Here is a 229467-nt window from a genome sequence, read left to right as displayed (position 1 = left end):
GGTTCCAGCGCAGCGCGGCGGCCGGGTGCGCGGCGACCTCCTCGTACTCGCGCCGGCCGGCGCCGCCCGCCAGCACGTCCAGCAGCAGCGCCAGCCCGTATCTGCCGTACTGGTAGTAGATGGTGTCGCGTCGTTCGTCGAAGGCCCGCGCCGCGTCCAGTTCGGAGCGTGCCGCCGGCCGGTCCTCCTCAAGCAGGGCGCAGAAGGCGCGGGAGAGCCCGTGCACGATCGGCATGTGGTAGGAGTCCAGGCCGCCGCGGCGGGCGAACTCGGCCAGCGCCGCCTCCATGCCGGCCCGGTCGGCGCGGTGCGCGTGGGCGGCCGCCTGGACCGCGAGCGCGTACCGCAGGTCGCCGGCCTTGCCGAAGCGGACCATCGCCGCCGCGCATTCGCCCGCGCCCCGCAGCGCCTCGTCGTACCGGCCGTAGAAGACGTCGTGCATGGCCAGGCTGGCGTCGGCCTCGTAGCCGGTGTGTACCGCGCCCATCGCCCAGGCGGCCCCGCGGGCCTGCCGGAGCTGCTCGCTGTGGCCGGTCTGGATCATGCGGTTGGAGGCGAGCCGGATCGACGCCCTGATCCGCCACAGCGGCAGCCGGTGTTCCTCGGCCACCCGCAGGACCTCCAGCAGGTGCCGGTCCGCCTCGGCGAACCCCCGGCGCCGGGCCATCAGCGCCAGTAGCTGCCGGGCCCGGCAGACGACCTCGGGCAGGGGGACCCGCTCGGCCTCGGTCGCCGCCCGCAACGCGACCCGTTCGGCCTCGTCGGCACGCCCCTCCTGGAGGCTGAGCACGTGGGCGTGCACCACGTCGACGGCGGCGAGCTGTGCGGCACCGGCGTCCGGCCCGAGCAGCATGCGGGCCGCCGCGATACGGCTCTCCGCGTCGGCGGTGCGGCCACCGTGGAAAGCCATCCACCCCAGCCGGGAGTGCAGCGCGATCGCCTCGGCGGTGGTCAGGTCGGGCAGGGCCAGGACCGCGTTGACCAGCCCCTGTGCGCGGTCGAATTCACCGATCTCCTCCAGGGCGGTGAGCAGGCGTTCCAGCACCGCGACCGAGCCCGGCCGGTCGCCGCAGCTGCGCAACAGGTGGTGCGCGCGTTCGAGCAGCGTCGCCGCCGAGTTCGCCGCGCCCTGGGCGAGCGCCCGGTCGCCGGCCTGGGCCAGCAGGTGCGCCGCACCGGCGCTGTCCCCGGCGGCGAGCCGCAATTCGGCGGCCAGCGGGCACAGCTCACCCGGCAGGTCCGGATAGCGGGCCGCCAGCGCGCGGGCGGCGGTGGCGGCGAGCCGGGACCGTTCGCGGTGCGGCAGTTCGCCGAGCAGCGCGGTGGCGATCAGGGCGTGCCGGAAGGCGTACCAGTCGGGGTCGGTCGGGTCGGGGCGCAGCAGGTGCGCGGCGGTCGCGGTGCGCAGCAGTTCGTCGGTCGCCTCGGCGGTCTGTTCCAGCATCGAGTGCAGTACGGGGAGCGGGAACCGGGCACCGATTACCGCGGCGGCCTCGAGCAGGCGGCGCCCCGGTGGCCCGAGCCGGTCGGCGCGGTCGGCGACGGCGCGTACGACCGTCACCGGCACCGGGCCGGCCAGGTCGTCATCGCTGTGCCAGCGGGCGTCGTGCTGGCGCAGGGCGCCGCTGGCCATCATGCCGGCGAGCAGCTCCTCGACGACGAACGGCACCCCGTCGGAGTTGCGGGCCAGCCGGTCCGCCAGCCGTTCGGGCAGGTCGGCGGGATCGGTGCGCAGGCACTGTGCCGCCAGCTGGGTCACCTGCGCGGGCGTCAGCGCGGACAGTGCCAGCAGCGGCACGTCGTGGTCGCGCCGGAGCCGGTACGCCAGGTCGAGCGCCGGTGACGGCCCGGTGCGCAGTGAGGCGAGCACGAGTACGGGCAGCCCGGCCAGGTTGGCGGTGAGGTAGCCGAGCACCTCGAGGGTTTCCGGGTCGGCGTCGTGCAGGTCTTCGAGCACCAGCAGCAGCGGCTGCTCACGGCCCAGCACCGCCAGCAGCCGCAGCACCCCCTCGGCCAGCACCAGCGTGGACTCGCCCGCGCCGGATCCGGCCGCGCCGTCGGCCCGCCACTCGGGAAAGAGCCGCGACAGCGCCGGCCGGAACGGTTCGAGTTCCGGGCCGGTGGGCGTCGGGCCGACCCGCAGGCGGGTGTTGAGTGCCTCGACCAGTGGCCGGAACGGCATCGACGTGCCGGCCACGGTGGCCCGGCCCGACAGGACCGTCATCCCGGTCACGGCCCGGCCGGCGTCCCGGATGAGCCGGGACTTGCCGATCCCGGCCTCTCCGGTGACGAACAGCGCCCGGCCGTGACCGAGGCGGACCTGTCCGGCCGCCTCGGCGATCGTGGTGAGCTCGGCATCCCGTCCGATCAGGACGGGCGAGGTCAGTGGAGTCGGGTTCACGTCACTTCCGCGTGGTGCCGGATCGAACCCCGTCAGCTTCCCCCGTTGCCGCAACCCCCGCAGCCGTGCGGGTGGTATCCGACGGCCGTGACGACCGCCGTGTCCGGGTTGGACGATGCGCTGCCGCGGGTGGCCGCGCTGCCGACCAAACCTACTGTGACCAGGGCCGTGGCAAGGAGTGCGGCCAGGAACCGGCGCTTGGGTGCCATGGGTCCCCCTCGTTGGTGAGACTGTGGTCCTCGCGATCGTAGACGCCCTTGCAAGCCGTTCCGGTTGCCAGCCGATCGGCCGGATCCGGCCGCAGAAATGTGGGTGGTGTGCACCCATGTAAGGGCGGCAGCCAGCGATGAGCATCAGTCGTATGTCAATTCTTCACACCTCACAGCGGCGCGTGGGTTGGCTCGGCAGAGCCGCCGCGGTCACCTGCGCCGCCGTCATGACCGTCGGTCTGGGGGCCACCCACGCGGTCGCCAAGCCCGCGACGCCGCCGGCGTCCGCGGCCGACGTCACCGAGATGGTGAACGCGCTCTTCGTCGACGCCAGCGACGCGATGCGTTACTCGATCGCCGTGGCCGCCGCCGACCCCGATCGCTCGTGGCCGGCGGGCAGCATCGAGGCGCAGCTCGCGGACGCGTTCCAGGACATGCCGGCGCAGCGGCGCCAGGCGTACACCGACGGCGCGAAGGCGATGCTGACCAAGGCCGACACCCAGTTCGGGCGGTACGGCAAGGTCGCTCCCGCCGAGTACGCGGGGCGCGGGTTCGCCGACGTCTACGCCCGGAGCCCGCTGCCGGTGGACCCGGCCCGGTTCGGCTCGGCGCTCAAGGCCCGCCACGACGCCGAGGCGGCCCTCAGGGCGCCCGGCGGCGCGCAGGACGCCCGCTGCCAGGACTGTCCGGACCCGGAGCCCGACCCCTGCCGTGACCTGGGCATCTGTGAGCCGCCGCCGGCGCCCAAGCCCAAGACCGGCCTCAAGTTCATGATCAACAAGGTCGTCTGTGTCGACGAGACCGGTAGCGGCGTCGGCGAGTGGGGCTCGGACGAGATCGCCCTCGGCGGCCTGGTCGTCACCCCGGGCGGTGACACGCTCCAGGTCGGTGCCTACGAGATCCCGCAGGGCTTCGACGACGGCACCATCTGGACCTTCTACAACAACGGGTTCACGTTCGGCTCGTTCGACCTGCCGACCACCTACCCCGGCGTCTACACCGCGTCGGTCCTGCTCACCGAGGTCGACGCGGGCGGGTTCGCCAGCGTCCTCAACACCGTGTGGCAGCAGGTGAAGGGCACCGTCCAGACCGAGGTCGCACGGCGGGTCGGCCAGGTGCTCGAACCGGTCCTGCGCAGCAAGCTGATCGCGCAGGCGCTCGGCGCGCTCGCCGGTTACTTCGCCGTCGAGTTGGTCAACTGGATCATCAACTCGTTCAACGACGACGTCTTCATGCAGGCCGGCAGTTCGCAGTTCACGCTGAACACCATCAACGACGCGCTGCCCTCGGGTGTGTTCCGCTTCTCCGACCACGACGGCGTCTACGACGTCCACTACTCCTGGACCTGGCGCAGATAGCTCCTCCTCCCCCCGCCGGGTGGCGGCCCGCGAGGGTCGCCACCCGGCACCGTTTCGCCCGGCGGCGCTACGCCGGAACGCCGCGGTCGGCCACCGGCTGGTCGCAGGTTCCATCGCAGGCCGGGGCGGGGGCATCCGGGGCGGGCGACCGGTCCGGCATCCGCCGTTCCAGGTCGCTGATGATCGCGTGCAGTTGGGCCAACTGCTCCTGTACGGACGGCTCGCGCCGGTCGTCGCCGGCCGGCGGTCGGCGGCTCTGCAGCGCCGCGGCGCGTTCGTCCTGGTGCGCCTCCTGCAGGGCGGTCAGCACCAGGCCGACGAGCAGGTTCGTGAGCAGGTAGCAGGCGGCGACCATGTAGGAGACGTAGTAGAGGACCGCCCAGTCGGTCACCTGGCGGCCGGCCTGCAAAGTGTCGGTGATGCCGTCCAGCGACAGCAGGAGGAAGAGCGTCAGCATCGCCTGCCCGACCGTGCCGTACCGCTCGGGATAGGCGGTGCCGAAGAGCATCCAGCCGAGCACCGCGTAGCCGTACAGCAGCAGGGCGGTGACCAGCAGGAAGCTGCCCAGGCCGGGCAGGCTGCGCCGGATCCCGACGAAGATCACGCGCAGGCTGGGGAAGAGCCGGAACGCCCGCGCGATCCGCGCCAGGCGCAGCAGCCGCAGCACCGTCACGTTCTCCCGTACGCCCGGAAGCAGGGGTGCGGTCACGATCACCAGGTCGAAGACGTTCCACCCGTCCCGGAAGAAGCCGGCGGGTGCCGGCAGGTGTGCCCCGAACCGGATGAGCAGTTCGAGGACGAAGTAGGCCAGGCAGGCGTACTCGATCCAGCGCAGCGCGGAGCCGGCCACGGCGACCACCGCGTCGTACGTCTCCAGGCCGAGCGCCACCGCGTTGACACCCACCACCACGAAGCTGGCGATGTTGAACCAGGAGGCGCCGACCAGGGCCCCGCACGCCGCGGAGATCGGATGCGACGGGGGACGGGGACTGCTCGACATGGATCTCCTCGGCGGCTCTGAACCGCAGTGGAGCTTAGGGCATGACCGGTCGCCGGCCGGCGACCGGAGCGACCACAAAGGACCGCCGTCGGGGCCGCCGGGGGCGGGTGTGCCCGGTGCCCGGACCGGCGGTCCGGGCACCGGCGTCCGGCCGTGCGCGGGCCGGGGTGGCGGAGACCGGTGGTTTCGCCGATGCGGGCGACCGGCCTCCGGCAAGAAACTGGCCGATGTCGATATATCCCCGCACGGCAGGGAGTGCAGTGACATGTCAGCCACCACCCGTCCCACCCCGACCCGCCGACCGGCCCGCGTCCTCCTCGGCCTGACCATGGTCGCCGGCCTGGTCGCCGGTACGATCGCCGCCGCCCCGGCGGCGCAGGCCGCCGACAACCCGTACGAGCGCGGCCCCGCCCCGACCAACGCCAGCGTCGAGGCCGCCCGGGGCCCGTACGCGACCTCGTCCGTCAACGTCTCCTCACTGGTCGCGACCGGCTTCGGCGGCGGCGTGATCTACTACCCGACCACGACCGCCGACGGCACGTTCGGCGCGGTCGCGATCTCGCCCGGCTTCACCGCCTACTGGTCCAGCCTGGACTGGCTCGGTCCCCGGCTGGCCTCGCAGGGCTTCGTGGTCTTCGGTATCGAGACCAACACCACGCTCGACCAGCCGGACAGCCGGGGCCGGCAACTGCTCGCCGCCCTCGACTACCTGGTCAACCGGAGTTCGGTGCGCAGCCGGGTCGACGCCTCCCGGCTGGCGGTCGCCGGTCACTCGATGGGTGGCGGCGGCTCGCTGGCGGCGGCGCGCAGCCGTCCGGATCTGAAGGCGGCCATTCCGCTGGCTCCGTGGCACACCACGAAGAGCTGGTCGACGCTGCGGGTGCCGACGCTGATCATCGGCGGCGAGTCGGACAGCGTGGCCCCGGTCGCGACCCACTCCGAGCCGTTCTACGCCAGCATCTCGGCGGCGCCGGAGAAGGCCTACCTGGAGCTCAACAATGCCAGCCACTTCTTCCCGCAGGTCTCCAACACCCCGATGGCCAAGCAGATGATCTCGTGGCTGAAGCGGTTCGTGGACAACGACACGCGGTACACGCAGTTCCTCTGCCCGGGCCCGGGCGGGCTGGCGATCGAGGAGTACCGGAACACCTGTCCGGTCTAGCGGACGCCGGCCCACGATCCGGCCGCCGGCCACGATCCGGCCGCCGGCGACCGCCCGGTGACGACCGGCCGGCGGGGGAGCGACCTCCGCCGGCCGGTCGTCACCGGGCGCTGGACGTCAATCGGTCGTCGGTCATATATTGCACTCTCGGTGCAACTAGTCATGCGGGAGGTAGGCGTGTGGAAGGAACGGTTGCCCGGCCTGGTGGCCGAGTTCCTGGCCGGGCACGACCCCGGTACGCTGGGCCGTACGAGGTTTCTCCGGGCCCGGTTCGACGCCGGGCTGGCCCTGATCCACCACCCGGCCGGCCTCGGCGGCCTCGACGCGCCCCGCGAACTGCAACCGCTGGTCGACGCGGCGTTCGCCGCGGCCGGCGCCCCCGACAACGCACCCCACCGCAACGGGATCGGCCTCGGCATGGCCGCGCCGACCATCCTCCGGCACGGCGGCCCCGCCCTCCGTGAGCGGCTGCTGCGGCCGCTGTGGACCGGCGAGGAGATCTGGTGCCAGCTCTTCAGCGAGCCCGGCGCCGGCTCCGACCTCGCCTCGGTGGCCACCCGCGCGGCCCGCGTGACCGGCACCGACGGCTGGATCGTCAACGGGCAGAAGGTCTGGACCTCCATGGCCCACCGCGCCCGCTGGGGGCTGCTGCTCGCCCGGACCGACCCGGACCTGCCCAAACACCAGGGCCTGACCTACTTCGTCTGCGACATGACCGCCCCCGGGGTGGAGGTCCGCCCGCTCCGGCAGCTCACCGGCGAGGCCGAGTTCAACGAGGTCTTCCTGACCGACGTACGGCTCCCCGACGAACTGCGCCTCGGCGAGGTCGGTCAGGGCTGGCGGGTGGCGCGTACCACCCTGATGAACGAACGGGTCGCCATCGGCGGCCGGCCCGCCCCGCGCGAGGACGGCATGATCGGCGTACTCGCGCGGGCCTGGCGGGAGCGCCCCGACCGGCGTACTCCCGGGCTGCACGACGAGCTGGTCCGGCTCTGGGTCCGGGCCGAGGCGGTCCGGCTGACCGGGATGCTCGTGCGGCGACAGGCCGCCGCCGGGGACCCGGGCCCGGAGGGGTCGGCGGTCAAGCTCTCCTACGCCGCCCTCACCCAGGCGGTCTCCGGCCTGGAACTCGACCTGCTCGGCGCGGACGGGCTGCGCTACGACGGATGGGAGATGCGGCGGCCGGACCGGGTCGACATGCTCGGCCGCACCCCCGGTTACCGCTACCTGCGTGCCCGGGGCAACTCCATCGAGGGCGGCACCTCCGAGATCCTGCGCGACATCATCGCCGAGCGCGTCCTGGGGCTGCCCGCCGGACCCCGTGCCGACCGGGACACCGCCTGGCGGGACGTTCCCCGATGAGCGTCGACCCGCGGTACGACGAGGTGGAGACGCACCTGCGGGACAGCGTACGGGCGATGCTCGCCGAGCGCGGCCCGTGGCAGGTCGTGCTGGCCAACCAGGGCCGACCCGACGACCCGGCGCTGTGGTCGCTGCTCGCCGTCGAGATGGGGCTGGCCGGGCTGGCGATCCCCGAACGGCTCGGCGGCGGTGGCGGCGGGCTGCGGGAGAACGCGGTCGTCTGCGAGGAACTGGGGCGGGCGGTGGCGCCGGTGCCCTACCTGGCGAGCGCGGTGGTCGCCACCCAGACGCTGCTGGCCTGTGCCGCGGACGACTGGCTCGCCCGGCTCGCGGACGGCACCCGCCGGGCGGTGCTGGTGCTGCCCGTCGACACCCCGCCCGGTCCCGCCCTCGGGCCCGCCGTCGCGGCCGACGGGCGCCGGCTCACCGGCGCGGTACCCGGCGTCGCCGATGCCGGCGGTGCCGACCTGCTGCTGGTCCCGACCGTGGACGCGCTGTGGATCGTCGAGGCGGCCGGCGCCGGGGTCGACCGGTCACCGGTGGTGTCGCTGGACCAGACCCGGGCGTTGACCGACATCACCCTCGACGCGGTGCCGGCGTACCGGGTCGCGACCGGAGGCCGGGCGGCCCGTGCGGTGCACTGGGGGCTGACCGCCGGAGCGGTCCTGCTCGCCGCCGAGCAGCACGGGATCGCCCGGTGGTGCCTCTCGGCGGCGGTCGACCATCTCCGGACCCGGTACCAGTTCGGCCGCCCGATCGGGCAGTTCCAGGCGCTCAGGCACCGGCTCGCCGACGCCTGGGTCGAGGTCACCCAGGCCGGGGCGGTCTCCCGGTACGCCGTCGGCGTGCTCGCCGAGGCCGATCCGGGTGCGGGGCCGGACCCCGAGGCGCGGGTGGCGGCGGCGCTGGCCCAGGCGCACTGCGGACCGGTCGCGGTCCGCCTGGCCGAGGAGTGCGTGCAGCTCCACGGCGGGCTCGGGTTCAGCTGGGAGCACCCGGCCCACCTGTACCTGAAGCGGGCCCGGACGGCCGCCGTCGCGTTCGGCGCGGCCGACCGGCACCGGGCCGCGCTGGCCGGCCTGGTCGACCTGCCGCCGGCGTGATCCCGGGTCACCCCTTCGTAACGAGGTATTGACGAGCCCCGTATGAAAAGTACACTGCCAGTGTAAAAAGCAGTGGCAGTGCAAAAAGTTTCCGGACCGGTACGAGCGTGAGCGGGGGAGGAGGGCCGATGGCCGACACCACGATCGCGCGGCCGGTGCCCGGCGAGGGCCTGGCCCTGCACGGCATCGGCGTACGGTTCGGCGGCCTCGTCGCCCTCGACGACGTCTCCCTGCGGGTGCCACCCGGCCAGGTCGTCGGCGTCATCGGCCCGAACGGCGCCGGCAAGACCACCCTGTTCAACGTGATCTGCGGCTTCGTCCGTCCGGCCGCCGGGTCACTGACCCTGCGCGGGCGGCCGCTGCACCCGCGCCCCGACCGGCTCACCCGGCTCGGCATCGCCCGTACCCTGCAGGGGGTCGGGCTCTTCGCCGGCCTCACCGTCGCCGAGAACGTGATGGCCGGCGCCACCGGCTCCGCCCGGGCCGGATTCCTGTCCGCGCTGCTCGGACTGCGGCGCAGCGACCGGGAGGAGCGCCGGCTGCGGGCCGACGCCCTCGAACTGCTCGACGAACTCGGCGTCGCCGACCACGCCGACGCGCTACCGGCGACCCTGCCCTACGGGCTACGCAAACGGGTCGCGCTGGCCCGCGCCCTGGCCGCCCGGCCCCGGCTGCTGCTGCTCGACGAGCCGGCGGGCGGCCTCGGTGTCGAGGAGATCGCCGAACTCGGGGAACTCGTCAGCGGCCTGCCCCGGCGCGCCGGCCGCCACCGTGACGCCGACGAACCCTGCTCCGTGCTGCTGGTCGAGCACCACATGGACCTGGTGATGTCGGTCTGCGACCAGATCATGGTGCTCGACTTCGGCCGGGTGGTCGCCACCGGCACCCCGGACCAGATCCGCGCCGACCCGGCCGTGACCGAGGCGTACCTGGGCGTCGACGACCCGTCCGGACCGTCCGGACCGTCCGGTTCGGACGGCGCGGACCGGTCCGACAAGGACGGCGCGCGGAGCGAGGCGGCGGCATGAGCGAGCGTAGCGAGCGATTGGTCGGCTCCGTGTTGAGTCATGCCGCTGGTGAGCGAAGCGAGGCGGCGGCATGAGCGAGCGTGGTGCTGTTCCGCTGCTCGAGGTGCGGGGGCTCACCGCCGGGTACGGCGCCGCCCCGGTCCTGCGTGGCATCGACCTGACCATCCGCACCGGCACCATTACCGCGGTGCTCGGTGCCAACGGGGCCGGAAAGACCACGCTGCTGCGTACGCTGTCCGGGCTGGTCCGTCCCACCGGCGGCCGGATCGTCCTGTCCGGTGAGGAGATCGGCGCGACCCCGGTCGAGCGGCTGGTCCGCCGGGGGATGGCCCACGTCCCCGAAGGCCGGGGCGTGGTCACCGAGCTGACCGTCGAGGAGAACCTGCGCCTCGGCGGGCTCTGGCGCCGGGACCGGGCCGACGCGAAACGCGCCCTCGACGAGGTGTACGAACTCTTCGAGCCGTTGGCCCGGCGGCGGCGGGCCAGCGGGCACCAGCTCTCCGGCGGCGAGCGGCAGATGCTCGCCCTCGGCCGGGCCCTGGTCGCCCGCCCCAGGCTGTTGCTGCTCGACGAACCGTCACTCGGCCTCGCCCCGAAGGTCACCGCCCAGATCATGGCGCTGCTCCGCGACCTGCGTGACCGGACCGGTCTGACCGTGCTCCTGGTCGAGCAGAACGTACGCGGCGCGCTGTCCGTCGCCGACGACGGCGTCGTTCTCGCGCTCGGGCAGGTGGTGGTGACCGCCGACGCCGCCCGGCTGCGTGCGGACGACGACCTCCGGCACGCCTACCTGGGCTTCTAGGAGGGCCAGCCGATGGAACGCTTCGTCTTCCTCACCGTCGACGGCCTCAGCCGGGGCGCGGTCTACGCCGCGTTCGCCCTCGCCCTGGTGCTGATCTGGCGGGCCGCCCGGGTGGTCAACTTCGCCCAGGGGGCGATGGCCGTCGCCACCGGCTACGTCGCCTACAGCGTCACCGCGGCGACCGGCTCGTACTGGCTCGGGTTCGTCGCCGCGCTCGGCGGCGGGCTGTTGCTGGGCGCCGCCGTCGAACGCGGCGTGATGCGGTTCGTCGACCACCGGGCGCCGCTGAACGCGGTCATCGTCGCGCTCGGCCTGATCCTGCTCGTGCACGCGGTCCTCGGGATGCTCTACGGCAACGAGTTCCGGCCGGTCGGCACCCCGTTCTCCCGCGACCCGCTCACGCTGGGCGACCTGGCCCTGCTCTCGCGGTACGACCTCTTCGTCTTCGGCGCGGTCGCCGTGGTGGTGACCGGTCTCGCCCTGCTGTTCACCTACACCCCGGTCGGCCTGCGGATGCGCGCCTCGGCCTTCGCCCCCGAGGTCTCCCGGCTGCTCGGGGTCAACGTGGCCGGGATGCTGACCCTCGGCTGGGCGCTCGCCGCCGCGGTCGGCGCCCTGGCCGGGCTGCTGGTCATCCCGACCGAGCTGGGCCTGCATCCGCACGCGATGGACCTGGTCTTCGTCTCGGCCTTCACCGCGGCCGTGGTCGGCGGCCTGGACTCCCCACCGGGTGCGGTCGTCGGCGGGCTGGTGGTCGGGCTGATCCTGTCCTACGTCAGCGGGTACGTCGGCAGCGACACCACCCCGCTGGCGGTCCTGGTCCTGCTGCTCACCGTGCTGCTGCTGCGCCCGGCGGGCCTGTTCACCACCGGCAGAGCGAGGCAGGTGTGACCATTCTCCGACCACTCACCACGCCCACCACCCGGCGGACGGCTACGCTGCCGCGCTCCACCCTGCTGCGGCACCTGCTGCTGGCCGTCGTCGCCGGAGTCGGGCTCTTCGTCGTCACCGGGGCGCTGGAGCCGTTCCGCAACTACCAGCTGGCGACGGTCGCCGCCTACCTGTGCGCGACCGCCGGGCTCACCGTCCTCACCGGACTCAACGGTCAGCTCTCCCTCGGCCACGGGGCACTGATGGCCACCGGCGCCTACACCGTGGCCCTGACCCAGAACGCGCTCGCCGACGCCGGCCGCCCCGGCGGCGGATACCTGCTCCTCTCACTCGCCCTCGGGGTGGTGGTGACGGTCGCCGCCGGTGCGGTGATCGGCGCGGCCGCCGCCCGGCTGCGCGGACCGTACCTGGCCGGGGTCACGCTCGCCGTCGCGGTCGTCGTGCCGGCGCTGACCACCACCTTCCGGGGCGTCCTCAACAGCGAGCAGGGGCTGCCGGTCCACCTGGCGCCCGCGCCGGAGGCGCTCGGACCCTACTTCCCGTACGAGCGCTGGCAGGCCTGGATCGCCGTCGCCGGGGCGCTGCTGACGCTGGTCCTGCTGGCGAATCTGACCCGCAGCCGGTTCGGCCGCAACCTGCGGGCGGTCCGCGACGACGAGGTGGCGGCCCGGCTCGCCGGCATCCACGTCGGCCGTACCCAGGTGCTGGCCTTCGTGGTCAGCGCGGGCTGCGCCGGTCTCGGCGGCGGCCTGCTGGCGGTGCTGGCGCAGAGCGTCTCGCCCGGCGCCTTCTCGCTGACCCTGTCGCTGTACCTGCTGATGGCCATCGTGATCGGTGGGCTCGGCAGCCTGGCCGGCGCGCTGTGGGGTGCCCTGCTCCTGGTGGCCCTTCCGGCGGCGACCCACATGATCACGGATCTGGTGGACCCACCACCGGCCGTCGCGCAGCGGCTGGACGGAAACCTCTCCCTGGCGATCTTCGGAGTCACGTTGGTCGTCGTGATGATCGCCGCGCCGGGTGGTGTGCAGGGTCTGCTGCGCCGCGCCGGCCGGTCCGTCGGTGCCCGGTGGCGGGTGCCGACCGGGCGGTGAGCCGACAGCGCACGCGCCCGCTCCACCACCACCATCACCACCCACCCCTCGTCAACGGTCCAGCGGACCACCGTCGGATCGAGAAAGGTCGGACGATGCACCGCATCGCGCACCGCGCATTCGCGATCGCCGCCTGCGCCGTACTGGTCACCGCACTGGCCGCCTGTGGCGGTGACGGGGCCGGCCCGGACCGGGCGGCGGTCCCCGGTGTCACCGACACCGAGATCCTGGTCGGCACGCACATGCCGCTGACCGGGCCGGCCTCGGCCGGCTACTCGAAGATCGCGCCGGCCACCAAGGCGTACTTCGACCACGTCAACGCCAACGGCGGGGTGTACGGCCGGAAGATCAACTACAAGATCATGGACGACGGCTACAACCCGGCGACCACCCAGCAGGTGGTCCGCGAGCTGGTGCTGCAGGACAAGGTCTTCGCCATCCTCAACGGGCTCGGCACCCCGCCGCACAGCGGCGTGCTGGACTTTCTCAACACCAGCCGGGTGCCGGACCTCTTCGTCGCCTCCGGCAGCCGGGCCTGGAACGCGCCGGACCGCTACCCGTACACCTTCGGTTTCAACACCGACTACACCGTCGAGGGCAAGATTCTCGCCACGTACGTCAGGAACAACCTCGCCGGGCAGAAGGTCTGCTTCTTCGGTCAGGACGACGACTTCGGCCAGGACAGCCTGGCCGGGGTGGAACAGGTGCTCGGCGCGACCGCGGTCGCGGTCAAGCAGACGTACGTCACCAGCAACACCAACGTCGCGCCGCAGATCGGTGAGCTGAAGGCCGGCGGCTGCCAGGTCGTCGTCCTGGCCACCGTGCCGGGGTTCACCGCGCTGTCGATCGGCACCGCGGCCCGGATCGGGTTCGCGCCGACGTGGCTGGTCTCCGGCGTGGGCGGTGACTACACCACGCTCGCCGCCCAGCTCGGTGACGCCAAGGGGCTGCTGGAGGGAATGCTCGGGGTGAACTACCTGCCCTCGGCCGCCGCCACCGACGACCCGTGGACCACGCTCTTCCGCAAGATCAACGATGAGCGCAACGGCGGCGCGGCGTTCGACGGCAACGTCGTCTACGGCATGTCGGTCGGCTACCTCTTCGTACAGGCGCTGCTCGCCGCCGGCGAGGACCTGACCCGGCAGGGCCTGATCGACGCGATCGAGCGGGGCGGTTTCAAGGGGCCCGGCCTGGCGCCGCTGCGGTTCGCCAAGGACAACCACTCCGGGTACGGCGGCATGCGGATGATCAAGGTGGAGCAGGGGAAGCAGGACTACTTCGGCCCCACCTACGAGACCGACTCGGGCGGCGGCCCGGTCAACGAGTACCCGGAGGCGCCGCCGGCCCCGCCCGCGAACGGGATCCCGTCCGTCTGACCCGTCGGTGCCGCCCCCGGGTGCCGCGCACCCGGGGGCGGCCGGCGGGCGTCGTGGCCTCAGCGCAGCCGCTCGACGATCATCGCCATGCCCTGGCCGCCGCCGACGTACATGGTCTCCAGGCCGATGGTCCTGTCGTGCCAGCTCGGTCAGGGAGCCCTTGTTGGCACGGCCGATCGGGGAGCGGGCGGCGGCGACGATGACGGCTTCGGGCATGGCTTCAGGTGTCCTCTCCGGAGCATCAATGTGCACCAAGAGTGCGCTTACTTTGAGTGTGCTGTCCATCGAATCCCGGGTGGGAATCGTCACGGTGATTGACGGGTCGGGCGGGCGTTCCTAAAATCGGCACTGTGACTGCAAAATCTGAGCATCCGGTCGACGGTCGCCTCGCCGGTCGGGTGGCCCTGGTGACCGGCGCCAGTCGCGGCATCGGGCTGGCCGTCGCCCGACGCCTCGTCGCCGAGGGCGCCCGGGTCGTGATCACCGGCCGCAAGGCGGCGCCGCTCGCCGAGGCGGTGACCGCCCTCGGCGGCCCGGCGGTGGCCCACGGCGTCCCCGGCGCGGCCGACGACCCCGAACACCGGGCGCGGGCCGTCGCCGAGACGACCGACACCTTCGGCCCGCTCGACATCCTGGTCAACAACGCCGGCACCAACCCGGTGTACGGGCCGCTCACCGAACTCGACCTCGGCGCGGCCCGGAAGATCATGGAGGTCAACGTGCTCGCCGCGCTCGGTTGGGTTCAGCAGGCCCGCGCGACCGGCTTCGGCGAACACGGCGGTGCCGTGGTCAACCTCTCCTCGGTCTCCGCGTTCAAACCCGCCGCCGGCATCGCCTTCTACGGCATCAGCAAGGCCGCGCTCAACCAGCTCACCGCCGCGCTCGCCGTCGAACTGGCGCCCCGGATCAGGGTCAACGCGGTCGCCCCGGCGGTGGTGAAGACCCGCTTCGCCGCCGCCCTCTACGAGGGGCGCGAGGCCGAGGTCGCCGCCGGATACCCGCTCGGCCGGCTCGGCGAACCGGCCGACGTCGCCGCCGCCGTCGCCTTCCTCGCCGGCCCCGACGCCGCCTGGATCACCGGCCAGACCCTGATCGTCGACGGTGGACTCACCGTCGCCGACCGGGCCGCCGGATGACCCCGGTCGGCCTCGACCTCACCGACGCGGTGGTGGTGGTCACCGGCGGCGGGTCGGGCATCGGGGCCGCCCTCGCCGAACGCTTCGTCGCCGCCGGTGCCCGGGTCGTCGTCAACGACCTGGACCCGGCCGCCGCCGAAGTCGTCGCCGCCCGGATCGGCGCCCTCGCCGTCGCGGGCGACGCCGCCGACCCCGACTTCGTCGACCGGCTCGTCGACCGGGTCTGGACCGAACTCGGCGGCCTGGACCTCTTCTGCGCCAACGTCGGCATCGCTCCCGAAGGGGGAGCCGACGCCCCGGTCGAGGTCTGGACGACGGCCTGGCGGGTCAACGTCATGTCCCAGGTCCACGCCGCCCGCGCGCTGCTGCCCCGCTGGCTCGCCGACGGGCAGGGCCGGCTCCTGGTCACCGCCTCCGCCGCCGGGCTGCTGACCATGCTCGGCAACGCGCCGTACTCGGTCACCAAACACGCCGCGCTCGGCTTCGCCGAATGGCTGCGGGCCAGCTACGAGCACCGGGGGATCGTCGTCCAGGCGCTCTGCCCGCAGGGCGTACGCACCCCGATGCTGGCCCGCTCCGGGCCGATGGGCGGCGCGCTGCTCGACGACGGCGCGCTCACCCCCGACCAGGTCGCCGACTCGGTGCTGGCGGCGATGGCCGACGACCGCTTCCTGGTGCTGCCGCACCCCGAAGTGGCAGACTTCTATCTCCACCGGGCCAGCGACCCGGACCGGTGGCTGAGCGCGATGAACCGCCTGCAACAGCGCCACGAGTCGGCGCCCACCCCCGTCCGGCCCGGTGCGGAGGGAGCCGTCATGGGCGAGCGCGGCGAGCCGGCGTCATGAGCGGGCGGGCGTCATGAGCGGGCCGGCAGCATGAGCGGGCCGCCCGGTCTGGACCTCGCCCGGCTCCGCGAACACCTCGCCCAGCATGCCCCGGGCCTGGTCGCCGGGCAGCTGCGGGCCGAACTGCTGGTCGGTGGCCGGTCCAACCTGACGTACGCGGTGACCGACGGGACGTCGCGGTGGGTGCTGCGCCGCCCACCACTCGGGCACGTCCTGGCCACCGCACACGACATGACCCGGGAGTACCGGGTGCTCAGCGCGCTCGGGCCGCCCGGCTTCCCCGTACCGCCGACGGTGCTCCTCTGCCCGGACCCGGCGGTCCTCGGCGCCCCCTTCTACCTGATGGCGTACGTAGACGGCGTCATCCACCGGGACCCCGCCGAGCTGGAACGGCTCGGTCCGGACCGGGTACGCGCCCTCGTGCTCGCCCTGGTGGAGGTGCTCGCCGACCTGCACGCCTTACCGCCGGCCGAGGTGGGGCTGGCCGACTTCGGCCGCCCGGAGGGCTACAACGACCGGCAGGTCCGGCGCTGGAAACGGCAGCTCGACGCCTCGCGCGGCCGCGACGTGCCGGGCATCGACCACCTGCACGAGCGGCTGGCCGCGGCCGTACCCGCCGGCGGCGCCGGCACGATCGTGCACGGCGACTTCCGGCTGGACAACGTGCTGATCGGCCCGGAGGGCGGGATCCGCGCGGTGCTCGACTGGGAGATGTCGACCCTCGGTGACCCGCTGAGCGACCTGGCGCTGATGCTGATCTACGCCGGCCGGCCGATGCCCGCCGCCGACGGCCCGACCCGCCCCGCGCTCGCCGTACCCGGTCACCCGGACCCGGTCGAGATCGCCGCGCACTACGCGCGCCGATCCGGCCGCGACACCAGCGGCCTGCGCTGGTATCTCGCCTTCGCCGCCTTCAAGCTCGCGGTGATCCTCGAGGGCGTGCACTACCGGTACGTACGGGGGAAGACGGTCGGCCCCGGCTTCGAGGGGATCGGCGCGCAGGTCGCGCCGCTGGTCCGGCAGGCACACGAGACTTTGGATGGTCTTTCGTGAACTTCGATTTCGATGACCGTACGGAGGAACTGCGGGCCCGGCTGCTCGGGTTCATGGCCGAGCGGATCTATCCGGCCGAGCAGGTCTTCGCCGAGCAGGCCCGGCACTCCGGCTGGTCGCACCCGCCGGTCCTCGACGAACTGCGCGCCGAAGCCCGCCGGCGGGGGCTCTGGAACCTCTTCCTTCCCGGCGCGTACGGCGCCGGCCTGACCAACCAGCAGTACGCCCCGCTCGCCGAGATCACCGGACGCAGTCCCGGCCTGGCCCCGGCCGCGCTGAACTGTGCCGCCCCGGACACCGGGAACATGGAGGTGCTGGCGGAGTTCGGCACCGGGGCGCAGCGCGAGCGGTGGCTGGAGCCGCTGCTCGACGCGCGGATCCGGTCGGCGTTCGCGATGACCGAGCCGGATGTCGCCTCGTCCGACGCGACCAACATCGCCACCCGGATCGAACGCGACGGCGACGAGTACGTCGTCAACGGCCGCAAGTGGTTCATCACCGGGGCGATGAACCCGCTCTGCCAGGTCTTCATCGTGATGGGCAAGACCGACCCGGACGCGCCCCGGCACCGGCAGCAGAGTCAGATCCTGGTGCCCCGGGACACCCCGGGAGTCACCATCCGCCGGGGCATGCACACCTTCGGCTGGGACGACGCCGACCACGGCGGGCATGCCGAGATCGACTTCGTCGACGTACGGGTGCCGGTGGAGAACCTGATCTCCACGGAGGGCTCCGGGTTCGCGATCGCCCAGGCGCGGCTCGGCCCCGGCCGGGTGCACCACTGCATGCGGCTGATCGGCATGGCCGAACGGGCCCTCGAGCTGATGTGCCGCCGGGTCAGCGGCCGGTACGCGTTCGGCGGGCCGCTGGCCGACCAGGGGGTGGTCCAGGACTGGATCGCCGAGGCCCGGGTCCGGATCGAGCAGGCCCGGCTGCTGGTGCTCAAGACCGCCTGGTTGATGGACACCGCGGGCAACAGGGCCGCCCGTACCGAGATCCAGGCGATCAAGATCGTGGTGCCGGAGATGGCCCAGTGGGTGGTGGACCGGGCCATCCAGGCACACGGCGCGGCCGGGGTGAGCCAGGACACCCCGCTGGCGCGGCTGTGGGCGTCGGCCCGGACCATCCGGCTCGCCGACGGCCCCGACGAGGTGCACCGGCGGTCGCTGGCCCGGCGTGAGCTGCGTCGCCACCAGCCGGCGGGCGGCTGACCGCCACTACACTGCGGGTGCAGGTTTCGACGTCGGCGGGAGCACGAGGCGATGACTGACACCGAGGCACCGGTGCGGGTGGATGGACGTACCGCCCGCGCGGAACGCACCCGGGCGGCGATCGTCGACGCGCATCTGGCGCTGATCGGTGAGGGCGACCTGCGGCCGACCGGTGAGCGGATCGCCGAGCGGGCCGGGGTCTCCCTGCGGGCGCTCTGGACCAATTTCAAGGACATGGAGACCCTGTTCGAGGCCAGCGGTGAGCGGGTGCTCGCCGAGCAGCAGGCCGCCCACCGGCCGATCCCGGCGGAGCTGCCGCTGGCCAAGCGGGTGGACGCCTTCTGCCGGCAACGTGCCCGGCTGCTCCAGCTGATCACCCCCTCGGCGCGGGCCGCGCAGTTGCGCGAACCGACCTCGGAGCAGTTGCGCCGTAACCGGGCCAAGCACATCGAACGGCTCCGGGACGAGGTGAGCGAGGTGTTCGCCGTCGAACTCGCCGCGGCCGGGCGGGGCCGCGGGCAACTGCTCAACGCGGTGGTCGCGGCGACGATGTGGCCCGCCTGGTCGATGCTCCGCGACGGGTTGGGGCTCGGCGTCGACGAGGCCCGCCGGACGATGGCCCGTACCGTCACCGCCCTGCTGACCGCCCGCGACTGACCGTCCGCGACCGTCACCGCACCGCGGCGGCGAGTTCGGGTTCGAGCGGTCGGTTGGCGGGGATGTCCCGCCACTGCCTGATGTCCGTGATCAGTCGCGGCGCGGATACCGAGAGGTCGTCGAGGTCGACGGTGACGGCGGCGACGCCGACCATCGGCCCGACGCACCGCCAGGACGTCTCCCGTTCGGTGCAGACCGCCTCGTAGTAGCGCATCTCGCGGGACGTACCGGGAATCAACCACCGTTGCTCGTAGACCTCCAGGCCGCTGACGTGGGCGACCCCGCTCTCGTCGAGCCATTCGTCGATCCACGCGCGCAGGGTCTGTGCGATCGTCTGCCACTCCTTCGCCGGCCAGACGGGTCGGACGCGGCCGGCGTGGGCGGGCGGGGTGGCGGCCGCCGCCGGCCAGACCTCGACGGTGTGGTGGAACGTCTCCTTCAGGGCCGCGTCCAGGTGCCGCTCGGTGACCCGCAGGACGGGCGGCAGCTCCGGGTCGGGAGCCGCCAGGCCGGCGAGCACGGATGCGTCGACGAGGTTGACGCCGGGGGCGGCGTCCTGGCCGGGGAACCGCCAGTCCTCCCGGCACGGTTGGAGCCGGAGCGGCGTACGGTCCAGCGGGCCGGCGTCGTCGGCGGCGATCCAGACCTCCTCGTGCGACGGCTGCCCGATCTCGTGGACGGCGACCAGTGAGTAGCCGCAGGGCCGGAAGGCCGCCACCAGGGTGCGGTAGCGGTCTGCCCGTTCCCGGGCCGCCCGTACGGCGGACCGCAGATCCTCCTCGTCCACGGTGCTGTCGGGCGCGCCGCCGACGTTCACCACGACCGCGGCGTCGGGGTCGTCGTCGAGTGCGAAGACGACCTCGGCGGCCCCGTCGGCCGGTGCCCGCCGTACGGTGACGAGCCGCAACTGACCGGGGTGGGTCTCCTCGGCGAGCGCGGTCACGGCATCGACGGGGTCGCGATCGGCCGAACACCCGGACAGGGCCAGCACCGCCGTCACGGCCGCCGCGATCAGACCGCTGACCGGCCGTCCCGCTCTCCGCCCCATCCGTTCCACCTGTCCCTTCGGGCCCGGGCTCCCTGGTCCCGTACGCGGAGCCCGTCGACCCGCACACGGTATCGAGCTGGATCCAGGGCGCCCCAGGGTCCCGGCCGGCCCCGGGCGGCGGGTTGGGAGCGCCGAGGTGTGGGGTCGTCGTGCCTCAGGTGAGCGAAATGTCGCCCTCTTCCGATCTCGTTACCGATAGGTAACACTCACTATATGATTGATGCATCGCTAGTGCAAAAATCTGTGCTACGGGGCCGGAGCACGGCACGCCGGGCGATCACCGACCTGATCGACGCGGCGGCCACCGGCACCGGCGGCGCCCTGCTGCTGCACGGCGAACTCGGCCTGGGCAAGACCGCACTGCTCGACGACGGCAGCGTGACCGCGGCCGCCCACCCCGCCGGGTTCACCGTCCTCGCCGCCAAAGGGCTGCCCGACGAGGCCGACCTGCCGTACGCCGTACTGCACCGGCTCCTCGAACCCCTCGCCGGACGGATCCCGCCGCTGCCCGGCCGGCAGGGCGAGGTGCTCACCCGCGCCCTGGGCGGGGAGGGCTGCCCCGAGCCGGACCGGCTGGTCCTCTGCCGGGCCGTCCTCGGCCTGCTCGGCACGGCCGGCACCGGACGTCCCGTGTTCTGCCGCCTCGACGACACGCATGCCGCCGACCCCCCGTCGCTCGACGTGCTCGCCTTCGCCGCCCGGCGGCTGCGCCCGTACCGGGTCGCCATGGTGCTCGCCGGCGACGCGGCGGAAGCGGTCTGCGACGTACCGGCGCTCGGGCTGACCCCGCTCGACGAGACGGACAGTCTGGGCCTGCTCGGCGACCTGGTCCCCGACGGCCTGCCGGCCGACACGGCCGCGGCACTGGCCCGGCTCGCGCGGGGCAACCCGCAGGCGCTCACCGACCTCGCCACCACCCTCACCCCCGCCCAGCGGTACGGCGACGAGCCCCCGCCCACGGCACTGCCCCCCGACGGCGTGCTCGGCCGGTCCTACCGGGACCGGTTGCGCCGGCTTCCCGCCGAAACCCGCTGGCTGCTCCTGCTCGCCGCCGCCGACGAGGCACTCGACCAGTTCGGCCTGGTCCGGGCCGCCGAAGCGTCCGGTACCCGGCTGACCGCCCTCGCCCCGGCGGAACTCGCCGGCCTGATCCGCGTCGACGCCCACCGGGTCGGCTTTCCGCAGCGACTGCTCCGGACCCTGGCCTACCAACAGGCACCGCTGGCCCGGCGCCGCGCCGCGCACCTGCTCCTGGCCCGGACCATCAGCACCGGACCCGACCAGCGACTGCGTCGGGCCGTACACCTGGCCACCGCCGCCGACGGCCCGGACGAACCGCTCGCCGCCGAACTGGAACGGGCGGCCACGCACGTCCGCGCCAGTGCCCCCGACCCCGGCGCCGGCCCGTTCCGTACGGCCGCCGGCCGACCCGATCCGGCCGGGGGCTACGCGACCGCCTCGGCGGCCCTGGAACGCGCCGCCCAGCTCACCGACGCCCGGACCGGCGACGGCCGCGGCGCCGCGGCCGATCTCCGGCTCGTCGCCGCGGCCCGGTACGCCTGGCTGGCCGGCGACCCGCAGCGTGCCCGCCGGCTGCTCTTCCGGATCGGCGACACCGGCGCGGACCCGGTGGTGCGGGCCCGGGTCCGGCTGCTGAGCGGCGAGATGGCCCTGCGCGCGGGCGTCGCCGGTGACGCACCGGAACCGCTGCTGGCCGCGGCCGAGGTGCTGGCCCCGACCGATCCCCGGGCGGCCCTCGGCGCGCTGCTACAGGCCGGCGAGGCGGTCTGCCTCTCCGGCGACTACCGCCGGTACGCCGAGATCGCCCGCCGGGCGGCCGTGCTGTGCCGGCCGGACGCCACCGCCGCCGCCCTGGTCGCCCACGAACACATCGCCGGCTCCGCCGCGACCTTCGAGGGCCGCCACCGCGACGCGGTCGCCGCCCTCCGCCGGGCGGTCGACCTCGCCGCGTCGCTGGACGACCCCGTCGGGCTCACCGCCGCCAGCGCCGCCGGCCTGCTCGCCGCCGACGACGCCGCCGCCGGCCGGCTCGCCTCCCGGGCCGTGGCCCGGGCCCGGGCCACCGGCGACGTCTCGGCCCTGCCCCGGGCGTTGGAGCTGCTGAGCTACGCCCACTACTGGCTCGACCCGACCGGTCCGGCGGCGGTGGCGGCGGCCCGGGAAGGGCTGGCGGTGGCCGGGGAGAGCGGGCAGGACAACTGCGCCGCCATCCACCGGGGCATGCTCGCGGTGCTGGCCGCGATCCGCGGCGACCGGGCCGTGGCACTGCGGCACGGCCAGCCCGGCGCGGGCGCTCATGCCGGCGGGCAGCGGCCCTGGGCGCTGAGCCAGTGGGCGCTGGCGGTGCTCGACCTGACCGAGGGCCGGGCGACGGCCGCCGCCGCCCGGCTGCACGCCCTGGCCCGACCCGGCACCGGCCGGGGCCAACCCGTCGTGCAGGTGATGGCCACGCCGTACCTGGTCGAAGCGGTCGCCCACGCCGACCCGGCGGGACCCGCGACGGCGGCACGGCGGGCGCGGGCGCTCCACGCGTCGGCCGTCTTCGACCGCTGGGCAGACGGCACCGGGAATCCGGCCCGCCGGGCCGTCTCCGCCCGCTGCCGCGCACTGCTGGCCCCCCGGGGCAGCGGGGCGGCCGAGGACTGGTTCCGGCAGGCGCTGCGGCTGCACGCGGCGGGCGGGGCGGAGTTCGAGCGGGCGCGTACGGAACTGCTCTTCGGCCGGGAGTTGCGTCGCTCGCGCCGACCCCGGGACGCCCGGGAGCACCTGCGCCGGGCGATGGAGACGTTCCAGCGGCTCGGTGTCGCCGGCTGGGCACAGCAGGCGACGGCGGAACTGCGGGCGGCGGGCGCGGCGGTCCCGGCCCACACCGCCACCGCGCGCCGGCCGGCCGTGGAACCGCCCGGCGACCCTCGGCCGCCGGGCGGTGCCGTCCGCCCGGCGGTCGACGTGCGGACGCTGACCCCCCAACAGCTGCGGATCGCCCGGCTGGTGGGGGAGGGGGCGACGAACCGGGAGGTGGCCGCCTGCCTGCACCTGAGCCCCCGGACCGTCGACCACCACCTGCGCAACATCTTCCACCGGCTCGGCCTGCGGTCCCGGATCGAGCTGGCCCGCGCCCTGCGCTGAGCCGGTGGTCAGTCGAACAGCACCACCGTGCGGGCGCCCTCGCCCCGGGCCATCCGGGCGAAGGCGGCCGGCGCCTCGTCCAGTCCACACCGGTCGGTGATCAACGGACCGAGGTCGAGCGACCCGTCGAGCACCGCGGCGGCCAACTCCGGCACGTGCCGGTCCGGGTCCGACGAACCGTAGACCGAGGAGCGCAGGGTACGCGCCGAGTGGAAGATCTCCAGCGCGCTCAGCTCGACCAGGTCGTCCTTGCCGCCCATCCCGACCACGGTCACCTGGCCGCCGCGCCGGGCGGCCCGCCAGGCGGTGCGGATCGTGGTGGCCCGGCCGACGCATTCGAAGGCGTGGTCGACCCCGCGCCCTCCGGTCAGCGTCCGGACCCGTCTGGTGAGGGTGTCGTCGGCGACCAGGAAGTCCGTGGCCCCCGCGGCCGTCGCCAGCTCACGCTTGGCCCCGGCGAGGTCGGCGGCGACGACGCGTCCGGCACCGGCCGACGCGGCGGCGATCACCGTGGCCAGGCCCACCCCGCCGAGCCCGAGAACCAGTACGGACTCACCCGGCGCGACGGCGGCGGTCCGGGTGACGGCACCGACCCCGGTCAGGACGGCGCAGCCGAGCAGGGCGGCCGACTCGAACGGCAGCCCGGCCGGCACGGCGATCACCGCCCGTTCGCCGACCACCACCTCCTCGGCGAGCGCGCCGAGGCCGAGGGTGACGTGCAACGGATCGCCCCCGGCGGTCCGGCCCCGGGCCACCGACGGGGTGCCCGCCTCGGCACAGAGCCACGGTTCGTCGTGCCGGCAGGGCCAGCACCCGCGGCACGGCGGTGCCCAGTTCAGCACCACGTGGTCGCCGACACCGACCCGGCGTACGCCGGCGCCGACCTCGGTCACCAGCCCGGCGGCCTCGTGCCCGAGCACGAGCGGGTACGCCGGGGTGACCGTCCCGTTCGTCATCGACAGGTCGGAGTGGCAGACCCCGGCGGCGCGGACGCGGACCCGGACCTCGCCAGGGCCGGGGGCGGGCAGTTCGACGTCGGTGACCGTGGGCGGCGCGCCGACCCCGGCGACGACCAGCGCCCTCATCGCTGGATCGACTTGAGCTGGGTGAACTCGGCGAGCCCGTGCACGCCCAGTTCGCGGCCGATCCCGGACTGCTTGTAGCCGCCGAACGGGGCGAGCGGGTTGAAGGAGCCGCCGTTGACGTCCACCGAGCCGGTGCGGATCCGGCGCGCGACGGCGAGCGCCCGTTGCTCGTCGCCGGCGAAGACCGCGCCGGCGAGCCCGTACCGGGAGTTGTTCGCGATGGCGACGGCCTGGTCGGTGTCGTCGAAGGGGATGACCGCCAGGACCGGTCCGAAGACCTCCTCCTGGGCCAGGGCGCTGTCGGGGTCGACGTCGGCGATGACGGTCGGCGCGACGAAGTGGCCCCGGTCGGGGACCGGCGCGTCCGGACCGCCGGTGACGAGCCGGCCGCCGTCGGCGAGGCCGCGCGCGATGTATTCCCGTACGCGGTCGCGTTGGGTGGCGGAGACCAGCGGTCCGAGCCGGGTGGCCGGGTCGAAGGGATCGCCGAGCCGGTATCCGGCGGCGATGTCGGCGGCGAGTTCGAGGGCTTGCGCGTAGCGGGTGCGGTGCACGAGCATCCGGGTCCAGGCGGTGCAGGTCTGGCCGGAGTTGACGAAGCAGTTGCCGATGCCGGCCTTCACGGCGGTGGTGAGGTCGGCGTCGTCGAGGACGATGTTCGCCGACTTGCCGCCGAGCTCGAGCGCGACCCGGGCGATCCGGTCGGCCGCCAGGTGGGCGATCTGCCGGCCGACGGCGGTGGAGCCGGTGAAGGAGACCATGTCCACGTCCGGGTGCCCGGCGAGGGCCGCGCCGACCACCGGACCGGTCCCGGTGACCAGGTTGACCACCCCCGGCGGCAGCCCGGCCTCGTCGATCGCGTCGAAGAGTTGGTAGGCGACCAGCGGGGTCAGCTCGCTCGGCTTGAGCACGACGGTGCAGCCGGCGGCGAGGGCGGCGGCGAGCTTGGCGACCACCTGGTGCAGCGGGTAGTTCCACGGGGTGATGGCGCCGACGACGCCGACCGGCTCGCGCAGCACCAGGGAGTTGCCGATGGTCTCGGCGGGGGCGGGCTGCCGGGCCAGGTCGGCGTAGCCGCGCAGCACCCGCAGCGGGAGTCCGACCTGGACCCGGGCGGCGAACTTGCGCGGGCTGCCGAGTTCGCGGCCGATGGTCTCCGCGAGGGCGTCGGCGCGGGAGGCGAGTGCGTCGTGCAGCCGGTCGAGCGCCGCGGCCCGGTCGGCCGGGCCGGTGTCGGCCCAGCCGTCGAAGGCGGCGCGGGCCGCGGCGACGGCCCGGTCGACGTCGGTGGCGGTGCACGCCGGGATCTCGGCGATGGTCTCCTCGGTGGCCGGGTTCTCCACCGGGATCGTCCCGGTGCCGTCCGGCCGCACCCAACGACCGCCGAGGTGGATTTCGGTACGGGTGAGCTGCATCGGTGGACCTCTCACTCGGGTGAGTGGGCAGCGGTGCCGTCTGGCGGCAATAACTAGCGCCGCAAGTTTTCCGACTGTAGCGCCCGCCGCCTCACCGATCCATAGGCCGGGCGAGTTTCTCGTAGTCGCTGGAGAGACCGTCGATGAGCGCGTCCAGGCCCAGGGCGAACGCCCCGTCGTCGACGCTGCGCTGGTGTTCGGCGAGCCGGTGCGCCTGGCCGAGGTGGGGGTGTCCGTCGTAGAGCGCCGGATCCTCGATGAAGCCCTTCGCGAACGAGCCGAGGGTGGAGCCGGTGACCAGGTAGCGCATCAGCGCACCGATGTGGGTGGCCTTCGCCGGCGGCCAGCCCGCGTCGACCAGTCCTCCGTAGACGGCGTCGGCCATCCGTAGCGCCGCCGGCCGCCGGCCCGGCCCCTGGGCGAGGTACGGGACGATGTTCGGGTGCGCGAGCAGCGCCTCGCGGTACGACATCGCCCAGAGTCGCAGCGCCGTCCGCCATTCGTGCGTACGGAAGAACGAGACGTCCACCTCGGCGATGATCGCGTCGGCGACCGCGTCCAGGATCTCGTCCTTGGTCGCGAAGTGGTTGTAGAGCGAGGGGCCGCGGACCCCGAGTTCGGTGGCGAGCCGGCGGGTGGAGAACCCGGTCAGCCCCTCGGTGTCGATGAGCCGGGCGGCGGTGGCCACGATTCGTTCCCGGCTGAGCAGGGCCTTGCTGGGACGCGGCATCGGTCGGTCTCCTCCGGAACGGGTGCGCAAGGAACTCTTCCACATCCGGGTCTGGACGAGATAAAACTTGCAGCGCTAGTTTAATGTCCATGGATCTGAGCCTCTCGCCCGAACAGGCCGCCGCGCGTCAGCTCGCGGCCGAGTTCGTCGATCGTGAGGTGGCGCCGTACGCCGCCGCGGCCGACCGCGCCGAACAGGTCGACCCGGCCGTCGTCGGGAAGCTCGGCGACCTCGGCTTCCTCGGGCTGACCATCGACGAGGCGGACGGCGGCTCCGGCGGCGACCACCTGACCTACTGCCTGGTGCTGGAGGAACTCGGCCGGGGCGACCCGTCCGTACGCGGCATCGTCTCGGTCTCCCTCGGCCTGGTCGCCAAGTCGATCGCCGCCCACGGCACACCCGGGCAGAAGGCCCGCTGGCTGCCCGGGCTCTGCGCCGGCGACCTGCTCGGCGCCTTCGCGCTCACCGAACCCGATGTCGGATCCGACGCCGCCGCACTGCGTACCCGGGCCGAACGCGCCGGTGACGACTGGCTGATCAGCGGGGCCAAGGTGTTCATCACCAACGGCACCCGCGCCGACGTCATCCTCCTCTTCGCCCGTACCGGCGGCCCCGGCCCGCGCGGCATCACCGCCTTCCTGATCCCCGCCGACAGCGCCGGCCTGACCCGCCGCCCGATCCACGGCAAACTCGGGCTGCGCGGCCAGGACACCGCCGAACTCGCCCTAGACCGGGTCCGGGTGCCCGACAGCGCCCGGCTCGGCGCCGCCGGCGCCGGCTTCGACCTGGCGCTGCGCGCCCTGGCCAAGGGCCGGATGTCGGTCGCCGCCGGCTGCGTGGGCATCGCCCAGGGCAGCCTGGACGCCGCACTCGGCTACGCGGCCCAACGGGAACAGTTCGGCAAACCGATCGCCGGCCACCAACTGGTGCAGCGACTGATCGCCGAGATCGCCGTCGACACCGCCGCCGCCCGGCTGCTCGTCTGGCAGGTCGCCGACCTGATCGACCGTGGACAGCCCTTCGCCACCGAGTCGTCGGTGGCCAAACTCTTCGCCACCGAGGCCGCCGTCCGCGCCGCCAACAACGCACTCCAGGTCTTCGGCGGGTACGGCTACGTCGACGAGTACCCGGTCGGCAAGTACCTGCGCGACGCCCGCGTCGCCACCCTCTACGAGGGCACCAGCCAGATCCAGCAACTCCTCATCGGGCGGGCGCTCACGGGCGTCAGCGCCTTCAAGTGACAACCACCAGGGAGAGCCCCGTGAACAGATTCGCCGACCGGGTCGCCGTCGTCACCGGCGCCGCCCAGGGGATCGGTGCCGCCACCGCCCGCCGGCTCGCCGCCGAGGGAGCCGCCGTCGCGGTCGTCGACCTCGACCCCGAGCGGAGCGAACTCGTCGCCGACGAACTCACCGCCGCCGGCGGCCGGGCGATCGGCATCGGCTGCGACGTCACCGACGCCGACGCGGTCGAGGCGATGACCCAACGGGTGGTCACCGAACTCGGCGGACCGCACATCCTGGTCAACAACGCCGGCATCACCCGCGACAACCTGCTCTTCAGGATGTCGGCCACCGAATGGAACGCGGTGCTGAACACCAACCTGACCAGCATGTTCCACTGCTGCCAGGCGGCTCAGAAACACATGGTCGCCGCGCGCTACGGCCGGATCGTCAACCTGAGCAGCCGCTCCGCGCTCGGCAACCGCGGGCAGGTCAACTACGCCGCGGCCAAGGCCGGGGTGCAGGGGCTCACCGCCACCCTCGCCATCGAACTCGGGCCGTACAACGTCACCGTCAACGCCGTCGCCCCCGGCTACGTCGCGACCGCGATGACCGCCGCCACCGCCGTCCGGGTCGGCGCCACCCCCGAGGACCACCAGCGGACGGTGGCCGACCTGACCCCGCTGCGCCGGGTCGGCCAACCGGAGGAGATCGCCGCCGTGGTCGCCTTCCTGGCCAGCGACGACGCGTCGTACGTCAGCGGCCAGACCCTCTACGTCAACGGCGGCGCCCGCTGACCGCCGGCACCGACGAACACGCCAGGAGGAGACCGTGGACTTCGCACCGAGCGACGAGGAGCGGGCGATCCGGGACACCGCCCGGGAGTTCATCAACCGGGAGATCATGCCGCTGGAGCCGGAGGTGCTCCGCCGCGAACGTGCCCACCTGCCCGGCCTGGAACCCGGCCAGCTACGCGAGTTGCAGCTGCGGGCCCGCAAGTTCGGCTTCTGGGGCCTGGACACCCCCGACGAGTACGGCGGGATGGGCCTGCCGGCCGTCACCCAGTCAATGGTCTGGACCGAGGTGGGGCGCACCTTCGTCCCGTTCCGGTTCGGCGGCGAGGCCGACAACATCCTCTTCCACGCCAACGAGGAGCAGAAGCGTGAATACCTGCTGCCGACCATCGAGGGCGAACGCCGCTCCTGCTTCGCCATCACCGAACCCGGCGCCGGCTCCGACGCGGCCAACATCCGCCTCACCGCCCGCCGCGACGGCGACGACTGGGTCCTCGACGGCGAGAAGACCTTCATCACCGGCGGCAACGAGGCCGACTTCGCCATCGTCATCGCGGTCACCGACCGCGACCGCGACGTCCGCCGGGGCGGCAGCACCGCCTTCCTCGTCGACCGCGACATGGGCTGGCGCTCGGAGTTCATCCAGACGATGGGGGAGGGCGGCCCGGCCGCGCTGGTCTTCGAGGACGTCCGGGTACCGGCCCGCAACGTCCTCGGCGAGGTCGGCCAGGGCTTCGCGCTGGCCATGCAGTGGATCGGCAAGGGCCGGTACGTCATCCCGTCGCACGCGCTCGGCATCGCCGAACGCGCGCTGGCCATGGCGATCGACCACGCGAACACCCGGCACACCTTCGGCCGGCCCATCGGCGACAACCAGGCCATCGCCTGGATGCTCGCCGACTCCGAGACCGAACTGGAGGCGGCCCGCTGGCTGGTGCTGCGCGCCGCCTGGACCGTCGACGCCGGACTCGACCCGAGGCACGCCTCGTCGATGGCGAAACTCTACGGCGCCGGCATGGTCAACCGGGTGGTCGACCGGGTGATGCAGATCCACGGCGGTATGGGCTACACCCGGGAACTGCCGATCGAACGCTGGTACCGGCAGGCCCGGCTGCTGCGCATCTTCGAGGGCACCGACGAGATGCAACGACTGATCATCTCCCGCGACCTGCTGCGCGGCTACACCAAGCTCGGAGGGCACCTCGCGTGAGAACCTTCGGATCGCCCGCCGAACTCGCCGCCGCGGTCGGCGACACCCTCGGCCCCGGGCGGTGGCACCCGGTCGGTCAGGACCGGGTCGACCTCTTCGCCGACGCCACCGACGACCACCAGTGGATCCACGTCGACCCGCGACGGGCCGCCGCCGGACCGTTCCGTGGCACCGTCGCCCACGGCTACCTCACCCTCTCGCTGCTGCCGGCCCTGGTCCGCGACGTCTACCGGGTCGACGGGGTGCGGATGGGGGTTAACTACGGGCTGAACCGGGTACGGTTCCCGGCCCCGCTGCGCACCGGTGGCCGGATCCGGGCCAGCGTCCGGATCGACGCGGTGACCGAGGCGGCCGGTGGGCTCCAGGTGGTCAAGACCGTCACCGTGGACAGCGACGGCGGCGGCAGACCGGTCTGCGTGGCCGAGACGGTCAGCCGCCTCTACCTCGCCGGGGAGGAGTCGTGACCAGCCTCTCGCTCGCCACCGTGCTCGCCGAATCCGCCCGGCGGCACCCCGCGAAGGTCGCCGTCGTCGACGGCGACACCCGGGTCACGTACGCGCGACTGTGGCACGAGGCCCGCACCTACGCGGCCGGCCTGCGCGAACTGGGCGTACGGCCCGGCGACACCGTCGCCCTGCTCGCCCCGAACGTGGTCGACTTCCCGCGCGCCTACTACGGGGCGCTCGCGGCCGGCGCGGTCGTGGTCCCGGTGCACCTGCTGCTCACCGCCGACGAGGCCGCGTACGTGCTCCGCGACAGCCGGGCCGACCTGCTGGTCTGCCACGGCAGCCAGCTCGCGATGGGCGCGGCGGCCGCCGAACGGGCCGGCATCCCGCTGGTCACCGTCGGCGCGGTGGCGCCGGTGCCCGCCCAGCGTCCCGGGACGCCGGTCCGGCGCCTGGAGGACCTGTACGCCGGACTCGAACCGGTGCCGTCGTACGTCTCCCGTGGCGCCGAGGACCCGGCGGTGATCCTCTACACCAGCGGCACCACCGGCGAGCCGAAGGGCGCCGTGCTGACCCATCTCAACCTGGTGATGAACGCCATGGTGAACGTCTTCGACGCCAACGACGCCCGACCGACCGACGTGGTGCTCGGCTGCCTGCCGCTGTTCCACACCTTCGGGCAGACGGTGGCGATGAACGGCACCTTCCGCATCGGCGGCACCCTGGTGCTGCTCGCCCGGTTCACCGGCCCCGCCGCGCTGGACCTGATGGTCCGCGAACGGGTGGACGTCTTCCACGGCGTGCCGACGATGTACATCGCACTGCTGGAAGCCGCCGCCGGCCGCGACGAGCTGCCCCGGCCGCGGCTGTGCGTCTCCGGCGGCGCGTCACTGCCGGTCGCCGTACTCGAACGCTTCAACACCGCCTTCGGCACCACGATCTTCGAGGGGTACGCCCTGTCGGAGACCGCACCGACCGCGACCACCAACCAGCCGCACTTCGGCACCCGCGCCGGCACCGTCGGGCATCCGATCTGGGGCGTCGAGGTCGAGATCGCCCGCCCGGAGGTTCCGGATCGCGTCGAGCTGCTGGGCGTCGGTGAGCTGGGCGAGATCGTCATCCGCGGGCACAACGTCTTCGCCGGATACCTCGGCCGTCCGGAGGCGACCGCGGAAGCGGTCGTCGACGGCTGGTTCCGCACCGGTGACCTCGGCACCCGCGACGCCGACGGGTTCGTCACCATCGTCGACCGGACCAAGGACGTGGTGATCCGGGGCGGGTTCAACGTCTACCCCCGCGAGGTCGAGGAGGTGCTCGCCCGGCACCCGGCGGTCGCCCAGGTCGCCGTGATCGGCGTACCGGACCCGGTGCACGGTGAGGAGATCTGCGCCGTGGTCGTGCCCGACCCGGCGGCCGATCCGCCACCGGACGCGGAGGAACTGATCGCCTGGGCCCGCGAGCGGCTCGGCCGGCACAAGTATCCGCGCCGGATCCGGTTCCTCGAACGGCTGCCGCTCGGGCCGAGCCACAAGGTGCTGAAACGGGAGCTGCGCCGCACCTTCGCGGCGGAACACCGGTGACGTCACGAACCGCGCTCGCCGCCCCGGGTGCGCAGGCTCCGCGCCAGGGTGGGGATCATCACCGCCGCGGGGACGAGATGCAGCCCGAGGAGGGCGGCGGTGGTGGCGGTGTTCGCCCCGGCGAGGAGGGGTGGGACCATCGAGATCGCGGTCAGCGACACCGCCGTCCACACGAATCGCTGGGCGGGGTGGGCGCTCCAACGAAGAAGAGCGACGGCGATGGCGATGCCCACGACCGAGAAGAAGCCGGTCACGACGGCGAACCCGGCCAACGGGATCGTCTCGCCGCTGCCGGAGACTGCGAAGTCGACGCCGACGGCCCGGGCAAGCGCGGCGGCGAGGGTGGTGGCCACCGTCGCCACGAGCGCGGCGATGAAGCCGGTGACGGCGAGCCCGCCGAGCCGGCCGGGGTGGCTGGTCCGGCCCGATGCCGGGCTCGCGACGACCCCGGTGTCATTCATGCTGTTCATGTTGTTCCTCCACCATTTCGGTAACCGGCGTACGGGGTGGGTCGACCGGCAGGTGCCGGTCCTGGTCCCGAGATGACGACGCGCACCCTCGCCCGGCGACGGCCGGGTCGCGCGGGGCGCGGACGCCGGACCGGGACTACTCCGTGCCGTCCGCCGGCAGGCGCTCCGGCAGCCCGAGCCGCGCGAACTGGTCGTCGTGGAACGTGACGATCTCGGTGATCGCCCCGCCCGTGACGCGCAGGACGTCGATCGTCAGCGGCAGGTACGCCCCCTCCGGCTTCCGCCAGTGGTAGAAGGCGACGGCCGGCTGCCGGTTCACGGAGGTAGGGACGGCGCGCAGGTGCTTCATGCCCTCGAAGCCGCTCTCGACCCAGTCCTTCACCACCGCTTCGCGGCCGACGTACAGGCCGGGCGTGGGCGGCATCGAGCAGCGGACGTCGTCCCGAAGCAGTGCGGCGAGCCCGCCGATGTCCGTGGCCACGCTGGCGTCGGTGTAGCGGCGCACCAGTTCGCGCGTCCCGGCGTCCTCCTCGCCGCCGGTCCAGTCCTGCCGCTCGGCGGGCAGGTGCTCCCGCATGCCGGCGCGGGCCCGCTGCAGCGCGCTGTTCACGGAGTTGACGGAGTCCCCGAGGAGTTCCGCGACGTCCTTCGCCGGCCAGCCGAGCACGTCCCGCAGGATCAGTACGGCCCGCGGACGCGGCGCGAGGTGCTGGACCGCGACCAGGTAGGCCAGCTCGATCGTCTCCCGCGCGACGGCGACGGTCTCCGGCTCGTCCGCGTCGCCCGCGGGCAGTTCGTCGAGCAGCCGGTCCGGGTAGGGCTGCAGCCACCGCACCTCGCCGCCGGTCGCGGGCTCCGGGCGGCACCTGGCGAGCAGGTCCAGGCAGGCGTTGGTGGCGATCCGGTACAGCCAGGCCCGGAACGTCGACCGCCCCTCGAAGGTCTCCCGCCGCCGCCAGGCACGCAGGAACGTCTCCTGCACGGTGTCCTCGGCGTCCTCGAACGACCCGAGCATCCGGTAGCAGTGCACGTGCAGCTCCCGCCGGTGCCGCTCCGCCAGCCCCGAGAACGCCGGCTCGTCGACCTCGCCCAGACCACTCACGCCCAGCTCCTCCAGCCGCGTGTCCGCACTCATCACGTCATCCCTCCGCCTTGTCGTGTCCCGTCGTACGTATGACGGGTGCGGGCGCGACAACTCATCACCAGGGTCGGTCGGCATGGCTGGGCAGGGGCTGCCGGCCGGGGCCGGGTCGGCGCCGGCGGGATCGGCGCTGGTGGCGGTGGGTGGGTGGACGGCCGGCCCGGCGGCGTGGTGGAGGAAGGCCGACGCGAGGGGGCCGAGGTCGTCGGTGCGCCAGACCAGCGCGTAGTCGAAGGTGGGGCGTCCGGCGATGGGTACGCAGGTGAGACCGGGGCGTGGATAGAGCTGCCCGGTCTGGGCACCGACGACGGCGACGCCGTGGCCGGAGGTGACGTAGGCGAGCATTTCCTGGAAGCCGGGCAGGAACGTGATTCTGGCCGTCGGCCAGGCGATGGGGAGATGGTGCGCGATCCAGTAGTCGGGAAGGCCCTGCGCGAAGAGGAAGTTCTGTCCGGTCAGATCGGCGGGTGTGACGTGGGCGAGCCGGGCCAGGTGGTGGTCGGTGGGGACGGCGAGCAGTGCCGCTTCGGACAGCAGCACCGGCCCGACGGTGAGGTCCGGTTCGGTGACCGGCAGCGGCAGGACCGACAGGTCGACTTCGGCGTGGCGCAGCGGACCGCACAGGTCGGCCAGGGCGGTCTCGCGGATGGTGACCCGGCAGTCGGGCGTACGGGTGTGGAAGGTGTCGACCAGGGGCAGGACGTGGCGCGCGACGGCGGCGGACATGTAGCCGAGGTGGAGTTCGCCGGTGGTGCCGTGGCCGGCGGCGATCGCCCGCGCGATCGCCGCCTGGACCTGGGCGTAGGCCGGGCCGAGTTCGTCGAGGAGCTGTCGGCCGAGGGGGGTGAGGTCCACCCGGCGGGTGGTTCGGGTGAACAGCGGCGCCCCCAACCGGCGCTCGATCTTCTTGATCGTTTGGCTGATCGAGGCCGGGGCCACGCGCAGACGCTGGGCGGTGCGAGCGAAATGCAGTTCCTGGGCCAGTGCGAGGAACACCTCGATGTCCTGCCGTTCCATCTCCTGATTGTTCAGCCCGGCTGAACAATCATGCAAATTCTCGCTGTTGATCGCGCCGCCTCCGGCCGACCAGGATGACCCTGACAGCACGAACGGGAGGCGTGATGGCAGGCGAACCGGTCGACCTGAACAGCCGACGGGTGGGGTGAGCGTCGATGTGGGCCACCGTGCCGCGCCTGCTCGCGCAGCACCACTACCTCGTCCTCGGTACCGCGGACAGCGAGGGCCGCCCGTGGGCCACCCCGGTGTTCTACGCGGCCGACGGCGAGCACCGGATCCTGTGGGTGTCCGCACCCGACAGCCGGCACTCCCGCAACATCGCCGCGCGTCCCGAAGTGGCGATCACCGTCTTCGACACGCACGCGCCCATCGGCGGAGCGGAGGCGCTCTACCTGGAGGCGACCGCCGAACCGGTCCCCGACGATGCCCGTGCCGCGGCCCTCGCCGTACTCAACACCCGGCTGCCAACCGGTCACCGGTTGGGCCCGGACGACCTTGAACCAGCGGGACCGTTGCGGGTCTACCAGGCCGCCATCGCCAGGCATTTCATACTCATCCGGGGCGGTGACACCCGGTTCGACAACGTCACCGACGCCCGGCTCGCGGTCACCCCACCTGATCCCGGCACACCGATGTCCCCCGACCGGCCGGTCTGCTTGCATGGCAGGTGAGCCCCGACGGAAGGAGAACCGGTATGGGCAAGCTGATCTACTCGATGATCACGTCCCTCGACGGCTACGTGAGTGACCCGGACGGCAAGTTCGACTGGGGCTTCCCCGAGCAGGAGTTGCACGAGTTCGTCAACGAGTTGTCGCGCTCGTTCGGGACGTACCTCTACGGCCGCCGGATGTACGAGACGATGGTCTACTGGGAGACCGCGCACACCCTGGCCGATCCGCCCCCGTTCATCCTGGAGTACGCCCGGGCCTGGCAGGCCGCCGACAAGGTCGTCTACTCCACGACGCTGAACGAGGTCGCCAGCACGCGGACGCGGATCGAGCGGACGTTCGACCCGGACGCGGTGCGCGCCCTGAAGGCGGAGTCCGATCTCGACATCACCGTCGACGGGCCCAACCTCGCGGCGCAGGCGGTTCGCGCCGGACTGGTCGACGAGTTCCAGCTCTACGTCGCGCCGGTCATCGTCGGTGGCGGCAATCCGTTCTTTCCCCCGGTGCGCGTCGACCTCGAACTGCTGGACGAGCGCCGCTTCGGCAACGGTGTCGTCCACCTGCGGTACGGCGTCCGGCACGACGCCTAGAGCCGGGCGGCAGCCCGGCGGTCACTGGCGGGGGAGCAGCGGCCCGAGCGGGCCGAGGTCCAGGTTGAGGTCCTCGGGGGACAGCCCGAAGTGCTCCCGCAGTTCGGTCATCTGTTCCTCCAGCGCCATCAGCGTCGCGCCGACCCGCTCGATCTGCTCCTCGGTGAGGTCGCCCTGGTCGATCCGGCGCAGGGCCTGGCGCTCCATGAGCTGCCGCAGCAGCTCGATGATGGTCAGCACCAGGCCGCCGAGGCCGCGTTCGATCCCGTCCCGGTCGACGTCCACCCGTGGCCCGAGCGGCCGAACCGTCGGAACGTCCGGCTCTTCCACCCTGTCGGCCCCCAGGTGGGGCGTGTCTACCCTGTCGGCCCCGAGACGGGGCGTGTCTACCCTGTCGGCCCCGAGACGGGGCGTGTCTACCCTGTCGGCCCCCAGGTGCGGCTCTACCATGCCGGCCCCCCGTCGGGCGGGGTGGCGTGGTCCACGGGGTCCGCCACCTCGCCGTCGACGACCGCCCCGGCGCCGTCCCCGCCGGACGCCGCCCCGGACGTTGCCTCGGCGGCACCGGCGCTGGCCCGTACCGACGCGAGCAACGCCCGCAGCGACACGTGCACCAGGTCGACATCGGCGATGGACAACGCCAGCTCACCGCTGACCACGACGCCCTTGCCGAGCACCCGGTCGAGCAGGTCCACCAGCGCGATGGGTCGGTAGTCGGCGGCCCCACCGGGGCCACCGGGCACCATCTCGGTCATCGGGTCGCCGCCTCCCGCTCGTCGGTCGCGGTGAACGAGTACGGCGGCCAGGGACCGGTCAGCTCGACCGTGACCCCGGGATGCCGCGGGGCCAGCTCCCGGACCAGGTCGGCGAAGTCGTCCGCCCGGTCCGCGTCGACCAGGTAGGCGCCGTTCAGCACCATCCACTCCGGACGGCCGCTGAGCCGGCCGTCCTGCGGCGGGTGGTGACGGGCCTCGAGGGACCGCCCGGCGAGCGCGGCGTGCAGCCGGTCGGCGTCGGCCGCGGCCGTCCGCTCGGCGGTCTCGGTCGCCGTCATCCGCGCCCGCTTGCGCATCAGGTACGCCCGTCCGGCGCCGCCGCCGGCGCCCGCCGGCTCGGCCGGAGCCGTCGGAGCCGGCACGGCGTACGCCTTGACGCCCCACTCGATGCGGCCCTCGACCCGGTCGAGGGCGGCGGTCAGGTCGTCGTGGTGCTCGGTCAGCATGGCCGCCACCCGCGCGTCGTCGAGCTGGACGGTGGCCAGCCGGGCCGGTACGACCGGACCGAGGCGGGCCACCGCGTCGGCGACCTCGTGGTGCGTGCGGGCGACGCTGGTGAGCCAGTCCAGGTTCTCGAGGTTGCGCCGCAACGCCTCCTCGCCGTACTCGGCCAGGTCCACGGTGGCGACCACGGCGACCAGACCGGCCGCCGCGACGGCGCGTACCGGCGCCCCACCGACCCCGGTGATGCCGGCCAGCCGGTCGGCGGACAGGCCCCGGCTGACCGCGTGCACCCAGGTTCCGTGTTCGCTCATCGGGTCTCCTCCCGCCGGGCGTCCAGGCGCCCCTCGTCGCGTACCGGTTCCGCCTCCACCGCCCGCCGGTCACCGTCGGATTCGATCTCGTTCCCGGTCGGCGCGGCCCCGACCTCCGGCCCGCGCGGGCGGCTGGACAGGAACGGATCGCGTTCCCACCAGTCGATGCCCATCTCCCGGGCGGTGTCCACCGAGGCCACCACGAGGCGCAGCTTGATGGTGAGCAGTTCGATGTCGAGCAGGTTGATCCGGATGTCGCCGGCGATCACCACACCACGGTCGAGCACCCGTTCGAGGATGTCGGCGAGGTTGGTCGGATCCTGCCCACGGGGTTGCAGGGTGCTCATCGTCCCCTCACCGGTCCCCGCCGGTATCGCCGCGCCCCCGGGCGTAACGGCGGACGCGCCGGTAGCCGAGCAGTTCGCCGTCGTCGTCCAGATCCGCCACGTACACCGCGAGGATGTCGCCGGACGACGGGACCCGGCGGTCCTCGACCACCTCGACGCCGACCGTCCAGCCGGACTCGCCGCGTTCCAGCGACGTGATCCCGATCGGCGCCTTGCCGGTCAGTTCGGCGACGTACTCCAGGCCGGCGCGGGCGGCCCGGCTGGCCGGCAGCCCCGACCGGGACTCCCGCCGGCCGGTGTCGTCGCGGTCGGTGTCGTCGAGATCGGTGTCGTCCGGGTCGGCGTCGTCATCGTCGTACGCCGGCCCGTCCCCGTCCTGCTCGTGCCGCAGCCGGTCGTCGTCGGCCTCGTCCCGATAGCGTTCGCCGCGCGACCGCCGGGTCGCCGACCGGTCCGCTTTCGAGGTGGGCATGGTTACCTCCGTTGTTGCCGGTTGGTCAGCCGACCAGCCGGTCGATGATCTGCTGTTCGGCCGTGGCCAGTTCCTCGTCGGAAAGTTCGCCGGCGGCGGCCGCCGCCGACAGTTCCTCGAGTTGCCGCTGGACGGTGGCCGGGTCGTACAGCTCCTGCTCGGCCTGGTCCCGCAGCACCCTGGCCAGTCCGACGAGACCGTGCACGGGGGCCAGGGGCAGGCTCAGGATGGGGCCCAACACCGACTCACCCCCGGTCCAGCAACCGGTCGACGAAGTCGTACGGCGCCTGCGGGCCGATCAGCCGGACCGTGGCCCGCTGTTCCTGCTCGGCGGCGATCCGCTCCACCCCGTCCTCGAACTCGGCCCGCCGTTCGGTCTCCACCAGGAAGACCAGGTGCGCGGCGTCGAACTCCGACGTCGGCGGCCGGGTGCCGGCGGTGACCGCCACCGGCGACAGCTCCGCCAGCAACTGCTCGGTGTCGGCGGCCCGCCGGGCCTCGACCTCGGCGTTGATGACCTCGCCGAGCCGGATCCGGACGTCGCGCAGCGCCTCGGCGGGCTGCCCCTGGAGCCGGTCGCGCAGGTCCGCCGCCTCCGCGTTGCCGGCGAGGACCTCGGACAGTACGGCCCGCTCCACGTACCGCAGCCGGACGACGTACTGGGCCACGCCCTCCAGCCGGTCGAGCGCCCGCCGGTAGTCGTCGTGCCGGTCGGCGAGAAGGTCGGTTACGGCTTCCTCGTCGCGGGCCACCGTCCCGAACCGTACGGGCAGCACCGGCGCGGCCAGCGTCACCCCGTCCAGCAGGGTCTGGTACGCCCGCAGGTCGTCGGGACGACCCAGCGGCCGGTCCAGCGGAACGTCGCTGACCAGGGCGGCGACGTCGCCGTGCACGACGACGGAGACCGGTGCCGCCGGATCGCCCACGCCCCGGGCGTCACCGGTCGGCTCCACGTCGGCGGGCACCAGGCCGTAGATGAAGAAGCCGTTCGTGTCGGGACCCGCCTCGCGGGTGTCGACGGACATGGTCACCGGTCCTCCCGTCGCTGGCGGCGCGGAGCGCGCTCGCGGTCGTTGTCGTCGCGGCCGCCGCCGACCAGTTCGCCGAGGGCGTCGCCGGCCTTGTCCAGGAGGTTGCCCTTCGGGCCCTGGACGACCTCCGGCAGGCCCCGACCGGCCTGCGAGCCGTCGAGGGTGAGCCGGTTGGTCGCCTCCGCGAAGCGGAGGTACGTGTCGACGCTGGCGACCACGATCCGCGCGTCGATGGTCAGCAGCTTGATCCCGACGATGCCGACCGACACGTGTGCGTCGATCACCACGCCCTTGTCCAGGATCGTGCCGACCACCTCGGCGAGGTCCGAGGCGGATCCGCGCTGGACTCCGCCGCCGCCGGGTTCCTGTACTGCCATGGTCATCGCCGGTCACCTCCAGGGGCGCGGTCACGGTTGCCGCGCTGTCGGGGCGGTCGGGACCGCCCGGTGTCGTCGTCCCGGTCCTTGCGTGTCGCGGCACCCGCGCGCGACCGGCCGCGTGCCGGCTCGGCGTCGGGTTCCCGGTCGTCGTCCCGGTCGTCGCCGTCCGGGTCGTCCGGCTCGTCCCCGGGGTCGTCGTGCTCGTCGGCGGCCTGCTCGGCGCGTTTGTCGGCCCGCCCGTCGTGCTCGTCGTCGGCCCGTTCGTCGGCGAGCGCCGTCTGGTGGTCGCGGACCACCTGACCGTCGCGGATCTCGCCCCGCCATCCGTCGACCCCGTCGGGGTCGAGCACGGTGCGCGTCATCACGTGCCGGACGAAGTGCTTCAGTTCGAGCCGGGCGCGGCGGCCCTGGGCGCGCCACAGGTTGCCGGTGCGCTCGAACAGGCCCTGCGGGTGGTATTCGAGTACGACCAGGATGCGGGTCAGGTCAGGGGCCAGCTCGTGGAAGCTGACGGCGCCGTCGACGTGCCCCTTCTTGCCCGTGGACCGCCACACGATGCGCTCGTCGGGCACCTGTTCGACCACGGTGGCCTCCCAGGTGCGGTGCGACCAGAAGACCTGCGCCTTCCACGTGGTCTTCTCGTCGCTGGCCCGGTCGACGTTCTCGACCTTCTTCATGAAGCTGGAGAAGTCCTCGTAGCGGGTCCACTGGTCGTACGCGACTCGGACCGGCACGCCGACGTCGATCGACTCGACGATGTTGGTCACCTTGATCTTGCCCTTGCCGGCGCCGGCCTTGCCCACGGCTTCCTTGAGCTTCTCCTTGGCGCCGGCCAGGCCGGCGCTGAGCCCGGCCTTCAACGGGGACGATCCGTCGGCCAGCTTCCGCGCGCCGGTGGCCGCCGCCACCACGCCCGGGCCGCCGCCGTTGGCCGCGTAGTCGACGAGCCGTTCGGTGGCCGCGCCCATGCGGTCGGCGGCCGCCGACACCAGCCGCTCGACGGCGGCGCTGACCAGGTTCTGCACCTCGTCGGCGAGGCGTCCGGAGATCTTTTCGCCGATGCCCTGGCCGACGCCCGGGTTCCGGGTGGTCATCGTGCTCACCTTCCTCGCCGGCGTACCGGCGCGTCGGTGGTCTTCGACCGGGAGGACCGTGGGGCCTGCCGGGTCCGGGGAGCGTCGTCCTCCCCGCCGTCGTCCTCCCCGTCGTCCTCACCGTCACCGTCGGCGTCGGGTCCGGCCGGCCGACGGGCCCGCCCGCCGCCCTGCCGGCCCGCCCGCGACCCGCTGCCGGACCGGGGCGCCGGCTCGTCGTCGCGGTCGTCCTCGTCAGGCTCGTCGTCCGGGTACGACTCGTCGTCGGGCTCGTCCGCGCGCAGGTCCTCGTCGCGCTGGTCGTCCCGCTCGTCGTCGGGCTCGTCGCGGTCGTCCCGCAGGACGCGGTCCGCGCCGCGCAGGACCTCGGCCCGGCCGTGCAGCCGGTCGCTCACCGAGTCGATCCGGCTGCTCACCGCACTGACCGCCGCCGCCTTGCCGGCGGCCACCAGCGGCCCGCGCAGGTCGAGGAGTTTGGCGACGTCGACGGAACCGCCGAGCGACCGGAGCAGGCCGCCGGAGTTCGCGCTGAGCCGGCCGGCCGCCGCCGCGGCGCCGAGCACGAGTGCCGCGCCGAGTCGCTTGCGCCGGCCGAGTAGATATCCCGTCCCGAGAATGAGCGCAAAACGCGCTCCCTGCTGAATCACTATCGGACCTCTTCCCGATCGCGTGTCCTGCCACGAATTGCGATGTCGTGCTGTCGGCTTGGTGCTGTTGCCGGATGGCAAGCGTGCCGACGGGGCCTCTGCTACCCACGTGGGCGAGCCCCGGAAACATGGGTTTTTGCTGGTCACGCCATGTATGTGCCAGCTGACACGCAGGCTGTTCGGGCATATCGGTCAGGCGGGTCGAGGCGGAACGTGGGGTGCGAGAAATGCATCAAGCAGTCATTGTGAACACCTGTCGAAGAATTGCGTGACGGGGCTTACGGAAATGCGATCCGAGTTTCCGTTCGGGCCGGTCCTCTGCCGAGTCCCCGCATCGAGCGCCGCCGTACGGCGAAAACCGGTTGCCCGGCCGGACCGGCTCGGCGAGGGTGGTGCCCATGACGTTCTGACGGACCGCACCCACGTTCACTCCGAGGCCCCACGACACCACCGTGTGCCGGGCCGCCGTCCGTCCGTGCCTCCCCGAAAAGAGAGCGTCCTTGTCCCAGCACCACCCCCGGCCGGAGTCCGTCCCGGCCACCGTCACCGTCTTCGCCTCGCCCACGAGCTGGATCGAGTCCGACGCCGTCGCGCAGTGTCACCAGGTCGCCGCGCTCGACGGCATGGTCCACGTCGCCGGCATGCCGGACCTGCATCCCGGCAAGGGCGCCCCGATCGGGGCCGCCATGACGTCGACCGTGCTGTACCCGTTCCTGGTGGGGTCCGACATCGGGTGCGGCATCGCCGTGTTCCCGCTCCGGCTCAAGCGGGTCGTACCCGAGAAGCTCGCCGCCCGCTTCCCCGACCTCGACCGTGCGCTGGACCCCGAGCGGGACGCCGACGACCCGGCCTGGGCCGTCGTGGCGGGTGACATTCCCGCAGGTCACGTCGAAGGGCTCGGCACGGTCGGCCGGGGCAACCACTTCGTCGAGCTGGCCCGGGTCGGCACCGTCTTCGAGCCGGAGCACGCGCGCCGGCTCGGGCTCGCCGAGGGCGACGTCGTCCTCGTCGTCCACAGTGGTTCCCGTGGCCTGGGGGAGCGGATCCTGCGGGCACACACCGAGGTCCACGGCGCCGGCCCGACCCCCGATCCGGCCGGCTACCTGGCGATGCACGACGCCGCCGTACGGTGGGGGTCGCTCAACCGGCGGCTGCTGGCCGCCCGGGTCGCCCACGCCCTGGGCGCCGAACCGACCGAGCCGGTCGTCGACCAGTGCCACAACCTGGTCGAGGTCCGCGACGGCGGCTACCTGCACCGCAAGGGGGCGGCCCCGGGCGACGGCCGCGACGTGCTCGTCGCCGGCACGCGGGGGACACCCTCCTACCTGGTGGCCGCCCACGCCGGCCCGGACGCCAACCATTCGGTGGCGCACGGTGCGGGCCGCAAGATGTCGCGCGCCGACGCCCTGCGCCGGGGCCGGGCCAAGCACACCGTCGAGGAACTGCGCCGTACGCCGGTGGGGTCGCTGGTGGTCTGCGGCGACCGGCAGTTGCTCTTCGAGGAGGCGCCGACGGCGTACAAGCGCATCGAGCAGGTGATCGGCGACCTCGTCGACCACGGTATGGCCACGCCGGTGGCCACCACGGTGCCGCTGGTCACCTACAAGACGCCCGAGCCCGGCACCGCCGGTCGGCGGGACCGTCGCGACCACCGGCGCGGACGGGGCCGGTCGTGAGCGTCCATCTGCTCATGTCGGCCGGACGCGGCCCGCGCGAGTGCGCCTGGGCCCTGGCGGAGCTGCTGCGGCGGCTGGAGGGCGACGCCGTCCGGCACGGGCTGGTCACGCGACGGGCCGAGGTCGTTCCCGGTGAGCGGCCCGGCACCTACCGGTCGGTCCTGGTCGAGATCTCCGGGGCCGGCGCCGAGGCGTTCGCCGCGTCGTGGACCGGCACCCTGTGCTGGCAGGCCCCCAGTCCCTACCGGGCCGTCGGCCGCAAGAACTGGTACGTCACCGCCCGGCCCTGTGACGTCGACGTGCCGCGTACGACGTTCGCCGAGGCGGACGTCGACGTCGTCGCCTGCCGCACCGGCGGTCCCGGCGGTCAGCACCGCAACAAGGCCAGCACGGCGGTACGGGCCACCCACCGGCCGTCGGGGATCGTCGTCGTGGTCGACACCGAGCGGGAGTTCGGCCTCAACCGCGGTATCGCCATGCGGTTGCTGCGGCAGCGTCTGGAGCAGCGCGACGAGGCGGCGGGGCGGGCCGTCGACACGGCCCGCTGGCGCATCCACGACGAACTGGTACGCGGGGATCCCGTCCGGACCGAACGGCCGGAGCCGTCCGGGCGGGACCAGCCGCGCCGGAAGGCGGTGCGGCGAACGGGCGGCGACTAGCCACAATCGGCACCATGCTGACCGGGGGCGGGATTCGGGGCGTCCCGGCGCCGCGAGGTGCGAGCATGGCACTCCAATCGATGTCGCTCGATAGGAGGGACAATGCGTCTGCGTCCACTCGCCCTCGCCGTCGCCCTGGTCGCCGCGCTGGCGGCGGTCGTACCCGGCACCGCCGAGCCGGCCCGGGCCGCCACCGCCGACCGGTGGGGCTTCGCCCTGGTCGACAACCCGAACGTCCCGGCCTGGACCACGCTGGACACCAACCGCCAGTGGGGCTCCTGGAAGGCGGGCTTCCCCGGGTGGGCCCAGGGCGGCAAGCTCGGCGCCGGCCGGTTCCAGGTCAGGTTCCCGCAGGTCGGCTCCAACTCGGACGGGGTCGTGCACGTCACCCCGATCAACTCCAACGGGAACTACTGCACGGTGCTGCGATGGTTCCAGGTCGGCCTCGACGAGATCGTCGAGGTGCAGTGCTTCGCCCCGGGCGGCGGCCACGCCGACACCCCCTTCGCCGTGCTGTGGACGGCCAGCTCCGGGATCGCACCACCCAACACCGGCACGTACGCCTACCTGCGGAGCACGGCCGCGGCCGCCGTCGTACAGGGATACAACTCCACCGGTCTGCCGGTGGACATCGGACCGATGGGGAACGGGGGATACCGGGTCAAGCTCGCCGGCGTCGGTTCGGCGCTCGGGCTCGCCGGCAACGTACAGGTGACCGCCGTCGATGAGGGCGGCGCCCCGCGACGCTGCAAGATCAGTGACTGGTACGCGTTCAACGTGCTGGACATCGCCGCCGACGTCGCCTGCCACGACTCGGCCGGGAAGCCGGTGGACACCGCCTTCAGCCTGTCCTACCACCGGCAGCGCGCCGTCTTCGGTTCGTTCACCCCGCCGAGGTTCTTCGGCTACTACTTCCCGTTCGTCAGCCAGGCCAACTACAACAACCCGGGCGGCGGAATGGGCGTCAACACCATCAACACCATCGCGACCGGCTACTACCGGGTCCGCTACCCGCTCCTCGCCCTCAACCAGACCCACGCCCAGGTCGTGGCCATGGGCGCCGGGTCCGAGTACTGCCATCTCGCCGAGCCGTGGAGCCACTTCGGCCCCACCGCCGAGGTCGGGGTGGCCTGCTACGACAACGCGGGCCTGCCGACCGACCAGCGCTTCCTGTCCACCTTCACCTCGAAGGACTGACCCGCGACCGGCCGGTGGCCGCCGTCCCCGTACGGCGGCCACCGGCGCCGGTCACGGCCGGCGGGGACGGCGGGTCAGGGCGAAGCCGACCACGCCCGCGACGGCGGCCAGCACGCCGCCGATCGCGCTCCAGACCCAGCGCGAGCCGAGGTCCGGCAGCCAGTCGAAGTATCCGGTGCCGTCCTCCTCGTCCTGCTGCGCCACCGGTTCGGCGTTCAGCACCGCGCCGGCCTTCGTGTTCGGCACCAGCGGGGCCTTCAGCTCGCCGTCGTCCCGCGAGCCGCTGGCGTCGGAGCTGACCAGCAGTTCCACGTCGACCGGCAGGCCCAGGTCGGCCTCCGGCAGCTCGGTCACCGACAGCCGGACGTAGTACGTGCCGGGCAGCGGGTCGGCCGACCACGGCTCGGCCCAGGACCGTACCTGACGCAGCGCGCAGCCGAGCGACACGCTGGCGGCGGAGGCGCCGGCGGTCGGCGTCTGGGCGCCGGCCGTGCAGGACTGCCGCCGCCGCAGCCCGTCGAAGACCTCGACGGTCCAGGTCGACGGGCCGCTGCGCGATTCCGGGAACGACACGGTCGCGGTGATCTCGTGCCGTTCGCCGGCGGTGGCCGGGAACGACCAGTACAGGTAGTCGCCGGTGGCGGCGTCCACCCGGACCGGCTGCCCGGCGGCGATGCCGGTCGCGGTCAGGAACGACGTACCGGCGCGGGTGACCGGGGTGGCGCCGGGCGACGGCGTCGGCGCGGCCTGCGCCGGCACGGGTACGGCCAGCAGGACGAGGCCGGCGGCGGTCAGTGCCGCCGCGGCGCGGAGCGTCGGGGTGCTCATCGGTTCTCCCTCCAGGTGGCGACCCACCAGCGGGTGAGCAGGCCGGTGACCAGTCCGGTGAGCAGGCCGGCCAGCGTCAGCAGCACCAGCAGCACCCAGCCGCGTCCCAGGTCGGGTGCGGTCGGTGCGGGGGAGGAGGCGACCACGTCGACGGTCAGCTCCACCGGCATGCCGGGCGTCGCCTGGGTGCCCTGGCGCGGCGCGAACGCGTTGCTCACCACCAGGCAGACCGTGGTGGCCGCGACGGTGGTGCCGGTGTCGGGCGTCGGCGACGCCTCGTCCGTCGGCTCCTCACCCCCCGACCAGCGCAGGCCCGCGGAGACCACGTCGGTACGGCCACTGCCCGCGTCCACCCCACGGACCAGTTCCCGCCCGTCGGTGGCGGTGGCCCGCAGCAGCACCGCGTAGTCGGGGTTGACCGGCCGGTCCAGCGCCATGCTGACCGACACCCGCAGTTCCTGGTCGGGCAGGACCGGCACCCGGTACCAGCGGTGCTCCGAGAACGCCGCCCGGTCGCTGTAGACGCCGGGGGCGAGCAGCGGCGCGTCGTCGCACGCCGACTTGCCGGCGACGACGGCCGGCGCCGCCGTGTGGGTGTCCTTGGCACGGTCGACGAGTTGTTTGATCCGGCTGGTCAGCTCGTCGGCGCGCTGCACCGCGGTGTACGTGCCGCCGGTCGCCTCGGCGATGCAGAGCAGTTGCCGGCGTACCTTCTCGTCCGGGGCCAGGCCGAGCGTGTCGACGACCAGCTTCGTCCCCTGCGCGGCCAGTTCCCGGGCGACCTCGCACGGGTCCGGCGGGGCGCAGGTGTCCTCGCCGTCGGTGATCAGCACGATCCGGCGGGCGGTCGTGCCGGTGCCGAGGTCCTTGGCGGCCTCGCGCAGGGCCAGCCCGACCGGGGTGAACCCGGTCGGTCGCAGCGTCGCCACCGCGGCCTTGGCCTGGGCCCGGTCGACCGGGCCGACCGGCACGATCTGCTGGGTGTCCTGGCAGCCCTTCGCCTTGTCGTTGCCCGGGTACGTGGCGCCGAGTACCCGGATGCCGAGCTGCGTCTCGTCGGGCAGCGCGTCGACGACCTCGTTGAACGCCTGCTGGGCCACGGAGATCCGGCTGCGACCGTCGATGTCCGCGGCGCGCATCGATCCGCTGACGTCGAGCACCAGCTCGACCTTTGGCGGTTCGGCCGGTGGTTCCTCCTCCGCGAACGCCGGCGCGGGACCGCTCAACAGGGTCACCGTCAACAGTCCGATAAGGACGATTGTTGATCGTTTCTTGTTGATCACCGGCGAAGTGTAGGTTGTGTCCACTTCAGAACGACGGAGGGGTGGGTGCGCCCACCGGCGGCACCGGACCGTACGCTGAACCGCCCCGACAGCCTTCCCGGGTGGCCCGGTCAGGCCGGGGGCGGGAACGTGAACCGGCGGGTGGCCGGGGCGACGCGGAGTTGCAGGCCGGTCGTTCCGGCCGGCCGGTAGGTGCCCGCGCCGGACCGCAGCGCCGTGGCGACCTCGGTCGCCGCTTCGGCCGGCAGCCGAATCTCCAGAAGGCCGAAGCGTCCGGGGGCGGCCGTGAACTCCTCGCCCGGCCCGAACTTCACCCCCTTGTCGAAGGGGTTCACGGTCAGGTCGCGGCCGTACGGCAACCGGAGCGGCAGCAGGCGGCCGACATGTTCCGCGGCGGCCACGTCGAGGGTCACCGTCGTGACGCCGTCCTCGACACGCCAGTTCGCCTTCTTCGCCGGGATGAGCGCCCTGGAGGAGCCGTCGCGCCGTACGCCCTCCTCGATGGCGGCGGCCACGGCCGGGTCGGCGGTGAGGTCGCCCCGGTCGAGATCGGTGACCAGCAGCGGCAGCGCCGGGCGCAGCGCGTCGAGCAGTCGCCGCGCGTCCCACCGGTCGATGACCGCGTACTCCTCGGGCGTCAGGCCGACGACCTGGAGGAACCGAACCTTTCCGTGCGGCGTGTCGATGGTGCCGAGTTCGGGGTCCTCGGCGAACGCCACCGCGCGGATCGCGGTGTCCGGCCGCGCCGTCGAGATCGGCCCGTTCACCTGCAGGTGGCTGCCGGGGACGAACGCCGCCTCTCGGGCGTACACGTTGCGGGCCAGGTTCTGCAGGAAGCTCAGCGCCCAGGTCGGCGGCTCGTCGTCACCGGCGGTACGGGCCACCCGGATGGTGAACTCGAAGCCCCACCCGGACTCCTCCTCGTCCGGCGACCTCTTTTCGTGCAGGTCGGACATGCCGTAGCTGACCAGGTGCCAGTGGTCGTCGCGCGGGTAGAGGCTGATGCCGTCGAGCGGGTCCCGTCCACCGGCCGCGTACGGCAGCGCCGAGGCGTGGTGCAACGGCCGTACGCCGGGGTAGCGGCGGGCGAGAGCGGCGTCGATGGCGTCCCAGCCGGGGGAGGTCGCTTCGGTCATGATCAGCGACTGTAGCGCCCGTGCCCCACCCGGGGATCACGACTGTCGACGGCCGCCGGTGACGGTGCTAGCGTCAGATCGATTGGCTTCGATTGGAGGGGTCATGCGGTTGCGTCCGTTCGTTCTCGTCGTGGCGCTGGTCGCGGCGCTCGTGCCGGCCACCGCCGGCCCGGCCCGGGCCGCTGTCGCCAACAGTTGGGGCTTCGCCCTCGTCACCGATCCCACCGTTCCGGCCTGGACCACGCTGGACACGACCCGCCAGTGGGGAAGCTGGAAGACGTCGGCGCCCGATCTGTGGGCCGAGGGAGGCCGGACAAGCGCGGGGGTCTTCCAGGTCAGGTTCCCGCGCATCGGCTCGGGCAGCCTGGGAATCGCGCACGTGACCCCGGTCGACGGCACCGGCAACTACTGCTCCGTCGTCCAGTGGTGGGAGGTGGCGCCGGACCAGATCGTCCTCGTGCAGTGCCGCGCCCCCGGAGGTGTCCTGACCGACACCGCCTTCTCCGTCATGTGGACCTACCGGGTCAGCTACGCCCCCACCGCCACGACCTACGCCTACCTGCACTACCGGGACCAGGAGAACCGCGTCGTGCACTCACACAGCTCGCTCCAGGGCATGGTTCTGGCCGCGCGCTCGTCGACCGGCTCCTACCACGTCCGGTTGTACCGGGTCGGGGTCGCCGGAATCCCCGCCGGGAACCTGCAGGTGACCGCGGTGCAACGTCAGGCGGTCCCGCGTCGGTGCAAGGTGACGAACTGGATGTTCGAGGGAACCGACATCCTGGCGGAAGTCAGCTGTTTCGACCACCAGGGCAGGTTGACCTGGAGCGACTTCACCCTTTCCTACCACCGTGGCCGGTCCCTGACCGCCTCGCTCGGCACGCCGCAGAAGTTCGGCTACTTCCACCACTGGCGGTACGACGCGAACCACAACAGCGTCACCGGCGTCGGCGGCAACACGATCAGCACCGTCGCGCCCGGCCGCTTCACGGTCCGCTACCCCCAGCTCGGTGTCGACCAGACCCACGCCCAGGTGGTCGCCGAAGGACCCGGCCCGAACTACTGCAACCTGGCCCGGCCCTGGTCGCATGTCGGCACCGACGCCGAACTCGACGTCGTGTGCTTCGACAACGCCGGCAACCCGGTCGGCAGCCGGATGATGGCGGCCTTCACCTCGAAGACCTGATTCGAGGGGCGTCGCCGTTGCTCGGGGCTGCCATGCCCCCCCGGGGCCGCCATTTCCTGGAGCGTCGCCCGGGTGTCCGTCACCGCGACCGCGCATCTTGTCCACGGCGCGGTGTTCGGGCAGATCACCGCCTGACCGGAGTGGGAACCCGTGTCCGGACCCAGCACGAGGGTCGAAGCGGCGTTGGCGTGGGGCACGAAGGCCTCCTGGTCGGCGGGGCGGTTCCGCTCCACAACCGGAGGCCTTCGTCATCCAGCGGATTCAGGCCAGGTCGTCACACGACCTCGACCAGCGTTCCCGGGCAGTACGCCTACTTGCCACCGGCGCTGTTCTGGGACTGGTTGAGCATGCCGCCGAGGGCACTGATGCTGTCAGCGACCTGGCCGGCAGGGACGGCCTTCGAGATGGCTTCGACGGCGATCTGGGCCATCTTCTGCATGTGTTCGGTGGCCGTTTTCATGGCCTCGTTGGCACGTTGGGCGGCGGCCTGGTCGTTGCCGGCCGCCAACTGCAGGCCCTTGCTGAGGAGTTGGCCGATCTCGGCCATGCCGCTCATGTCCCGGAACAGGTTGGCGGTGGACAGGGTGCGTAGTGTCGCGTCCATGCCGGTCGGGTTGGGCAGGGCCGGTACCGCCTGGAGCCTGGCCTTGCTGGGGGAGAGGGCGTTGACCTTGACGTCGACGTCGCGGGCGCGTCCGCCGGTGGCTATGGGGGCGATGTCGGTGGGCAGGATCGGGATCGGCGAGTCCTTCCAGTTCCAGAACCGGGTGAGGTCGATCTTCTCGGCGGAGTTGGACCGGCCGAGGACGGCCTCGGCGAAGACGCCGTTGGTGGCGATTCCGACGACGCTCGTCACCTCCGGGCCGAGGCTGAGCGGATCCGGCCGGTTGGCCGGCCGGCGGGCGCTGACCCAGTCGTCGCGTTCCTGCTCGGTGGCGAAGTTCCAGCGGAAGCCGAGGTAGTTGCCGGTTACGGCGACCGGCTTCGGGTCGAGCTGCACCCCGAGCGGCACCGAGGAGTCCTTCCCGCCCGGCGACGTGTACGTGTAGTTGGCCAGGATGCGGCTCAGCGTCAGTTCGTCGGCGTTGGCCCAGACCGCCAGGCTGTAGTGGCGGCGGTTGTCGTTGAGGTGGTCCAGGACGGCCTGCGACGCCATGCCGCCGCGCACGTAGAACCCGAGCGACGCGACGTGGGTGCGGGCGGTGCCGGGCGTTTCCGGCGGCTGCGTGACCACCGTTGATCCGTGCAGGCCGCACAGCACGGCGCCGCCGGCTTCCTCGGCGAGATCCGGGGGGACGGTCGACCCCACGGCGGATCCGAAACTGACCACGCCGGACTGCATGGTCAGCCGCAGCCCGGACAGGCCGCCGTCTGCCGCGGCGCCGGTCCAGTAGCCGACCGAGAGCAGCTTGTCGCCGGCCGGAAAGGTGTGCGCCTTGTGCTGGATCCCCGAGGCGCTGGTGTCGCCGCAGCGGAAGGTGTGGCCGGGCGTGGTGAGCGAGATACCGCGGATTCCGGCACCGTCCCACCAGACGTCGATCTTGGAGGCGGAGCCGGCGTCGGGGTTCGGTTGGTCGTTGACCTTGAACAGCACACCGCGGTTCGCGTTCAGTAGGCCCACGGGCAACTTGGCAGCCGGAACACCGCCGGTATTCGGCGGTGTAGTCCAGGTCGTAGCGCCGGCCTCGACCACAAGCAGCCGGTTGTCTTCCGTGACGCCCCAGATCGCACCGTCCAGCGCCGCTACCAGCCGGACCACGTTGGGGGCGGGTGCGCGTTCCAGCCAGGTGTTCCCGGTGCGCTCGTACGTCCTGCCCTGCCGGCAGCGCCAGAGCGTGTCGCCGACGACGGCGATATCGTCTGCTTCGCCTGGCACCATAAGCCGGCTGCCGGCGCCCGAGTAGAAGTGCCCCTGGCTGATCGTGCTGTCCCTGTGGAGGATGTATGCAGTGCCATCGGCCCCGCAGGCGATGCGGGTGGCGGAAGTGCTCGTGCCGCCCCTCCAGGTCGTTCCGTCGTACATCATGACCTGGTTGTCGGTTTGTATCGCCCAGACCTGGTCCTTGCCTGGCACGATGGACATCAGTCCGGTGCTCAGTCCGGTGGTCGGCATCGGGTTCCACTGCCGGGCGGTCGGGTCGTAACGAACCGGGGCGCCGTCGGGCTTACGTACGCCGTAGACGCCCATGCTCTTCGACTCGGCCATGTCGAGCAGTTCCACGCCCTTGGCGGCCTGCGCGACCGGCGCCTTTGCGGTCTGGCAGCCGTCGAGCTTGCGGACCGTGTTATCGAACGGGCTTGCCCCGCGGATCTTCTTGGCCCAGTCCGTCGGCGCCACCGCGGCCAGCACCTCCTTGTACCGCTGCAGGATGCTCTGGGTGAAGGTGAGCTCCTGCAGCGGAATGAACAGGCACCGTTCCAGCTTCGTCGGCTTGGTCGTCACCTTGTACACTTGGACGACCTCGTAGTACTGCACCGACAGCGCGTGCATGTGGTTGTAGTTGGTGACCACGCGGGTGAGGACGTGCTCCTTCTCCGACTGCGAGGTCTCCCGCACCACGGTCATGTGCCGGCTGCGTGCCGAGGTCGCCAGCTGTTGGGTCCGCGCGTCGATCCGTTGGACGGCCTCCGCGGCGACCTCCCGCTGTCCGGTGGAGCGGGCCACGGACGTCGCGACCCCCGCGTTCGTCGACTTGCTCAGGGAAGCGCCGAGGCCGCCGGAGGAGAACGCGACGCCCACGTTGGCACCCATGCTCTTCGAGTCGCTGAACTGGGACATCTGGGCTGAGCCGTGCTGCTCCTCCCGCGCGACGGCGTTGGCCAGTTCGTTGATCGACCGGTCCTGGTCGGTCCGGCTGGTGAGGACGTCGCTCTCGGCCGTCTTCTCCGTGCCGGTGCCGACCGTACGCCGCTCCCAGTCGATGACCGCGACCTTCGTGCTCTCGCCCGGCGCCAGCGCGAGGCTGTGCAGCAGCCGGCCCAGCGTCACCCCCTCCACCGCCCACGTCTGCTCGGTGGTGACGATCATGCCCTCGGCCGGGCGGTCGTAGAACGGCAGACCCTCCTCGCCGAGGTCGATCGCGCCGGTCAACTTCCGAGATGGTTTCGCGCCGGGAATGTCGGTCAGCACCACGGTCTGGTACCGGACGATCTCCACCGGGTGCCCGCCGCTGACCGGCAACAGGTCTTTCGGCGTCGGACCATCGAGGGCGGCGTTCGTAGCGGGTGTGGTGGCGGCGGTGGTCGACGATCCACTCGGACCTGAACTCATCGTGTTCCCCTCCGTGCAAACTGACAGTGATCGTGGAATCGCTGATCGGAACTTTCCGATGGTCTGTGCATTCCGAAAAGGCTGTCAAGGATGCAAAATGCAGCATTCCCCAAAAGGGACCACTGGCAAATCCACGACAGATCGAAATCGGGGCTCCACGAAATTGCGCCATATCGGTTTTGGGAACTGGCGGGTTCGCGGCGATCCGCAGCCGTCCGACGTGGGCTTTCCGTCAGGAAGTCCGAGGTGGGAACGAAGGTTGCTGGGCCGGTGTCAGGGCCGCGTGGTCGCCGGGTTGGTTTGAGTTGGCTCCGGCACCGTCCGATCCGGACACCGCTGCCCGGCCCGGGGGGTGCGCGGGGCGAGCGGTTCCCCTGCGAGGATGCCGCATGGCGTCATACCGGCGGATTCGTGGCGCCTGGACGCTTTCCGGCCCAGGATGCGAGGTGGCCGGGGGTGGGATTGTGATCCGCTCCGCTGTCAAGCTCCGGATTCACGCTGGCGGGTAGGGCTTGCTGGACGACGTCGGATAGGCGTCGTTTGCGTATCCGGAGGTTCCGGACACATCCTGGGCGGGGCGGCCGGGTGCTGTGGACGTGCTGGCCGCCCACCTCGACGCCCGCGTCGTACGCCGCCGAAGTGCGCCCGAATGGATGTGGTGAACATCCGTGTCGCTTTGTATTGTGGCCGCGACGCAACGTACCGGCGTCTCCGGTGGGCGGCGACTTTCTCGTGGGGCGATTGCTGTATGAGCTCCTTGCGGCAGCTTTTCGGGTTCAGCGGAACGCTGGCGGTTCTGGCGGCCGTAGCCTGCGCTTCGCCTGAGGGGCAGACCTCGTCGCCGAGTGCCGCGCCGGCCGCGTCTCCTGCGGCGGCCTTCGTCGCGATCGTTGGTGAGCGCGTCTACTTTCAAGCCCTTATGAGAGGCGCCACCCTGGTGGTGACGGACGGCTGTGTCTGCGCGACCCTGCCGCCTGACTCGCCCGAGCTGTCCCTGAAGTACCGACTCGCGTTCTCCGAGGGGGCGACGATGGATGGGGAGAGCGTCAGTATTCCGGAAGGCGGGCAGGTCAGGATCGGGGACACCGTCGACATCGGGGGCGGTGGAATCTTCGATCTGGAGTCGCCTCCGATGAACCTCCGGGTTCCCGTGGCCTGTGACCTCGATCTTCCTATCTGGGCGGTAACGAGCCTGGAGATCGCGTGACCGTCCCGGCGTAACCGGGCGTCGGGTGTGCCGTCGTAGGACCGGCTGACGTCGACCCACAGGCTGTGCCCAGTCCGCACCGTGGCCGGCGCGGTGACTCCATGATCTCGATGCGGTGGAAGCCGTACGTGTCCCGGTTCAGTCGTGCTGATGCGCTGACGCCGAGGGGGCGCCGTCGCGCGGGACATCGATGGGCTGCGACGAATCCGCAGGTCACCAGCGATTTTGTGGCGCGTGCACCCTTGCCCTGCACTCCGACTAGGTGTAGAACTATCGCAGCTAGGTACACACCTAGCGTTCACCTGGTTTGCAACAGTTGGAGGTCTGGCGTGGACCGCCTCAGGATCGGCGTCGTCGGTATCGGTGTCCAGGGACAGCTGCACGCCCGCGCGCTGCGCGACGTACGGCAGGCGGAACTGGTCGCCGTCGCCGACGTGTCGCCCCGTAACCGCGACTGGGCACAGAGCAACCTCGGGGTCCGGGCCGTCGAGGACATCGGCGACCTGCTCGCCGACGTCGACGCGGTCAGCATCTGCACCCCCGACCACCTGCACGAGGACGCGACCCTCGCTGCCCTCGCCGCCGGCAAGCGGGTGCTGCTGGAGAAGCCGATGGCGCTGTCCACGGCGAGCTGCGACCGGATCATCGCCGGCTGCCCCGACCCCGACGCGCTGATGATCGGCCACGTGCTGCGCTTCGACCCGCGCGTGATCCGGCTGCGCGAGGTTGTACGCTCTGGCGAACTCGGCGACATCTGGCACGTCAAGGTCTGGCGCTGCACCTCGCAGGCCGTCGGCCAGGGAATCTGGGACCGCACCTCGGTCGCCTGGTTCCTCGGCATCCACGACGCCGACCTGGTCCGCTTCGTGACCGGCCGGGACGTCGAGGTCACCGGTGCCGTCGGCCGCAAGGTGCTGTCGCCCAGCCACGACGTCGTGCACGCGACGATCCGCTTCGACGACGGCGCGATCGGCACGATGGAGAACAACTGGACGCTGCCGCACTCCCGGCCGTCGCGGGCCGACGCCGGCCTGCGGATCGTCGGCGAGCACGGCATCCTCGAGATGAACCTCTCGCACAACGACCTGATGTACGCCCGCCGCGACGGCGTGGCGAGTTTCCAGGACACCTACTTCTGGCCCAGCCGGGACGGCGGCGGCGCCTACAACCTGCGTACCGAACTGGAAGCCTTCGTCGACGCGGCCCTGGCCGGCGGACCCACCCCGGTCAGCGGCGCGGAGGGCCGGGCCGCGGTCGCCGTCGTCGAGGACATCGAGGCGGCCCTGCTCGGCGACCCGGCGTCGCCGCCCGGACGCTGAGGTTCCGGCGATGCTGCGGTTTGCGATCCGCCGACTCGCGATCTCGGCGCTCGTCCTCTTCGGGGCGGCGACGGTGGTGTTCTTCGCGATGCGGGAGGTCGACGGCGACCCGGCGATCAACCAGCTCGGGCCCGACGCGGACCCGGCGGCGGTCGAGGCGCTGCGCCGGGAGTACGGCCTGGACGCGTCCCCGGTGGTGCAGTACGTCCGCTTCCTGCAACGGGCCGTCACCTTCGACTTCGGCGAGTCGTTCCGCCTCAACGACAGCGCGACGAACCTGGTCTTCACCCACCTGACGGCGACGGCCGCACTCGCGGCGGCCGCCTTCGCCATCGCCATCGTCGTCGGGTTCGCGCTGGGCACGCTGGCCGCGACCCGCCCGAACGGGTTCTTCGACCGGGTGGTGTCGGTGCTGTCGATGCTCACCCAGTCGCTGCCGTCGTTCTGGGTCGGCATCATGCTGATCCTGATCTTCTCCCGGTTCCTGCACCTGCTGCCCAGCTCCGGCGCGGGATCACCGGCGGCGATGATCATGCCGGCGGTCACGCTGGCGCTGCCGCTGCTCAGCGTCGTACTGCGGCTGGTCCGGTCGGGCCTGCTCGACGTGCTGCACGAGGACTACGTCGTCACCGCCCGCGCCAAGGGGCTGTCCGAGACGCGCGTCGTCGGCTGGCACGCGATGCGCAACATGCTGATCCCGGTCGTCACCGTGGCCGGACTGGAGTTCGGCAGCCTGCTGGGCGGTGCCGTGATCGTCGAGACGGTCTTCGCCTGGCCCGGCGTGGGCCGGCTGATGACCGACGCCATCGCCGCCCGCGACTACTCGGTCGTGCAGGCGTGCGTGATCACCGTCGCCGCCATCTTCATCGTCATCAACCTGGTCGTCGACCTGCTGTACGTGCGGCTGGACCCGCGCGTGCGCGAGAGCGTCTGAGGAGGTGGCCGACGTGACCGACGTACCCGCGTCCGTGGCGCTCGGGACACCGGGCCAACCCGTCGACGTCGACAAGTCCGGCGACGACGGGCCGCCGGCCGGCACCCCGCGCCGGCGCCGCCGCCGGCTGCGCCTGTGGATCCCGATCGGGGTGATCGTGGCCTACGTGGTGGCCGGGGTGATCGGTCCGGTCATCGCCCGGTACGACCCGATCGCCACCTCCGTCACCGACCGGCTGCTGCCACCGGGCAGCCGGCTCGCCGACGGCAGCCTGGCGCTGCTCGGCACCGACCAGGTCGGCCGTGACCTGCTGCCCCAGATCATGCAGGGCGCCCGGGTCTCGATCATGGTCGGCGCGGCGACGCTGCTGCTGGCCGGCATCGTCGGCGCGGCGATCGGCATCCTCTGCGGCTATCTCGGCGGGATCGTCGACGCGATCCTCATGCGGCTGGCCGACATCCAGCTCGCCTTCCCGTCGATCCTGCTCGCCGTCTTCGTCGCGGCCGTCCTCGGCTCCAGCGTCACCAACGTCGTACTGACCCTGTCCATCACCACCTGGCCGATCTTCGCCCGGGTCGCCCGGGCACAGACCATGGCCACCAAGTCGCGCGACTTCGCCAACGCGGCCCGCACCCTCGGCGCCGGCGCCTGGCACGTCGTACGCCACTGCGTGCTTCCGGCGGTCGCCAGCCCGCTGCTGGTCATCGCCACCGTCCAACTCGGATTCGTCATCGTCGCCGAGGCGTCGCTGAGCTTCCTGTCGCTGGGCATCCCGCCCGGCACGCCGAGCTGGGGCACCACCATCGCCAACGGCCGCGACTACCTGGCGAGCGCCTGGTGGATCGCCACCATTCCCGGACTGGTCCTGGCCGTCTTCGTCGTCTGCGTCGGCGTGCTCGGCGACGAACTGCGGGACCGCTCCGACCCGAACCTATCCACCCGGTAACCGTCAGTGAAAAGGGATGACATGAGATCTCTGACCACCCGCCTCGGCGCGCTGGCCCTCGCCGGCGTGCTCGGACTGACCGCCTGCTCCTTCGACTCCGGCAGCTCCACCGGTGACGGCACCGGCGCCACCACGCTGCGGGTGGCGAACCCGACCCCGGTGGTGTCGCTGAACCCGTTCGCGGCGAACTCGGCCGACCAGCCCACCCTCACCGTCGTCCAGGAGGTCTTCGAGACCCTGGTCGTACGCGAGAACGGCGAGATCGCCCCGAAGCTCGCCGAGAGCTGGACCAACCCCGACCCGCTGACCTGGCAGTTCGTGTTGCGCAAGGACGTCACGTTCGCCGACGGCACCCCGATGACCAGCGCCGACGCCAAGGCGTCACTGCAGGCGCTGATCGACGGCAAGGGGCCGCTGGCCGGCCTGTGGGCCACCGTCGACGAGATCGGCACCCCCGACGAGCACACCCTGACCATCCACACCAGCAGCGAGCTGGGCACCGTGCTGAGCAACCTCACCCTGCTCTGGATCGCCCCGGCCGCCAAGCTCGCCGACAGCGCGTTCTTCAACGCCCCGTACGGCACCGGACCGTTCAAGGTCTCGTCGTTCACCGCCGGGCAGAGCGTCGAACTGACCCGCAACGACAACTACCGGGGCGACCAGCCGAAGCTCGAAACCATCTCGTACCGCTACATCCCCGAGGTCTCCGGCCGCGTCACCGCGCTTTCGAACAACGAGATCGACGTGACCTGGGGGCTGCCGCCGGACCAGCTGACCGGCCTGCGCGACAACGACGCGCTGACCGTCGAGTCGTTCCCCACGTACGCCAACTACTACATCTGGTTCAACAGCTCCCGTGAGCCGTTCACCGACGCCCGGGTCCGGCAGGCGATGTGGCACGCCGTCGACTTCGGCCGGATCAACGACTCGCTGTTCGACCAGGCCGGCACCGCCGCCACCGGACCGCTGCCGGAGGCCATCTTCGGCGCCGCCGGACAGAACCCGTACGCCTACGACCCCGCCAAGGCGAAGCAGTTGCTCACCGAGGCCGGCTACCCGAACGGGTTCACCACCTCGATGATGTGGAGCACCGGCTGCTGCACCAACGGCAACTCCTTCGCCGACGCGATGATCAGCGACTGGGCCAAGGTCGGCATCGTCGTCAAGCCCGAGGAACTCGAGCGGGCCACCTGGCTGGACAAGCTGCTCAAGCTCGACTGGGACAGCACGATGACCACCGGCAGCACCATCACCGGCGACGCCGACTTCACCCTGGCCCGGCTCTACCTGTCGACCGCCAACCGCAACGGCTACGCCAACCCGGAACTCGACCGCATCCTGCTGGCCGCCCGCGCCGAACTCGACCAGGACAAGCGGGCCGACCTGTACGCCCAGGCCGGCAAGATCGTCTGGGACGACGCGGTCGGCATCTTCCCGCTCGACCTCAGCGGCAACGTGGTGCTGCGCAAGGGCGTCGAAGGGTTCACACCGACCCCGAACGACCTGCCCGACTTCGCCGGCGTCTCGCTGCGCTGAGCCGGCACCCGCGCCACATCCCGCCGACCCGGACCCGGAGGACCCGATGGTCGCACCACCACCCGCCCGCCAGCCACTGCTGGCCGTCGACGACCTCGTCGTCTCGTTCGACGGCCCGCTGGGCACCTACCGGGCGCTCAACGGCGTCTCGTTCCACGTCGACGCGGGCGAGACACTGGCGATCCTCGGAGAATCCGGGTCCGGCAAGTCGGTCACCGTACGCGCCGTCATGGCGCTGCTGCCCCGGCACAGCGCCCGCGTCGAACGCGGCACCATCCGGTACGCCGGCGAGGAGATCTCCGCCAAGCCGGTACGCCGTACCCGGGAACTGTCCGCGACCGAGATCGCCATGGTCTTCCAGGACTCGCTGACCGCGCTCAACCCGGTGGTCCGGGTCGGCCAGCAGATCGCCGAACTCTTCCGGGTCCGGCAGCGCCTCTCCCGCCGGGAGGCGTGGCAACGGGCCGTCGCCGGCCTGGACCGGGTCGGCATCCCCAACGCCGCGAAACGGGCGCACGACTACCCGCACCAGTTCTCCGGCGGCATGCGGCAACGGGTCGTGATCGCCATGGCGCTCGCGCTGCGGCCCAGGCTGCTCATCGCCGACGAACCGACCACCGCCCTGGACGTGACCGTGCAGGCGCAGATCATGGACCTGCTGCGGGAACTGCGCGAGGCCGACGGCATGGCGATGATCCTGATCACCCACGACCTCGGCGTGGTCGCCGACGTCGCCGACCGGGTCGCGGTCATGTACGCCGGCACCGTCGTCGAGTCCGGCCCGCTGCGCGAGGTGTACGACGCACCGGCCCACCCGTACACCCGGGGGTTGATGAACTCGGTCCCGGCCCCGGACCGGCCCGGCACCCGGCTCACCCCGATCGAGGGCATGCCGCCGTCACCACTGCGCCCACCGACCGGCTGCCCGTTCCATCCCCGCTGTCCCGTCGCCCGGGCGAACTGCCGCACCGACCGGCCGGCCCTGCGGATCGTCGCCACCGGCCACGAAGCGGCGTGCCACTACGCGCAGGAGGTGATGACCGGTGTCGACACCGTCAAGGGCGCGGCTTGAGGTCAGGCAGCTCCGGATCACCTATCCCGCCGGCGGCGGCCTGTTCAACCGGGGGCCGGACGTCACCGCCGTCGACCGGCTCAGCCTCACCGTGACCGCCGGCCGCACCCTCGGCCTGGTCGGCGAGTCCGGCTGCGGCAAGTCGACCCTGGCCCGCACCATCGTCGGCCTGCGCCGCCCGGCCGGCGGCGAGATCTGGTACGACGGCCAGCGCGTCGACCACGCCGACGCGGCCCTGCGGCGTCGGCTGACCGCCGAGATCCAGATGGTGTACCAGGACCCGTACTCGTCACTGAACCCGCGCAAGAAGGTGTCGTTCATCGTCACCGAGGGCTGGCGGGCGCACCGCGACCTCGTGCCGCGCCACGAGTGGGCGGACCGGACCGTCGACCTGCTCGCCCGGGTCGGCCTGGCCGCCGAGGTCGCCGACCGCTACCCGCACCAGCTCTCCGGCGGGCAGCGCCAGCGGGTCGGCATCGCCCGGGCACTGGCGCTGTCGCCCCGCATCGTCGTCTGCGACGAGCCGGTCAGCGCCCTCGACGTGTCCGTACAGGCGCAGACCCTCAACCTGCTCGCCGACCTGCGCGAGGACCTCGGCCTCGGCTACCTGTTCATCGCCCACGACCTGTCCGTGGTACGGCACATCAGCGACGACCTCGCCGTGATGTACCTCGGCCGGATCGTGGAGACCGGCCCCGCCGCGGCGGTGTACGACCAGCCCGCGCACCCGTACACCCGGGCGCTGATCTCGGCGGCCCCGGTGCCCCGGCCCTGGGCGGCACCGCCCCGCGAACGGATCGTGCTCACCGGCGAGGTCCCCTCGCCCGCCTCCCCGCCGTCCGGCTGCCGGTTCCGGACCCGGTGCCCGCTCGCCCAGCCCCGGTGCGCGGAGACCGAACCGGAACTGCGGATGGTCGCCGGCCGCGAGGTCGCCTGCCACTACGCCGAGCTGAGCCTGTCCGGCGACACCTCCCTCGACAAGGCGGTGCGGTAGTGGACGCCACCGGCGCGGGCGGCCCCGCACCGGCCCGGCCCGGCGCCGTACGGGTCGGGGTCGACCTCGGCCAGGGCGGCTGCCGCGCCGTCGCCCGGTACGGCACCCGCACCGGCCGCGCCGACACCGGCGGCTTCTGGGGCGACGACCCGGACGCCAGCATCGTCACGGCGGTACGTGACGCGCTCGCCGATCTCGGACCGGCCCCGGACCCGCCGGTGCTGGTCGGGGTCGGGATGACCGGCCTCAACGGACAGCCGCCACGGGTGGACGCGATCCGGGCCGGGCTGCGCGAGCTGGGCCTGCGCGGGACGCTGCGGGTGGCCGACGACAGCGTCACCGCCTATCTCGGTGCGCTCGGGCCGGTCCCCGGCGCGGTCGTCGCCGTCGGCACCGGAGTGGTGGTGCTCGCCGTCGGCGCCACCGTCGCCCGCGCCGACGGTTGGGGCGCCGACCTCGGCGACCGTGGCTCCGGGCACTGGATCGGCCGGGCCGGCATCCGGCTGGCACTGCGCGACCACGACCGCGGCCGGTCGGGCCCGCTGCTGGCGGCGGTCACCGCCGCGTTCGGGCCGGTCGGCGAGCTGCCGGCCCGCTGGCGGGACCGCCCGCCGACCCCGGAACAGGTCGCCGGCTTCGCCACCACCGTCGCCGACCTGGCCCGCGCCGGCCATGACGGCGCCCGCCAGATCTGGGACCGGGCCGGCCGGCTGCTCGCCGAGTCGGTGATCGGCGCGGTACGCCGTGCCGGGCCGGTCGAATCCGAGGTGCCGGTCGCCGGCACCGGCGGCCTCTTCCGCGCCGGCGACCTGCTGCTGGCACCGTTCACCGCCGCGCTGCGCGCCGGCCTGCCGCAGGCCCGGCCGGTACCGGCGGCCGGCGACCCGCTCACCGGCGCGCTCGCCCTGTCCGACGGCTCGGCCGTACCGGCCCCGCTCGCCGCACTCACCGTCCAAGTCGACCTGGAAAAGGTCGACGTCGTAGAAGAGGTTGAACCCCGATGAACGTGGCCGATGCCATCCGTGGACGGCTGGTCGTCTCGTGCCAGGCCCAGGACAGCGACAGCCCGTTCGTGGACACCGCGCACATGATGGCGATGGCGTCCGCGGCCGTGCTCGGCGGCGCCGCCGGCCTGCGTGGACAGGGGATCGCACACGTACGCGGCATGGTCGACCTCGGTGTGCCGGTCATCGGCCTGGTCAAGCGCACCACCCCCGGCAGCTCCGTCTACATCACCCCGACCGTGGCCGACGTGACCGCGCTGACCTCGGCCGGCGCGCAGATCGTCGCGGCGGACGGCACCGGCCGCCCCCGGCCCGGCGGGGAGAAGCTCGTCGACCTCGTGGCCGCCGCGCACGCCGGCGGCGCCCTGTTCATGGCCGACGTGGACAGTCTCGACGCCGCCCTGGCCGCCGTCGACGCCGGAGCCGACCTGGTCGGCACGACGCTGTCCGGCTACACCGCCGGCCCGGTTCCGGAGTGGCCGGACATCGCCCTGGTCGGCGCCCTGGCTCGACACTGTCCCGTTCCGGTGATCGCGGAGGGGCGGTACCGTACCCGTGCCCAGGTATCGGCGGCGTTCGCCGAGGGCGCGTGGGCCGTCGTCGTCGGCACCGCCATCTCCGACCCGGTCCGCACCACGCGCTGGTTCGCGCAGGCCTGCCCACACCCCACAGCGGAGCCGTGATGACCACCAAACTGAGCCAGATCCGCGCCGAACTGCGGCACCGCGTCTCGGCCCTGGCGCCGCACGCGGCGCTGCCCCGCGAGCGGGACCTCGCCGAGGAACTCGGCGTCAGCCGGACCACCCTGCGCCAGGCGCTGCGTGAACTGCTCGACGCCGGCCTGATCTACACCATCCGGGGCCAGGGCACCTTCGTCTCCGACACCCGTATCGCCAAGGACACCAGCCTCAGCGGGTTCAGCGAGGACATGCGGGCCCGTGGCCTCACCCCGAGCAGCAAGATGATCGACGCCGACGCGGTCGTCGCCCGCGACGCCGTGGCCACCGAACTCGGCCTGCCCGAGGGGTCGCTGCTCTACCGGATCGAGCGGCTGCGGCTGGCCGACGGGGCGCCGATGTGCCTGGAAGAGGTGCACCTGCCCGCCGACCTGTTTCCGGGACTGCTGGTCGAGGACCTCGGCGGCGGGCTCTACGAGACCATGAAGGACCGCTACAGCGTCCAGGTCACCGTCGCCCAGCAGATGATCGCCGCCGTCGTACCGACGCGGCGGCAGTGCGACCTGCTGGAGATCCCGGCGACGGCGGCCCTGCTCGAGGTACGCCGCATCGGCTACGACGGGCGCGGCCGGGCGATCGAACGCGCGGTCTCGTTCTACCGGGGCGACCGGTACCACTTCTCACTGACGGCACGACGAGGCGAGGGCGGCTGATGGGCACGGGCACGACGACGGTCGAGGAGTTCACCGACGTACTCGTCGTCGGCGGGGGAGTGGGCGGGATCGCCGCGGCGCTCGCCGCCTGCGAGGGCGGCGCCCGGGTCGTCGTCGTGGAGCCGTACGAGTGGATCGGCGGGCAGCTCACCTCGCAGGCGGTGCCGCCGGACGAGCACCGGTGGATCGAGACGCACGGCTCGACGCGCGCCTACCGGCGCTTCCGGCAGGGCGTACGCGGTCACTACCGCGACTGGTACCCGCTGGCGTCCGGAACGGCCGGCGACCTGCTCAACCCCGGCAACGGCTGGGTGAGCCCGCTGTGCCACGAACCCCGTGCGGCGCTGGCCGTACTCCAGGCGATGACCGCCCCCTGGTGCGCGGCCGGACGGCTGACCATCCACACCCGGGCACAACTGCGGCGGGCGTACACCGACCGGGACACGGTCACCGGCGTCGCCGTACGGCTGGCCGACGGCACCGTACGCCACATCGGCGCCCGGCTGGTGCTGGAGGCGAGCGAGACCGGCGAGTTGCTGGCCCTGGCCGGCATCGAACACCGCACCGGCACCGAGTCGCAGGCGCAGACCGGCGAGCCGAGCGCGCCCCGCGAGGCGGCGCCGCTGAACATGCAGGCGGCCACCGTCTGCTTCGCGCTCGAACATGTCGACGGCGACCACACCGTGGACCGGCCGGCCGACTACGCCCACTGGCGTGACCAGTCGGCGCCGGGCTGGCCCGGCCGGCTCTTCAGCTGGACCTACCCCGATCCGCGCACCGGCGAGCCGGTCACCGGCCGGTTCGTCCCGAACCCACCGGCGACGGCGACGACGTCGATGGAGGAGGCGCTGCTCGCCCCGGAGCTGTGGACCTACCGGCGGATCCTGGACCGGCAGGCGTTCCGGCCCGGCCTGCTGCGCAGCGACGTCACGATCGTCAACTGGCCGATGACCGACTACCTGGACGGGCCGCTGTTCGACGTGCCGGACGCCGAGCGGCACGTCCGGCGGGCGAAGGAGTTCAGCCAGGCGTTCCTCTACTGGATGCAGACCGAGGCGCCCCGGCCGGACGGCGGCACCGGCTTCCCCGGGCTGCGGCCGCGGCCCGACGTGACCGGCACCGCCGACGGCTTCGCGCAGGCGCCGTACATCCGCGAGGCCCGCCGGCTCGAGGCGGTGACGACACCGACCGAGCAGGACCTGTCCGTCGCCGTACGTGGCGACGCCGGGGCGGTGCGCTACCACGACTCGGTCGGCACCGGCCACTACCGGATCGACCTGCACCCGACGACCGGCGGCGACGGCTACCTCGACGTGGCCGCGCACCCGTTCGAGATTCCGCTCGGGGCGCTGCTGCCCAGACGGGTCACGAACGTGGTGGCGGCCGGCAAGGCGATCGGGACGACGCACATCACCAACGGCTGCTACCGGGTGCACCCGGCCGAATGGTCGATCGGCGAGGCGGCCGGCGCGCTCGCCGCCTACTGCCTGGACCGGCAGACGTCGCCGCACGCCGTACGCGACGACGCGAAACTGCTCGAGGACTTCCGGGCCGAACTGGACCGGCGCGGCGTCGACCTGCACTGGCCGGCCACCGTCACCGGTGCGCCCGCTCCAGTCCCGGTGACCTGAGCCGGGCGCCCGGATTCACCGGTAGGCCTCCGCCTGCAGCTCGTACAGCTCCGCGTAGAGGCCGCCGGCCCGGACCAGCGCGGCGTGGTCGCCGGCCTCCACGATCCGCCCGTCGGCGACCACGATGATCAGGTCGGCCATCCGGACGGTGGAGAACCGGTGCGAGACGAAGACGGTGATGGCCCCGGTCTTCGCCGCCAGCTCGCGCGACTGGGCGGCGTACCGCTCGAACAGCGCGTGTTCGGCGGCGGCGTCCAGCGCCGACGTCGGCTCGTCGAGGACGAGCAGGAGCGGCTCCTCGCGCATCAGCGCCCGGCCGAGCGCGAGCTTCTGCCACTGCCCGCCGGACAGTTCGGTGCCCTGGGGGAGGGTCTTGCCGAGCGGGGTCTCCAGCCCGTGGTCGAGCCGGTCCACGACGTCGGTCGCCTGTGCCCGCCCGAGCGCGGCCGACACCGCCGGCCCGGAGGTGATCCGGGGCAGGTCGCCGACGCCGACGGCCTCCCGGGCCAGGAACTCGAAGCGGACGAAGTCCTGGAAGCCGGCCGCGATCCGGGACCGCCACTGTTCGAGCGGGATCCGGCGCAGCTCGACGCCGTCGACGAGGATCTCGCCCCGGACCGGCTGGTAGAAGCCGCAGAGCAGCTTGACCAGGGTGCTCTTGCCGGCCCCGTTCTCGCCGACGATGGCCACGGAGGTGCCGGCCGGCAGGGTCACGTCGACGTCCCGCAGGACCGGGGCGGCGGCGCCGGGATAGCCGAACTCGACACCACGCAGCCGGATGCCCTCGCTGAGCCGGGTCGGCGGCTCGCTGTCGGCGGCCACCGGTTCGGCCGTGTCGATCAGTTCGCGCATCTCGTTCAGGCGTACGAAGGCGTTGGTGATCTGCTGGAACTGCTGCAGCTGGGCCACGGCCGCGGCCACCTGCTGGTTGACCTGGGCGGCGAGGGCGATCGACAGCACCACCTCGCCGACCGTGCGCCGGCCGGCGGCCGCGTCGCGGACCACGAGCAGGATGCAGACGACGTATCCGGCGGCGAAGCAGAGCTGACCGGCGGTCCGCACCAGGGTCGCCGCCTGGTGCGAGCGCCACAGCCGCCGGGTGACGCCGTCCCACAACGACCGGTGCCGGGCCAGCACCTCCCGCTGGAGCCGGAAGACGCGCAGCTCCTTGGCCGGTCCGGCGTCGGTGGTGATCTGGAACAGGCGCTGGGCCACCCGGTCGTCCTGGGCCGTGGCCAGCTTGGCCCGGTCGACCATCCGCTCGGCGATCCGCCCGGTGACCAGGGGCGGTACGGCGGCCAGCGGAAGCAGGAGCAGGAACGGGTTGACCATCGCCAGCAGCACCGCGGTGAGCACCATCGCCACGGCCAGCCCGGCGAGGGCGAGCAGCGCCTCCAGGCTGCTGCGCAGTTGCTGCATCTCGCGGCGGAGCACGGTGAGCTTGTCGGCGTAGTCGGCCCGCTCGTGGTGGGCCAGCCCGGGCGACCCGTTCGCCAGGGCGATGATCTCCCGGTCCATGTGGACCACGTTCAGTTCGGACAGCTCGAAGTGTGCGATGTGGGCGAAGTGGCCCAGGGTGAGCGCGGCGACGGCCAGCGCGGCGACCGTGACACCGGCGGACACGGCGTCGGCCACCCGGCCGTCGAGGGCGGCGTCGATCAGCCAGCGCAGGCCGAGCGCGGTCAGCGGCGCGGCCACCGCACCGGCGATCATCAGCGTGACCGCGACGATCGTCTTGCGCCGGTTCTGGTGCCAGCAGATCGACAGCAGTTGCCGGGCGGTGGAGAACAGGTCCCGCATCAGGCCGCCTTCGCGTCGTCGGTGAACCGGCTCGCCTGCAACCGGAACAGTTCGGCGTAGCGGCCGCCGAGGCGTACGAGCTCGTCGTGCGAGCCCTGCTCGGCGACCCGCCCGTGTTCGAGTACGACGATGTTGTCGGCGTGCCGGACGGTGGAGAACCGGTGTGACACGAGGATCGTGGTCATCCCCTCGGTGAGCCGGACGAACTCGTCGTAGAACTGGGCTTCCGCGCGCACGTCGAGGTTGGCGGTGGGCTCGTCGAGGACGAGGATCGAGGCGCCGTGACGCAGCGCGAACAGCGCCCGGGCGATCGCCACCCGCTGCCACTGCCCGCCCGACAGGTCCACGCCGCCGTCGAGGTGCCGGGCCAGCGGACTGTCCAGCCCCTTGGGCAGGCGGTCGAGGGCGTCGAGGATGCCGGCCGCGTCGGCGGCGGCGCGGATGCCGTCCCGGTCGGACAGGTGCTCCACCGCACCGAACCCGATGTTCTCCGCCGCCGACAGGTCGTGGCGCAGGTAGTCCTGGAAGATGACGGCGATGTGCCGCCGCCACCCGTCGACCGGCAGCTCGCGTACGTCCACCCCGTCGACGCGTACGCTGCCCTTGGTCGGTTCCTGCAGCCGGGCGAGGAGCTTGACGAGGGTGGTCTTGCCGGCTCCGTTGACACCGACGATGGCGGTCGACCGGCCGGCCGGGATGGCCAGCTCCAGCCCGTCGAAGACGGCCCGGTTCTCGCCCGGGTAGCCGAATCCCACGCCTTCGAACCGGATGCCGCTGGCCGGGGCCCGGACCTCGTCCCCGTCGTCCGGGCCGGTCGCCGGGGTCATCGCCCGGACGCTGCTGTCGAAGGTGCGGACCGCGTCGTAGGCGTTCATCCCGAACTGGGTCGGTACGTCGGACTCCGGGTACTGCTCGCCGAGGCGCAGCGCCGCCAGGACCGCCTGAAGGGTGACGACCAGGTTCGTCAGCGGCAGCGCCCCGGCCGCCTCCGCGCCGACCGATCCGAGCAGCGCCGCGGTGACCAGCAGGGCGGCGGCGGCCATCCACAGGTGCGGCTTGAGGAAGACCCGGCGCCGGGCGGCCCAGACCAGCACGATCCACTTCATGTATCCGTCGCGGTAGCGGTCGGCCAGCCAGCCGGCCAGCCCGAAGACCCGGATCTCCTTGCCGCCCGGTGCGCCGGCGGCCACGTCGCGCAGGTAGTCGCTCCGCCGGCGGTCGGCCGCGATGACCCGCCCCACCTGCGAGTATCTGCGTAGCCCGCCGCGCTGCCCGTGGCGCAGGAACATGACCACGGCGGCGACCGCGACGCCCATCAGCCACGAGAAGAACAACCCGATCAGTACGACGTGGCCGGCGAGTTGCACGTACCGGGCGACGAGGGCGAGCAGTCCGGCGCACGCCTTGCCGGGGCTGGTGAAGCCGTGTTCGAGTTCGCGGCCGGCGTCGCCGAGCTCGTTGAGCAGCCGCTGGTTCTCCAGCGGTGCGACGGTCGGGCTGCGCAGCGAGGCCGCCATCAGCATCCGGGTCACCTTGCCGTCGACCCGCCGGGCCACGAGCTCGCCGAGGGCGCTCTGCAGCGGGGCGAGCACCTGCTGGCCGACGAAGGCCGCGGCGGCGATCCAGAAGGCGAGCATCATGTCGGCCCACGCCGCCGAGTCGGCGCCGCCGGTCACCGCGGCGGGCACCTGGCCGAGCAGGACGCTCGTCGCGACCACGAACGCCACCGGCAGCAGTCCGAACACGACGTTGAACAGGGTGAGGGCGACGGTCAGCGGCCAGCCGGCCGTCGGGATCAGTTTCGCGATCTCCCACCGGGGCCGGGCGATCGCGCCGGCATGGACGATCCCCTGCCTGATCCGGTCACGCCGCCGGGGATGGGCTGGGGCGTCGTTTCGCAATTCCGTCTCCAGAACGTGATCGGTGGCGGTGGCGGTGGCGGTCGCCGGCCGGAACGGCGACACCGTGCGGTGCGCACCGTCCTCTTCGGAGCATCGCCGCTCGGGAACGTCACTTCTGCGGGACGTCACTCTGATGTCGCTCGCCGGAACGTGGTGCCACGCCGGCGGCCGGCGCGATCGACGCGTGGCTATCGGACGGACGATACCGCATCACCGGGACGTCGTGCCGCCTCGCCGGAACGGCCGGCGACGCGACTCGTTGACCCCGGTCCGGGCGCGACGGTACGCTCCAGGGCCCGCTGGATCATCAACGACGCCCGCCGATGCGACGACCGGGGACATCATGTGCGCCATGCCGATCCGTCACCTGACGTTCGACGCCGGTGAGTCCGTCACCGCCCCGCTGACCTGGGGCCAGTACGCCATCTGGAAGCCGTTGCAGTGGTTCGGCGACGCCACCGCGTCGTTCAACCTCAGCCGGTCGTTCGAGCTGGCCCGGCCGGTGAGCGGCGAGCGGTTCCTCGACGCCGTACGCGCCCTCGTCGAACGGCACTCGTCGCTGCGTACGCACTTCGTCGACGGCGAGCAGCGGATCGCCGGCACCGGTGAGATGGCGGTCGCCTTCCACCCGCTGCCGGACGGCGCCGACGCCGCCGCCCACGCCGCCGACATCGCCGGGACGCTGACCGCCGACAGCTTCGACCTGACCTCGCTGTGGCCGGTCCGGTTCGCCGCCGTGCTCTCCCCGGCGGAGCAGGTGGTGGCGGTGGTGCTGGTCGCCTCGCACGTGGCGGTCGACAACTGGGCGGTGGAGAGCCTGGCCGAGGACCTGCGGGTGCTGCTCGGCGCCGAACCCGCGCCGGCCGCCGAGCCCGACACCGCCTGGTCGCCGCTCGAACAGCTTGAGTTCGAGCGGTCGGAGGCCGGCCGGCAGTTGGCGGCGGGGGCGCTCCGGCACTGGGGGGAGCGGCTGCACGCCGCGCCCGCGACCATGTTCGACTTCGCGCCGGTGCCGGCCGACGGTCCGCCGATCCACCGCTACCGCATGGTGTCCCCGGCGGTCGCGGTCGCGACGCCGATCCTCGCCGCCCGCTCCAACACCTCCATCTCGACGGTGCTGCTGACGGTCACCGCGCTGTGGCTGGCCGCCTACTCCGGTCAGGACGCCGCGGTGCTCCAGTTGATCACCGGTAACCGCTTCGACGCCCGGCTGCGTGCCCTGCGGGCGCCCACCGCGCAGGACGGCCTGTTCGTGCTGCCACGACAGGACGTCGCGCTGTCGGCGGCCTTCCGCCAGGCGTTCCCGGCGGCCGTACGCGGCTACCGCAACGGCCAGTACCACCTCGACGACCTGGCCGCGCGGCAGGCGGAGGTCGGGCTCGCCCGTGGCCTGCGCTTCGACCTGTCGGCGTACTTCAACGACGCGCGCCGCGACCGCGACTGGGCGCCGCCGGCCACGGTTCCGGACCCGGCCGAGCTGGCTGAGCTGCGGGCCGCGAGCACCTTCAGCCGGTTCGAGTCGCTGCCCCGGCACGACATGAAGTTCATGCTCAGCTTCAACCGGCCCGAGCCGGACCGGTGCGGGCTGGTCCTGCTGGCCGACGGGCGCTACCTGCCCCCGCCGGTCGGGGAGCGGTTCCTGCGTGGCCTGGAACTGGTCGTCTGCACCGCCGTGCACGAGGAGTTGTCGGTCGCCGACGTGGCCAGGCTGTGCGGGGTCGCGCCGGTCGTACGGGGCCCGGACTGGGTCCGTACCCGGGCCGGCTGGACCCGGCCGGAGGCGGTGCGGCGGCTGGTCGCCGGCCTGCTGCCCGGCACCGCGGTGACGGTCGCGTGCCGACCGGCGGCCGGCCCGGAGCAGGTCGTCGACCTGGAGGTCTACGTCGCCGTCGACGGGGCGACGCCCCCCGAACCGCTGCCGGACCTGCACCGCCGGGTGGTCGCGGCGCTGCCGGACGAGCCCGGCGTCGTCGCGCCCGACCGCTACACCCTGTGCCGGGGGCCGGTGGGCCCGGACGCGGACCTGGGGCGGTGGGAGGCGCTGCCGGTCATCGACGACGGCACCGGGCGCCAGGTGCCGGTGTCCCGATGAGACGAAAGGCGCCACTAGTCGTGTCGAAATCATTTCGACGGACGGCTCCATTGCCGATAACCGGGTTTGCCGGCGGTTTCCCCGTCCAGGTCTCGGGCCGGAAACAAGTTTTGCGCACCGGGTGTGAGCGGAAAGGGCCGGGTTCGGGCGCCGTCTGATCGAGGGCCGTGCTTGCACCGTCCGTCGCGCCGTGAATAGCATGGCCGGGTGGGAGACTTCGAGATCCTTTTCGAGCATCACATCTGGGCCACCCGGGCGCTCATCGAGCATTGCCAGACGTTGACGCCCGAACAGCTCGCTCTCTCGACGCCGGGCACGTACGGCGCCATCGTCCCGACGATCACCCACATCATCGCCGAGGACCAGCGGCTCCTGCGGCGGCTCACCGGCGAGGCGGCCGAGGTGCCGGTGGTCGAGGAGGAGTCCTTCACGCTCGCCGAGTTGCACGCGGTGTGGGCCGGGCAGAGCGAGCGGTGGCGCGACGTGCTGCGGCGCCGGGAGGAGATGGAGGTCACGTTGCCGCCGCGCGGCCCGTGGCCCGAGGTCACCGGGGCGCGGCCGCTGGTGCTCCTGGAGGCCCTCCAGCACGGCAACGACCACCGGACGCACGTCTGCTCGGTCCTCGGCGCGCACGGCCTGACCGTGCCGTTCCTGTGTGGCTGGATGTTCTGGCGGTCGACCGGTCGGGTGACCGCGGCGGAACCGGCGACGGCGTAGCGCCGGCCGTCCGCAATTCATCCCGGAATCGGCTGAACGGTCAAGATTCCAGGCATCTCCGATCCAATTTGTGTGGACGGACAGCCCGCCTTTGTCGACGTGTCCGGGCTCGCGTTAATGCGACCGCTGGCCGGCGTGGGAGCGATCCCGCCGACTGTCACCAGTTTTGCCCGATATGGATGGCCGACGCTGTCTACCTCGCCGTCGGCGGCTTCTCCCTCGGCTCATTTGATGGCCGTCCACATGAGTTACATTGGTTAATGCGCAATGAAGATCATCATTGAGTGGGACGGTGGCTGAGTGGGTGAGCCTGTGTCAGGAGTCGACGACGTCTCGGCGCTGCGAGGCGCGGACGCGACCATCGCCCGGATGATCGAAGAGGAGCTGACCCGGCAGTCCACCACCATCAACCTGATCGCCGCGGCGAACTACCTGACCCCGGCGGTGCGGGCCGCCATGCACCCCGCGCTCGAAGCGGTGCACTGCGAGGGATACCCGGGCCGCCGCTACCACCAGGGGCAGGCGGTGTCCGACGCCATCGAGCGGCTCGCCGTCGAGCGCGCCTGCCGCCTCTTCGGCAGCGAGCACGCCAACGTCCAGCCCTACCGGGGCACCATGGCCAACCTCGCGGCGGCGCTGGCCGTACTCCAGCCCGGCGACCCGGTCCTGGGCCTGCAGACCGCCGCGGGCGGCCACTACTCCACCGGCGGCTCGCTGCACCTCATCGGCCGGATGTTCCGGGTGGTCCCGTACGGCCTGCGGCCCGACACCGGCCGGCTCGACCACGACATGATCCGCGCCCTCGCCCACCGGGAGCGGCCCCGCGCCATCTTCTGCGGCGACACCTCGTATCCCCGGCTGTGGGACTTCCGCGCGCTGCGTGACATCGCCGACGAGGTCGGTGCCGTCCTCATCGCCGACATCTCCCAGTCGGCCGGGCTCATCGCCGGCGGCGCGATTCCCAGCCCGGCACCGCACGTCGACATCATGACCGCCGCCACCTACAAGACCCTGCGCGGTCCCCGCGCCGGACTCATCCTGAGCACGGCCGCACTGGCCGACAAGGTCGACCGGGCCGTCTACCCCATCTGCCAGGGCGGGACGAACGTGCGGATCGTGGCCGGCATCGCCGCCGCGCTCGGCGAGGCGCTGACCGACTCGTTCCGGGCCTACACCAGGCAGGTCGTGGAGAACAGCCGCTGCCTCGCCGACAACCTCGTGCTGTGGGGCTTCGACCTGGTCACCGACGGGACCGAGAACCACGCCTGCCTGGCCGACGTACGCCCCATCGGGGTGACCGGCGACGTGGCGGCGCAGTGGCTCTCGGCGGCCGGCATCCTCAGCAACGGCAACCAGATCCCCAACGACCCGAGCGGCCCCCGCCGACCCAGCGGGCTGCGCCTGGGCACGGCGGCGGTCACCACCCTCGGCATGGACCCACCGGTGATCGCGGAGGTGGCCGGGCTGGTGGCCCGGGTGCTGCGCAACGGCGGCCGGCAGAACGCGGTCGAGGAACAGGTACGGGCCAGGGCCGCGGAGATCCGCTACGGCTACCACGCCTGGAACGACGCCTGGTGGGGGCTTGATGTCGAGGAACTGGTCTGATACCGGTAAGCCCGGACCGACCACGCCGCCACGACACCGGCCGGATGTCTCATGTCGACAGGGGAACCACCGATGACCGACAAGGAAGCGCTGAAGCGCCGGTACGCGCTGGAGCGTGACAAGCGGCTACGGCCGGACGGGCCGCTGCAGTACCGCCGGTGGGAAGACGGCCGCCCGGATCCGTTCACCCCGGTCACGCCACGTCCGCCGAAACGCGACCACGTCACCGTCGTCTTCGTCGGTGGCGGCTTCGCCGGCCTGGCCACGTGTGCCCAGCTCAAGCAGGCCGGCGTCGATTCGGTCCGGATCGTCGAGAAGGGCGGCGACTTCGGCGGCGCCTGGTACTGGAACCGGTACCCGGGCGTGCAGTGCGACACCGCCTCGTTCGTCTACATGCCACTGCTCGAAGAGACCGGCTACATGCCGTCGGAGAAGTACGCGCACGGGCCGGAGATCCTGGAGCACTGCCGGCGCATCGGCAAGCACTTCGACCTCTACGCCGACGCGCTCTTCCACACCCAGGTGACGGACCTGCGGTGGGACGGCGACCACTCGCGGTGGATCGTGCGTACGGACCGGGGCGACGAGTTCACCGCCCGGTTCGTCGCACTCGGGACCGGGCCGCTGCACGTACCGAAGATCCCCCGCATCCCGGGGCTGGAGACGTTCGGCGGGCACAGCTTCCACACCAGCCGCTGGGACTACGAATACACCGGCGGCGACCCGCTCGGCGCACCCATGGACCGGCTGCGGGACAAGCGCGTCGCCGTCATCGGCACCGGCGCCACCGCAGTGCAGTGCGTGCCGCCCCTGGCCCGCGACGCCGCCGAACTACTCGTCTTCCAGCGGACGCCGTCCTCTGTGGACGTACGCGGCAACCGGCCCACCGACCCGGCCTGGTTCGCCGAGATCGCCACCCCCGGCTGGCAGCAACGCTGGCTGGAGAACTTCACCGCCAACCAGACCGGCTCCGCGCGCGAGGACCTGGTGATGGACGCGTGGACCGATCTCGCCCGCCGGGCCCGCGACCGGATCCGCAAGCTGCCCCGCACCCAGCTGACCCGCGACGGCATCAACGCCGCGTACGAGGACGCGGACTTCGAGAAGATGGAGGAGATCCGCGCCCGGGTCGACACCGTCGTCGACGACCCGGAGACGGCGCGGCGGCTCAAGGCGTGGTACCGGCAGCTCTGCAAGCGGCCGTGCTTCTCCGACGAATACCTCCAGTCGTTCAACCGGCCCAACACCCACCTGGTCGACACCGACGGGCGCGGCGTCGAGCGCATCACCGCGACCGGGATCGTCGCCGGCGGTGTCGAGCACCCGGTGGACTGCATCGTCTACGCGACCGGGTTCGAGGTCAGCACCCCGTTCACCGAACGTGGCGGCTTCGACATGACCGGTCGCGACGGGCGACTGTCGGACTACTGGGGCGAGGGGATGCGTACCCTGCACGGCATCCACGTGCACGGTTTCCCCAACGCGTTCTTCGTGCAGCCCTCGCACGGCGCCCGCCTGATCGCCAACATCCCGCACAACCTGACCGAGTCGGGGACGACCATCACCGGCATCGTCCGGCACGCCCTCGAGCACGGCCACGACGAGGTCGAGGTGACCCGCGAGGCCGAGGACGCCTGGATGGAGCTGCTGCTGGGCTCGACCAGCAACGTCGGATCGGCCGACTGCACGCCCGGCTCCTACAACAACGAGGGCCAGGACTCCGGCCCCCGGCGGGCGTTCTTCGTCGGATATCCGCAGGGCGCCCAGGCGTTCTTCCGCTTCATCGGGCAGTGGCGCGCGGCGGGGACGTTCGACGGCCTGGAGTTCCGCCGCCGGGATTGACCGACCGGGTCAGAACAGCGTTTTGAGGATCCGCAGCGAGTCGCCGACGTTGTCCAGCAGGCGGTCGTTGCGGATCATCAACGGCGCGCTCATCGCGTCCCGTAGCTGACGGCCGAGGGCGACGTCGGTGTCCAGCAGGTAGGCGTCCAACCCGACCGCGGCCATCGCGCCGACGACGATGTCCACCACCCCACGGGACACGCGTACCTTCAGGCTGTTCAGTTCGACGGCGCCGCGGAGCCCGGCGGACGGTCCGGCCGTACCACCACCCGGCCGGACCGACACCGCCGCCGCCTGCCGCCGGCAGAACCCGTCCAACTCGTAGAAGGCCGCTACCTGCTCGGTGTAGCCCGGCGGCAGCGCGCGTTGCCCACGGCCCGGCCGACGCAGGTGCCGGCCGGCGGTCTCCAGCGCGTCGGCGGCGATGCCCAGCCACACCGCCGACCACAGCACGTGGCTGACCGGGAACATGGTCGCGGCGAGGATCTCCGCGAACGCGGCCGGCAGGACGCCGCCGGCCGCCGCCCGGGCGTCGACGGTGGCGCCGACGCTGGCGGTTCCGCGCAGGCCGAGGGCGTTCCACGGCCGGGTCGCCTCGACCTTCGTCCACTCGCCGGCCGGTGGGTCCGTACGGCGCAACAGGACGAGGACCTGGTCGGTTCCGGCCGCGTCGGGGCCGCGGCGGGCGGTGACCAGCAGGGCGTCGGCCTGCTCCCCGTACGACATGGTGCCGACGTGCTTGCGCAGCCGGACGTGGTCGCCGTCGGCTTCGACGGCGGCGGTGCTGGAGCGGATGTCGCCGCCGTGCCCGTCCTCGGAGGTCCCGGACGCGACGAGCAACTGCCCGGCGGCGGCGGGGCGCAGGAAGTCGCGGCCGGGCGCCCCGCCGTGCGCGACGAGGCACGCGACCTGGATCTGGTGCATCGCGAAGATCATCGCCGTCGACGCGCAGGACTTTCCCAGGATCGTGCAGACGTCGGCGACCTCGGCGACGGTCAGCCCGCCGCCGCCGAGGTCGCCGGGGATCAGCGCGGCGAGCAGCCCCTCGGCCCGCAACGCCGCCACCGACTCGTGCGGGAAGCGGCCCTGCCGGTCGACGTCGTCGGCGTGCCGGCGCAGGACCACCGCCGCCCGCCGGGCGGCCTCTCCGGCGGGCGGCCCGCCGGTCACCGGTCCGCCGCGGCACCGTCGTCGGCCGCCCGGTCCGGCCGGCCGGCACCGAATGCCCGGCGGGTGATCTCCGGCCAGCCCCGCGGACTCGGGCCGTGCTGGAGGAACGCGGCCAGGACGACCCGTTCCAGCCCGAACCCCACGCACGCCGAGACCGCCGGCTGCCCGTCGCCGCCGGTGACGCCGTACGGGCGGGTGAAGTGCGTCTCGTGGTCGTTGACCGAGGCCAGCGCGACGCCGCCGTCGTCGGTCGGGCAGACGTACTCCTGCTTGAGATCGCGTTCGAGCTGCTCGCGGGCGAGCATCCGGCCGCCGGAGCCGAAGAACGGGTCGGTGGCGACCGCCCGCGTGACGGTCAGCCCGAAGCCGGTGAACAGCCGCCCGGCGAAGTCGTGGGCCCGGGCCAGGAACCGGTCGACCGTGGCCCGGTCGCCGACGCAGACGATCTCGTGCATCCGGAACAGTTGCATCCGGAAGGGGTCGTCGCTCGGCTCCCGCCGGAAGCAGTAGCCCATCGTGTCGTACCACTCGCCGCCGCCGACGTCACGGCCGGCGAGGTGGGGGTAGACCGGATAGCAGGCGGCCGGGCACGGTGCCAGCTCCGACGGCCGCAGCAGTTCCTCCCACGCACCGTCGCGGTGCAACCGGGCGGCGACCGCCGTCTCGCGGCCCGTGGTGTCGGCGCAGACGCTGATCGTGCCGGCCAGGTGTGGGAACGAGCGCAGGTAGCCGACCCGGTGCAGTTCGTCGGCGGCGACCGCCGGCGGATACCGGACCACCGCCGCGCCGACCTCGGCGGCCATCGCCGAGACGGCCGAGCCGACCGCGTCCACCAGGCTCTCGAAACGCCCGTCCCGGCCGTACAGGCCGGCGACGGCGGTGGGGAACAGGTAGCCGTCCCGGCACAGCGCCTGCCGAAGCCGCTGGCGCACCGGGTCAGCGGCCCTCGGGAAGGAACGGGGAGACGGCCGCCCACAGCGTCGCCGGGGTCTCGAAGTTCTTGCCGATCAGGACCTCGTCGGGAAACTCGACGTCCCACTCGTCCTGCAGGAGCAGCACCAGCCCGGTCCGGCCGAGGCTGTCCAGGCCGAGCGCGGCGAGGTCGGTGTCCGGCGCTATCCGGTGGCCGCCCGGGACCTCCGGCAGCATCGCGAGGACCGCCTCCTCGAACGCGGACGGCCAGTCGCCGGGCCGCTCGGCCCCCTGGTCGGCGCCGGTGGTCGACGGGGCCGCCGGATCCCCAGTTGTCTGCACGTGCGGGCCTTCCTTCGCTGGCTGGACCGGGCCCGACCGGCGTCGTGGGTCGACGCCCCGTCGAGCCGGTCAACGCCCGTCGATTCCGTTCACGCCCGTCGATTCCACTGTGGCATGCTTGTCGCGGTCCGCAATGGTCCGGGTGGCATCACGATCCTGGTCAACCAGCCGATCGATGTCAATCACCGCAGACCGTAGGGTGAAGCGCGGGCCGTCCGGTGGACCGGGGCCGTAGGGTCGACCGCCCGGTCGGTGGCCGGGCGGGACAGGGCGAGCAGGGAGATCGATGGTGGAGCGGGCGTGGGACGACACCTTCATCACGGTGCTTCGCAAGCATCTGAAGCTGCTTGCCGCGGATGACCCGCTGGCGCCGGACGCGAGCCTGGTCGAGCTGGGCCTCGACTCGCTGGAGATGGTGGGGTTGCTGATCGACCTGGAGTCCGTCTACGGGATCTCGTTCCCGGACAGCGAGATGAACTTCGAGACGTTCGCCAGCGCCGAGCGGCTGTGGGCGGTCGTGGCCCGGCTGCGGGCGGCGGGCTGATGGACCTGACGACCCTTCGTCATCAGGAACGCGGCCAGGGCACCCCGCTGCTGTTGATCAACGGGCACTTCCAGTCCCGGGACAGCTGGGATCCCACGGTCGCCCAGCTCGCCCGGCACTGCCGGACGCTGACCTTCGAGTTTCCCAACCAGGGCTCGTCGCCGACCGACCCGGACATGAACATGATCGCGCACTACGCGAGATACACCGCCGCCTACCTCGACAGCATCGGCGTCGATCCCGCCGACTGCGTGGTGCACGGCTACTCCTTCGGCGGCAACGTCTGCCGCTACCTGCACCTGGAGATGGGTGTCGACTTCCGGGCGATCATCCTCGGCGGGGTGGGTTCGCACCGGCTGGCCGAATACCAGCTCCGCCGCCTGGCAACCTGGAGCGAACTGATCGCCAAGGGCGAGACCGACCTGTTCGTCCGGACGGTGCTGCTGCAGATCTTCTCCCCGGACTTCGTCTGCCGGCACACCCGGCACTTCGACGTCACCATGAAGGCGTTCGCCGGCCAGTACGGCCGGCGCCCGGAAGCCGTGCTCGCGCTGATCGGCGCGCTGGAGGACTTCTTCCGGCTCGGCCGCGACGGGCCGGACACCTACCGCTGCCCGGTCCACCTGGTGGGGTCCTCCGCCGACCTGCTGACCCCGTGGCAGTACGTCGAGGAATACGCCAAGGAGATCGGCAGCGTGAGCACCCACTGCCTGCGCGGCGGGCACCAGACCCGGGTCGAGCACCACCAGGACTTCGTCGACCTGATGACCGAACTGATGGCGCAGTATGGGTGAGCCGACGCGGGACGGGGCACCCTGGGGCGTACGGCTGCACTCCATCCTGGACGATGCCGCCCGGCGGCGCCCGGACGCCCCCGCCGTACGCGACGAGCGGGGCGGCTGGTCGTACGCCGAACTGGCCGACCACAGCCGGCGGTTCGCCCACTGGCTGCGCGAGCGGGGCGTACGGCCCGGCGACCGGGTGCTGCTGCGTACGGCGAACCGCCGCGAGCAGGTGGCCATGGTCTTCGGCGCGGCGCGGGCCGGGGCGATCGCCGTACCGGTGCACCGCGACCTCAAGCCGTTCCTGCTCGCCGACCTGGTCGCCGACGCCGACCCGGCGGTGGTGGTGCTGGAGGACGGCGACACCGACGGCTGGGCGAGCGTCGGCGGCCGGGCCGCCGTCGGCGTCACCGAACTGTGGACGCGCCTGGACGGCACCGGCACCGTCGCCGACGCGCCGGAAGCGGACACCATTCCCGCCGACCTCTGCCTCATGATCTACACCTCGGGCAGCACGTCGCGGCCCAAGGCGGTGACGTCGAGCCACGCGCAGGTCCACTTCGCGACGCTGGCCATCGCCGAACGCCTCGGCTACCGCGCCGACGACGTCGTCTTCGTCCGGCTGCCGCTGTCCTTCGACTACGGCCTCTACCAGGTGTTCCTCGCGGCGCTCAGCACCGCGTCGGTCGTCTTCAGCGACTCGGGGCCGGACCTGACCCTGGACCGCCAGATCCGCGCCGCCGGAGCCACGGTGGTGCCACTGGTGCCCTCGATCGCGGCCACCCTCACCGCGCTCGCCGAACGCGTACGCCCCGGCGCACCCCAACCCGCGCCGAGCCCGGTCCGGCTGTTCACCAACACCGGCGCGGCGATGTCCGCGCAGACCATCGACCGGCTGCGGCGGGCCTACCCGGACGCGCGGATCTGCCTGATGTTCGGCATCACCGAGTGCAAGCGGGTCACCATCGGCGAACCCGACGGCGACCTGACCCGCCCGAACTCCGTCGGTCGGCCGCTGCCCGGCACCCAGGTGCAGATCCTGACCGAGGCCGGAACCCCGGCCCCGGCCGGCGAGGTCGGCGAGATCGTGGTCCGTGGCCCGCACGTGATGACCGGCTACTGGCGGGCGCCCGAACTGACCGCCGCCCGGTTCCGGGCCGATCCCCGCACCGGCGAACGCCGGCTGCACACCGGCGACTACGGCTACCTCGACGCGGACGGCCACCTCTACTTCACCGGCCGGCGCGACGACATCGTGAAGCGGCGCGGCCTGCGGGTAAGCCTCATCGAGATCGAGTCGGCGGTCAGCCGGGTCCCCGGCGTCAGCCAGTGCGCGGCGGTGCACGACGCCGACGGCGACCGGCTCGACGTCTACGTCACCGGCACGGTCACCGCCGACGACGTCCTGCGCCAGCTCGGGCAGTGGCTCGACCCGGCCCGCCGCCCCGACTCCTGCCACCTGGTGGACCGGCTGCCGGTCACCGGCAACGGCAAGATCGACCGGGCCGCCCTGCGGCGGCGTACCGAGGAGCTACCGGCATGACCCCGAACGGCGTACGACCGGCCGACGCCACCGGAGCCGGCGACCGGGCCGGCCACCCGGCGGCCCCGACCACGGTCGCCGCACCCGACCACGCGGCGCTCGCCCGCCGGTTCGGCACCCCGGCCTACGTCTACGACCTGGACGAGGTGACCCGCGCGCTCGGGGACCTCTCGGCCAGCCTGCCCACCGGCACCCGCGTCTACTACTCGCTGAAGGCGAACCCGCATCCGGCGCTGGTGGCGGCCCTGGTGTCGGCGGGCTGCCACCCCGAGATCACCTCGTCCGGCGAGGTCGACGTCGCCCTCACCGCCGGCGCCGACCCGGCGGACTGCCTCTACACCGGGCCGGGCAAGACGCCCGGGGCCCTCGCGTACGCGCTCGACCGGGGGGTCCGGGTCTTCTCCGTCGAGTCCCGCACCGACCTGCTCCGCCTCGACACCGCCGCCACCGGGCACGGTGTCCGGGTCGACTGCCTGGTCCGGGTCAACGGGTCCGCGGCCGGCGGCTCCGGACTGCGGATGACCGGCACGGCCAGCCAGTTCGGCGTCGACCTCGCCGACGTACCGGCACTGCTGGACACGGCGGCGCGCTGCCCCGCCGTGACCGTCCGGGGCGCGCACTTCTACTCGATCACCAACGCGGCCACCGAGGAGGCCCTCGTCGCCGAGCTGTGCGGCAGCATCCGCACCGCCGCCTGGCTGCGGGAGAAGGGCCTGCCGCTGGAGGTCCTGGACATCGGCGGCGGCTTCGCCGCACCGTACGCCCGGCCGGGGGAGCGGGTCGGCTACCCCGGGCTGGCCGCCGCCCTCACCGCCGAACTCGACGACCGGGTCGCCGGGTGGCGCGACGGCGACCCGCGGATCGCCGTCGAGACCGGGCGGCACCTGGTCGGGACGTCCGGCACCCTGCTGACCACGGTGCTCGACGTCAAGGACAGCCACGGGCGCCGGTTCGCCGTCCTCGATGCCGGCATCAACCACCTCGGCGGCCTGTCCGGCCTGCGCCGGCTGCTGCCGACCTCCGCCCAGCCGATCCAGGCCGTGGCGAAGGAGGCCGACGACGCCGGGGTCGACCTGGCCGGGCCGCTGTGCACCCCGCTCGACATGCTCGGCCACGGGCTCGGCCTGCCGGGGCTCGCCCCGGGCGACGTCCTGGCCATCCCGAACGTGGGCGCGTACGGGCTGAGCGCCAGCCTGCTCGGCTTCCTCAGCCACCCGGTGCCGACCGAGGTCGTGGTGGCCGGCGGCCGGGTCGTCTCCGCGTCGCGTATCGAACTGCGGCGCGAGCCCGTCCCGGCCGGCGACTGAGACCGCTGGCCCGCCCGGGCGTGGCCCGGAACCGGAGAGGAGGTGTCCGTGGCGGACATCCATCTGTCGTCCATCTCGTACGTCCACGGCGACCCGCGCCCCGTCGTGGGGCTCGGCGAACCCGGCTGCGACGACGAGCGGCTGAGCCAGGACGGCCTGCGCGACTACCGGGAGACGACCGCGTCGTCCCTGGAGATGGCGTGTGACGTCGGCGCGAAGACCCTGGCGGCGGCCGGGGCCAGCCCCGACTTCGTCCTCTACGCCACCGAGACACCGCAGGAGAGCGAGGACGCGCTGTCCACCAACGCCCGGTTGGCCGTCGCGCTGGGCATACCCGGCACGGTCGTGCTCAACCTGGCCGGGCACGGCTGCGGCAACCTCGGGCTGCTGGTCCAGGTCGCCGACGCGCTGCTGAGCCGCCACCCGACCGGCTCGGCCCTGATCGTCACCGCCGACCGGGTGGCCAGCGGCCGGGGCCGGATGATGACCGGCCCGCTGTCGGTGCTCAGCGACGGCGCCGCCGCGGTGCTCGCCACCCGGGAGGCTCCCGCCGCCCGGCCGGCGCTGCGGGTGCACGGCGTCGCCGTACGCACCGACGCGCAGGGCGGCACCGCGGACGTCAGCCCCGCCGGGCAGCGCCGGACGGTCCTGCTCGGCCGCTCGGCCGCCGCCGGCCTGAAGGAGGTGACCGGCCTCGGCCCGCGCGACTACACCCACGCGCTGTTCAACAACTACCGGCTCTCGTCGCAGCGGTTCCTGGCCGGGGCCGCGGGGTTCGCGGCGGCCCAACTGGTGCCGGGACCGGTGGCCGATCACGGACACAGCTTCGCGGCCGACCTGTTGGTAAACTGCGCCCTGTTCGCCAGGGCCGGCACGTTCGAGCCGGGTGCCAGGCTCGCTCTCTCGGCAACGGGACCCAATTCGTGGGCATTGATAGACGTTGAGGTCGTCGGCTGACCGGCGACCGGGATCAAGAGCGAAGGTTGATTGATGACCAAGTTGGAAGGCGTGTACCTGCCCCTGGTGACACCGTTCTACGACGGTGCCGTCGACCTGGAGTCGCTGCGGCGGCTGGTCGATCACTACTCGGGCTTCGGGCTGGCCGGTCTGATCATGATGGGCACCACCGGCGAGAGCCCGACCGTCGAGCCCGACGAGCAGCGGGCGGTGGTGGTCGAGACCATCCAGGCGGTGGCGGGCGCCCTCCCGGTGTACGTCGGTGTCGGCGGGAACTCGACCCGGCACGTCGCCGCCGGCATCGCCTCGTACGAGTCGCTGGACGTCGCCGGATACCTGGTCGTCACGCCGTACTACAACCGGCCCCCGGCGGACGGCCTCGTCGAGCACTACCGGGCGGTCGCCGGTGAGACCGAACGGCCGGTCATCGTCTACAACGTCCCGTACCGGACCGGGGTCAACCTCTCCAACGACGCGCTGTTCGAGATCGTGGCGGCCGCGCCCAACGTACGCGCGGTCAAGGACTCCACCGGCAACCTCATGCAGAGCCTCGACCTGCTGCACCGGGCGCCGTCGGAACTGTCGGTCCTCACCGGCGAGGACCCGATGTTCTTCACCAGCCTCGCCAACGGTGCCGCCGGCGGCATCCTCGCCTCCTCGCACCTGGCGACCCGGACGTTCGTCGAGGTCGCCGACGCCATCGCGAAGCAGGAGCTGGTCCGGGCCCGGACCGCCTGGGGCACCATCAGCCCGATGATCCCGTCGTTGTTCGGCGAGTCCAACCCGATGCCGCTGAAGTACTGCCTGTGGCGGCAGGGCCTGCTGCGTTCCCCGGAGTGCCGGCTGCCGCTGACCCGCGTGTCGGCCGGGCTGGCCGCGACGCTGGACGAGCTGACCGCCCAGCTCGCCGCGGCCTAGCGATCCCTCGCACCGGGCGCCACCGGGTGGTGGCGCCCGGGCGCGGTCCGCGCCGGTGTCAGATGGCGGCGACGAGCCGGTCGAGTGCGGTGGCCAGCCGTTGCGGATCCTGCGCGAAGCAGATCCGGAACCAGCCCTCGTTGCCGGGACCGAACGCCGAGCCCGGCGCCAGGCCGACGCCGGCCCGGGCCACCAGGTCCTTGGCGTACGCGAGATCGTCCTCGACCCCGTCGATCCGGAAGAAGGCGTAGAAGGACGCGGGCACCGGCGGCGCCGAGACCCGCGCGATCCGGCCGAGGGCGTCGTCGACCATGTTCCGGCCGTCCAGGCAGCGGGCCATCAGCTCGCCGACGAACGGTTCGCCCTGCCGGATCGCGGCGACGCCGGCGTGCTGCACGAACGTGGCCGACCCGGTGCTGTTGATCGCGCTCAGGTTGCCGACCTGGTGGGCGAGTGCCGCCGGATGCACCAGCCAGCCCAGCCGCCAGCCGGTCATCGCCCACGTCTTCGAGAAGCTCTGCACCACGAATACGGCGTCGTCGTCGCGGGCCACCTCGAGGAAGGAGGGGGCGGCGAACGAGCCGTCGTACACCAGGCGGTTGTAGACCTCGTCCGAGATGATCCACGTGTTGTGCTGCCGGGCCAGGTCGAGCAGTTCCCGCTGCTCGTCGGAGGTCATCGTCCAGCCGGTCGGGTTGCCCGGCGAGGCGACGAAGATCGCCCGGGTCCGCTCGTCGCAGGAGGCGTCGACGGCGGACAGGTCGAGCGACCACCGGTCCTGCTCGGCGTCGAGCTGGACGAAGCGGACCTCGGCCCCCAGTGCCTCGATCGCGATGACGATGTTGGGCCAGATCGGCGCGACCACCACGACGTTGTCGCCCGGCTCCACGAGGCACTGCAGGGCGATCATGATCGAGGTCATGCCCGACGAGGTCGCCGAGATCCGGTCCAGGTCGATGTCGAGGCCGTGGGTGCGGTGGTGGTATTCCTGGATCGCCGCCCGCAGCGGCGCGATGCCGCGCCGGTCGGCGTAGGTGGTCTTGCCCTCCCGCATGGCCTGCTCGGCCGCCTCCCGTACGACCGTCGCGGTCGGCAGGTCCGTCTCACCGAAGCAGAGGCTGATCGCGCCCGGGTGGCTGCTGGTGACCTTGGCGACCTCGACGATCCGCTGGCTGCGCATGTGCGCCAACGCCGGGCGGAACGGCAACGTGTGTGGCGTGGCCTGGGCCATGTCGACTCCTCGGAAGCGGCGTGGGACGGACGGCCTCCCGGCCGGTGCGGGATCGGCGTTCACCTGACCCGCGGCAGGCGGATCAGCGGCCACGGGCTCGGCATCTCGCCGACCGGCACCTCGATCACCGTCGGCGCGTCCGGCCGGCCGAACGCCGCGGAGATCTCGGCCGCCAGCTCGTCGGGCGTGGTCGCCCGGACGCCGTACGCGCCGAACGCCTTCGCGAACGCGGGAAAGTCGGGGTTGTGCAGGTCGGTGCCGACCGTCGCGCCGAGACTGCGCAGCTGCGAGCGGCTCACGTTGGCGTACGAGCGGTCGTTGAAGACGACCGCGACGACCGGCAGCCGCTGCTGCACGGCGGTCGACAGTTCGACGGCGGTGTAGAGGAAGCCGCCGTCGCCGGAGATCGACAGGACCGGCCGCCCCGGATTCGCGGCCTGGACCCCGAGCGCGGTGGCGAAGCCGGACCCCAGCGCGCCCTGGTAGGTGACCGGCACGTACGTCGAGTGCGCGTAGATCGGGAAGGCGAACCGGGAGACGTAGCCGACCTGGGTGAGCTCGTCGACGAAGAAGCCGTCGTCCGGCAGCACGGCCCGCATCGCCCGCAGGAAGTCGACCTGGGGCACCAGCCGCGCGGCCTCGGCCTCGACGTCGTCACGGGCCCGCTTCACCCGGGCCAGCCAGTCCTCCCGCTGCGGCGCGTCGTCGACCCGGTCGAGCAGGGCCCGCACCGCGAGGGTCGCGTCGGCGACGAGCGGGACCGCGGGCGGGCGTACCCGGTCGATCTCGGTCGGGTCGAGGTCGACCCGGATGATCTGCAGGTTGTCGTCCAACCCCCACTCGACCTGCGGGCGCATCAGCCGTGTGCCGATGCCCAGGACGACGTCGGTCTCGGCCCAGAGCCGGTGGGCCACCGGAAGCGTCACCGACAGTTCGTGGCGGTCGCCGACGATGCCCCGGCCGCCCATGTCCGCCGTCACCGGGCACCGCAGCCGCTCGGCCAGCCGCTGGATCTCGGCGGCGGCCCCACGCGCCCCGCTGCCGACCATGATGAGCGGGGCCTTCGCGGAGGCGAGCAGCGCGGCGGCGGCCTCGACGGCGGCGGCGTCCGGATGCTGGTCGACGGCCGGCCCGGTCCAGCGGTGCGGGTCGCCGGCCTCGGCCCCCCACACGTCGGTCGGCACCTCGACCGCCACCGGGCGCGGCCGGGTCCACCGCAGCCGGTGGAACGCCTCGCCGAGTACGGCGTCGATCTGATCCGGTGTGCCGACGCGTTCGGCCCAGCCGGTCAGCCGGCGCAGGATCCCGAGCTGGTCGGGGACCTCGTGCGGTACGCCGTAGCCACGGCCGAGCAGCGGCGAGGGGATCTCGCTGGCGAGGCAGAGGATGCGGGCGTCGCCGGCGTATGCGGTGGCGAGCGCGGCCGTGGAGTTGAGCACGCCGGGGCCGGAGATGACGGTGTAGACGCCGATCTTGCGGGTGGAGCGGGCGTAGCCGTATGCCATGAAGGCGGCGCCCTGCTCGTGTCGGGTGTGGATGACCCGGATGTCGGTGTCCGCCAAGGCGCCGAAGAGGGCGTCCATCTGCTCGCCGGGCACCGTGAAGAGGACTTCCACGCCCTCCTCGACCAGCTTGCGGACGATGTGCTCGGCTACCCGCACCGGACGCCCGTGGTGGTCGCCGCCGGAGACGGCACGGTCGTCACGACGACCGCCGCTGATCCGTGGTGCGATCCGGCGGACCCGGCACTGTCCGTCCGATCCGGAGAGGCTGGCATGGCGTGCAGTGTTGCACATCGCATCGACGCGGTCCATGGTGGATGAGCGGGCCGCCAGCGCACGACGGATGTCAATGGTCGATCGGTCAGCTCGGGGTTCCGAATCGTCATTGATATTCCATCGCTGTCGATTGACAGGCGGCCGAAAGGGTTGACCGGTAAGGCTTGCGGCCGGCAGTTTGGCGGCGGCCCGAAGGTATCGAAGATTGCGATAGGATCACCGGCGCCCGGCGGCGTCACCAGGGGAGTGAGATTGCAGACGAACGGTGTGCTCCTCTTCCGTGACCACGTCGAGGCGGCGCCCGACCGGGCCGCGTTCGTCTTCGTCGGCGACGGCGACGACAGGGTGGTGACCTACGCCGAGTTCGACGCCGACGTGCACCGGGTGGCGTCCGGGCTCCTGGCGGACGGGCTGGCTCCGGGGGACCGGGTGCTGATCTCGGCCCGGCCCGGGCCCGAGCTGTTGCAGGCGATCTACGGGACCGTCCGGGCCGGACTCACCGCCGTGCTGTGTGACCCCGGGCTGCCCGCGCCGGCCGCGGAGGCGATCCTGGCCGACGCCGGCTGTCTGGCCGCGGTGGTCGACGGCGGCGACGGCGGTGTCACCACGGCGGCGGTGCGCCGGCTGCCGGCGCGCACCTTCACCATCGGCGGTCCCGGGCCGCGCGGTTTCGCCGAACTGCTCGCCGCCCCCGTGGCCGACCTGCCGGTGGAGGTCCCGGACCGGTTTCCGGCGGTCGCGTTCCTGACCTCGGGCAGCACCGGCCGGCCCAAGATGATCTTCAAGACGCACGAGCACTTCCGGCTGCTGACCCGCTACCGCAGCGGCGGATACACCGCGTCGGCGGGGGCGGCCACCGAGGCCGAGGGCCGCTACCTGGTCGCCACGTCGCTCTACCACACCTCCGGCCTGAACGCCGGTGTCATGCTGGGACTGCTGCGCGGCTGGACGGGCGTGGTCGCCGACTCCTTCCACCCGGCGAAGATCCTCGTCAAGCTCGCCCTGCACCGCTGCGCCACGGTCGTCTTCACCCCGTCGCAGGCCGCCGCCCTGCTGCGCGAGCGGGACCTGCTGCGGGCCCTGGACCTCAGCGCGCTGCGCTCGATCCGGGTGGGCAGCGGCCCCTCCACGCCCGGCATGCTGGACCGGCTCCGGGCGGCCGTGCCGACCGCCGAGATCCTGAACATCTACGCCCTCACCGAATGCGCGCCCTGCCTCGGCCAGCCCCCCGGCGAGAAGCAGGCGCCGGACAGTTGCGGCCGGCCATGGGCCGGCGTGGAGGCCCGCCTGCTCGACGAGTCGGGCCGGCAGACCACGGAGGGCGAACTGTGGATCAAAAGCGATCTCATCTCCGCGGGCACCATCCTCGACGAGGTCACCACGCGTGAGCGTTACGTCGACGGCTGGCTGCGCACCCGCGACATCTTCCGGGTGGACGACGAGGGCTGGTACCACTTCGTCGGCCGGATGGACGACATGTTCGTCTGCGGCGGCGAGAACGTCTTCCCCGGCGACGTCGAGAAGATCCTGGCCAGCCACCCGGACGTGAGCGACGTCTGCGCCACCGGGCTGCCCGACGAGATCCTCGGCGCCGTGCCGGCCGCCGCGGTGGTGCTCCGACCCGGTGCCACGGCGCGGCCGGCGGACCTGGTGCGCCACGTACGGGACAACGCGCCGGTCCACCTCGTGCCGCGGCGCGTCGTGGTCGTACCCAGGATTCCCACCCTCGGGCCCGGCAAGGTCGACCGGCGGCAGGTCCGCAACGACCTGACCGACGCCGCCCCGGCGCCGGTCGCCACCGCCCCGGTCGCCACCGTGGCCGGCGACCCGCTGCACGAGCGGATCGCGCGGATCTGGGGCGAGGTGATGCAGGTGGCCGACCCCGATCCCGGGCTGTCGTTCCTCGACGCGGGCGGCACGTCGGCGCTCGCGCTGGCGCTCACCACCCGCCTCAGCGACGTCGACCTCACCGTCGAACTCGGCGACCTGCTCACCGACGGCAGCATCGACGACCTCGTCCGCCTGGCCCGGGCGGGCCGGTCCGACACCCGGGTCGGCTGAGCGGTCCGGCCGTCGTACGCGCAAGGGAAGCGGGTCGCGGCAGCCACCCGCGGCGAAAGGAGACGATCCTGCTACCACTGCCCCGCGACTTCGGTCGCGCCATGGTCATCACCGCGCATCCGGACGACGCCGAATACAGCTTCGGCGGCACCGTCGCCCGGCTCGCCGACGCGGGCACCGAGGTGGTCTACGTCGTCTGCACGGACGGCTCGCAGGGCGGGGAGGACCCGTCGGTGTCCGACGCCGACCTGACCCGGCGCCGCTACGCCGAGCAGCAGGACGCCGCCGACCTGCTCGGCGCCACCGAGGTCGTCTTCCTGGGGCTGCGGGACGGATCGCTCACCCCGGACGTCCCGCTGCGCCGCGCGCTCACCCGCGAGATCCGCCGCCACCGGCCCGAACTGGTGCTGACCCACCAGCCGCTGCGTTCCCTGGTCTTCCCGATCGGCGCGTCGCACCCCGACCACCTGGCCACCGGCGAGGCCGCCCTCGCGGCCGTCTACCCGGACGCCCGCAACCCGCGCGCATACCCGGAGCTGCTGAGCGAGGGGCTGACCCCGCACCGGGTCCAGGAGGTGTGGATACCGGGGCACGAGCACACCGACTTCTACGTCGACGTGTCGCCGTACCTGACCCGCAAGATCGAGGCCATCCAGCGGCACAAGAGCCAGTTCGCCGACGACGTCGACCCGACGGCGGCGCTGGCCTGGGTGGTCAACCGGCTCAGCGGCAACGGGCAGGTGGCCGGCTGCCGCTACGCCGAGTCCTACCGGCGGATCATCACCGAGGCGGCGGCCGGTGCCGAAGCCGTGACGGCGGAGGCGACCCCGTGACCCCCACGATCAAGGCCGTGATCCCGGCCAAGGCGTCCTCGACCCGGGTGCCGGACAAGAACTTCCGTCCCTTCCACGGCACCCGTTCCCTGCTCGACATCAAGGTCGGCCAACTGCTGACCGTGCTGCCGGCCGAACAGATCTACGTCAGCAGCGAGGAGCCCGCCTGCGCCGCGCACGCCGAGCGGCTCGGCATCAACTTCCTGTCCCGGGCACCGGAGCTGGCCCGCAACGAGACGCCGTACGCGTCCGTGGTGAGCCAGATCTGCCGGGACACCCCCGGCGACGACGACATCATGTGGTGTCACGTCACCGATCCGCTCTTCGACCAGTACGCCGAATGCCTGGCCCGGTGGCGGGAGGCCCGCGACCACAACGACGCCCTGGTCGTGGTCTACCCCCGCCAGATGTACCTGCTCGACCACGACCACCGGCCGATGGGCTTCGGCTTCGGCCCCTGGCACCGGCCGTCGCAGACCCTGCCGATGCACTACCAGCTCGGATTCACCCTCTCGATCCTGCGCCGCTCCACCGCCACCACGCTCGGCCCGATCGGCGCGAACCCGTACTGGTTCCACGCGGCCAACCAGCCGGTGGACATCGACACCGAGGACGACTTCCGGATGGCCCAGGCGATCTACGCCTACCTGCACGAGCAGGACCCGGCGCGGGCGGCGGCCCGATGACCGCCCCGGCGTACGACGACGCCCCCGACCTGGTCGTACGCGACGTCACCGTGGTCGACGTCGAGGCCGGCGCCCACCGGCCGGCCCGCGACGTGTGGGTGGCCGGCGGGCGGATCACCCGGATCGAGCCGACCGCCGCGGACGACCCGCCACCGGCGTCGGCGCGGGTCGTCGACGGCGCCGGCCGCTACCTGATCCCCGGCCTGTTCGACTGCCACGTGCACATCGCCTTCAACGGCTTCCTCGGCGTCGAGTCCGACTTCCGCCGCACCCTCAAGCAGATGCTCGTGCACGGCGTGACCCAGGCCGTCGACTTCTTCACCGCCGGCGGCCACTTCCCGGGCTCGGCCGCCGACCGGGTACGCGACGACGTGAACGAGGGCCGCTTCCTCGGGCCGTGGCTGCTCACCTCGTACGGCTGCCTGAACGCCCCCGGTGGCTTCTGCAGCTGCTCGGTCGGCGACGCGGCGAGCGTCGTGGTCACCATGGACGACGTACGCGAGCAGATCGACCGGATCACGGCGGCCAACCCCGATTTCGTGAAGATCGTCTACGACGACGTCTTCGGCACGCTGCCGAACCTCAGCCCGGACCTGCTGGCCGCGCTCATCGACGAGGCACACCGGCGCGGATACCGGGCGGCGGTGCACATCGCGACGGTCGACGACGCCTCGGTGGCCGTCGACTGCGGGGCGGACATCATCGGGCACGGCGTCATCGACCCGATGCCGCCCGAGCTGCTGGCCCGGATGGCGGACGCCGGCACCATCCTGATCCCCACCCTCGCCTCGTACGAGTCGCGGTCGCTGCCCCGCTGGCGGATCTCGCTGCCACCCGCCGCCCCGCCGGACAGCGTCGCGCAGTACCAGCGCCAGCACCGGTCGATCTACGAGATCAAGGACCAGATCGACGACTACGCGCGCGCCTACGAAGAGGCGTGCGCCAACCTGGTGCCGCTGCTCGACGCGGGCGTCACCGTCGTCGCCGGCTCCGACGCGGGCACCTGGTACACGTTCCCCGGCGACGCGCTGCACCGCGAGCTGGCGATCTACGCCGAGCAGGGCCTCGCACCGGCCCGGGTGCTGCGGATGGCGACCATCGACGCCGCCCGTGCCTTCGACCTGGCCGACCGGTTCGGCACCGTCACCGAGGGCAAGGACGCGAACCTCGTCCTGCTCGGCGCCGACCCGCTGGCGGACATCGCCGCCGTCCGCGCGATCGACGCCGTGGTGTTGCGCGGTCGGCTCCTCGACCTCGACGCGTTGCGCGCCGACATCACCGCGCCGCACGAGACGCCACCCGCCGAGATCGACGAGGAGGTCTGTAGCCCGCACCACCTGCGGACCTCGGTGCACTGACCGGGAAGGGAACACCGTGCTGCGCCCTACCCTGATCGCCGCCGCCAGCCAGGACCGGGTCAAGGCGGCCGTCCAGGCCGTGCCGGCGACCCGCGCCGTCGTGGCCCGGTTCGTCGCCGGCGAGACGACGGCGGACGCGCTCGCGGCCGCCGCGACGCTGGTCGCCGCGGGGCTCCGGGTGACGTTCAACCAGCTCGGCGAATACGTCACCGATCCGGGCCGGGCCGGGCAGACCCGCGACGACTTCGTCGCGCTCGCCGGGCGGCTGGCCGACAGCGGGCTGGCCGGCCCCGGCAGCGAACTGTCGGTCAAGCTGTCGGCCCTCGGGCTGCTCGACGGCGCGGACGGCCCGGCCCGCGCCCTGGACCACGCCCGGCTGATCTGCGCCGCCGCCGACCGGGCGGGCGTGCTGGTGACACTCGACATGGAGGACCACACCACCACCGACAGCACGCTGGAGATCACGCGGGCCTTGCGGCGGGACTTCCCGTGGGTCGGTGTCGCGATCCAGGCCGCGCTGCGGCGCAGCCCCGCCGACTGCGCCGACCTGGCGTACGCCGGCTCGCGGGTCCGGCTGGTGAAGGGCGCCTACCGGGAGCCGGCCGCGGTGGCGCTGCACCGGCGGACCGACGTCGACCTGGCCTACGTACGGTGCCTGCGGACCCTCTTCGCCGGCGCCGGACATCCGCTGGTGGCGACCCACGATCCACGGCTGGTCGCGATCGCCGCCGAGCTGGCCCGACGGACCGGTCGGGGAGCCGGCGACTTCGAGTACCAGATGCTGCGTGGCGTGCGTGACGGCGAGCAGCGCCGGCTGGCCGCCGCCGGCCACGGCGTACGCGTCTACCTGCCCTTCGGGCCGCAGTGGTACGGCTACTTCACCCGCCGGCTGGCCGAGCGGCCGGCGAACACCCTGTTCCTGTTGCGGGCCCTGGCCTCCCGGCGGTAGCCCGGTCCGCGCGGGTAGGCGCCGGTCGCCGACCCTGGTCAAGCGCCGCGGATCCGGAATCGGTTGCCACCGAACGGGTGCGCGTCACGACTGCCTATTGTGGAATGTCCGGGCTCGCATTAGCGTTCATGCATGATTCTCCCGACGGAATCCATCGGAAGCATCCCACGACCGCAGCGGCTGATCGCCGGCATCGCCGACCACGCCGCCGGCCGGATCGACACGGCCGCCCTCGACGCCCTCTACGACGACGCCGTACGCGACACCATCGCCCGCCTCGAGGCACTCGGCTCGCCCGTGGTCACCGACGGCGAACAGTCCAAACCAAGTTTCGCCACCTACCCGTTGCAGGGCCTGCCCAACCTGGCGCCCGACGGGACGGTCATCCCGTTCGCCGACGGACACACCCGCCAGCTGCCCCGGCTCACCGCCGGCCCGTTCCGCTACGCCGTCCGCTCCGGCCAATACCTGCGGGCCGCGCGCAAGCACGCCACGGTGCCGGTCAAGCAGGCGGTGATCGCGCCGTCGGCGCTGAGCCTGTTGTATCCCGGCGGCGGCATCGACGGATACGACCGGGAGGCGTTCCTCGACGACCTCGTCGACGAGGCGGAGGCGGACATCAGGTCGGCGTTCGACGCCGGGGCGCACTCGGTGCAGCTGGACTTCACCGAAGGCCGGCTGTCGATCAAGCTCGACCCCTCCAAGGGCGTGCTCGACGCGTTCGTCGCGCTGAACAACCGGGTCCTGGACCGCTTCAGCGACGAGGAACGGGCCCGGATCGGGGTGCACACCTGCCCCGGTGGCGACCAGGACTCCACGCACAGCCTCGACGTCGACTACACCGAACTGCTGCCGCACCTGTTCGCGCTGCACGCCGGCGCGTTCTACGTGCAGCTCGCCAGCGAGCCGGACCCCGACCGGGTGCTGGCGGCGATCGCCACCCACTCGCGACCCGACCAGCGGATCTTCGTCGGGGTGACCGATCCGGTCGACCCGGTGGTGGAAGCCGCCGAACTGGTCCGCGACCGGGTGCTGCGGGCCGCCGAACACATCCCGCCGGACCGGCTTGGCACCTGCGACGACTGTGGATTCGCGCCCTTCGGCGACGACGTCTCGACGTCCCGGGACACGGCCTGGGCGAAGATCAGGGCCCGGATCGAGGGGACGGCGCTGGCGGCGCGGCAGCTCTGAGCCCGGGCCCGGGGTCGGCGGAACGACATCCGTCGACCCCGGCACCGGCCGGCTCAGTCGTCGAACTCGAACCCGTTCGCCTTCGCCAGCTCGACCAGCTCCCGGATCCGTCCGGCGTCCGAGGCGACCGCCGCCATCCGGTTCGCCAGGTCCTCCAGAGCCTCCCGATCCGTGCCGTAGGCGCAGAACATGCCGCCCTCCGGGTCGTACGAGAAACGCCCTTCGAGCGCCGGAGCCTCGGTGCTGACGAGAAGCTGGGCGACGCCCTCCCAGAAGTATCCGTTGGGTTCGTGGCCGAGTTCGGCGATCACGTCGTCGACGGCGGTGGTTCCCGCGTCGAGCAGCAGGGAGTACTTGCCGGGGGACCGCTCGATCAGCCGCATCGGTTCCATGCGGGCAGCCTCGCAGGTGCCGGCCGGCGCCGGCAACCGTGACCCGTCAGGCATCCCGGCAGCCGGGGGACCGGCCGGCGGTCACGGCACCTGGTTCCCCACGAGCAGGGCCACCTTCCCGTACCCGTGTCCGGTCTCGACGTCGCGGTGCGCGTCGGCGGCCCGGTCCAGTTCGTACGCCGCGCGGATCGTGACCCGCAGCGTGCCGTCCGCGCACCTGGCCAGCAGTTCCGTCAGCCGCGCGGCCGACCGGTCGCTGCGCAGCTGCCGGCAGCCGAGTTCCCCGGCGAGGTCGAAGTCGGCGATGGTGCCGATCCGGCTCCGGTCGGCGACGAGTTCGACCGCCGTACGCAGGTTGCCGTGCCCGGCCGCGTCGAGCACGAGGTCGATCCCACCGGGGGTGGCCGCCCGGATACGGTCGATTTGGCCGTCGCCGTAGCGGACCGGGATCGCGCCGAGCGAGCGGACGTACTCCTGGTTGGCCGCGCCGGCCGTTCCGACGACGGTCAGTCCGCGGGCCCGGGCGAGCTGGACGAGCATGGTGCCGACCCCACCGGCGGCACCGTGCACGAGCAGGGTCTCGCCGGCCGTCGCGGCCAGCGCCTCCAGTGCGGTGTGCGCCGTCTGGCCGGACGCCGACAGGGTGCCCGCGGTGCGCCAGTCGACGGCGGCGGGCTTGCGTACGACCTGGGTGGCCGGGACGGCGACGAACTCCGCGTAGCAGCCGAGCACCCGGAATCCGGCGACCTCGTCGCCGACCGCGAAGCCGCGCACGTCCGCGCCGACGGCTTCGACCGTGCCGGCGAACTCGTTGCCGACGACCTGCGGGAACGTGATGTCCGCCCAGGGCGGGAGGGCGCCGGAGCGTACGGCCACGTCCACCGGCTGCACCCCGGCGACGGCGACCCGTACCAGCACCTCCTTCGGCCCGTACGGCGGGCGGGGCAGCTCGCGCGTCCGCAGCACGTCCGCGTCCCCGAACTCGTCGAACGCCGCCGCCCGCATCGTCGGTGCGTTCATCGGGGACCGTCCGCCGACGTCGGCGTACCTACCGGATTCGACCTGGTCATAATGCTTCCCTCCTGGTCAAGTTCACTTGATGTAGAGTCAACTTCGTCAAGTGCACTTGACGTCAAGGGCCGATCGGTCGGGACAGAGCAAGGGCCGACGGGTCGGGTGACCGAACGGGGAAGAGGATGCCGCAACTCGACGCCGACCTCGTGTGGCTGCGGCCCGGCCAGGTCGCCGCCCGGGCCGGCGTGGCCGTCTCGGCGCTGCACTACTACGAGAGTCTCGGCCTCATCCGCAGCCGCCGGACGGCGGGTAACCGTCGCGAATACCGTCGCGACACGCTGCGCGTCATCGCCTTCATCAGGGCCGCCCAGCGGGTGGGGGTGTCGCTGGAGCGCATCAAGGAGGCCCTCGACCAGTTGCCCGACCAGGGCCTGCCGACCAAGCGGGACTGGGCGGCCATCTCCCGGCAGTGGCACGACGACCTCACCCGTCGCATCGCCGAACTGACCGCGTTGCGTGACCAGTTCTCCGACTGCATCGGTTGCGGGTGCCTGACGCTGCGGTCCTGCCCACTGTCCAACCCCGGCGACGTGCTCGGCCGCGAGGGCCCCGGCCCCCGCCGGTTTCCCTGAGCCGGCGCCGGAGGCTCAGCCGAGCAGCAGCGTGACCGCCAGCACGACCATCAGCACGGCGACACCGCCGTCGACGACGCGCCACGCCGCCGGTCGGGCCAGCACCCCGGCGAGCCGGCCGGCCCCGAAGCCGAGGGCGGCGAACCAGACCACGCTGGCCAGCATCGCACCGCCGCCGAACCACCACGGATACGCGTGCTGCCGGGAGATCGAGCCGAGCAGCAGCACCGTGTCCAGGTACACGTGCGGGTTGAGGTACGTGAAGGCGAGGCAGGTCAGCAGCGTGGCGCGCAGCGTGCCGGCCGGCCGCCCGGCCGGCGTCAGCGCGCCGGGCCGGATCGCCCGGCGGGCCGCGAGCACCGCGTAGCCGAGCAGGAACGCGACACCGCCGTAGCGGACGGCCGCGAGGACGGCGGGCCGGTCGGCGATCGCGGCGCCGAGGCCGGCGATGCCGGCGGCGATCAGGGCCGCGTCCGAAACGGCGCAGGTGAACACCACCGGCAGTACGTATTCGCGGCGCAGCCCCTGCCGCAGCACGAACGCGTTCTGCGCGCCGATGGCCATGATGAGTGCGACGGCTACGGAGAATCCGGCGATGGTCGAGGCGATCACCCCGACGACGCTAGGAGCCGGCGCCACTTTGCTCCAGCTAAAGATTTTCAACCCGCATTAGAATCACTAATCATGGCGCTCGACCCGGTCCAACTCGTCACCTTCCAGGCGGTGATCAACGAGGGCAGCTTCGAGGCCGCCGCCCGCTCGCTGCACGTCACCCCGTCCGCGGTCAGTCAGCGGATCAAGGCGTTGGAGCAGGCGGTCGGGCAGGTCCTGGTCCGGCGCGGCAAGCCGTGCGAGCCGACCGAGGCGGGCACCGCACTGGTCCGGCTCGCCGGCCAGACCGCCCTGCTCGAACGGGAAGCCCTCGACGCCGCGCGCGGACCGGTCGCCGGTGGCCGCACCCGCACCCGGGTCGCCGTCGTGGTGAACGCCGACTCGCTGGCGACCTGGTTCCTGCCGGCCCTGGCCGGGCTGACGGCCGAGGGCGGGCTCGCCTTCGACATCCACCAGGACGACCAGGACCACACCGCCGACATCCTGCGCGCCGGCACGGCGATGGCGGCGGTGACCGCCCAGCAGGTGCCGGTGCAGGGCTGCCGGGTCGAGCGGCTGGGCGCGATGCGCTACCTCGCGATGGCCGCGCCCGCGTTGCGGCGGGCGCACTTCGCAGGTACGGACGTGGTCGCCGGCTTCGCGACCGCGCCGATGATCGTGCTGAACCGCAAGGACCGGCTCCAGCACCGGTTCCTCGGCACGCTGACCAAGCGCACGCTCGACCCGCCGATCCACTACGTCCCGGCGGCCGCCGCGTTCGTGGAGGCGGTCCGGCTCGGGCTGGGCTGGGGACTGGTGCCGGAGCGGATCGCCGTCGAGGACATCGCCGCCGGCCGGTGTGTCGACCTAACCCCCGGTCGCCACCTGGACGTGCCGCTCTACTGGCAGTACTGGCGGCTGGAGTCGACGGTGCTCACCACGCTGACCGCCGCCGTACGGGCCGGCGCGGCGACCGCCCTGCGCTGACCTCCCCGCCCGCCGTCGCCCCGTCCGGCGCCTCGTTGATCAAGGGGATGTGTCGGGCGAAACAGGTCAGGATCTTGGCGACAAGTCCTTGATCAACGCGGGCGGTGCGGGGCTTGGCGGTGCGGGGCTGGGCTCAGTCCCGTCACGGCGAGCCGGAACAGTCGATCCGCCCGGGCGGCGGGGTCGGGGTGGTGCTCCGTGGCCAGGACGATGCCGACTATCAGTGTGATCAGGTCCGCGACGGTGACACCCGTCGCCACCGCGCCGTCCTGCGCGGCGCGGTGCAGCAGGGGACCCGCCGCCTCTTCCAGCGCCGCCGAACAGGCGTTCTCCTGCACCGGGTCGGATCCGGGGTCGTCGTAGGCCAGCGCGGCCGCCAGTCCGCGGACCGAGACGGAGTAGGTGAGGACGTCGTCCAGCCACTCCAGGAGCGCGTCCCGGCTGTCGCCCCTGCCGGTCAGTTCGTGGGCGCGGACGCTCAGTGCCTCGATCCTTTTCCGGGATACCGCCTCCAGCAGTGCGCGGCGGGTGGGGAAGTGCCGACGTACGGTCGCCGAGCCGACCCCCGCGGTGCGGGCGATCTGCTCCAGGGAGGCGGCGGCGCCATGGGCGGCGACTTCCTTCTCGGCCACCGCGAGGATGCGCGCGTAGTTGCGCCGGGCGTCGGCGCGCTGGCCGTCGGGCATGGCGTTCATCTCCGAGCTTGCTAAGTGGCGGGGGTCGCCATATCGTATCGAAACATAAACGGCGGACCCCGCCGTTTAGCTGCCGAGCAGTCGAGGAGCATCATGTCCACAGCCTCCGCGCCCGTCCTGGTCACCGGCGCCACCGGCAGACAGGGCGGTGCCACCGTCCGCGCCCTGCGCGCGACAGGCGTTCCCGTACGCGCCCTGGTGCGCGACCCGGCCACCGAGCGGGCCAGGGCCGTCGAGGCGCTCGGCGCCGAACTGGTCACCGGCGATCTCCACGACCGCGATTCGGTGATCCGGGCCGCCGAGGGGGTCCGCGCCGTCTTCTCCGTGCAGGCGCCCGCGGTCACCGCGGCGGGCTTCGACTTCGACGGGGAGGTGGCCCAGGGCGTCAACCTCGTCGAGGGCGCCAAGGCGGCCGGCGTACCGCAGTTCGTGCACACGTCCGTCACCGGCGCCGGTCAGCACACCGAGACCCCGGGCTGGGCCGAAGGCCGCTGGGCCGCGGTGGAACCCACCATGACTGCCAAGAGCGCGATCCAGGACCGGGTCCGGGCGGCCGGCTTCCGGCACTGGACGATCCTCAAGCCGGGCTTCTTCATGGTGAACTTCCTGCCGTCCATGGCGTTCCTGTTCCCGCGCGGCATCGAGGGCGGCCTGGTGAGCGTCCTGAAGCCCGACACCCGGCTGTCCCTGGTCGCGGTGGACGACCTCGGCCGGGCGGCCGCCGCGGCGATCGCCGCGCCGGAGCGGTTCGACCGGGTCGAGCTGGAGTTCGCCAGCGACCACCTGTCGATGACGGAGATCGCCGTGGTGCTCTCCGGTGTCCTGGGCACGCGGCTGTCCGCGCCGGACATGACCGAGGAGGAGGCGTTCGCCGCCGGGATGCCGGCGATGGGCGCCGGGCACGAGTGGCTGAACGCCGCCCCCCAGCCGGGCCGCCCCCGCTACGCCAGGGACCTCGGCATCCCGCTCACCAGCTTCGACGCGTGGGCGCGGGAACACATGCGGGCCGACGCCTGACCCTCAGGTGGGCGAGCCGGCTGACCGCCGCCCCACGCCCGCGGGCATGGGGCGGCGGTCGCAGACTGGGCCTAACGGTGGGACACGGGGCGGTCGCAGACCGGGCCTAACGGTGGGACACGGGGCGGTCGCAGACCGGGCCTAACGGCGGGACAGGACGCCGTCCCAGCCGGGCAGGTCCGCCGGGTCGCGGTCGGGCCGGCCGACGTAGTCGGCGGACGGGCGGATCAGCTTGCCGAGCCGCTTCTGCTCCAGGATGTGCGCGCTCCACCCGGCCGTACGGGCGCAGGTGAACAGCGGGGTGAACAGATCCGCCGGGACCCCCGCGAAGTCCAGGACGACCGCCGCCCAGAACTCGACGTTGGTCTCCAGCACCCGGTCCGGCTTGCGTTCCCGCAGCTCGGCGAGGGCGGCGTTCTCCAGCGCGAGGGCCACCTCGAACCGTGGGGCGGCCAGTTCCTTCGCCGCCGCCCGCAGGATCCGCGCCCGGGGGTCCTCGGCCCGGTAGATCGCGTGCCCGAAGCCCATCAGGCGGCGGCCACCGTCCAGCACCCCCTTGACGTACGCCCGGGCGTCGCCGCCCCGCTCCACGTCCTCGATCATCCCGAGCACCCGGGCCGGGGCGCCGCCGTGCAGCGGACCGGACATCGAGGCGACCGCGGCGGACAGGCAGGCGGCGACGTCCGCGCCGGTGCTGGCGACCACCCGGGCGGTGAACGTCGAGGCGTTCATGCCGTGTTCGGCGGCGCAGACCCAGTACCGGTCGATCGCCTCGACCTGGCGCGGATCCGGCTCACCCTGCCACCGGATCATGAACCGTTCGGTGACCGTCCGGGCCCCGTTGACCAGCCGCTGCGGTACGGCGGGCAGCCGCGCGCCGCGGGCGGCCTGCGCGACGAACGACAGCATCATCACCGAGGTACGGGCAAGGTCCTCGCGGGCCTGCTCCCCGTCGATGTCGATCAGCGGCCGCAGCCCCCAGTACGGTGCCACCATGGCGGTCGCCGCCTGCACGTCGACCCGGATGTCACCGGAGTGCACCGGGATCGGGAACGGTTCGGCGGGCGGTAGCCCGCGCCCGAAGTCGCCGTCGACCAGCAGCCCCCACACGTCGGCGAAGGTGGCGTGGCCGACCAGCTTCTCGATGTCGATGCCGCGGTAGCGCAGGGATCCGCCCGCACGGTCCGGCTCGGCGATCTCGGTGTCGAAGGCGACGACGTCGGCAAGTCCAGGTTTCACGGTCAGCATCGCTTCAATGTCGGGGCGCCCTGTCGACTCTGTCAATATTGATTCAGTCAATATGGGAGCATGACCACATGAGCCCGGACCGCCTGCTGACCACCGAGGAGGTCGCTCGCCGGCTGGGCGTCAAGAAGGAGACGGTCTACGCCTACGTCAGCCGTGGCCTGCTGGCCAGTCGGCGCAACGGCGACGGCAAGGAGAGTCTGTTCGCCGAGTCCGACGTCGTCACCTTCGCCGCCGGACGGCGCCGGCCCGGACCCGCCCCCGACGCCCCGGCGATCCACACCGGCATCACCCTGATCACCGGCGACGCGCTGTACTACCGGGGTCACGACGTACGCGTCCTGGCCCGCACCGAGTCGTACGAGTCGGTGGCCACCCTGCTGTGGACCGGCGAACCGCGCCACGTCCCGCTGGTGCCCGACGACGAGCTGCGAGCCCTCGCCCGGGCGGTCACCGCGCCGCTGCCGCCGGCCGCCCGGCCGACCGACCGGCTGCGGATCATCGTGGCGGCGGCCGCGGCGGCGGACCGGCTGCGCTTCGACACCACGCCCGCCGCGGTGGTCGCGACCGCCCGCACGATGCTGGACACCATGGTGGCGGCACTACCGGTACAGGCCCGGGAGACCGGCCCGCCGGTGGGCTTCCCGGTCGCCGACGCGCTCTGGCCCCGGCTCACCGCCGCCCCGCCCACCCCCGTCGCGATCGACACGCTCAACACCGCGCTCGTCCTGCTCGCCGACCACGACATCGCCGCGTCGACCCTCGCCGCCCGGGTGGCCGCCTCGGCCCGCGCCCACCCGTACGCGGTCGTCGGTGCCGGCCTGGCCGCGCTCGACGGGCCGCTGCACGGCGCGGCCAGCGGACTCGCGTACGAGTTGCTGTCCGACGCCGTACGCTCCGGCGACCCGGTCGGCACCGTCTCCGACCGGCTGCGCGCCGGCGGCGGCGTCCCCGGCTTCGGGCATCCGCTATACCCGGCCGGCGACCCCCGGGCGGCCACCCTGCTGGAACTGCTGTGGGCGAGTCCGGAACCGGCGGCCGGCCCGGCCGCGCGTACCCGCGACCTGGTCGCCGGGGTGGCCGACGCGGTGACCCGCCGCTCGGGCACCGCACCCAACGTCGACTTCGCCCTCGCCGCCTTCACGCTGCTCAGCGGGATGGCCGCCGACGCCGGGGAGGCGATCTTCGCCGTCGCCCGCACCGCCGGCTGGATCGCCCACGCCCTGGAGGAGTACGGCGACCGGCCCAGCCGGTTCCGGCCCAGCGGCCGCTACGCGGGCCGGCTGCCGAAGGACGTGCCGGCCCGTGGCCGAGCCGGCTCCGTCCGGGCCTGACCGGGACCGTGCGGGCCGCCGTCAGGTGCCGTCGGACAGGATGACCGTGCCGGTGGCGCCGTCGACCGTGATCACCTGACCGGTACGGATCAGCCGGGTGGCGTCCCGTACGCAGATCACGGCCGGGATGCCGTACTCCCGGGCCACCGTCGGGCCGTGCGCCAGCGGCGCCCCGATCTCGGTCACCAGGCCGCCGGCGGTCAGGAACAGCGGGGTCCAGCCGGGATCGGTGGTCGGGGCCACCAGGATCTCGCCGGGTTCGAGGTACGCGTCGGCCGGGTCCCGCACCACCCGGGCCGGTCCGGTGACCGTGCCCGGTGCCGCCGCCAGCCCGGCCAGCGTCCCCTCGCCGGCCGGCTCCGCCGTACGCAGCGCCTCGACGTCGGTGCCGTCGGAGAGCAGGGCGACCGGGACGTGGGTACGGCGCCGCTCCCGTTCGTACGCCAGCCGGCGGGCGGCGACCAGCTCCCGGTGGTCGACCTGCCGCTGTACGGCGGCGTCCGCCTCGGCGAGGTCGAGGAACATGATGTCCTGCGCCTCCTTCAGCAGCCCCTGGCCGGCCAGTTCGGCGCCGACGAGGAGCAGCTGCCGGCGCATCTCGCCCAGCGGGTAGAGGCCGGCGAACTTGCCCAGCTCGCGCAGGCCGCCGAGTTGCCGGGCCCGGCGCAGGAGGAAGACCGCGATCCGGCCGCGTACCGGCCGGCGCCGGCGGACCCGGCGGGCCAGGTCGTCGAGCGTCGCCGTGGCCGTGCGCGCCGCCCGCGCGAACCTGCGGTCGGGGGCCTGGTCCGGGTCGGTGATCCGCAGGTAGTTCGCGATCGCGGCGAACACCGGCGCCGGATCCTCGGCCCAGCGCGGCACCCCGATGTCGATCTCGACGGCGGCGCGGTGCCCGAACCGGTCCAGGAACCCGGCCAGCCCGATGTCGGGAAGTTCCCCGGCGAGATGGCGGGCGGCCAGTTCGGCCGCCGGGACGCCGAGCAGCAGCTCGCGGTGTCCGCCGGCCCGTTCGGCGATCTCCCACAGCGCCAGGTCCATCTCGATGGTGATGTTGTGTGGCATGCCGCCCAGCACCGTGCGGACCTCGGCCTCGGTCGCGACGCCCTTCAGCAGCGCCGTCGGTGCGGCGCCGGCCAGGATGCCGGCCATCAGTGGCCAGATCATCCGCTCCAGGTTCCGGGTCGGCAGCCCGACGTCCGCGACGAAACGCAGCCGCCGCGCGGCCGTGTCCAGCCCGGGCGGGGCGACGGACTCCCGCCGGAACTCGTCGACCGCGCGCAACGCCCGGTCGCGGGCCGGGGCGGGGCGGGCCAGTGCCCGTACGACGCCGGCGACGGCACGCGGGGCGATGCGCAGCAGCGGCCCGACTCCGCCGCCCCGGCGGGCCGGCTTCGGGTCGGGGGCGAAGCGCGGATCGGCCAGCACCTGCTCGACCACGGTCCGCACCCGGGGGCCGAAGTCCGCCTCCACGAACTTCGGCAGCCAGCGGTCGGCGCCGGGGCGGCGGACGGTGTCGGTGAGGTCGAAGTAGAGGCGGCCCCCGATCTCGACGACCGAACTGTCGTTGCCGGACCGGCCGTCCTTGCCAGGACGGCCCTCCTTGCCCGACCCGCCCTCCTTGCCGGACCCGCCGCCGATGCCCGCGGCGACGGTCCGCAGCGCGGCGACCCCCATCGGTGTGAACGGCTGCAACACCCCCTGGAACTGCCCGCCCAGCTCCAGGTAGACGCGGGGTCCGGGCCGGCCGGTCTGCGGCGGCACGGGGAAGAGGGTGGTGACCGGCCGGGACTGGAGCAGCCAGAGCACCCCGTCGTGGTCCACGGCCCACTCGACGTCCTGCGGTGTCCCGGCCCGGTCCCGCAGCCGCCGTCCGGCCGCGTACAGTTCGGCCAACCGCTGCGGGGCGAGGCAGCCGTCGACCCGGTCGGGGCGGCCGTCGGCCGCCAGGACGTAGTGGTCGGCGTCCAGCGCCCCGTCGACCAGGGCGGCACCCGGCCCCGGCGCCGCGTCGACCACCATCTCGGACCGGCTCCCGGTGACCGGGTTGGCGGTGAACAGCACCCCGGCCACCGCGGCGTCGACCATCCGCTGCACGATGACCGCCATCCGCGCGGCACCGACTCCGGTGGCCGCGCGGTAGGCCGCGACCCGTTCGGAGTCCAGCGAGTCCAGGCAGGCGCGGACCGCCTCGAGCAGGTCCGGCAGCCCGGTCACGGAAAGGACCGTGACGTGCTGTCCGGCGAAGCTGGCGTCGGGCAGGTCCTCGGCGGTGGCGCTGGACCGTACGGCGACAACGCCGCCGCCCATCCGCTCGTACGCCCGCTCGATCTCCCCGGCCGGGAGCGCCCCGCCGGCCAACGCCGTGGTGGTGACGCAGAACCCGCCGGGCACCCGCTCGCCGGCGCGGATCATCCGGGCCAGGCCGGCCGCCTTGCCACCGACCAGGTCCGCCATACCGGTGTCGATGCCGGCCAGGTCCACTACCGCGATGTTCATCCCCGCTCCTTCAACAACTCGACCATTGACCGGATCACCGCCTGCTGTGCGGGCGGCAGTTCGCGCGACGTCACCTCCAGCCAGTGGCTTGAGTCGGGATCGTCGAGACTGTCCACCAGCGCCGTCACCATCTCGTCCGGCAGGTGCGCGGCGAGGTCGGCGGCGAGCGCGGCGACCCGCGGGTCGTCCGGGGTGGCGTCGGCGAGTTCGTCCATCCGGGCGTTGAGCGCGTGCCCCCGCCGCACCGCGTCCGGCTCGGTGAGCGGCCGGAACAGCGCGGTGAACCCGTCGCGGTGCGCCGGTTCGGCGGCGGCCTCGATCAGGCCGAGCACCTGCCGGTCGAACGCCGCGAACCGCGACCCGCCGGCCGGCAGCCCACCCAGGACCTCGGCCAGGGCGGGCGACATCGCCGAGTCCGGACCGAGGTCGGTCGCGGCCAGCAGCGCCGCCAGCCGGTCCCGCCGGGTCGTGATCTCCGCCTGCTGCCGGGCCAGGTCGGCGTCCAGTTCCAGCAGTACGTCCCGCAGCTCGCGGCCCTCGTCGTCGGCGAGCACGTCGCGGATCTCGTCCAGCGACAGGCCCAGTTCGGTCAGCCGGCGGATCCGGGCGAGCACGACCGCGTCCCGCAGTTCGTACTCGCGGTATCCGTTGAGCCGCCGGGCGGGTTCGGGCAGGAGCCCCTGGTGGTGGTAGTGCCGCACGGTCCGGGTGGACACCCCGACCAGCGCCGCCAGTTCGCCGATCCGCATGACCACCAGTAGAAACGTTGACGCTGCGGCAAGGTCAAGCGAACCGGCGAACCGGCGGTCGGTGTCGTGACCGGCTCAGTGCTGCTGCTTGGTCAGGTCGAGGCTGCGGGGCACGAGGATGTAGACGACGGCCGCGGCGGCGAGCATCGCCAGGCCGCCGACCATGCCGATCTGCACCAGCGAATCGGTGAAGGCGTCCCGGGCGCGGGCGGCGAGTTCCGGTACGCCGGCCTGCGCGGCGACGTGCAGGGCGGCGCCGAGCGACTCCTGTGCGGCGGCGACGAGCGAGCCGTCGACGCCCTCCCCGGTCAGGCCGGCGAGCCGGTCGCGGTAGAGCGCGGCGGCGACGCTGCCCAGGATCGCCACGCCGAGCACGTTGCCGAGATCGTACGCCGTCTCCTCGATCGCGGCGGCGTTGCCGGCCTTGCTCTGCGGGGTGCCGGACATGATGATCGCCGACGCGATCGCCAGCGACCCCGAGCCGGCGCCGAGCAGCGCCAGAGCGACGAGTACCGCCGGATAGCTGAGCGGCCCGGCGGCGGCGTAGAGCACGAGGAAACCGACGCCGGCCACGGCCAGCCCGCCGGCGAGGACGGTACGGGCCCCGACGCGCCCGGCCAGGGCGGGTGCCAGCGGCGCGGCGACCACCGCCCCGGCCGCCATCGGCAGCAGGTGCACCCCGGCCTGCAGCGGCGACTGGCCCTCGACCAGTTGCAGCCACTGCGCGACGAGGAGCAGCAGCGCCGCCATCGCGAACATCGACACCAGCGCCGCGACCGTGCCGGCCGTGAACGGGGCGCGGGTGAACAGCCGTACGTCGAGCAGCGGGTCCGGCCGGCGCAGGCAGCGCAGCACGAACCAGCCGAGCAGCACCACTGCCAGGGTCAGCGCCGCCCAGGCGGCCGGCTGGGCCAGCCCGTCGTCGGCGAAGTACTTGGCGAACTGCTTGATCGCCCACACCAGCGACACCATGCCCACGATCGCCAGCACGGTCGCCACCACGTCCCAGCGGGGCGGGGACGGGTCACGCGCCTCCGGCAGCAGCAGCCGCCCGGCGACCAGCGCCGCGACCATGAGCGGCACGTTGACCAGGAACGCCGCCTGCCATGAGAAGTGCTCCAGCAGCAGTCCGCCGACGATCGGTCCCACCGCGGCGCCCAGCGACGACACCGCCGCCCACACCCCGAGCGCGGTCGCCCGCTCGCCCGGATCGGTGAACACCGTACGGATCATCGACAGCGTGGTCGGCATGATCATCGCTCCGCCGACGCCCAGGAGGGCGCGTACCGCGATCACCGCGTTCGGGGTGTCGGCGGCCAGGACCAGCAGCGACGCGGCACCGAAGACCGCGAAGCCGCCCAGCAGGAGCAGCCGGCGGCCCCACCGGTCGGCCAGCGCGCTCATCGGCACCAGCAGACCGGCCAGGATCAGCGAGTACGTGTCGACGATCCACAACTGCTGGTCGGACGTCGGCGACAGGTCGGCCGCGAGGTCGGGCAGTGCCACGTTGAGCACGGTCATGTCCATGACGACCACCAGCAGGCTGGCCGACAGCACGGCCAGGCAGGCCCACCGGCGCGCCCTCGACAGGCCCGGGGTCGGCTGGACGTCCTGCGGCGCGCTCATCGCCGGCTCCCGTCGTCGGGACGCATCAGCGCCGTCACCGCCCTGGTGATCGCGGCGAGGTCGAGGATCTCGTCGTGCAGCATCGCGTGCACGGTCACGCCGTCGGCGTAGACCGCCAGCGCCGTCGCGGTGCCCGCGTCGACGTGGTTCGACAGCACCTCGACCAGGCCGTCGAACCAGCGCAGCGCCAGTGGGCGCAGCGCCGGTCGCTGGGTCGCGGCCAGGTAGAGCGCGGTGTCGGCCTGCACCCGCATCGGCTCCAGCAGGTAGCCGTGCAGGATCCCGGCCAGCACGGCCGGGTCGCCGCCGTGGGCCGCCAGCGTCTCGGCGACGGCCGCCAACTCGGTGTCGATCCGGTCGGCGAGCAGGCGCAGCGCCTCCTCGCTCAACTCCTCCAGCGAGGAGAAGTAGTACGTCGTCGCGCTCAGTGAGACCCCGGCCCGGGCGGCCACCCGCCGGTGGGTCAGGTCGGTCAGTCCGTCCTCCACGATCAGCGCCGCCGCCGCTTCCACGATCGCCCGCCGGCGGCCTTCCGGGTTGCGCCGCGACCGCTCGATCGGCGCGCTGCCGGCCCCCACATCCATGTCAGGCATCTCCCACCCCGTCAGGTACGGATGTACTAGTACGAGCGTACCAGTACATCTGTACCTGGCTGTCAAGGGTGAGTCGGCGTTGGTGCCGTCACGCGACAGAACCGCACGGCGGTTTCCGTGTGCCGATGTTCGACATTGCGGCAGCCCGACAAGCTGCACACTGGCCACGGATGGCACGCATTCCTGTACCAGCACGCTCCGTGCCCGCTCCGATGAAACGCGGTCGCGCCATTGAGGTCATCGAGCTGTATTGGTTCGGGCAACCCACGCGCACCCGTACGCGATCCGCCACGGCCCCGCGGCCGTGGCGGGCAGGTGGGGCACTGGTGTGCCTACTCTGAAGGCGGGGAGGCGATCGTTTGAAGGTGACCTGGGCCTACGACCGCGGTGACCACCGGGACGCCCATGAGGCCGACATCCCCGACCCGGTACTGCTAGTCGACATCACCAGCAATGGGTGGGGCAGCGGGATCAGGCAGGCCAACGACGTCGGTCAACTCATCGATCGCATCGAGACCGGCGACTTCGCGTTCAACTTCGAAGAACAGTGAGGACCTCGGCGCGCAGCGTTGCTCGGTCGGCGGCAGAAGAGGACGTCTGCATCGATCAGTAGAGCCACCGGTCGAGCACTGCGGGCCAGAAGTGGGTTGCATGGTCGCCGTCCGCGATCGCGGGCGGGTCGAGAGCTCTGATCCGGTCCAACAGGTCGGCGATCTCCGCGAGTGCTTCCTCTTCGGCCTGTCCGTCTTCGTCCCAGCGGTTGATGACGGGCGAGCTGTTCAGCCAGTTACCAACCATGTGCAGCGAGCACAGCCAGTGGGTGATCGTCGAGTTGATGAACTGAGTGCTGCCGTCCGACGACCATGCCCGCACCTCGCCTGTCCCCGGTGCGGCACCGTACACCCAGTCCAGGTCGTCGGAGTTCGCCAACCGGTACATCGTCGGCGCAGCGTGGAATGACACCGCACTCACGAGGTCGTCGATCAGCGGTACGCCACAGGAGACCAGCGCTGCCCTTTGCGGCTCGGGAAGCCGCCACGTCGCCACGTCCAGCTCGGTGGCACGCACCACCCGGCCAGCACCAGCCCAGGCCGTGACCGCGTCGAACGCGGGAGGCAACGGAAGATCATCAACAGGCACGCCGATGAGGGTAGTCCGGGCAAGGTTTCCATGCACCCAGGTTCGTGTAGCGGCCAGGCATCCGATGATCAACACGTTCGAACCATCAGCGATCGGCCCCGGTGTCACCGTCGGTGACGACGCTTTGCGGCAGAAGCGGATGCCAGCTTTGCATCCCGTTCGCTGAAATAATGGCGTCGGCAGGGACGGAGGGCATACGGCATGTCGCGATGGAAGATGTTGGAGACCTGGGACCGTGAGCTGCCGGGCCTTACCGACGAACAGTTGATCGGTCGGTTCAGCCTGGCCCGGGAGTTTGAGCAGTCATCGAGCAGATCACCCGGCCGTAACCCCAAGGCTCGGCGGGACTGGCGGCGCCGCAGGGAAGCGGTTGAGGACGAGATGCAGTCGCGAGGTCTGCCGTAGCGATTCAGAACGCCTTGGCCGCACTTTCATCGATAGTCGCAGATATTGAGCGCTGGCCCGGCTCGTCACGCTGCGTTGCGCGCGCCTCGCGGCATGAGCGGACATTCCGGCGCGGCGGAGTTCGGAGATGCCGGACGCCCAGTGGAGGGTGAGGATCGTGGATCAGAAGTTGAAACGCGGTTGGGTTCCCGCTCTCCGCCAGTCGAGGCCCTTCGGTCGAGGGACCTTGTGCCTGCCGTCAGCCTGACGCCCGACGGCACTACCCTCAGTGAGGCAGCATGCGCCAGGCCGGGTTGCCCCCGCGCCAAGCCCTCGCGAGGATGCTCGCCGAGCTACGGCTGAAGCACTCCAGCACCTCTGAACGGCCGTGCGCACCACCGATCTGCGCCTGCACTTCCCAGCGACGACCATCGGTACGAATGTAGATGTCGCGACGCCCTCGTGTCGCCGCCTCCCCGTTCCACCAGTGCTCCTCGACGATCACCCGCCGACCGTACCAGCAGGAGCCCGGACGGCCGGCAGCGTAGCCGCAAAGCCGTCCGGCTCAGACGAGACGCTGAATCCGTACCTTCGGTCGCTCGCCCGTTGTCGCCTGCTCCTAATTGGTTCGTTCGCCACAACGTCCTCAACTCGGCAGTTCCGGACGGTTACCGACCTGCCGATGGCACGCTCCGTGTGCCCGGATCGCGGCATGTCCGTATACGTGATCATGACGCTGATCTCTGTCTTGGGCAGCATGAGCTGCCAGTCTTCGCGGCGAAGCCGCTCCGCGCGGTCTGGTGCCCCACCCAGGCCGCTCCACCTCAGCGTGCCCGCTTGGTAGCGCGGATGGCGAGCAGCAAGAGGGCAACCAACCCGACCACGCCGGCCATGGCCAGCCCACCCCCTAGCCAGGCCTGGCGCGCGCCCCACAAGCCCGGCTTGCGGTCCGGCCGCTCGGCGGCTGGCACCGTGGCCAGGATCTGATCCACCCGGTCCTGGATCCGGCGTTGTTCAGCGCTCGACAGCCCATCGCCGCCGAGCCCTTCGGCCAAGGCCAGCACCTGCTCGTTCTGTGCGTCGGCGAAGCCGGGCAGGTCGTTTCTGGCGTATCCCCCGACGACTCCCGCATACCCTGGTCGGCAGCTCAGCGGCTTTCCGTCGGTCACGTCGAGGTGCAACTGCCGCGCGCCGCCGCATTCGTCGCCGGGGCGTTTGAACTGGACCACGTACACGCGATCCGCCGCGCGCTGGTCCAGGAACCCAGCAAGCGCGCTCACGCCACCGAACGCGACGAGCCCGACCGAAACGATGGCCACGAGGCAAGCCAGCAACAGACGCAAGGAGACCCCCAATATCCAAGCGATTCTATGCCACCAACGCGCCACGGAAGTCCGCTACTGCTCTCGGCTTGTCCAGGATGCCTGCCCAGCCTTGCCGACCGGTACGGACCGTGACGGCTCAGGGTCGTCAGCGCGTACGGTCAGCGGCGCGACCGGACGGCCTCGCACCTGGACGTACCACCGCTGACGGCTGCCGAGTGATGGGGTGCTTCGGCGCCGACGCGCACTATCGGCGGCATGAGCGAGCACCTGATCAAGCGCGCGTTCACACGGTCCCTCGGTGTGAGCCTGGCGTGCTTGAGAGGATGTTCGAGATCCGCCACTCGGGTCAGGTCTCAGGTGACCCTCGCGATCTCGGCACGTAGTTCGAGCGCGAGGACGCCGGTCTCCTCGCAGTAGTCGGCGGAGTTGTTGGTGGCGAGGAAAATCATCATGCGGAGCATGCCCCGACCACCCAGGCCCGCCGGTGCCCGGGAAGGCAACCACGGCGTGAGTCGGGATCTGCGCAACTGAGCCACCGGCCAACTGGCGGAACCGCTGATCGCCGGCTCGGCACCCTACCGCCGTACGCGAATCCGGTCGACTGACCGCCGGCCACCGGCGCCCGTCCGTGACCGTGCGGACAGCCGGAAATGCGTTTCTCCGATTGCGGGCACTCCATAGGATCTCCGGTGATCAAGGAGGATGACACAGTGGGTGATTTCCAGCAGTTCGTGACGGATGTGACTATACGTCTGTCCGCGATGTCCAAGGACGAGCTGTACGTCGTCGGTGACGGTCTCGACCGGGACTCACTCTGGCTCACCTTTCTCGATTCCTTCCCCGCCGGCACCAACCTCCGGTTCCGTGAGCGGTCCGAGTACGACTGCTCGACCTGCCGCGGGTTCATCAAGAATTTCGGTAACATCGTCGAGATCCACAACGGACAGGTTCGCTCCGTCTGGTCCGGGGTGTCTGCATCCGACCCGGTCTTCTCCATCGTCGCCGCCGCAATGGACGAATTCGTCAGCACGCTGCCGTTGTCCACCATTTTCCGGTCCACCGAGGCGGAGTACGGGACGAGGACGACCCGGACGCTGCGCGACGGCCAGGTCGAGGTGTGGCACCACCTGCACGGCCGGGTGGAGAAGCGGCATCGCATCAAAGACGTCGGCGCGGCACGGGGCACCTTCGACGCCGCGGTACAGGTGTTCCGGCGTGGCCTGGCCGAGCTGACCCAGCACGCTCTGGACACCGTCGTCGACCTCATCGACGACAACGCCCTCTACCGCGGCACGGAGCATCGTCGGGCGGTGACCGAGTTCCGGTCACTGCAGAACCGGTGGACGAAGGCGACCGACGGACAGGCCTTCATTTTCGCCAACGCCATGAACCCGGCGGCCCGGTTCCGCAACACGGTGATCGGCACCCTTGTCCAGGATCTGTCCGCGGGCGTCGACCTGGAGCAGGCGGTCCGGTCGTTCGAGACGAAGGTGGCACCGCAGAATTACCAGCGCCCCACGGCGTTGATCACCCCGGCCATGGTCAAGGCTGCCATGAAGACCATCGACGAGTTGGGCATCGAGGAGTCGTTGCAGCGACGGTTCGCCCGGCTGTCCGACGTGTCGGTCACCAACGTGCTATGGGTCGACAACGACACACAGTCGCGAATGAAGGACGGCATCGAAGGGCTGCTCATGCAGGCGGCCACCATGAGGTCGGCAGGTGCGCGCCTTCGTGACGCGAAGCCGGAGGAGACTCCCGTGGTCACCTTCATGAAAGACATCCTGCCTGGCGCCGCGACCATCGACCTGTGGGTCGCCAACAGCCACGAACCGCACTTCGTCAGTCTCACCACCGGCCGGCACCCGGCCGCTCCGCGGCTGTTCACCTGGGACAACGATTTCGGCTGGTCCTACAACGGCAACGTCACCGACTCGATCAAGGAGAAGGTCAAGCGGGCCGGCGGCAACGTCACCGGCAAGCTGCGGGTGAGCCTGTCCTGGTTCAACCACGACGACCTCGACCTGCACGTGTTCGAACCCAACGGCGACCACATCTGGTACAAGGAGAAACGCAACAAGCTGGACGTCGACATGAACGCGGGCGGAGCGTTCTCGCGCGAGCCGGTGGAGAACGTTACCTGGACCGACAACGTCCCCGACGGCGAGTACCGGATCGAGGTGCACCAGTTCAACAAGCGGGAAAGCACCGAGGTCGGCTTTGTGATCGAGACCGAGAGCAACGGGAAAATCGAGCATTACAGCCACGAGCGGGCGGTCGGCCACAAGGAGACCGTCGAGGTGGGCCGGATGACGGTCGCCGACGAGGTGATCACCGCGTTCCGGCCGGGTAAGGACATGCAGCCGGGCAGCGCAGGCAAGAACCTGTGGGGAATCACCACCGAACAGTTCGTGCCGGTGTCCACCATCATGTACTCGCCGAACTACTTCGACGACGGCGAGGTCGGCAACCGCCACTACTTCTTCATCCTGAAAGGGTGCGTGAACGACCAGCCGACCCGGGGAATCTACAACGAGTTCCTCCGCGGCGACCTGCAACCGCACCGCAAGGTGTTCGAGGTTCTCGGCGATCGCACCAAGTGCGAGCCGTCCTCGGATCAGCTGTCTGGCCTCGGCTTCAGCTCCACGGTCCGCAGCTCTGTGGTCGCCAAGGTGACCATGACCGACGGCCGGCGCCACCTCATCAGTATCCAGTTCTGATTTCCTACCCAGAAAATCTGAGAGAGGCCATCGTGACCATTTTTGAAAAGGCCACGCGGGAGAAATTCCGCTACCCGTCGGCCAAGGGACTGCTGACCACGGAACAGCTGTGGGAGCTTCCGCTGACCGCCAAGTCCGGCTTCAGCCTCGATGACGTGGCCAAGGCAGTCAACGCCGAACTCAAGGCCATCGACACCGAGTCGTTCGTGGCCACCGAGACCAATCCGGCCAAGGCAACCTTGGAGACCAAGTTGGAGGTCGTCAAGCACGTCATCGCCATCCGCCTCGCGGAGGACCAGTCGGCGAAGGCGGCGGCAGCCAAGAAACTGGAGAAGGAAAAGCTGCTGGCAGTCCTGGGCCGCAAGCAGGACGCGGTCCTGGAGAATCTGACCGAGGCAGAGCTGCTGGCCCGAATCAACAACCTGTAGCCCGCTGACAATCAGCGTCTGCCAGCAGGCCCGCACATCGCCGAGAAGTACGGTCGCCATGCAAGACTTGCGCGACCAGGCCGGCGCCCACGGCCACTTCTCGGCGAACTCACATCGGTACGACAGCGAGCGCGACGCCCTCCCATCGACAGAAGAGGGCGTATCGGTTTGCGAAGAGCGTCGGGGAGGTAACGGACCGTGTGGTCTGGATCGTCGGTGGCGCGGCTGTCGTGGGCGGCATTCTGGTCGTGGGCCCCGCCAGCTGGTGTGCCTGCTCGCAGGATGGGGCGAACTGGGCGTGTGCGGATGCCGTCGATATCGCGCCCGTCCGAAGCGTCGCTGCCCGCTCACCGAAGCCGCTCCAACTCGCGCCACCTGCGGACCGCAGAGGGGTTGAGCGGCGGGCGGTCAGGCACCGGCTTGGGGCAACCCTACATCTGGAGGGCATCACCTCGACGAGACCGGCCGGCGTGAACAGGTATCGATGGCCTTTGTGTGTGTGCCCGGTGTCTGCTCCGGCAACGGTGACCGATCGTGACCGATCTCGACCGATCGTGTCCGTCGCTGAAGACCGCCCGGCCGGGCCGCGCGCGTGTGGTCGTCGTGCGATCCCCTGGTGGCGGTGCCGGCGTCGATCGCGGCTGCGGCTTCCTGCGGTACGCTGACAGCCGCTGCTAGCTAGTCTGGATCATCGCGCCCCCGTAGCTCAGGGGATAGAGCAACGGTTTCCGTGTGCGGCGTCCGTGCCGCCTTGATCGTCTGCTGCCCAGGCATTTGACACGCCGTACCGGAAGTGCTGAACCGCAGACGATCACATCGACGGGGCGATCCCGGCCGGCGCCGGCCGGCCGGGGGCCGTGACCGGACGCCGGCGGATGATCCATTCCGCGACGACCACGTTGATCAGCCAGGCCGCGGTCATGGTGCCGGTCTTGCCCGACATCGTGAGCGGGCCGGCCACCGCGACCCAGGCCGCCGCGGTGAAGGCCTGCGTGCCCGCGCCCATGCCGATCGCGTAGCCGCGGATCATCCACGCCCGGTGCCGGGCGAAGTCCCGCCGCCGGACCGCGACGAAGCCGAGGACGAGGCAACCGGCCATGGCGACGCTCACCACCACCCGGATGACGGCCAACACGTCACCGTCGATTGCCGCGCGCGGCATGAACAGGGTCAGCCACAGTCCACTCAGCGCGGCGAGCAGTCCACAGGGCACCAGCAGCCGTCCCGCGGCCCGGTGCCAGCCCCGGCGCCGGCGCCGGAAGCCGGGGGCGAACTGGAAGGCGCCGAGGATGCCGTAGACGGTGACACCGACGATGTGCAGTATCACGGGCACCGGCGCGGAGCCGATCCGTTCGCCGTCCGGCAGCACCTGCCCGCCGCCGGCCAGCTCGGTCAGTCGCAGCCCGCCCGCGACCACCGGTACGGCGGCGAGCACGAGCAGGCCGGTGGGGATGAGCCAGTTCGATCTGGCGGAGGAGTTCACGGCCGCCCTTCCCGTTGCCTGATCCTTGTTGCCCCGTCGTCGTGCGTCGATCCTCCCGGCCGGTGCGCGGGAACTCATCGGAGCGCGGGCCGGATCCGACCCGGCCGATGGAACGGGACGCCGGCCGTACTTTGGGCCAATCCGGTGCCGGCGGGCGCTGCGTACGATCGGGTACGTGCGTGAGCTTCTCCGCTCCGTGTGGGGCGCGCCCCGAGCCCCCGACCCGCCCGAGCTGGGCTGGCGGGACTGGGCGCTCGTGGGCGTGGTCGCATCGCTCACGGTCCTCGAGGGAATCCTGCGGCCGGACATCCCGGCGCGCGCCGCCGCGGTGATCATCACGTTGGCGCTGGTGCCGACGCTGTTGTGGCGCCGCGCCCGGCCGCTGCCGATGGTCGCGACCGCCTTCGTCGCCACCGGCGTGACCCCGCTGTTCATCGGCCGCGAGCCCGACCTGGTCACCATGGTCTACCTGCTGGCCCTGCCGTACGCGTTGTTCCGGTGGGGTTCCGGTCGGGAGGCGGTGGCCGGTGCGGCGCTCATCGTCGCCAAGAACTTCCTGTCGGCGGCGCTGGGTTACGTCGACCTCACCGAGATGGTCATCGGGTTCGTCGTGCTGTTCGCGACCTTCGCCCTGGCCATCGCGTTCCGGTACCGGGCGATGCTCTGGGCCCGTGGTCTCGACCAGGCCAAACTGCTCGAACGGGAGCGGCTGGCCCGCGACCTGCACGACACCGTGGCCCATCACGTCTCGGCGATGGCGATCCGGGCCCAGGCCGGCATCGCGGTGGCGGCGACCCGGCCGGACGCCGCCGTCGACGCGCTCCGCGTCATCGAGGCCGAGGCGGCGCGCGCCCTCGCCGAGATGCGGACGATGGTGCACACGCTGCGCCGGACCGGACCGGCGGACCTGGCACCCAACCCGGGCATCCCCGACCTCGTACGGCTGACGAACGGCTCCCAGCCCGGTCCGATCGTCGACGTGGAACTGGCCGGCGACCTCGACGGCATCCCGGCGACCGTCGGCACCGCCATCTACCGCCTCGCGCAGGAGTCGGTGACCAACGCGCGACGACATGCCCGACACGCGACCCGCATCGAGGTCCGGGTCGCCGCCGACGCCGGATCCGTACGCCTGCGCGTGACCGACGACGGCGACACCGGTTCGGCCCGCCCCGCCGGACCGGGCGGGTTCGGCATCGTCGGCATGACGGAGCGCGCGAGCCTCCTCGGTGGCACGTGCGAGGCCGGTCCCAACCCCGACCGGGGCTGGACGGTGGCCGTGGTGCTGCCCTGGAGCGCGACGGCCGCATAATCGCCTCATGGCCATCCGCGTGGTCGTCGCCGACGACCAGGAGATCGTCCGTACCGGGTTGACGATGATCCTCGACGCCCAGCCCGGCATCGAGGTCGTGGGCGAGGCCGCCGACGGCGGCCGGGCCGTCGAACTGGCCCGGCACCTGCGCCCGGACGTGTGCCTCTTCGACATCCGCATGCCCAATATGGACGGTATAGAGGCGACCCGCCGCCTTGCCGGGCCCGCGGTCGCCGATCCCCTCGCCGTGGTCGTCATCACCACCTTCGACCTCGACGAGTACGTCTACGCCGCGCTGCGCGCCGGTGCGCGCGGGTTCCTGCTCAAGGACTCCGGTACGGCCCTGCTCACCCAGGCCGTGCACGCCGCCGCCGAGGGCGACGCGCTCATCGCCCCGAGCATCACGACCCGACTGCTCACGGCCTTCGCCGACGCGGGACCGGCCGCGCCGCCGAGGCAGCCGGTCGACGCCCTCACCGACCGGGAGGAGCAGGTCCTCGTCGCCGTCGCCCGCGGTCGCACCAACGGCGAGATCGCCGACGAGCTGCACATCAGCCTCAGCACCGTCAAGTCCCACATCGCGAGCCTGATGGCCAAGCTCGGCGTCCGTAACCGGGTCGAGATCGCCATCTGGGCGTACGAGACCGACCGGGTCAGGAAGGGGCTCGGACCGCCGAAGTAGGGTGACACTCTCGATCAGGTATCGGAGGGCGCCACGTGGCGGTCGGCAGCGCACAGCGGCGTGGGGAACGCCTGCCCCGGATCGCCGCGTCGTTCCGTCAGCCGGAGGTCGAGGCGGCGCTGGACCTGCTGGAGTTGGCCGACCTGGCATGGCACGACTGCTACGGGCCGCAGGAGTTGTGTCTCCCGCCGGACGTGCTCGAAGACGTACTCGTGCTTGCCGACGGCGATCTCGCGGCGCTGGCACGGCCTTCTGATCCGTAGGCAGGACCTGCGCATCAGCGGTCCCGGCCCGCCAGGTCGAGCACTGGCACCCGGGAGACCCGGAACGCGGGCCACGCTGCAGCGACGACGCCGGCTGCGACTGCAACGACGAGCGTCACTGCGAGGCGGGGCCATGGTACGACGACGGATGGGATCTCCGCGCCACCGGTGACGTCGATCAGCGTCCAGCCGAAGCCGACTGCGACGGCGATTCCGATCGATGCTGCCACGAACGACAGGAGTGCCATCTCGAGCCGCACGATTCGCCGCAACTCGCGGCGAGTCGCGCCGACCGCTCGCAGTAGCCCGAGCTCTCCAGAGCGTTCATTGATCGCGAGTGCCGTGGTGTTGGCGACTCCGAGGAGCGCGATGAAACTCGCGAGGAGGAGCATCCCGTCGATGAAGTTCCGGAACGCGGCGATTTCGCTCCCGCTGTTGGCGACGTGTTCTGCCCGGGTCTCGAAGAACGACCCGGGCGTGGCTCGGACCAGCGCCCTCACGTCTTCTTCGGCGTCTGCGGCCACTCCGTCGGCGAGGTCGACGAATAACAGAGCGTCGAGCAGGCGACCGACCAAGGCGTCGAGTGTCGCACGGTCGACGAAGTACAAAGGGGCTTCGAAACCGCCGGTGCTCCTCGCGACCACGGCAACGATCGGCGCCTCGAGTGTCGAGCTTTCGAACTCGATCGCGAGGGTGCCGCCGAGCAGCGTCGGGTCGTCGCCGACCACGGCCACGCCCCCCTCGCTCAGGTCGGCGAGGTCGCCGGCGATCGGGTCGAGGTCGAACATGGTGGGCAGCGCTGTCGGGTCGATGCCGCCGATCGCCTCGGCTTTCCCTGCCGCGATTCCTTCGGCGATCGACAGCGCAGCGACTGCGTCGACGTCGGGCAGCGCTGCGATCCGGCCGGCCAGGGTGGGGTCGATCGTCGGGAAGTCGACGGTTGCCGACGTGACCACCAGGTCGGCCTTCAGTCCGTCACGAACGTCCGTCCTGACCGCGCTCGTCAGGGAGCTCGCGAAGATCGCGAACATCGTCACCATCGCGGTGCCGAGCATGAGCGCGAGCGCCGTCGACGCCGATCGACGAGGGCTGGCAGCCAGGTTGCCCGCTGCGATTGAGCCACACACACCGGCGGCGCGGCGGGCTACCTGAGCGCTCCCACGCGCTGCGGCGGTCACGATCGCCGGGCCGCACAGCACGAGCGCCGGGATGATGGCAGCGACGAGCATGATCCACGTCGCGCTCGAGCGCACCACAGCCACAGCTCCTCCAGCGATCGCCGCTGCGGCGAGCACGAGCCCGCTCGCAGTTCGCGCCGGGCTCACGACCCGAGGTTCCGCCGCGCTCTCGCGCAGCGCCTCGATCGGCGGTGTCGCCGCCGCGCGGCGAGCCGGGATCCATGCCGAGAGGATCGTTGCGCCGATACCGACGGTCGCGGCGACCGCGATCGAGGTCGTGTTCACGACCGGCGGCCCGGTGAGCAACGTGACCCCGGCGAGTCCGACGAGCCAGCGCAGCGCGCCCACTCCCGCGACCCCGCACATGAGGCCGGCGAGCGTGGCGATCGTCCCGACGATCGCCGCCTCGATCACCACTCCGCCGAGCAGTTGGCGTCGTTGCGCACCGATCGCACGTAGTAGCCCCGACTCCCGTCGGCGGCGGGCGACGGTGAGCGCGAATGTGTTGAAGATGATCGTGACTCCGATCAACACCGCGACCACGGCGAAGGCCAGGAGGAACACGGTCAGGAACTGCAGCGGTGACGTCGCGGCGTCCTGCATCGTCCGGATGTGGTCGTGCCCGTCGATGACCTCGGCATCAGTCAGTGCCGACAATTGGTCGAGTACCTCGGCGCGGTCAGCGCCCTCCGCGACGTCAACGAGCACCTCCGTCGGCGCCGCAGTGTCGAGCCAGGCGGACACCGCTCCGTCGGGCAACAGCACCGTTCGCTGCAGTGGTGCCGCGTCCGCCGACGCGAACGTCGCGACACCGGTGATGGTCGCGTCGTGTATCCCCGTCGTGGTCAGGACCTGTACGACGTCACCCGGAGCCAAGCCTGCGTCATCGGCGAGCGATCGGTCGATCACGATCTCGCCGACCTCGATCGGTGGTCGCCCGCTCGTGAGCCGGAACGGATTGAGCGCCGGGTCGGCGACCCAGTTGCGACCGACGTCGCTCGCCGTGCCGGTTCCGACTGACGATCCGTCGACGACCAGCTTCGCGAAGCCGACCCATTGCGAGGCGGCGCCGTTGACGCCATCGACCGTAGCCACGCGCTCGGTGATGTCGGGATCCAGTGATCGCCGAACCGACCTTTCCGGATCTCCGGGCCCTCCGCCGGGCTCGCCGAGGACGACGCCCTGCACCACGGCGTCCATCCCGGCCAACGCTTCGGCGATGTCACCGGCCGCTCGGCCCCGCATCGAGTCGGACAGCACCAGCGTCGCGACGAGGAACGCCACCGACAGCGTGATCGCCGTGCCCGTTAGCACGAACCGACCCCGACTCGCGAGCACGCTGCGAGCCGCACTCCGTATCATCTGGCTCATCGCCCCAGGCCCTTCATCACGTCGATCACCGAATCGGCCGACGGGTGATCCATTACGTCGTGCACTCGGCCGTCGACGACGAACACGACGTGGTCCGCCCAGGCAGCGGCGTTGGGATCGTGCGTGACCATCACGATCGACTGGTGATGCAGATCGACTGCTGATCGCAGGAATCCGAGGATCTCCTGTCCGGACCGGGTGTCGAGGTTGCCGGTGGGCTCGTCGGCGAAAACCACCTGCGGCTGGGCGACCAGCGCCCGGGCGACGGCGACTCGTTGTTGTTGGCCACCCGAGAGCTCCGTCGGCCGATGATGCATGCGATTACCGAGGCGCAGCAGCGCCACGACCTGATCGAGCACTGCGGCACTCGGCCGCCGCCCCGACAACGTCAACGGCAGGCAGATGTTCTCCTCGGCCGTGAGCGTCGCCACGAGATTGAACGCCTGGAACACGAACCCGATCCGTTCTCGGCGCAACCTGGTCAACTCGCGGTCATCGAGGGCCGACAGATCGGTGTTGCCGACGAACGCGCGGCCCGACGTCAGCTGATCCAGCCCGGCGGAGCAGTGCATCATCGTCGACTTTCCCGAACCCGACGGGCCCATCACAGCCGTGAACTTCCCCGTTGGGAACGCGATGGTGACGTCGTCGAGCGCGACGACGGCCGACCCGCCGGAGCCGTATCGCTTGACGGCGCCGACGAGCATGGCTGCGGCGTCACCAGCGTTGGCTGGCAGCGCGCTTCCGCACTGTCGATCAACGACTGTCGAATCTAAACGTGAGGACACGAGATCTCCGATAAGTGATTGGTCAGGGTTCACCCGGTGCTCCATGAAACCGGTGGTGCTTCACGGCGTTGTCGTCGTTTCCCGGTCGGGTTCGGTGTGCACACAGGCCCGGCGGCACCCGCATCTGTCTCATCGAGCAGGCCTGCGTCACCGCCCGATGTCCGGATGCGGCGAGCGATCTGAGTTGGAAGCGCGTGCTGTCCCTGTTCACCATGCCGGTATGCCGGTTCGGCGAGCGGGGTTGGTAGCGCGGGCGTTCACGCCCGTTACCACGACCGCCGCCAGCGCCACCCACAAGCCAATCACCAACCACGGCACCCACCGGCCTGCCAACCGACCGGCCCGCGCTTCCCCGGACGGCGCTGCGTTGACTGCCATCAATAGCCCCCTACATGCGGGTTACGTCGCTTATCTGAGGCCTACTCATACCGAGCGAACCTGAGGCGACCGTTAATGCGCCGCTCAGGCCGGGTGGCCGAACCAGGTGCCCAGCGCACCCACCAGAGTGGTGGCGTCGAGGTACTGCCCGGCAGACAAGGCCCAGGCGACGCAGAGCACCAAGTCCTGCTGGTGGCCCAAGGAAAGATCGCCCCGGTCACCCAGACGGGTGGGAGTACGACGCCGGCGGCATGCGCACCGTACGTCACTGGCTCTAGCCGTCAGGGCCATTGCGTGTTCGGTCGGCAGCGGTTTGAGCTGCGGTTATGTGTGTGATTGACCTCTGCGGAGGCGGTCAGGGCGGGGGAGGCCGTCTAGGTGATCAGGGGAGTTCTCTACGCTTCCAGGACACTTTGAGGACCTCACCCGCGATGTCAGCATGCCCGATCCCGGTACTGTCCGCAGTCACCACCCCAACCGACGCTCCCATCCTCCCGGTGACCGACGGTGAACATGCAGGGTTGCTGCACGCGATGACGGCGGTTCCGGATCCCCGCAGCCCTCGCGGGCTGCGCTACCCACTTGCCGGGCTCCTTGCGGTCTCGGTAGGCGCGGTCATGGCCGGCGCGTCCTCGGTGACGGCGATCGCGGATTGGCTGCACGATCTGGACGACATCGCCCGGACCCGGCTCGGCTTCCGGCGTGGTGTGCCGGCGACCAGCACGATGTGGCGGTTGCTGATCCGACTGGACGCCGACCTGCTCGCCACGATCCTGGCGGGCTGGCTGCGCACCCGGACTCCGCCGGCCGCACCCCGTCTGCCGAGTTACCGGCAGGTCATCGCCATCGACGGCAAGACCCTACGTGGCGCCCGCCGCGCTGACGGCAGCCAGGTCCACCTGCTGTCCGCGCTGGACACCACCACCGGCATCGTCCTCGCGCATGTCACCGTGAGCGCGAAATCCAACGAAATCACCGCCTTCGCCCCGCTGCTGGACGCCATCGAACAGGTTCTGGGCAGACTGCACGGCCAGACCTTCGTCGCCGACGCACTACATACGCAGGTCAACCACGCCGCCGAGATCGCCGCGCGAGGCGCGCACCTGCTGATCCCGGTCAAGGGAAACCAGCCGACTCTGTTCACCCAACTCAAGGCCCTGCCCTGGGCACAGGTCCCGATCGGCCACCAGACCCGCGAGGCCGGTCACGGCCATCGCGAGACCCGAACCGTCAGGACTTGCGGGGGGAGACCGTCATGATGCCAATGCACATCTCGTCGTTGGTGCCGTCGCCCCACACCACGTAGCGCGGCGGCAGCTTGCTCAGCTGCGGCACTCGTTTGCGCAGCCCGGCGTCGTGCGTACACGTCACCCATCTTCAGGTCGACGAACCGCTCGCCGGCGCGCAGCGGCTGCGGGGGAGCCGACGACCTGCCCGCGTGCGCGCTGTGCGAGCCGGCTGCGGCGGGCGCCGAACTGTTGTCGGCGTCCGCCCCGCAGGCGACGACAGCGAACGCCGTCGCCAGCGCCATGGTGGCCGTGGCGAACCTCCACCGTGGATTCTCAAGATTCCTCATGGCCTGAAAGCTAGGACCGATTCCGTCCTGTTCCGTCGTACTGCGGTCGTCAATCTCGGGAGGGAGGCGGTACCGCGGTACTACGCCGCCTTCACCGCCCGCACGCCCATTAATCGTCGTCTCAGATTCGCTCGGTACGAAGTCGGCATCGAACAAGCGATGTAGCTCGTACCTGGGAGGCTGTTGATGGCAGTCGACGCGGCGCCGTCCGGGGAAGCGCCGCCCGGTCGGTTGGCCGGCCGGTGGGTGCCGCTGCTGGCGGTCGTCGCGGTCGGGCTCGGGTTCGGGCTGCTGGTGCTCCTCGTCCGGCTGCACCTCGAACCGCTGATGAGCGTCGACCGCGGTGTCGCCTGGGAGCTCAACGAGGTCGTGTCGCCCCGGTCGTATCTGGTAAACACGCTCAACGGGATTTCCCGGCTGGGCGGGCGGCCGGTCATGCTCTGGCTGGTTGGCGTCGCCGCGGTGCTGCTGCTGGTGCGCCGGCGGGTCCGCCTCGCGGTCTACCTGCTGGCCACCGCCGCCGGTGCGCTGCTGCTCGACCCGTCGGTGAAGTCGCTGGTCGGCCGGCTGCGCCCAGTGCTGGAGGCGCCGGTAGCGGCCGCGACCGGCAACAGCTTCCCGAGCGGGCACGCGCTCGGCTCGATGGTCGTCTACGGCGCCGTGCTGCTGGTGTTCCTGCCCGCGGTGCGCTACCGAAAGCTGTTCATCTCGGCGGTCGCGTTGGTCGTGTTCGCCATCGGCGTCACCCGGATCGCGCTCGGCGTGCACTACCTGACCGACGTACTGGCCGGCTGGCTGCTCGGCGCGCTGTGGCTGAGCGTCACGGCGTACGCGTTCCGGCTGTGGCGGCGCGAGGCGGGACACCCAGTGGCACCGCTCGACGAGGGCCTGGAGCCCGAGGCCGCCGAGGCGATCAAGCCGGCGACCGACTCCAGCCACCCGATCCCGCACCGGTGGGTCAAGGCCACCGAGATCCTAACCGGCTGGGTGTTCACGTTCGGCATCCTGTACGTCGTTGGCTACCTGCTGAAGAACCATACCGAGGGCACCTGGCTGGGACGTTTCGACGACGGCGTGGTCCGGTGGCTGCAGACGTTCCGCACTCCCACCCTGGACGACGTGAGCTGGGTGGGGAGCAAGGCCGGCGACACCCACGCCATCCTGGCCATCTCGCTGGTCTTCTGCCCCATCGCGCTGGCCGTGTGGCGGCAGTGGCAGCCGGTGGTGTTCGTGGCGCTTACCATGGTCGGCGAGCTCACCTTGTTTCTGTGCACCGCGGCCGCCGTCCAGCGGGACCGCCCGCCGGTGGCGCAGCTCGACGGCCCGATGCCCACGTCGTCGTTCCCGGCCGGGCACATCGCCGCCACGATGTGCATCTGGGTGGCGATCGCGGTCCTGGTCATGGGCCGGATGCACAGCCGGTGGCGCTGGCTTGCCGTGGTGCTCGCGGTGGTCATGCCGGCCGGCGTCGCGCTGTCCCGGATGTACCGCGGCATGCACCACCCGACCGACCTGCTCGGCGCCGCGATCCTGACCGCGTTCTGGGTCGGCCTACTGTGGTGGGTGCTGCGGCCCCACGTGCGCGCGGCGCCGGCCGAGGTGCACAGGTGACGCTGCGCTTCGTCAACTGGAACAAGACCGGCGGGATCGACCGCGGGCGCGACGGTTAGTAGGTATCGGCGGCCGGCCAGCGGTCACCGAACGTCATGGCGAAGGCGTTCAGCACAGGCTTCCATCGCATCGTCCATCGGGCGCGGACCTCGCGCCGGTAGCGGGCATTCCACGACTCGATCAGATCTGTTAAACAGATCGGACAACCAGGGCGGGTGCATCGGCGTAGCGTTGGCCGGTCGCCGCCCCGACCGAGTCGCGAAGTGTCGAAACCTGGGGATCAGGATAAACGACGCCGTTTAACGGGCCGGTCTGCCGAGTATCGTCGCCGGTCCCTTCTTGCGCCGTGTCTTCCGCACCCGCGCCTCGGTCTGGCTGGCGTTCACCCGGCCTGACGACGTGGTGCTGCGCATCCGCCTGGCCGGGCAACCCGCAACCGAGATCCAGGCCGGCACGGCCATCCCCGTACGCATCGGGTCGCGCTCGGGCTCGCACTCGCCGTCGTCACAGGTGACTCCCCGGGCGGCAGGTTCGCCGCGCGAAGCTTGTACGAGTCCCCGTTACCTCGGCGAGCCGACCGGTGCCCTACTGGTCGGACCTCGGAATCGGCACCTCCCTCCCCGCGTTTCCGGGCACACCGTCCGACGTGGCGACCTCAAGAATGAAGGCCTCCGCGTCATCGTCGATGTTGGGCCTACTCGAGTGGAGACGCGACGGTGGCGTAGCGTGGCTCCTGCCGCAAACCCGAATTCCGAGCAACACAGACTGCGCCGCGACAAATTCGCCGCGATCCCGCACAGGCACCAAGGCTCGAGTCAATCCTCCGAAGCTGAAGCGCATCTGACGGATCATGATCGGCTCCGGTCGGGTTCGGCGCGGAGCCAGATCATGTCGAGGCGATGGTTACTGTTGCCTCGTAACGGTCTTTGAGCTTGTCGTACCTGGTTGCGACGGCCCGGAACGGCTTGAGCCGGCTGAAGGCTCGTTTGACCAGGCTGCGGCCGTGTCCCTCAGCCAGCAGATGCAGTTTGGTGGTCAGTCCTTTCCGCGAGCGACCCAGCGCTTGGGCTGCCCGCGACTCGGCCGGACTCAACCCCCTTTACGAGCCCTCCGCAGCATGCTGATGCGCGTGCACGACGCTGGAGTCGACCTGCGCCCGCCAGCCCAGATCGCCACAGGCGTCCGCGTCGGTCTGCAACCGCTGCTCGATCCGCGCCCACGTGCCGTCGGACTCCCACCGGGCGAACCGGTCTTTGCCGGCCCGTACCGATCCGGGATCTGATCCCACTTCGCGCCGTTGGCGATCCGCCACAAGATCCCGTCGATCACCTGCCGGTGGTCCCGCGACCCGGCCCGTAGACGAGGGCGCTGTGGGAGATGTTCTCGGACCTGAGGGACCGCTTCGCCCACCGGTACGTCGCCTACCTGCTTGCCGGCATGGACGTCCGGAACGACCTTGGCGACGACCACCGGCTCGTCGGCATCCTGTGTCCGGACAGGAAGTTGACGCTGGAGCGGCCCGACCCGGACGTCGTTACCGAGGTGACCCGGTCGGCGGACCTGCTGCGCGAGGGTCGTGGGCTCCTGTTCGACCTCGTCGACCCGCGTGGAGGTCCGCGACGCCGCGGCCGCGTGGACCGCACGGGTCAAACACCGTCACCGCCCGTACGGACCGGGTGGACGTCGACCGCGTTGCTCATCCGGCCCGACGGCTGTGTCGCCTGGGCCTTGTCTGCCGGGCAGGACCTCGACGTCACCAAGCCGGTGGGTGCGCTGGGCATCCGGTTCGGCCACCCGGCCTGAGCGGCGCATTAACGGTCGCCTCAGGTTCGCTCGGTACGAATCAGGCGTCAGACAAGCGACGCAATCCGCATGCAGGGGGCTAGTGATGGCAGTCAACGCAGCGCCGCCCGCGGAGGCGCCGGTCGGTCGGTTGGCAGGCTCGTGGGTGCCGTGGTTGGTGATCGGACCCCGTACCACGGCGCTACATCGGCCGGCCCGGCGTAGGGACGACCGGTGCGGAACCTTCGGCCGAAGCTTCTCGGCATGGATCTGACACCGGCCGTGCTCGAGCACCCCTACCTGGTGCTCGGTCTCTTCGTGCTCGTCGAGGGGCCGGCCGCGACGATCACCGCGGGCACCCTGGTCGGCGCCGGCGCTGCGGCGTTCTGGCCCATCTGGGTGATCGTCGCGCTGGCCGAGGTGGTGGGCGACAGTCTGCTCTACCTCGTCGGCCGGTCGGCCCGGCGGCCCTGGGTGGCGTCCCTGCTGAGCAGGCTCAAGACGACGGCGCTGCTCGACCGGCTGGCCGGGATGTCACTGCCTCGGCTGGTGATCACCGCCAAGCTCGTCGACGTCTTCGCCCTCCCGGCGTTCGTGTCGGCGGGGCTCGCCGGGCTCCCGTACCGGAGATTCGCCGCCTGGGTGGGTGTCACCGCCGCCGTACGCGGCCTAGTGCTGATCGGTCTCGGCGCTCTGCTCGGTAGCCAGCTGTCCGGCCTGCTCGCACTGCCCGGCGGCATCTTCCTGCTCACCGCAGTCGTCGCCGTGCCGGTCGCTGTCTTCCACCTCGTCATGAAGCGATACCACCAACGAAAGGTAGTTGTCCCATGCGCATCCTCATCGGTGCCGACACCTACGCCCCTCACGTCAACGGGGCGTCCTACTTCGCCCAGCGTCTGGCCGTGGCACTGACCGCCCGGCACGAGGTGCACGTGGTCGCGCCGTCGACGGACACCCGCAACCATGCCGGCATGTCCAGCGACGGCATCGTCGAGCACCGCGTGCGTTCCTTGCCGGTGCCGGGCCACTCAGGTTTCCGGTTCTGCCCGCCACTGGGGCTGCGCGCGGCAGCCCGCCGGATCCTCGACGAGGTCCAGCCCGACGTGGTGCACGTGCAGAGCCACTTCCCGCTGTGCCGGGCGCTGGTCGACGCGGCGCACGAGCGCGGCTTGTTCGTCATCGCCACCAACCACTTCATGCCCGAGAACCTGATCCACTACCTGCCCATCGGCAACGCTGGCCGGACGAGGGCACACGAGTGGGCATGGCGCGACGCCGCCCGGGTGTTCGCCAAGGCAGACATCGTCACGGCCCCGACCCCGTACGCCGCCGCGCTCGCCGTGTTCTCCGGTGTGTCCGGGCCGGTCCTGCCCATCTCGTGCGGCATCGATCTCACCCGCTTCCGCGAGCAGGCGCCTGCGGCCGAGTTCCGATGGGCCTACAGCCTCGCGCACAAGCCCACCATCACGTACGTGGGTCGGCTCGACGCCGAGAAGAACCTCGACGTCGTGGTGCGGGCGTTCGCGCTGGTGCGGGGCTCCCTCGACGTCCAGTTGCTCCTGGTCGGCACCGGGTCCGAGGACCGGACGCTGCGGTCGCTCGCGGGGGAGCTGGGCGTCGTCGAGCATGTCACGTTCACCGGCTTCATCCCTGACGAGGACCTTCCCTCCGCATACGCGGCGTCGGCGGTGTTCGTCAACGCGGGCACCGCCGAGCTGCAGAGCCTGGTCACGCTTGAGGCGATGGCCAGCGGAAGGCCCGTGATCGGCGCCGATGCCGCAGCCTTGCCCCACCTCGTACGGGACGCGGAGACCGGCTACCTGTTCCCGCCCGGCGACGTTGTCGTGCTCGCCGAGCGACTGCTCACCGTGCTCCGCGACCCGAAACACGCGGAAGAGCTGGGGCGCCGGGCTCGTGCCGTGGCCGCGCAGCACGACCAGACCCGCACGGTGTCCGCGTTCGAGCAGCTCTACCGGATCCGTCCGGCCCGTGAGGCGCCCGCGCCCGTCGAGGTCGCCGCATGACAGCGACGATCGTCCGGGCGGGCGCCTCCCGCTGGTATCGCAACGTCCAGCTGAGCCTGGGCGTGGGCACGGCGGCCGGGGCGGGTCTGCTGCTGGTCGGCGATGTCGACCCGGTGGACGAGATGGTCAGCGAATCGATCCGGACCGTGCCGGGCGCCGTCCTGCTGGCCCTGGCGGCGTGTGGGCTCGCGGCAGCCGGCGCATGGCTCCTGGCCGGCGCCCGGCGTGTGCTGCCACCGGCTTGGCCCCTCACCGTGCTGCTGTCGGTGTGGTGCGTGTCCCTGGTCGCGGTGGTGGTGTTCCCCACGAACCTGCCGGGGACCGAACCGGGCGTCGCCGCCGGGGTGCATCGCTTCGGCGCGGCGCTGATGGCGGCGCTGCCACCGCTCTTCGCCCTGCTCATCGCCAAGCGTACCCGGCACGGGGCCGACCCGGCCCGGGTCCGCTGGCTACACGCGGCGGCGTGGTCCGCGTTCGCCGCGTGCGTCGCGTTCGCGGCGGTGAACGGGCCGGGGGTGCTGCTCGGCCAAGGTTATCTCCCGTTCGCCGGCCTGGCCGAACGGGTTCTGCTGGCGCTCGTGCTCGTCGTAGTCGGGCTCTGCGCCTGGGTGCTCGAAGGGGAGGAGCGGCCCCGATGGACCTGATGGCCATGATCGAGAACGCGCTGGCCTCTCCGGTCATCTATCTGGCGATCCTCGCGCTGGCGATCCTCGACGCGTTCCTGCCGTCGGAGTCGGTCGTCATCGCGGCGGCGGTCTTCGCCGTGTCGGGCATCCCGTCGCTTCCGCTGATCATCGTGTTCGCCGCGCTGGGCGCCTTCGTCGGTGATCACATCGGCTACCTCATCGGGCGCTTGTTGCGCGAGCGCCGTCCGGGCGACCACCTGATCCGCGCCGCCGACAGGATCGCCCCGCACCTGCACCCCCCGGGGCGGCGCCCTGATCATCGCGGGCCGGTTCGTCCCCGGCGGCCGCACCGCGATCGTGACCGCCAGCGGTGCTACCGGCTACCCGCTTGCCCGCTTTACCCTGTTCACCGCCATCGCTGCCGTCACCTGGGCCGGCTATTCCGGCCTGATCGGCTACCTCGGCGGCGCCGCCTTCGAATCCAACCCGACGCTGGGCCTGGCCCTCGGCGTCGGTCTCGCCCTGTCCATCACCGCGCTCGGCGAACTGTTCCGCTACGTGGCGCTGCCGGCATCCAACGCGCGCTGGTGGCCACGCTGACTCTGTTCCAAGCGGTGCTCGTGGTGCTTGACAGGCGGATCCGGCCGGCCATCCTGCGGTTCAGCACGGCGGTCGAGGAGAGGCCGGGGCTGTTGGGACGGCTTGGCGCCGCCATCAGCCGCCGCCGGTGGCGACGCTCAGCTCGCTCGGAATCCTCGGCGTGCTCGCCATCGGGCTGGCCGGCAACACCGGCGCCCTGCGGGAGCAGGACCAATTCCTGCGCCGGCGGGCGGTGACCCCTGTCCCGGCGGGATGCACGACAGCCGGGCGTTCGGCGAGTCCGGGATCGCCGCGCGGTGGGCGGCCCACTTCCAATCCGCCACCGGTGGCATCATCACGCCGGCAAGCCGAGTCCTGGCGGCCACGTTTCGCGGTCCTCGCCACGCTTGCGCTGGTGATGCTGATCGAGGTCGGGTTCCTGGTCGCCTTCGGTGTGCTGCTCGACGCCCCGCTGGTGCGGTCGGTCCTGGCGCCCGCCCTTACCCTGCTGATCGGCCGGCGGATCTGGCGGCCGAGCCGGCTGTTCCCTCCGACGGCGGAGCCGCCGGAGGGAACAACAGCCGCTCGCCGACGACGAGGAGCCCGCGCTGCAACGGTGAGCGCGTCGGCACGGACGAGATCCGGGACGGGGAGCCAAGCCCATCCCGGAGCTTTCACGGACCCAACGGCCGCCGCCCTTTGGTCCTGCGCCGCACCGCCGGGGCGGGTCAACGCACCGCGGTGTCCTCCCCGGCGGCGAGCCGCGCGATCGGGGCGGGCGGGGTCGCGGCCGGAAGGTCGACCCGAAGTAGCGCGCCACCGCGCGTCGAGCGGGCGACGGTGGCCCGGCCACCGTGGGCGTCGACGACCCGCTGCACGATCGACAGCCCCAGACCGGATCCCGGCAACGCCCGCGCGCTGTCGGCACGGTAGAACCGGTCGAACACCCGCGGCACGTCGGTGGCGTCGATGCCGGGCCCGGCGTCATCGACCTCGAGCACGGCCGACGCGCCCTCGGCACGGAGCCGGACCTGGACCGGCTGGTCCGCGGGGGACCACTTGCCGGCGTTGTCGATGAGGTTGAGCACCGCCCGCTGGAGCGCAGCGGGACGTCCGCTCACCCACACGGAGGTCACGTCGAGCGCAACCGTGATGTCGGGCAGGCGGGAACGCGTCCGGGTCGCGGCGGCCGCCACCACGTCGGCGAGGTCGAGCAACTCGGTGCTCTCGTCGCTGACGTCACCGCGCGCCAGGTCGGTCAGCTCGGCGGCAAGGGTGCTCAACTCGGCCACCTGGGCGCCGAGATCGTTGAGCAGCCGGGTCCGGCTCTCCGCCGGCAGCGCGCTGTCCAGGGTACCGCGCCGATCGAGCCGGATCAGCAGCTCGACGTTGAGGCGCAGGCTGGTGAGCGGGGTCTTGAGCTCGTGAGCGGCGTCCTCGGCGAGCAGCCGCTGGGCCCGCCGGGAGTCCTGGAGCGCGGCGAGCATGTCGTTGATCGACTGGATCAGCCGCCGGATCTCCCCACCGCCTTCATCCGGGATGTGGGCGTCGAGATCCTGGGTGTGCGCGACACGGACCGCAGCGGCGGTCAGCCGGTCGATCGGCGCCAGCCCGGTCCGCGCCACGGCCCGCCCGACAAGGGCACCGCCGACCACGCAGAGCAGCCCGATCAGCAACATACCGAACCCGAACTGGTTGATCGGGCTGTCGTCGACGACGCGGGCCACCTGGACCGCGCCGTCGCCCGCCCGCACCGTGTAGATGAGGTAGCCGTCCTCGTCTCTGTCGTTCGACTCCATCAGGTCGGCCAAGTCGCCCTGCGCCACGCGCCCGGCGTGCTTGCTGACCGGGGGCAGCGCGGGTTGGCCGGCCGGCGTCCGGGTCGAGCCGTCGGGCAGGACGACCCGCACCAGCGGACCGGATCCGGGATACGGCGGTAGCGGGACCTGCGCCAGACCGGCGCGCTCCGCGTTCGTCGCCACGACGCGGGAGTCGGCGCGCAGCTGATTCTCGGCGGTTTCCCGCAGCTGCCAGTCCAGCAGCTCGCTGGCTACCTGGAAGCCCATGAACACGCTGACGGCGATGGCCGTCGCCGCGATCACCGTCAGCCTGGTCCGCAGGGACCGCCGGCGCCACCATCGGGTCAGCCGGCGCGGTTCCCTGCCCGCAGGCCCGCTCACGGAGGAGTCTCCCGCAACGTGTATCCCAGGCCGCGCAGCGTGTAGATCAATCGCGGCTCACCCTCGGCCTCCATCTTGCGGCGCAGGTAGCTCACATATACCTGGAGGTTGTTGGCGGTGGCGCTCATGTCGAAGCCCCAGATCGCCTCGAACAGGGCGTCGCGGGTCAACACCCGGGTCGCGTTGCGCACAAGGACCTGCAGGAGGGAGAACTCGGTCCGGGTCAGGCGCAGCGCCCGCCCGCCACGCCACGCCTCGAACCTGTCGGGATCGAGCCGGACGTCGGCGAACGACAGGACCTGCGACTCCCCGTCGATCGGCGTACGCCGGCGCAACAGTGCCCGCACCCGGGCCAGCAACTCCTCGGTGGCGAACGGCTTGGGAAGATAGTCGTCGGCACCCGCGTCCAGCCCCGCGACCCGGTCGGAGACCTGATCCCGGGCGGTCAACATCAGCACCGGCAGATCCCGACCCGCCGTCCGCAACCGCCGACAGGTCTCCAACCCGCCGAGGCGGGGCATCATCACGTCGAGAATCAGCAGATCCAGCGTCTCACCGCCGGCCCCACCGACCCCGTCGAGCACGGCGAGACCGTTGGCGACGGTGCTGGTGTCGTAACCCTCGACCTGGAGCACCCGCTCCAGCGACTCACGGATGGCCGCGTCATCATCCGCGATCATGATCCGCACGCCGGCCCGCCCCCTTCCCGTCGATGCTTTCGCCGCCCATTTTCCCCGATCAACCTGAGGCCAGGATTAGCGCGTCGCTGGGTATCACGCCCTGAAGCCTGGTGAATAATGGTTGGTAACATGACGTTCTGGGTCCACTACGTCGTTCCGAGTGACGCGGCCGGCGACGGAATGCCGGCGCCGAGGGGGGACGAGATCCTCGGGTTCGCGCAGACGCTCGACGTCGACCCGGGGGACCGGACCATCGAGTTCGCCGTCGTGGCGGTCGGCGACGGGTACCAGATCGCCACGGACATCGACTGCACCGCACTGCTGCGCGCCCGGGCCGAGGAGGTCGCCGCCGTGCGGGCCGTGGACGCGTGGCTGCTCGACTTCGCCGTCCGGGCCGTCCGGATCCACGAGCTGCTGCTGCACCGGTGGTACGAGGTCGCCTCGGAGTCGCACCGGTCGTCGGTCGAGGCGCTGGAACGCTGGCTGACCGCGCACGACCCGGCACGGGACTACTGGGCACCACTCCGCCGAACGGCGAGGGCTCCGGAGTGATGTCCAAGCTTGACGAGTTGGCCACGGCGCGGCGTCGATTTCCATGTGGTGACCGCGTTCGTGGCCGGGTCGCTGCCGTTCCCTTCGGGCCGGGTCGCACCGGTCTCTTCGTGGACCTGGGCGCCCATCCCGAGGGATTCGTCGATGTCCTGCACCTGCCTGAAGATCCGCGCCGGTGGCCTCCGGTCGGCCGGGAGGGCTTCTTCGAGGTCCTCTCGCATCGGCCGGGGCAGGTCCGTCTCTTCCCACTGGATGCCGGGATGCGCGCGCGGCACCATCGCGCATCGAACTGGTCTGGTGAGGAGTGGGCTGCGATGACGGAGCGCTACCCGATTGGTTCGATGGTCACGGGCACCGTGACTGACGTCTTTCCGAGAGGCCGGGAATATGCCGTCCGGTTCGCCGGCGGTGGTTCGTTCGTGGAATACGACGAGGTGCCACCCACGATCGGCACCGTAGCCACCTATCTGGTCACGCGGCACCTGGAATGGACCCATCGGATCATGGTGCGACCCGAACCATGACCCGATAGGAAACCGCCCTTCGGAGTCGGCGGCCATTCTCGGTCCGACCGTGGCGACCCTCCGGGGGCGTCAGGGCGGTGGCTCTCCGGCCGCCGCCAGCAGCCGCTGCCCGAGGGTCCGCGACGCCTGCCGGAGTTCGGGGCCGTTCAGGATCCGGTACGGCACCGGGATCGACGCGAGCTGTCCGGCGTACCAGGTGGGGTTGCTGGTGCTGGCGACCAGGCGGGTGGTCCCGACGTCGACCGGCTCGAGCAGTCCGATGGAACGGGGGAGCCACCGTGCCACGTCGTCGACAGGTGCGTCGACGACGACCTCGACCTCGTATTCCCAGCCGGCGGCGAGGTTTTCCTCGAGAAGGGCGACCGGGTCGAGGTCGGCGGGTGGGGTGAAGGTGTCGTCGAGCGGTTCGACCGCCCGGACCCGGTCGATCCGGTACGTCCGTACGGCGTGTGCGGGGTGGGTGCGGCACAGCAGGTACCAGCGGCCGTGGCGTACGACGACGGCCCACGGGTCGACCTCGACGACCCATTCCGAGCCGGCCTGCGAGCGGTAGTCGAGGCGGACCCGACGGCGGTTCGAGCAGGCCTGCACCAGAGCGGTCGTGGCGCCGGGGTCGGGTCGGGCGGCGGCCCGGTCGGGGGCGGGGGCGGCGGTGCGGCGGACGGTCTCGACCTGGGCGGCCACCGGTTCCGGAAGGGCCCGCACGATCTTGCCGAGGGCGCTGCCGGCCGGATTGTCGGGATCGCTGGCGTGGTGGTGCCCGTCGAGTACGGCCATGACCAGGCCGACGGCTTCGGTGGCGCTGAACATCAGGGGCGGGAGCCGCAGGCCACGGCCCACCCGGTAGCCGCCGTACGGGCCGCGCAAGGACTCGACCGGGATGCCGGCCTCGCGCAGGATTCCGACGTAGCGCCGGGCGGCGCGTTCGGAGACGCCGAGCTTGTCGGCGAGCCGGTCCGCGGTGATGCCCGGGCTGCTCTGGAGCAGTTCGAGGGCGAGCAGTGCGCGGGCGGTGGGACTCGCGTCGGATTTCACGACACCTCGGCAATCCGGAAGCAGAACGTCCGGAACCGAACCTAGCATGCCGGGTATGACCGAGAAGATCGTCCTGAACACCAGGATCCACGAGCCGTCGATGACCGCCGGCGAGGCCGAGATGCTCCTGTTCGCGCTGGAGCGGTCCCGGGCGCAGTTCGCCTGGAAGGTCGGTGGTCTGGACGCGGCCGGCCTGAACCGTCGGCACCCGCCGAGCGCGCTGACCCTGGCCGGTCTGATCAAGCACCTCGCCCTCGTCGAGGACTACTACACCGCCCGGGATCTGACCGGGGAGCCGTTGGGGGCGCCGTGGAACACGGTCGACTGGGACGCCGATCCCGACTGGGTGTGGCGGTCGGCGGCCGACGACCCGTCCGAGGAGTTGTACGCGCTCTGGCAGGGTGCCGCGCAGCGGACGGATGCCGCGCTCGCCAAGGCGCTCGCCGACGGCGGACCCGACCGGTCGACGAGGTTCGTCACCGCCTCCGGCGAGTCGCCGAACCTGCGGCGACTCCTGGTCGACCTGCACGACGAGTACGCCCGCCACGTCGGCCACGCGGACCTGCTGCGTGAAGCCGTCGACGGCCTGGTGGGGGAGGACCCACCGCAGTCATGATGGCGGCTGTGCAGGATCCCGTACCGGCCGACCGGCTGACCGTCGTACCCGCCAACGAGGCGTCGTGGGACGACCTCGTCGCGATCTTCGGCACCGCGGATGCCGGCCGGTGCCAGTGCCAGCGGTTCAAGGTCGCCGGCTGGATCTGGCGGGACTCGACGCTGGAGCAGCGGACCGCGATGCTACGGGCGCAGACCGGCTGCGGCGACCCGGCCGCGACGACCACCAGTGGCCTGGTCGGCTACGTCGACGGCGAGCCGGTCGGCTGGGTCGCCGTCGAGCCCCGTACGGCGTACCCGAAGCTGCGTACGTCCCGTATCCCGTGGAGCGGCCGGGCGGAGGACCGCGACGACCCCGACGTCTGGGCGGTGACCTGCTTCGTGGTCCGCAAGGGGTGGCGGGGGCGTGGGCTCACCTATCTCCTGGCCCGGGCGGCGGTCGGCTTCGCCCGGGACCGGGGCGCCCGGGCCCTGGAGGCGTATCCGATGCTCACCGAGCCGGGGCGGGAGATCACCTGGGGTGAGTTGCACGTGGGTGCCCGGCAGGTCTTCGAGGATGCCGGGTTCGCCCAGGTCAGCCACCCGACCGTACGACGGGTCGTGATGCGCATCGACTTTCCTCGCTAGATTTAGTTTTGAATCCCAACTAAACCGGGTAGCGGATGGGGACACTGACCGCAGAGGAGGTACGTCCATGCGTCTCATCCGCCTCGTCACGGCCGGCGTCGCCGCGCTGCTGCTGACCGCCGCGACGACCGTGCCGACCGGCACCCCCGCGCAGGCCGCCGTCTGGTCGTCCAGCGACCGCTGGGGCACCTGGAGCAGTGGCGGCTACACGCTCTACAACAACATCTGGGGATCCGGCCACGGCACCCAGACCATCTCGGCCAACTCGCCCGCCAACTGGTGGGTACGCGCCGACCACCCGAACACCGGCGGCATCAAGTCCTACCCGAACGCCACCCGCCACATCGGACGGAAGATCAGCGAACTGGGACCGGTCACCAGCAGCTTCGACGTCACCGTACCGACCAGCGGGGTCGCCTTCACCACCGCGTACGACATCTGGACCGCCGACCACGCCCACGAGATCATGCTGTGGATGAACAGGTACGGCCCGGTGGGACCGCTCGGCACCTTCGAGACCACCGCCACCGTCGGCGGGCACACCTGGGACATCTACCGCGGCTCCAACGGCCACAACCAGGTCTACTCGTTCGTCCGGACCACCAACACCAGTGCCGGCACGGTCGACGTCACCGCGGTCGCGCAGTGGATCCGGACCCGGGGCTGGTTCGGCGACGTGACCATCGGCGACGTCCAACTCGGCTACGAGATAACCTCTGCCGCCGGGGGCCGGGACTTCGTGACCAACGCGTTCTCGGTCACCGGCTGACCGGACGATCCGGTGCCGGCAGGGCCGTCGCGGCCCGCCGGCACCGTCGCCTGTCCACGGCCCGCCGGAACCCCGCCGGACGGCCCCGAGAATTTCTTGAAGATTTTGTTATGCGTGACCCGGCAACCCGTCTGTAACTCGAAGGGCGTCGCGCCGCGCCCCGTCCGGCCTGCCCGGACGATGGCGCGACCGCCCGTCGTACGTACTCCACAGCGGCTCCAGGACGAAGGAGAACCAGTCACGTGAGAACAGTCGATCCCAGACGACGAACAGCGGCGATCCTCGCCGCGACCGTCGTCACCACCCTCGTCGGCGGCGTGATCGCCGCCGTGTCCGCCCACGCCGCCACCCCGGCGGACAGTGGTGTCTACACGTTGGCCAGTGCGTCGAGTGGTAAGTGTGTCCAGGTCGCCGGTGCGGGGACCGGTAACGCGGCGTTGCTGACCCAGGTGGCGTGTGACGGTGGCGCCGCCCATCAGCGGTTCCGGGTCACCGCGCAGAACGGTGCGTTCGGCCTGGTGAACGTCAACAGTGGCCGCTGTATGGATGTGCCGTATTCGTCCGGCACGTCGGGTGAGCAGTTGTGGCAGTGGACGTGTGGTGCGAGCGCGAACCAGACGTGGACGTTCACGGCGTCCACGGCGACCACGGACCGGTATCTGATCCGTAGTGCGTCCAGTGGTCTGTGTGTGAGTAACCGGGATGGTTCGACGGCGGGGAACAACCCGATCGTGCAGGAGCCGTGTGCGGACATCGCCCGGATGCAGTGGCGGTTCAACCCGGCCGGCGGCACAACCCCGCCACCGACCACCCCGCCACCGGCCGGCCGGCCGACGGTGGCCGCGGACGGCACCGGCACGTACCGGACCGTCCAGGCCGCCGTCGACGCGGTCCCGACGAACAACACCCAGCGGGTCACCATCACCATCAAGCCGGGCACCTACCGCGAGGTCGTCCGGGTGCCCAGGAACAAGCCGCACATCACCCTGCTGGGGCTGGGCTCGTCGCCGTCGAACGTCGTGCTGGTCTACCACAACTCCGCCAACAGCCACGGCACCTCCGGCAGCGCGAGCATGTTCGTCGACGGCGCCAACTTCGTCGCCGAGAACCTGACCATCGCCAACGACTTCGACGAGAGCTCGACCAGCAGCGGCCACCAGGCCGTCGCCCTCAACCTCGGTGCCGACCGGGCGGTGCTGCGCAAGGTACGGCTCCTCGGCGACCAGGACACCTTCCTGGTCAACGACAGTGCGCGGGCGTACATGGTCGACTCGTACGTCGAGGGAACCGTCGACTTCATCTTCGGTGGCGGCACGATCGTCATCGACCGGTCGACGGTCCACGAGAAGCGGTCGACGGGTGGACCGATCACCGCCGCGAGCACGGCGGCCGGCAAGGCGTACGGCTTCCTGTTCTACCGCTCCACCATCACCGGTACGGCGAACAACGTGACCACGCTGGGCCGGCCCTGGCGGCCGGACGGCCAGGTCGTGTACCGGGAGTCGACACTGGGCGCGACCATCAAGACCGCGCAGCCGTGGACCGACATGTCCGGCAACTCCTGGCGTAACGCCCGGTTCTTCGAGTACCGGAACACCGGCCCGGGCGCCGGCACGAACGGCAACCGTCCACAGTTGAGCGACTCGCAGGCGGCCAACCACACGCCGCAGCGCTACCTCGCCGGCTCCGACGGGTGGAACCCGCTGTGACCCTCGACAACCCTCCAGCAGTCAGGAAAGCGATGATGAAGCAACTCCCTCTGCGGTCCAGGCTGGCCGCGCTCGGCGCGGTGCTGACGGTCGTGCCCGCCGCCGTCGTCGGCGTCGTCCTGTCGGCGTCGCCGTCCGCGGCCGCCGTCCCGGTCAACAGTGGTGTCTACACGTTGGCCAGTGCGTCGAGTGGTAAGTGTGTCCAGGTCGCCGGTGCGGCGACCGGTAACGCGGCGTTGCTGACCCAGGTGGCGTGTGACGGCGGTGCCGGGCACCAGCAGTTCCGGGTGAGCGCGCAGAACGGTGCCTTCGGCCTGACCAATGTCAACAGCGGTCGCTGTATGGACGTGCCGTACTCGTCCAACACGTCGGGTGAACAACTGTGGCAGTGGACGTGTGGTGCGAGCGCGAACCAGACGTGGACGTTCACGGCGTCCACGGCGACCACCGACCGGTATCTGATCCGTAGTGCGTCCAGTGGTCTGTGTGTCAGCAACAAGGATGGCTCGACGGCGGGGAACAACCCGATCGTGCAGGAGCCGTGTGCGGACATCGCCCGGATGCAGTGGCGGTTCAACCCGGCCGGCGGCACCCCACCACCGACCACGCCGCCGCCGGGTGTTCCGTACTCGAACACCCCGGACGGGTTCGCCGGCGCGGCCGGCACCACCGGTGGTGCCGGTGGCGCGACCGTCACCGTGACCAACCAGGCCGACCTGGAACGGTACGCCTCGGCCAGCGAGCCGTACGTCATCCGGGTCAACGCCGCGATCACCGTCAAGCCCTACGGCAAGGAGATCGCGATCCGGTCGAACAAGACCGTCGTCGGCGTCGCCCGTAACGGCCAGATCGTCAACGGCGGCTTCTTCATCGGCGCAGGCACCAGCAACGTCATCATCCGCAACCTCACCATCCGCGACACCCGCATGGCCGAGGACGACCCCGACGACAAGGACTACGACTACGACGGCATCCAGATGGACACCGCCAACCGGATCTGGATCGACCACAACCACATCACCCGGATGAACGACGGCGCCATCGACAGCCGCAAGGACACCACGAACCTGACCGTCTCCTGGAACATCATCGCCGAGGCGAACAAGACCTTCGGCATCGGCTGGACCGAGAACGTCACCGCCCGCATGACCATCCACCACAACTGGTTCCGCGACACCCGCGTCCGCGTCCCCAGCACCGACAACGTCGCCTACGCCCACCTGTACAACAACTACCTGCAGAACAGCGGCTCCGGAAACCACTCCCGCGGCCGCACCAAGATGGTCCTGGAGAACAGCTACTACGACCGCGTCACCAACCCCTACTACCGCGACTCCGGCGCCGAACTACGACAGAGCGGCAACGTCGTGGTCAACAGCAGCGGCCGCCGGGAGAGCAGCGGCTCGGCGTTCAACCCGTCCAGCTTCTACTCCTACCAACTCCACCCCGCCGCCGACGTACCGAACCTGCTCCGCACCCACGCCGGACCACAGGCCAACATCGGCCTCTGACGGCGGGACCGCACCACGCGGCCGTGCCGGGTCCCGACCCGGCACGGCCGCACCCGTGTCGGCTTGCTGATACGGCAACAAAGCTTGCGGCCACGGTGGGTAGCGGGTCATGGTTGCCGCGGAGGTGGTCGTGGTGACCGAGAGGCTGACAGACAGCTACGACGTGGTGGTGGTCGGCGGGGGCGCCGCGGGACTGAGCGGTGCGCTGACGCTGGCCCGGGCCCGGCGGTCGGTGGCGGTGATCGACGCCGGCGCTCCCCGCAACGCCCCGGCACAGGGCGTACACGGGCTGCTGGCCCGTGACGGGATGCCACCGGCCGAGCTGCTGGAACGCGGCCGGGCGGAGGTACGCGGATACGGCGGCCACGTGGTGACCGGCGAGGTCGCCACCGCGACCCGCGACGGCGACGGGTTCACGGTGACCCTGGCCGACGGCCGGACGACCCGCGCCAGCCGGCTGCTGGTGACGACCGGCCTCGTCGACGAACTGCCCGACGTCCCCGGCCTGCGGGAGCGGTGGGGGAGCGACGTCATGCACTGCCCGTACTGCCACGGCTGGGAGGTCCGGGACCGGGCGATCGGCGTGCTGGCCAGCGGCCCGATGTCGGTGCACCAGGCGTTGCTGATCCGGCAGTGGAGCGCCGACGTCACGTACTTCACCCACACGATGCCGCCGCTCACCGACGAGCAGGCCGAGCAGTTGGCGGCCCGTGGCATCCGGGTGGTCGACGGCGAGGTGGCGGGACTGGAGATCGTCGACGACCGGCTGGCGGGCGTACGCCTTGCCGACGGCACGGTCGTCGCCCGCGAGGTCGTGGCGGTCGCGACCCGGATGGTGGCCCGCGCCGGTTTCCTGACGGCCCTCGGTCTGGTGCCCGTCGCGCATCCGGCGGGCGTGGGCGAGTACGTCCCCGCCGACCAGTACGGCGTCACCGACGTACCCGGGGTGTGGGCCGCGGGGAACATCACCGACCTGGCCGCGCAGGTCGGCGTGGCCGCGGCCGCCGGCGCCACCGCCGCCGCGCACGTCAACGCCGATCTGGTCAACGAGGAGACCCGGCGTGCGGTGGAGGCCCACCGCAACCCCGTCCCGGCCTGATCCGGAGCACGCGTCCGGCGAATCGCCGTGGGCGGTCGTCGCCACCGCCCCGAACCACCGAAGGGAATCCGTCGTGTCCGAACAATTCGACCGGGCGTACTGGGAAGACCGCTACCGCGGCCACCACCCGTCCCACCCCCACCGGGAGCCCAACCCGTACCTGGTGGCCGAGACCACCGACCTCGCACCCGGCACGGCCCTGGAGGCCGGCTGCGGCGAGGGCGCCGAGGCGATCTGGCTCGCCTCGCGCGGCTGGCGGGTCACCGCGGTGGACATCGCCGCCGCCGCCCTCGACCGGGCCCGGGAGCACGCCCGGAACCTCGGCGCCGACGTCGCCGACCGGGTCGAGTGGGTACGCGCCGACCTGACCGGATGGGTGCCGGCCGAGGAGCACTTCGATCTGGTCTGCGCCCACTACGTACACCCGGCGACACCCGGCGAGACGCTGTTCATCCGGCTGGCGGCGGCGGTCGTGCCGGGCGGCACGCTGCTCGTCGTCGGTCACGCGCCGGCGCCGGCCCGGCCCGACGACCCGCACGCCCCGGCCCCGGGGTCGCACGTCACCGCCGGGCAGGTCGCGGCGAGCCTCGACCCGACGCGGTGGGACGTCGTCGTCGCCGAGGCCAGGACCCGTACCGTGACCGGCCCCGGCGGCCACGAGATGACCCTCCACGACGCGGTCCTGCGGGCCCGTAAACGGCGCTGAGACAACCGGTCCCCGGGTGCCGGTGGCACCCGGGGACCGGTTCGCGGCCGTACTACCGGCCGACCTCGACGGCCACCTTCTCCTCGACCCGGGGCCGGTCGCGCTCCAGGCCCGCACCCTCGACGTCGAGGGTCGGCAGCCAGCGCAGCCAGCCCGGAAGCCACCAGGCGCTCCTGCCGAGCAGGGCCAGCGCCGCGGGGACCAGCACCATGCGGACGACGAAGGCGTCCACGAAGATGCCGATCGCCAGCGCGAAGGCGATGGACTTGATCGTCGGGTCGCCACTGGGTACGAACCCGGCGAAGACCGAGAACATGATCAGTGCCGCGGCGACGACGACGGGGCCGGCCTGCCGGAACCCGGTGGCGATGGCGGCCCGGGGGGCCGCGCCGTGGCTGTGCGCCTCGTGCATACGGGAGACCAGGAAGACCTGGTAGTCCATGGCGAGGCCGAACAGGATGCCGATCACCACGATCGGGGTGAGGCTGATCAGCGGCCCGGTGGTGTCGAGGTTGACCGCGTCGGCCAGCCAGCCCCACTGGAACACCGCGACGGTCGCGCCGAGCGAGGAACCGATCGTCAGCAGGAAGCCGAGCACCCCGACGAGCGGCACCAGGATCGAGCGGAACACCAGCACCAGCAGGATCATCGCCAGGCCGACGACGACGGCCAGGTAGACCGGCAGGGCCCGGTCGAGGGTGGTGGCGACGTCGAGGCTGACGGCGGTGGAGCCGGTGACGTACGCCGTGGCGCCGTCGATGTCCGCGAGTTGGTCGCGCAGGTCGGTGACGAGCTGTTCGGTGGCCTCGTCGGTCGGCCCGGACTGCGGGATCACGGTGAGCATGGCGGCGGTGCCGTCGGCGTTCGGGACGGCCGGGGTGACGACGGCGACGTCGTCGAGGCCGGGGATCGTGCCGGCGGCCGCGGTGGCCGCCTGGACCGCCTGGTCGCCCTCGAACAGGACCACGAGGGGGCCGTTGAAGCCGGCGCCGAACCCGTCGGCGAGCAGTTGTTCGCCGCGGGCCTGGGTGCTTCCCTCGGGTTGGATCTGCACGAGCGTGGTCTGCATCGACGCCACCGGGATGGAGACGACGCCCAGGGCGGCGACGGTCAGCAGCAACGCCAGCACCCGGTGCCTGGTGAGCCCGTCGATCCAGCCGCGGTAGAAGCCGCGCTCGTGGGCGTCGGCGCTCTGCCCGATTGCTTCGCGCTGCTTGCGGGGCAGGGCGCGGTGGCCGAGGTAGCTCAGCACCGCCGGGACGAGGGTGATGGCGATGAGTACGGCGACCACGATGGTCGCGGCGGCGGCGATGCCCATCTGGGTCAGGAACGGGATTCCGGCGACGGCCAGGCCGGTCAGCGCGATGACCACGGTGAGGCCGGCGGTGACGACGGCCGACCCGGCGGTGCCGACGGCGGTGCCGATCGCGGTGCCGACGTCGGCACCGCGCCGCAGTTCCTGCCGGTGGCGGTTGATGATGAACAGGGCGTAGTCGATGCCGACGGCCAGGCCGAGCATCGTGGCCAGGATCGGGGTCGTGGACTGCAGGTCCATGAAGCCGGTGGCGATGGTGACGCCGAGCGCGCCGATGCCGACACCGACGGCCGCGGTCAGCAGGTTCATGCCGGCCATGACGAGTGACCCGTACGTCACCGCGAGGATCAGCAGGGCGACGACGACGCCGATCACCTCGACCACACCGCCGATGTGCGGCGGCGTCTGGATGGCCTCACCGGTGACCTCGACGGTGAGTCCGCCGCCCCGGGCGTTGTCGGCGGCGTCGAACAGCGCGTCCCGCTGCTCCTCGGTGACGTCGCCGACCCCGGCGGTGTACGTCACCGTGCTGTAGGCGGTGTCCTGTTGGGCGTTGATCGTCGGCGCGGCGGGGTCGAGCGGGTTGGTCGCCGAGCCGACGCCGGGCAGCGTGCCCAGTTGGGCCACCAGTTCGCCGAGGGCCTGGGCGTTGTCCGGGGTGGTGAGGGTCTGGCCGTCGGGGGCCTTGACCACCACGCGCGCGGACGCGCCGCCCTGCGCGCCGAACTCCTCCTGGATCTTGTCCAGGGCGGTGGTGGACTCCTGACCGGGAATGGAGAAGCTGTTGGAGGTGCCTCCGGACAGCGCCACCGCGCCCACGGCCGAGCCGGCCAGGACCACCAGCCACAGCAGGACCACGGGTAGCCGGTGCCGGTGCGCGCCGAAGCCGAGTCGGTACAACAGACGAGCCATCGGGGATCAGGCCTCCACCTGAGTTGGGTCGGACGAATGGTCGCGCCGGTGATGACCGAGCGCGTCGAGGCAGGTGGCGAGGATGTGTGGCCGCCACATGGTCTTCTCGCCCGCCGCCCGGTTGACGGACAGGCTGAGTACGGCCAGCGCGCTCAGCGCGCCGATGACCCGGACCAGCCGTTCGGACGGCTGGGCGGCGTCGACGGCGAACGTGGCGAAGACGAGCGTCGCGATGTCGTCGAGATGGTCGGGCTCGCCGTCCGACGGGGGCGTGGTCAGCGAACTGAACGCCTGGGCCACCAGGCCGGGCCGGTCCAGCGCGACGTCGGTCAGCAGTTCCAGCGCCCGCCGGTCGCGGGCCGGGCCGGGCGGCAGGTCCGCGACCTGGTCGAACACCCGTTGGCCCTGGGCGCGGACCGACTGCTGGGTGGCGAGGTAGAGCGCTTCCTTGGTCGGATAGTGGTGCAGCAGGCCGGCCTTGGACAGGCCGACCGAGTCGGCGACGGTCTTCAGCGACGTGTGGTCGTATCCGTGCTGGGCGAACAGCGCCGCCGCGCGGTCGAGGATGCCCTCGTCGACCTGCTGGCGGTGAACGTGTGCCATGCCGGCGACCCTACATGGGCTACCGACCGATTCGGTCGGTAAACCATCCGGATCGGTCGGTGACGTATGTCGCAATCCGGCTAGATCGCGCTGCCGGGTCGTCGGGCTAGTGTTCGCGCGGCTGGCCGTACTCCTCATCGGTGACGGGCGCGCCCCACTCGGTTTCGGTACCGGCCTGCGGACCTTCCCAGATCGCAAGGTGGATCATGAAAGCGTCCGGTGCGGCACCGTGCCAGTGCCATTCGCCGGGCGGGGTGTGGATGGTGTCTCCGGGCCGTACGGCGATCACCGTGCCTCCACGGGCCTGCACCAGGCCGACCCCGTCGGCCACGTGCAGGGTCTGCCCGACGGCGTGCCGATGCCAGGCCGTACGCGCGCCCGGGGCGAACCGGACCGTGTTGACCCGGATCCGGGAGGGCTCCTCGCCCTTGACGATCACGTCGAACCAGACGTCGCCGGTGAACATCTCGGCCGGCCCCTTGACGGTCGGCTGCCTCGTCAGGATCCGCATGATCCCTCCTCGTGCGGGCGGTGCGGGCAAGCCGGTTACCCGGTCTGCCGGAGCCGAACACGCCCGGGTCGGGCCGCGCGCCGGGTGGCGGCCCGACCGATCGTGGTCAGAGGGTCAGCGGCCGCAGGACAGCGCGACGGTGGCCGGGGCCGCGCTGGTCGTCACGAGCAGGCCGAACGTCGCCGACCCGCCCGGCGGCAGGGTGGCGTTGTGGCCGGCGTCACGGACCGCGGGTTCGGCGGCCGTGCCGTCCGGCACCGCGTTCCACGCCGTCTGGATCCGTTCGTCGCCGGGCCACCGCCACCAGACCCGCCAGCCGTCGAGCCGCTCGGCGGCGGTGTTGCGTACGGTGACCGAGGCGACGAAGCCGCCGTCCCACGCGGAGGTGATGGTCGCGGTCGCGGTACACACCGGCTGGGCGGCGGTCCGGGCCGGCCCGCCGAGCACGTAGCGGTCCTGGCGGCCCTCGACGTCGCTGAGTCGGAACCAGTATTCGGTGTCGGGGGTCAGCCCGGTGACGGTCACCGTCCCGTACCGCTGTGGTCCGGAGACGGCCGTGGCGACCGGGTCACGCCACTGCTCGGCGTCGGTCCGGCTGGCGAACAGGCTGACCGTGATCGGCGGGTCGTACCCGCACGGCGGGCTGAGCATGATCGAGTAGGTGACGGTGAGGCTGGTCGCGGTCGACGCGGTCACCAATCCGTTGATCGGGAGCACCGGCGGACAGGCCGGCGGGCTGGTCTGCGCCGGAGCCGGGGCGGCGGCCGGGACGGTGGCGCCGGCGATCGTGGCCCAACCGGTCACGGCCACCGTGGCGGCGGCCAGGAGCACGCCGAACTTGTGAATCATCTGTACCTCCCTGATCGGGGGCGCCGGGCAGGGGGTGATGGACGACCCCCGCTCGCCCCCTCGGGCCGGATCGACTCGCACAGGCTCCCGGTGCGACCGAGTCGAATTCTGACATCCGTCGATGTCTGGTACAAGCGCCGTCCAGAACCGCAAAAGCCCGTTCACAAGGGTCTGTTAGAAAGTCACCTGCTAATTCGTGGATGTCCGTTTCCGCTTGTACGACCGCCGAGGACGGTTGGGAGGAGATCGCCGACTACGCCCTGAACTGGGCCCTCGAACACGCCCGCCCGGCCACCCCGACCACCGCCCGCTGAACCCCCGCCGGTGGTCGTTCCGGGGGCCACCGGCGTACCCGTCCCGACAGGACCACCAGGAGAGGTAGCCAGAGGTCATGACCGACGTACGCATCACCCACATCGGCGGACCGACCGCGCTGATCGAGTTCGGCGGGTGGCGCCTGCTCACCGACCCGACCTTCGACCCGGCCGGCGAGCGGTACGGGTTCGGCTGGGGCACGTCGTCGCGCAAGCTCACCGACCCCGCGATCACGCCCGGCAAACTGCCGCCGATCGACGCGGTCCTGCTCACCCACGACCACCACGGCGACAACCTGGACCGGGCCGGCCGCGCCCTGCTGCCGTCGGCCGGCACCGTGGTCACCACGACGTCCGGCGCCCGCCGGCTCGGCGGCACCGCCCGCGGCCTCGCGCCCTGGGCGGCGACCCGGCTCGAGGCGCCGGGCCGGCCCACGATCGAGGTAACCGCCACCCCGGCCCGGCACGGCCCGCCGCTGAGCCGCCCGATCGTCGGCGGCGTGGTCGGATTCGCCTTGCGCTGGGCCGGCCAGCGGCACGGAGTCCTGTGGATCACCGGCGACACCGTGCTCCACTCCGGCCTGAGGCGGGTCGCCGACCGCTTCGCGGTCAGCGTCGTGCTGCTGCATCTGGGCGCCGTACGGTTCCCGGTCACCGGCCCGTTGCGCTACACGATGACGGCGCGTGAGGGTGTCGAACTGTGCCGCCTTGTCCGGGCGCGGACGGTCGTTCCGGTGCACTACGAGGGCTGGGCACATTTCCGGCAGGACGGTGACGCCGTCGACGGCGCCTTCGCGACGGCGCCCGACGAGATTCGGCGCAGCCTGTGCCGGCTGCCGGTCGGCACCCCGGCCACCGTCACCGTCTGAACCCGGTCACCGCCGCCCGGACCCCGGCGGCGGTGACCGTACGGGTGCGTGTCCCGACCATCTGGCGATATCAGGCCGGCGTCCGCCAGGTGCTTTCCCAGCCCGGGAAAGCTGCCTCGACGCACCATGTCTGACGTTATTGGCCGAGGATTGAATACGTTCGTCGGGCGACCATTTCGCCGATCATTGTGCCGCCCCGGAAACCGCTGCGCGGCCACCCCGTCCAACGCCTGGTGAACGTCGGCGAATGCTCCCGTTCATGCGTAGCACGCCGGCCGTTCACACGTGCCTCCACTCATGGTTAGTGCCTACTTGGAGCATGCGTCTCCGGGGGCGAAGCGCCCTGTGTATCCGGCATTTCGGCGACCCGCGCAATATGACCTATGGCGTGGGCGATCAGGCCATGCCCGAAGATCCGGCGTGGCGGGACGGAGCGCTCGCGTATGGATGCTGGCCACCGGCCGGTCGCGCAGTTCCGCGTGTACCGCACTTCGCGGGGGGTGATCGTCTGGCGGCTGGTCGCCTCGAACAACCGCGTCCTCGGGGTATCGTCGAGCGGCTTCCCCGCACTTCAGGACGCGATGACGGCGATCCGGGCGGTACGCGACGGGGTGTCGGCCGCATCGATCGAGGTGGTCCACGTCCCGGACCGGGACTGGACGTGGCGGATGTACGGGAACGGGGACGACGTGACCGCCGTCTCCTACCGCAGCTACAAACGCAGAATCGACTGCCACCGGGCAACCGAACGCTTTCTCGCGGCCGCACCGTACGCGGAGGTCGACCCGGCCGTCGGCCGGCGCGGACGATTCTGGTCGGCGGACCCGCCCACCGGCTAATGCGATCTTGAATTGTGGCCGCCGTTTCGCGGTGACGCTTCCTTTGGGGTCCGTTAACCGGGCGTCGACACCCCGGTAACCGGCCCTGAGTTTCCTGGGCTCGATTCCCGGCGCGGGATCCCGCGCAACCGGTCGCCGGTTTCCGACAGGAGTTCTCATCGTGCCTCGCAATGCGTCAACGCCGTCGCGCGTACGGACCGCCCGGCTGTTCGGTGCCACCGCGATCGCCGTCGGGGTGGCGGTGGCGGTCGCCGTACCGGTGCTGGTCGGCCCCGCCGTGGCGGCACCGGTCGGGACGATCACGCTCGACCCGACCGCCGGCCAGGTCGCGACGGCACCGTTCGCCGACTTCACCGCCAGCGGACCCTGCCCGACCGGCTACGGCACCGCCGCGGACCTCTTCCTGCGCAACGACGAGGTGACGCCGTTCAGCCTGGTCTCCGTTCCGGGACCCGGCCTGGACCAGGCTCCGGTGAGTGGCACGGTCGACGGCTCGCTCACCGACCTCGCGCAGGCCGGCGGCGTCCTCGACCTGCCCGACGGTGCCTACGTCCTCGAGCTGATCTGCTACGACGACGAATTCAACTTCTCGCCGGACACCCTCGAGGCCCGGATCCGCGTCACCGGAGACGGATGGGAGGTCGTCACCGGCGAACCGACCGCCACCCCGTCGGCCTCCGCCTCGCCGACGCCGTCGCAGTCGCCGACCGGATCGCCCTCGCCGACCCCGACGCCGACCGGATCGCCCACCCCGACCCCGACGGACGACCCGACGCCGACCCCGACCCCGACGTCGACCGAGGACCCGACCCCGACCCCGACCGGCACCCCGCCGCCGGGCTCGCTGCCGAAGACCGGGATCGGGCTCGGCGGCTTCCTCTACGTCGCGGCGCTGCTCGTCGCCGGCGGTGCGGCGGCCGTGCTCTGGGCCCGCCGGCAGCAACTCGCCGCCGCCCCGCCACGGCCCTGACCGGGACGGGGGGAGCGGTGGTGCGCGCCACGAAGGTGGACGACGAGCGGCGCCGGTCGACGGGCACCGGTGCCGCACCGGTCGACCGGCTCTTCCGGGCCGGGGCCCGCGCCGCCGGCGTCCTCATGCTGTTGATCATGGGCGGGATCGGGGTCTTCCTGGCCGTCCAGGCGGTGCCCACGCTGCGCAACTACGGGTGGCGGTTCTTCGTCGAGAGCGACTGGAACCCCGAACGCAACGTGCTCGGCATCGCCGCCGTCGTGGTCGGTACGGGGCTCGTCGCCGCGGTGGCCATCGCCGTCGCCTTCCCGCTGGCGCTGGTGACCGCGCTCTACATCACCGAGTACGCCCCGACCCGGCTGCGCCGGCCACTGGTGTCCACCGTGGACCTGATGGCGGCCGTACCCAGTGTGGTCTACGGGCTCGTCGGGCTGGCGTTCCTCCAGCCCGAACTGATCAGGATCGCCCGCTGGCTGCACGCGTACGGAAGCTGGCTGCCGTTCTTCGCCGTCGGGACGGACGCCGACCCGGTCGACCCGCACGCCGCGATCTGGCCAGAGAGCCGCTACACCTCCTCGGCGTTCGTCGCCGGCGTCGTCGTCGCCATGATGGTGCTCCCGATCGCCTGCTCGGTGATGCGGGAGGTCTTCGCGCAGGCCCCGCAGAGCGAACGGGAAGCGGCCTGGGCGCTGGGCGCCACCCGGTGGGGCGTGATCCGTTCGGTGGTGTTGCCGTTCGGCCGGGGCGGGATCATCGGCGGCGCCATGCTCGGCCTGGGCCGGGCGCTGGGCGAGACGATCGCCGTGGTCTTCATCATCTCGACCGCGTTCGACGTGAAGATCCGGATCCTGGAGAACGGCACCATCACCACCTCGTCGCTGATCGCGGTCCGGTTCGGCGACGCCGACGCCGGTCAACTGTCCGCGCTGCTCGCGGCGGGCCTGGTGCTCTTCCTCATCACGCTGGCCGTCAACACGGTCGCCGCCGTCGTCGTGGGCCGTGGCCGCAGCGGCGCCGCGACCGAGATCTGACCGAGAGAGCGAGCCCGACCGGTGCCGACCGAGACGACCACACCACCACCCGCCGCCCCGCCGGCCGGCAACGGCACCGTGGCGCGTGGCACCACCAGCGTCCGCGCCGAACCACCGCCGGCCGCCGCGGAGCCGCCGGCCGCCGAGCCGCGCCGCGAACTGCGCCCGCGCACCCTCGACGACGTACTGGCCCTGGTCGGCTCGGCCGTCGGCGGGCTGTCCCTGGCCTGGCTGCTGTTTCGCGGGCTGCTGCCCACCGACGGCACCATCGGCTTCCTGCTGCTGTGGCTCGGCTGCTTCCTGCTGCTGTACGCCGCCGTCACGATGGTCCGGCACCCGGCCCCGGTGGTCGCCGACCGGATCGCCGCCGCGGTCGTGCACGCCGGGGCGGCCCTCGTCGGCGCCGCCCTGCTCACCGTCATCGGCTACACCGTCTGGCGCGGCCTGGACGCGCTGGTCCAGCCGAACTTCTACACCCAGGACCTGTCGGCCGCCGGCCCGCTGACCCCGCTCGACACCGGCGGCGCGCTGCACGCGATCGTCGGCACCCTCATCGAGATCAGCATCGCGATCGCCGTGACGCTGCCGCTCGGCGTGGCCACCGCCGTGTTCATCACCGAGGTCGGCGGCCGGTTCAGCCGCCTGGTCCGCACCATCGTCGAGGCGATGACCGCGCTGCCGTCGATCGTGGCGGGCCTGTTCATCTACACGGTGCTGCAGGTGACCCTCGGCTTCCCGCGTTCCGGGCTGGCCGCCGCGCTGGCCCTGTCGGTGATGATGCTGCCGATCATCGCCCGCGCCGCCGACGTCGTACTCCGCGTGGTGCCCGGCGGGCTGCGCGAGGCGAGCCTGGCCCTGGGCGCGTCGCAGTGGCAGACGGTGTGGCACGTGGTGCTGCCGACCGCCCGGCCGGGCCTGGCCACCGCCCTGATCCTGGGCACCGCCCGCGGCGTCGGCGAGACCTCGCCGGTGCTGCTGACCTCGGGCGCGTCCAACTTCCTCAACGCCGACCCGCTGAACAACTCGATGAACTCGCTGCCGCTGTTCGTCTACTCGCTGGTCCGCAGCGGCGAGCCGACGTACATCGCCCGGGCGTTCGGCGGCGCGGCCCTGCTGCTCGTACTCGTGCTCGTGCTCTTCGTCGTGGCCCGGCTGGTCGCGGCCCGGCGGGACGGCACGCGATGACCACCGACCGTCTGGAGGAGCAACGATGAAGCGGCGCGGCAGGCTGGCCGGCGCGGTGCTGGCGATACTGGTCGCGGTGACGACACCGGCGGCACCGGCCTTCGCCGTGCCGTACGAGCAGGTCGAGGGGACCGGCTCGACGTGGAGCGCGAACGCGCTGCAACAGTGGGTCACCGGCGTGCAGACGACCGGCAACCGGGTCGTCTACACCGCGAACGGGTCGTCGGCGGGGCGCCGCGACTTCAGCAACTTCCAGAGCGACTTCGGCGTCTCGGAGATCCCGTACCAGACCCGGCCGGACCCGGTCACGGGCGTGGTCGAGGAGGCCCGGCGGGAGTTCGCCTACATGCCGATCGTCGCCGGCGGCACCTCGTTCATGTACCACATCGAGGTCGGCGGCCGGCTCTACCGCGACCTGCGGCTGTCCGGCGAGACGATCGTCGGCATCTTCACGAACCGGATCACCAAGTGGAACGACCCGGCGATCACCCGGGACAACAACGGCCGGGCGCTGCCGGCGATCGACATCGTCCCGGTGGTGCGCTCCGACGGCTCGGGTACGACCGCCCAGTTCTCGCTCTGGATGGACAAGCAGCACCAGCGGCAGTGGCGCGACTACTGCGGCTGCCAGGGCCTGACGTCGTACTACCCGCGCAAGGGCCGGCAGGTGGCGCAGAGCGGGTCCGACAACGTCGCCAACTACGTGGCCGCCGGCTCCGGCAACGGCACCATCGGCTACGTCGAGTTCTCCTACGCCCGCAACAAGAACTATCCGGTGGCCAAGATGCTCAACCGGGCCGGCTACTACGTCGCGCCGACCGACCACAACGTCGCCGTCGCGTTGCAGGAGGCCCGGATCAACACCGACCGCAGCAACCCGCGCGAATACCTCACCCAGGTCCTCGACGGGGTGTACGCCAGTTCCGACCGGCGGGCGTACCCGCTGTCGTCGTACTCGTACATGATCCTGCCGGTCGACGTGAACGACCGGCGGATGACGCCCGGCCGGGCCCGGGCACTGGCCGACTACGCCTATTACTCGATCTGCGAGGGGCAGCGCAACGCCGGCCAGCTCGGCTACTCGCCGCTGCCCCGCAACCTCGTGCAGGCCGGCTTCGACCAGATCGGCCGGATCGCGAAGCTCTCGGCCGAGGACCGTACCGACAAGGACTTCGCCAACTGTCCGAACCCGACCTTCGACCCGCGTAACCCCGGTGTCAACAAGCTCGCCCGCGAGGCGCCGAACCCGCCGGAGTGCGACCGGCAGGGCCAGGGCCCGTGCGGCGCGGGGGGCGGCGGCCCCCGCCCGACCGGTACGGCGACCCCGCCGCCCGGCGGCGGCACGCCGTCGGGCGGGGTGCCGTCCGCCGGTACGTCCCCGTCGGCGGGCGCGCCCCCGGTCGACCTAGACGGCGACGGCATCGCCGACGTCGACCCGGAGACCGGCCAGCCGATCCTCGCCGGCGGGTCCGAGACCGACCTGGTCGGCTCGGCGACCGAGGTGGCCGCCTTCCGGCAGGACGGCACCAGCCGCTGGCTGCCGGTGCTCGCCGCCGGCCTCGTCCTGCTCGTGGTGCTGCTGCCCGCGCTGGTCACCCGGTCGCTGGCCCGCCGGCCGGAGCCCCGGCGGTGAGCGCCGCCCGACGCGCCGCGTTCGCGGTCGCGCTGCTCGCCGCCGCCGCCGTCGCCCCCGGCCTGCTCGGCCGGCCGGCGACGGCGGAACCGGCGGCCCCGGCCGCCTGGACCCTGACCAGGGAGATCGAGCGCGGCGACCGGGAGACCCGGACCGCGACCGTCTCGGTCTCCGCACACCAGAACCTGATCAACCGGCAGGTGATCCGGTTGAGCTGGTCCGGTTTCGTGCCCAGCCACGGCCTGCCGATCGGGACCGTCCCGCAGAACGCCAGCGTGCCCCACGAGATGGAATACCCGGTCGTCGTGATGCAGTGCGCCGGCGCCGACCCCGCGCAGGAGGACTGCTACTTCCAGCGCCCGATCGTCCACATGGCGTCGCGGATGTCGTACTGGGACGCGCTCCAGCCGACGCCCCGGCAGGCCGTCGGATACGTGCACCCGTTCAAGGCGGTCACCCGCGGCGAGCCGTACCGGATGCAGGTCGGCGACGTGCCGCCGGACTTCGGCACGGCTTCCTTCGCCGGCACCACCCTGGTCGAGCCGACCGGCCTCGCCGGCAGCCGGTCCGACGTCCGGTTCGAGATCCGCGACGAGGTGACGACCCCGAGCCTCGGCTGCTCGTCGACCCGCGAGTGTTCCATCGTGGTCGTGCCGGTCATGGACCTGGTCTGCACCGCCGACGCCGACGCACCCTGCCGGGCCGGGCCCCTCGCCCCGCTCGGCGCCCCGAACCAGGGCGTCACCTTCAACGAGAGCCTGACCGCACAGGCGTGGTCGCTGGAGTCGAACTGGCGCAACCGGTTCGTCGTGCCGATCACGATCGCGCCGCCGGACGCGACCTGCGACGCCACCGACCCACGACCCCAACGCGCCCTCGTCGGCGCCGAGACCGCCGACCTGGCGATGCGCCGCCTCGGGCAGGACATGTGCGTCGACACGTCCGCCCCGAAGATCGCGCACGTGCGGCAGAGCGAGGAGGTGGCCCGCAACCTGCTCGTCACCCCGAGCGGCACCGAGTACGCCGCCGACGCCGCCCTGGTCACCCGGCCGGTGACGAACTCGCCCCGGCCGCTGGTGCACGCACCGGTGCTGGCCACCGGGGTCGCGGTGACGTTCGCGGTCGACGTGCAGGTGCCGGGCGCCGACCCGTACGAACTGGCCGGCCTGCGGCTCAACCCACGGCTGCTGGCCAAGCTGCTGACCCAGTCGTACAAGAACGTCGGCTGGGGCAACCACGACCACCCGGCGGTCGGGGAGAACCCGCAGACGCTGTTCCACGACCCGGAGTTCCACGCCCTGAACCCCGACTATCCGGTCGCCGACGGGGAGCCGGCCAACCGCAACAACGCGGTCGTGGCGCAGAGCATCGCGGTGATCACCAACGACTCGGACGCCTACCACGAACTGACCCGCTACATCGCCGCCGACGGGGAGGCGGCGCGGTGGCTCGGCGGCCAGCCCGACGAGTACGGCACCGTGGTCAACCCGGCCTACCGGGGCACGCCGTTCCCGATGGCCCGCTTCGAGCTGCGCGACGACTGGCGGCAGGAGGGCGTGCCGTGCGGGCCGCTGCCGGCGCTGACCGCCAGCCAGCACGTCGCGCCCAGCCTGGAGGCCGCCGCCTACATGATCGCCGACTCGCAGGGCCTCAACCAGGAGTGCAGCAACACGGGCACGATCGAGGCGCCGAACTGGGTGTGGAGCAAGCCGAACCGCCTCTACCACCCGAGCCGGGTCTACCTCGCCGTCACCTCGGTGGCGTACGCGCGGGCGTACGGGCTGCCGACGGCACAGCTTCAGACCGGCCGGACGGCCGACGGCGGGCGTACGTTCGCCGGCCCGACCCCGGAGTCGATGACAGAAGCGCTGCGGCACACGGTGCGTGACGAGGCGAGCGGCACGCTGCGTGTCGACCACGCCAACCTGCCCGCCGGCGCCTACCCGGGCACGCTGCCCGTCTACGCGGCGGTACCGACCGCCGGGCTGGCCGCCGACGTCGCCGCCGACTACGCCGAGTTCCTGCGCCGGGCGGTCGACGACCGGCGGCAGACGCCCGGCACGGGACCGGGGCAGCTGCCCGACGGCTACGCGCCGCTGCCGCCGGAGTTGCGCCGGCAGACCCGCACCCTGGCCGAGGCGGTCGCCCGGCAACAGGGAGCGCCGCCGACACCCACCCCCGGGCCGTCGTCACCGGCCGGTGCCGGCGGCGGGTCGACGGACCCCGATCCGACCGGCACCCCGACGGCGCCGACGTCCGGCACGCCGGCACCGACGTCGGCGGCACCGGCACCGACCGGACCACCGGCCGTCGTACCACGGGCGCTGACCCGCGGCGAGACGTCGGTGCTCGGCCGATGGGCGCTGCCGGCGGTGCTCGGCACCGGCCTACTCGTCCTGCTCGTCCTGCCGTTCGTGCTGCTGGCCGCCCAGCCGGACCATCCGCTGCGCCGGCTCGGCCAGACCGCCCGGCGGCTGCTGGTCCGGTAGCGGATCCCGTTTCTCCCCGGCTGGGGGCGGCCCACGCGCCGCCCCCGGCCTCGTCACGAAGGAGCCAGGAAATGGCTGGTACGCAGGTCGACGCCGGCCCGGTCCGGACCGGTCGCGGCGCGTTGTCGGTGGCGGGCGCGCTGACGCTGGTGGCGCTGCTCGTGTTCGGCTTCGTCGGCTATCTGCTGGTGGTCAGCCCGTTGCAGCAGCAGCGGACGCAGAACAACCTGTTCGACCAGATCCGGGGCGACCTGGCGCAGGCCACCGCACCGATCGGCGGCGCCATCGCGCCCGGCACGCCGGTCGCCGTCCTCACCGCCCCGTCGATCGGGCTGGAGGCGGTGGTGGTCGAGGGCACGTCAGCGGCCGACCTGCTCGCCGGGCCGGGACACCGCCGCGACACCCCGCTGCCCGGCCAGGCCGGGGTGTCGCTGCTCTACGGCCGGGCCGGCACCTTCGGGGCGCCGTTCCGGCGGGTGCCGGACCTTGTCCCCGGCGCGGCCGTCAATCTCGTCACCGGCCAGGGCGAGGTCACCTACCGGGTCGAGGGTGTCCGGCGCGACGGCGATCCGCTGCCGGCCCCGCTGCCGGCCGGCGGTGGCCGGCTGACCCTGGTGACGACCGACGCCACCCGGATGCTGACCGCCGCCGACACCGTCTTCGTCGACGCCGTACTCGTCGGCGAACCCTGGCCGGCACCGGCCGGCCGGCCCCGGCTCGTGCCGGCGTACGAGCGGGCGCTCCAGCCGGACCCGACGGCCGCGTTTCCACTGGTGCTGTGGTTGCAGGCACTCGCCCTGGCCGCCGGGGGGCTCACCTGGGCCCGGCACCGCTGGGGCCGGGTCGAGGCGTGGGTGGTCGGCACCCCGGTCGTGCTGGCCTGCGGCTGGCAGGTGTACGAGGCCGCCGTCCGGCTGCTGCCCAACCTGCTCTGAGCGGGGTATGGAGCGGGGCCGGACGGCAACGCCGTCCGGCCCCGGGAACAGGTGCTCGTCACACGCCGCAGTTGCCGGCGGACGTGCCCTTCGGCAGCGGCGTGAAGCCGTTCGCCGTGATGATGGCGTCAGCGGCGGCGCTGCAGACGAAGCCGGTCGGGGAGAAGAAGGCGCCGACCGTGGCGATCCGGCTGACCTTGACCACGTTGTAGAGCCGGCGGCTGGGGTTGAAGTTGCCGGTGCTGGTGCGCAGGGCGATGATCTTCTGCCCGTTGACCACCGGGACGTCGGTGTTGTAGCGACCGACCGAGAACGGCGCGATCGCGTTGGCGTTCGAGTTGATCGGGGCCGGGTCGTGCTCCTGCGGGTCGTCGTTGACGCAGAAGCTGCCCGGGCTCTCGCTCTTGGTCACGATCTGCGCCTCGGTCAGACCGATCTGGGAGAGGAAGTAGGAGCGGGTGCCGGAGCCGGGCTGGGGCAGCAGTGGCCGGATGGTGGCGGTGGAGGCGCCGGGGACGAAGTCGCTCCACTGGTTGGCGGTCGCGGTGCACTGGTAGATCGCGGCCAGCCGGGCGACGGTGAAGACGAGGGTCGCCGGGGCGTTGGTGTTCGGGGAGCCGTCGGCGTTGCTACGGGCGACCGCGATCGCCAGCGAGTCCAGGGCGAAGGGGTAGAACTTCAGCGGAACCGGCGGCGACGGGTAGTTCTCCGGCGGGCTGGACGAGCGGGCGAAGTCGATGTAGTCGTCCTCCGGGTTGCTGGTGGGGCTGTTGGCGGCGGCGGTCAGAGCGTTGATGCCCGCGGTCGAACCGTTCGGGCGGGCGATGGACGGCGCGCCGGCCTGCGGCTGGAGCGGGTTCGGCGTACCGGTCGCGTCCCACGAGGCCAGCCGGCTGGTCGGGGCGGGGCTCTGCCCGTTGTAGGAGGTGGCCAGGGCGTTCAAGACGAACTGGCTGGTGTCCGAGCCCACGCCGACGATGTCGTCGGCGTCCGGGGTGAACGGCGGGTCGGCGTACGCGGCGTTGCCGGCACCGAGCGCCAGCGACAGGGCCACGGCGGTGAACGCCACCGCGGCACCCTTCAGGGTGGTCTTGCGCATCTGCGGGATACCTCCGCTGGATTTCGATCAGCCTCGATCTGAGGCCGGGTCCCAGCCCACCAGTCGGTGACTCTTCGTGCCACCAACGTCACTCAACGGCTGAATTCGCGCGACACGGCCTCCGCGTTAACGCGCAGCCAATCGGGCAAAAGGGCTCCGGATGCCCGGCCATTTCCAGGAGTGTCCACGTTCACCCTCCGGTCGCCGGAAACGGTTAACGTCCCCGGCGGCCGCGCTCGGATTCGAAGGAGTCGCCGATGACTACCGCCACCACGGAATTCGAACTGGACGGGATCCACGCCCCCGCCCCCGCCCCCGCCCCCGCCCCCGCCACCGCCACCGGCTCGACCCTGCGTACGCGGGACCTGTCGGCCTGGTTCGGCACCCACAAGGTCCTCGACCGGGTGTCGCTGACCATGCCCGCCGGCGTGGTCACCGCCCTGATCGGACCCTCCGGCTGCGGCAAGTCGACGTTCCTGCGCATCCTCAACCGGATGCACGAACTGGTGCCGTCCGCGTCGCTCGCCGGTGAGGTCCTTCTCGACGAGCAGGACATCTACGCGCCCGGGCCGCGGCTCACCGAGACCCGCCGACGTATCGGGATGGTCTTCCAGAAGCCGAACCCGTTTCCCACCATGTCCATCGCCGACAACGTCACCGCCGGCCTCAAGCTCACCGGCATCCGTGCCGGCCGGGCCGAGAAGGCCCAGCTCGTCGAGGAGTGCCTCACCCGGGCCGGACTGTGGCGCGAGGTCAAGGACCGGCTCCGGCAGCCCGGCGGGGCCCTGTCCGGTGGGCAGCAGCAGCGGCTGTGCATCGCCCGCTCCCTCGCCGTACGCCCCGACGTGCTCCTGATGGACGAACCCTGCTCGGCGCTCGACCCGACCTCGACCCGGCGCATCGAGGAGACCATCGGCGAACTGCGTTCCGAGGTCACGATCGTCATCGTCACCCACAACATGCAGCAGGCCGCCCGGGTCTCCCAGCAGTGCGCGTTCTTCCTCGCCGAGGAGGGCCGGCCCGGCTACGTCGTGGAGCACGGCGACACCGGGCGGATGTTCGGCGACCCGCAGGACCGCCGCACCGCCGACTACGTCAACGGCCGCTTCGGCTGACCCGCCATCCCGGGCCGCGCCGCCGGTCGGAGCGACCCCGCGCTCAGCGGCCGGCGGCCGCCGTGGCGAGGAAGTCGGTGACCAGCGCGGCGATCCGCGCGGGGTCCTCGGCGACCATCGCGTGGCTCGCGCCGGAAAGACGCACCACCCGCAGGGCCGGGTTGTCCACGGTGGCCAGCCGTTCGGCGGTGCCGCGACGGTACGCCGCGTACAGCTCGTGGAACGGTTGCTGTTCGGGCAGATCCTCGGTGGCGAGCACGAGCAGCAGCGGGGACCGGGTCTCCCGGTAGGCCGGGAGCAGGTCGAGCGAGGACATCGCCTCGCGCAGCCGGGCGGTCAGCTCCGGCCCGGGACGTAGCCGGCTGAGGCCGTCGTCGCACGGCACCAGGTTGCGTTCGAACGCCGCCGCCCACTCTTGCGGGTCCGCGCCGTACCGCCGCGCCATCGCGCGCTGCCCGGCCAGTGCCGCGGCCACCTGGTCGGCGCCGAGCGGCTCGGCGAGCATCGCGCCCATCGCGTCGAAGACCGCCCGCAGCTTGGCGAGGTTGCCCGCCGCCTGCTCCGGATCCATTCCGGACAGTTGGTCGAGGCGGTCCAGGGTGGGGTTTCCGTCGAGGCTGACCGCGCCGGGGCACTCCGGGTGGCGCTGTGTCCAGAGGGTGGCCAGCATCCCGCCGAGCGAGTGGCCGACCACCGCCGGCCGGACCAGGCCGAGGCTGTCGGCGACGCCGGCCAGGTCGGCCAGGACCTCGTCCCAGTGCCACGGCCCGTCCCCGGACCGTCCGTGGCCGCGCAGGTCGACGGTGACCACCCGGTGTCCCGGCCGCAACGCCTCGGCGAGGGCCGTCATCTGGGCGAGGTTGCCGCCCGCGCCGTGCAGGAGCAGCAGCGGGCGTCCGGGTCCACCGAGGTCGCGGGCCGCGATGGGTACGGGGCCGGAGCCGACGAGCGTGTCAGGCATTCTTGCTTCCCTGCTGTAGTAGCCGGTCGCGGACGGAGGCGGGAAGCACGCCGCCCTCCGGGTGACGGGCGAGCTTGCCACGGGAGACCAGGTCGTGGACGCCCTGCCGGGTGATGCCGAGCATGGCGCCGGCCACCGCGTACGACACCGACTGGGCGGTGGGGTGGCCCATCCGTCCGGCGACGACCTGGCCGAGCGGGCTGCGCCACCAGTCCAGGGGCGGGTCGAACGGGCTGTCGCCCGGGTAGAGCGTCGAGATCGCCCGCACGATCGTCCCGACGGCGACCCGGTGATCATCGCCGAGCATCTGGGTGGCCCAGGACCTGGCGCGGGAGCGGACGATTTCCCGCAGTGCGGCGACCGCGTCGTCGCCGTCGAGCAGGATCTCGAGCGGGTCGAGCAGGCGGATGTCGATCAACCTGACGAGTTGCTCGACCAGCTCTTGCTGGCTCGGTGGCAAGGTGGCACCTCCTTCATTGCTTGACGCTCATCGTCAAGTACTTGATGGTTACTGTCAAGTGGTGGAGTCCGGTCACCCGCCGCGACCGGGGCGGACGGCAGTCGCGGCCGCGCCATATCCTGCGCGCATGCCGATGACCGACCGGGACCTGGCCATCACCGCCGCGCGCGCCGGGGCCGCCGTCGTGCGTTCCAGGTACGGAACATCACTGGCGCGCGTCGAGAAGGGTGGCGGCGACTTCGCCACCGCCGCCGACCTCGAAGCGGAGCAGGCCATCCTCGACGTCCTACGGGCCGCCCGACCCGACGACACCGTGGTGGGCGAGGAGAGTGGACGCGGCGGTGCCGGCACGACCGGCCGGGTGTGGCTGGTGGACCCGCTGTGCGGAACCGCCAACTACGCGTCGCGCGGCATGCTGGTCGCGGTGAACGTCGCCCTGCGCGCGGGTACGCGAACCGTGGCGGCGGCCTGCGCCGACCCGTTCGCCGACGAGGTGTTCTGGACCGACGGCACCCGCGCGTGCGTACGCCACAGCGGCGTGGACGAGCCGCTCACCCCGTCGGCCGGCACGCGACTCGTGGACGTCAACCTCGACTCGCCGGACCCGTACGACCCGGCCTTCCGGGCGCGCCGGCCGATCGCCGACCCGCGGTTCCTCGAACGGTTCCGGCCGCGCGTGGTCTCCACCACCCTGGCGGTGGCCTGGGTCGCGGCCGGCCGGCGGGCCGCCTACGTCACCGACGGCGACCTGCGCGACAGTGTGCACTTCACCAGCGGCATCGCCCTGTGTGAGGCCGCCGGCTGCGTGGTGACCGGCATCGACGGACAGCCGCTCCACACCGGCGCGGGCGGGCTCGTCGTGGCCGCCGACGAGGAGACGCACACCGCCCTGCTGGCCCTCCTCGACGGTCAGCCCCTGGCAGCACCCGGTCGGTGAGGCGACCGCGACCACCGCTCAGCGCAGCGCCTCGCGCCACGCCTCGCGGTGCGCGTCGAGATGATCCGCGGTCGCCAGCCAGTAGGGGCCGTCCTCGGTCCAGATCCTGGCCCACGGCTGCACCTGCCGCTCCGCGCCGTCCCGCAGCAGGTCGTACATGGCCCGGGCACGGCGCCCCAGCAGATCCGCCAACCCCGCGCGTACGGCGTCGTCGGCGCCGTAGCCGTCGACGAACGCCCGCAGCCGGGCCGCGGACTCCGGCACCGGCCGGTCGGTGCGCAGGCCGGCCATGCTCTGCGCCGCGTACGCGAGGTCCCAGGACCGGGAACCCGGCGCCGCGGCGTCCCAGTCGATCAGCACCCAGCCCCGGTCGGACCGGACCAGGTTCCACGGCGCCACGTCGTTGTGGCAGACCATCTCCTCCCGGTCCGGCGGGATCAGCCGGTTCCACACCGCACCGGCCGGCGGCACGAAACCCGCCAGCGCCTCGTGCAACCCGGCCAGCATCCGGCCGATCGCGGACAACTCCGCCGTCGGATAGGTGCCGGCCGCGTCGCCGATCTCACCGGGGACGTACTCCAGCACCTGCCGGCCCCGCTCGTCGCGTCCAAGCGGCCGGGGCGCCCCGGTGAAGCCCACCGCGGCCAGATGTTCCAGCAGGGCGTCGACCGCGTCGGTCCACGGCCCGGCCGGACGCCGTACGGTGTCACCGACGCGTACGACGCCGCTCGTGGCGTTGCCCGGCAACGGCTCCTCGTCGGCATACATCCCGGCATGATGGCCCACGCGGGCGGCGGGCGGCGATCCGTTATCGGCGCCGGCACCGGGATTCCGCCGGTCCGGGCGCGGTCAGCCCACGAAGGCCCGCAGCACGTCGATCCAGGCCCGGTGCTGGTCGAGGTGCACGTCGTGACCGGCATCCCCGACGACGACGTGCGTGACGTCGGCACGTGTAGCGCGCATGCGCGCCAGTTCCTCCGGCTGGACGGTGCCCCGCTGGCCGGACACCAGCAAGGTGGGGGCTGTCACCTTGCCCCACTCCGGCCAGCGGGCCGTCTCGACGACCTCCGCGATGGCGTCCCGCATGACATCCGGTTCGAACCGGGGCCACAGACCGTCGGGACGCTCCTCCAGATCCCTGATCCACGACCGCGACATCGGGGTCGTGCCCAGGAAGTCCGCCGCCGCCCGCGCGTCGCGGAACGGCACCGGCCAGGAGGCGAACCAGGCACCGAGTCTTGCCGACAGGTCCCCGCCGCCGCCCCCGACACCGGCCTCGACCATCACCAGACGGCGCACCAGATCGGGATGCCACGCTGCGACCAGCATGGCGGTGTGTCCGCCCATCGACTGGCCGACGAGCGCCACCGGCCGGTCGACGCCCAGCGCCTCGATCACGTGGACCACGTCGCCGACGTACGCCCGGCGGGACAGGTCGTCGGGGCGGCGGGTGGAGTGGCCGTGCCCGCGCTGGTCGACGGCGACGACGCGGTGGTGCGGCGCCAGCGCGGCCGCCGACGGCCACAACTCCCGGGCACTGCCGGCCAGGCCGTGTAGAAAGACGACCGGGTCGCCGCCCGATCCGCTGTCGAGACAGGACAGCGTCACACTTCCGTTGCGGACCTCCACCCGTTTCATCGGGGTATTCCAGCCGAGGCCCGCCGGCATCCGCAAGGCTGGCAAAGCACGCCTGAAGACAGTCGCCGCTTGACAAGCGACCAGGTCCAGCATGGACGATCCAGGCATGCGGATTCTTGTGGTCGGTGGAACCGGCCTGATCGGCTCCCACGTCGTGGACGTGCTGCGCGAGCGCGGCCACGCCGCGACCACCCTGGCACGCACCGCCGGCCCGAACGTCGATCATCCACTCGATCTCGGATCTGCCTCGACAGACGAGCTGCGACCGTTGCTCGCCGGCCACGACGGTGTCGTGTACGCCACCCGCGCGGACGAGCAGCGCCTGCTGCGCAAGCCGATCTATCCCAAACTTCGCCGAGACATCGTCGACCCGGTGGTGCGTCTGTTCACCGCCGCCCGCGAGCAAGGCCTGACCCGCGGCGTCGTCATGGGCTCGTACTACACCTACCACGATCGGCTGCATCCCCAATGGCGCCTCCCGGCCCACCACGCGTACATCCGGTGCCGGCTGGAGCAGGCCCGGGAAGGACGAGCGGCCGCCGGCCCGGGCCTACCGGTCGCCGTACTCGAACTGCCGTTCATCTTCGGGCGGGCCGGCGACCGGGTATCGAACTGGGTCGGTCCGCTGGACCGTTGGGCGAGGTCTCGCGCACCCCTGCTCGTCCCGGCCGGCGGGACCGCCGCAGCCTCGGCACGCAGCGTCGCCGATGTCGCAGTCGACGCACTCGAGCAGCGCCGAGGTGAGGACATCCCGGTCGGTGACGAGAACCTCACCTGGTCCGAGATGATCACCCGCATCGCCGAGGCCGTCGACCGACGCCGCCGGGTCGGTCGCCTACCTGCCGCCGCCGTCCGGACCTCTGCACGACTTGGTGGTGCGTTCCAGGCTCTCGGCCGGAAACAGTCCGGCATCAACCCGGCCCACCTCGCCGACCTCCTGCTCGCCGAACTGTTCATCGAGCCGACGACCGGCCGGTCACTTGACCCGGCGCTGCGCGAAACCTTCACCGAACCAACGGCAGCCGCAGGGCACGAATCGCCGCGAGGTTGACCGCTGTTGGTGACCGTGGCCGCGAAGCCGGCAGCGGGGCGCCTGTTCCCGACAGGCGCATTCGCATGTCGGCGGCTACCGGGGCCGGTGCGCCGCCGCGTGCTGTCCCGGAAACACCCTCCTCGGCTCGGCTTTTCCGCGGCTACCCGATCATCTGGTGGGTGCCGCCTTCTGCTGTCGGCGTCGTTCGGAGCCCAGCTCCGCGCCATATCGACATCGCGGAGAAGAAGAGCAGGCCAGCTCAGCCCTCACCATCTGGGACGAGCCCTAAGCCGATACCGTCCGCCCCTTCTCCGAGATCATCCCCGCGTGTGTGGGGAACAGGCCCTCGGTATGCCGCATGACACGCTCGGTGAGGGATCACCCCCGCGTGCGCGGGGAACAGGATCTGTATCTGATCTACAAGTACGGCGGGTACGGATCACCCCCGCGTGCGCGGGGAACAGGAACTGGCACGTCGAAAACCTCCGCAAGCAGTCGGGATCACCCCCGCGTGCGCGGGGAACAGCAGTGGCAAGGCTCTCCAGTAGCTGCGTCTCGGGGATCACCCCCGCGTGCGCGGGGAACAGTTCACCGCGGTGTTGATCCTCGCTGTGCTCGCGGGATCACCCCCGCGTGCGCGGGGAACAGTTCGATCTCGCGGTCGACAAGGCCAAGGGACTGGGATCACCCCCGCGTGCGCGGGGAACAGGGCCGCAGACGAAGCCGATCGTCACGCCGGCGGGGATCACCCCCGCGTGCGCGGGGAACAGATGAAGCCGGTCTTCGAGCGGATCTACGACTGGGGATCACCCCCGCGTGCGCGGGGAACAGTATCTCGACGCCCGCCGGTTCCTGATCGCCGAGGGATCACCCCCGCGTGCGCGGGGAACAGGTCGACGAGTTCGTGGACGCGGGCCTTGTCCTGGGATCACCCCCGCGTGCGCGGGGAACAGGCTTGATCAGCGGTCCAACGCCGAGATGAACGGGGATCACCCCCGCGTGCGCGGGGAACAGAACCACGGCAGGGTGGTCGGCACCGGTGGCCCGGGATCACCCCCGCGTGCGCGGGGAACAGCAAGGCTAGGAATAGCAAACGGCCCCGGTGGAGGGATCACCCCCGCGTGCGCGGGGAACAGTGCAGCGTACCGCAAAAGCTGCGACCGTGGCGCGGATCACCCCCGCGTGCGCGGGGAACAGGTCGAGATTGGAAAACGGATCCGACGTAACGCGGGATCACCCCCGCGTGCGCGGGGAACAGAACGGCGAGAAGAAGCAAATTCTTCGACGTCCGGGATCACCCCCGCGTGCGCGGGGAACAGGGTGGGACAGGGTGGTATCGCGTACGGGAACCGGGATCACCCCCGCGTGCGCGGGGAACAGATTCCATTCACACTAAAGCCTGTGGATAATACGGGATCACCCCCGCGTGCGCGGGGAACAGACCCTTTTCAATGATGTTTGCAGGCGCCACGCGGGATCACCCCCGCGTGCGCGGGGAACAGATTCATACCCGAGATACGTTTTACCGGACCCCGGGATCACCCCCGCGTGCGCGGGGAACAGAAGGCCCCCTGTGAAAAGAATCAGGCGAACATGGGATCACCCCCGCGTGCGCGGGGAACAGGCTTCCTGACCTGGTGCTCCAGAGATCAACTATGCGGTTTTTCTTCACTTTGGTTGGCAACGCTGCCATCTGGAGTCCATGGCTCTGGGCGACCGATCTCAGCGTGCACCACCCCGGTCAACGGGTTCGTTTCAACCGGGCCGGCTCGTCGCAGTGATCTTCTTGGTGGTCGGAAGTTTGCGTTTCGCTGAGGCATTGTAGAGGAACCGGTGATGCCGGCTTCCGTGTGCGAAATGGTCTCTGGTCCGTCTCAAAAGCGTGTTGGCGACGTTGATGTCTTCCTGGAACGGGCATCGCCTCGAAGCCGCACACGACCTGGCCCACGAGATCGCCGTGTCCGGCGGGCGGGCGCCCGCCGGGTCGGATACGTCCGCGCCGAACTCGCCCGGTTCGGCCGGGCGGACGCATCCTGACACCACCCACCGCCAAAACCCAACCCGCTCGCGGTGGCGGCACCAAAGCCTGGACTGTGGGCTTGAGCGCTCTTTCTATCCTCAGCGGATGCGAGACCGTCGGGTGATTCTGCTGTGGACCGTGTTCGCACTCGTTGCGGCGGTTTCCATCGGCCTGGTGCTGCGCCGCCCGGACCATCTCTCCGACCTCTACATCTACCGGGGCGCGCTCGCCGACCTGCTCGCCGGCCGGCCACTCTACGAATACGAGGCGGCCAACGGCGGCCCGTTCACCTATCCGCCGTTCGCGGCCCTGGTGCTCTGGCCGGTCGCGGTGCTTTCCGCGCCGGTGCTGGAGGTGACCTGGCTGCTGCTGACGGTCGCCGCCGTGATCGCCGTCGCGGTGCCGGTCGGCCGGGTCCTGGCCACCGCCCCGTCCGGCGCCTCGACGGGGCGGTTCAGCGGGCCGCTGGTCGTCGCGGCGACGGCGACGGTGCTGATGCTCTCCGCGCCGGTGCAGAGCAACCTGCGTTTCGGGCAGGTGAGCATCTTCATCGTGCTGGCGGCCCTGTTGGACGGCATGAGGATCGTCCCCTCCCGGTGGCGCGGGGTGCTGGTCGGGGTGGCCGCCGCGGTGAAACTGACCCCGCTGCTGTTCGTGGCGTACTTCCTCGCCGCCCGCCGCTACCGTGACGCCGCCCGCGCGACGGCGGCCTTCCTGGCCTGCGCGGCGGTCGCCGCCGTGGTGCTGCCGGGGGAGAGTTGGACCTACTGGGCCGGTACGGTGGCGCAGACGTCGCGGATCGGCGACCTGGCCTCGCTGGGCAACCAGTCGGTGCACGGGATGCTGATGCGGATCGGACTGCCCCCGGCCACCCTGCCGTTCGTGTGGGCCGCCCTGGTCGCCGCCATCTGCCTGGTCGCGCTCTGGCGGGCCCGGCAGCTCACCGCCGACGGGCGCCCCGGGCACGCCGCGGTGCTGGTCGGCTGCGCCACGGTGGCCGCCTCGCCGGTCTCCTGGACCCACCACCAGATCTGGCCCGTACTGGCCGGGATGCTTTTGATCGGATCGACCGGTGTGGCCCGGCGGGTCGCCGGGGCCGCCCTGCTGCTGACGATGGTGGTCTCGCTCGGCGTGGCGCTCGGCCCGGTCTCGACCCGACCCGGGGTCCAGTTCCTGCTGGAGAACGCCCGTACGATCGGCGCCTGCGTGCTCTGCCTGGCCGGCTTCGGTGGCGTCGCGGTCGCCGCCTCCCGGGTACGCCGTCACGGGACCGCCGGCCGGGCGTGGCTACGGGTCGGCGTCGCGGCCACCGCCACGCTGGCGTTCTTCGCCGTACAGCCGCTGCCGGCCGGAGCCGATCCGACCTTCAAGGCCTACTCCCTGGCCGAGGTGGCCAATCCCCGCTACTTCTTCGTCTGCCGTGGCGCCGCCGAGTGCGCCGCGTACGGCGGCCCGGAGCCGGTCACCTTCGGCACCGCCGTCGAGCCGACGAAGGTACGCGTCAACGGGGTGGTGTCCGGGCAGGTGGACCGCCTGGAGTACTACTCGGCGCCCGGCGGCGCGCCCAGGGTCATCCCGCTGCTCGCCGCCTACCCCGGCTCCCGCACGTTCTCCTTCCGGGCCGCGACGATGGCCCACGGCCGGCTCGTGGCGTACGCGGCCGACGGCCGGCCCCTCGCCACGTACGACGACGAGTTGGCCGCCGCGTTCGCCCGCCGGTGACCGGACCGCGACGGGTGGGGCGGCCGCCGGCCCGTCAGGCCCGCGGCGTCAGGTAGCCGCGCGAGAACCCCTCGGCCACGGCCGCCGCCCGGTCGTTGACGCCGAGTTTGGCGTACACGTGCAGCAGGTGTGTCTTGACCGTCGCCTCGCTGATGAACAGCCGTTTCGCCGCCTCGCGGTTCGTCGAGCCCCGGGCGATCAGCTCCAGGACCTCCAGTTCGCGCTGGGACAGCGGCTCGGACGCGGGCTGGCGGATCTGTCCCATCAGCCGGGTCGCGACGGCGGGGGAGAGCGCCGCCTGCCCCCGCGCCGCCGCCTCCACCGCGCGGAACAGTTCTTCGCGCGGCGCGTCCTTCAGCAGGTAGCCGGTGGCACCGGCTTCGATGGCCGGCAGGACGTCGCTGTCGGTGTCGTACGTGGTGAGCACCAGCACCCGCGCCGGGACGCCGCGTTTCGCCAGTTCCCTGATGGCGACGACGCCGTCGGTCCTCGGCATCCGCAGGTCCATCAGGATCACGTCGGGTCGCAGCCGCTCGCCGGCCGCGATGGCCTCCGCGCCGTCACCGGCCTCGCCGAGCACCTCGAAGCGCGGGTCGGCGCTGAACATGCTCCGCAGCCCGTCCCGCACCACCGGGTGGTCGTCGACGATCAACAGCGAGATCACGACCGGGCTCCCGCCGGGATGGCGGGTACGGTCGCCGAGATCGCGGTGCCGCCGCCCGGCTCCGACTCGATGTCCAGCCGGCCGGCGAGCCGCTGCACCCGCTGCCGCATACCGGCGAGCCCGAAGCCTCCGGTCGTGGAACCGTTGACCCGCCTGGCGTCCGGCTCGAAACCCACCCCGTCGTCGCGTACGTCCAGCGTCACCAGGTCCTCCATGTACGACAGGGTCAGTCCGACCCGGCTGGCCTTGGCGTGCTTGGCCACGTTGGTCAGTGCCTCCTGCGCGGCCCGCAGCAGCGTCACCTCGACGTCGGCGTGCATCGGCCGGGGGTCGCCGGTGGTCGTCAGCATCGCGTCGATGTGGTGCGCCTCCGACCAGCGCCGGGTCACGTCGCCGATCGCGTCCGGTAGCCGGGCCTCGGCGAGCATCGCCGGTCCGACCGCGTGGACGGTCCGGCGGGCCTCGGTGAGGCTCTCCCGGGCCAGGTTGATCGCGTTCGTGACGTGTCGGCGCGACACCGCGGGCTCGTCCGGTGACTGTTCGGCTGCCTGGAGTTGGGTGATGATGCCGGCGAGCCCCTGGGCCAGGGTGTCGTGGATCTCCCGTGCCATCCGCTGCCGCTCGTCCAGCACCCCGGCCTCGCGCGCCTGGACCAGCAGCTGGGCGTGCAGGCCCGCGTTCTCGGCCATCGCCTCCTCGAGCTTGACGTTGGCCTCGTGCAACTCGACGAGGGCCCGTTGCTGCTGATGGTTGCGCTGGTGACCCATGTCGGCGAAGTGGAAGAACGCCCCGGCCAGCACCATGGTGACCAGCGCGACGACCACCCACTCCCACCACCCGTCGGCGTCGGCGCTGATCCGGTCCAGGCCGCCGACGTACGACACGGCCTGGACCATCGACGTGGCGGCGACGCCGACGTATCGCCAGCGGCCCCGCAGCAGCAGGAAGGCGTGGACGTAGCCGACGAAGGTGAAGATGCCGTACCAGGGCGCCAGCGCCACCAGGCTTCCGCCGAGCACCATCAGGCCCGCGTAGTACAGGCCCATCAGCGGGCCGTCCTGATGCCACTGCGGGCGGGTGTGGAACCAGACCACCCAGATCGTGGTCGCGAGCGTGAGCCCGAGCACCGCCGGAAGGTGCATCTGCGCGCCCCAGATCCGCTGGAGCAGCGTGACGACGGTGCTCGCCGCCAGGAGGAGGTAGGGGAGGACGTTGATGACCGCGTACTCGCGGCGTTCCCACCGGTCGAATTCCTCGCGCAGCTCGGCCTCGATGCTCACGACCTACTCCCAGCGGAAGTACCGGGCGGCCAGCCCGCCGGCCACGATCGCCCATCCCAGCGTGACGGCCACGTGCGGCAGTGACGGCCAGTGACCGGCCGTGGCGTCCTGCAATGATTGCACGCCGGCGCCGAGCGGAGTGAAATCGCTGATGGTGCGCAGCACGTCGTTCATCGCCTCCCGTGGCAGCCACAGGCCGGCGAAGAACATGATCGGGAAGAGCAGCACCGTCCCGGCCGCGCCGGCGCTCCTGCCGCTGGGCGCCAGCGCGGCCACGAGCAGTCCGATGGCGAACATCGCCAGCACACTCAGCAGGTACGCCACCAGGTAGGCGGGTATCTGGCGGGGCAGGTCCACGCCGAACGCCAGCCGGCCGAGGGCCAGCACGACCAGCATCGTGACCACGGACAGGAGCGTGGACATCAGAAGCTGCGCGCCGAGCATCACCGCCGGCCGGACCGGGGTGGTCCGCATCCGCCGCAGGATGCCCTTCTCGCGGTAGGTGGCGAACTGCTGGGGCAGGCCGGTCATCGCGAACATGGTGATGCCCATCGCGACGACGATCGGCGCGTACAGGTCGAGGATCCGCAGCCCGCCGAGGTCGGGGTCGGGCTCCCGGAACGACGGGATCGCGCCGAAGATGACGAGCAGGAGCGGCGGGAACGCGAGCGCGAAGCCCACACTCATCGGCTCGCGGAAGAACAGCCTGGTCTCGGTGGCGGTGAGGCGGAGCAGGGCGGACACGACGTCTCCTCAGTGGTCTGCGGGGCGGCCGGTGAGCGCGACGAACGCGTCGTCGAGCGAGGTCTGCTCGACGCGCAGGTCGGCGGCGACGATCTGGTGGCGGGCGAGCACGGTGGTGACGGCGAGCAGCAGGTTCCCGGTGCCGGTCACGACGAGTTGGCCGCCGGCCCGCTCGACCGAGGTGACCTCGGGCAGCGCGGTCAGCAGCGCGTGGTCCAGCGGCGCGGACGGCCGGAACCGGATCCGCTGCCGGTCGTCGATCTTCGACACCAGCCCGGCCGGGGTGTCGAGGGCGACGAGCCGGCCGGAGTCGATCACGGCGAGCCGGTCGCAGAGCCGCTCCGCCTCCTCCATGAAGTGCGTGACCATCAGGATCGTGACGCCGCGGTCGCGGATGTTCTCGATGAGATCCCACGCGTCCCGGCGGGCCTGCGGGTCGAGGCCGGTGGTGAGTTCGTCGAGGACCGCCACCCTCGGGTTGCCGACCAGCGCGAGCGCGATCGACAGCCGCTGCTTCTGCCCGCCGGACAGCCGGCGGAACTGGGTGCCCAGCTTGTCGGTGAGGCGCAGGATGTCGATCAGCTCCCGCCAGTCGGCGGGGGCGCGGTAGAAGGAGCTGTGCAGCTCCATCGCCTCGCCGACCTTGAGCTTCTCGGGCAGTTCGCTGCGCTGCAGTTGCGCGCCGAGCACCTGCCGCAGTTCGTCGGAGTCCTGTCGCGGATCGATTCCGCAGACCCGGATGGTGCCGCCGTCCGGCGTACGCAGTCCCTCGATGCACTCGACGGTGGTGGTCTTGCCGGCCCCGTTCGGGCCCAGGATGCCGAAGATCTCGCCCTGCTCGACGGCGAAGCCGACCCCGTTCACCGCGGTGTGGTCGCCGTAGCGTTTGACGAGGTTGTCTACCTCGATGATTGCCATGACCGAAGCGTGCCGTCCGGCACCGCGCGCCGAATCGACCGCGTGGCCGGCACCGGCCGGGAACGCGATGGGTGCCGCGGTCAACCGGTTGGTTGATGCGCGGATCGGTGGGGCGGCGTACCGGGCCGGACGGGGCGACCCCCGAGGCGGCCGAATCCGGTCCCCGGCGTGACGTGCGGCGCGTACGTTCGGGGGCGGGAGACCGGCCGTCGGCCGGCCACCACTCGACGCGGAGCCGGGTGCGGAAGACGGGCGGTTGCGACAGAGCTGTGGACCGGGTCATGGCGGCGATCACCGGGCTGCCACCCGTACTGGTGTTGGTGGTGGTGTTCGTCCTGCCCGCGCTGGAGTCCTCGACGTTGCTGGGCGTCGTCGTGCCCGGCGAGATCGCCGTACTCCTCGGCGGCGTGGTGGCCCACGGTGGCCGGCTGCCGCTGTGGGCGGTGCTGGTCGTCGCGGCGGCCGGCGCCGCCGTCGGCGACCAGGTCGGCTACCTGCTCGGGCGCCGCTACGGGCCGGTGCTGCTGGCCCGGGCCCCGGAGCGGATACGCCGCTCGCCGGTGCTGGACCGGGCGCGGGCCCTGATCCGTACCCGGGGCGCGGTGGCGGTGGTGCTGGGCCGCTGGACGGCGGTGCTCCGGACCGTGGTGCCGGCGGTCGCCGGAGCCGGTGGCATGGCGCGGATGCCGTTCACCGTCGCCAACGTGACCGGCGGGCTGCTTTGGGCGGCGGCCGTGAGCGTCCTGGGCTACCTCGGTGCCGCCTCCTACCACTATCTGGAGCGCAGGCTCAGCATCGGTGGCGAGGTGCTGTTCGGCGTCGTCGCCGTGGTCGTGGCGCTGTGGATCTGGCGGCAGCGGGTGGCGACGCGGCGTGCGGCCGACTGATCCGGCCGGCGGTCGCCCCGCACGGATGCCGGCCGGTACGGCCGCCGTCCTGGCCGCCGTCCTGCTGGCGCACGCCGCGCCGTCGCTGGCCGCGATCTCCGCGCTGCGCCGTCGGGCGTTCCCCGACCTGGCCGGCGTCGGTGCGCCCACCGGCATCGCGCTGACCTTCGACGACGGCCCCGACCGCGAATCCACCCCCGCGTTCCTCCGCCTGCTCGCCGAGATGGACGTACGGGCGACGTTCTTCCTGCTCGGCCGGATGCTGGACGCCGACCCCGGGCTGGGGCGCGAGACCGTCGCGCAGGGCCACGAGGTCGCGGTCCACGGGTGGGACCACCGCTGCCTGCTGTGGCGGACCCCGTGGTCGACGTACCGGGAGATCGCCCGGACCAGGGACCGGATCGTCGAGGTGACCGGTGCGGTGCCGCAGTGGTACCGGCCGCCGTACGGGGTGCTGACGGCGGGTGCCCTTTCCGCCTGCCGTCGCCTGGCGCTCCTGCCACGTCTGTGGACCGCCTGGGGGAGGGACTGGGAGGCGGGCCGGAACGCGACGGCGATCCAGCGAACCGTGATCCGGACGCTCGGCGCCGGCGGCACCGTGCTGCTGCACGACTCGGACTGCACCTCGGCGCCGGGATCGTGGCGGGCGACGCTGCGGGCGGTGCCCGGTCTCGTCGAGTGGGCCCGGCCACGTGGGCTCGACGTCGGGCCCCTTCGTCGGCACCACCGGCTCGACCACGGGCCCAAACCCTCCGTGACCGGCTCGACGCCGGGCCGAAACCCTCCGTGACCGGCGGGAATGATCCGGGCGAAGCCGGGTAACCGCGCCGACGTGATGCGGGAGCGGGGTGCGTACCTGGCTCGACCCGCGCCGCCCCGGCTCGCTCCGCGTCCGTGGACCCCGGCCCGCGCCGGCGCGGGGGTCGGCCCCGGCGGCGCCGGGCGCCGGGTCGTGATCGTCTCCGGCGACATCGGCGGCGGGCACGACGCCGCCGCCGACGAACTGGCGGCGCGTCTCGCGGCCCGGGGCGTTCCGGTCGACCGGCTGAACTTCCTGTCGATGCTCTCCCGCCCCGTCCACGCTCTGGTGCGGGAGTCCTACCGCACCATGCTGCGCTGGGCGCCGTGGAGCTACCAGGCGTTGTTCGCCGCGACCGGCGAGTCGGCCTCGTCGGTCAGGCTGATCCGCGGTGTGCTTCGGCCGGCGTGGAGCCGGGTACGGCGCCGGCTGCCCTCCGACACGGGGGTGGTGGTGACGACCTTCCCGTTCGCCAACCAGCTCTTCGGCCCGCTGCGCCGGCGGGGTGGACTCGCCGCGCCGGTGGTCACCTACGTGACGGACTTCGTGGCGCACCCGATCTGGCGCTGCCCCGGCGTGGATGTCTACTGCGTGGTCCACGAGCGGGTGCTCGGCCGGGACCCGGCGGCCGGGGCCGGCGACGTGCGGGTCGTACGCCCGCTCATCTCCGACCGGTTCGGCGTGGGACCGGGGATCAGCCAGGTGAAGGCACGGCAACGGTTCGGGCTACCGGAACACGGCCGGCTCGCGCTGGTCGCCGCCGGGGCGTGGGGCGTCGGCGACGTACGGCGTACCGCCGCGGACGTGCTGGCGACCGGCCGTGCGCTGCCGGTGGTGCTGTGCGGCCGCAACGAATCGCTCTACCGCCGCATGCTCGGCTTTCCCGGGCACGTCCTGGGCTGGGTCGACGACATGCCCACCCTGATGCGGGCGGTGGACGTCGTCGTCGAGAACGCCGGCGGGCTGACCTGCCTGGAGTCGATCGCGTCCGGCCTGCCCACCGTCACCTACCGGCCGCTGCCCGGCCACGGCCGGGCGAGCGCGGCGGTGCTGCGGGGGACCGGACTGACCGCGTACGTCGACTCGGTGAAGCACCTCGGGCCGGCCCTGACCCTGCTGCTCGACGGCGGGGGGACGGCCGCGAAGCTGGCGGCGGGAGCCGAGATGGCGGACGTGGTGTCGGAGGCGGTGTCCCGGCTGCCCGGCGGTCCGCCGGGTCATGGCCGGCCGGGCTGAACACCGGTCGGACACTCACAGCCGCACGAGGTGGAACTGCTGGGCCAGGAACAGCAGCGAGACGGCGGCAGTGCCGGCGGCGACGACCCAGCCGGCGGCGCGCAACCCCCGGCTGATCGGCCGCTCACCGACCAGCCTCGGGTTTCCCGCGCAGAGCACCAGCAGCACCAACCCGAACGGCGTGACGACGCCGGCCACGAGGCTGGCGAGGAACAGCAGCCGGATCGGGCTCACCACACCCATCGCCAGTACGGAACCGACGACGGCCTGTACCGCGATCAGCGCGTAGAAGCCGGGTGCCTGCCGTGGGCTGCAGCTCAGGCCGCGCCGCCAGCCGAACGCGGACGCCGCCGCGTAGCCGCCGGCGGCCATGATGACCGGGGCCGCGATCACCGCGGCGGCGAGCAGCCCCACCGCGAACAACTCACTGGCCAGGGAACCGGCCAGCGGCCGCAGCGCCTGGGCCGCCTGCTGCGCGGTGTCGACCTTCTCGTGGTGGACGCCGAGGGTGGCCCCGCTGGCCACCAGGATGGACCAGCCGATCACGCACGCCAGCGTCGCGCCGACCACGGCGTCGAACTCACGGATCCGCAGGGACTTGCCGGCGGCCTTCTCCTCCACCTGTTCGACCGTCTGCCACAGGTACGTGTACGTCGTCAGCAGGGTCCCCAGGATCGCCAGCGCGCCGGTGACGTGTGTCGCGGTGACGGACATCGGCGGCAGCAGGCTGCCCCGGGCCACCGCCGACCACTCCGGCCGGGCCAGCACCACGGCACCGCCGTAGGCGAGCAGGCCGATCATGATCCACTTCAGGACCCGCTCGACCTCGTCGTACCCGCCGAGGAACAACAAAGTCAGCACCGCGACCGCGAACACCGGAACCAGCCACCGCGACTCCAGCCCGACCAGCAGGCCGATCGCGGCCGCTCCCGCCGCGATGTCGGCGCCCACGGTCACCACGTTGACCACCAGCACGGACACCAGCAGCAACGAACTCACCAGCCGGCCGTAGCCGTCCTGGACCGCCCGCTGGAGGTTGCGCCCGGTCAGCGCGCCGACCCGGGTCGCCAGCACCTGGACCACCGCCAGGGCCGGAATCGCCAACAGCGTCAGCCACGCCAGCCCGTAACCGGAAGCCGCCCCGACCACGACCAGGGTCGCCACCGTCGTCGGGTCGGTGTCCGCCGCGCCCGACACCAGCCCGGGCCCCAGGGCCCGGAACCCGGGCCCTCGCCGCCGTCTCCGGCCACCACCTGCCCACACGGCCCGCGCCCTTCGGCTCCATCCGACGTTCGCCCGACGCCGCCGCCGAGAACCACGGCCCGCCACCGCCCATGACCTCCGGGCGGCGGACGGACGCGGAGTACGAGGTACGGCCGTAGTCTGCCGACGGCCGGAGCGCCCGGTCCGCGAACCTGCACCGAACAGGCCAAAAGCGGTCGGCGTCTGGCGGAACAGCCACCGGGCGGGGGCCACCCCGCCGCTTCCACCGGCGCTCCGGCCCATCCGGCCACCGGCGCCGGGGGACTCCGGCCCGCGTCCCCGTTTCGGTGGTCCGTGCCGGGGAACTCCGGCCAGTCAGACGGTGGCGTGGGCGGCCGGGGATGGCCCGGGCGCGGTGGAGGCTCCGGGATGTCGCACGTTGACGGTGCCGCGAAGGGCGCGACGGCGCCGGCCGTCCTGCGCGATTACGCGTTGCTCGCCGACGGCCACCGGGGTGCCCTGGTGGGGCCGGCGGGTGAGGTGGGCTGGCTCTGCGCGCCCGGATGGTCCGACCCGGCGGTCTTCAGCGCGCTGCTCGGCGGGGCGGGACGATACGTGGTGACCCCGGCGGCGGACCCTTTCGTGTGGGGCGGGTACTACGAGCCGGACTCCCTGATCTGGGTGAGCCGTTGGGTCACCACGGACGGCATCGTCGAGTCCCGGGAGGCACTCGTCTTTCCCGGCGAGGCGGACCGGCTGGTGCTGCTACGCCAGGTCCGCCCGCTGGACCGGCCGACGCGGGTGCGGGTGGCACTGGACCCGCGTGCCGACTTCGGCCGGGAACCGGTCCGTGACGTCGCCCGGCACGGCGACCTGTGGACGGCCCGCACCGGCGGGCTGCACCTGCGGTTCACCGGCGGCGGCGATCTCCACCAGGGGCCCGAGGGCTTCCTCGCCGGTGACCTGGTCGTGCCGGGCGGCGGCCGGCACGACCTCGTGCTGGAACTGTCCACCACTCCGCTCACCGGGACCAGCCCCGAGCCGGGCGAACTGTGGCGTACGACCGAACACCACTGGCGGTCGGTGGTTCCGTCCCTGGCCGGCGCCGCGCAACGGGACGCCACCCTGGCGTACACCGTGTTGCGCGGGATGACGCGCCCCGGCGGTGGCATGGTCGCCGCCGCCACCACCGCGCTGCCCGAGCGGGCGCTGGCCGGCCGCAACTACGACTACCGGTACGCCTGGATCCGGGACCAGTCCTTCGCCGGACAGGCCGCCGCCCTGGTCGGCCGGTACGACGTGCTCGACGACGCCGTCGCCTTCGTCACCGACCGGATCCTCGCCGACGGGGACCGGTTGGCACCGGCGTACACGGTGTGCGGTGGGCCGGTGCCGGGCGAGCGGTCGCTGCCGGAGCTGCCCGGCTATCCGGGCGCCGACGGTCGTACCGGGAACTGGGTCCGCGAGCAGTTCCAGCTCGACGTCTTCGGCGAGGTGCTCATGGTGCTCGCCGCGGCGCACCGCCACGACCGGCTGGACACCGACGCCTACCGGGCCATGCAGGTGGCCGCGGACGTCATCGCCGGCCGCTGGACCGATCCCGACTCCGGCATCTGGGAACTGCCGCCACGCCAGTGGACGCACTCCAAGCTCACCTGCGTGGCGGGACTGCGCGCGGCGGCCCGGTCGGCGACGGCGGAGCTGGCGGGCCGGTGGTCGACGCTGGCCGACCGGGTCCTCGCCGACACCGCGGTGCACGGGCTGTCCCCGCAGGGGCACTGGCAGCGGGCGTACGACGACGGGCGGGTCGACGCGGCACTGCTGCTGCCGGGCATCCGGGGCGCGGTGCCGGCGGGGGACCCGCGCACCGAGCGGACCCGCCAGGCGGTGCTGGGGGAGCTGACGTCGGACGGCTACCTCTACCGGTTCCGGCCCGACCGCCGGCCGCTGGGTGACGCCGAGGGGGCCTTCCTACTCTGCGGGTTCACCGCGGCCCTGGCGGCGTGGCAGGCGGGGGACGTGGTGGACGCCAACCGGTGGTTCGAGCGCAGCCGGGCCGCGTGCGGGCCACCGGGCCTCTACACCGAGGAGTACGACGTGCGGCAGCGGCAGTTGCGCGGCAACCTGCCGCAGGGGTTCGTGCACGCGCTGATGCTGGAGACCGCGGTGACCCTCGGCCAGGTGGACCCGTGCGGCTAGCGGCCGGCGCTCAGGCCACCCGGTATCCCTCGGCCCGCCCGGTGCGGAACTCCAGCCCGGTGCCGGGCCGGTCGAGGACGACGTCGACGCTGCCGCCGGTCGCCGGCCCCGCCCCGTCGAAGAGCATCGACTCGACGCGTACGTGGTCGTGGAACCACTCCAGGTGCCGCAGGTTCGGGGTGGCCGCCGCGACCGCCAGGTGCTGGTGCGGTGCGCAGTGCGCGGAGACCTCCAGGCCGGCCGCCTCGGCGACCGCGGCCGCCCGCAGGAAGCCGGTGATCCCGCCGCAGCGGGTGACGTCGATCTGGAGGCAGTCGACGAACGGCGCCATCCGGTGGAAGTAGACCAGGTCGAAGCCGTACTCGCCGGCGGCCACGTCCGGCCCGACCCGGTCGCGGACCAGCCCGAGACCGGCCAGGTCGTCGGAGCTGACCGGCTCCTCGAACCAGCGCACGTCCAGGTCGGCGGCGGCGCTCGCCACCCGGATCGCCTGCTTGCGCTGGTACGCGCCGTTGGCGTCGACGTACAACTCGGCGTCGTCGCCGATGGTCCGCCGCGCGGCGACCATCCGGGCCAGGTCCCGGGGCACCTCGGTGCCGCACGATCCACCGATCTTGATCTTCACCCGGGGAATCCCGTCCCCGTGCACCCAACCGGCGAGCTGCCGCTGCTGCTGCTCGTCGTCGTACGTGGTGAAACCGCCGCTGCCGTAGACCGGCACCCGCCGGCGGGCGGTGCCGAGCAGCCGGGCCAGCGGCAGGTCGTGCCGGCGCGCCTTGAGGTCCCAGACGGCGCAGTCGGCGGCGGACAGGGCGAGCCCCGCGATCCCGGGCCGGCCGGCGTTGCGCAGGTTCCGGCGCATCGCCGACCAGACCGCCGGCACGTCGTCCGGCTCCAGGTCGGTCAGCGCCGGGTCGAGCAACTCCGGCACCGCGGCCGCGACGGCGGACGGCCCGTACGTCCACCCGGTGCCGGTGTGCCCGTCGGCCTCGGCCCGGACCAGGACGAGGGTGGTGTCGGTCCAGGCCAGGGTGCCGTCCCCGCCCGGGAGGTCCGTCGGCACCCGGTACGCCGTCGCGGACAGCCGGATCACCGTCGCCGCCGGGCGGCGGCCCGTACGACGAGCGCGGCGGCCGGCCCGACGGCGGCGAGCCCGGCGAGCCCGGCGGCCATCCACCCGGCCCGCCGGGACGGCGGCCCGGGCCGGTCGCCCCAGCCGGACTCCGGCGGATCCGGTACGGACCCGTCGTGCAGCCCCGCGCGCAGCAGCTCGGCCAGGTGGATCGGCGACCGGCCACCGGCCGCGCCCTGCTCGACCTGGGTACGGCAGCTGAATCCGTCGGCCAGGATGACGTCGGTGGCGGCGGCGCCCCGGACGGCGGGCAGCAGCACCCGCTCCGCGCACGCCTGGGACACCTCGTAGTGCCCGCGCTCGAAGCCGAAGTTGCCGGCCAGCCCGCAGCAGCCGGAGTCCAGGAGGTCGGCGTCGACGCCGGCCGCGGCCAGCACCGCCCGGTCGGCGGCGGTGCCGAGGATCGCGTGATGATGGCAGTGGGTCTGCACCAGGGCGCGGGCCGGCACCCGCGGCGGCCGCCAGCCCGGGCTGTGGTCGTGCAGCAGCTCGGCGAGGGTGACGGTCTGCTCGCGCAGCCGGGTGAAGTCGTCGTCGCCCGGGAAGAGTTCGTGGGCGTCGCTGCGGAACACCGCGGTGCAGCTCGGCTCCAGGCCGACGACCCGGGTGCCGGCCCGCAGGTACGGGCGCAGCGTGTCCACGGTGCGCCGCAGCACCCGCCGGGCGACCCCGAGTTGCCCGGTGGAGATCCAGGTCAGTCCGCAGCACACCGTACGGCCGGGCACCCGCACCCGCCAGCCGGCCGCCTCCAGCACCTCGACCGCCGCCCGGCCGACGGCGGGGTGGAAGCGGTTGTTGAAGGTGTCCGGCCACAGCACCACCTCGCCGCGCGAGCCGTCCCCGGCCGGCGTACGGCGGGCGAACCAGCGCTGGAACGACTCGGCGGCGAAGACCGGGATGTCCCGGCGCGGGTCGATCCCGCCGGCCAGCTTGGCGAGCCGGCCGAGCCCGGGCGCGTGCGCGGCGGCGTTGACCGCGCGCGGCGCGAGACCGGCGGCGGCCGCCACCACCGGCAGCCAGCCCATCGAGTAGTGCGAGCGGGGCCGCAACCGGCCGGCGTAGTGGTGGGACAGGAACTCCGCCTTGTAGGTGGCCATGTCGACGTTGACCGGGCAGTCGGCCCGGCAGCCCTTGCAGGCCAGGCAGAGGTCGAGGGCGTCGCGGACGGCCGTCGAGCGCCAGCCGTCACCGATCGTGCCGCCGCGGCCCGTGCCGTCGAGCATCTCGAACAGCAGCCGGGCCCGGCCCCGGGTGGAGTGTTCCTCCTCCCGGGTGACCATGTAGGACGGACACATCACCCCGCCCTCGTGGCGCCGGCACTTGCCCACGCCGACGCACCGCAGGACCGCGTCGCCGAACTTCCCGTCGTCGTCGGGGTAGGCGAACATCGTCTCGACCTCGCCGTGGTCGTAGTCGACGCCGAGCCGCAGGTTGCTGTCGAGCGGGTACGGGGGCATGATCTTGCCCGGGTTCATCCGGTCGTCCGGGTCGAAGATCGCCTTGAGCTGGCCGAACGCCCGGGTCAGTCGTTCGCCGTACATCCTGGGCAGCAGTTCGCCACGGGCCTGGCCGTCGCCGTGCTCGCCGGAGAACGACCCGCCGTGCGAGGCGACGAGGTCGGCGGCGCGTTCCAGGAAGGACCGGAACCGCCGTACACCGTCGGCGGAGCGCAGCCGGAACGGGATGCTGGTGTGCACACACCCCTGCCCGAAGTGCCCGTACAGGGAAGCACCCTGGTAGCCGTACTCCTCGAAAAGCCGCTGGAGGCCCCGCAGGTAGGCGCCGAGCCGGTCCGGGGCGACCGCGGAGTCCTCCCAGCCGGGCCAGGTGTGGTCCGAGTCCGGCATCCGCGCGGTGGCGCCCAGCGCCGATTCCCGGACGGCCCACATCCGCTTCTCGTCGACGGGATCGGCGAACTCGTGCACCCGCGGCCCGCCGTCGCGGCGCATCGCGTCGATCAGCCGGTCGGCGGCCGTCCTCGCCTCCTGCGGCGTGTCGGCGCCGAGCTGCACCATCAGCCAGGCACCGCCCTCGGGAAGGTCGTGCAGGGCGCGCGGGTGCAGGTGTTTGCGTCGTTCGAGGTCGACGAGCTTGTCGTCGATCCCCTCCAGGGCGATCGGCCGGTGTTCCAGGACCTGGGGTACGTCGTCGGCGGCGGTGGCGATGTCGGGATAGCTGAGGAACACGATGGCGTTGGCCTTGACCACCGGGACCAGTCTCAGCCGGGCCCGCAGGACGGTGACCAGGGTGCTCTCCGAGCCCACGAGAGCCTGGGCGACGTGGAAGTCCTTCTCCGGCAGGAGGCTGTCGAGGTTGTAACCGGAGACCCGGCGGGGGATGTGCGGATAGCGGGCCCGGATGTCGGCCCCGTACTCGTCGCACAGTGCGCGCAGTTGCCGGTAGATCTCCGCCTTCCGGCCGCCGTCGCGCTGGATGCGGTCGTACTCCGCGTCACCGGTCGCGCCGACCCACATCCGGGTGCCGTCGTAGAGCAGCACCTCCAGTTCGACGACGTTGTCGACCACCTTCCCCGTGCGCTGCGCGGTCGAGCCGCACGAGTTGTTGCCGATCATGCCGCCGATGGTGCAGTGGTCGTGCGTCGCCGGGCGCGGCCCGTACTCCAGGCCGGTCGGCCGCAGCCGGGCGTTGAGCTGGTCGAGCACGATGCCCGGCTCCACCAGGCAGGTCCGGGTGTCGGTGTCGACCTCGAGCACCCGGTGGCAGTACTTCGACCAGTCCAGCACCACGGCCGTGTTGGTGGACTGTCCGGCCAGGCCGGTGCCGCCGCCCCGGGAGACCAGCGGCGCGTGGTGCCGGCGGCAGACGGCGACCGCCGCCACCGCCGCCTCGACGGTGCGGGGTACGACGACCCCGAGCGGCACCTGCCGGTAGTTGGAGGCGTCGGTCGAGTACGCGGCGCGCGAGCCGGCGTCGAAGCGCACCTCGCCGTCGACCTCGGCGCGCAGGTCGGCCGCGAGCGCGGTCAGGTCGACGTCCCGGGCCGGGCCGGGCGGGCGCAGGACCGGGCTGGGCAGCGGCTGCGGGCTCACGGTCGGCACCCGCTGGTCGTGTCGCCGGTGGCGGTCATCCACCGGTGCGGGGGAGTGCTGCCCACCGTCGCGTCACCGAGCCTGTCCAGGTCCACCACGCCGACCGCCCTCTCCGTCACCGGTGCCGCGTCGTACCCGCCCACCGGCCGGTGAAACGGCCTGCTCTCGGCCGGAACGCGCGGTCGGCCCGCCATCCGTGAAGCTCGCGGTCAAGGGCGCCAAACGCTAATACCCTGCGGTTATGGCTACCCGCGGGCCCGCGCGGCGCGAACCCGTCCGGCCGGCCGGGGGGCGACGCCTGTCCGTCCTCGCCTTCGTCGGCCTGGTCGTCGCCTACCTGATCGTGTTGCACGGGCTGGCGCTGACCCTGACCAGTGGCCTGGTGACCAGGTACGCGGCGCCCGGGACGCTGAACGAGATGTGGCGCGGCATCACGCTGCCGGAGGCGGTCTCGGTCGTCCTGGTGGTGGCGGTCGTCTCGTGGCTGCGCTGGTGGCCGCCGGTCCTGCGGGACGACCGTCCGGTCCAGCGCTGGGTCGTGGTCGTGCCCATCGGCATGGCGGCCTGCGCCGTCGTCGTGACCGACTACGCCGCCCTCGCCGGCAAGGGCGCCGCCTTCACCCTGACGCTCCTGCTCTCCGCGGCGCTGATCGGCGTCGGCGAGGAACTGATGTTCCGCGGGCTGGGCGTGACCGTCTTTCGCGCCAACGGCTTCCGGGAGGGAATGGTCGCCCTGTGGTCCACGGTCATCTTCGCCGTGGCCCATACCGCCAACCTGCTCACCGAGGGCGCCGGAGCCTTCGTCCAGGTCCTGACGACCATGGTCGCCGGCTACTTCCTCTACCTGATCCGGCGCCGGTCCGGCGGCATCGCCGTGCCGGCCGTCATCCACGCCGTGTGGGACTTCTCCCTCATCTCGGGCCAGGTGAATCCGGACCGGCCCTACCCGCTCTCGCTCCTGGCCATCGTCACCATGGTGGTCCTGGCGATCGTCGTGTTCGTACGCCGGCACCACATCGAACCGACCCCGGTTCCGGGACCCGGCCGGGTCCGGTAACCGGACGGCGCCGTGAAAACGGCGTCAAGAAACGGCTCCCGGGCGTCATCGTCGCGTTATGGCCCCTGTCCACCCGATCGCGGGCGGCGTATTCGTTGTCACGCGGCCCGAAACGGGCGCGAAAAGGGTTCGGTCAAAGGAGTCAGCGTGTCCGACGTGGTGTTCGTGCTGTTGACGGTGGGGCTGTTCGCAGCCTTGGACCTCGTGGTGCGGGGCGTGGAGAAACTGTGAGCGTCGTCAACTCCGTCGGCCTGGTGCTGGCGATCGGACTGGCGGTGTTCCTGGTCGCCGCACTGCTCTTTCCGGAGCGTTTCTGATGACCACGACAACGGCCGGCGTCATTTTCGTGGTGTCGTTGGCGGTGGCCCTGGTCCTCGCCTACCGCCCGGTCGGCGACCACCTCCACCGCGCGGTGTCCGGCACCCGGCACTCTCGCGTCGAGCGGGGCCTCTACCGCCTGGTCGGGGTCGACGCGACGGCCGGACAGACGTGGGGCGTGTACGCCCGTGGCCTGCTGGCGTTCTCCGCCGTGTCGATCCTGTTCCTGTACGCGTTCCAGCGCCTGCAGGACCACCTGTGGCTGTCGCTGGGCTTCGACCCCGTCGTACCGCACGGGGCGTGGAACACCGCGGTGTCGTTCGTGACCAACACCAACTGGCAGTGGTACTCGGGCGAGTCGACGATGGGCCATCTGGTGCAGATGGCCGGCCTGGCGGTGCAGAACTTCCTCTCCGCCGCCGTCGGGATGGCGGTCGCGGTCGCCCTGCTGCGCGGGTTCGCCGGTGGCCGTACCGGCGAACTCGGCAACTTCTGGGTCGACCTGACCCGGATCACCCTGCGCGTCCTGCTGCCGGTCTCGGTCGTCGGCGCGCTGGCGCTGATGCTCGGCGGCGTGGTGCAGAACCTGTCCGCCGGCACCGAGGTGACCACCCTGACCGGCGGCACCCAGCTCGTCCCCGGTGGCCCGGTCGCCGGCCAGGAGGTCATCAAGGAACTGGGCACCAACGGCGGCGGCTTCTACAACGCGAACAGCGCCCACCCGTTCGAGAACCCGACCACCTGGACCAACTGGCTGCAGATCTTCCTGATCCTGCTGATCCCGTTCAGCCTGCCCCGGGTCTTCGGCCGCATGGTCGGCCAGCACCGGCAGGGCTACGCGATCGCGGCCGTCATGGCGATCCTCGCGTTGGCCAGCGTCACGCTGACCAACGTCTTCGAACTGACCGGGCACGGCACGGTGCCGCAGGCGGTCGGGGCGGCGCTGGAGGGCAAGGAGACCCGGTTCGGGATCTCGAACTCGGCGACCTTCGCCGCCGCGACCACTCTGACGTCGACCGGCGCGGTGAACTCGTTCCACGACTCGTACACCGCGCTGGGTGGCATGGTCCCGCTGGTCAACATGATGCTCGGCGAGGTCGCGCCCGGCGGCGTGGGTGCCGGCCTGTACGGCATCCTCGTCCTCGCGGTGATCACCGTGTTCGTCGCCGGCCTGATGGTCGGCCGCACCCCCGAGTACGTCGGCAAGAAGATCGGCGCGCGGGAGGTCAAGCTCGCCTCGCTCTACTTCCTCGTCACCCCGGCCCTGGTCCTCGCCGGCACCGCCGCCGCCTTCGCCACCGGCAACGCCTCGACGGCACTCAACGTCGGCCCGCACGCGCTGTCCGAGGTGCTCTACGCCTTCACCTCGGCGAGCAACAACAACGGCTCCGCGTTCGCCGGCATCACCGTGAACACGCCGTGGTGGAACACCGCCCTCGGCCTGTGCATGCTTCTCGGCCGGTTCCTGCCGATCATCCTCGTGCTGGCGCTGGCCGGCTCGCTGGCCGGCCAGCGGCCGGTCCCGGCCTCCGCGGGCACCCTGCCGACCCACCGGCCGCTGTTCGTCGGGATGGTCGCCGGGGTCACGGTGATCCTCGTGGCGCTGACCTTCCTGCCCGCCCTCGCGCTCGGCCCGCTGGCCGAAGGGCTGTGACCATCGTGAGAGGAACGGCCATGACCACGACCACGCCGGCGCCGCCCGGCGCCGGTACCACCGCTACCGCCGGCGCACCGGTCGCCCGGGGCCGGGTCGGCGGTGGCCTGCTCGACCCCGGGCAGTTGATCCGGTCGCTTCCCGACGCGCTGCGCAAGCTCGACCCGCGCACCCTGTGGCGCAACCCGGTGATGCTCGTCGTCGAGGTCGGCGCGCTGTTCACCACCGTCCTCGCCGGCACCGACCCGTCGGTGTTCGCCTGGGCGGTCACCGGCTGGCTGTGGCTGACCGTCGTCTTCGCCAACCTCGCCGAGGCCGTCGCCGAGGGGCGCGGCAAGGCCCAGGCGGCGACCCTGCGGCGGGCGAAGAAGGACACCGTCGCCACCCGCCTGGTCGGCTGGCGGCCGGGCCAGCCGGCGAGCCGCCACCGCGAGGAGACGGTGCCCGCACCCGAGCTCCAGCGGGGCGACATCGTCCTGGTCGAGGCGGGGGAGATCATCCCCGGCGACGGCGACGTGGTGGAGGGCATCGCCAGCGTCGACGAGTCCGCCATCACCGGCGAGTCCGCACCCGTGATCCGCGAGTCCGGCGGTGATCGCAGCGCGGTGACCGGAGGCACCCGGGTGCTGTCCGACCGGATCGTCGTCAAGATCACCCAGAAGACCGGGGAGAGCTTCATCGACCGGATGATCGCCCTGGTCGAGGGCGCCGACCGGCAGAAGACCCCGAACGAGATCGCGCTGAACATCCTGCTGGCCGCGCTCACCGTCATCTTCCTGCTGGCCGTGGTCACCCTCCAGCCACTGGCGATCTTCGCCAAGGGCCACCAGGCCGCCGCCCCCGACACCCCGGCGATCACCGACGGCGGTGTCACCGGCATCGTGCTGGTCGCGCTGCTGGTCTGCCTCATCCCGACCACCATCGGGGCGCTGCTGTCGGCGATCGGCATCGCCGGCATGGACCGCCTCGTCCAGCACAACGTGCTGGCGATGAGCGGCCGTGCCGTCGAGGCCGCCGGCGACGTCGACACCCTGCTGCTGGACAAGACCGGCACGATCACCCTCGGCAACCGGCAGGCCGCCGAGTTCCTGCCGGTCGGCGGCGTCGACGCGGCGACCGTCGCCGACGCGGCACAGCTGTCCAGCCTGGCCGACGAGACCCCGGAGGGCCGGTCGGTGGTGCTGCTGGCCGGGACCGCCTTCGGGGTGCGCGCCCGGGAACCCGGCCTCATGCCGCGGGCCACCTTCGTACCGTTCACCGCCCAGACCCGGATGAGCGGCGTCGACCTCGCCGCTGGCGGCGGTGTCGACACCGGCGGCGGCCTCGACATCGGCGGCGGTGTCGACATCGGCGGCGGCAAGAGCCGCCGGATCCGCAAGGGCGCCGCCGCCGCGGTGATGAAGTGGGTACGCGACAACGGCGGCCACCCGACCGGCGAGGTCGGCGACCTCGCCGAGGCCATCAGCGGCACCGGCGGCACCCCGCTGGTCGTCGCCGAACACGTCGACGGCGAGCCGGCCCGGGCGCTCGGCGTGATCCACCTCAAGGACGTGGTCAAGGCCGGCATGCGGGACCGGTTCGCCGAGATGCGCCGGATGGGCATCCGCACCGTCATGGTCACCGGCGACAACCCCCGTACGGCGAAGGCGATCGCCGACGAGGCCGGCGTCGACGACTTCCTCGCCGAGGCGACCCCGGAGGACAAGCTCGCCCTGATCCGCCGGGAACAGGAGGGCGGGCGGCTGGTCGCGATGACCGGCGACGGCACCAACGACGCCCCCGCCCTGGCCCGCGCCGACGTCGGCGTGGCGATGAACACCGGTACGTCGGCCGCGAAGGAGGCCGGCAACATGGTCGACCTCGACTCCGACCCGACCAAGCTCATCGAGATCGTCGAGATCGGCAAGCAACTGCTGATAACCCGAGGTGCGTTGACCACCTTCTCGATCGCCAACGACGTCGCGAAGTACTTCGCGATCATCCCGGCGATGTTCGCCGGCATCTACCCGAGCCTGGACGCGCTCAACATCATGCGACTGGCCGGCCCCGAGTCGGCGATCCTGTCCGCGGTGATCTTCAACGCGGTCGTGATCGTCGCCCTGGTCCCGCTCGCCCTGCGCGGCGTACGGTACCGGCCGGCCAGCGCATCCGAACTGCTGCGCCGCAACCTCTGGCGGTACGGCCTCGGCGGACTCGTCGCGCCGTTCGCCGGCATCAAACTCATCGACCTGATCGTCCAGTCCATCCCGGGGATCTCGTGATGCGCCTTCCCAACTGGCTCGCCCGGCACCTGGCCGCCCTCCGGGCTGTCCTGGTCCTCACCGTCCTACTCGGCCTGGCCTACCCGCTGGCCCTGGTCGCCGTCGGCCGGCTCCCCGGCCTAGCCGACCGGGCCGACGGGTCGCTGATCAGCGCGGGCGGGCGGACCATCGGCAGCGCGCTGATCGGGCAGTCGTTCACCGACACCGACGGCGACCCCGTCCCGCGCTACTTCCAGTCCCGTCCCTCGGCGGCCGGCGACGGCTACGACCCGACCGCCACCGCCGCCAGCAACCTCGGCCCGGAAAGCGTGGTCGACACCATCGCCACCGACCCCGCGGTCTCCGGTCGCAGCCTGCTCACCCAGGTCTGCGCCCGCAGCCTGGCCGTCGCGGAACTCGACGGCGTCGACGGGCGGCGGCCGTACTGCACCACCGACGGCGTCGGCGCCGTGCTGGCCGTCTTCCGCGCCGACGGGTTCACCGGACCGGTCGTCCGGGTCGTCAGCGTCAACCAGGTCGCGCCCGCCACCCCGTTCCTGGCCAGCTACGAAGGGGTGCCGGTCGAGCTGGCCCGGCCGGGCCACGACTACGTCGCCGAAGGCGGCGTCGTCACCCCGGTCCGCGGCGACGCACCCGACGAGCCGGCCGTACCCGCCGACGCCGTCACCGCCAGCGGCAGTGGCCTCGACCCGCACATCTCGCCCGCGTACGCCGAGATCCAGGTGGCCCGGGTCGCGCGGGAACGCGGCGTCGACCCGGCGCGGATCCGGCGCCTGGTCGACGAGCACACGCGGGGGCGGGGACTCGGCTTCCTGGGCGAGCCGGTGGTCGACGTGCTGCGCCTCAACCTCGCCCTCGACCGGCGGTATCCCGCACCCTGACCGGCGCCGCCGGGTGGGCCGCCGGCCCGTGTACAGCCTGGCGGCGTGGGTCCGGTGGGACGGCCACGCGAACAGGGAGGATGGGCCACGTGCCCAGGGGAGAACTGCGCATCTACCTCGGAGCCGCCCCCGGCGTCGGCAAGACCTACGCCATGCTCGAGGAGGCGCGGCGGCGGGCCGGGCGCGGCACCGACGTGGTGGTCGGCCTGGTGGAGACGCACGGCCGCCGCCACACCGCGGCGATGATCGGCGACCTGGAGGTCGTACCGCGCCGCACGGTCACCTACCGCGGGGTCGAGTTCACCGAGATGGACCTCGACGCCGTCCTGGCCCGCCGCCCCGAGGTCGCGGTCGTCGACGAACTCGCGCACACCAACGTGCCCGCCTCCGCCAACGAGAAGCGCTGGCAGGACATCCAGCGGCTGTGCGACGCCGGCATCACCGTCCTGTCCACGGTCAACATCCAGCACCTGGAGTCGGTCAACGACGTCGTCGCCCAGATCACCGGTACGACCCAGCGCGAAACCGTCCCCGACGAGATCGTGCGCGCGGCCGAGCAGGTCGAACTGGTCGACATGACCCCGCAGGCGTTGCGGCAGCGGATGGCGCACGGCAACATCTACCGCCCGGACCGGATCGACGCGGCGCTGGGCAACTACTTCCGGGTCGGCAACCTCACCGCGCTGCGCGAACTCTCCCTGCTCTGGCTCGCCGACAAGGTCGACGACCAACTCGACGCCTACCGCGCCCAGCACGGGATCTCCGACACCTGGGAGGCCCGGGAACGGGTCGTGGTCGCCCTGACCGGCGGACCCGAGGGCGAGACCCTGATCCGGCGGGCCGCCCGCGTCGCCGCCCGGAGCAAGGGCGCCGACCTGCTGGCCGTACACGTGGCCCGCAACGACGGCCTCGCCGGCGCCGACCCGGCCCAGCTCGCCCGGCAGCGGGTCCTGGTCGAAAGTCTCGGCGGCACCTACCACCAGGTTCTCGGCACCGACATCCCGGCGGCCCTGCTCGACTTCGCCCGCGGCGTCAACGCCACCCAACTCGTGCTCGGGGCCAGCCGGCGGGGCCGCTTCGCCCAGCTCCTGTCCCCGGGGGTCGGGGTCACCACCACCGCGCTGTCCGGGGCGATCGACGTACACCTGGTGACCCACCCCGAGGCGGGCCGGGGCCGGCGGGCGGCCCGGATGCCGGCGGCCCTGTCGAGGCGCCGCCAACTGCTCGGCTTCGCCCTCACCGGTGCCGGGATGCCGCTGCTAACCCTGATCCTGACGGTGCTGCCCGACCTCACCCTGACCAACGACATCCTGATCTTCCTCGCGGCCGTCGTCGGGGTCGCGCTGGTCGGCGGGCTGTGGCCGGCCCTCGTCGCCGCGTTCGGCGGATCCCTGCTGCTCAACTTCTTCTTCACCTCGCCGTACCACACCCTGACCATCGCCGAGGCCGACAACCTGCTCGCCCTGGCCGTCTTCGTCGGGGTCGCCCTCGCGGTCAGCGGCGTGGTCGACATCGCCGCCCGGCGTACCCGGGAGGCCGCGCGGGCCGCCGCCGAGGCCCAGACCCTGGCCACCGTCGCCGGCAGCGTCCTGCGCGGCGAACGCCCCCTGCCCGCCCTGCTCGACCGGCTCCGCGAGACGTTCGCCCTGCGCGCCGTCAGCGTGCTCGAACTCGCCGCCGACGCCGGGGGGCGCCCGGGGCGGGCGCGGGAGGAACAGGCGTGGCGGATCGTGGCGAGCGTCGGCGACACCCCGGCCGGCACCCCGGACGCGGGGGAGACGGTGGTACCGGTCGACGAGCGGCTCACCGTCGTGCTCTCCGGGCGCCGGCTGGCGGCCGCCGACCGGCGGGTCGTCGAGGCGTTCGCCGCCCAGGCGGCCGTCGCGCTACGGCAGGAACGCCTCGCCGAGGAGGCGGCCACGGCACGACCGCTGGCCGAGGCCGACCGGATGCGTACGGCGCTGCTCGCCGCCGTCAGCCACGATCTGCGTACGCCGTTGGCCTCGGCCAAGGCGGCGGTGTCCAGCCTGCGTAGCCACGAGGTCGAGTTCGACGACGACGACCGCGAGGAACTGCTCGCCACCGCCGACGAGTCCCTGGACCGGCTGCACCGGCTGGTCGCCAACCTGCTCGACATGAGCCGCCTGCAGGCCGGCGTGCTCGGTGTCACCGCGACCGCCATCGGGCTGGAGGACGCCGTACCCCGGGCGCTGGACGAACTCGGTCCCGGCGCCGCCGACGTCACCACCGACATTCCCGCCGACCTGCCCGCGGCCTTGGCCGACCCCGGCCTCCTGGAACGGGTCCTGGTCAACGTCCTCGCCAACGCCTTGCGGTTCAGCCCACCCGGCCAGCCACCGGCGGTCACCGCCAGCGCCCACGCCGGTCAGGTGGAACTCCGGGTGATCGACACCGGCCCGGGCATTCCGGAGGACGAGTGGGAACATGTCTTCCTGCCGTTCCAGCGGCTCGGCGACCGTGACAACACCACCGGGGTCGGCCTCGGCCTCGCCCTGTCCAGAGGAATGATCATGGCGATGGGGGGCGGCATCACCCCGGAAACCACCCCGGGCGGCGGCCTGACCATGGTGATCCGCCTACCCGCCGCACCCGTACCGGGCGAGCCGCCGGGGGCACCGCGATGACCCGCGTCCTGGTCGTCGACGACGAACCGCAGATCCTGCGCGCCCTGCGGATCAACCTGCGGGCCCACGGCTACGACGTCGAGGTCGCCGACAGCGGGGCGGGGGCGCTGCGGGCCGCCGCCGGTCACCCGCCCGACCTGGTGGTCCTCGACCTCGGCCTGCCCGATCTCGACGGCGTCGAGGTCATCCGGGGGCTGCGTGGCTGGACCGTGGTGCCGATCATCGTCCTGTCCGGCCGGGTCGGCAGCCAGGACAAGGTCGCCGCGCTCGACGCCGGTGCCGACGACTACGTCACCAAGCCGTTCGGCGTCGACGAACTCCTCGCCCGGATCCGTGCGGTCACCCGCCGGATCGCCCCGCCCCCGGGTGATCCGGGGGCGCCGGCCACCGCGACCCACCGGATCGGATCGCACACCGTCCACCTCGCCGACCACCTGGTCCGGCACGACGACGGCACCGAGGTCCGGCTCACCCCCATCCAGTGGGCGATGCTCGAGATGCTCCTGCGCCATCCCGGCAAGCTGGTCAGTCAGCGCCAGCTCCTGCACGAGGTGTGGGGACCGGCGTACCACAACGAGACCAACTACCTGCGGCAGTACATGGCCCAGCTGCGGCGCAAGCTGGAGGACGACCCGGCCCGCCCCCGGCACCTGATCACCGAACCGGGCATGGGCTACCGCTACCGTCCCTGACCGCCGGGCAGGTCGTCGCGGCCACCTCCGGCGCCGGCCGCGGGTCGCGGCCGGTCACGCGGTCGTGTCCGAGTGGACCTCGACGTCGTAGACGAGCCGGACCGGCCGCCCGTTCGTGATCCCGATGAAGACCGGCTCCGCGGCGGGGGTACGGCCACGCCGCCAGACCTCGTCGCGGGCCGCGTTCCTGGACTCGTGGTGGATCCTTCCGGCCCGGTGCAGCTCCAGCACCCGACGTGCCGTGTACCTGTCGCTGTCGATCTGTATCCGCATCAGAGGCATCGGCCGGCACCCTCCTGAACGGCGAACAGTTGACTTATCATCGTTAAGTTACCTGAGGAACGTACTAGAGTGGCCCGGATGAACGCGACCGAATTGGGTGGGCCGCCCGACGGCGGGCGGGAGGGGCGACGGCCCCCGGACGCCGGCACGGTCTGGCTCCGCGACGAGCCGGCCCGCCCCCGCCGCGCCCGACCGCTGACCCGGGAGCGCATCGTGGAGGCCGCCGTGACCCTCCTCGACGAGAAGGGCACCGACGGGCTGACGATGCGCCATCTCGCGCAGCGCCTCGCGGTCACCTCCACCGCGCTCTACTGGCACGTGAAGACCAGGGACGACGTCCTCGACCTGGCCGTCGACCAGATCTTCGGCGAGGTACGGCTCCCCGACGCCGGCGACGACTGGCGGGCAGACGTACGCGCGCTGACGTCCGGGTGGCGGGCGGCCATGCTGCGCCATCCCTGGGCACCCAGCCTCGTCGGGCGGCCGATGCTCGGACCCAACGTCCTCGCCCGCACCGAGTTCCTGCAGGCCGGGCTGGCCCGTGGTGGCTTCACCGGGGCCCGGCTGGCCGTCGTCACCCGGCTGCTGGCCAACTACGTGATCGGCGCGGCGCTGACCGAGGCCACCTGGCACCGGACCGACGACCCCGACGCGCGGGCCGCGGCCCGGCGACACATCGCCACCGATCCGGCCGCCTATCCCACCCTCGTCGCCTCCGGCCATCTCGACGACGGCCGGTGGAACGACGACGAGCTGTTCGAACGCGGCGTCGACGCCATTCTCGCGATCCCGCCGGCGGACTAGGTTCCCGCTACGCCCGGACGGCCGGTGGGGCGGGAGACGACGTACCACGCGACGGTGGCGAGGACCGCGACGACACCGCTGAACAGGAACGGCGCCTCGACACCGGCCACCGAGGCCAGGCCACCGCCGAGAAGCGCCCCCACCGCGGCGGCGCTGAACGACAACGTACGGCCGGCCGCGGTGACCCGCCCCAGCAGTTCGCCGGGAACGGAACGCTGGCGCAGGGAGACGGCGGTCACGTTGAGGACGGCGAACGACCCGCTGGTGACCACGACGACGAGCACGGCGGCCCAGAGATCGGAGACGAACAGCAGCAGGGCGGGCACCCCGGCGGTCACCAGCAGCGACCAGGTCAGCACGACACGATGGCGGCGGCCGCCCACCAGCCGCTCCGCGACGAACGCCCCGAGCAGGCCACCGAACGCACCGGTGGCGAGCAGGACGCCGTAACCGACCGCGCCGGCCTGGAGGTTCTCCCGGGCGTAGAGCACCAGGATCGCGAACCAGGCACTGTCGGCGGCGGCGACCGCGGCGCAGACGGCGGTCAGCGTACGCAGCATGCGGTGGCGCACCAGCCACCGCAGACCCGCCCGGACACCGTCCTTCACCACCGGCGCCGTCGTCCCCGCCGTACGGGCGACCAGGCTCAACGGCAGGGACAGCACGAGCATGACCGCCAGGGCCAGCGACGCCCCGTTGACCGCGAACGGCAGCGCGGCACCGGCGACGAACAGCGCCGCGCCCACCGGCGGTCCGACGAACTCGTTGCCCACGATCTCCCCGGCGACGAGGCGCCCGTTGGCCCGCTCCAGCAACGGCTTGGCCACCAGGCCGGGGATGGCGGTCTGGGCGGCGGTGTCGCGCAGCGTCTCACCGACCCCGAGCAGGAAGCCGGTGGCCAGGACGAGCGGCAGCGACGCCCAACCCGTCGCGACCGCGACCACGAGGGTGGCCAGGACGAGTACCCGCCCCAGGTCGGCCCAGACGATCAGCGCCTTCGCCCCGCGCCGGTCGGCGAGCGACCCCGCGAGCAGGCCGGTGACCAGCCACGGCAGTGCCTGTGACGCGGTCACCGCCGCCACCCCCAGCGGGCTGTCGGTCAGCGACGCGGCCAGCAGCGGGAACGCCGCCAGCCGGATGCCGTCGCCGACGTTGGCCAGCGACGCGGCACCCCAGAACGTCCAGAACGGACGTCCCAGTGACTTCGACTCCATCGTGCCCCCGTCCCACCTCGTCGAACGGTGATCATCGTCGCACGGCTCCCGCCCGGCCCCCGCCCCCCGGGCGTACGGTCCCCGACTTCGGGCGGCCCACCGCCGGGAGGGCCGATCGGCGTGTCAGGATCAGGCGCCCGGCGCGCGTCGCGCGGGGGAGAGGTCGACACGACAGGAGGAGCCCGAGGATGTCCGACGCCTGGGTCACCGACGACGATCTGCGCGCGGCGCGGCTGCGGTTCACCGAGCGGATACCGGGGTTCGTGCTGCCGGCCGCCTTCACCGTGGCCCGCCGGGACGCCACCGGGCTGACGTTCGGACACCTGAACGGAGTCGGCGAGGTACGACCCCTGTCGGCCGTCGTGCTCGCCTCGGTCTGCGACTACGTGGCCACGACCGGCGTCTTCCCGCTCGACCGGGAACGGCTGGCCGAGGCGGTCGGGCGGCTCGCCCCGGCCGAGGCGGCCACCCACCTGCCGCACCCCAACCTGTGGTCGTGGCGCGAACTGCTCGCCGGGGCGGCTCCGGACAGCACCTTCGTCGCGATCTTCGTCGCCGATGCCGGGGACCGGCCGGTCGACCCGGACGACGCCCAGTTCCGGCGGTTGCTGGCGGGCTGAGTTCCGCACCGTTGCCGGCCCGCGCCGCTTCAGGTCCGGCGCCGCTTCAGGTCCGGCGCTGTCTCAGGTCCGGCGCCGGGCCGCCTTACGGGCCCGGTAGGCACTGACCGCGGCCCGGTTTCCGCAACCGGCCTCGCAGAAGCGGCGGGACCGGTTCTTCGACAGGTCGACCAGGACGTTGCCGCAGTCGGGGAAGGCGCAGATCCGCAGCCGGCCCAGTTCGCCGGCGCGTACGACGTCGACCAGGGCCATGGCGGCCTCGACCGCCATCCGCGACGCCAGCGGCGCGTCGTCCGGCGTGGCGTGCAGGTGGTAGGGCCAGTCGTCGTGCCGGACGAGTCGCGGCAGGGCGTTCTCCTCGCGGAGCAGGGCGTTGACGATCGTCACCACCTCGTCCTCGTCGGCCTCCCAGAGCCGGCGCAGCCGGGGACGCAGGTCCCGTACCGCGCGCAGGTCGGCGTCGGTGCGGGGCGGGCGGCCGGTCCACTGGTAGGTGGCGTAGAACGCCTCGAGGGCAGCGAGGTCGGGCAACAGTTCACCGTCGCCTCCGGCGGTGTTCACCAGGGCCGCGGTCGCCGTCAGGGTCACCTCTGTGTCATGAGTGAAGAACACCTTGACTCCTGTCAGGTCGCGCCTCTAGCGTCATCCGCGTAACGGGGCTTCGCACATTACATCGAGCTGAAGGTGAGCCATGCACACCCGCCGCACCGCCGGCCTCGGACTCGGCCTGGCGCTGCTGTCCGCGCTCGCGTTCAGCACCTCCGGTCCCTTCGCCCGGTCATTGATCGACGCCGGCTGGTCCGCCGAGGCCGCCGTCGCCACCCGGGTCGGTATCGCCGGCCTCATCCTCGCCGTGCCGGCCGCCGTCGCGCTGCGGGGCAGGTGGCGTGTCCTCCGACGCAACCTCGGCATGGTCGCCGTCTTCGGACTCCTCGGCGTCGCCGCCGCCCAGGTCGGCTTCTTCAACTCGATCCGCTACCTGCCGGTCGGCATCGCACTGCTGATCGAATACCTCGGCGTCATCCTCGTCGTCGTCTGGATGTGGGCCGTACACGGGCAACGGCCCCGCCTGCTGACCGTCGGCGGCTCGGTCGCGGCCGTACTCGGCCTCGCCCTGGTCCTCGACCTGGCCGGTGGCGGCGACGGCCTCGACCCGGTCGGTGTGCTCTGGGGACTGTTCGCCGCGGTCGGTCTCGCCGGCTACTTCGTCCTCGGCGCCCGCGTCGACAGCGCCCTGCCCGCGACGGCGATGGCCAGCGGCGGCATGGCCGTCGGCTCGGCCACCCTGCTGCTGCTCGGCGCCGTCGGCCTGCTGCCGATGCACGCCCACTTCGGCACGGTCACGTTCGCCGGCCAGTCGACCAGTTGGCTCGTGCCGATCCTCGGCCTCGCCGTGGTCGCCGGTGTCGTCGCGTACGCGACCGGGATCGGCGGGGCGCGGCTGCTCGGCGCCCGGCTGGCGTCGTTCGTCGGGCTGACCGAGGTGCTCTTCGCCGTACTGGTCGCCTGGCTCCTGCTCGACGAACTGCCGACGGTCGTGCAACTGGTCGGCGGGGCCCTGATCCTCACCGGCGTCACGCTGGTCCGCCTCGACGAGCCGAAGCCGCGCCCAGACCCGAAGGACCCCGACGGTACGCCGGCACCGGCGATGACCGCCGGCTAGCCGGACCGGGTCCGGGCGGCGTCGGCCCCGGAACGTGGGCTAGCTGGCGGAGAGCGAGGCTCGTCCGCCGCGGACGCCTTCCCCGATCGCGCTGAACCCTCGCCGGGCAGGACGGCACCACGGTTTCCGCGCAGGGTGGTGAGCGCGATGGCCGCGGTTGTCGCGGCGATGACGGCGCAGGCGAGGCCGATCGCGTTGAGTCCGTTGGCGTATGCCGTCGCGGCGGCGGACAGCAGCTCCGCGGCGGTATCGGGCGGCAGGTCCCCGGCGGCGGTGACGGCACCTTCCATGCTGCCCTCGGCGGCTCCTACGGCGGTCGCCGGCGTGCCGTCGGGCACGTCGACCGACTCACGGTAGACGGCGGCGCCGAGGCTGCCGAGCATGGCGACGCCGAGCGCAAACCCCAGCTCACCGCCCATCGACGAAAGGGCCGCCGCCGATCCGCCCCGCTCCGGCGGGGCGGTTCCGACGATCAGGTTCGTGCCGAGTGCACCGACGGTGCCGACGCTGATGAAGGCGATCACGAAACCGACTATCAGCGTCGGCACTTCGCCCGGCGTCACACAGATCATGTGTCCTGTGTGGACGGTGGCTGTGGAAGTGGTTGGCACGCCCGCCGACCACGGCAGCGTCCGCCCCTCCGGGGCAGCGACGGTCGTCCACCGTCGGGTCGAGTCCGGCCCAGGAGCGCAGCAACCAGCCGCCGATCGAGTCGGCCGGTCCCGCGCCGGGGCCGTCGACGATCCGCTCGATCACCTCGCCGCGGGTGAACCAGCGCGCCTCGAGCAGTTCCGCGCCGTCCACGTCGATCCGATCGTCGAGCGCCTGCCCGACGAAGCCGATCATCAAGCCCGACGGGAACGGCCATCCCTGGGAGCCCTGGTAGGTGACGGGGCCGACCGTGACGCCCGCCTCCTCGGCGGCCTCGCGGCGTACCGTGCCCTCCAGGCTCTCGCCGATCTCGGCGAAGCCGGCCAGCAACGAGAAGTTGTCCGGGCCCGCGCCGTGGTGACGAGCGAGCAGGCAGCGCGGCTGCGCGCCGGGCCTCTCGATCAGCGCGATCACGGCCGGCTCGATCCGGGGAAACGACAGTCGGCCGCACTCGGGGCCGGTGCACACCCGAACGTGGCCGGCCTGGGCACTGCGCGCGGGCGATCCGCAGAGGCCGCAATAGCGGGTGTGGCGGTTCCAGTGGAGCAGGCCGCGGGCGTACGCCAGGGTCGCAGCCTGCGGGTGCGGCAGGTCGGCTGCCACCGTACGCAGGTCGCCGCTCGTCTCCGCGGCGCCCAACCGCAGCGCTGCGGGCTCGTCGGCGGCGCTCAGGTCGGCGGCGAAGACGGGAGTGCCGTCGTCCAGACCGAGCAGCACCGACTCGCCGGCGGCGGCCGCGATCTCCCGACTCCGGTCACCGGACGCGACGACAGGGGGTGCGACTTCAGGTACTGCCGTAACGCGCACGGTGCCGGCACATGGGCCAGGTGCAATTTCGACTGGCCCGAGGATGCCACCAAGAGGGTGTACGGCGGCGTGCGGTACTCGTACACCAACCACCCTACGAGCTCCGAACTCTGGCATTTCACCGGAGCATAGTTCTGGACCCAGTGAACTTTTCCGGCTGGCGGTTGGACGCGCTGCACCTTGAACACGTTGCTCGGTCGGCGGCATCACTGGGCGGTTCTCGTCCCTACAGGCCGGGTTTACGGATCATGTCCCAGCCGGTGATGTCGCACTGACCGTGCTGGTTGTTGCCGGCGGCGACGACTGTTCCGTCCGCGCGTAGTCCGAGGGTGTGGGTGGACCCGGCCGCAACAGCGACGACATCCCGCCAGTCGGCCACGTCGCACTGGCCCAGATCCGTACTTCCCACGGCCACGACCCGGCCGGTCGCGGTGACACCCACGGTGTGATAGCTCCCGGCCGCCACCGCCACGACGTCGCCCCAGGCACTGACGTCACAGGCGCCCGTCGATTGATCCCCGACTGCGAAGACGCGCCCGTCGTTGGTGAGACCGACCGTGTGAAGGTAACCGGCGGCAATGGCGGCAACGTCACACCAGGCGGCAACCGCGCACTGCCCACGGCGATCGTTCCCGACCGCGACGGCAGTCCCGTCGGCTCTGAGGCCGACCGAATGCCAGTCACCACAAGCCAACGCGACAATCTCACGCCACTGTCCTACGTCGCACGCTCCATCGCGAAGCCGTCCGGTCGCCAGCACGGTGCCGTCACCAACCAGGCCCAGGGTGCGGCGCCACCCCGCGGCGACAAAGGTCACTTCGCGCCAGGACGCGACGTCACACTGCCCGTCACCGTTCCACCCCGTCGCGATCACGGTTCCATCCGCGCGCAGGCCGACGCTGTGGGACCGCCCGGTGTTCGACGCCGTATGCACGTTGCCCGCCGCCACGGCGACCACGTCGACCCAGTCCTCGACGCGACACTCGCCAGAGGTCCCGTTGCCGGCCGCGACGACGGTGCCGTCGGCACACAGCCCCAACGAGTGCCGTCGTCCAGCGGCGATGACAGGACCACTCATGAGCACATCATTCCGGATCACCTGCCCCCGGGCAGGTCCAGCCCGCTCCATGCCCCTAGCTGATGAGCGTCACCCCTGAAGCCGTCGAGAGCCCGGCGCCGCAGAACGCACCCATCGACATGCTGATAATTGTTCGGTCATGGCTGGGGATCAACCGAGCGCGGTTCGGCGCAGACTCCCAGAAGGGGACGCGGGTCGCGGAAGCGGTCATCGGGTATCCCGCGGGTGTCGGCCGAGCGGGTAGGACGGGGCAGGACATGGACCAGGGGACTCGCGAGGAGTTGCTCGGCCGGCTGGCTGAGGCGGTCGGGTCCGTCACCGTCACACACCCGACGCGGGTTGCCATCGACGGAGCGCCCGCCGCGGGCAAGACCACGCTCGCCGACGAACTGGCGGTCGTCTTGCGCACACAGGGCCGCGACGTCATCCGCGCCACGATCGACGATTTCCTCTTCCCCCGGGCACAGCGCTACCCGCGCGGCGAGTACTCGGCCGAAGGCTGCTACTTCGACACCCACGACCACGACGCGCTGAACCGGGTCCTGCTCGATCCGCTCGGCCCGGGCGGAGATCGACGCTTCCAGCACGCGGTCTACGACCGCACCGCGGATACCGCGCTGTCCCCGCCGGTCACGACTGCCCCCGCCGACGCCGTGCTGGTCTTCGACGGCGTCTTCCTCATGCGTCCGGAACTGATTGACCGATGGGACCTGCGCATCTTCGTGTCGACCGCGCTCGAGAAGACCGTGGATCGTGCCGTGATCCGAGAGCGCCGGGTGTCATCCCGGGCCGAAGTCGAACGGCGCTGGCGCGAGCGTTACATCCCCTCCCAGCAGCTCTACTTCGCTACGGTCCGCCCGACCGATCACGTCGACATCATCGTGCACAACGACGAGCCCCAGCAGCCGGTCTGGGCAACCCAAACACACTGACCGCACCGACCCGGGAGCGTCGCTACAGCCGCTGTGGGCCGGTCACCCGCTGGGTCCAGAGGAGTCAGTCGGCGGGTGGTCGGACGTCGGCTCAGGTGCCCCCGCCGAAGGCCGTGCGTCCGTAGCGGACGAGTTCCTGCAGTGCCGGATTCGTCGTGGTCGGCCAGATCAGGGCCAGTACGGCGGGCGTCTCCACGTCGTCGATCATCAGTACGGACAGGCGCTCCCGGTGCGGTACGGCCATGGACTCGCTGAGGATCGCGACCCCGAGGCCACGCGCGGCGAGGTCCATGATGGCGCCCGGCGCGCTGGCCTGCAGGGCGATGTCGGGCTTCACCCCACCGTCGGCGCAGGCCTGGTCGAACACCGTCCGGATGCCGGTTCCCGATGGCAGGCACACGATGGGGAACTCGGCGATCTCGGCCAGGGAGGCTCCGCGGCGCCCCGCCAGCGGATGGCCGTCGGCCACGATCGCGACGAGCCGCTCGCTGACGATCGGCATGGCCCGGACACCGTCCGGAGTGCCGGCGGCCATGCCCACGAGGGCCAGATCGGCGCTGCCGGTGCGTACTCCCTCGATGAGCCGGTCGGAGTTGTCCTCGAACAGGACCAGTTCGACACCCGGGTGCGCGAGGTGGAACGTCGCGAGGGCGTCGAAGAACGGCGTGACCGTGCACGCGGTGACCATGCCCACCACGAGCCGGCCGCGGATCAGCCCGTTCACGTCGTCGACCGCCCGTCGCAGCGCCTGCGCGGAGGAGAGGACGGCCCTGGCGTGTTCGAGCACGACCGCACCGGCAGCGGTCACGGTCGCGCGGCGTCCCGACCGGTCGATAAGAGTGGCGCCGAGGTCGTGCTCGAGTTGACGGATCTGGGCACTGACGCCCGACTGGCTGATCCGTACCCGTTCGGCGGCGCGGGTGAAGTTGGCTTCCTCGGCCACCGCTACGAAGTACTCGAGCTGCCTCAGTTCCATAAGCAGAAATTCTAGCTACGAGTAGTAGAAGCTGTTGGACTTCTAGTTCGTCGCCGTGCAGGCTGAGGAGAGCTGCCCGACTTGATGCAAAAGGGATACTTATGTCCGCCAATGAGAAAGCAATGAAGCCTGAAGACCTGACTCGCCTGTTCGTAGAGCGCGCCAACGCCGGGGACGCGGCCGGCATTGCCGCGCTCTACGAGGAGGAGGCGGTCATGGCCTACCCGCCGGGCCAACAGACGGTCGGCCGGGAAGCCATCCGGGCCCTGTGGGAGAAGATGCTGGCGAGCGCGCCGCGCTTCGAACCGGAGCCGCCACTGCCGACCCTGATCAGCGGCGACATCGCGCTCACCTCCACCCCGCCCAAGGACGGCGCCGGAGCCCGAGCGCAGGTGGTTCGCCGACAGGCCGACGGCAGCTGGCTACGCCTGCTCGACCAGCCCGAGTTCGTCACGCCGAAGCGCTGACCGGCCCGGCCGCCTCGTTCGGGAAGTGGCCACGTGCCGGACCGCCCGACGGATCCGGGCGTTGACCGATCCGCGCCAGCCGCCGGCCGCGGAGACCGGGTTGGGATACTGCCGCGATGACGGTCAAGGCTCTCATCTTCGACTTCGACGGCCTGCTGATGGACACGGAGACCACGCTGCTGGAGAGCTGGCGTTGGGAGTGGCGGCGACATGGCCTGGAACTCGATCCGGTCGGCTTCTTCGCCGACCATGGCGGTGATGCGAACGAACCGCGGTATGCCGCGCTTGCCGCGACGGTCGGATCGGCGTACGACCGCGAGTCCAGCCACGCGTTGCGGATGGCGCACCGGGCGGAGCTGAACGCGGCGCTGGAGCCGGCGCCGGGCATCGTCGGCTGGTTGGACAGGGCCGCGGAGTTGGGGCTGCGGTTGGCGGTGGCGAGCAGTTCCCCGGTCACCCATGTGGGGGCGATGCTCGATCAAACCGGGCTGCGGGGGCGGTTCGAGGTGTTGGCGACCGGCGAGGAGGTGGACGCGCACAAGCCGGATCCGGCCGTGTATCTGCTGACGTTGCGGCGGCTCGGGCTGGCGGCGGGGGAGGCGGTCGCGTTCGAGGACACCGCGCACGGGGTGGCGGCGGCGCACGCGGCCGGGCTGCGGTGCGTGGCGGTGCCGAACCCGCACGCGGACAGCGCCCGCTTCACGGCTGCGGACCTGCTGCTTACCAGTGCCGCGGACCTGTCCCTGGACGCGGTCATGGCCGTACTGACCGGGCACGCGGGCCACCGCCGTTGAGCGGATGCGGCGGAGGCCGGCCGTGTTTTCCGTGGGCAGCCCGCAGCCGGATACGCCAGATCGGCCAGGGACCGTCCTCATGCGACGATTCCGCGCGGTACATGCTGAAGGCGGGAGTGACCGAGCCGCACCCTGACCGGACAGCCCGTGCCACTTGGCTGTCGATGGTGTACGCCAGCCCACGAGCGCGCCTCGGCGGCATGGGCGTGCACCTGATCGAGCGCGGTCGTCGAATCGGTCAGGGGAGAAGGCGGCGTCCCTCCCAGGTTCCGTGTTCGGACAGGGGGCGGAACCGCATGAACGCGGATTCGTGGTGGAAGTCCCGGCGATGCTGTTCAGTCATGGCGACGGCGTGTGTATGGGCCTGTGGGACGGCGCTGCGGCCGTGGACCATGTCGGTCATCGCGCGGACGCTGTGCCAGATCGTGAAGGTGGAGAATGTGCGGGGCGGGCGTATCGCCGCGGTGGCGAAGGTGGTGCCCGGGTGGTGGGCGACCAGGCGTTCGACCGGCCGTCCCCATTTCAGAAAGCGGGGGAGTTCGGGGAGTTTGAGCCGGGCGAGGGTGACGGCCACGATCGGCTCGTCCGGATCCCACTTGCCCGCCTGCACCGGCAGGTCGGCGAGCGCGGCCACCTCGCCGTAACGTCGCAGGTACTGCAATCGCACATGCCAGCCGTCGTTGAGCCGTCGTCCTAGATCGTCGTCTGCGAGGAACCGTTCCAGCGCCGATTCGTCGTCCCATTCGGCGAACATCGCGAGGCGTCGCAACTGCATCCGTTCCACTGACAGCGCCGGGGAGCCGAGTCGCATGAGCGCGAGGCATTCGGCGTGCCGTAGCCCAGCCGCCCGGGGCCTGCGACGCAGTGTACGCATGGTCATGGCCGGCGGAAGCAGGGCGAGATGGAACGAATGCAGCATCGGCCCATCATCCCAGTTGCCCATGCCCGCGACGGGGCAGCCTTGTCACCACCGTCGCCGTCTGACGCGTGCTGGGCCAGGTGCTATTCGCCTTCCAGCCGACCAGAGTTGCCGCGGTACGGCCGTCCTCCGTCGGTCGTCGGCAGGGCTGCGATTCTCGCCGCCCAGTGGTCGACGTACGTCTTCACGCCGTCGGCATTGCGCGGAATGCTCAACCAGTCCCAGGCAGCGTCGCGAATCTCCCGTTGGGCGATCATCTCGGTGCCGTCGCCGTAGTGGAACGGGTAGCCGTCGACGATGTCCGACAGGTCCGCGTAGATGCCGTACAGCCCGCCGGCATTGCCCACGTCGTCCCTGAGGAGCAGTTCGACCAGCGCGGACTTCAGCTCCTCGACGACCCCCACCGGATCCTCTCCGCCCTTCAGCACCCGATGCATGTATCCATCGATGAGGTCGATCACGGCAGTCAAGGAAGCCGATACGGCGTCGGTCACCCTCCCATGGTCGCTCGCCGTGTCACCCGCGCCGCTCCGGCCCCGGCAGCGGGAAACGTAGTAGAGCAACGGCTGCCTAAACCGTCGCGCTCTCCAGCCTCCGGACCGGCCGGGCGGCCAGCGGCGCGAGAGCCGCCACGGCGAACGCGATTCCGCACCACAGCGCCACGGTCGTGCCACCCCACCGTGCCGCCAGCGGACCGACCAGCACCTGGCCGACCGGGATCGCCGCGAACGACAACAGGTCGTCGATCGACGAGACGCGGGCGAGCGCGGCCTTGTCGACATGCCGTTGCAGCGCGGTGTCCCAGGTGATCCCGGAGGCCGCGAAGCCGACACCACCGAGGAACGCGAACGCCGCGAGCCAGTACGTGTCGAGCCCCAGCCCGAGCGCGATCAGCGAGCTGGCGCCGAGGGCGCCGGCGAGCCGGCCGAAGCGCAGGGGGTGGCGGACGACGAGCCGGTACATGATCGCGCTCATCAGCAACAGCCCGACGGCACGCAGGCTCAGCACGACACCCCAGGCGGCCTCGCCGTCGCGCTGCCCGGTCAGCGCCGGCCCGAGGATCTGCCAGGGGCCGGTGTTGACCAGGTTGATCACAAAGTAGGCGAGCGCCACCGGCCACAGCCACGGGATCGTGACGAAGACCGTCCACCCGTCCCGGATGTCGCGCCACAGGCCCGGCCGCCGATCCGGTGCGGGAGCGGCGGGTGCGGGAGCGGCCGGGAGCCGGGCGAAGAAGGCGGCCGCGGCGAGGAAACCCGCCGCGTCACCGGCGATGGCCCAGCCACCGCCGGCGACGACCACGAGCAGGCCGGCGACCGTCGGGCCGAGCACCAGTACGGCGCTGCGGGTCGTGGCCAGCAGCGCGTTGGCCCGCTGGAGGTCGGCGGGCGCGACCAGTTCCGCCACGACGCTGCGCTGGGCGGGCGAGGTGAAGGCGTTGAGCGCGCCGCCGGCGAAGGCCAGCGCGCCGACGAGCCAGAGCCGGTAGTTGCCGGTCAACAGGACGAGCGCCACCAGGCCCTGGGTGAGGCCGGCGCCGAGGTGGGCGACCACGAGCACCGTACGGCGGGGCAACCGGTCGCCGACCGCACCGCCGACGAGCAGCAGGGCGAGGTGCGGCACCATCTGGCAGGCCAGCACGATGCCGAGATGGCCGGCGTCGCCGGAGGCGTCGAGGACCGCGAACGCGAGGGCGACCGGGGTCATCGCGCTGCCGAGCATCGACACGAGACGGCCGAGGTAGAACGATCGGAACGGGGAGTGGAGGAGCACGACCGGCAGCGTTCCGGGTGGCGGCCGTCCTCACCAATCCTGCGGCGAAAGGCGCAACGAATGACCCTCCTCCGCTTCACCCCGGCCGCGTTGTCGCGGTCCCGGTTCGCCCTCTCGCCGCTCGCCGAGACGCTCGGCTCCCTGATCATGTTGCACCGCACCGACCCGGACCCGTGGCTGGCCGCCTGGCACACCCGGCACCGGCCCGGCTACCACGCCTGGCTGGCGGCAGACCCGGTGGCCGCCGGCCTGATGTCGCTGGTGTCGGCGACCAAGTGGCTGCCGGACCTGGTCGTGGTGCCGCCGCCCGGTGGCACGGGTACGGGTCTGGCCGACGAACTCGCCGAGGTGGCCGCCTTCTCCGACGCGCAGACCCGGGCGACCGTGGCCGACGCCGTGGCGGCGAGCTGGCTGCCCCAGGACACGTCCTGGCTCGCCGGCGACCGACTCGCCGAACGGATCGCCGCGGTGCTGGAGGAGGGGTGGCGGCGGTTCGTGGCCCCGGACTGGCCGCGCCGGCGGGCGTTGCTCGAACGCGACATCATGCACCGGTCCGGCCTGCTGGCCGCGTACGGGTGGCGGCACGCGGTCGGCTCGATGACCCGGCGGTCGACCTGGGTCGGCGCCGACGGGCTGCGGTTCAGCGACCGGGAGCACCCGGACCGGTGGATCGGCGACGAGGGGCTGCTCTTCGTGCCGAAGACCGCCGGCGTCGGTTGGTGGACCTGCGAGCGGCCGCGCCGCGACGCGCTGGTCTATCCGGCGTACGGTCCGGCGGCGCCGGTCGACGTGCCGGCGGACGACGCGCTCGCGGCGCTGCTCGGCGCCGGTCGGGCCCGGGTGGTGCGCGAGCTGGTCCGGGCGGCGACCAGCACCCAGCTCGCGTACGCCCTCGGTGTCTCGCTGGGGACGGTCAGCGGCCATCTGGCGGTGCTGCGGGACGCCGGCGTGGTCGCCGGTGTCAGAATCGGCCGCTCGGTCGTCTACCGCCTCACCGGACGGGGTGAGGGGCTGCTCGACCTTCTCGATCGCACCCCGTCCGCGTCGCCGTAGCCGGTGCCGTCGGCTTGACAGGGGAGCCTCATTGCCTCCATGGTTAGTTACATGAGTAATGAACCAGCGAACCTGGACCGGTCGGGCCCCGGGGACCGGTGCCGGTGATGGACGACGGTCGGCCGATCTTTCTCCAGATCGCCGAGCTGCTGGAGAACTCGATACTCGACGGCTCGCTGATCGAGGACACCCAGGTGCCGTCGACGAACGAACTGGCCGCCTTCCACCGGATCAACCCGGCGACCGCGGCCAAGGGCGTCAACCAACTGGTCGACGACGGAACGCTCTACAAGAAACGAGGGATCGGGATGTTCGTCGCCCCGGGCGCCCGCGAACGGCTACGGGGCCGACGCCGTGAGGAGTTCGCCCGCCAGTACGTCCAGCCGCTGCTCGCCGAGGCCCGCAAGCTCGGCATCGACCCGACCGAACTGAAGAAGATGATCGACACCTGGGAGGAGCGGCGGTGAACACCATCGTCACGGTCACCGACCTCGCCAAACGCTACCGGGGCGTGACCGCGCTGGACGGGGTCAGCTTCAGCCTGACCGAGAACCGGATCTACGGCCTGCTCGGTCGCAACGGGGCGGGCAAGACGACGCTGATGCAGTTGCTCACCGCGCAGAACATGGCCACCTCCGGCGACATCGCCGTGTTCGGCGAGCACCCGTACGAGAACGACCGGGTCCTCGCCCGCACCTGCTTCGTCAAGGAGAGCCAGACCTACCCGCAGAGCATGCGGGTCGGGCACGCGCTGCGGGCGGCCCGGCTGCTCCATCCCAACTGGGACCAGCGGTTCGCCGACTCCCTGCTGGAGGAGTTCCAGCTTCCGCCGCAGCGGATGGTCAAGAAGCTCTCCCGGGGCATGCTCTCGGCCCTCGGCGTCATCATCGGGCTCGCCTCGCGGGCCCCGCTGACGTTCTTCGACGAGCCCTACCTGGGGCTCGACGCGGTCGCCCGCCAACTCTTCTACGACCACCTGCTGGCCGACTTCGCCGAGCATCCCCGCACCGTGATCCTGTCCACCCACCTGATCGACGAGGTCAGCGACCTGATCGAGCACGTCCTGCTGATCGACCACGGCCGGCTCCTGCTCGACCAGGACACCGACGACCTGCGCGGTGACGTCGTCACCGTCTCCGGGCCCGTCGCCGCGGTGCACGAGATCACCGTCGGCCGTACCGAGCTGCACGGCAACCTGCTCGGTGGCACCGCCCGGGTGACCGTACGGGGGCGGCTGACCGAGGCGGAGCGGGTCCAGGCCCGTGCCCTCGGTCTCACCGTGGAGACCGTCTCGCTCCAGGAACTCGTCGTACGGCTGACCACCGGCGCCGGGAAGACCGAGCCGACCGCGAAGGAGTACGCCCTGTGAACCGTGTCCTGCCGGCCGCCCGACTCCAACTCGTCACCTGGCGCAGCATGGTCGGCTGGCCGTGGGGCATGCTCGCGGCCTCCTTCGCTGTCAACGTCTTCTTCTACGGAAGCATGGGTGACCTGGGGCGGACGACGGTCACCGGCGGCCTGATCTGCATCTACGCGGTGGTGCTGGTCGCCCTGGTCCAGTCGGTGACCCAGTGGTTCCCGTTCGCGCTCGGGCTCGGCGTGACCCGGCGGGCCTTCTACCTGTCGCACCTGCTGCTCCTGGCGGCCCAGGCACTGCTCTACGCGGTGGTGCTCTATCTGCTCGGCGTCGTCGAGGCGGCGACCGACGGCTGGGGGGTCAAGCTGCGCTTCTTCGGCATCCCGGCCCTGTTCCTGGACAACCCGGTGCTCCAGCTTCTCGGCTACGCGGTCCCGTTCCTGCTGCTGGGCATGCTCGGCACGGCCGTCGGGGTCGTCTTCAAGCGCTGGGGGACCAGCGGCCTGCTCGTCCTGGGCCTGGTCGGCATCCTGGTCGGCGGCGCGCTGGCGACCCTGATCACCTGGCAGGGCTGGTGGAACGCGACCGGTTCCTGGTTCGCCGCACAGGGCACGACCGCGCTGATCCTCGGCTGGCCGGCCCTGCTGGCCCTGCTGCTCGCCGTCGCCGTCTATCCGGTCATTCGCCGGGCCACCCCGTGAGTCGTCGTCCGGTCTGATATGGAGCGGGCTGATCCGGGCCGTCGTGCCGCGGCGCGCGACGCGACGGCCCGGACCGGGGTCAGCCGGCGCGGCCGTGCTTCTCCTGGCACGGCACGCAGAACCGGGCGTGCGGCAGGATCTGCAACCGCTCGGCCGGGATCTGCTTGCCACAGTGGACACAGCGGCCGTAGGTGCCGGCGTCGATCCGGCCGAGCGCGGCGCTGATCTGCTCCAGGCTCTGCCGGGTGGCGGCGATGAGCGCGGCCCGGGTGGGTTCCTGCGCCGGATCTCCGGTGTCGGCGGTGAGTTGGGTGAGCCTGGTCGTCTGTGCCTCGAACTCGCCGGTCAGGTTGGTTCGCAGGTCGCCGAGCCAGTCCCGGCCCGAGACGTCGTGCAGGTCGGTACTCATTGGTCGCTCCTCAAAAAGAAAAGGGCCGAAGCTGGATAGCTTCGCCCTGGTGGCCGTTCGTCGGGTGAGGAGCGGCACCGGAGGGCTACGACCGGTTGGCGCGGGGATCACGGCCCGGTTGCCGCGCGGGGTGCGGACGTGCGCCCCGACCGGCCGGGGCGCGGCAGCCGGGCACGCGGGGTTTGGCCGTGCCGTCGAGAGGCTGACGGCACCGCCCACCTGACGCCCGGCCGGATGCATCAGGCCACCGTAGGCGGCCCCGCTACCGGAAGCAACCAGGCTTCGGGTGGTGGCGCGGCTCAGTCCTCTTCGGCGAGTCGGGCCGGGCGCGGACGCACCCGCTGGTCGAGCGGCGCTGATCGACCAGCGGGGCGACGGTCAGCTCACCAACTGGTAGCCGAACTGGACCTCGAGGTCGGTCACGCCCGACGCGCCGAGCACCCTGGCCCGGAGCCGGCGCGGACCGCCGACCCCGTCGACTGTGAACGGGGTGACGAGGCTGGTGGTCAGCACGGCGGTGGTGGCCGTGACGGCGGTGCCACCGGCGCTCGCGCCGTCGGCGTCCAGCCGGACGTCGCAGGTGCCGGAACCCACGACGCGGGTCACCCGGACCACCCGGATCCGCTGCGAGTCGAGGTAGAGCAGATTGCCGAAGTCGAACAGGCCGTCGGCCACCGGACCGGACACCCGGGCGGTCAACCAGCCGTCGATCTGCTCGACGCCCTTGTTGCCGGTGATCCGGGTCTGCGCGGTCGGGGTGCCGGTCAGCTGGTACGGGCCGACGGTGTTGCCGTTCAGGTCGTTGTCGCTGATCAGTACGTCGGCGGCCGCGTTGACGATGCCGTGGTCCTGGCGGTTGATCCCGTCGGCGAGACCGCCGATGGCGTTGCCGACGATGACGACCCGGCTGGCGGTGTCCCGGATGTTGATGCCGGCGCCGTGGCGGTAGCCGGTGCCGCCGCCGGCGTAGCCGTTCGCGAACGCGACGGCGGGCAGGTCGAAGGTGTCCTCGTCGACGACCTCGATCACCCACTTCCCGTTCGCCTCGGTGGTGCCGGTGACGCCCTGGATGGAGATCCGGTCGCCGGTCTCCCAGCCGTGGGCGGCGCCGGTGGTGATCCGTACCCGGCCGGCGCCGTTGGCGGCCGCGCCGGTGACCGTACGGGCGAAGGCCGGGTGCGCGGTCCGGCCGTTGTTGCCGATGAGGCAGCCGGTGACCGTGATCCGGGTCGAGGCGATGTCGATGCCGTTGCGGCCGCAGCCGCGGATGACGCTGTTGGTGAAGGTGGCGGTGCCGGTGAAGCCGGGGCCGATGCGGACGTTGTCGTCCTCGTTGTCGGCGGAGATGTAGGTGTTGGTGAACTGGGCCTGGGCGCCGGCCTCCAGCAGGACGGGTACGCCGTGGCCGTTCTCGAAGCCGCCGCCCTCGAAGTAGAGGAACTTGGGGATCGAGGCGCCCGGGGTGTTCTTCATCCAGATGCCGTGCCGGCCGAAGAGGATCGCGGTCGCGATGAACTTGATGGAGCCGCCGAGGCCGTCGATGACGAGGTTGTCGGTGTGCCGGTTGGCGCTGCCGGCGGCGATACCACATTGGACGAACTCGACCGGGTCGGCGCGGGAGTCGTTGTTGACGCCGTTGAGCAGGATCACCTGCTGGCCGTTGAAGCCGTTCCAGACGCAGTTGACGAACCGTACGGTGTTGGCGCCGCGCAGGGTGATGCCGTTGTACCCGTCTTTGAACCGGACGTTGGCGAAGGTCAGCATGTAGTTGCCGTCGGTGCCGTTGCGGCTGGTCATGATGATGCTGCCGCCGGTCAGGCCGGCGCCGCGCACCTGGAGGTCGCGCAGGCCGCCGCCGCGTACGCCGGACAGGTGGAAGCCGTCGTCGGCGCCGGTCGCGACGACGTACTGGGTGGAGTACTCGTCGTTGTCGGTGACCCCGGCACCGGCGAAGACGATCGGCACACCGACGACCTGGACGGTGTCCTCCAGGCGTACCTTGCCGGGGCCGGCCTCGATGGTGCCGCCGGCCGGCAGCGCGCCGACCGCGGCCTGCACCTTCGGCGAGTCGTTTCCGGTTCCGGTGCCGGTCCACCCGAACCAGGCCAGGTCGATCCGGGTCGCGTACGGGCGCTTCCAGCGGCCGGTGGCCACACCGGTGACGGCGAAGACGGTGCCGCCGTTGTCGGCCTCGGTCGCGTCGGCGTCCCAGTAGAGGACGCCGCCGCCGACGCCGGGTGTGCCGGCGTGGTAGCCGAGCAGGTGGATCTGGTCGCCGTCGGCGGTGCCGACGGTGCCGCGCAGGTCGGCGACGCTCTCGGTGGTGCCGGTGAGGGTGAGCCGGCGGCCGGGGCGGGCCTGCGCGGCGGTGGCGACGGCCTGCGAGCCGGCCACCGCCAGCCCGGCCAGGCCGATGGCGGTCAGGGCACGGCGGCGCGCGTTGCCGGTGGTCCTCTCGTCCATGGGGGTGCTCCTGTTCGACGGCAGCCGGCGACGCCGCGCCGGCCGGTGCGGGGGATGGGGGACGGTGCGGGGGATGGCGGACGGAACGGGGGAGTCAGCCCTTGACGGCGCCGATGACGACGCCCTTGGCGAAGTGCCGTTGGAGGAACGGGTAGACCATGCAGATCGGGATCAGCGAGACGACCAGGATCGCCATCTGCAGCGACTGCTGCGGTGGCACGACCTCGCCGGGCAGGTCGGTGCCGATCTGGGTGTTGTCGACGACGTACGTGCGCAGCACCAGTTGCAGCGGCCACTTCTCGGTGGAGTTGATGTAGAGCACGGCGTTGAAGAACGCGCTCCAGTAGGCGACCGCGTTGAACAGGCCGATGACCGCGATCACCGCCTTGGAGAGCGGCAGCATGATGCGGGTGAGGATCTGCAGTTCGCTGGCGCCGTCGATCCGGGCGGCGTCGACGATCTCCTTGGGGACCTCCATGAAGAAGGCCCGCATGATGATGACCTGGAACGCGGAGGTGAGACCGGGCAGGATCAGCGCCCAGTACGAGTCGATCAGCCCGAGTTCCTTGATCAGCAGGTAGTTCGGGATCATCCCGGCGTTGAACAGCATGGTCAGCAGCACCATGATCAGGATCGGCCGGTGTCCCCAGGTGCCGGGCCGCGACAGCGAGTACGCCAGCAGCGCCACGACCGCGACCGACAGTGCCGAGCCGACCAGGGTGATGCCGATCGAGACCAGCGTCGCCCGGGTCACCACGCCACCACGGAAGATCGCCGCGTACGCGTCGAACGACGGGTCGGTCGGCCACAGCACGTACCCGCCGGCGGCGGTGATCTGCTCCTGGTCGGCGAGCGACGTCGAGACGACGGCGACGAAGGGGAGCAGCACCACCGCGCAGCACAGGAAGAGCAGGACGCCCTTGATGCCCCGGACGGCGACGTTCGGGACCGGGGCGCCGTTGACCGTACGTCGGCGCCGCTGCCGGGCCACCCCGGGCAGCAGCGGCGAGGAGCGCTTCGGGCGGGGTTTGGTGTCGGTCACCATTTCGAGTAGATCCCTCTCTCCCCGAACAGGTGCGCCACCTTGTTCGCGCCCAGCACGAGGATCGCTCCGACGAGTCCCTTGACCAGCCCCACCGCGGCCGACACGCCCCAGTTGCCGCCGACGATGCCGTAGTTGTAGACGTACGTGTCGAGCACTTCGGAGGTCTCCAGGCCGACCTGGTTCTGTTGCAGCACGATCTGTTCGAAGCCGACGGTGAGCACGTCGCCGAGCTTGAGGATGAGCAGCAGCACGACGACCGAGCGGATCGCGGGCAGGGTGACGTGCCAGAGTTGGCGCAGCCGGCCGCCGCCGTCGACCGCGACCGCCTCGAACAGTTCCAGGTCCACCCGGGAGATCGCGGCCAGGAAGATGATCGTGCCCCAGCCGGCGTCCTTCCAGACCGCCTGCGAGGTGATCAGGGCGAAGAACAGGTCGGGGTCGCCGATGATGTTCAACTGCGGGAAGTCGTGCTGGCGGGCCCAGTTGTTGTAGATGCCGGCGTTGCCCAGCATGTGCTGGAACAGCGCGACGACGATGACCCAGGACATGAAGTGCGGCAGGTAGAGGATCGACTGGACGACCCGTTTGATCTTCTCGCTGAGCAGGCTGTTGAGCAGCAGGGCGAGCGCGATCGGGATCGGGAACACCACGGCGATCTGGAGGAACGAGATGATCAGGGTGTTCTTGAGCGCGTTGAGGAACGCCGGGTCACCGTTGAAGATGACCTCGAAGTTGGCGAACCCGACCCACGGCGACTCCGCGATCGTCAGGTACGGCTGGTAGTCCTTGAACGCGATGACGTTGCCGAGCATCGGCACGTACTGGAACAGCAGCACCAGGGCGACGCCGGGCAGCGCGAGCAGCAGCAGGAAACGGTCCCGCTTGAAGCGCTGCCAGCCGGACGCGCGTTTCCCGGCCGATGCGGGTGACGCCATGCCTCCCCCTACTTCTGCTCGGCCAGGGCCGCCTCGTACTCGGCGCGGATCTGGTCCCCGCCGGCCGTCTTCCACTGCGCGACCGCCTCGTCCCAGGCGCTGATCGGCTTGCGGCCGGAGACGATGTCCAGCTCGACCGTGTCGATGATCTTCGTGAGTTCGCCGGACTTCGCGACCGACGTCTCCGAGACGAGGCCCTCGGACGGGTTGCGGAGCAGGTTCGGAATGACCTTCTCCTGGTACGCCCGCTGCGCGTCGACCCGGGCCCGGTCGGTGGGGCCGAGGATGTGTGGGGAGTCGCTGACGTACTCCAGCGGCAGCTTGACCTCGACGTTGCCGGCGTCGGTGCGGACCGGTACGCCGTCCTGCCAGTTCCAGTGCCGGCCCTCGACGCCGAACTTGCGGAACATGTACTCGCTGGTGCCGAGCGGGGCGGCCAGCCAGTCGCAGATCCGCAGCAGCTTCTCCAGCCGCGCCTTGTCGGTCTTCCGGAAGGCGGTCAGCGCGAACGACGGGGTGCCGGAGCGGTGTACGGGGGTGCCGCCGTCGTAGCCGGGGGCGGGGATGCCGCCGAACTGGACCTTGTGGGTGTCGGCCAGGATGTCCCAGGCGGCGTACCCCTCGGCGTTCAGCGCGATGGTGCCGTTGCCGAGCAGGTCCCGCAGTTGTAGCCGGCCGCCGATCGCGTCCGGGTGGAACAGCCCGGCCCTGTACATCTCGGCGACCCGGGCGACGGCCTCCCTGCGCTCCGGGGTCTCCATCTCGGAGGTGAACTTGCCGCCCTCCTCCCGCCAGACGTTCGGCACCCGCAGCATGTTGCCGACGTAGGCGATGACCTGCTTGGCGCTGCCGAACGCCCACCGGTTGTTTCGCGCGTCGGTCAGCCCCTGGGCCAGCGCGACGAATTCGGCGTAGCTGCCCGGGGCGGGGTTCAGGCCGCGCTGGGCGATCAGGTCGGTCCGGGCGAACATGATCGTGCCGACGATCGCCCGGGAGATCGGGATGGCGTAGATGCCGCCGCCGTACGCGGTCGACAGCCACGAGTCGCGGGGGATGTTGGCCAGGAACGGGAAGTTCGCGGCGTTCGAGCCGCCGATCAGCTCCGACAGGTCGGCGCAGAGCCGGGTGAGTACGTCGGCACGCCGGGCCAGCCGGGCCGAGATGAGCATGATGTCGGGCAGGTCGCCGCTGGCGACGGTGGTGGAGAGCTTGTTGAGGTAGTCGGCCGACGGGGTCATGGTGATGCCGAGGTTGGCCCCGACCCGGTTGTTCAGCTCCTGCCAGAACTGGTTGCTTCCCAGGGCCGGCGGCACCGGGTTGAACATGTTGGTGAGGATGCTGACGTCACCGAGCCCTTCGCCGGGCTTGCTGTCGAACGCGTCGACCAGTTGCCTCGGGTACTGGTAGTAGCCGGCCATCACCCCCTCGGCGGTCGGCGGCAGATCCGGGCGGACCAGTTCGGACGGGACGTAGTCGGGCAGCGCCGCGCTACCGGCGCCGTCCGGGGTGCTCGGGGTGGACGAACTGCCGCAGGCGGAAAGCAGGCCGGCCCCGGCCGCCGCGACCGCCGTACCACCGGCGATCGTCAGGAACCGGCGCCGGCTCAGACTGTTATGCATCGTGGTCACTCTCCGGTGTGTGGTGGGGGTGCAGGATCAGGGACACGACCTGCCAGGCGCCGAGGGTGACCGGGACGGTGCCGGCGGCGTCGGCGGTCTGTTCCGCGACGGGGCGCTCGTCGGCGTGGCAGGGCTCGGCCCGGCCGCCGGGTCCGGCCGGATGCCGCAGGGGGAAGTGGCTGTCCCGGCCGGACAGGTCCTGGAGCCGGACGAGGATTCCGGCGCCGGACCGGGCCGGGGCGACGGTGACGTGCACCGACTCCGGCAGCCCGAGGTCGAGCAGGGGGGCGGCGGGCCGGTCGAGCGGGCGCGGTCCGACGTCGAACTTGTCGAGCCGGGTCACCTCGGAGACGGTGGCGGCGGCCCGCACCTCCCGCCCGAAGCGGCCCGCCGCCACCGGGTCGAAGGTCGGCAGCGGGGTGAACGCGTAGCGCAGGGTCAGCCGGCCGTCCTGTTCCGGCGGCGTGTTCGTCGGCCAGTAGTTGTTGAGCACCCAGGAGAAGACGGCGCCGCCGGCCGGGGTGAACTCCTCGTGCCAGTCGCCGCGCCAGATGTCGCCGGCGGTGAACAGCGGGGCGTCCGCCGAGGTCCAGGCGACGGCGGGACCGTCCGGCCGGTCCTGCACGACGACGCCGTACGCGGTGGTGAACCAGTCGTGGCAGGCGCCTGGCGCGTGGTCGGTCGCCGGGTCGATCCAGCCCTGCTGGCGGTCGTAGCGGAAGACCGGCTCGGCGGCGGCGAACGGGAAGGCGACGTACACCGACTCCTTGGCCAGCACCGGCTCCTTGTCGACATCGACGAGCACGTCGACCCGGTCGTCGGTGTCGCGCAGCAGGATGTCGACCTCGATCCGGGGCAGGGTCGGCGCGTCGCCGACGGTCCGCAGCCGCCAGCCGTCGTACGTGCGGCGCAGCCCGACCGGTCGCATCGCCGCCGGTACGACGGTCAACTGTGGACGGTTCTGGTCCGGGCGGCGGCCGAGCAGCGTGCTGCGCGGGTACGGGTCGTGGTGGTGCGGCTGACCGCTGTGGTGCGAATGTTCGTTACCGTGACCGTCCCCCCGGGTCAGCGCCACCGGGCCGTCGACGACGTACAGCACCTGGCCGAGCGTGCCGTGTGCCGGGTCGAGCAGGTCCCGGCCGGTCGCCCGGTGCCGTAGCCCGCGGACCGCGCCGGTGGCCCGGTCGAGGGTGACCTCCCACCGGTCGGTGACCAGGGCCGGCGGGACCGGTCGCCAGTCGTCGGCGCCGGCCGGTCCGGCGCCGGTCGCCGGGGCGCCGTCCTCCTCGCCCGGGGTCAGCGTGCGGGCCGCGTCCATCGGCAGGGCCCGGTAGCCGAAGCCGGGTACGTCCGGCACGGTGACCCGCAGCGTCCGCAGCCCGTTGCACTCGGCCAGCACCTCGGCCGGCAGCGGATTCCCGTCCGGTCCGACCGGATCGGCCCGGACCGTCTCCACCTCGACCTCGATGTCCCGGGCCCAGGCCAGCGGGTTGTGTACCAGCAGGGTCGGCCCGGTCGTGGTGACGAGTTCACCGAGCTGGCTCATGGCCCGCCGGACCTCGTCCAGCGCGCCCCGGTGCGCGGAGTGCACCTGGTGCCGCTTCCAGTCGAGCTGGTCGTCGACCTGGTGGCCGTGCGGGTGCGCGGTGCCGTGCGCCCACGTCCAGGTGTGCTCGCAGCCGAACAGCGCCCCCTCCCAGGCGGCGTCGAGCGCGGCCCGGTTGGGCCGGTAGGCCGGGTCGACCAGGCCGACGAGGGCGGCCAGCGCCTCGGCGGCCGGCAGCTCGGCCTGCACCCGGCGGTGCTCGGTGGTGACGGTGGCGCCGGTGCCGACGCCGTCCTCCCAGTAGCTGCCGCCGTCGCCGCGCCACACCGGCAGCCGGTCGGCGAGCGGCCGGACCGTGGCGAGGTATTCCTCCATCGTGGACACCCGTAGCCGCGGGTACGCGTACACCGCGTTCCAGCGGGCGGCGAAGCCGGCGTCGCCGTCGGCCAGGTCCTCGTTGTCGGCGTGCGTGCCGATTACCGCCAGGTCCGCCGGCAGGTAGTCGGGCCGGTCGTAGCGGGCCAGCAGCCGGCCGAAGGAGTGCGCGCCGCCGACGACCGTCTGCGGGTCGCCGACCATGAACCGCAGCTGCGAGTACGTGTCGGAGAAGTGGGTCAGCACCCGCGACCCGTCGACCCCCTCCCACAGCACCGGGCTGGCCAGGTGCTGCCGGTCGCTGTCGGCGTTGCCGCCCCGGTGGTGGTTCTCGATGCCGACGAACGAGTCGATGCCCAGCGCCCGCAACATCGACGGCACCGCCGCGCTGTACGACGGCACGTCGGTCAGGTTCGCGTACGTCACCGGCACGCCGTGCCGGTCCCGCAGCCGGCCGGCCAGGTACGCCGCCCGGTAGACCTCTTCCAGCGAGGCGACCCCGGACAGGAACAGGCTGTGGAACGCGTTCATCGCCAGCCGGCCGGAACGCAGCGCGGCGAGCACCCGTTCGGCCCGTTCCGGCGAGCGGGTCGCCAGGTACTGGTCGACGACGAGTGACCCGTCGACCGAGAACGCGAAGCCCGCGTCGCGGTCGAGCGCGTCCAGCGCCCGGTCCAGGTTGCGGCTGTGCAGTTCGAGGACCTTGCCCTGCACGTCGGTGTAGCCGACGTCGAGGTGCACGTGCGGGACCAGGTGCAGTGTCCACCGCCGGGCCGCGACGAGTTCGACGACCCGCTTCGGGCCGCCGTCGACGGCCACCGTCGCGGTCGCGGTGTCGAAGGCGGGGACCGCGAACCTGACCCGTACCTGCCCGAACTCCCGGCCGGGGCGGCACAGGTCGAGGTCGTACGTGTGGTCGCCGACGGTGACCCGGGCTGCCCTCGGCCAGGCCGGCGTGCCGGCCGGCACGGACACGGTCAGCTCGACCAGTTCGTGCAGGCTCCCGTCACGGTCCAGGTAGAGCGGGGTCGGGACGAGGTCGACGCCGGCTGTCGCCGGCCCGGCACCCTCGTCGAGGGTGAGCCGGTGCCAGGTGATGCCGCTGCCGAAGTGGTTGCCGAACTGCTCCCGGTGCCGGCGCCGCTCGCCGGCCGGCGGCTCGACCGGGCCGAGCGCCGCCGCCGCGTCGACCGTCGTGGTCACCGCGATCACGTGCTCGCCCGCCGGCAGCCAGTCGGCCGGCAGCGGCACCTCCAGCAGTACGTCGCCGGCGATCGGTCCGTGCCGGTACGTCTCCGACCGGTCGTCGCGGCGCACCGCCGGGTGGAAGAACCCCCGGTGCACGCCGTCGACCTCGATCACGAGGTCGGGGCAGGGTCCGTGGCCGGCGGCGAACTCCAGCCGCAGCAGGTAGCCGGCGGCGGGCGGGTCGCCGACCCGGAACGGCAGCTCGATCCGGTGCGGCTGCCAGCCGGTGGACGCGTTGAGCGGTCCCGGCTGGAACGCCGGCAGGTCTTCGCCGGGTACGGCGAGGGTCAGCGGGCGCATGGCCGGTCAGTCCAGCCCCGGCAGGGACAGCACGGCGCCGTGCTCGACCAGGGCGGCGGCCAGCTGCGGGTAGTCGTACTCCTGGACCGGCCGGTTGGTCGACAGCGACTGGGCGGCGAGTTCGCCGCACGCCTCGCCGAGCATGCCGTAGTTCGGTTCCATCCGGGGCGAGGTGTAGCCGACGTGGCTGGCCGAGAAGCAGATCGAGACGGTGATGTTCTCGATCCCGCCGCGGGCGGGGAAGAGCACCTCGGCCGGCATCTGGTAGAGGTCGACCGGTGGGTTGGTCTCGTCGCCGCTGAGCGTGCCCTCGCCGACGACCGTGTCGTCGCCTTCGGGGTAGTACTGGACGAGGTGGCTGTCCATGCCGTACTTCCAGCAGCAGACCGGGTGCGTCTTGGTGTTGTCGGGCTTGAGCAGGTCGTGCTGGGTGAGCACGTGCGCGCCGACCATCCGGCGGGCCTCGCGGATGTAGAGGGCGTGCGGGAAGCCCTGCCCGTACGGGCTGTCGACGAACTCGTCCGACGGCAGGCCGAAGGTCCGCGCGTCGGCCCGGAACGACTCCGGCAGCGACGGATCGTTGGCCAGCCAGTAGAGCTGCCCCTGGTGCCAGGCCACCTGCTCGGCGATGATCTCCTCGCGGCGCCGCCAGTTCCCGTCCGGGTAGTCCCAGTTGACGCCGGGCAGGTCGAAGCCGAAGTAGAGCGCCTGGTTGGTCTGGTATTTGCCGTTCGGCAGCAGCGCGGTGTGGGTGACGATCGACGACAGGCCGGGGATGTTCCGCTGCCGCAGCAGTTGACCCAGGTAGGTGTAGCGGGCCGGGTCGTAGTCGTCCGGCTTCGGGAACGGGATCCGGTCGGCGTTGGTCGACAGCACGCCCCGGAAGTTGTACGCCTGCGTCTTGTCGTCGCCCTCGCCGGCCGCCATCGCCGGCACGTCCCGGACCGGGTAGAGGGTGTTCGGGGTGAAGCCGTGCTTGCGGTACGCCTGCACCGGCTGGAAGCCGGCGAACGGCTCGTCGTACTTCGCGCGGGGTTCGCGGCCGAACGTGTACGGCACCCCGGCGGCGGCCATCAGGTCGCCCTCGTACGAGGCGTCGACGAAGAACCGGGCCCGACGCCAGCCCTGCGTGGTCCGCACGCCCCGGATCCGCCGGCCCTGGACGTCGACGTCGTCGGGGCCGTGGATCCGCTGGTGCAGCAGCACCGTCGCCTTGGCCTCGTCGAGCAGGTGCCGGGCGACCTTCTCGGCGACCTTCGGCTCGAACCGGTACTCGGGGCCGTCGAGGCCGTACTCGGCTCCGATGCCGTCGAAGAACCGGGTCTTGGTGAGGCCGGCGAGCGCCTCGGGCACGTTGGGGGTGTCGGACTTGACCAGGCCGCCGGCGACGATGCCGCCGACGTGGCCGGTCGGCTCCAGGATCAGGCTGCTCAGGCCGCGTAGCCGCAGGCGCAGCGCCGCCATGATCCCGGCGAGGCTGGCGCCGTAGATGATGACGTCGTAGCCGTCGTCGACGGTCGGTTCGGGGGATGCCATGTCCGCGAGGTCCTTTCGGGGGCGATGCGGCGGGTCAGGAGGTCGGGGTCATGGTCGGGACGCTGCGCTGGCGCGGCTTGGCGAGGACCGGGGTGGCGCCGGACACGGCCTGCGACGGCCGGGTGCGGCGGATGTCGTCGGGCCAGGCGACCGGGATGCCGAGCTTGCCGGTCAGCAGCCGCTGCACGTCGGCCGTACGTTCCGCCGAGTCGGCGACGGCGTGCGGTTCGGTCCGTTCGCTGACGCAGTACGCGGCCAGCGCGCCGATCGCCTCGCCGATGCTCCACTCGACCGGGTGCAGCCGGTAGCAGCCGTTGGTGATGTGGGTGGTGCCGATGTTCTTGTTGGCGGGCAGCAGGTTGCGGGCCCGGACCGGCACGAGCGCGCCGAGCGGGATCTGGAACGGGTAGCACTCCAGGTTGACGTAGTTGACGCCGGCGGTGCTCGGGTGCAGGTCGATGTTGTAGTGGCCGATGCCGACCGAGTCGGCGAACTGCACGGCGCCCTCGCCGTCGGGGCGGTCGACGACGGCCACGTGCTGTTCCAGGACCGTGAACCGGGCCCGGATCCGGCGGGACTCCCGGATGTAGGCGGACTTGGCCAGGCCGTCGTCGGTGCCGGTGAGGTCGGGCCGTAGCCGCAGGCCGGGATAGCCGTGTCCGCCGTCCGGCCGGGGCGCCTCGGTCTGCATCCAGTGCAGGTACGACAGGGACAGTTCGCGGCAGCGGCGCAGCGCGGTCCGCCGGGCTTCGTCGTCGATGCCGGCGCCGACCAGCGGCGCCTCCCAGTAGTCGACGTTGGGCCAGTTGACCAGGGTGATGTCGGTGTCGACCAGGGCCGGGTCGAACTGGCTGCGGGCCCGGATCCGCCGGAAGTGCCACAGGTCGGGTACGTGCACCGCGTCCAGGTCGGTCTCGAAGATGCGGTTGGTCCGGCCCTTCATGGTGTGGATGTCGATCTTCTCCCAGGACAGCTGCGGCCCGGGCCAGAACGGGTCGACGTGGGTCTTCCAGTGGTCGTACGACGCCGGCCGGTCCACGACGTGTTCCTCACCGGGCCGGTACTCCAGCGGGAAGCACCAGGTGATCGCCTGCTGGTCGGTCGGGTCGGCGACCGGGGACGCGTACGGCTCGCCGGTCTCGGCCTGCGACTCGGCGCCGACGACGTGCTCGACGCCGGCGAGTTCCAGCAGGTCGCCGAGTTCGGTGGCGTCGGCGACGAACGGCGCGGTGACCGTGGTCCGGGTGCCGGCCCGGCGGTTTTCCAGGGTGACCGCGGTGATCCGGTCGCCGTCGGTGTCGGCGGCGACCGGGACGTGTTCGAGCAGGACGGTGATCCGGCCGGCGGAGCGGTAGCCGGCCAGCAGCTCGTCGATGACGGCGACGCCGACCCGGGGCTCGTGGCAGAGCCGGCTGACGTTGCCGAGGCCCGGGTTGAGGGTGGCGATGTCGAGGGCTTCCGGCCGCAGCGGGTAGTTGCGCCGGTAGTAGTCCCGGATCCGGGTGCGCAGTTCGTGGTATCCGGGCGAGGTGTGCCCGGACTCGATCCAGGGGTGTTCGTCGGACGGTACGGCCTGGGCGGTGAGTTGTCCGCCCAGCCAGTCGGTCTCCTCGGTCAGCACGACCCGCAGACCCAACCTGGCGGCGGTCAGCGCGGCGGCGACGCCGCCGAGTCCGCCGCCGACCACCAGAAGATCGGTCTGCCGTTCGTGTGTGCTGCCCATCGCCTGCGCTCCTCGGCTCGACTTCGGGGATGCCCGCCGCGTCCGCTGCTCCGGGTGGGCCGGGCGCCGGGTCGTACGGCGGTTGCTAATATTTGCCGGTCGATTTGCCGGCGATCGATTGCGGCTACGTTACATCTGATCGTCATTCCGGTGTCAAGACATGTCTGGCCAGGAATTCTGGTGACGATGCGGTAACGACGTATTACTAACTATTAGCAATTCACAACTTCGTCGTGGCGTGCTAGAAACCGAATCCATGAGACGAGCACCAGCGCTGCCCGGGCTGCACCACCATCTCCCGCCGCCCGTCGTGGCCGACCACGCCGAGCCGGTCCGCGCCGACCTGGTCGTCTACGGCGCGACGTCCGGCGGCGTCACCGCCGCCGTCCGCGCCGCCCACGAGGGCCTTTCCGTGGTGCTGCTCGCCTTCGACGACCACCTGGGCGGGATGAGCGCCGCCGGGCTCGGCACCACCGACGTCGGCCGCCCCGACACCGTCGGCGGCCTCGCCCGCCGCTTCTACGCCGACGTCGCCGCCGCCTACCACGCCGCCGATCCACACTGGAGTGTCGAGGCGCACGTCGCCGAGGAGATCTTCGCCCGCTGGCTCGACGAGGCCGGTGTCGCCGTCCGCCACCACCAGCACCTGAGCGACGTCACCCTGGCGGCCGGCCGGATCGTCGAACTGCGCACCGACGACGGCAACCGCTACCGGGCACCGGTCTACGTCGACGCGTCGTACGAGGGCGATCTGATGGCGGCGGCCGGGGTGTCGCACATGGTCGGGCGGGAGTCCCGCGACACCTACGGTGAGCCGCTGGCCGGTGTCCAGCACAGCGTCAACCACCAGTTCGAGTTCACCGTCGACCCCTGGGTCGAGCCCGGCCGGCCCGCCAGTGGCCTGCTGCCCGGCATCAGCCCCGATCCGTACGGCGAGGTCGGCGACGGCGACCGGCGGGTCCAGGCGTACAACTTCCGGCTGCACGTCACCACGTCGGCGCGGCGGCTGCCGTTCCCCGAACCCGACGGCTACGACCCGGACCGCTACGAACTGCTCCGCCGCTACGTCGAGGCCGGCGGCTACGAACTGTTCGGCCGTACCACCGAGGTCCGCCCCGGCGTGTTCGACATGAACAACCACGGCGCGTTCTCCTCCGACCACATCGGTGCCAACCACGACTGGCCGGAGGCCGACCACGCCCGCCGCGAGGAGATCTTCCAGGACCACGTCCGCTACCAGGCCGGCCTGCTGTTCTTCCTGGCCAACGACCCCCGGCTGCCCGACAAGATCCGCGCCGCCACCCGGGAGTACGGGCTCGCACCGGCCGAGTTCCGGGGCACCTCGCACTGGCCGCACCAGCTCTACGTGCGCGAGGCCCGCCGGATGGTCGCCGACTACGTCGTCACCCAGCACGACGCCGCCGGCCGGGCGGCCGCGCACGACCCGCTCGCCCTCGCCTCGTACGTGATGGACTCGCACAACGCCAAGCGGGTCCTGGTCGACGGGCAGCCGCGCAACGAGGGCAACGTGCAGCACCCGGTCACCGTCCCGTTCGGGGTGCCGTACCGGGCGATCGTGCCGCGCCGGGGCGAGTGTGCCAATCTGCTCGTCACATGGGCGGTGTCGGCGTCGCACGTCGCGTTCGCCTCGGTACGGATGGAACCGGTGTTCATGATGGTGGGGGAGGCGGCCGGCTGCGCGGCGGCGCAGGCGGCGGCCGGATCGGTCGCGGTGCAGGACGTCGACTATGAGACCCTGCGCAAGGCTCTGCTGCGCGGCGGGGCGGTGTTGACATGGCCACCGTCGGCATGACCGGAGGGGAAAAGGGCGTGACGAAGCGACGGGGGAACGGTTCGCGTCAGGCCGACATCGCCCGCGAGGCGGGCGTGTCGCAGTCCACTGTGTCCATGGTGCTGCGCGGCTCCGGCGACCTGAGCCGGATCTCGCCGGAGACCCAGCGCCGGGTGATCAGTGCCGCCCGCCGGCTGCGCTACCCGACGAACGCACCGCAGCAGCGTGACGGCGCCGAACGTCGGGCCACACCCCACCTGCTCGGCGTGCACACCTTCGAACCGATCTTCCCGACCAGCGCCTGGGACTACTACTTCGAGTTCCTCCAGGGCATCGAGGAACAGGCCGGCCTGGAGGGCTGCAACCTCGTGCTGTTCACCGCGTCCCGCGACGAGGACGGCGTACGCCGGATCTATCGCGACGGGGTCAGCACGCTGCGCCAGGCCGCCGGCAGCGTACTGCTCGGCCACCACGCCAACCGTGACGACCTGGTGCAGCTCGCCCAGGACGGCCACCCGTACGTCTACATAGGACGACGCGAGGTGCCCGAGGTCGACCTGTGCTACGTCGGCGGCGACTACCGGTCGGCGACCGGCCGGATCGTCGACGACCTGGTGGCGATGGGCCACCGCGGCTTCGCCTACCTCGGCGAGGCGATCCGCCACGAACCGCAGGTCGACCGGTGGGACGGGTTCTCGGCGACGCTCGACCGCTTCGGGCTGCCGGTGCCCGTCCCCGCCTTCGTCCAACCCGACCAGTTGACCGCCCAGTGGCTGGACGCGGCCCTGGCCGGCGGGGCGACCGCGATCCTGGTCGAGTCGGTCGGCCTGCTGCGGGTGCTCGCCGCGATGGCCGGCCTGCGCGGTCTGACCATCCCGGCCGACGTCTCCGTCGTGCTGCTCGTCGACGACCAGGGCGGCGAGTTCAGCCCCGGGCAGTGGGCGTCGCTCAGGGTCCCGCGCAACGCGATGGGCCGGCGCGCGGTGCGCATGCTGGCCGGCCTGCTCGCCGACCCGACCGGGGAACACGAGCGGCAGGTCCTGCTGCCGTGCGCGCACCACCTGGCGCCCACCGCCGCCCCACCCCGGCCGAAGACCTGACCGCGGCGAGCGAAGATCCGCGTGATCAGGGAGTACGCCGCGCGTGTCGTCGGCGGGTCGGGCCGGAATTTCCCTGATCACGCGGATCATGGTGCGGCAGGACCACGCCGTCCGGCAGCGCCGGTCAGCCCCGGTCCGGTCCGTCCGGAACGGCCCGGCGGAGCACCTCGCTGGCCGCGCGGACCACGGCCCGGTCCAGCATCTGGCCACTGGCCTGGGTGGCGATCCCGGTTCCCTGCCGCTCCGCGGCGGCCAGCGCGTCCAGCACCTCGCGGGCCGCGGCGACCTCGGCCGCCGACGGGGTGAAGACCTCGTTGATCGTGGCGAGCTGATCGGGATGCACGGCCGTCCGGGCCCGGAAGCCCTGCCGCAGCAGCGCCCGGGTGGTGCCGGCCAGCCGGTCCGGATCACGCAGCACCGTCTCGACCGGCCCGACCGGGGCGGTGATCCCGGCCGCGGCCGACGCGACGACCACCTGGGACCGGATCGGGGCCAGCTCCGCCCCGTCCGGTCCCGGCTGGACGCCGATCTCGCCGGCCAGGTCCGCCTCGCCGAGCCCGAGCCGGAGCACCCGGGGCGCCGACGTGATCTGCTCCAGCCGGAGCACGCCCCGGGCGGTCTCGATCAGGGCGACCACACCGAACGTACGGTCGGCCAGGCCGAGCCGCCGCTCCGCCGCGGACAGCGCCGCGTCGACGGTGGCGAGCAGTTCCGGTTCCGCCTTCGGCACCCAGACCCCGGTCAGCGCCGGGCCGGCCACCGCGGCCACGTCCTGCTCGACGCGGTTGCTGTTGATCCGTACCCAGAACCGGCCGTCGGGCGGTGCCGCCAGGTACGCGGCGGCGGCAGCCCGGGCCGTGTCCTTGTTCGCCGGGGTGACCGCGTCCTCGAGGTCGAGGATGAGGGCGTCGGCCCCCCGGCCGTGCGCCTTGGCGAGCAGCCTCTCCCGGTCGGCCGGGACGTAGAGATAGCTGCGGGCGACCGGGTCCACCGCGGCTACCGGCCCGACCGGGAGACGTACCGGCCGGTGGGTTCACCGACCACCCGGCCGGCGGCGAGCACCTGCCGGCCGCGCAGGAACGTGTCGGTGACCCGGGCGGTCATCTTGAAGCCCTCGAACGGGGTGTACTCCTGCGTCGACTCGGAGTCCTGGGCCCGGACGACCCACGGGGTGCCCTCCTCGACCAGGCAGAGGTCGGCGTCGTAGCCCTCGGCGAGCGCGCCCTTGGCGGTCAGGCCGAACCGTCGCGCCGGGTTCCACGACGTCAACTGCGCGACCCGCTGGTGCGACAGGCCGCGCCGGGCCGCCTCGGTGAGCAGGCCGGGCAGCAGGTATTCGGCACCGCCGAAGCCGGACTTGGCCACGAAGATGTCGTCCCGGGGCTCGCCGAACTTCTGCTCGTCGCGGCAGCAGGCGTGGTCGCTGACCACCCAGTCGATCTCGCCGTCGAGTACGTGTGTCCACAGTGCCTCGACGTCCTCGCGTGGCCGCAGCGGCGGGTTGACCTTGCCGCCGAGCCCGTGTGCGGTGGTGATGTCGGCGACCAGGTGCCCGATGGTGACCTCCCGCCGGAAGTCGATGTGCGGGAACGCCTTCGCCATCCGCAGCGCCGCGTCGACCGCCTTCGCCGACGACAGGTGCAGCAGGTTGATGTTCGGCAGGCCGGTCTCGTGCGCCAGGTAGGCGGCGATCGACACCGCCAGCCCTTCGGAGTGCGGCGGCCGGGAGGCGTGGTAGGCGGCCAACCCGGACAGCGTGCCCTCCTCCTCGACCATCTTCGTGTACGCGCTCATGATCTCGGCGGTCTCGCAGTGCAGCGACAGCGAGATCTGGTCGGCGAGGTCGGGGAACCGTTCCCGGACCGCCTGCACGCCCCGCATGACGAACTCGAAGTGGGCGTAGTCGTAACGCTCGCCGTCGGGGATCATCAGGAACGAGTTCTGGTCGGCGGAGCGGCCGTGCAGGCCGTGGCTGCCGTAGAACATGAAGATCTTGAACGAGGTGACCCCGGACTCGACCAGGTGGGGGAGTTCGGTGATGTGTTCGCGCGACATCGGCGCGAGGTGGAAGGCGTAGTCGACGTACGACCGGCCCTCCGCCGCCGCCAGCACCTCGGGGAAGAAGTCGGCGTACGCACCGCCGCGGTTGAGGTAGTACTGGCCGGTCCGCATGTAGTTCAGCGCGGTCGTCACGCCGCCCTGCGCACTGGCGCGGCTCTCCGACGCGGTGTCCTCCGGCAGCGGGTTGTAGATCCCCCAGTGCTGGTGGGCGTCGACGACGCCGGGGAAGGCGAGTTTGCCGCCGCCGTCCACCACCGACGTCGCGGTGGCGGGATCGATCCCGGGCGCGATCCGCGCGATCCGGCCGTCGACCACGCCGATGTCGGTCAGCTCGGGTTCGGCGCTGTCGTGCCGGACCACCCGTACGTTGCGCAGCAACAGATCGAACGCCGTCATGGTGTCTCCTCAAGGTCGATGACCGGACCCGCGGCCAGGGCCATCAGTACGTCGATTCCGGCCGCCCGGTCGAGCCGGGCGACCTCCGCTTCGATCAGTTCCACGGTCGCGGCGGGCAGCCGGCCCGCGACGTTGTCCCGGAACTTCGTCGCCAGTTCCGCGTCGGACAGCGGCCGGTCCGGGCCGCCACGGTTGGTCAGCACCTCCTCGACCCATTCCCCGCCGTCGCGGGTGCGGACCCGCAGCACGGCCGGGAACTGGTTCGGGAAGATGGCGTCGCACCGCTCGTCGGGTACCACCTCGACCCGGGCCATCAACGCCCGGCGGCGCGGATCCCGGGCCAGCTCGTCGGTGAAGTCGCCGAGCCCCACACCCAGCCCGCCACCGCCGAGCAGCCCGGCGACGACCGCGTACGGGCCGCTGAACTGCGCCTGGTAACCGGTCTCCGGCGCCCGCTTGACCTCGATCGGCTGTCCGATCGTGCGGATCACCGCGGTCGGCGCGCCGAGCGTGATCGACTCGATGTCGTCGACGTCCAGTCCCCGGGCGCGCAGCGCCGTCGCGGCGTCGATCGCCGCGTGCGTGAAGTGGTTCGCCGGGTACGGCTTGAAGAAGATCCCGGGCACCGACCAGTCGGTGCCGAGCCCGTCGGTGACCGCCGCCGGGTCGTACTCGCCGCGCAGGAACGCCTCGAAGAAGCCGAACCGTCCCTCCAGCACCGTCGGTGGGCCGGTGATCCCGTGCCGGGCCAGCAGCGCGGCGCTCACCGCCGAGTGCGCCGACCATCCACAGTGGATGCGCTTGACGGTGCCGCCGGTGCGGTTCGCCTCGATCAGCCCGGACGCCATCGACGCGGCGACGCCGAGCGAGTCCAGGATGCCGTCGGCGGAGAGCCCGAGCAGCCGGCCCGCGGCGACCGCGCCGCCGAGCGCCCCGCAGATCGAGGTGGCGTGCTGCCCGTGCTCGAAGAAGACCGAGTTGCCGGCCTTGAGGTCGTAGCCGGCCATGCCGAGGCGTACGCAGACCTCCAGGCCGACCGCGACCGCCGCGACGGTGTCCCGGCCGGACGCCCCGGCCAGTTCGGCGGCGGCCAGCGCGGCCGGTACCACCGCCGCGCTCGGGTGCAGCACCGACGGCAGATGGGTGTCGTCGTAGTCGAGCGAGTGTGCCAACACCCCGTTGCCGAACGCGGCCAGCGGCGCCGGCACCGCTTCGGCCAGCCCGATCACCCGGGCCTGCCCGCGCCCGCCCTGTTCGGCGACGTACGCCAGCGCGGCCCGGCTGGTCGGCAGCGGGCCGGCCGCGACGCACAGGCCGAGGATGTCCAGGATCCGCTTGCGGACGCTGTCGACGACCGGCTCGGGCAGCGCGTCGTAGCCGGTGCCGGCGGCGAAGTCCGCGAGCCTTCGGGCCAGGGTCTCAGCCACGGGAGACCACCGCCAGCGGCCGGACCGGCGAGCCGGTGGCGCCGAACAGTGGCAGCGGCGCCATGACGAAGGTGAACTCGTGCACCCCGGCGGCGGCGATCCCGTCGAGGTCCATCGCCTCGATCAGGTAGATGCCGTGCTCGACCAGCAGGATCCGGTGCGCCGGCAGCGCGCTGTGTCCGGCGCCGGGGGCGAGCCGCTCGAAGGCGATCGTGTCGGCGCCGGCGGCGTGCACCCGCCGGTCGGCGAGCCACCGGGCGCCGTCCGCACCGACCCCGGGTACGCCGGAGTCGTGCCCGACGTACCTGGTCCGGTCCGGATCGTCGAAGTGCCGGCCCCACCCGGTGCGGATCAGCACCACGTCACCGGCCCCGACGGGCGTGCCCTGGCGGGCCACCGTCGCGTCGAGGTCGTCCGGGGTGACCTCGTACCCGGCCGGGCTGAACTCCTGCCCGAGCGCGGCCGGTACGTCCAGCAGCACGCCCCGGCGGACCATCGGCGCGATCGTGTGTACGCCGAGTTCGACGTACCGGCCGCCGGCCCCGGCCGCCGACGCGTCGGCGCCGCCGTGCAGCCGGCCGTCCTGCGAGACGTGGGCCAGCGCGTCGACGTGCGTGCCGACGTGGGTGCCCATCACGAGCAGGTCGTTGGCCGCGGAACCGCCGTCGGCGCGCACCATGTCGCCGTGCCGGCGGGGCAGGGTCAGCAGGAACGCCGGATGGTTCGGCGACTGCGGCATGCCGAAGAAGAGCCGCCGGCCGAGGTCGTAGACCTCGACCCCGGCCTGGACGGCGGCGAGCAGGCGGTCGGTCGTGGTGGTGTGGCTGGTCGCGGTCACGGTTCCTCGCGTTTCTGTACGTCGCGTCGCCGACGGCTGGATCGCCGCCGTCGCCACGCGACCGGTGGGTCGGCTGTCGCCGCGTCGCGACAGGGGGTCCGCGTCGCTAGGCGACGATCTGACGGCTGCGGAGGTCGGCGATCTCGGACGGGTCACACCCGAGCTCGTCGACCAGCAGGGCTTCGGTGTCGGCGCCGGGCGCCCGGCCGGTGAACCTGATCCGGCCCGGCGTCCGCGCCATCCGCCACATGACGTTGTGCATCCGCATCGGGCCGAGGTCGGGATCGTCCACCGTGGTGATCATCTCGGTGGCCTGGACGTGCGGGTCCTCGACGATGTCCTTGGCGGTGTAGACCGGCGCGACGGCCGCGCCCGCGGTGGCGAAGGCGTCGGCGACCTCGTCGCGGGTCCGCTCGCCGATCCAGGCGCCGACGTACCCGTCGAGTTCGTCGGCGTGCGCGGCCCGCCCGGCGCCGGTGCGGAACCACGGTTCGTCGATCACCTCGGGGTGGCCGACCAGGTGCAGCACCCGTTCGGCGATGGTCTGCGCGCTGGTCGAGATGGCGACCCAGGCACCGTCCTTGGTCCGGTAGGTGTTGCGCGGCGCGTTGTTGACCGACCGGTTGCCGTTGCGGGTGCCGACGACGCCGAGCTGGTCGTAGACGGTCGGGCCGGGTCCGACGGCGGTCATGATCGGTTCGAGCAGGTTCATGTCGATGACCTGCCCGGTGCCGGTCGTGTCGCCGGCGCCGGGGCGGTCGCGGTGCCACAGCGCCATCATCACCGCCGACGAGGCGGCGATCCCGCAGATGCTGTCGGCCAGCCCGAACGCCGGCAGGGTCGGCGGCCCGTCCGGCGCGCCGGTCAGGTGGGCGAAGCCGCTCATCGCCTCGGCCAGGGTGCCGAACCCGGCCCGGGCGGCGTACGGCCCGGTCTGCCCGAATCCGGTGATCCGCACGATCACCAGGCGCGGGTTGACCCGGTGCAGCTCGGCCGGGCCGATGCCCCAGCGCTCCAGCGTGCCCGGCCGGAAGTTCTCCACCAGTACGTCGGCCCGCTCGGCCAGGCGTAGCAGCAGCGCCGCGCCGTCGGGTGCCGAGAGGTTGAGGCCGATCGTCCGCTTGTTGCGGGAGATCTCCTTCCACCACAGTGGATGGCCGTCCTTGGCGCTGCCGTGCCCACGCATGCTGTCGCCGGCCACCGGGTGCTCGACCTTGACCACGTCGGCGCCGAAGTCGCCGAGGATCTGGCAGCAGAGCGGTCCGGCGAGGATCGTCGAGATGTCGAGAACCCGGAGTCCTTCGAGCGGTCCGTCACCCACGGGTACCTCCCACACGGTCAGTCTGTTCGGCTGAGCGAAACGCCATTCCGCTGAACAGAATCGTCGTCATCCTAAACACGCTCACGTTCGAAGGACCAGGGGTTGCGGGTCCGAAACCGCCCCGTCACGGGCCCCGGCCTGCCGCGGCGCCGTACGGAAGCCGATTTCGGCCGAGATCTCGGCGGCGGCCTCCGCGACCAGCGCCCCGTGCGCCGCGCACGTCCGCGGATCGAACCGGTCCTGCGGCCCGCACAGCGACAACGAACCGAACACCTGGCCGGTCGAATACCGCACCGCCGCCGCCACACTGCCCGCCCCGGACTGCCGCTCACCGAGACTGACCGCGAAACCCTGCTCCCGGATCCGGACGATCTCCTCGCGCAGCCGGGTGACCGAGGTGATCGTCGCCGGCGTCACCCGCTCCAGCCCGTGGTTGTCGAGGTAGTCCTCGATCTCCGCGTCCGGCAGGGCCGCCAGGATCGCCTTCGACGACGAACCCGAGTGCAGCGGATGACTCGTCCCCAGCGACACCGACATCCGCACCTCGTGCGGCGACAGCACCTGGTCGACGTACACCCGCGACCAGCCCTGCCGCATCGACAGCGTCGCCGTCTCCCCGGTCGCCCGGACCAGCCGCACCATGTAACGCCGGGCGATGTCCGGCACGTTCAACGCCCGCAACGCGGCCAACCCCACCGCCAGCGCCCCCGGGCCGAGCCGGTACTGCTTGGTCTCCTCGTCGAAGCCGAGGAAACCGTCGCCGACCAGCTCCTTGAGGATCCGGTGCGCCACCGCCTTGGGCAGCTCCAGCTCACGCGCGATCGTCGACACGCCCAGCGTCTGCGGCGAGCGCTCGGCGATCATGTTGATCACCGCGAGCGCCCGGCCCAGACCGGAACGGGTACGGCTGTCCTCGCTGTCGATGGCAGTTGAGATGGTCATCGAGATCCTCGCTGTCTGTCCGATGTGTGCCAGGCCGGCAAACCGGAGCCTAGGTGGGTGCCGCCGGTGGAGGGGGCGACGAGGGCGACCGTGGCCGGGGACGTTCCACCGCCACGACCAGGGCCACCGAGGCGAGTACGAACACCCCGGCGAGCGCCTGTCGGCCGGTCAACCGCTCATCGAGCACCATCATCCCCAACCCGACCGCGACGACCGGATTGACGTACGCGTACGTCGCGACGAGCTGCAGCGGCGCGTTGCGCAGCAGCCAGGCGTAGACGCTGTACCCGACGACCGTGCCGACCACCAGCAGATAGCCCCACGCCAGCCACGACCGCCCGGTCACCTCGGCCGGCCGCAGCCGGCCCAGCTCACCGGAGAGCACGGCGACCAGCGCCACCGCCAGCCCGCCGACCAGCATCTGCCAGGCGATGCCGACCATCGGATCCGCCGGCTGCGCCAGCCGCTGCGACAGCCACGAGCCGACCGCCCAGATCCCGCTGCCCAGCAGCACCGTCAACGTGCCGGCCAGGTGGATCCCGGTGCCCGGCGCGACCAGCAGCACGGCCAGCCCGGCCACCCCGCCCAGCACCCCGACCAGCACCAGCGCCGCCGGCCGCTCACCCGAACCGATCCGCAGCCCCAGCACCCACAGCGGCACGGCGGCCACCACCAGCGATGCCAGCCCGGAGTCGATGTACTGCTGGCCGACCGCCAGCAGCGTGCTGCCGGCCCCGATCAGCAGGATCCCGGTCACCGCCACACCCGCGAACTCGGCCCGGCCCGGCACGAGCCGCGCCGGGTTCCGCCGCAGCCGGGAGAGCAGGAGCAGGACCACCGCGGCGAGCAGGAACCGGCCCGCGGTCATCACCATCGGCGGCAGACTCTCCAGCGCCACCCGGTTGCCCAGGTAGGTCGAACCCCACAGCGTGTAGATCAGGGCGAGCCCCGTCACCAACGCCGCGCGTCCCCCGTCCCGGCCACCGCCGACGGCGGTGGCCGGGCCCGGAAGGTACTCAGTCCTGACCATCGATCCGGATCGTCACCGGAGTGTTGCCGCGAACGGCGTTCGAGTACGGGCACAGCAGGTGCGCCGCGGCCACCGCCCGCTCCAGGTCCGCCCGGGGGCACGACGGAGCACTCACCTCCAGCAGTACGGCGATCGCGTACCCGCCGCCGTCGGTGGTGCCCAGCGACACCGAGGCGGTGACCTCGGTCGCCCCCAACGTGATCCGCTCCCGCCGGCCGACCGCCGCGAGCGCGCTGTCGAAGCAGGCCGCGTAGCCGGCGGCGAACAACTCCTCCGGATCGGTGCCCGGGGCGTCCGGACCACGCTCCGCCGGCCGGGTCAGCGTCGCCCGGAACGAGCCGGTGAGCGACTCCGCCCTCCCGCCCCGACCACCGGAGACCCGCACCGACGCGGTGTAGACCGTCTCCCGGATCGCATGCTCGCTCACGGTGCCACCTCGCTGCGCTCGGCGTCGCCGTGTTCGAGCCCGCGCCTGATGGTTCGCTCGCTGCGCTCGCTCACGGTGCCACCTCGCTGCGCTCGGCGTCGCCGTGTTCGAGCCTGTGCCTGATGGTTCGCTCGCTGCGCTCGCTCACGGTGCCACCTCGCTGCGCTCGGCGTCGCCGTGTTCGAGCCTGTGCCTGATGGTTCGCTCGCTGCG

204 protein-coding genes, 5 pseudogenes and 1 CRISPR repeat array (1 of these 210 only partly in view) are annotated in these 229467 nt (G+C 72.1%); of the genes and pseudogenes, 115 read left to right on the top strand and 94 right to left on the bottom strand.

Going from position 1 to position 229467, the window contains the following annotated elements; translation table 11 throughout:
- Positions 1-2401, bottom strand: the 5' portion of a protein-coding gene (locus tag AB0M79_RS03110) for an AAA family ATPase (RefSeq protein ID WP_364207258.1). Its footprint begins 536 nt before the window's first position; the window shows 2401 of its 2937 coding nt (coding positions 1-2401); its start codon is at positions 2399-2401; its stop codon lies beyond the left edge, outside the window.
- Positions 2402-2837: 436 nt separating this feature from the next.
- Between AB0M79_RS03110 and AB0M79_RS03105 the strand changes: the two genes are divergently transcribed.
- Positions 2838-3968 (top strand): hypothetical protein, encoded by a 1131-nt coding sequence (locus AB0M79_RS03105; RefSeq protein ID WP_364207256.1) that lies wholly within the window; start codon positions 2838-2840, stop codon positions 3966-3968.
- Between the two features lie 67 nt (positions 3969-4035).
- On the opposite strand, the gene AB0M79_RS03100 is transcribed toward AB0M79_RS03105, so the two are convergent.
- The gene (locus tag AB0M79_RS03100; protein WP_364207254.1) at positions 4036-4968 is read right to left on the bottom strand and encodes an ion transporter; all 933 of its coding nucleotides are present in this window, start codon (positions 4966-4968) and stop codon (positions 4036-4038) included.
- Positions 4969-5233: 265 nt separating this feature from the next.
- Between AB0M79_RS03100 and AB0M79_RS03095 the strand changes: the two genes are divergently transcribed.
- The 13 genes from AB0M79_RS03095 (at position 5234) to AB0M79_RS03035 (ending at position 18685) form a co-directional block, all read left to right on the top strand.
- A complete protein-coding gene (locus AB0M79_RS03095; RefSeq protein WP_364207252.1) occupies positions 5234-6130 on the top strand; it encodes an alpha/beta hydrolase in 897 nt (298 codons plus the stop codon).
- Positions 6131-6292: 162 nt separating this feature from the next.
- Positions 6293-7492: an acyl-CoA dehydrogenase family protein gene (locus tag AB0M79_RS03090; protein WP_364207250.1), complete on the top strand. Its 1200-nt coding sequence runs from the start codon at positions 6293-6295 to the stop codon at positions 7490-7492.
- Positions 7489-8595 (top strand): acyl-CoA dehydrogenase family protein, encoded by a 1107-nt coding sequence (locus tag AB0M79_RS03085; RefSeq protein ID WP_364207248.1) that lies wholly within the window; start codon positions 7489-7491, stop codon positions 8593-8595. Before AB0M79_RS03090 ends, AB0M79_RS03085 begins: the two co-directional genes overlap by 4 nt.
- 128 nt (positions 8596-8723) lie before the next feature.
- Positions 8724-9623 carry an ABC transporter ATP-binding protein gene (locus tag AB0M79_RS03080; protein WP_364207246.1) on the top strand — a complete coding sequence of 300 codons (900 nt, stop codon included), beginning with the start codon at positions 8724-8726 and terminating at the stop codon, positions 9621-9623.
- Between the two features lie 70 nt (positions 9624-9693).
- Positions 9694-10425, top strand: a complete 732-nt coding sequence (locus AB0M79_RS03075) for an ABC transporter ATP-binding protein (RefSeq protein WP_364207244.1) — start codon at positions 9694-9696, stop codon at positions 10423-10425.
- Positions 10426-10437: 12 nt separating this feature from the next.
- On the top strand, positions 10438-11316 hold the full coding sequence (locus AB0M79_RS03070; RefSeq protein ID WP_364207242.1) for a branched-chain amino acid ABC transporter permease: 879 nt from the start codon (positions 10438-10440) through the stop codon (positions 11314-11316).
- A 74-nt stretch (positions 11317-11390) separates the two neighbouring features.
- On the top strand, positions 11391-12407 hold the full coding sequence (locus tag AB0M79_RS03065) for a branched-chain amino acid ABC transporter permease (RefSeq protein WP_364207609.1): 1017 nt from the start codon (positions 11391-11393) through the stop codon (positions 12405-12407).
- 95 nt (positions 12408-12502) lie between these two features.
- Positions 12503-13783, top strand: coding sequence for an ABC transporter substrate-binding protein (locus tag AB0M79_RS03060; protein WP_364207240.1), 1281 nt, complete (start codon positions 12503-12505; stop codon positions 13781-13783).
- A gap of 350 nt (positions 13784-14133) precedes the next feature.
- The gene (locus tag AB0M79_RS03055; protein WP_364207238.1) at positions 14134-14919 is read left to right on the top strand and encodes an SDR family oxidoreductase; all 786 of its coding nucleotides are present in this window, start codon (positions 14134-14136) and stop codon (positions 14917-14919) included.
- Positions 14916-15764 (top strand): SDR family oxidoreductase, encoded by an 849-nt coding sequence (locus AB0M79_RS03050; protein WP_364207236.1) that lies wholly within the window; start codon positions 14916-14918, stop codon positions 15762-15764. Before AB0M79_RS03055 ends, AB0M79_RS03050 begins: the two co-directional genes overlap by 4 nt.
- Positions 15765-15794: 30 nt before the next feature.
- Positions 15795-16817 carry a phosphotransferase family protein gene (locus AB0M79_RS03045; RefSeq protein ID WP_364207235.1) on the top strand — a complete coding sequence of 341 codons (1023 nt, stop codon included), beginning with the start codon at positions 15795-15797 and terminating at the stop codon, positions 16815-16817.
- Positions 16814-18028, top strand: a complete 1215-nt coding sequence (locus AB0M79_RS03040; protein ID WP_364207233.1) for an acyl-CoA dehydrogenase family protein — start codon at positions 16814-16816, stop codon at positions 18026-18028. The genes AB0M79_RS03045 and AB0M79_RS03040 overlap by 4 nt, the downstream gene beginning before the upstream one ends.
- 51 nt (positions 18029-18079) lie before the next feature.
- Positions 18080-18685, top strand: a complete 606-nt coding sequence (locus tag AB0M79_RS03035) for a TetR/AcrR family transcriptional regulator (protein WP_364207231.1) — start codon at positions 18080-18082, stop codon at positions 18683-18685.
- Between the two features lie 13 nt (positions 18686-18698).
- Here the strand turns inward: AB0M79_RS03035 and AB0M79_RS03030 are convergent, their stop codons facing one another.
- The gene (locus tag AB0M79_RS03030) at positions 18699-19733 is read right to left on the bottom strand and encodes a hypothetical protein (protein ID WP_364207229.1); all 1035 of its coding nucleotides are present in this window, start codon (positions 19731-19733) and stop codon (positions 18699-18701) included.
- Positions 19734-19964: 231 nt separating this feature from the next.
- Here AB0M79_RS03030 and AB0M79_RS03025 point away from each other — a divergent pair, with 231 nt between their 5' ends.
- Positions 19965-22883, top strand: a complete 2919-nt coding sequence (locus AB0M79_RS03025) for an AAA family ATPase (RefSeq protein WP_364207227.1) — start codon at positions 19965-19967, stop codon at positions 22881-22883.
- An 8-nt stretch (positions 22884-22891) separates the two neighbouring features.
- On the opposite strand, the gene AB0M79_RS03020 is transcribed toward AB0M79_RS03025, so the two are convergent.
- The 3 genes from AB0M79_RS03020 to AB0M79_RS03010 all read right to left on the bottom strand — a co-directional run bounded on the left by AB0M79_RS03020 (position 22892) and on the right by AB0M79_RS03010 (position 26113).
- Positions 22892-23968 (bottom strand): alcohol dehydrogenase catalytic domain-containing protein, encoded by a 1077-nt coding sequence (locus tag AB0M79_RS03020; protein WP_364207225.1) that lies wholly within the window; start codon positions 23966-23968, stop codon positions 22892-22894.
- Entirely contained in the window at positions 23965-25383 is a 1419-nt protein-coding gene (locus AB0M79_RS03015) for an aldehyde dehydrogenase family protein (RefSeq protein ID WP_364207223.1), read from the bottom strand. The genes AB0M79_RS03020 and AB0M79_RS03015 overlap by 4 nt, the downstream gene beginning before the upstream one ends.
- Positions 25384-25474: 91 nt before the next feature.
- Entirely contained in the window at positions 25475-26113 is a 639-nt protein-coding gene (locus tag AB0M79_RS03010; protein WP_364207221.1) for a TetR/AcrR family transcriptional regulator C-terminal domain-containing protein, read from the bottom strand.
- An 89-nt stretch (positions 26114-26202) separates the two neighbouring features.
- Between AB0M79_RS03010 and AB0M79_RS03005 the strand changes: the two genes are divergently transcribed.
- Genes AB0M79_RS03005 through AB0M79_RS02985 form a run of 5 tightly spaced genes read left to right on the top strand, consistent with a single transcriptional unit; the run spans position 26203 to position 31366 of the window.
- Positions 26203-27354, top strand: coding sequence for an acyl-CoA dehydrogenase family protein (locus tag AB0M79_RS03005; RefSeq protein ID WP_364207219.1), 1152 nt, complete (start codon positions 26203-26205; stop codon positions 27352-27354).
- 20 nt (positions 27355-27374) lie between these two features.
- A complete protein-coding gene (fabG, locus tag AB0M79_RS03000) occupies positions 27375-28133 on the top strand; it encodes a 3-oxoacyl-ACP reductase FabG (RefSeq protein ID WP_364207217.1) in 759 nt (252 codons plus the stop codon).
- A 34-nt stretch (positions 28134-28167) separates the two neighbouring features.
- Positions 28168-29340, top strand: a complete 1173-nt coding sequence (locus tag AB0M79_RS02995; protein ID WP_364207215.1) for an acyl-CoA dehydrogenase family protein — start codon at positions 28168-28170, stop codon at positions 29338-29340.
- A complete protein-coding gene (locus AB0M79_RS02990) occupies positions 29337-29804 on the top strand; it encodes a MaoC family dehydratase (protein ID WP_364207213.1) in 468 nt (155 codons plus the stop codon). The genes AB0M79_RS02995 and AB0M79_RS02990 overlap by 4 nt, the downstream gene beginning before the upstream one ends.
- On the top strand, positions 29801-31366 hold the full coding sequence (locus AB0M79_RS02985; protein ID WP_364207211.1) for a long-chain fatty acid--CoA ligase: 1566 nt from the start codon (positions 29801-29803) through the stop codon (positions 31364-31366). Before AB0M79_RS02990 ends, AB0M79_RS02985 begins: the two co-directional genes overlap by 4 nt.
- A 2-nt stretch (positions 31367-31368) precedes the next feature.
- On the opposite strand, the gene AB0M79_RS02980 is transcribed toward AB0M79_RS02985, so the two are convergent.
- The 3 genes and pseudogenes from AB0M79_RS02980 to AB0M79_RS02970 all read right to left on the bottom strand — a co-directional run.
- Complete coding sequence (locus tag AB0M79_RS02980; RefSeq protein WP_364207209.1) at positions 31369-31836, bottom strand: DUF6069 family protein; 468 nt, start codon at positions 31834-31836, stop codon at positions 31369-31371.
- Positions 31837-31972: 136 nt separating this feature from the next.
- The gene (locus AB0M79_RS02975; protein ID WP_364207607.1) at positions 31973-32971 is read right to left on the bottom strand and encodes an RNA polymerase subunit sigma-70; all 999 of its coding nucleotides are present in this window, start codon (positions 32969-32971) and stop codon (positions 31973-31975) included.
- 183 nt (positions 32972-33154) lie between these two features.
- Positions 33155-33994 (bottom strand): annotated as a pseudogene (locus AB0M79_RS02970) (LysR family transcriptional regulator); the annotation flags it as partial.
- 155 nt (positions 33995-34149) lie between these two features.
- On the opposite strand from AB0M79_RS02970, the gene AB0M79_RS02965 reads away from it, so the two are divergent.
- A complete protein-coding gene (locus tag AB0M79_RS02965) occupies positions 34150-34665 on the top strand; it encodes a pyridoxamine 5'-phosphate oxidase family protein (protein WP_364207207.1) in 516 nt (171 codons plus the stop codon).
- 23 nt (positions 34666-34688) lie between these two features.
- Positions 34689-35252 carry a dihydrofolate reductase family protein gene (locus AB0M79_RS02960; RefSeq protein ID WP_364207205.1) on the top strand — a complete coding sequence of 188 codons (564 nt, stop codon included), beginning with the start codon at positions 34689-34691 and terminating at the stop codon, positions 35250-35252.
- A gap of 21 nt (positions 35253-35273) precedes the next feature.
- Here AB0M79_RS02960 and AB0M79_RS02955 read toward each other — a convergent pair whose 3' ends face one another.
- The 10 genes and pseudogenes from AB0M79_RS02955 to AB0M79_RS02910 form a co-directional block, all read right to left on the bottom strand.
- On the bottom strand, positions 35274-35537 hold the full coding sequence (locus AB0M79_RS02955; protein WP_357536995.1) for a gas vesicle protein K: 264 nt from the start codon (positions 35535-35537) through the stop codon (positions 35274-35276).
- Positions 35538-35695: 158 nt separating this feature from the next.
- Positions 35696-36007, bottom strand: coding sequence for a gas vesicle protein (locus tag AB0M79_RS02950; RefSeq protein WP_364207203.1), 312 nt, complete (start codon positions 36005-36007; stop codon positions 35696-35698).
- Positions 36004-36783: a GvpL/GvpF family gas vesicle protein gene (locus AB0M79_RS02945; RefSeq protein WP_364207201.1), complete on the bottom strand. Its 780-nt coding sequence runs from the start codon at positions 36781-36783 to the stop codon at positions 36004-36006. Before AB0M79_RS02945 ends, AB0M79_RS02950 begins: the two co-directional genes overlap by 4 nt.
- Complete coding sequence (locus AB0M79_RS02940; RefSeq protein WP_357537000.1) at positions 36780-37130, bottom strand: gas vesicle protein; 351 nt, start codon at positions 37128-37130, stop codon at positions 36780-36782. Before AB0M79_RS02940 ends, AB0M79_RS02945 begins: the two co-directional genes overlap by 4 nt.
- Before the next feature lie 7 nt (positions 37131-37137).
- Positions 37138-37602 carry a gas vesicle protein GvpO gene (gene gvpO / locus AB0M79_RS02935; RefSeq protein WP_364207199.1) on the bottom strand — a complete coding sequence of 155 codons (465 nt, stop codon included), beginning with the start codon at positions 37600-37602 and terminating at the stop codon, positions 37138-37140.
- A 25-nt stretch (positions 37603-37627) separates the two neighbouring features.
- The gene (locus AB0M79_RS02930) at positions 37628-37843 is read right to left on the bottom strand and encodes a gas vesicle protein GvpG (RefSeq protein WP_364207197.1); all 216 of its coding nucleotides are present in this window, start codon (positions 37841-37843) and stop codon (positions 37628-37630) included.
- A 4-nt stretch (positions 37844-37847) separates the two neighbouring features.
- The gene (locus AB0M79_RS02925; protein WP_364207605.1) at positions 37848-38627 is read right to left on the bottom strand and encodes a GvpL/GvpF family gas vesicle protein; all 780 of its coding nucleotides are present in this window, start codon (positions 38625-38627) and stop codon (positions 37848-37850) included.
- A 182-nt stretch (positions 38628-38809) separates the two neighbouring features.
- Positions 38810-39010 (bottom strand): annotated as a pseudogene (gvpJ, locus tag AB0M79_RS02920) (gas vesicle protein GvpJ); the annotation flags it as partial.
- A gap of 2 nt (positions 39011-39012) precedes the next feature.
- Positions 39013-40107 carry an SRPBCC family protein gene (locus AB0M79_RS02915; RefSeq protein ID WP_364207195.1) on the bottom strand — a complete coding sequence of 365 codons (1095 nt, stop codon included), beginning with the start codon at positions 40105-40107 and terminating at the stop codon, positions 39013-39015.
- 5 nt (positions 40108-40112) lie between these two features.
- Positions 40113-40754 carry a hypothetical protein gene (locus tag AB0M79_RS02910; RefSeq protein WP_364207193.1) on the bottom strand — a complete coding sequence of 214 codons (642 nt, stop codon included), beginning with the start codon at positions 40752-40754 and terminating at the stop codon, positions 40113-40115.
- 500 nt (positions 40755-41254) lie between these two features.
- On the opposite strand from AB0M79_RS02910, the gene AB0M79_RS02905 reads away from it, so the two are divergent.
- The 3 genes from AB0M79_RS02905 to AB0M79_RS02895 all read left to right on the top strand — a co-directional run bounded on the left by AB0M79_RS02905 (position 41255) and on the right by AB0M79_RS02895 (position 44286).
- Positions 41255-42430, top strand: a complete 1176-nt coding sequence (locus tag AB0M79_RS02905; RefSeq protein ID WP_364207191.1) for an RNA ligase RtcB family protein — start codon at positions 41255-41257, stop codon at positions 42428-42430.
- Entirely contained in the window at positions 42427-43089 is a 663-nt protein-coding gene (gene prfH, locus AB0M79_RS02900) for a peptide chain release factor H (protein WP_364207190.1), read from the top strand. Before AB0M79_RS02905 ends, prfH begins: the two co-directional genes overlap by 4 nt.
- A 102-nt stretch (positions 43090-43191) precedes the next feature.
- Complete coding sequence (locus AB0M79_RS02895; protein WP_364207188.1) at positions 43192-44286, top strand: hypothetical protein; 1095 nt, start codon at positions 43192-43194, stop codon at positions 44284-44286.
- A 51-nt stretch (positions 44287-44337) separates the two neighbouring features.
- On the opposite strand, the gene AB0M79_RS02890 is transcribed toward AB0M79_RS02895, so the two are convergent.
- The 3 genes from AB0M79_RS02890 to AB0M79_RS02880 form a co-directional block, all read right to left on the bottom strand.
- Positions 44338-45114 carry a peptidase gene (locus tag AB0M79_RS02890; protein WP_364207186.1) on the bottom strand — a complete coding sequence of 259 codons (777 nt, stop codon included), beginning with the start codon at positions 45112-45114 and terminating at the stop codon, positions 44338-44340.
- Positions 45111-46397, bottom strand: a complete 1287-nt coding sequence (locus tag AB0M79_RS02885; RefSeq protein ID WP_364207184.1) for a VWA domain-containing protein — start codon at positions 46395-46397, stop codon at positions 45111-45113. The genes AB0M79_RS02890 and AB0M79_RS02885 overlap by 4 nt, the downstream gene beginning before the upstream one ends.
- A 110-nt stretch (positions 46398-46507) precedes the next feature.
- A complete protein-coding gene (locus tag AB0M79_RS02880; RefSeq protein ID WP_364207182.1) occupies positions 46508-47533 on the bottom strand; it encodes a suppressor of fused domain protein in 1026 nt (341 codons plus the stop codon).
- Positions 47534-47636: 103 nt separating this feature from the next.
- On the opposite strand from AB0M79_RS02880, the gene AB0M79_RS02875 reads away from it, so the two are divergent.
- Complete coding sequence (locus tag AB0M79_RS02875) at positions 47637-48719, top strand: hypothetical protein (protein ID WP_364207180.1); 1083 nt, start codon at positions 47637-47639, stop codon at positions 48717-48719.
- Between the two features lie 310 nt (positions 48720-49029).
- Here AB0M79_RS02875 and AB0M79_RS02870 read toward each other — a convergent pair whose 3' ends face one another.
- A complete protein-coding gene (locus AB0M79_RS02870) occupies positions 49030-51990 on the bottom strand; it encodes a hypothetical protein (RefSeq protein ID WP_364207178.1) in 2961 nt (986 codons plus the stop codon).
- A gap of 748 nt (positions 51991-52738) precedes the next feature.
- Between AB0M79_RS02870 and AB0M79_RS02865 the strand changes: the two genes are divergently transcribed.
- The 11 genes from AB0M79_RS02865 (at position 52739) to AB0M79_RS02815 (ending at position 64023) form a co-directional block, all read left to right on the top strand.
- Positions 52739-53197, top strand: coding sequence for a hypothetical protein (locus tag AB0M79_RS02865; protein ID WP_364207176.1), 459 nt, complete (start codon positions 52739-52741; stop codon positions 53195-53197).
- Between the two features lie 329 nt (positions 53198-53526).
- On the top strand, positions 53527-54516 hold the full coding sequence (locus AB0M79_RS02860) for a Gfo/Idh/MocA family oxidoreductase (protein ID WP_364207174.1): 990 nt from the start codon (positions 53527-53529) through the stop codon (positions 54514-54516).
- A 10-nt stretch (positions 54517-54526) separates the two neighbouring features.
- Complete coding sequence (locus tag AB0M79_RS02855) at positions 54527-55450, top strand: ABC transporter permease (protein ID WP_364207172.1); 924 nt, start codon at positions 54527-54529, stop codon at positions 55448-55450.
- A gap of 13 nt (positions 55451-55463) precedes the next feature.
- Entirely contained in the window at positions 55464-56396 is a 933-nt protein-coding gene (locus tag AB0M79_RS02850; RefSeq protein WP_364207170.1) for an ABC transporter permease, read from the top strand.
- A gap of 21 nt (positions 56397-56417) precedes the next feature.
- Positions 56418-57932 carry an ABC transporter substrate-binding protein gene (locus AB0M79_RS02845; protein WP_364207168.1) on the top strand — a complete coding sequence of 505 codons (1515 nt, stop codon included), beginning with the start codon at positions 56418-56420 and terminating at the stop codon, positions 57930-57932.
- A gap of 46 nt (positions 57933-57978) precedes the next feature.
- The gene (locus AB0M79_RS02840) at positions 57979-59004 is read left to right on the top strand and encodes an ABC transporter ATP-binding protein (RefSeq protein ID WP_364207166.1); all 1026 of its coding nucleotides are present in this window, start codon (positions 57979-57981) and stop codon (positions 59002-59004) included.
- The gene (locus AB0M79_RS02835; protein ID WP_364207164.1) at positions 58976-59998 is read left to right on the top strand and encodes an oligopeptide/dipeptide ABC transporter ATP-binding protein; all 1023 of its coding nucleotides are present in this window, start codon (positions 58976-58978) and stop codon (positions 59996-59998) included. The genes AB0M79_RS02840 and AB0M79_RS02835 overlap by 29 nt, the downstream gene beginning before the upstream one ends.
- Entirely contained in the window at positions 59998-61002 is a 1005-nt protein-coding gene (locus tag AB0M79_RS02830) for a BadF/BadG/BcrA/BcrD ATPase family protein (RefSeq protein WP_364207162.1), read from the top strand. Before AB0M79_RS02835 ends, AB0M79_RS02830 begins: the two co-directional genes overlap by 1 nt.
- Positions 60999-61685, top strand: coding sequence for a putative N-acetylmannosamine-6-phosphate 2-epimerase (locus AB0M79_RS02825; protein WP_364207160.1), 687 nt, complete (start codon positions 60999-61001; stop codon positions 61683-61685). The genes AB0M79_RS02830 and AB0M79_RS02825 overlap by 4 nt, the downstream gene beginning before the upstream one ends.
- Complete coding sequence (locus AB0M79_RS02820) at positions 61685-62392, top strand: GntR family transcriptional regulator (RefSeq protein ID WP_364207158.1); 708 nt, start codon at positions 61685-61687, stop codon at positions 62390-62392. The genes AB0M79_RS02825 and AB0M79_RS02820 overlap by 1 nt, the downstream gene beginning before the upstream one ends.
- Positions 62392-64023, top strand: coding sequence for an FAD-dependent oxidoreductase (locus tag AB0M79_RS02815; protein WP_364207156.1), 1632 nt, complete (start codon positions 62392-62394; stop codon positions 64021-64023). Before AB0M79_RS02820 ends, AB0M79_RS02815 begins: the two co-directional genes overlap by 1 nt.
- 15 nt (positions 64024-64038) lie before the next feature.
- On the opposite strand, the gene AB0M79_RS02810 is transcribed toward AB0M79_RS02815, so the two are convergent.
- Complete coding sequence (locus AB0M79_RS02810) at positions 64039-65823, bottom strand: ABC transporter ATP-binding protein (RefSeq protein ID WP_364207154.1); 1785 nt, start codon at positions 65821-65823, stop codon at positions 64039-64041.
- Positions 65823-67724 (bottom strand): ABC transporter ATP-binding protein, encoded by a 1902-nt coding sequence (locus tag AB0M79_RS02805; protein WP_364207152.1) that lies wholly within the window; start codon positions 67722-67724, stop codon positions 65823-65825. The genes AB0M79_RS02810 and AB0M79_RS02805 overlap by 1 nt, the downstream gene beginning before the upstream one ends.
- Positions 67725-68076: 352 nt before the next feature.
- Between AB0M79_RS02805 and AB0M79_RS02800 the strand changes: the two genes are divergently transcribed.
- From AB0M79_RS02800 to AB0M79_RS02785, 4 genes are all read left to right on the top strand, one after another.
- Positions 68077-69816 carry a condensation domain-containing protein gene (locus AB0M79_RS02800; protein WP_364207150.1) on the top strand — a complete coding sequence of 580 codons (1740 nt, stop codon included), beginning with the start codon at positions 68077-68079 and terminating at the stop codon, positions 69814-69816.
- 207 nt (positions 69817-70023) lie between these two features.
- A complete protein-coding gene (locus tag AB0M79_RS02795) occupies positions 70024-70533 on the top strand; it encodes a DinB family protein (protein WP_357537058.1) in 510 nt (169 codons plus the stop codon).
- A 300-nt stretch (positions 70534-70833) separates the two neighbouring features.
- On the top strand, positions 70834-72138 hold the full coding sequence (locus AB0M79_RS02790; protein WP_364207148.1) for a serine hydroxymethyltransferase: 1305 nt from the start codon (positions 70834-70836) through the stop codon (positions 72136-72138).
- Positions 72139-72210: 72 nt separating this feature from the next.
- On the top strand, positions 72211-73980 hold the full coding sequence (locus AB0M79_RS02785; RefSeq protein ID WP_364207146.1) for an NAD(P)/FAD-dependent oxidoreductase: 1770 nt from the start codon (positions 72211-72213) through the stop codon (positions 73978-73980).
- Positions 73981-73989: 9 nt separating this feature from the next.
- Here AB0M79_RS02785 and AB0M79_RS02780 read toward each other — a convergent pair whose 3' ends face one another.
- From AB0M79_RS02780 to AB0M79_RS02770, 3 genes are read right to left on the bottom strand one after another with little or no spacing between them, the layout of a single operon-like run.
- Complete coding sequence (locus tag AB0M79_RS02780; RefSeq protein WP_364207144.1) at positions 73990-75150, bottom strand: acyl-CoA dehydrogenase family protein; 1161 nt, start codon at positions 75148-75150, stop codon at positions 73990-73992.
- Complete coding sequence (locus tag AB0M79_RS02775; protein WP_364207142.1) at positions 75147-76082, bottom strand: hypothetical protein; 936 nt, start codon at positions 76080-76082, stop codon at positions 75147-75149. Before AB0M79_RS02775 ends, AB0M79_RS02780 begins: the two co-directional genes overlap by 4 nt.
- A 4-nt stretch (positions 76083-76086) precedes the next feature.
- The gene (locus tag AB0M79_RS02770) at positions 76087-76404 is read right to left on the bottom strand and encodes a phosphopantetheine-binding protein (RefSeq protein WP_364207140.1); all 318 of its coding nucleotides are present in this window, start codon (positions 76402-76404) and stop codon (positions 76087-76089) included.
- Positions 76405-76690: 286 nt separating this feature from the next.
- Between AB0M79_RS02770 and AB0M79_RS02765 the strand changes: the two genes are divergently transcribed.
- Genes AB0M79_RS02765 through dapA form a run of 6 tightly spaced genes read left to right on the top strand, consistent with a single transcriptional unit; the run spans position 76691 to position 82455 of the window.
- Entirely contained in the window at positions 76691-76948 is a 258-nt protein-coding gene (locus AB0M79_RS02765; RefSeq protein ID WP_357537071.1) for a phosphopantetheine-binding protein, read from the top strand.
- Positions 76948-77742, top strand: coding sequence for an alpha/beta hydrolase (locus tag AB0M79_RS02760; RefSeq protein ID WP_364207138.1), 795 nt, complete (start codon positions 76948-76950; stop codon positions 77740-77742). Before AB0M79_RS02765 ends, AB0M79_RS02760 begins: the two co-directional genes overlap by 1 nt.
- Positions 77735-79273: a class I adenylate-forming enzyme family protein gene (locus AB0M79_RS02755; RefSeq protein ID WP_364207136.1), complete on the top strand. Its 1539-nt coding sequence runs from the start codon at positions 77735-77737 to the stop codon at positions 79271-79273. Before AB0M79_RS02760 ends, AB0M79_RS02755 begins: the two co-directional genes overlap by 8 nt.
- Positions 79270-80580 carry a type III PLP-dependent enzyme gene (locus tag AB0M79_RS02750; protein WP_364207134.1) on the top strand — a complete coding sequence of 437 codons (1311 nt, stop codon included), beginning with the start codon at positions 79270-79272 and terminating at the stop codon, positions 80578-80580. The genes AB0M79_RS02755 and AB0M79_RS02750 overlap by 4 nt, the downstream gene beginning before the upstream one ends.
- Before the next feature lie 48 nt (positions 80581-80628).
- Entirely contained in the window at positions 80629-81537 is a 909-nt protein-coding gene (locus AB0M79_RS02745) for a hypothetical protein (protein ID WP_364207132.1), read from the top strand.
- A 33-nt stretch (positions 81538-81570) separates the two neighbouring features.
- Positions 81571-82455, top strand: coding sequence for a 4-hydroxy-tetrahydrodipicolinate synthase (gene dapA, locus AB0M79_RS02740; protein ID WP_357537081.1), 885 nt, complete (start codon positions 81571-81573; stop codon positions 82453-82455).
- A 58-nt stretch (positions 82456-82513) separates the two neighbouring features.
- Here the strand turns inward: dapA and AB0M79_RS02735 are convergent, their stop codons facing one another.
- Positions 82514-83686, bottom strand: coding sequence for a pyridoxal phosphate-dependent aminotransferase (locus tag AB0M79_RS02735; protein ID WP_364207129.1), 1173 nt, complete (start codon positions 83684-83686; stop codon positions 82514-82516).
- Between the two features lie 59 nt (positions 83687-83745).
- Positions 83746-85347, bottom strand: a complete 1602-nt coding sequence (locus AB0M79_RS02730; RefSeq protein WP_364207127.1) for a thiamine pyrophosphate-dependent enzyme — start codon at positions 85345-85347, stop codon at positions 83746-83748.
- 369 nt (positions 85348-85716) lie between these two features.
- Between AB0M79_RS02730 and AB0M79_RS02725 the strand changes: the two genes are divergently transcribed.
- From AB0M79_RS02725 to AB0M79_RS02700, 6 genes are all read left to right on the top strand, one after another.
- On the top strand, positions 85717-87525 hold the full coding sequence (locus AB0M79_RS02725) for a class I adenylate-forming enzyme family protein (protein WP_364207125.1): 1809 nt from the start codon (positions 85717-85719) through the stop codon (positions 87523-87525).
- 101 nt (positions 87526-87626) lie between these two features.
- Positions 87627-88358, top strand: a complete 732-nt coding sequence (locus AB0M79_RS02720; protein WP_364207123.1) for a PIG-L deacetylase family protein — start codon at positions 87627-87629, stop codon at positions 88356-88358.
- Positions 88355-89044 carry a hypothetical protein gene (locus tag AB0M79_RS02715; protein WP_364207121.1) on the top strand — a complete coding sequence of 230 codons (690 nt, stop codon included), beginning with the start codon at positions 88355-88357 and terminating at the stop codon, positions 89042-89044. The genes AB0M79_RS02720 and AB0M79_RS02715 overlap by 4 nt, the downstream gene beginning before the upstream one ends.
- Positions 89041-90402: an amidohydrolase family protein gene (locus AB0M79_RS02710; RefSeq protein WP_364207119.1), complete on the top strand. Its 1362-nt coding sequence runs from the start codon at positions 89041-89043 to the stop codon at positions 90400-90402. The genes AB0M79_RS02715 and AB0M79_RS02710 overlap by 4 nt, the downstream gene beginning before the upstream one ends.
- 16 nt (positions 90403-90418) lie before the next feature.
- Complete coding sequence (locus AB0M79_RS02705; protein WP_364207117.1) at positions 90419-91351, top strand: proline dehydrogenase family protein; 933 nt, start codon at positions 90419-90421, stop codon at positions 91349-91351.
- Positions 91352-91483: 132 nt separating this feature from the next.
- Positions 91484-92542, top strand: coding sequence for a cobalamin-independent methionine synthase II family protein (locus AB0M79_RS02700; RefSeq protein WP_364207115.1), 1059 nt, complete (start codon positions 91484-91486; stop codon positions 92540-92542).
- 53 nt (positions 92543-92595) lie between these two features.
- Here AB0M79_RS02700 and AB0M79_RS02695 read toward each other — a convergent pair whose 3' ends face one another.
- Both AB0M79_RS02695 and AB0M79_RS02690 read right to left on the bottom strand, forming a co-directional pair.
- Positions 92596-92934: an Imm51 family immunity protein gene (locus AB0M79_RS02695; protein WP_364207113.1), complete on the bottom strand. Its 339-nt coding sequence runs from the start codon at positions 92932-92934 to the stop codon at positions 92596-92598.
- Positions 92935-93015: 81 nt separating this feature from the next.
- Positions 93016-93954, bottom strand: a complete 939-nt coding sequence (locus AB0M79_RS02690; RefSeq protein ID WP_364207111.1) for an NADP-dependent oxidoreductase — start codon at positions 93952-93954, stop codon at positions 93016-93018.
- 176 nt (positions 93955-94130) lie between these two features.
- Here AB0M79_RS02690 and soxR point away from each other — a divergent pair, with 176 nt between their 5' ends.
- Positions 94131-94580: a redox-sensitive transcriptional activator SoxR gene (soxR, locus tag AB0M79_RS02685; RefSeq protein ID WP_364207109.1), complete on the top strand. Its 450-nt coding sequence runs from the start codon at positions 94131-94133 to the stop codon at positions 94578-94580.
- A 15-nt stretch (positions 94581-94595) separates the two neighbouring features.
- On the opposite strand, the gene AB0M79_RS02680 is transcribed toward soxR, so the two are convergent.
- Positions 94596-95192 carry a LysE family transporter gene (locus AB0M79_RS02680; protein ID WP_364207107.1) on the bottom strand — a complete coding sequence of 199 codons (597 nt, stop codon included), beginning with the start codon at positions 95190-95192 and terminating at the stop codon, positions 94596-94598.
- A gap of 72 nt (positions 95193-95264) precedes the next feature.
- Here AB0M79_RS02680 and AB0M79_RS02675 point away from each other — a divergent pair, with 72 nt between their 5' ends.
- Positions 95265-96158, top strand: coding sequence for a LysR family transcriptional regulator ArgP (locus AB0M79_RS02675; RefSeq protein ID WP_364207105.1), 894 nt, complete (start codon positions 95265-95267; stop codon positions 96156-96158).
- A 92-nt stretch (positions 96159-96250) separates the two neighbouring features.
- Here AB0M79_RS02675 and AB0M79_RS02670 read toward each other — a convergent pair whose 3' ends face one another.
- Positions 96251-96853, bottom strand: coding sequence for a helix-turn-helix domain-containing protein (locus tag AB0M79_RS02670; protein ID WP_364207103.1), 603 nt, complete (start codon positions 96851-96853; stop codon positions 96251-96253).
- A gap of 93 nt (positions 96854-96946) precedes the next feature.
- Between AB0M79_RS02670 and AB0M79_RS02665 the strand changes: the two genes are divergently transcribed.
- Positions 96947-97870 (top strand): NmrA family NAD(P)-binding protein, encoded by a 924-nt coding sequence (locus tag AB0M79_RS02665; protein WP_364207101.1) that lies wholly within the window; start codon positions 96947-96949, stop codon positions 97868-97870.
- A 141-nt stretch (positions 97871-98011) separates the two neighbouring features.
- Here AB0M79_RS02665 and AB0M79_RS02660 read toward each other — a convergent pair whose 3' ends face one another.
- The gene (locus AB0M79_RS02660) at positions 98012-99118 is read right to left on the bottom strand and encodes a citrate synthase 2 (RefSeq protein WP_364207099.1); all 1107 of its coding nucleotides are present in this window, start codon (positions 99116-99118) and stop codon (positions 98012-98014) included.
- A gap of 68 nt (positions 99119-99186) precedes the next feature.
- On the opposite strand from AB0M79_RS02660, the gene AB0M79_RS02655 reads away from it, so the two are divergent.
- On the top strand, positions 99187-100449 hold the full coding sequence (locus AB0M79_RS02655) for a citrate synthase (protein WP_364207097.1): 1263 nt from the start codon (positions 99187-99189) through the stop codon (positions 100447-100449).
- A gap of 21 nt (positions 100450-100470) precedes the next feature.
- Here AB0M79_RS02655 and AB0M79_RS02650 read toward each other — a convergent pair whose 3' ends face one another.
- From AB0M79_RS02650 to AB0M79_RS02635, 4 genes are all read right to left on the bottom strand, one after another.
- On the bottom strand, positions 100471-102945 hold the full coding sequence (locus AB0M79_RS02650) for a PEP/pyruvate-binding domain-containing protein (protein ID WP_364207095.1): 2475 nt from the start codon (positions 102943-102945) through the stop codon (positions 100471-100473).
- Positions 102942-103694, bottom strand: coding sequence for a MerR family transcriptional regulator (locus tag AB0M79_RS02645; protein ID WP_364207093.1), 753 nt, complete (start codon positions 103692-103694; stop codon positions 102942-102944). The genes AB0M79_RS02650 and AB0M79_RS02645 overlap by 4 nt, the downstream gene beginning before the upstream one ends.
- A gap of 75 nt (positions 103695-103769) precedes the next feature.
- A complete protein-coding gene (locus tag AB0M79_RS02640) occupies positions 103770-105320 on the bottom strand; it encodes an MFS transporter (RefSeq protein WP_364207091.1) in 1551 nt (516 codons plus the stop codon).
- Positions 105317-105913, bottom strand: a complete 597-nt coding sequence (locus AB0M79_RS02635) for a TetR family transcriptional regulator (protein ID WP_364207089.1) — start codon at positions 105911-105913, stop codon at positions 105317-105319. The genes AB0M79_RS02640 and AB0M79_RS02635 overlap by 4 nt, the downstream gene beginning before the upstream one ends.
- Before the next feature lie 365 nt (positions 105914-106278).
- Between AB0M79_RS02635 and AB0M79_RS02630 the strand changes: the two genes are divergently transcribed.
- Positions 106279-106464, top strand: a complete 186-nt coding sequence (locus AB0M79_RS02630) for a hypothetical protein (RefSeq protein WP_364207087.1) — start codon at positions 106279-106281, stop codon at positions 106462-106464.
- Between the two features lie 55 nt (positions 106465-106519).
- On the opposite strand, the gene AB0M79_RS02625 is transcribed toward AB0M79_RS02630, so the two are convergent.
- The 3 genes from AB0M79_RS02625 to AB0M79_RS02615 all read right to left on the bottom strand — a co-directional run bounded on the left by AB0M79_RS02625 (position 106520) and on the right by AB0M79_RS02615 (position 108780).
- Positions 106520-107128: an SUKH-4 family immunity protein gene (locus AB0M79_RS02625; RefSeq protein WP_364207085.1), complete on the bottom strand. Its 609-nt coding sequence runs from the start codon at positions 107126-107128 to the stop codon at positions 106520-106522.
- A 595-nt stretch (positions 107129-107723) separates the two neighbouring features.
- On the bottom strand, positions 107724-107942 hold the full coding sequence (locus AB0M79_RS02620; protein ID WP_364207083.1) for a hypothetical protein: 219 nt from the start codon (positions 107940-107942) through the stop codon (positions 107724-107726).
- Positions 107943-108261: 319 nt separating this feature from the next.
- Positions 108262-108780, bottom strand: a complete 519-nt coding sequence (locus AB0M79_RS02615; RefSeq protein WP_364207081.1) for a hypothetical protein — start codon at positions 108778-108780, stop codon at positions 108262-108264.
- Between the two features lie 692 nt (positions 108781-109472).
- On the opposite strand from AB0M79_RS02615, the gene AB0M79_RS02610 reads away from it, so the two are divergent.
- Positions 109473-111482, top strand: a complete 2010-nt coding sequence (locus tag AB0M79_RS02610; RefSeq protein ID WP_364207603.1) for a hypothetical protein — start codon at positions 109473-109475, stop codon at positions 111480-111482.
- A 32-nt stretch (positions 111483-111514) separates the two neighbouring features.
- The gene (locus AB0M79_RS02605) at positions 111515-111910 is read left to right on the top strand and encodes a hypothetical protein (protein ID WP_117672512.1); all 396 of its coding nucleotides are present in this window, start codon (positions 111515-111517) and stop codon (positions 111908-111910) included.
- 811 nt (positions 111911-112721) lie between these two features.
- Here AB0M79_RS02605 and AB0M79_RS02600 read toward each other — a convergent pair.
- On the bottom strand, positions 112722-113393 hold the full coding sequence (locus tag AB0M79_RS02600) for a DUF2306 domain-containing protein (protein WP_364207079.1): 672 nt from the start codon (positions 113391-113393) through the stop codon (positions 112722-112724).
- A 175-nt stretch (positions 113394-113568) separates the two neighbouring features.
- Here AB0M79_RS02600 and AB0M79_RS02595 point away from each other — a divergent pair, with 175 nt between their 5' ends.
- From AB0M79_RS02595 to AB0M79_RS02585, 3 genes are read left to right on the top strand one after another with little or no spacing between them, the layout of a single operon-like run.
- Positions 113569-114705, top strand: coding sequence for a histidine kinase (locus AB0M79_RS02595; protein WP_364207077.1), 1137 nt, complete (start codon positions 113569-113571; stop codon positions 114703-114705).
- 7 nt (positions 114706-114712) lie between these two features.
- Positions 114713-115387, top strand: a complete 675-nt coding sequence (locus AB0M79_RS02590; RefSeq protein ID WP_364207075.1) for a response regulator transcription factor — start codon at positions 114713-114715, stop codon at positions 115385-115387.
- A 35-nt stretch (positions 115388-115422) separates the two neighbouring features.
- Positions 115423-115650 (top strand): hypothetical protein, encoded by a 228-nt coding sequence (locus tag AB0M79_RS02585; protein ID WP_364207073.1) that lies wholly within the window; start codon positions 115423-115425, stop codon positions 115648-115650.
- A gap of 14 nt (positions 115651-115664) precedes the next feature.
- Here the strand turns inward: AB0M79_RS02585 and AB0M79_RS02580 are convergent, their stop codons facing one another.
- Together AB0M79_RS02580 and AB0M79_RS02575 are read right to left on the bottom strand one after the other, a co-directional pair.
- Positions 115665-118142 carry an FtsX-like permease family protein gene (locus tag AB0M79_RS02580; RefSeq protein ID WP_364207071.1) on the bottom strand — a complete coding sequence of 826 codons (2478 nt, stop codon included), beginning with the start codon at positions 118140-118142 and terminating at the stop codon, positions 115665-115667.
- A 53-nt stretch (positions 118143-118195) separates the two neighbouring features.
- Positions 118196-118906, bottom strand: a complete 711-nt coding sequence (locus AB0M79_RS02575) for an ABC transporter ATP-binding protein (protein ID WP_364207069.1) — start codon at positions 118904-118906, stop codon at positions 118196-118198.
- Positions 118907-119862: 956 nt separating this feature from the next.
- Between AB0M79_RS02575 and AB0M79_RS02570 the strand changes: the two genes are divergently transcribed.
- Positions 119863-120624 (top strand): ISAs1 family transposase, encoded by a 762-nt coding sequence (locus AB0M79_RS02570; protein ID WP_364207067.1) that lies wholly within the window; start codon positions 119863-119865, stop codon positions 120622-120624.
- Here AB0M79_RS02570 and AB0M79_RS02565 read toward each other — a convergent pair.
- Positions 120596-120736, bottom strand: coding sequence for a hypothetical protein (locus AB0M79_RS02565; protein WP_364207065.1), 141 nt, complete (start codon positions 120734-120736; stop codon positions 120596-120598). The genes AB0M79_RS02570 and AB0M79_RS02565 overlap by 29 nt on opposite strands.
- A gap of 391 nt (positions 120737-121127) precedes the next feature.
- On the opposite strand from AB0M79_RS02565, the gene AB0M79_RS02560 reads away from it, so the two are divergent.
- Positions 121128-122552 carry a phosphatase PAP2 family protein gene (locus tag AB0M79_RS02560; RefSeq protein WP_364207063.1) on the top strand — a complete coding sequence of 475 codons (1425 nt, stop codon included), beginning with the start codon at positions 121128-121130 and terminating at the stop codon, positions 122550-122552.
- Positions 122553-122607: 55 nt separating this feature from the next.
- On the opposite strand, the pseudogene AB0M79_RS02555 reads toward AB0M79_RS02560, so the two are convergent.
- From AB0M79_RS02555 to AB0M79_RS02545, 3 genes and pseudogenes are all read right to left on the bottom strand, one after another.
- Positions 122608-122751: pseudogene (locus tag AB0M79_RS02555) on the bottom strand (IS256 family transposase); the annotation flags it as partial.
- A 687-nt stretch (positions 122752-123438) separates the two neighbouring features.
- Positions 123439-123552, bottom strand: a pseudogene (locus tag AB0M79_RS02550) (IS5/IS1182 family transposase); the annotation flags it as partial.
- Positions 123553-123651: 99 nt separating this feature from the next.
- Positions 123652-123840, bottom strand: coding sequence for a hypothetical protein (locus AB0M79_RS02545; protein ID WP_364207641.1), 189 nt, complete (start codon positions 123838-123840; stop codon positions 123652-123654).
- Between the two features lie 89 nt (positions 123841-123929).
- On the opposite strand from AB0M79_RS02545, the gene AB0M79_RS02540 reads away from it, so the two are divergent.
- From AB0M79_RS02540 to AB0M79_RS02515, 6 genes and pseudogenes are all read left to right on the top strand, one after another.
- Entirely contained in the window at positions 123930-124355 is a 426-nt protein-coding gene (locus tag AB0M79_RS02540) for a hypothetical protein (protein ID WP_364207061.1), read from the top strand.
- A 243-nt stretch (positions 124356-124598) separates the two neighbouring features.
- Entirely contained in the window at positions 124599-125246 is a 648-nt protein-coding gene (locus tag AB0M79_RS02535; RefSeq protein ID WP_364207059.1) for a hypothetical protein, read from the top strand.
- Entirely contained in the window at positions 125162-126358 is a 1197-nt protein-coding gene (locus AB0M79_RS02530; RefSeq protein ID WP_364207057.1) for a glycosyltransferase, read from the top strand. The genes AB0M79_RS02535 and AB0M79_RS02530 overlap by 85 nt, the downstream gene beginning before the upstream one ends.
- Positions 126355-127002 carry a DUF998 domain-containing protein gene (locus AB0M79_RS02525; RefSeq protein ID WP_364207055.1) on the top strand — a complete coding sequence of 216 codons (648 nt, stop codon included), beginning with the start codon at positions 126355-126357 and terminating at the stop codon, positions 127000-127002. The genes AB0M79_RS02530 and AB0M79_RS02525 overlap by 4 nt, the downstream gene beginning before the upstream one ends.
- Positions 127003-127341: 339 nt before the next feature.
- Positions 127342-127584 (top strand): hypothetical protein, encoded by a 243-nt coding sequence (locus AB0M79_RS02520; RefSeq protein WP_364207053.1) that lies wholly within the window; start codon positions 127342-127344, stop codon positions 127582-127584.
- Between the two features lie 321 nt (positions 127585-127905).
- Positions 127906-128107, top strand: a pseudogene (locus tag AB0M79_RS02515) (MMPL family transporter); the annotation flags it as partial.
- 184 nt (positions 128108-128291) lie between these two features.
- Here the strand turns inward: AB0M79_RS02515 and AB0M79_RS02510 are convergent.
- Both AB0M79_RS02510 and AB0M79_RS02505 read right to left on the bottom strand, forming a co-directional pair.
- Positions 128292-129743 (bottom strand): HAMP domain-containing sensor histidine kinase, encoded by a 1452-nt coding sequence (locus tag AB0M79_RS02510; protein ID WP_364207051.1) that lies wholly within the window; start codon positions 129741-129743, stop codon positions 128292-128294.
- Entirely contained in the window at positions 129740-130432 is a 693-nt protein-coding gene (locus tag AB0M79_RS02505) for a response regulator transcription factor (protein WP_364207049.1), read from the bottom strand. The genes AB0M79_RS02510 and AB0M79_RS02505 overlap by 4 nt, the downstream gene beginning before the upstream one ends.
- 120 nt (positions 130433-130552) lie before the next feature.
- Here AB0M79_RS02505 and AB0M79_RS02500 point away from each other — a divergent pair, with 120 nt between their 5' ends.
- Positions 130553-130975 carry a hypothetical protein gene (locus tag AB0M79_RS02500; RefSeq protein ID WP_364207047.1) on the top strand — a complete coding sequence of 141 codons (423 nt, stop codon included), beginning with the start codon at positions 130553-130555 and terminating at the stop codon, positions 130973-130975.
- The gene (locus AB0M79_RS02495; RefSeq protein WP_364207045.1) at positions 130975-131499 is read left to right on the top strand and encodes a hypothetical protein; all 525 of its coding nucleotides are present in this window, start codon (positions 130975-130977) and stop codon (positions 131497-131499) included. The genes AB0M79_RS02500 and AB0M79_RS02495 overlap by 1 nt, the downstream gene beginning before the upstream one ends.
- A 69-nt stretch (positions 131500-131568) precedes the next feature.
- Here AB0M79_RS02495 and AB0M79_RS02490 read toward each other — a convergent pair whose 3' ends face one another.
- A complete protein-coding gene (locus AB0M79_RS02490) occupies positions 131569-132534 on the bottom strand; it encodes a WYL domain-containing protein (RefSeq protein WP_364207043.1) in 966 nt (321 codons plus the stop codon).
- A 55-nt stretch (positions 132535-132589) separates the two neighbouring features.
- On the opposite strand from AB0M79_RS02490, the gene AB0M79_RS02485 reads away from it, so the two are divergent.
- The 7 genes from AB0M79_RS02485 to AB0M79_RS02455 all read left to right on the top strand — a co-directional run bounded on the left by AB0M79_RS02485 (position 132590) and on the right by AB0M79_RS02455 (position 139570).
- Positions 132590-133150 carry a DUF664 domain-containing protein gene (locus AB0M79_RS02485; RefSeq protein WP_364207041.1) on the top strand — a complete coding sequence of 187 codons (561 nt, stop codon included), beginning with the start codon at positions 132590-132592 and terminating at the stop codon, positions 133148-133150.
- Positions 133151-133158: 8 nt separating this feature from the next.
- Positions 133159-133776, top strand: a complete 618-nt coding sequence (locus AB0M79_RS02480) for a GNAT family N-acetyltransferase (protein ID WP_364207039.1) — start codon at positions 133159-133161, stop codon at positions 133774-133776.
- 67 nt (positions 133777-133843) lie between these two features.
- On the top strand, positions 133844-134545 hold the full coding sequence (locus AB0M79_RS02475) for a hypothetical protein (protein WP_364207037.1): 702 nt from the start codon (positions 133844-133846) through the stop codon (positions 134543-134545).
- Positions 134546-134787: 242 nt separating this feature from the next.
- Positions 134788-136254: a pectinesterase family protein gene (locus tag AB0M79_RS02470; protein ID WP_364207035.1), complete on the top strand. Its 1467-nt coding sequence runs from the start codon at positions 134788-134790 to the stop codon at positions 136252-136254.
- A 35-nt stretch (positions 136255-136289) separates the two neighbouring features.
- Positions 136290-137765: an RICIN domain-containing protein gene (locus AB0M79_RS02465; protein WP_364207033.1), complete on the top strand. Its 1476-nt coding sequence runs from the start codon at positions 136290-136292 to the stop codon at positions 137763-137765.
- 133 nt (positions 137766-137898) lie between these two features.
- Positions 137899-138864, top strand: coding sequence for an NAD(P)/FAD-dependent oxidoreductase (locus AB0M79_RS02460; protein ID WP_364207031.1), 966 nt, complete (start codon positions 137899-137901; stop codon positions 138862-138864).
- A 73-nt stretch (positions 138865-138937) separates the two neighbouring features.
- Positions 138938-139570 carry a class I SAM-dependent methyltransferase gene (locus tag AB0M79_RS02455; protein WP_364207029.1) on the top strand — a complete coding sequence of 211 codons (633 nt, stop codon included), beginning with the start codon at positions 138938-138940 and terminating at the stop codon, positions 139568-139570.
- Positions 139571-139622: 52 nt separating this feature from the next.
- On the opposite strand, the gene AB0M79_RS02450 is transcribed toward AB0M79_RS02455, so the two are convergent.
- From AB0M79_RS02450 to AB0M79_RS02435, 4 genes are all read right to left on the bottom strand, one after another.
- The gene (locus AB0M79_RS02450) at positions 139623-141797 is read right to left on the bottom strand and encodes an MMPL family transporter (protein WP_364207027.1); all 2175 of its coding nucleotides are present in this window, start codon (positions 141795-141797) and stop codon (positions 139623-139625) included.
- 6 nt (positions 141798-141803) lie between these two features.
- Positions 141804-142400 (bottom strand): helix-turn-helix domain-containing protein, encoded by a 597-nt coding sequence (locus AB0M79_RS02445; protein ID WP_364207025.1) that lies wholly within the window; start codon positions 142398-142400, stop codon positions 141804-141806.
- A gap of 106 nt (positions 142401-142506) precedes the next feature.
- Positions 142507-142911: a cupin domain-containing protein gene (locus AB0M79_RS02440; protein WP_364207023.1), complete on the bottom strand. Its 405-nt coding sequence runs from the start codon at positions 142909-142911 to the stop codon at positions 142507-142509.
- 114 nt (positions 142912-143025) lie between these two features.
- Positions 143026-143760 carry a cellulose binding domain-containing protein gene (locus AB0M79_RS02435; protein WP_364207021.1) on the bottom strand — a complete coding sequence of 245 codons (735 nt, stop codon included), beginning with the start codon at positions 143758-143760 and terminating at the stop codon, positions 143026-143028.
- Positions 143761-144151: 391 nt separating this feature from the next.
- Here AB0M79_RS02435 and AB0M79_RS02430 point away from each other — a divergent pair, with 391 nt between their 5' ends.
- The 8 genes from AB0M79_RS02430 to AB0M79_RS02395 all read left to right on the top strand — a co-directional run bounded on the left by AB0M79_RS02430 (position 144152) and on the right by AB0M79_RS02395 (position 154025).
- Entirely contained in the window at positions 144152-144943 is a 792-nt protein-coding gene (locus AB0M79_RS02430) for an MBL fold metallo-hydrolase (protein ID WP_364207019.1), read from the top strand.
- Between the two features lie 479 nt (positions 144944-145422).
- On the top strand, positions 145423-145782 hold the full coding sequence (locus AB0M79_RS02425) for a DUF1508 domain-containing protein (RefSeq protein WP_364207017.1): 360 nt from the start codon (positions 145423-145425) through the stop codon (positions 145780-145782).
- 160 nt (positions 145783-145942) lie between these two features.
- Entirely contained in the window at positions 145943-146752 is an 810-nt protein-coding gene (locus AB0M79_RS02420; protein ID WP_364207015.1) for an LPXTG cell wall anchor domain-containing protein, read from the top strand.
- A gap of 20 nt (positions 146753-146772) precedes the next feature.
- Positions 146773-147783 (top strand): phosphate ABC transporter permease subunit PstC, encoded by a 1011-nt coding sequence (gene pstC / locus AB0M79_RS02415; RefSeq protein ID WP_364207013.1) that lies wholly within the window; start codon positions 146773-146775, stop codon positions 147781-147783.
- A 21-nt stretch (positions 147784-147804) separates the two neighbouring features.
- Positions 147805-148968 (top strand): phosphate ABC transporter permease PstA, encoded by a 1164-nt coding sequence (pstA, locus tag AB0M79_RS02410; protein WP_364207011.1) that lies wholly within the window; start codon positions 147805-147807, stop codon positions 148966-148968.
- A 25-nt stretch (positions 148969-148993) separates the two neighbouring features.
- Entirely contained in the window at positions 148994-150601 is a 1608-nt protein-coding gene (locus AB0M79_RS02405; RefSeq protein WP_364207009.1) for a phosphate ABC transporter substrate-binding protein PstS, read from the top strand.
- On the top strand, positions 150598-153090 hold the full coding sequence (locus tag AB0M79_RS02400) for a hypothetical protein (protein WP_364207007.1): 2493 nt from the start codon (positions 150598-150600) through the stop codon (positions 153088-153090). Before AB0M79_RS02405 ends, AB0M79_RS02400 begins: the two co-directional genes overlap by 4 nt.
- Before the next feature lie 71 nt (positions 153091-153161).
- Positions 153162-154025, top strand: coding sequence for a sortase (locus AB0M79_RS02395; RefSeq protein ID WP_364207005.1), 864 nt, complete (start codon positions 153162-153164; stop codon positions 154023-154025).
- A 58-nt stretch (positions 154026-154083) separates the two neighbouring features.
- On the opposite strand, the gene AB0M79_RS02390 is transcribed toward AB0M79_RS02395, so the two are convergent.
- Positions 154084-155124, bottom strand: a complete 1041-nt coding sequence (locus AB0M79_RS02390; RefSeq protein WP_364207003.1) for a substrate-binding domain-containing protein — start codon at positions 155122-155124, stop codon at positions 154084-154086.
- A gap of 257 nt (positions 155125-155381) precedes the next feature.
- On the opposite strand from AB0M79_RS02390, the gene AB0M79_RS02385 reads away from it, so the two are divergent.
- A complete protein-coding gene (locus AB0M79_RS02385) occupies positions 155382-156239 on the top strand; it encodes a phosphate ABC transporter ATP-binding protein (protein WP_364207001.1) in 858 nt (285 codons plus the stop codon).
- A gap of 43 nt (positions 156240-156282) precedes the next feature.
- Here AB0M79_RS02385 and AB0M79_RS02380 read toward each other — a convergent pair whose 3' ends face one another.
- Both AB0M79_RS02380 and AB0M79_RS02375 read right to left on the bottom strand, forming a co-directional pair.
- Positions 156283-157200 (bottom strand): alpha/beta hydrolase, encoded by a 918-nt coding sequence (locus tag AB0M79_RS02380; protein ID WP_364206999.1) that lies wholly within the window; start codon positions 157198-157200, stop codon positions 156283-156285.
- Positions 157193-157660 carry a hypothetical protein gene (locus AB0M79_RS02375; RefSeq protein WP_364206997.1) on the bottom strand — a complete coding sequence of 156 codons (468 nt, stop codon included), beginning with the start codon at positions 157658-157660 and terminating at the stop codon, positions 157193-157195. The genes AB0M79_RS02380 and AB0M79_RS02375 overlap by 8 nt, the downstream gene beginning before the upstream one ends.
- 127 nt (positions 157661-157787) lie before the next feature.
- Here AB0M79_RS02375 and AB0M79_RS02370 point away from each other — a divergent pair, with 127 nt between their 5' ends.
- Positions 157788-158597: an inositol monophosphatase family protein gene (locus AB0M79_RS02370; protein WP_364206995.1), complete on the top strand. Its 810-nt coding sequence runs from the start codon at positions 157788-157790 to the stop codon at positions 158595-158597.
- An 18-nt stretch (positions 158598-158615) separates the two neighbouring features.
- Here the strand turns inward: AB0M79_RS02370 and AB0M79_RS02365 are convergent, their stop codons facing one another.
- The gene (locus AB0M79_RS02365) at positions 158616-159365 is read right to left on the bottom strand and encodes a phosphotransferase (protein ID WP_364206993.1); all 750 of its coding nucleotides are present in this window, start codon (positions 159363-159365) and stop codon (positions 158616-158618) included.
- Positions 159366-159446: 81 nt separating this feature from the next.
- A complete protein-coding gene (locus tag AB0M79_RS02360; protein WP_364206991.1) occupies positions 159447-160235 on the bottom strand; it encodes an alpha/beta hydrolase in 789 nt (262 codons plus the stop codon).
- Between the two features lie 106 nt (positions 160236-160341).
- On the opposite strand from AB0M79_RS02360, the gene AB0M79_RS02355 reads away from it, so the two are divergent.
- Entirely contained in the window at positions 160342-161286 is a 945-nt protein-coding gene (locus AB0M79_RS02355) for an NAD(P)H-binding protein (RefSeq protein WP_364206989.1), read from the top strand.
- A gap of 295 nt (positions 161287-161581) precedes the next feature.
- Positions 161582-162892: a CRISPR direct-repeat array (repeat unit 29 nt; unit sequence GGGATCACCCCCGCGTGCGCGGGGAACAG).
- 501 nt (positions 162893-163393) lie between these two features.
- Positions 163394-165010 carry a glycosyltransferase 87 family protein gene (locus tag AB0M79_RS02350; protein WP_364206987.1) on the top strand — a complete coding sequence of 539 codons (1617 nt, stop codon included), beginning with the start codon at positions 163394-163396 and terminating at the stop codon, positions 165008-165010.
- Between the two features lie 34 nt (positions 165011-165044).
- Here the strand turns inward: AB0M79_RS02350 and AB0M79_RS02345 are convergent, their stop codons facing one another.
- The 4 genes from AB0M79_RS02345 to AB0M79_RS02330 are packed head-to-tail and all read right to left on the bottom strand — an operon-like array spanning position 165045 to position 168616.
- Positions 165045-165674 (bottom strand): response regulator transcription factor, encoded by a 630-nt coding sequence (locus AB0M79_RS02345; RefSeq protein ID WP_364206985.1) that lies wholly within the window; start codon positions 165672-165674, stop codon positions 165045-165047.
- Entirely contained in the window at positions 165671-166954 is a 1284-nt protein-coding gene (locus AB0M79_RS02340) for a sensor histidine kinase (RefSeq protein ID WP_364206983.1), read from the bottom strand. Before AB0M79_RS02340 ends, AB0M79_RS02345 begins: the two co-directional genes overlap by 4 nt.
- Positions 166955-166957: 3 nt before the next feature.
- Positions 166958-167698 (bottom strand): ABC transporter permease, encoded by a 741-nt coding sequence (locus tag AB0M79_RS02335; RefSeq protein ID WP_364206981.1) that lies wholly within the window; start codon positions 167696-167698, stop codon positions 166958-166960.
- Between the two features lie 9 nt (positions 167699-167707).
- A complete protein-coding gene (locus AB0M79_RS02330) occupies positions 167708-168616 on the bottom strand; it encodes an ABC transporter ATP-binding protein (protein WP_364206979.1) in 909 nt (302 codons plus the stop codon).
- Between the two features lie 281 nt (positions 168617-168897).
- On the opposite strand from AB0M79_RS02330, the gene AB0M79_RS02325 reads away from it, so the two are divergent.
- The 3 genes from AB0M79_RS02325 to AB0M79_RS02315 are packed head-to-tail and all read left to right on the top strand — an operon-like array spanning position 168898 to position 171538.
- Positions 168898-169503 carry a DedA family protein gene (locus AB0M79_RS02325; RefSeq protein WP_364206977.1) on the top strand — a complete coding sequence of 202 codons (606 nt, stop codon included), beginning with the start codon at positions 168898-168900 and terminating at the stop codon, positions 169501-169503.
- A 25-nt stretch (positions 169504-169528) separates the two neighbouring features.
- Entirely contained in the window at positions 169529-170293 is a 765-nt protein-coding gene (locus AB0M79_RS02320; protein WP_364206975.1) for a polysaccharide deacetylase family protein, read from the top strand.
- Positions 170294-170302: 9 nt separating this feature from the next.
- The gene (locus AB0M79_RS02315; protein WP_364206973.1) at positions 170303-171538 is read left to right on the top strand and encodes a UDP-N-acetylglucosamine--LPS N-acetylglucosamine transferase; all 1236 of its coding nucleotides are present in this window, start codon (positions 170303-170305) and stop codon (positions 171536-171538) included.
- A gap of 15 nt (positions 171539-171553) precedes the next feature.
- Here AB0M79_RS02315 and AB0M79_RS02310 read toward each other — a convergent pair whose 3' ends face one another.
- A complete protein-coding gene (locus AB0M79_RS02310) occupies positions 171554-172735 on the bottom strand; it encodes a divalent metal cation transporter (protein WP_364206971.1) in 1182 nt (393 codons plus the stop codon).
- 435 nt (positions 172736-173170) lie between these two features.
- On the opposite strand from AB0M79_RS02310, the gene AB0M79_RS02305 reads away from it, so the two are divergent.
- A complete protein-coding gene (locus AB0M79_RS02305; RefSeq protein ID WP_364206969.1) occupies positions 173171-174940 on the top strand; it encodes a glycoside hydrolase family 15 protein in 1770 nt (589 codons plus the stop codon).
- Between the two features lie 10 nt (positions 174941-174950).
- Here the strand turns inward: AB0M79_RS02305 and AB0M79_RS02300 are convergent, their stop codons facing one another.
- The gene (locus tag AB0M79_RS02300; protein ID WP_364206967.1) at positions 174951-176003 is read right to left on the bottom strand and encodes an enolase C-terminal domain-like protein; all 1053 of its coding nucleotides are present in this window, start codon (positions 176001-176003) and stop codon (positions 174951-174953) included.
- Positions 176004-176029: 26 nt separating this feature from the next.
- Positions 176030-179122 (bottom strand): FAD-linked oxidase C-terminal domain-containing protein, encoded by a 3093-nt coding sequence (locus AB0M79_RS02295; RefSeq protein WP_364206965.1) that lies wholly within the window; start codon positions 179120-179122, stop codon positions 176030-176032.
- A gap of 241 nt (positions 179123-179363) precedes the next feature.
- Here AB0M79_RS02295 and AB0M79_RS02290 point away from each other — a divergent pair, with 241 nt between their 5' ends.
- From AB0M79_RS02290 to AB0M79_RS02260, 7 genes are all read left to right on the top strand, one after another.
- On the top strand, positions 179364-180179 hold the full coding sequence (locus AB0M79_RS02290) for a type II CAAX endopeptidase family protein (protein ID WP_364206963.1): 816 nt from the start codon (positions 179364-179366) through the stop codon (positions 180177-180179).
- 227 nt (positions 180180-180406) lie between these two features.
- Positions 180407-180496 carry a K(+)-transporting ATPase subunit F gene (gene kdpF / locus AB0M79_RS02285; protein ID WP_212817665.1) on the top strand — a complete coding sequence of 30 codons (90 nt, stop codon included), beginning with the start codon at positions 180407-180409 and terminating at the stop codon, positions 180494-180496.
- Positions 180496-182151, top strand: a complete 1656-nt coding sequence (gene kdpA, locus AB0M79_RS02280; RefSeq protein WP_364206960.1) for a potassium-transporting ATPase subunit KdpA — start codon at positions 180496-180498, stop codon at positions 182149-182151. Before kdpF ends, kdpA begins: the two co-directional genes overlap by 1 nt.
- A 20-nt stretch (positions 182152-182171) precedes the next feature.
- On the top strand, positions 182172-184412 hold the full coding sequence (gene kdpB / locus AB0M79_RS02275) for a potassium-transporting ATPase subunit KdpB (RefSeq protein ID WP_364206958.1): 2241 nt from the start codon (positions 182172-182174) through the stop codon (positions 184410-184412).
- Positions 184412-185293, top strand: coding sequence for a potassium-transporting ATPase subunit C (locus AB0M79_RS02270; RefSeq protein WP_364206956.1), 882 nt, complete (start codon positions 184412-184414; stop codon positions 185291-185293). The genes kdpB and AB0M79_RS02270 overlap by 1 nt, the downstream gene beginning before the upstream one ends.
- A gap of 89 nt (positions 185294-185382) precedes the next feature.
- Complete coding sequence (locus tag AB0M79_RS02265) at positions 185383-187938, top strand: sensor histidine kinase KdpD (RefSeq protein WP_364206954.1); 2556 nt, start codon at positions 185383-185385, stop codon at positions 187936-187938.
- Entirely contained in the window at positions 187935-188630 is a 696-nt protein-coding gene (locus AB0M79_RS02260) for a response regulator (RefSeq protein WP_364206952.1), read from the top strand. Before AB0M79_RS02265 ends, AB0M79_RS02260 begins: the two co-directional genes overlap by 4 nt.
- 54 nt (positions 188631-188684) lie before the next feature.
- Here AB0M79_RS02260 and AB0M79_RS02255 read toward each other — a convergent pair whose 3' ends face one another.
- Positions 188685-188912, bottom strand: a complete 228-nt coding sequence (locus AB0M79_RS02255; RefSeq protein WP_364206950.1) for a hypothetical protein — start codon at positions 188910-188912, stop codon at positions 188685-188687.
- Between the two features lie 78 nt (positions 188913-188990).
- On the opposite strand from AB0M79_RS02255, the gene AB0M79_RS02250 reads away from it, so the two are divergent.
- Positions 188991-189716: a TetR/AcrR family transcriptional regulator C-terminal domain-containing protein gene (locus AB0M79_RS02250; RefSeq protein ID WP_364206948.1), complete on the top strand. Its 726-nt coding sequence runs from the start codon at positions 188991-188993 to the stop codon at positions 189714-189716.
- Here the strand turns inward: AB0M79_RS02250 and AB0M79_RS02245 are convergent.
- Positions 189713-190930 carry an MFS transporter gene (locus AB0M79_RS02245; protein ID WP_364206946.1) on the bottom strand — a complete coding sequence of 406 codons (1218 nt, stop codon included), beginning with the start codon at positions 190928-190930 and terminating at the stop codon, positions 189713-189715. The genes AB0M79_RS02250 and AB0M79_RS02245 overlap by 4 nt on opposite strands.
- Positions 190931-191118: 188 nt before the next feature.
- On the opposite strand from AB0M79_RS02245, the gene AB0M79_RS02240 reads away from it, so the two are divergent.
- Positions 191119-191550: a hypothetical protein gene (locus AB0M79_RS02240; RefSeq protein WP_364206944.1), complete on the top strand. Its 432-nt coding sequence runs from the start codon at positions 191119-191121 to the stop codon at positions 191548-191550.
- Positions 191551-191613: 63 nt separating this feature from the next.
- Here the strand turns inward: AB0M79_RS02240 and AB0M79_RS02235 are convergent, their stop codons facing one another.
- Complete coding sequence (locus AB0M79_RS02235; protein WP_364206942.1) at positions 191614-192162, bottom strand: CGNR zinc finger domain-containing protein; 549 nt, start codon at positions 192160-192162, stop codon at positions 191614-191616.
- Between the two features lie 79 nt (positions 192163-192241).
- Between AB0M79_RS02235 and AB0M79_RS02230 the strand changes: the two genes are divergently transcribed.
- Positions 192242-193213, top strand: coding sequence for an EamA family transporter (locus AB0M79_RS02230; protein ID WP_357539015.1), 972 nt, complete (start codon positions 192242-192244; stop codon positions 193211-193213).
- Here the strand turns inward: AB0M79_RS02230 and AB0M79_RS02225 are convergent.
- The 3 genes from AB0M79_RS02225 to AB0M79_RS02215 all read right to left on the bottom strand — a co-directional run bounded on the left by AB0M79_RS02225 (position 193210) and on the right by AB0M79_RS02215 (position 195749).
- Entirely contained in the window at positions 193210-193632 is a 423-nt protein-coding gene (locus tag AB0M79_RS02225) for a hypothetical protein (protein WP_364206940.1), read from the bottom strand. The two genes, AB0M79_RS02230 and AB0M79_RS02225, sit on opposite strands and share 4 nt — an antisense overlap.
- The gene (gene nudC / locus AB0M79_RS02220; protein WP_364207602.1) at positions 193622-194788 is read right to left on the bottom strand and encodes an NAD(+) diphosphatase; all 1167 of its coding nucleotides are present in this window, start codon (positions 194786-194788) and stop codon (positions 193622-193624) included. Before nudC ends, AB0M79_RS02225 begins: the two co-directional genes overlap by 11 nt.
- 109 nt (positions 194789-194897) lie before the next feature.
- A complete protein-coding gene (locus AB0M79_RS02215; RefSeq protein ID WP_364206938.1) occupies positions 194898-195749 on the bottom strand; it encodes a hypothetical protein in 852 nt (283 codons plus the stop codon).
- Between the two features lie 257 nt (positions 195750-196006).
- Here AB0M79_RS02215 and AB0M79_RS02210 point away from each other — a divergent pair, with 257 nt between their 5' ends.
- Positions 196007-196681: a cytidylate kinase family protein gene (locus AB0M79_RS02210; protein WP_364207600.1), complete on the top strand. Its 675-nt coding sequence runs from the start codon at positions 196007-196009 to the stop codon at positions 196679-196681.
- 91 nt (positions 196682-196772) lie between these two features.
- Here AB0M79_RS02210 and AB0M79_RS02205 read toward each other — a convergent pair whose 3' ends face one another.
- The gene (locus AB0M79_RS02205) at positions 196773-197657 is read right to left on the bottom strand and encodes a LysR substrate-binding domain-containing protein (protein WP_364206936.1); all 885 of its coding nucleotides are present in this window, start codon (positions 197655-197657) and stop codon (positions 196773-196775) included.
- 122 nt (positions 197658-197779) lie between these two features.
- Here AB0M79_RS02205 and AB0M79_RS02200 point away from each other — a divergent pair, with 122 nt between their 5' ends.
- Together AB0M79_RS02200 and AB0M79_RS02195 are read left to right on the top strand one after the other, a co-directional pair.
- Entirely contained in the window at positions 197780-198124 is a 345-nt protein-coding gene (locus AB0M79_RS02200) for a nuclear transport factor 2 family protein (protein ID WP_364206934.1), read from the top strand.
- Between the two features lie 116 nt (positions 198125-198240).
- A complete protein-coding gene (locus AB0M79_RS02195; protein WP_364206932.1) occupies positions 198241-198918 on the top strand; it encodes an HAD-IA family hydrolase in 678 nt (225 codons plus the stop codon).
- Between the two features lie 238 nt (positions 198919-199156).
- Here AB0M79_RS02195 and AB0M79_RS02190 read toward each other — a convergent pair whose 3' ends face one another.
- The 3 genes from AB0M79_RS02190 to AB0M79_RS02180 form a co-directional block, all read right to left on the bottom strand.
- Positions 199157-199861 (bottom strand): hypothetical protein, encoded by a 705-nt coding sequence (locus AB0M79_RS02190; protein WP_364206930.1) that lies wholly within the window; start codon positions 199859-199861, stop codon positions 199157-199159.
- A gap of 59 nt (positions 199862-199920) precedes the next feature.
- A complete protein-coding gene (locus tag AB0M79_RS02185) occupies positions 199921-200331 on the bottom strand; it encodes a hypothetical protein (RefSeq protein WP_364206928.1) in 411 nt (136 codons plus the stop codon).
- 76 nt (positions 200332-200407) lie between these two features.
- The gene (locus AB0M79_RS02180; protein WP_364206926.1) at positions 200408-201610 is read right to left on the bottom strand and encodes an MFS transporter; all 1203 of its coding nucleotides are present in this window, start codon (positions 201608-201610) and stop codon (positions 200408-200410) included.
- Between the two features lie 60 nt (positions 201611-201670).
- Here AB0M79_RS02180 and AB0M79_RS02175 point away from each other — a divergent pair, with 60 nt between their 5' ends.
- The 4 genes from AB0M79_RS02175 (at position 201671) to AB0M79_RS02160 (ending at position 204721) form a co-directional block, all read left to right on the top strand.
- Positions 201671-202663, top strand: a complete 993-nt coding sequence (locus AB0M79_RS02175) for a winged helix-turn-helix domain-containing protein (RefSeq protein ID WP_364206924.1) — start codon at positions 201671-201673, stop codon at positions 202661-202663.
- A 107-nt stretch (positions 202664-202770) separates the two neighbouring features.
- Entirely contained in the window at positions 202771-203130 is a 360-nt protein-coding gene (locus AB0M79_RS02170; RefSeq protein ID WP_364206922.1) for a GntR family transcriptional regulator, read from the top strand.
- Positions 203127-204032, top strand: coding sequence for an ABC transporter ATP-binding protein (locus AB0M79_RS02165; RefSeq protein ID WP_364206920.1), 906 nt, complete (start codon positions 203127-203129; stop codon positions 204030-204032). The genes AB0M79_RS02170 and AB0M79_RS02165 overlap by 4 nt, the downstream gene beginning before the upstream one ends.
- A complete protein-coding gene (locus tag AB0M79_RS02160) occupies positions 204029-204721 on the top strand; it encodes an ABC transporter permease (RefSeq protein ID WP_364206918.1) in 693 nt (230 codons plus the stop codon). Before AB0M79_RS02165 ends, AB0M79_RS02160 begins: the two co-directional genes overlap by 4 nt.
- Before the next feature lie 79 nt (positions 204722-204800).
- Here the strand turns inward: AB0M79_RS02160 and AB0M79_RS02155 are convergent, their stop codons facing one another.
- The 8 genes from AB0M79_RS02155 to AB0M79_RS02120 form a co-directional block, all read right to left on the bottom strand.
- Positions 204801-205130 (bottom strand): TraR/DksA C4-type zinc finger protein, encoded by a 330-nt coding sequence (locus tag AB0M79_RS02155; protein ID WP_364206916.1) that lies wholly within the window; start codon positions 205128-205130, stop codon positions 204801-204803.
- A gap of 378 nt (positions 205131-205508) precedes the next feature.
- The gene (locus AB0M79_RS02150; protein ID WP_364206914.1) at positions 205509-207593 is read right to left on the bottom strand and encodes a hypothetical protein; all 2085 of its coding nucleotides are present in this window, start codon (positions 207591-207593) and stop codon (positions 205509-205511) included.
- 94 nt (positions 207594-207687) lie between these two features.
- Positions 207688-208635 carry a carbohydrate ABC transporter permease gene (locus AB0M79_RS02145; RefSeq protein WP_364206912.1) on the bottom strand — a complete coding sequence of 316 codons (948 nt, stop codon included), beginning with the start codon at positions 208633-208635 and terminating at the stop codon, positions 207688-207690.
- Positions 208632-209573: an ABC transporter permease subunit gene (locus AB0M79_RS02140; RefSeq protein ID WP_364206910.1), complete on the bottom strand. Its 942-nt coding sequence runs from the start codon at positions 209571-209573 to the stop codon at positions 208632-208634. The genes AB0M79_RS02145 and AB0M79_RS02140 overlap by 4 nt, the downstream gene beginning before the upstream one ends.
- Positions 209574-209581: 8 nt before the next feature.
- Positions 209582-211192, bottom strand: a complete 1611-nt coding sequence (locus AB0M79_RS02135; protein ID WP_364206908.1) for an extracellular solute-binding protein — start codon at positions 211190-211192, stop codon at positions 209582-209584.
- A complete protein-coding gene (locus AB0M79_RS02130; RefSeq protein ID WP_364206906.1) occupies positions 211185-214661 on the bottom strand; it encodes a hypothetical protein in 3477 nt (1158 codons plus the stop codon). Before AB0M79_RS02130 ends, AB0M79_RS02135 begins: the two co-directional genes overlap by 8 nt.
- Before the next feature lie 6 nt (positions 214662-214667).
- A complete protein-coding gene (locus tag AB0M79_RS02125) occupies positions 214668-216197 on the bottom strand; it encodes an FAD-dependent oxidoreductase (protein WP_364206904.1) in 1530 nt (509 codons plus the stop codon).
- A 34-nt stretch (positions 216198-216231) separates the two neighbouring features.
- Positions 216232-217920, bottom strand: a complete 1689-nt coding sequence (locus AB0M79_RS02120) for an FAD-dependent oxidoreductase (protein ID WP_364206902.1) — start codon at positions 217918-217920, stop codon at positions 216232-216234.
- Positions 217921-218176: 256 nt separating this feature from the next.
- Between AB0M79_RS02120 and AB0M79_RS02115 the strand changes: the two genes are divergently transcribed.
- Together AB0M79_RS02115 and AB0M79_RS02110 are read left to right on the top strand one after the other, a co-directional pair.
- Positions 218177-219733 (top strand): FAD-dependent oxidoreductase, encoded by a 1557-nt coding sequence (locus tag AB0M79_RS02115; RefSeq protein WP_364206900.1) that lies wholly within the window; start codon positions 218177-218179, stop codon positions 219731-219733.
- 17 nt (positions 219734-219750) lie between these two features.
- Positions 219751-220812, top strand: a complete 1062-nt coding sequence (locus AB0M79_RS02110; RefSeq protein ID WP_364206898.1) for a LacI family DNA-binding transcriptional regulator — start codon at positions 219751-219753, stop codon at positions 220810-220812.
- Positions 220813-220936: 124 nt separating this feature from the next.
- Here the strand turns inward: AB0M79_RS02110 and AB0M79_RS02105 are convergent, their stop codons facing one another.
- The 8 genes from AB0M79_RS02105 to AB0M79_RS02070 all read right to left on the bottom strand — a co-directional run bounded on the left by AB0M79_RS02105 (position 220937) and on the right by AB0M79_RS02070 (position 229254).
- Entirely contained in the window at positions 220937-221803 is an 867-nt protein-coding gene (locus tag AB0M79_RS02105) for a CoA ester lyase (protein WP_364206896.1), read from the bottom strand.
- A 5-nt stretch (positions 221804-221808) separates the two neighbouring features.
- The gene (locus AB0M79_RS02100; RefSeq protein ID WP_364206894.1) at positions 221809-223269 is read right to left on the bottom strand and encodes a dihydroorotase family protein; all 1461 of its coding nucleotides are present in this window, start codon (positions 223267-223269) and stop codon (positions 221809-221811) included.
- Positions 223266-224696, bottom strand: a complete 1431-nt coding sequence (locus tag AB0M79_RS02095) for an MmgE/PrpD family protein (protein WP_364206892.1) — start codon at positions 224694-224696, stop codon at positions 223266-223268. The genes AB0M79_RS02100 and AB0M79_RS02095 overlap by 4 nt, the downstream gene beginning before the upstream one ends.
- Positions 224689-225534, bottom strand: a complete 846-nt coding sequence (locus AB0M79_RS02090) for a cyclase family protein (protein WP_364206890.1) — start codon at positions 225532-225534, stop codon at positions 224689-224691. Before AB0M79_RS02090 ends, AB0M79_RS02095 begins: the two co-directional genes overlap by 8 nt.
- A gap of 106 nt (positions 225535-225640) precedes the next feature.
- Entirely contained in the window at positions 225641-226855 is a 1215-nt protein-coding gene (locus tag AB0M79_RS02085) for a CoA transferase (RefSeq protein WP_364206888.1), read from the bottom strand.
- Positions 226856-226936: 81 nt separating this feature from the next.
- Complete coding sequence (locus tag AB0M79_RS02080) at positions 226937-227797, bottom strand: IclR family transcriptional regulator (protein WP_364206886.1); 861 nt, start codon at positions 227795-227797, stop codon at positions 226937-226939.
- Between the two features lie 49 nt (positions 227798-227846).
- Positions 227847-228827 (bottom strand): EamA family transporter, encoded by a 981-nt coding sequence (locus tag AB0M79_RS02075; protein WP_364206884.1) that lies wholly within the window; start codon positions 228825-228827, stop codon positions 227847-227849.
- The gene (locus tag AB0M79_RS02070) at positions 228814-229254 is read right to left on the bottom strand and encodes an Ohr family peroxiredoxin (RefSeq protein ID WP_364206882.1); all 441 of its coding nucleotides are present in this window, start codon (positions 229252-229254) and stop codon (positions 228814-228816) included. Before AB0M79_RS02070 ends, AB0M79_RS02075 begins: the two co-directional genes overlap by 14 nt.
- Positions 229255-229467 lie beyond the last annotated feature (213 nt).

Origin of the sequence: Polymorphospora sp. NPDC051019, assembly GCF_040683055.1 — a bacterium.
Lineage (GTDB): Bacteria > Actinomycetota > Actinomycetes > Mycobacteriales > Micromonosporaceae > Polymorphospora > Polymorphospora lycopeni.
Note: the sequence above shows the minus strand (reverse complement) of the source record. Positions and strands in the feature narration are given on the sequence as shown.

What these genes read in the sequence shown, in the direction of transcription:
- AB0M79_RS02485 (WP_364207041.1), top strand. Translation starts at nt 132,590, where the DNA reads ATGACCGAGAAGATCGTCCTGAACACCAGGATCCACGAGCCGTCGATG.
- AB0M79_RS02965 (WP_364207207.1), top strand. Translation starts at nt 34,150, where the DNA reads ATGTGGGCCACCGTGCCGCGCCTGCTCGCGCAGCACCACTACCTCGTC.
- AB0M79_RS02660 (WP_364207099.1), bottom strand. Translation starts at nt 99,118, where the DNA reads ATGCTGACCGTGAAACCTGGACTTGCCGACGTCGTCGCCTTCGACACC.
- AB0M79_RS02800 (WP_364207150.1), top strand. Translation starts at nt 68,077, where the DNA reads ATGCCGATCCGTCACCTGACGTTCGACGCCGGTGAGTCCGTCACCGCC.
- AB0M79_RS02670 (WP_364207103.1), bottom strand. Translation starts at nt 96,853, where the DNA reads ATGAACGCCATGCCCGACGGCCAGCGCGCCGACGCCCGGCGCAACTAC.
- AB0M79_RS02640 (WP_364207091.1), bottom strand. Translation starts at nt 105,320, where the DNA reads ATGAGCGCGCCGCAGGACGTCCAGCCGACCCCGGGCCTGTCGAGGGCG.
- AB0M79_RS02700 (WP_364207115.1), top strand. Translation starts at nt 91,484, where the DNA reads ATGATTCTCCCGACGGAATCCATCGGAAGCATCCCACGACCGCAGCGG.
- AB0M79_RS02175 (WP_364206924.1), top strand. Translation starts at nt 201,671, where the DNA reads ATGACCCTCCTCCGCTTCACCCCGGCCGCGTTGTCGCGGTCCCGGTTC.
- AB0M79_RS02575 (WP_364207069.1), bottom strand. Translation starts at nt 118,906, where the DNA reads ATGCTCGTCGGCGCCGTCAAGCGATACGGCTCCGGCGGGTCGGCCGTC.
- AB0M79_RS03045 (WP_364207235.1), top strand. Translation starts at nt 15,795, where the DNA reads ATGAGCGGGCCGCCCGGTCTGGACCTCGCCCGGCTCCGCGAACACCTC.
- AB0M79_RS02315 (WP_364206973.1), top strand. Translation starts at nt 170,303, where the DNA reads ATGATCCGGGCGAAGCCGGGTAACCGCGCCGACGTGATGCGGGAGCGG.
- AB0M79_RS02560 (WP_364207063.1), top strand. Translation starts at nt 121,128, where the DNA reads ATGGCAGTCGACGCGGCGCCGTCCGGGGAAGCGCCGCCCGGTCGGTTG.
- AB0M79_RS02540 (WP_364207061.1), top strand. Translation starts at nt 123,930, where the DNA reads ATGTTCTCGGACCTGAGGGACCGCTTCGCCCACCGGTACGTCGCCTAC.
- AB0M79_RS02845 (WP_364207168.1), top strand. Translation starts at nt 56,418, where the DNA reads ATGAGATCTCTGACCACCCGCCTCGGCGCGCTGGCCCTCGCCGGCGTG.
- AB0M79_RS02635 (WP_364207089.1), bottom strand. Translation starts at nt 105,913, where the DNA reads ATGCCTGACATGGATGTGGGGGCCGGCAGCGCGCCGATCGAGCGGTCG.
- AB0M79_RS02915 (WP_364207195.1), bottom strand. Translation starts at nt 40,107, where the DNA reads ATGACCACCCGGAACCCGGGCGTCGGCCAGGGCATCGGCGAAAAGATC.
- AB0M79_RS02435 (WP_364207021.1), bottom strand. Translation starts at nt 143,760, where the DNA reads ATGATTCACAAGTTCGGCGTGCTCCTGGCCGCCGCCACGGTGGCCGTG.
- AB0M79_RS02360 (WP_364206991.1), bottom strand. Translation starts at nt 160,235, where the DNA reads ATGAAACGGGTGGAGGTCCGCAACGGAAGTGTGACGCTGTCCTGTCTC.
- AB0M79_RS02255 (WP_364206950.1), bottom strand. Translation starts at nt 188,912, where the DNA reads ATGCCTCTGATGCGGATACAGATCGACAGCGACAGGTACACGGCACGT.
- AB0M79_RS02405 (WP_364207009.1), top strand. Translation starts at nt 148,994, where the DNA reads ATGAAGCGGCGCGGCAGGCTGGCCGGCGCGGTGCTGGCGATACTGGTC.
- AB0M79_RS02205 (WP_364206936.1), bottom strand. Translation starts at nt 197,657, where the DNA reads ATGGAACTGAGGCAGCTCGAGTACTTCGTAGCGGTGGCCGAGGAAGCC.
- AB0M79_RS02075 (WP_364206884.1), bottom strand. Translation starts at nt 228,827, where the DNA reads ATGGTCAGGACTGAGTACCTTCCGGGCCCGGCCACCGCCGTCGGCGGT.
- AB0M79_RS02390 (WP_364207003.1), bottom strand. Translation starts at nt 155,124, where the DNA reads ATGCGCAAGACCACCCTGAAGGGTGCCGCGGTGGCGTTCACCGCCGTG.
- AB0M79_RS02865 (WP_364207176.1), top strand. Translation starts at nt 52,739, where the DNA reads ATGAGCTCCTTGCGGCAGCTTTTCGGGTTCAGCGGAACGCTGGCGGTT.
- AB0M79_RS02240 (WP_364206944.1), top strand. Translation starts at nt 191,119, where the DNA reads ATGTCCGACGCCTGGGTCACCGACGACGATCTGCGCGCGGCGCGGCTG.
- AB0M79_RS02855 (WP_364207172.1), top strand. Translation starts at nt 54,527, where the DNA reads ATGCTGCGGTTTGCGATCCGCCGACTCGCGATCTCGGCGCTCGTCCTC.
- AB0M79_RS02230 (WP_357539015.1), top strand. Translation starts at nt 192,242, where the DNA reads ATGCACACCCGCCGCACCGCCGGCCTCGGACTCGGCCTGGCGCTGCTG.
- AB0M79_RS02950 (WP_364207203.1), bottom strand. Translation starts at nt 36,007, where the DNA reads ATGACCGAGATGGTGCCCGGTGGCCCCGGTGGGGCCGCCGACTACCGA.
- AB0M79_RS02875 (WP_364207180.1), top strand. Translation starts at nt 47,637, where the DNA reads ATGCGGTTGCGTCCGTTCGTTCTCGTCGTGGCGCTGGTCGCGGCGCTC.
- AB0M79_RS02395 (WP_364207005.1), top strand. Translation starts at nt 153,162, where the DNA reads ATGGCTGGTACGCAGGTCGACGCCGGCCCGGTCCGGACCGGTCGCGGC.
- AB0M79_RS02215 (WP_364206938.1), bottom strand. Translation starts at nt 195,749, where the DNA reads ATGAGTGGTCCTGTCATCGCCGCTGGACGACGGCACTCGTTGGGGCTG.
- AB0M79_RS02695 (WP_364207113.1), bottom strand. Translation starts at nt 92,934, where the DNA reads ATGGAACCGATGCGGCTGATCGAGCGGTCCCCCGGCAAGTACTCCCTG.
- AB0M79_RS02100 (WP_364206894.1), bottom strand. Translation starts at nt 223,269, where the DNA reads ATGACGGCGTTCGATCTGTTGCTGCGCAACGTACGGGTGGTCCGGCAC.
- AB0M79_RS02650 (WP_364207095.1), bottom strand. Translation starts at nt 102,945, where the DNA reads ATGAACATCGCGGTAGTGGACCTGGCCGGCATCGACACCGGTATGGCG.
- AB0M79_RS02765 (WP_357537071.1), top strand. Translation starts at nt 76,691, where the DNA reads ATGGTGGAGCGGGCGTGGGACGACACCTTCATCACGGTGCTTCGCAAG.
- AB0M79_RS02500 (WP_364207047.1), top strand. Translation starts at nt 130,553, where the DNA reads ATGACGTTCTGGGTCCACTACGTCGTTCCGAGTGACGCGGCCGGCGAC.
- AB0M79_RS03100 (WP_364207254.1), bottom strand. Translation starts at nt 4,968, where the DNA reads ATGTCGAGCAGTCCCCGTCCCCCGTCGCATCCGATCTCCGCGGCGTGC.
- AB0M79_RS03070 (WP_364207242.1), top strand. Translation starts at nt 10,438, where the DNA reads ATGGAACGCTTCGTCTTCCTCACCGTCGACGGCCTCAGCCGGGGCGCG.
- kdpB (WP_364206958.1), top strand. Translation starts at nt 182,172, where the DNA reads ATGACCACGACCACGCCGGCGCCGCCCGGCGCCGGTACCACCGCTACC.
- AB0M79_RS03075 (WP_364207244.1), top strand. Translation starts at nt 9,694, where the DNA reads ATGAGCGAGCGTGGTGCTGTTCCGCTGCTCGAGGTGCGGGGGCTCACC.
- AB0M79_RS02270 (WP_364206956.1), top strand. Translation starts at nt 184,412, where the DNA reads ATGCGCCTTCCCAACTGGCTCGCCCGGCACCTGGCCGCCCTCCGGGCT.
- AB0M79_RS02380 (WP_364206999.1), bottom strand. Translation starts at nt 157,200, where the DNA reads ATGCCTGACACGCTCGTCGGCTCCGGCCCCGTACCCATCGCGGCCCGC.
- AB0M79_RS02690 (WP_364207111.1), bottom strand. Translation starts at nt 93,954, where the DNA reads ATGAACGCACCGACGATGCGGGCGGCGGCGTTCGACGAGTTCGGGGAC.
- AB0M79_RS02720 (WP_364207123.1), top strand. Translation starts at nt 87,627, where the DNA reads ATGGTCATCACCGCGCATCCGGACGACGCCGAATACAGCTTCGGCGGC.
- AB0M79_RS03005 (WP_364207219.1), top strand. Translation starts at nt 26,203, where the DNA reads ATGGATCTGAGCCTCTCGCCCGAACAGGCCGCCGCGCGTCAGCTCGCG.
- AB0M79_RS02890 (WP_364207186.1), bottom strand. Translation starts at nt 45,114, where the DNA reads ATGAGCACCCCGACGCTCCGCGCCGCGGCGGCACTGACCGCCGCCGGC.
- AB0M79_RS02975 (WP_364207607.1), bottom strand. Translation starts at nt 32,971, where the DNA reads ATGAGTGCGGACACGCGGCTGGAGGAGCTGGGCGTGAGTGGTCTGGGC.
- AB0M79_RS02120 (WP_364206902.1), bottom strand. Translation starts at nt 217,920, where the DNA reads ATGGGCAGCACACACGAACGGCAGACCGATCTTCTGGTGGTCGGCGGC.
- AB0M79_RS02370 (WP_364206995.1), top strand. Translation starts at nt 157,788, where the DNA reads ATGCCGATGACCGACCGGGACCTGGCCATCACCGCCGCGCGCGCCGGG.
- AB0M79_RS02825 (WP_364207160.1), top strand. Translation starts at nt 60,999, where the DNA reads ATGAACGTGGCCGATGCCATCCGTGGACGGCTGGTCGTCTCGTGCCAG.
- AB0M79_RS03090 (WP_364207250.1), top strand. Translation starts at nt 6,293, where the DNA reads ATGCGGGAGGTAGGCGTGTGGAAGGAACGGTTGCCCGGCCTGGTGGCC.
- AB0M79_RS02465 (WP_364207033.1), top strand. Translation starts at nt 136,290, where the DNA reads ATGAAGCAACTCCCTCTGCGGTCCAGGCTGGCCGCGCTCGGCGCGGTG.
- AB0M79_RS03060 (WP_364207240.1), top strand. Translation starts at nt 12,503, where the DNA reads ATGCACCGCATCGCGCACCGCGCATTCGCGATCGCCGCCTGCGCCGTA.
- AB0M79_RS03030 (WP_364207229.1), bottom strand. Translation starts at nt 19,733, where the DNA reads ATGGGGCGGAGAGCGGGACGGCCGGTCAGCGGTCTGATCGCGGCGGCC.
- AB0M79_RS02675 (WP_364207105.1), top strand. Translation starts at nt 95,265, where the DNA reads ATGGCGCTCGACCCGGTCCAACTCGTCACCTTCCAGGCGGTGATCAAC.
- AB0M79_RS03105 (WP_364207256.1), top strand. Translation starts at nt 2,838, where the DNA reads ATGACCGTCGGTCTGGGGGCCACCCACGCGGTCGCCAAGCCCGCGACG.
- AB0M79_RS02735 (WP_364207129.1), bottom strand. Translation starts at nt 83,686, where the DNA reads ATGGCCCAGGCCACGCCACACACGTTGCCGTTCCGCCCGGCGTTGGCG.
- AB0M79_RS02925 (WP_364207605.1), bottom strand. Translation starts at nt 38,627, where the DNA reads ATGTCCGTCGACACCCGCGAGGCGGGTCCCGACACGAACGGCTTCTTC.
- AB0M79_RS02820 (WP_364207158.1), top strand. Translation starts at nt 61,685, where the DNA reads ATGACCACCAAACTGAGCCAGATCCGCGCCGAACTGCGGCACCGCGTC.
- AB0M79_RS02710 (WP_364207119.1), top strand. Translation starts at nt 89,041, where the DNA reads ATGACCGCCCCGGCGTACGACGACGCCCCCGACCTGGTCGTACGCGAC.
- AB0M79_RS03015 (WP_364207223.1), bottom strand. Translation starts at nt 25,383, where the DNA reads ATGCAGCTCACCCGTACCGAAATCCACCTCGGCGGTCGTTGGGTGCGG.
- AB0M79_RS02645 (WP_364207093.1), bottom strand. Translation starts at nt 103,694, where the DNA reads ATGCGGATCGGCGAACTGGCGGCGCTGGTCGGGGTGTCCACCCGGACC.
- AB0M79_RS02475 (WP_364207037.1), top strand. Translation starts at nt 133,844, where the DNA reads ATGCGTCTCATCCGCCTCGTCACGGCCGGCGTCGCCGCGCTGCTGCTG.
- AB0M79_RS02365 (WP_364206993.1), bottom strand. Translation starts at nt 159,365, where the DNA reads ATGTATGCCGACGAGGAGCCGTTGCCGGGCAACGCCACGAGCGGCGTC.
- kdpA (WP_364206960.1), top strand. Translation starts at nt 180,496, where the DNA reads ATGACCACGACAACGGCCGGCGTCATTTTCGTGGTGTCGTTGGCGGTG.
- AB0M79_RS02320 (WP_364206975.1), top strand. Translation starts at nt 169,529, where the DNA reads ATGCCGGCCGGTACGGCCGCCGTCCTGGCCGCCGTCCTGCTGGCGCAC.
- AB0M79_RS02355 (WP_364206989.1), top strand. Translation starts at nt 160,342, where the DNA reads ATGCGGATTCTTGTGGTCGGTGGAACCGGCCTGATCGGCTCCCACGTC.
- AB0M79_RS02170 (WP_364206922.1), top strand. Translation starts at nt 202,771, where the DNA reads ATGGACGACGGTCGGCCGATCTTTCTCCAGATCGCCGAGCTGCTGGAG.
- AB0M79_RS03020 (WP_364207225.1), bottom strand. Translation starts at nt 23,968, where the DNA reads ATGAGGGCGCTGGTCGTCGCCGGGGTCGGCGCGCCGCCCACGGTCACC.
- AB0M79_RS02655 (WP_364207097.1), top strand. Translation starts at nt 99,187, where the DNA reads ATGAGCCCGGACCGCCTGCTGACCACCGAGGAGGTCGCTCGCCGGCTG.
- AB0M79_RS02940 (WP_357537000.1), bottom strand. Translation starts at nt 37,130, where the DNA reads ATGAGCACCCTGCAACCCCGTGGGCAGGATCCGACCAACCTCGCCGAC.
- AB0M79_RS02115 (WP_364206900.1), top strand. Translation starts at nt 218,177, where the DNA reads ATGAGACGAGCACCAGCGCTGCCCGGGCTGCACCACCATCTCCCGCCG.
- AB0M79_RS02815 (WP_364207156.1), top strand. Translation starts at nt 62,392, where the DNA reads ATGGGCACGGGCACGACGACGGTCGAGGAGTTCACCGACGTACTCGTC.
- AB0M79_RS02495 (WP_364207045.1), top strand. Translation starts at nt 130,975, where the DNA reads ATGTCCAAGCTTGACGAGTTGGCCACGGCGCGGCGTCGATTTCCATGT.
- AB0M79_RS02290 (WP_364206963.1), top strand. Translation starts at nt 179,364, where the DNA reads ATGGCTACCCGCGGGCCCGCGCGGCGCGAACCCGTCCGGCCGGCCGGG.
- AB0M79_RS02350 (WP_364206987.1), top strand. Translation starts at nt 163,394, where the DNA reads ATGCGAGACCGTCGGGTGATTCTGCTGTGGACCGTGTTCGCACTCGTT.
- AB0M79_RS02440 (WP_364207023.1), bottom strand. Translation starts at nt 142,911, where the DNA reads ATGCGGATCCTGACGAGGCAGCCGACCGTCAAGGGGCCGGCCGAGATG.
- AB0M79_RS02200 (WP_364206934.1), top strand. Translation starts at nt 197,780, where the DNA reads ATGAAGCCTGAAGACCTGACTCGCCTGTTCGTAGAGCGCGCCAACGCC.
- gvpO (WP_364207199.1), bottom strand. Translation starts at nt 37,602, where the DNA reads ATGCCCACCTCGAAAGCGGACCGGTCGGCGACCCGGCGGTCGCGCGGC.
- AB0M79_RS03035 (WP_364207231.1), top strand. Translation starts at nt 18,080, where the DNA reads ATGACTGACACCGAGGCACCGGTGCGGGTGGATGGACGTACCGCCCGC.
- AB0M79_RS02840 (WP_364207166.1), top strand. Translation starts at nt 57,979, where the DNA reads ATGGTCGCACCACCACCCGCCCGCCAGCCACTGCTGGCCGTCGACGAC.
- AB0M79_RS02330 (WP_364206979.1), bottom strand. Translation starts at nt 168,616, where the DNA reads ATGGCAATCATCGAGGTAGACAACCTCGTCAAACGCTACGGCGACCAC.
- AB0M79_RS02785 (WP_364207146.1), top strand. Translation starts at nt 72,211, where the DNA reads ATGACCGACAAGGAAGCGCTGAAGCGCCGGTACGCGCTGGAGCGTGAC.
- AB0M79_RS02245 (WP_364206946.1), bottom strand. Translation starts at nt 190,930, where the DNA reads ATGGAGTCGAAGTCACTGGGACGTCCGTTCTGGACGTTCTGGGGTGCC.
- AB0M79_RS02140 (WP_364206910.1), bottom strand. Translation starts at nt 209,573, where the DNA reads ATGGCGTCACCCGCATCGGCCGGGAAACGCGCGTCCGGCTGGCAGCGC.
- AB0M79_RS03010 (WP_364207221.1), bottom strand. Translation starts at nt 26,113, where the DNA reads ATGCCGCGTCCCAGCAAGGCCCTGCTCAGCCGGGAACGAATCGTGGCC.
- dapA (WP_357537081.1), top strand. Translation starts at nt 81,571, where the DNA reads ATGACCAAGTTGGAAGGCGTGTACCTGCCCCTGGTGACACCGTTCTAC.
- AB0M79_RS03095 (WP_364207252.1), top strand. Translation starts at nt 5,234, where the DNA reads ATGTCAGCCACCACCCGTCCCACCCCGACCCGCCGACCGGCCCGCGTC.
- AB0M79_RS02385 (WP_364207001.1), top strand. Translation starts at nt 155,382, where the DNA reads ATGACTACCGCCACCACGGAATTCGAACTGGACGGGATCCACGCCCCC.
- AB0M79_RS02260 (WP_364206952.1), top strand. Translation starts at nt 187,935, where the DNA reads ATGACCCGCGTCCTGGTCGTCGACGACGAACCGCAGATCCTGCGCGCC.
- AB0M79_RS02980 (WP_364207209.1), bottom strand. Translation starts at nt 31,836, where the DNA reads ATGAACAGCATGAATGACACCGGGGTCGTCGCGAGCCCGGCATCGGGC.
- AB0M79_RS02210 (WP_364207600.1), top strand. Translation starts at nt 196,007, where the DNA reads ATGGACCAGGGGACTCGCGAGGAGTTGCTCGGCCGGCTGGCTGAGGCG.
- AB0M79_RS02190 (WP_364206930.1), bottom strand. Translation starts at nt 199,861, where the DNA reads ATGGGCAACTGGGATGATGGGCCGATGCTGCATTCGTTCCATCTCGCC.
- AB0M79_RS03085 (WP_364207248.1), top strand. Translation starts at nt 7,489, where the DNA reads ATGAGCGTCGACCCGCGGTACGACGAGGTGGAGACGCACCTGCGGGAC.
- AB0M79_RS02250 (WP_364206948.1), top strand. Translation starts at nt 188,991, where the DNA reads ATGAACGCGACCGAATTGGGTGGGCCGCCCGACGGCGGGCGGGAGGGG.
- AB0M79_RS02225 (WP_364206940.1), bottom strand. Translation starts at nt 193,632, where the DNA reads ATGGGCGGTGAGCTGGGGTTTGCGCTCGGCGTCGCCATGCTCGGCAGC.
- AB0M79_RS02195 (WP_364206932.1), top strand. Translation starts at nt 198,241, where the DNA reads ATGACGGTCAAGGCTCTCATCTTCGACTTCGACGGCCTGCTGATGGAC.
- AB0M79_RS02155 (WP_364206916.1), bottom strand. Translation starts at nt 205,130, where the DNA reads ATGAGTACCGACCTGCACGACGTCTCGGGCCGGGACTGGCTCGGCGAC.
- AB0M79_RS02130 (WP_364206906.1), bottom strand. Translation starts at nt 214,661, where the DNA reads ATGCGCCCGCTGACCCTCGCCGTACCCGGCGAAGACCTGCCGGCGTTC.
- AB0M79_RS02530 (WP_364207057.1), top strand. Translation starts at nt 125,162, where the DNA reads ATGCGCATCCTCATCGGTGCCGACACCTACGCCCCTCACGTCAACGGG.
- AB0M79_RS03050 (WP_364207236.1), top strand. Translation starts at nt 14,916, where the DNA reads ATGACCCCGGTCGGCCTCGACCTCACCGACGCGGTGGTGGTGGTCACC.
- AB0M79_RS02810 (WP_364207154.1), bottom strand. Translation starts at nt 65,823, where the DNA reads ATGCGGGACCTGTTCTCCACCGCCCGGCAACTGCTGTCGATCTGCTGG.
- AB0M79_RS02960 (WP_364207205.1), top strand. Translation starts at nt 34,689, where the DNA reads ATGGGCAAGCTGATCTACTCGATGATCACGTCCCTCGACGGCTACGTG.
- AB0M79_RS02445 (WP_364207025.1), bottom strand. Translation starts at nt 142,400, where the DNA reads ATGGCACACGTTCACCGCCAGCAGGTCGACGAGGGCATCCTCGACCGC.
- AB0M79_RS02135 (WP_364206908.1), bottom strand. Translation starts at nt 211,192, where the DNA reads ATGCATAACAGTCTGAGCCGGCGCCGGTTCCTGACGATCGCCGGTGGT.
- AB0M79_RS02880 (WP_364207182.1), bottom strand. Translation starts at nt 47,533, where the DNA reads ATGACCGAAGCGACCTCCCCCGGCTGGGACGCCATCGACGCCGCTCTC.
- AB0M79_RS02450 (WP_364207027.1), bottom strand. Translation starts at nt 141,797, where the DNA reads ATGGCTCGTCTGTTGTACCGACTCGGCTTCGGCGCGCACCGGCACCGG.
- AB0M79_RS02325 (WP_364206977.1), top strand. Translation starts at nt 168,898, where the DNA reads ATGGCGGCGATCACCGGGCTGCCACCCGTACTGGTGTTGGTGGTGGTG.
- AB0M79_RS03080 (WP_364207246.1), top strand. Translation starts at nt 8,724, where the DNA reads ATGGCCGACACCACGATCGCGCGGCCGGTGCCCGGCGAGGGCCTGGCC.
- AB0M79_RS02945 (WP_364207201.1), bottom strand. Translation starts at nt 36,783, where the DNA reads ATGAGCGAACACGGAACCTGGGTGCACGCGGTCAGCCGGGGCCTGTCC.
- AB0M79_RS02430 (WP_364207019.1), top strand. Translation starts at nt 144,152, where the DNA reads ATGACCGACGTACGCATCACCCACATCGGCGGACCGACCGCGCTGATC.
- AB0M79_RS02080 (WP_364206886.1), bottom strand. Translation starts at nt 227,797, where the DNA reads ATGACCATCTCAACTGCCATCGACAGCGAGGACAGCCGTACCCGTTCC.
- AB0M79_RS02125 (WP_364206904.1), bottom strand. Translation starts at nt 216,197, where the DNA reads ATGGCATCCCCCGAACCGACCGTCGACGACGGCTACGACGTCATCATC.
- AB0M79_RS02305 (WP_364206969.1), top strand. Translation starts at nt 173,171, where the DNA reads ATGTCGCACGTTGACGGTGCCGCGAAGGGCGCGACGGCGCCGGCCGTC.
- AB0M79_RS02760 (WP_364207138.1), top strand. Translation starts at nt 76,948, where the DNA reads ATGGACCTGACGACCCTTCGTCATCAGGAACGCGGCCAGGGCACCCCG.
- AB0M79_RS02535 (WP_364207059.1), top strand. Translation starts at nt 124,599, where the DNA reads ATGGATCTGACACCGGCCGTGCTCGAGCACCCCTACCTGGTGCTCGGT.
- AB0M79_RS02150 (WP_364206914.1), bottom strand. Translation starts at nt 207,593, where the DNA reads ATGGACGAGAGGACCACCGGCAACGCGCGCCGCCGTGCCCTGACCGCC.
- AB0M79_RS02755 (WP_364207136.1), top strand. Translation starts at nt 77,735, where the DNA reads ATGGGTGAGCCGACGCGGGACGGGGCACCCTGGGGCGTACGGCTGCAC.
- AB0M79_RS02590 (WP_364207075.1), top strand. Translation starts at nt 114,713, where the DNA reads ATGGCCATCCGCGTGGTCGTCGCCGACGACCAGGAGATCGTCCGTACC.
- AB0M79_RS02525 (WP_364207055.1), top strand. Translation starts at nt 126,355, where the DNA reads ATGACAGCGACGATCGTCCGGGCGGGCGCCTCCCGCTGGTATCGCAAC.
- soxR (WP_364207109.1), top strand. Translation starts at nt 94,131, where the DNA reads ATGCCGCAACTCGACGCCGACCTCGTGTGGCTGCGGCCCGGCCAGGTC.
- AB0M79_RS02750 (WP_364207134.1), top strand. Translation starts at nt 79,270, where the DNA reads ATGACCCCGAACGGCGTACGACCGGCCGACGCCACCGGAGCCGGCGAC.
- nudC (WP_364207602.1), bottom strand. Translation starts at nt 194,788, where the DNA reads ATGCCAGAGTTCGGAGCTCGTAGGGTGGTTGGTGTACGAGTACCGCAC.
- AB0M79_RS02665 (WP_364207101.1), top strand. Translation starts at nt 96,947, where the DNA reads ATGTCCACAGCCTCCGCGCCCGTCCTGGTCACCGGCGCCACCGGCAGA.
- AB0M79_RS02895 (WP_364207188.1), top strand. Translation starts at nt 43,192, where the DNA reads ATGCGTCTGCGTCCACTCGCCCTCGCCGTCGCCCTGGTCGCCGCGCTG.
- AB0M79_RS02870 (WP_364207178.1), bottom strand. Translation starts at nt 51,990, where the DNA reads ATGAGTTCAGGTCCGAGTGGATCGTCGACCACCGCCGCCACCACACCC.